Origin of the sequence: Paraflavisolibacter caeni, from assembly GCF_025628885.1 — a bacterium.
Lineage (GTDB): Bacteria > Bacteroidota > Bacteroidia > Chitinophagales > Chitinophagaceae > Flavisolibacter > Flavisolibacter caeni.
On the sequence record NZ_JAOTIF010000002.1, the window covers coordinates 346,028 to 576,713 of the forward strand.

A 230,686-nucleotide genomic window follows, 5' to 3' on the forward strand; every position below is an offset into this window, starting at 1 on the left:
CAAAACAGATAAAGATGAAGCTTTTATCATCAATGAAACAGCTGTTAAAGAGCTAGGTTTTGGTACTCCTGGTAGAGCACTGGGACAAACATTATTATGGCCTACATGGAATGATCAGCGTCCTGACTCTCTAAAAAAGGGGATGATCATTGGTGTTGTGAAGGACTTCCATTATAAAAGTTTATACGATAAACTCGAAACCGCTGTGCTGCATATATATCCGGATGCTTATTGGAAAGTAGCCGTAAAGATGAAAGCTGCGGCCATTGATCAGAGCATTCAGCATGTAAAGCAGGTATGGAATCGCTATACACCTGATTATCCTATAGAATACAACTTTTTGGATGAAAGCTTTGGCAAGATGTACAAAGCAGAAGATAAACTCAAGGCCTTAGTGTGGGTATTTACTGCTATAGCCATAAGTGTAGGATGCCTGGGATTGTTTGGATTGGCAGCTTTTGCTGCAGAGCGCAGGAAAAAAGAAGTTGGCATTCGCAAGGTCTTAGGTGCGTCAGTAAGAGGTGTTGTCCTGCTACTGTCGAAAGACTTTGTCAAGCTAGTGCTCATTTCATTATTGATTGCTTCACCGGTAGCCTGGTATTTCATGAACCAATGGCTGCAGGATTTTGCTTACCGGATTGACCTAGGATTGTGGGTGTTTGTCGTTGCAGGTGTTTCTGCCCTTATGATTGCATTGATAACGGTAAGTTTTCAGGCAATCAAGGCTGCTATTGCCAATCCGGTGAAGAGCTTGAGGACAGAATGAGGGGAATGACGAATAGATGATAGATGAATTTATAAACTCATAAAGATTTAAAGATGTTCCGTAGTTATTTTATCATTGCCTGGAGGAACCTTATAAAAAGTAAAGGTTATTCCCTCATTAACATTGGCGGGCTCGCGATTGGTATGGCTGTGGCCATCTTAATTGGCTTGTGGATCTATGATGAATTGTCCTATAATAAATACCACAAGAATTACGACTCCATTGCGCAGGTAATGCAAAAGCAAAGTTTTAATGGTGAGCAATCTACTCAGATTTCTCTGCCACGTCCATTAGAATTTGAGCTGCGCAACAAATATGGAAACAACTTCAAACACATTGTGATGTCCTTTTGGGAGGGGGATCATATCTTATCTGTAGGTGATATAAAAATTTCCAGTACAGGAAGATTTATGCAGGCTGGTGCTCCTGAAATGTTATCATTGAAAATGATAAAAGGTACGTGGGCAGGCTTGAAAGATCCTTCTTCCATCATGTTATCAGCCTCCGTAGCCAAAGCGTTATTCGGCGATAAAGATCCTATGGATAAAATGATGCGAATCAATAACCGCATGGATGTAAAGGTTACAGGTGTGTACGAGGATCTGCCCTATAATACAGAATTTAAAAACGTAAAGTTTCTTTCATCATGGGATTTGTGGATGGCTAATAACGACTGGATGAAAAATGCCAGGGATAAATGGGGTAATAATTCTTTTCTCATTTACGTGCAAATACAGCCCAACACGACATTTGAAAGTGTTTCTGAAAAAATCAAAATGTCAAAACAGCAAAATGTGGATGCAGAAGATAAGAAGTTTAATTATGAGATATTCCTGAATCCCATGAGCCGCTGGCACTTGTACTCTGAATGGAAGAATGGTGTCAATGTGGGCGGACGCATTCAATTTGTCTGGATGTTTGGTTTGATTGGCCTTTTTGTGTTATTGCTGGCCTGTATCAACTTCATGAATCTGAGCACAGCCCGTAGTGAGAAGAGGGCAAGAGAAGTTGGTGTTCGTAAAGCAATAGGTTCCATGCGGTACCAGTTGATCAGTCAGTTTCTAAGTGAATCATTTTTGGTGGTTGTCCTTGCTTTTGTACTGGCAGTGATCATTGTCGCAACCTCTTTATCATGGTTCAATGAACTTTCTGATAAAAGAATAACCATGCCTTTGGCAAATCCATATTTCTGGCTCATAAGTCTTGTTTTTATCATCATAACGAGTCTGCTGTCTGGAAGTTACCCGGCGCTATACCTGTCTTCTTTCAATCCGGTCAAAGTTCTAAAAGGCACCTTCCGGGTAGGACGGTTTGCATCGCTTCCCCGTCAGATTTTAGTGGTATTACAGTTTACTGTTTCAATTGCCTTGATCTGTGGGACTATTATCGTTTACCGGCAGATACAACACGCAAAAAACCGGCCGGTGGGATATGACAGAAATAGTCTGCTAATGATACAAATAAAGTCACCTGATTTGGCAGTCAAGTCTACTATTATAAACAGCGAACTGAAAAATTCTGGTGTTGCTGTTGAAGTAGCTAAATCTGGCAGTCCTTTAACAGGCGTTTGGTCAAATAATGGTGGTTTTGACTGGCCGGATAAAGACCCCAATAAAGTTGGTGAATTTGCCACAATATGGATTACACATGATTATGGCAAAACTGTTGGCTGGCAAATCAAAGAAGGCAGAGATTTTTCGAAAGAATTCGCAACAGATTCAATAGGTCCTGAGCCCGACTCTACAATAGCCTACAGCATTATTCTCAATGAAACAGCCATTAAGTACATGGGTTTAAAAAATCCTGTCAATACAATTATAGATTGGGACGGTTACCCTCTAAAAATAGTTGGAGTTGTCAAAGATATTGTGATGGAGTCGCCATTCCAACCTGTCAGGCAGACCATTTATCTGGTGAATTATAGCGCAGCAGATAGCTGGATCAATATCAAGATCAATCCAAACTTAAGCGCCGGCCAGGCCCTGGCAAAAATTGATGCCATTTTTAAAAAGCTGGTGCCTGCAGTTCCTTTTGATTACAAATTTGCGGATACGGAATATGGGCTAAAGTTCGCAGCTGAGGAACGCATTGGCAAACTGGCTTCAGTTTTTGCTGTCCTCGCCATATTTATTTCCTGCCTGGGATTGTTTGGGCTTGCCTCATTTATAGCAGAAAAGCGCACAAAGGAAATTGGAATTCGCAAAGTGTTAGGAGCAACCGTTTATAACCTATGGAAAATGCTGTCTGTCGATTTTGTTGTGCTGGTCATTATTTCCTGTTGTATCGCAGTTCCGGTTGCCTATTATTTTTTGCATGGATGGTTGCAGAAGTATGAATACCGTATAGAGATCAGTTGGTGGATATTCGTTCTTGCCATACTGAGTGCACTATTGATTACTTTATTGACCGTAAGTTACCAGGCTATCAAGGCTGCCCTTGCAAACCCTGTGCAAAGTTTGAGAACAGAATGATGCGAATGACGAATGAATCGAATGACGAATGTGATGATGGATGATGGATGATGGATGATGGATGATGGATGATGGATGATGGATGATGGATGATAGATGATAGATGATAGATGATAGATGATAGATGAATCTGTAAACTTATAAAGTTATAAAGATGTTCCGCAATTATTTGAAAACCGCGTGGCGTTATTTGCTGAAAAGTAAATTACATTCAATCCTCAACATTGCAGGACTTGCAACAGGCATGGCCGTTGCTTTACTGGCCGGATTATGGGTTTGGGACGAACTTTCGTACAATTCCAATTTCAAGCATCAATCGCACCTGGCTCAGGTGATGCTGAACCAAACATATAAAGGGGAAACTTATACTGGGGAAACGATTGCCATGCCTTTGGGTGATGCACTTCGAACCCAATATTCTGGTGATTTTAAACATGTTTCCCTGGGTTCATGGAATAATGAACTTATAGTGGCTGCAGGAGATGTAAAGTTACCTAGCAGAGGTATGTGGGTACAGCATGAATTTCCTGAAATGTTCACGCTTAACATGGTAAAAGGCCGGCGAGATGTTTTGAAGGATCCTTCATTCATTCTGCTGTCACAATCACTTGCCAAAGCTCTATTTGGCAAAGCTGACCCAATCAATAAAGTAGTAAGGATCGATAACAGGCTCAATCTGAGCGTTGGAGGCATTTATGAAGATTTGCCCCATAATTCAAGCTTTTACGATGTGAAATTGCTATTGCCCTGGGGTAACAATGAAAACTGGCTGGGCAAACAGACAGCGTGGAGTAATCACTGTGGCGTGTTATTCGTGCAATTAAATGAGGGGGCTGACATTGATAAAACTACTGCAAAAATTAAGAACGTTCCTACTCCTCATATAAAGGATTTTAAAGAGGAGATCATGCTGCATCCCTTCAGCAAGTTGCATTTATATACTGAATTCAAAAACGGTAAAGCTGTTGGCGGCCGTATACAACTTGTACATATGGTTGGTGTCATAGGCTTTTTTGTGTTGTTTCTGGCATGCATCAATTTTATGAATCTTTCAACAGCGAAAAGTGGTAAACGTGCAAAGGAAGTAGGTGTTCGCAAGACAGTGGGATCGTTAAGAAGGCAACTGATCGGGCAATTTCTTGGGGAATCTATATTCATGGCAACACTTGCATTTTTACTATCTATCATACTGGTTCAATTATCCCTTCCATTTTTCAATGATTTATCGGATAAGCAAATGGCCATTCCCTGGAGCTGGCCTCTATTCTGGTTACTGGCAGCAGGCCTTACTTTGATCACAGGAATTGTTTCAGGAAGCTATCCAGCATTTTATTTATCAGCATTCGACCCCATAAAAGTGCTCAAAGGAGTTTTCAAGGCTGGACCTATGGCATCGTTGCCCCGCAAAGTGCTGGTGGTATTACAATTTACAGTTTCCATATCATTGATCATTGGTACCATTATCGTTTTCAGGCAGATCCAGTACGCTAAAAGCAGGCCTGCAGGTTTTGCACGGAATGGATTGATTACTGTCCCACTTACTGATGATTTGAAAAAGCATTTTGATGCCATACGAAATGATTTGCTGCAGACAGGAGCAGTAGAAAATATGGCTGGATCGTCACAGCCAGCATCACACTTTAGCAATAACAACAGCATTGACTGGAAGGGTAAAGACCCTGGTTTGGTGGTTTATTACAGGAATGTAAACGTAACGCATGACTTTGGCAAAACCATTGGCTGGCAAATAAAAGAGGGACGTGATTTCTCTAAAAGTTTTCCGTCAGATTCCGGATCTGTTATACTGAATGAAACCGGGGCAAAGATGACCGGCCTTAAAAACCCTGTTGGTGAATTGATCAAGTTTGAAGGGAAGACGTATCAAATAATCGGTATTGTTAAGGATATGCTGACGCAATCGCCTTACGAACCTATGGAGCCGTCTATTTTCATTTGTGGAGGATGGATGGGTATTATTACAATGCGAATAAAGCCAACCATTCCTGTAAGTGATGCATTGAACAGAATAGAATCTGTATTCAAAAAGTATAATCAAGGCGATCCATTAGAATTCAAATTTGTTGATGATGAATATGCTAAAAAATATTCCAATGAAGTAAGGATCGGTAACCTTGCCGCTTTCTTCGCCATTCTTGCGATTTTCATTTCCTGTCTTGGCTTGTTTGGTTTGGCGTCTTTTATTGCTGAACAACGCACCAAAGAAATTGGTATCCGCAAAGTACTGGGGGCAAGCGTATTTAATCTTTGGAAAATGCAATCGAAAGAATTTGTAGGGCTAGTGATGACTGCTTGCCTGGTTGCTGTTCCACTAGCATGGTATTTTTTAAATGATTGGCTTCAAAACTATCAGTATCGTACTTCAATATCGTGGTGGATCTTTGCCGTTACAGTTTCCGGAGTATTGGGCATTACTTTATTGACTGTGAGCTTCCAGGCCATCAAAGCGTCTATAGCAAACCCTGTGAATAGTTTGAAAACAGAGTAAACTAAAAACTGAACTTATGTTTCGCAACTATTTTATAACTGCCTGGCGCAATCTAAGAAAGAACAAGACTTTTTCTATCCTGAATATTTTGGGTCTGGCTATTGGCCTGTCTTGTTTTTTGTTGATTGTGCTGTACGTGGTGGATGAACTTAGTTTTGACCGCTTTCACGAAAAGGCCGACCGCATTTACCGTGTTCATACAGATGTCAGGTTTGGTGGGAGTGATTTGCGTCTTACGGTTGCTTCTGATCCCATGGGGGCAACGTTAAAAAATGACTACCCTCAGGTGGAAGCATATACCCGCATTTATAACAGCAATGGTCCAAAGCTGATCAAGAAGGGAGACCAATATATCACAGAGGAAGATGTGACCCATGCAGATTCTACCTTTTTCGACGTGTTTACTTTTCCTGCAATTGCAGGCAATACTAAAACGGCTCTGAACGAACCGAATACGGTAGTGATCACAGAATCTGCTGCTCAAAAATATTTCGGTACAACCAATGCATTAGGGAAGGTGATAGAAGCAGAGCATGTACCTTATAAAGTGACAGCCGTCATCAAGGATATGCCACACAATTCACATTTCCGTTTTGATTTTCTTTTTTCAATGGATAATGTGGAGTATCAATGGGGTAATTTCTTAAGCAACAATTTTCAAACCTATATTGTTCTGAAAAAGGGCACAGACTATAAGGCATTTGAAAAGAACTTTAAGCAAGTCATTCAAAAGTACCTTATACCGCAGGCGAAACAATTCATGGAAATCAACAGCATGGAGGAATTTGAGAAAGCAGGCAATAAGCTCCATTATTCCCTGATGCCTTTAACTCGTATTCACCTGTATTCAGACCGGTTCCCTGAATTCAGACCCAATGGCAACATCCAATATGTTTACATATTCAGTGCTGTTGCTCTTTTCGTATTGATGGTGGCTTGCATCAACTTCATGAATTTGTCTACAGCCCGCTCAGCCAACCGTGCAAAAGAAGTAGGCATCCGTAAGGTATTGGGTACGGAAAGAAAGGCACTCATTACCCAGTTTTTAGTTGAATCCACTGTCATGGTGCTCATCGCCATGTTGATTGCCCTGGTGATTGCAGTTTTGGTTTTACCCTTTTTCAATGATGTTGCTGCAAAAGATCTTTCTATACGAGATCTCTTGAATGCTCCCGCGCTCAGCATGTTGATCCCATTGCCTTTTGTAGTTGGTATTCTTGCCGGTATGTACCCGGCTTTATTCCTTTCGAGGTTTAAACCTATTGTGGTGTTGAAAGGGAATAGCAATAGCCATTTTAAGAAGAGCAGTTTGCGGAGTGCATTGGTGGTATTTCAATTCGTTACATCTATTGTGTTGGTCATCGGTACAATCGTCGTTTACAGTCAGTTGCATTACATACAAACAAAGAACTTAGGCTTCGATAAAGACCAGGTACTGATTATAGATGGTGCTAATGCGTTGCAGCAGAATGTACAGGCCTTTAAAAATGAAGTTCTGAACCTGAAAGGTGTCAGCAGCGGTACCTATAGTGCCTTCCTTCCTGTTTCATCAGCCCGCAATGATGTATCAATTTTTAAGACGCCGGTTATTGATGTGAAAAGCGGTTTGGATATGCAGCGATGGACTGTGGACTATGATTATATCAAAACGCTAGGTATGCAAATAGTAAGGGGGCGGAACTTCTCCAGGGAGTTTGGTAGCGATTCGTTGTCGACGATCATCAATGAGACAACGGCTCAACTATTCGGATATGATGACCCTATTGGAAAGAAATTATATGGATTTGATGATTTGAACAAACCTGTAGCTTATGAGATCATTGGCGTTGTTAAAAACTTTCATTTTGAATCATTGCGTCAAAACATTGGCCCTATGTGTATGATGCTGGGTAACAGCGACTATACTGCTTCTTTTAAAGTGCATTCAGGTGATATCCAAAAGCTGGTCGGCAGTGTTGAGCAAATATGGAGAAAGATGGCCCCCGGCATGCCCTTTAACTATCGTTTTATGGATGATGCTTTTGACGAATTATACCGTAGTGAGCAACGGGTGGGTAAGGTTGCCATATCTTTTGCCATCCTGACGATTGTGATCGCATGCCTGGGTTTGTTTGGACTGGTTACCTATGCAGCAGAGCAACGTGTGAAAGAAATAGGTATCCGCAAGGTATTAGGTGCTACTATTGCCAACATCGTGAATTTACTTTCCAGGGATTTGCTGAAACTCGTGTTGATTGCCCTGGTTATTGCTTCTCCGGTTGCCTGGTGGGCCATGCACAAATGGCTGGAAGATTTTGCTTACAGAATTGATATTAACTGGTGGGTATTTATTGCAGCGGGTGGTACTGCCATCCTGATTGCATTGGCAACAGTAAGTGTGCAGGCCATTAAAGCTGCGCGTACCAATCCTGTGCAGAATTTACGATCTGAGTAAAGCCTTATAATAAGTAATTATGATCAGGAATTATTTTAAAGTAGCTTTTAGAAATTTGTTGAAGTACAAGCTGTTTTCTTTCATCAATATTTTCGGGTTAGCACTCAGCATGTCTATATGCATGCTGGTTTTGTTGCGCATCAAAGACCAGTTGGCATATGATCAATTTCATCCGAATACTGGTAGAATATATCGTTTGATTACCGATCTGCGTAATAGGGACGGTGCTCAATACCGCCTGGCCAGTTCTCCACTTCCTTTGGTTGATGTATTGGAAAAAGATTTTTCAGTATTAGAAAATTGGGTTCGATTATACCCGGTTGGAGTAGAAAGGACAGTGACTGCCAGCAAAGAGCTATCCATTCGTGCAGCCTTTACTGACCAATCCTTTTTTGAAGTGTTTGGTTTTACTCTATCGCGTGGAAGTGCAACTACTGTTTTGAGTGCTCCGAATAGTATTGTTTTAACTAAGGCGACAGCAGAAAGGTTTTTCGGGAGTAAGGATCCGGTTGGTCAAGTGCTTCATATGGAAACCCTTGGTGATTTTCAAGTCGCAGGTGTCATCGGTCCAGTTAAAGGAAAGTCACACATAGATTTCGACGCCTATCTCTCCATGTCTTCAGTACCGCTGCTTGAAAAAGCAGGGAAACGTAGCCCTGCTCTTGATCAATGGAACAATGTTACTGCAGGATACACTTACGTAGTATTAAAACAAAGTGCCACTGAGAAACAACTGAAGCAGGCTGTTCAACAAATTGCTTCCAGGCTTCAGTCTGATCATAACAGCAAAGAAAGAATAGCTTTTGATGTGCAGCCTTTTTCAAAGATCATTTTGGGTGAAGAGTTGTTCTATTCCCTGGGTAGAACGGGCTCGCGGGGAAAAGTTCTGGCAGAGATAGGCATATCATTCATTATTTTATTATCAGCCTGCTTTAATTATACCAACCTGTCTATTGCCCGTTCATTAAGTAGAGGAAAAGAAGTAGGCATCCGTAAGGTTTCTGGCGCACAGCGATTCCAGATTTTTAGTCAGTTCGTGGTAGAGTCTCTTTTCATGTCCCTTTTGGCTTTGGGACTAGCCTATGTGTTTCTAAAGATGATCATTGACTTTGCGCCTTTTAGCGATGAGATGATACCCGCCGGCTTTCAAATAGATATAGAACTGCTGGGATGGTTCTTGTTATTTAGTTTGTTTACAGGTTTACTGGCAGGCGTTCTGCCAGCCTGGGCATTGTCATCTTTCAACCCGGTGCAGGTCCTGAAAAATCTATCTACTGTCCGATTATTTGGAGGCAACCGATTTCGAAAAGGCTTGATCATTGCCCAATTTACCTTATGCCTGGTGATTACCATTTTTACAACGGTTTTCTCTCGCCAATTCAATTACATGGCAAATGCAGATCCGGGTTTCAACCGGGAACATGTATTGAGTTTGCCACTGAATAGCTCTAAATACCAGATCCTATCTGAAGAGATCAGTCGAGTTAGCGGTGTGCAAATGGCAGGAGCCACCTCTGAACACCTGGGTATCAATGCATCGGGGCATGCACCCATCAAACTGCAGCCGGAGGCTGAACCTATCTATATAGATTATTTTGATGTGGATGCCAACTTCATACAAGTAATGGAGTTAAAGTTACTGGCAGGCAATACATTCCCTTCAGTAGCTGATACCGGACGTGAGCAATTCGTTATAATCAATGAAGCGGCCCTGAAGCCGCTTCATATAGCAAATCCAACAGATGCCATTGGCAAAATGGCATGGCTGGATGATTCCTCTGTTGTGCACATTGCAGGAGTAGTGAAAAACTTTTATTACGAGGGATTGGAAAGACCGGTGACTCCATTGCTTTTGCGTAACCGCATGAACAAATTCAACTTTCTTGCTGTAAAAACTGCAGGAGACAGTAAAACAATCCTGCAGGCCATCAAAGCGGTCTGGCTGCAGCACAATGCTGGTCAGCCGTTTGAAATTCGTTGGTTGGCTGACGTATTGTATGAAAAACGGTCTGCATGGACTACCGTCTCCATGTTGGGTTTTCTCTCTTTCATTGCTGTTACGATTGCCTGCCTGGGATTGCTGGGAATGGTGATGTATACAACAGAAACGCGCCGTAAAGAAATTGGCATCCGCAAAGTGATGGGTGCTTCTGTTGCTGCTATTATCAGTTTGCTTTCCAGGGGCTTTATCAAATTGATCATTATTGCGGGACTGATTGCACTTCCGGTAAGTTATATCCTGGGTTATTTGTTTTTAAACATGTTTGCCAACCGCATCAGCCTGGGGCTGGGTAGTTTGATTATTTGCTTCTTTGGCTTGCTTCTTTTGGTGCTGGTTACGATTGGTTCGCAGATTTATATGGCAGCAATTGCTAATCCTGCCAAGAACTTACGTACAGAATAATGTACCGGAAAAGAACACCAGGTGTATCAAAATAGTACACCTTATAGTAAAGGATATTTATAACCTGTTCGCTTTCAATACTTACTGAATTGGTATGGTTTGCGAATCAATACTTTAAAATCTACAACCGAACACTTTTATGATAGAACTGCAACATATTTTCAAATGGTATCCTGCAGGTGGAAGCAGGGTTTATGTTTTACAGGATATCAACCTCAATATTGAAGCAGGGGCTTTTGTCTCTATCATGGGTCCGTCAGGCTCCGGAAAGTCTACACTGCTCAATATTATTGGTATGTTGGACCTGCCTTCGGAAGGAAGCTACCGGTTTTTAGAGCAGTCGGTTTATGACATGAAAGAAAAGCACAGGGTTGAATTGTATAAAAAGCATATAGGCTTTGTGTTTCAGTCGTATCACCTGATCGACGAATTGACCGTGTATGAGAACATCGAGACGCCGCTGCTTTACCAGAATGTAAAATCCGCTGAGCGTAAAGCAATGGTCAGCGATATGCTGGACAGGTTCAATATAGTAGGCAAAAAGGATTTGTTTCCTGCACAACTCTCCGGCGGGCAACAGCAGTTGGTAGGTATTATCCGGGCACTGATTGCAAGACCCAAGCTGATCCTGGCCGATGAACCAACCGGCAACCTGAATTCTGCACAGGGAGAGGAGATTATGAACCTGTTTCAAAAGCTGAACGAGGAAGACAAGGTGACCATTGTCCAGGTAACACATTCTGAGAAAAATGCAGCATACGGCAGCCGCATTGTAAACCTGCTGGATGGTCGTATTCAGCATATTCCACAAACTGTACATTCGTGATGAAGATCGTATTGACCATAACTACTTTTTTCCTGCTCTTTTCGATGGCCTCCCGGGCACAGTCAAGCAGCTATACATTGGAGCAGTGTATCGAAACTGCCATCAGGAACAACATAGAAGTAAAGCAACGTGAACTGCAAACCCAATCAGCTGAAATAGATTACAAGCAATCAAAAACCAATCTCTTCCCTACATTGAATGGCGTTATCAATCATGGCATCAACCAGGGGAGAAGCATTGACCCATTTACTAACAGCTATGTCAATCAGAAGGTGAATTATGCCAGTTATGGTTTAGGGAGCAGTGTTGTTCTGTTCAATGGCTTGAGTCAGCAGAAAAGCATCAGGCAATATCAATATGCATCTGATGCCTCAAAGATGGAACTGCAACAGGTAAAGGATAACTTGTCGCTCGATGTCATCCTTGCCTATTTACTGGTGTTGAGCAATGAAGATCTTGTTGAACTTTCCAAAAAACAAGTAGAAGTATCCAATAAACAGGTAGAGCGACTGGAAATATTACATAAGGAAGGCGCTATCAATCCTTCCCAGTTATACGACTTAAAGGCACAGTTGAAGGATGATGAACTAACGGCGGTCAATAACCAGAATGCATTGGCTATTGCAAAACTGAACTTAGCGCAATTGATGCAGCTTCCATTTGATTCTGCGATGAAGGTTGAGCGCATTGGTATGGAAGAACTGGTGCAAAAGTATGGGCCTTCTTTAGCTGATGTGTATAACAATGCCGTCAATGAGCTGGCTCTTGTGAAAGCCGCCAGATTGCGTACAGAAAGTTCAGCAGCTGCTGTCAGGGCCATTAAGGGAACTTTTTATCCTACCCTATTACTGAATGGTAATTTGAATACAAACTATTCAAGTGCAGCTTCAAGAGATGTACTGCTCAATTCAACAGAAGTATCCAGTTCCAATTATGTTATTGTCAATGGAGACAAAGTGCCGGTCGTGACCAAAGTAAACAATTACTCTTCGGAGCGGATCGATTACAACAGTCAATTAAGGAATAATGTTTTTTCCAATATAGAATTAAGTCTGCGTGTACCTCTCTTTAATTCCTTTCAAACCAGGAACAGGGTGAAGCTGGCCAACCTTGAACTTAAATATGTAACGCTCACTGAAGAAAATACAAAGATCCAGCTGCGGCAAGAGGTGGAACGGTCTTACCTGAACATGAATAATGCATGGGAACGTTATAAAATATCGCAGGAGCAGGTAGCTGCTTATACTGAATCGTTCCGTGCAGCCGATGTTCGCTTCAATGCGGGGGTAGGCACATCCGTTGATTACCTTGTGGCCAAGAATAACCTGGACCGCGCTAATATGAACCTGGTGATGGCAAAGTATGGTTACCTATTGCGGAAGCGGATACTGGATTTTTATTATGGAAGTGGGTATAGGGTAAAATAAAGGACTGGTTGATACACCTGATGCAGCGTTTATTCATCTTTGTAACTCATTACAATTGATAATGCCAGTTATCTATGATCAAGCAATTGATTCTTTTAACGCTGTTCATTTTTGTATATGCGTGCCTGAATGCTCAAAAAGGAAATAACGGACTGAGCATCAATGGTGAGGTTACTGTCCCTTTTTATCAGAATGACCAGGGCTTTGGTTTTTTCATGAAAGGCTTATATGGTATTGGCAAATCGGCCCAGCTTACAGCTTCTATTGGTGTTTCAAAATTTAAGAACAGGAATTCTATAGAGAGCAAGGAGGTGAAGACACGCCTGATCCCTTTCCTAGTAGGGTATCAACAAAACATCCGCAAATTCTATATTGAACCTAAGATAGGCATTGGCGAAATGGGAGGCAGGATACTTTCTGATGGAGACTATGCGAGGCCTTCGGTTGTAGCTGTATTTGGTGGATTAGGAGCTGGATATAGGATCAAACGTTTCAATGCCGGTATTAGTTTTCTAACTGCACATGGAATAGATAAGCCCTCTGCCGGTCTTTGGTACAATGAGAACTTCCATTATACAAGTTTATACATTGGGTATGATTTGTTTTCGAAATGAATAATATACTACAGGAGTATCCAGTTTTACAGATTACTTTATTGAGAGCGGGAGCATAAGGGGAATGACGAATAAAGGGATAGAAGGGGCGGGGTTTATAAGGGCGGAGGTAAGGGAAGATGCTTTTTAGAGGTTTAGGAACGAAGGTGGCATACCCTTGCCCTACTGTAGGTATACTGTTGGTCTGCTTCAGGTATACTTGAGGTACGAAGGATCCCTACTTGAAAGCTGGAGGTGGAGGCGGACAAAAGCGGCCATTTCCTGCCATTTTATGCCAAAGCGGCCAGAGGGGTTGGAGGGGTGGGTGGGCAGCCCTAGCTTTAGGGGGTAAATGAATCAAAAGATGAAACAGCTTTACATTGACAACAGGACCAGGTTGGTGGTAGTGGAGGGCAAAGTGATGTCCCGGCTGCTGCTGGGCATCCTCCGGGGCTCGATTGGGAAGTGCTTTGTGGTGAAGCACTATAGGGCCAACAAGAAAAAGAAGTGGAAGAAAAGGACCATCGTGACCCGCTACCCGGATATGAGTGGAGTGGTAGCTTCTGAACAGCAAAGGGAATGCAGGAATCTGTTCAAAGAGGCGGTGGTGTATGCCCAGTGGATCCTCTCGGATGCGGAAAGGAAGGAGGCATTTCGAAAGACACTGCCCAGGAAGAAGCGGAAGCATGTGTACCAGGCTGCTATCCGGTTGTATATGAACATGCAGGGGGATCCGCAGTGGCTGAGAAAACAGCTGGCAGTCAGAGGGATGATGAGCACAGGCAAAAGGGAAATAGCTGATGTGAAGGTGGTGAAGGGGGAATGGTTCATGGGGATTGCTGGTGGGGTAGAGGGTGGGGAGCAGAGGGAAGCCTGGAAGGTATGGTGGAAAAAGGAGGAAGTCGGACTGAAGGTGGATGCACATGGGCAAGAGAATGGCTGTTTGGGCGTATTGCGGATTTAGGGAGGAGGGTAAAGGGAGTAGTTCGTTTTTGTTGTTTTCAGTTGTGCACTACAGATGAGCTCATGCAGAATGGGCAATAAAGAAACTGAACTAAAAAGTTTATGAAAGACTATGCAAATCAGCTCGTTATAGAGCTAGGAAAAATACACTTGCCTAGATGAGGTTGGTTCGTAAATTTATCTACTGTTGGCAGTAACCTTATATGAAGCTCAAACTAACACCATTCTTTATAGCATCCCTAGGACTGTTCCTGTATGGGTTGTACTGGTGGTTTATCGCAGACTCTGGCGAAGAAGGTTGGGGACTGCTTTTCGGAATGGTCATTACCGTCTTTTCAGTCGGACTTTTTGTAGTCTATATCATTTTTCGAGCAATCTTTAAAACCAGAGTTTGGACACAAACTAGTATTGAGACCCTTCTTCTTTGTGTAGGATTGTTTTATTACTACAAGACTGAAGGGGCATTTGTCTTTACATTACCCAGGAACTACAAAGGACATGTTCTTGTTGTTTACAATGTAGAAGGACAACCTACTCTCCCGACTAATTTTCTTTCTAATAAGGTTAAGGTGACCGTTCCCACTTCGGGAATTGTATTGACATCATCTTCCCCACTAAATGTACAATACTATAACGGCGGGATATTCACTGAAGATGGTAAAAATATAAACGATTTACAAGGTGCAGACCGGCGATACGACATACCAGTGCTAAATGACACTATTATTTGCAATGGTAGAACGTACCGCATTGATAAGTGGATGATCAAAGACCAGCCGAATTGGGAATTAAAGGACGACACATTGTATAAACTAAATGAAAAACTAGAATTGGCATGTGACCTGATAAACAGAAAAGCTACTGCCAACAACAGTTTTGCAAAAGTTGGGCTTAAGTAATAAATTTAAACATTCAATCACTAATCAGCTTTTGTGTATAGGCTAAGCTGACCAACAATAAATGCCCAACCTTCGCAAAGCCTTTTCCGTTAGGCATAATTGTATGAACAGACTTTTCCTATATTTCATTGCAATAATTATAGTGTCCTGCAGCGAGACGCAGTCACAAGGTTCCACAGTAGACACTAATGAGAATCATAAAGATATTTTACCTATTTCTAAAATAGACACTGCAAAAGCTACAGTGGAGCTGATTAAAGATTCTATCGCTGGTGAGGAAGGTGAAACTGAGACCTGCTATGTAGTCATTGCTGACACAGGAACACATTATTATTCGCTCAGGGACAAAATGCTTGCCCTGCATGATACTTTAAGGCAAGCCATTGATACAATGCATCGCACCTATAACGTGACAAAAGATTTGATTGCTTTACCCGAGGACGATGAAGATGACCTGTACGCAGGTGACTATTATCCCCGCAGATTCCCATCGCAAGAGTTGAGTCTGGAATACTTAAATTTCTATCTAGAGCAAGCCAGAGAAAAAAGTATAGCACTGGTAACAGGCATTTACGAGACAAAGAACAGTGCAGACAGTGCATTGGACATCTTGAGAAAAGTAAGTCCAAAAGCATTTGTAGTCAAATCGGACATTTATATGGGCTGCATTCACTAAGGCGATACCAAATACGCCTAATATGGAGTTTAACAAAAGCTGGGAAGAATGACTATCTTTCAGCTATAAACCAATAACAACAAAAGAAAGTCAGTGAAGCTGTGGTAACCCAGACTACCCAGCCTTTGCCAATCTCCTGAAACCGTTGTAGGCAATATTGATTCGACCTTGGATTATAAAAGAAATATACATAAGAGACTTTTATTTAACCGCTTAACTTTTGCCATACTACTGGCAGGAATTATTCTTATTATCATCTTCAAAAGCTATACATATCTTGCACTTTTCGCTATTGCATATTTCATTTTAGATTTTATTTTCCCTTTGTATCAAGTTTCGATCACGGACACTACTTTGACAATCAGGAGGTTTTTTGCGGGTGGGCTCTTGCAAAAAGGGACTAAGATTGAAAAGAGTAAAATAAATGAGATTAGAAATATTGATACAAGCATAACAACAAATTCTCAAATCGACTTCGAATATGGTGTGTTTGCTCCTGGTGACGTAGACAACCAAACAAAGAAATATGAGATTTTCAAAATAAAATATGCTTTCGGTGAGAATAACAAATCTATAAAAGTTCCGCTCTTACAACTTGAGGCCGACATTTTGAACCGGGTTATACTACCTACAACTTGATGTTCATGTAATGGTGGCCGAAGTTAATATTACAAGCATTTGCTTCTCTATAGAACTACATAACTTTACATATAGTGGTGTAACTCAGACTGCCTCCACTCACATGAACATCTTAAATCGTTAGTCAGAATTGCAAAACGACACCCCCGCTGGCAAAGGACGGACAATTAAAAAGACTAAATATGAGAAAAATAATTGCAGGAATAAATATGACACTTGACGGGTTTTGCGACCACACGGCAATAATTCCAGATGAAGAATTACATCAACATTATGCCGACCTGTTAAGTAACGCAGACACCGTTCTATATGGAAGGATAACTTACCAACTTATGGAATATTGGAAAACGGTAGTGGAAAACCCTACCGGTAACAAAGCAATGGACGACTTTGCTGTGATAATGGATAAAATCCCCAAAATAGTTTTTTCCCACACGCTAAAAAATGTAGAATGGGAAAGTGCAAAGTTGGCAAATCGAGACATTGAAGAAGAAGTTTTAGAACTAAAACAACAATCGGGCAAAGACATTTTAGTTGGCAGTCGGAGTTTAATTATACAGCTAATGGAACTTAATTTGATTGATGAATACCAACTTTGTGTTCACCCTGTCGTTGCAGGAAGCGGTTTGCCATTATTTGAAAATATGAAAGACAGGACTATTTTTAAACTCATAAAGACTAAAACCTTTAGTAGTGGTGCAGTAACGCTTTACTATGAACCGACAAACAAAAAAACAACGAACCGATAACAAAAATTTTGCTGCAAGTGGGGCTGGACGTTGAAACATCAGCATTTGTTCCAGGCTGGACATTATAAAATATCCAACCTGCAGCAATACTGGTTCGTTGGCCGCTACTGGATACAACCGATTTTGGACTTTAATACTTCTTAATGACAGTGGATAAAGAGAAAAGGAGACCAGTTAATTTCCCGCCTTATAAATTTGATGAGGAAGACAGACTAATTGCCTCACAAATTAATGGCCTCAAGCTCTCCCGGATTGTTAATCCGAAACCATTTGGGCCTATTTTTCATTTTGAAATAAATGAGCAGTCTACATTTCAAGATGTTTTTGAATTTTTAAACTCTGTACCAGAGGAATTTGAAATTCAATATTTCCGTCCTTTTAGCCCAGAAGAAAGTGTAGCGGGAACGATAGTCATAGTCCAGAAAGTAGGCAGCAATTATTGTTTTTATAATGGAAGCCACGGCCAGGATAAAATCTGGAAAACAATCACCAAAGACGAACTTTTACAAGAATTGTTTACATACCGACAACATCAAAGTTTTGGAACAATCGAAGTTTCCAGAGCAAATAAACAACCGATGATTGGACAGAAAGCGAACTAAACCCTAAGCGGCTAACATAAAATGTTTTAGCAATGATGGCTTAATGACTACAATCAGCTTCTAAATCATTACTAAACAGTATATCTTTATCCAAGCAGGTGTAACTCTGACTTCCATCATTGACAGAAACACCTAAGACCGTTAACCGAAACTAAACTTGCATGAGACTTTTATTTGTTTTTTTATTATTCTGCGTTATTACAGATACCACTGCACAAACAAAAGCCAAGCTGAAAGGTGGCGAATTTGTACTTTCTGGTAAACTCATTGGCAGGGACAGTGGAGCCTTGATTTTATGGTATCCTGATACGGCTGGCAATTTCAGCAATTACATTTATGATACGGCTTACCTGAAGCAGGGAAAATTTGTTTTCAAAGGCCGCATTTCAGAACCTTCTTTTTGCCACCTCTTGGGTTAGGAGGGATGGATGATTCATCATTTGGAATCACAGGGGATGTACACCACCTTCTTCCTGGAAGAGGGAAAACAAAGCATTGTCCTGGAAGATTTCAAGTTCCCCTATATGGAAATGCAGGGCTCCCGAACGCAGGAGGAATACAAGCCTTTAACTAAAAAGATGAATGAACTTAACCAAAAGATCGATAGTGTCAATAGTATTTATCTAATGGCTATCAAATCAAGAATAAATAGTAGTGATAGTACAGAGCGGATGACATGGAATAACAAAGAGCAACAGTTAGAGCAGCAGATGGACAGCATCAGAGAAGAGAAGTTCAAAGAAAGAGTGGCTTTTATTCCACGCCATCCTTCTTCCTATGCCAGTGCAATACAACTGGCCATTTGTCTACAAACAATTCCCCTGGATTCTTCCATGAAGCTCTATAACCAATTGACGGCTGAGATCAGGAATAGCAGGGTTGGAAAGTATTGTGCAAAGGAGATGGAAAAGATCAAACAACTCACGAAAGGAGCCATTTTTCCTAACTTTCATGCGGTTGATATTAATGGACAAAACCTTTCCTTCGAGCAGTTCAGAGGCAAGCATGTGCTGTTGTTTTTTTGGCTCAGCTGGTCTAATGCTTCCGTAAAAGCCCTTCGTCAGATCAAACCACTTTATGACAACTATCATGCAAAAGGATTTGAAGTGATCGCTATTTCAAGGGAGGGATCCGTAGAGAGTTTGAAGCGAAACATCCGCAGGGAAGGCATAACGCAGTGGAGTCATTTCATTCCCAGCGGGGAAACGGCTACGCTGTTTTCACCTATATTTTATGTGCCAAAATATATACTGGTTGATCCTTCAGGAAAAATCATCTGGAGTTCCATCGATGGCAATAGTGTGGACTGGCAAGAAACTTTACAAAGAAAAATAGAAGACAAATAAATGTTCTTCGGCTGACAGGCTGTTTTATGAAATGGCAGCTATGTGCTACATTTAAACTGTAAAATATCAATCAACGACAGAATAGAGGCCTGGCGGAAGAAACACGGACTGCTGTTATTTCAAAAAGCCTCATCTCCGTTGTGTGCAGTTTTAGATAGACCTCACGACTATGAAATTATTTACGTTTACTCTTGCTTTTTTGGCCACAATTACTTCCTTTGGGCAGGCAGGGAAATTTGATCTTGTCATAAAGAACGCAAAAGTGTTTGACAGCAGAACAGGGGCGCTTTCTTTAAACCAAACGATTCTGATCAAAGGTGGCATCATTACTAAAGTAACAAGCAATCAAAAGAACTATTCTGCTACGAAAACTATTGACGCCAGAGGAAAACTAGTAACCCCGGGATTTATCGATACTCATATTCATCCAACTGATGTTTATCGTGCCTATGGTGCGTTGCCTGAGTATTTTCAAAAAGACTCTTTGGAATTTTACAGAAAACGACTTTCTGACACTTATTTGCCTTATGGTGTGACAACCGCAATGATTATGGGACAGTCTGAAAAATGGTTGCCGCCGATACTTAGTTGGCACGCTGATCCTCAGCCAGGTTATTTAGACATCTACACAGTAGGCGGAGCCTTAATTTCAAACGAAGGCCGTAAACCTTAAATTAACCACATTATTGTGGATTCTCCTTCGGCTGCAAAACAAAAAGTAATAGAATATTACAAGTTAGGTCTAAGGCATATCAAGCTGTATTGGAAGCTGCGAAGACCAGAATTTGAAGCGGCTTTTGAAACTGCTGATAGCTTGGGAATGAAAGTCTATGGGCATGTTGACCAGAACATCATGTTTATAGATTCAACGTTAGATATTGGTTTGCGCAACTATGAACATATTTTAACCTTAGTTAATAGCGTTCTGGATGTTCAAAATGATGGCAAAGATTTTAGTTTGGAAATGCAAAAATATTATGCTCCAGGTACTCATTTCTGAGCAACTACTTTTATCAGAATATGGATTTACCATCCCTGCAATTCTACAGATTTCAACAATAAACGGGGCAACGGCTTTGGGCTTAGACAATAAATATGGTTCAATTGAAAAAGGAAAGAAAGCAGACTTACTTATTTGGGACAAAAGCCCATTTGACAATTATAAAAACTTTCTTGCCAGCAAGACAATTATTAAAGATGGAATTGTTTTCAAAAAAGGTAGCATCCACTAATAAAAACTGCGTTGGCTTGTTAAAAAAACCAACGCAGTTTGCTTATAATACCGGAATTAAGCCAGGTTTGGATTGCGGCCAATGGTGCCTGCCAGTACATCTTTATTTTTCAGTTGCTCCAGTTGCAGTTGCAATTCCTGCAGTTTAGTTGCTTTTTCTTTTTCATCGATCAACTGCGAAGCTGCTATTTGCTGTTGTTGCATTTCCAGTACGGTAACGGCAAACTCTTTCGATGCCTGCAGCCTTTCTTTATACCAGTCTGAATTCAACACATATTCCGGTGTAAACATGTTACGGATATCTGCATCAGCCAGTGTTTTGCCGTTGTAATGCCCATACACCATAATATGGATCAGCGCTTTCAGCGGCGGGCAGGCTTCATCTATGCTACCATCGGCAAACCATGATTTCGCCACCTCGGCCTGCGATTCTGCAATGTATTGTACTCCTTCGGCATAGTTTTTTGCGTTTTGCAGTTCGGGGCGCAGCATATCCAGCGGAAACACGCCATCGGGACTAGTAAACACACGACCTCCAAAGCGTTGCATGAAAGCCCGACTGATACGATACCCTAACCTTGATGCGGGTATACGACGGCCGCCATAATCAACATCTGGCACTTTTTCGAGATAGCCCCTGTCGATGAGGTATTTGGGATCTCTTTCGCGGGCACTCATGCGAGACCATAATTCGGGTACCCAATAACTGATATCATGATCTACCTGGTATTTATGTCCAATATAACCACAGGCAGTAGAATAGCCGGGTAACCCGGTCAATACGGCGCTAACCAGCGCAGCGTTAATATCGGCCACTGGGCGCAGCATATTGAATGGCCCTTTGGTAAGGGCTCCTTCAGAACCAAAGCCGGTAGTAGAAGGCGATTTACCCGATAAGGTAGCAATGCAATCCATCATCAGCTCCGGAATTTCCTGATAATGGATGGGACCATATACCGCCAGCATTTTAATGCCTTGCGATGGCGGGTTGTTTCTGCGACCGATCAGCAGGCTATCCACCGGATGAATCAGCGGCTGCGCCGCCAGCATTTTACGGAACATACGCGTACCCAGTTCGCTGATAAAGCGAGGTCGGGGATCGGCAAGATCCGGGCGATCCTGCAGGTAACGCACATTCTTGGTAATACTTTTTCCTACAACACGAGGGTGAGAAGTAGATACGAAATATTGATCATCTTCCAGCCCGGCTGCACGCTCAATGGTTTCGGCCATAACGGGCGTAAACTTTTCGAACTCGATAATATTTGCCATTAGTTGGCGCGCATCGGGCGCCTGCAATGGTTCATAGTTGGAGAAGAATACACCGGTTTTGCTAAAGTCAGATTCCGCCTGGCGGTCCAAGCCTTTATGGATGGCTTCATCAGGACGTTGAAACAATTTATTCTCGCAGTTCTCTACAATTTTCACCGAACCCTTTTGTTGTTCAGGCAATAAAGAAGGAATGGCTTCGCCGGGATATACAGACGATACGGAGATATCGTCCTCCGTTTGAATTTTGGTGGCAGGCATAAAATCCTGGCGCAGGCGGAAAGTTCTCCAACTACCATCATTATTCAGTCCTATTCTTAAATAACGGGTGGTTACTTTCAGCCCTTTGTATTTCAATTGGTGGCCAGGTTCGTTATCCAGTATATCTACACTGAAATAAGAACGCCAGTCATCGCCCCAGCTCGACTGGTGCAGGCGTTTAATGCAAAGTACCAGGCTCTTGATCTCCGAAGGAATTTCGCTTACCCATTTGTTATACTCTGGAGTATAGGTAGGGTGCGGGTTCAGCATGCGGATCACAGAACCCATGCTTCTTTGCTTGCTCATCATGGGGCGGCTCGCTTTTTCGGTATGATTGAGGGCTGCATCAAGATAGCGATCGCCATAATATTTATGGATAATGACTTCTGCGGCATCCAGCTCGGCTTCCAGGTTATTGACGTAGAAGTTCTCACTGAGAATCAGATCCTGGATGGATTTTGAAATTTCGGATTTACCACCACCAGAAACCGTTGAGGGCTTATGCAAAAAAACACCTTCGGCCACGGTGCCTCTCAGGTACCATGATTTGGTGATACGGTGCTTATGTAATTCAATTTTATAGCCGGATGGATGCAGATAGGTGACATTTTTTTGCAACGCTATGCTTTGCTTTTCTCCATTCAATGTCCAGGACACGGAAAGCGCCAACACATCTATGCAAGTGTCTTCCCGAATCAGTAATACATCTTTGTATTTTTTGTGAACCGCATAGCCTTTCGGTTGCGCTTCAAACTGGTTGGCATAGTTTTCCAATACCCATTCGTAGGAATAACTATTGTTTTTATTAATACGACTGTCTTCGGTAAAGTATTCTCCTAAATTATAGGAGGGATATACCATGGCGCCGCCGGCATGCTCTTCTTCGGCATTACCCAGCAAGTTAGTTGCAAAACTGATCTGTGTTTTTACTTCTTTTTTGCAATAGCCATAATAGTTATCTGCAATCAGGGTAATCACCCATCCTTCTTTGGTACGATGAGTACATTTGAACGCTTCTCCGTCGTTATAAAGATCGGCCTCGTTGCTCCAGCACATGCCCTGCTCCTTTTGCTGATCAGTAGCTTCGGAAATATGTGGCAGTCCCAGTTCTTTTTTGGTTTTATCCATTAGTTGTGGAGCCAATACTACCATGCCGGTTACACCGGTGAAGGAGCCTACTTTATACAAAATATCATTCCCGGGCAGGCGGGTATCGCCGGGGTTGCCAAAAATATTCTCTACGAAATCCAGGTTCGACACCAAGCCTCCGGGTACTACAAAGCGTACTTCGGAGCGCATTTCTTTCTGCAAACCGGGAATTTCGGGTTTCACCAGGGGGTGCAGTACAAGTCCTACAAACGATGCCACTCCATTATAAGGCAGTTCGCCTGATGCCATATCCAGTTCAAATGCTGCCGCCAGCATTTTTCCGAAGGTGTTTTTCGGCACTTTCAACTTATCATCGGCAATTGCCATCCCTTCTTCGCATACATGGAAGCTACCCTTGGTGGTGCGACGGTCCGACCGGGGGTTGTGCAGTACGCCCTGCATTACGCGGTAAGAACTGACATATTTGCCAATGTACTCGTTTTTATCCATGGGTAACGATAGTAGCCTGGCCTGTCCGGGCTTCACCAAATCAATAAGCGATGGCATGGCAATGCTTTCGCCAAATTCGCTTTGCAAAAAATCATTTAACCGTAAATCAATCGGGGCTGGTTGTTGCGTTTCACTAAGCAGTGAAGCCACATTGGATTCCTTGAGAATTGTAGTCATTTATTTCCTCAAATTAACAGCCTGTTGTCAACAAATGAATAGCAAAGACAAACAATACAGTCATGTTATTCAATTTATCGCATACCAGGCCTATGTAAAAGAAAGAGGGTCATTAAACACTCATTCTTCTTTTTCAAAGGCAGAAAGCCTGTTTAATAATTACCCCAAAATAGAGATAAAACCCATTTTGCTTTTTTTAATGTAAAACTTTTGCAATAAAAAGCAAGCTGGGGCAGCTAATTTAAGCACAAAACTGCAATTCTGGCTGCATTTATCGTTGAGAATACTTCATTTTTAGAAATCGGGAGTTTTGTTTTTCCAAATATGAATTACAATGAAATAAACAGCCATTAAGGTAGCTTTTATAAAGAGTTTGTCTGGGAAGTGGATTTGTGGTTCAACAAAGCCTAAAACTTTCTGGACAGCGATAGTCCATAACGGGCGCACAGCAAAAGTTCCGGGTTGGACGTAGTTTCATCCGGGCTTGACTTGCTTAGCTGCGTCAATTGGAGTATATTCAGCTTCAGTTATTCTATTTATCTTCGGTTCCAGGCTGGATATTATAAAATGTCCTGCCTTCGGCAATACCTGAACGTATGCCATTTGCCAAGACGCTTTAAATGAAAAAACTTTCTATTTTCTGCTGTTGCCTTCTTCTTTTCTTTAGCACTAATGCACAATCAGATAGCGTCTATCAAACTTTAATTGGAAAAGCAAGTTTATTTCACTTGCAGGAAAATTATAAAAGCGCAATTGAGTGTTATGAACAAGCTTTTAAACTGCAAAACCCCGATGCTTTGACCGCTTATAAAGCAGCAGGTATGTATTCATTGGACAGTAATGCAGACAGGGCATTAATTTACCTGCAAATAGCTTTAAAATCCGGCTGGACAGAAGCTGATCGGCTTGCGTTTGACCCCTATTTTGATTACCTGCGAAAAACAGAACAGGATAAATGGAAAGCAATAGAACAGGAAGCGCTTACCAAAGAACAGCAATATGGGAAAACTTTACAATTGCCTTCGTTGAGAAAAGAAATCAATTTAATGGCACTTAAAGACCAGCAATTAAGATACAAGCGGGTGCAAACCAATAATGATAATCTATTAGCAATTATAAATGGTCAGATCAACCAATCAGATCTCAATAACCTGGAACGTGCGAAACAGATTATCTCACAATATGGTTGGCTCAAAATATCACAGATTGGAAAAGACGGTCAGAATAATCTATGGCTTATTGTTCAACATGCAGACCAGGATGTGATGTTTCAACAAACAGCGCTGACTGCTATGGAAAAGCTAAAAGGAACAAAGGAACTTAATATGGAAAATTATGCTTTTCTATATGACAGGGTTCAATGTAATCTTAATTACAAACAAGTATACGGAACACAGGTAGTATGGACAAACAATGGTGAAGCCTCCGGCGTCAGACCTGTTAAAGAAGAAGATAAGGTGGATGAGCGAAGAAAAGAAATAGGATTACAACCATTGCAGATATATGCACTTACTTACGGATTTAATTATAAAGTACCAACAACTGCACAAGCAAGACAAAATGATTCAGCGGAGAGTATAAATGTTCACTTGCTTATGGACAGTGCAAAATATTTTTATTCAAAAAGGGAATTTCAAAAAACTTATGACTACTATAATACAGCCTCTACTTTTTTAAGTGGAATGAGCAGTGCAGATAATTTTGATGCAGCTATTGTTTTTTCAAAGATTGGTGCAGTGGATAAAGATGAAAAATATAAAAGTATTGCATTGGATTTTTTGAACCTGTTATACGTCAGACAAAATTTAACCAAAACGCAATTGCTTTCACAACCTGCTTTTAAAGTATTGTATAAAGAGCCACGTTGGAAGGATATGATTAAACAATTGAACTAATATCACGCTCTCAGCTATGCTGAACCGTTATAAGCAACCCTGTTGAAACACTCCTTAATATTCACAGATATTTAGCATTGACTGTTTTCTATTTACAATTGTTGCGTTTTACTTTAGTTACCCAATCACCAAAACTGTTCATTATGAGAAAACTTCTATTATTAGCCTTTGCTACCACTTTATTCAAATTTTCATCTGCGCAAATCACCAAAGGTAATTGGCTAGTGGGCGGCAACATTGCTTTTACCCACTCTAGACCAAAGATAACCGGATTCGATGGGGAAAGTGAACTTGATGCTGCTGTGAATACAGGTTATTTCTTTATAAATAAATTAGCCGCAGGTGTTCGTCTGCATACACAAATTGCAAAAGAGAAGATCACTCATCCAGATGGGTCTAAACAGAAAATTGTTCAACGAAACGTTGGTTTTGGTCCATTCCTTCGCTATTACGTCCTGGCTCCAGATAAGCATGTTAACCTATTTGGTGATGCAGGTCTTTTGTACAACATCAATTCAAATAATACCAATAGTGTTCACAGCAAGTCATTAACCTCGTCTTTGGGTGCTGGTGCTGTGGTTTTTCTTAACCAGATCGTTGGCCTGGAAGGATTGCTTTCATACAGTCATTATGCATTAGTGGACACTGATTCTGATTACAGTAGCAATGACTTTCAGTTCAAAGTAGGGCTGCAAGTTCATTTGCGAAAAGCGAAATAAAAACAAGGGATGCTTACAACAATGGATTTATTAACGGTATTTGATTACTAAGCTTTTGTAACCAAGATGTCAGCCCTTTTACAAATACCTTGAATCGTCGTTGGCTGAAATGCCTTGAGAACCCTCTTTTGAAAAATGGATTCCCAAAACGGGAACTTTCTCTACCTTTGTTACAAAAGACAGCTTGAGAGTTATAGCTAAGAAGACACTACGGGACTTCTGGGTCAAACACCCGGACAGTGAACAGCAACTGAAAGCATGGTACCAGGAAGCTGAAGACGCAAAGTGGAAAGGACCTAATGAAATCAAAAGAGATTATCCGAGTGCTTCTTTTCTGGTGGACAACAGGGTGGTGTTTAACATCAAAGGCAATCATTTCCAACTGATCGTGAAGATCAACTATGCATACGGAATGGTGTGGATCAGATTTGTGGGCACGCATGCGCAGTATGACAAAATTGACGCAACAACAATCTAAACAGGGAACAGCAATGACCATTAAACCGATAAAAACAAAGAAAGACTATCAGGCAGCCATGGAAAGATTAGAGATGATCTTCGATGCAAAGCCGGGAACTCCTGAAGGTGACGAGCTGGAGGTGTTGGGCATTCTTATCGACAAATACGAGCAGGAGCGCTATCCCATTGGCTTTCCGGACCCAATTGAAGCCATAAAGTTCCGTATGGAGCAGTTGGGCTATAGCCAAGGTGACTTGGCCAAGATAGTTGGGCTCAAAAGCCGTGCAAGTGAGATCCTAAACAAGAAACGTAAGCTGACACTGGAAATGATCCGCCAGTTGCACCAGGTATTGGGCATTCCTACTGATGTATTGATTCAGAGCTACTAACTGGAAAGCACTTCACCCAACGTTGCATTGAAACTATAGAGGGGTGACGATTATAAATGATCTTACTATTAGTCATCCCTCATGATTAAAAAGGGCTGATCGTTAGAGCGCTTACCTTTGCCGCCAAAAAGGGATATGAGCGAAAAGGTGACTTTGGGTAAACGGGTGTTGCAAATGCTCGCTCGCTTTGGCTTGGATCCGTTTGTTCTGCTACTGGTTGGCATGATCGTGCTGGCATACCTGTTTCCACAGGGTGGTACAGGTGAGGGGCCCTGGTCGCTCTCTTCTCTATCAGGATATGGCGTATCGTTGATCTTCTTTTTCTACGGGTTAAAATTAAATTTTGCTGAACTGAAAGCTGGCTTGCGCAACTGGAAGCTGCATGCGGTGGTTCAAATCAGCACATTCATTTTATTCCCGCTACTTGTTCTGAGCTGTAAAGGATTGTTTCATACTGATGCCTACCCATTGTGGCTGGGCGCTTTCTTCCTGGCAAGCCTGCCATCCACTGTATCTTCATCTGTAGTGATGGTGTCTATAGCAGAAGGCAACATACCGGCAGCTATATTTAACGCCAGTATTTCAAGCATCATTGGTGTATTCATTACGCCTGTCTGGATGAGTCTGGTAATTATGGGAGGAGCAGGAAGCACAGATATGTCAGATGTTATTTTAAAGCTCACCTTACAAGTGCTGGTGCCGGTGATACTTGGACTTCTGTTGAACAATAAATGGGGGCATTGGGCAAAACGGTATAAAAAGCAACTGAAATATTTCGACCAAACCATTATCCTGTCTATTGTTTACACTTCCTTTTGTGAGTCGTTTGCTCAGCACATGTTCAGCAATATCGGGGTTGTAGAATTGATTGTATTGGGCGTATGTATGCTCGGTCTTTTCTTCCTGGCCTACTTTATAATTACCCTTGTTTGTAAAGCCTTTTCTTTTAACCGGGAGGATACTATTACAACATCTTTTTGCGGATCAAAGAAATCGTTGGTACATGGTACAGTAATGTCAAAAGTATTATTCCCCAACAGTACAATAACCGGTATTTTATTGTTGCCATTGATGCTGTATCATGCACTGCAACTTATTGTAGTGAGCATGATAGCGCAAAGGTTAGCGAAAGAGCGTTCAAGACCACCTAGAATAACTGTACAGGGTTGATTTGCAGAAATTCTTGCCAGGGTAGTCCGGAGCCCCCTACCAGCAAAATCTTTCCCGGATGGAATTGCTTCTGAAATGTATTCATACCGGAAGTTGGTTTTGCTGCGCTGCTCTTTACTTCGAGTGCAATTATTTTACCCTTGCGTTCCAAAACAAAATCTACTTCGTCTGCTCTGTCGCGCCAATAATAAACTGTAAAGCCTTCTGTTAATGAGTGATTTATCAAATGGGCACCAATAGCAGATTCGACCATTCTTCCCCATTTCTCTGGATTGGTTTTAATATCACTAAAATCTTCAGTCCTTTGTGCACTAATGAGAGCTGTATTATGTACCTGGAATTTGGGACTTGATGATCGTTTGCGGATAATATCGGCTGCATATTTTTCAATGCCTCCAAGCAAACCTGCAGTATCAAGTAATTGAAGGTAGTGTGAAAGGGTAGTAGTATTGCCTGCATCCTGTAATTGTCCCAGCATTTTAGTATAGGAAAGGATTTGTCCTGAGTACAGGCAGCCTAACTCAAATAGACGTTTCATTAAGGCTGGTTTATCCACGCGGGTAAGCATGAGAATATCTTTCGAAATACTGGTTTCAATCAGTGCCTGTTGCACGTATGCTTTCCAGCGATCTTCTGTTCGGATCAGAGTTCCCGATCCCGGATAACCGCCAAACCATACATACTGATCTGCATCCCAACCAAAAGCTGCCTGCATTTCCCTATAAGACCAATGCCCCATATAAGTAGTTTCGAAACGGCCGGCTAACGATTCTGTCAATCCTTGTTGCAGTAATAGCCTTGAAGAACCCAATAGGATCACTTTCAAGTTTCTTTTAGTACGGCTATCGGTGTCCCATAATAGTTTAACCGTTTCGCTCCAGTTGTTGATCTTCTGTATTTCATCAACTACCAATAAAGATTCTGTAGCTTGCTGTGTATCCATTTTGACCCGTGCTGTTTCCCATTGCTGTTCCAGCCAAGCGGTATTAGAAACAGCTACGGCATCGGCAGAAGCAAAGTGAACGGGAATAGTCAGACGCTCCATCAGTTGAGTCACCAAGGTGGTTTTTCCGACCTGCCGCGGGCCCATAAGTACCTGGATGAATCTTCTAGTTTCTTTAATTCTATTTATAAGGGGCTGTAAATGAGGTCGTTCGTACATGGTTTACAAATTACTCAATATAGTGAGTAAAATTACTCAGAATATTGAGTAATTTGTTGATGTTTTCATAATCTTTTTTACCAGATAAAAGTGAAAATCCTGTCTCGTTGTCCTAAAAAACTTTACACTTGGTATCATCCAGGTTTTATAATGACAGACACAAGAAAATATCATCTTCTAAATTGCTTCATTGCAGCTGTTTGGCTCATCAACGGACTTTTTTGTAAAGTGTTGAACCTAGTCCCAAGACACCAGGATATCGTTGCAAGAATTTTAGGTGACGGCCATGCACGACTGCTCACTCTTTTAATTGGGTATTCAGAGATTGCAATGGCAGTTTGGATATTAAGCGGTATTTGGAAACGAGTCAACGTAATAACTCAAATACTTGTTATTTTGACTATGAACATATTTGAGTTCATTCTTGTACCTGACCTGTTGCTTTGGGGTAAGGGCAATGCTGTTTTTGCCTTACTTTTTATACTTTTAATCTACTACAACGAGTATCATCTCAATAAGAAAATTGCTTTACAGACGTAATATGTTTTTAAATCTGAAAAACCATCCTTTTGCTGTTGAGGCTTTTTTTGAAAGTTCTATAGTTTTGACATTTGCAATTCCCAAATGCCAGTTTCAAGATATTATTCCTCCTTGCCTGGAATTAGATACTTTCAAAGATCAATGGGCTTTCATTGCTGTAGCGATGGTTCAGACAAAAAACTTAAGACCCAAAGGCTTTCCTAAGATTTTGGGTAACGATTTTTTTCTTATCGGCTATCGTGTGTTTGTAAAGTATGTGAACAATGCAGGCAAGCGGTTAAGAGGACTCTATATTCTTAAATCCGAGACGGACAAAAAGAAAATGGAATTCTTTGGAAATATTTTCACGCATTATAAGTATACAACCACCGATATTCATCAAACAAAGCATTCTGGTACTTTACAAATCCATTCCAATAATTCAGATTTTAAAATTCTAATTGACACCACCCAAAACGAAGATATTTCCCTCCCCGACGGCTCACCTTTCTCTGACTGGAAAGAAGCAAGAAGGTTTGCAGGGCCATTGCCTTTTACTTTTACCTTTAACCCTGATACTAAGAAAGTTTTAATAATTGAAGGTGTAAGAGAAAATTGGGTACCTAGCCCGGTTAGAGTTATTGATTACCGTTTTTCTTTTTTAGATAATTTAAATATGCATGATATCAAATTGGCGAATGCTTTCATTATAAAAGATATACCCTACTACTGGAAAAAAGGAAAACTTGAACAATGGATAGCGTAAGAAAACCATTCCAAGGAGTATGGAATATCATCCGCTTCAATTGGCACTATTATATATTGTCAATTTTCTTAGTTTTATTTATTCTTTTACTGCAAAAAAGCTTCAACCAGTCCTTTAAGGTTGCAGCAAATATTCTGGCGCTCCTTATCATTAGTTCAACATTGATTACATTAATTGTTTCCTTGTATATCTACGATTTCTCCAAATTATATACACTTACATGGTTAAGCAATCTAAAACAAGGTGGCAAGGAAACAATTATCAACATCAATGCTGGTTTTGATGAGACAAGTAGCTTGCTTAAGCGAAAGTTTGAAAATTCCGAATTACTGGTGGCTGACTTTTATGACCCGGAAAAGCATACCGAGCTTTCAATCAAACGAGCAAGAAAAGCTTATCCGCCATTTCCGAATACATTTCGAATAAGTACGAAACATTTACCAATAGAAGACAGTTCTGCAGATAAGATTTTTGCAATTCTATCTGCACATGAAATCCGGAATGAAAAAGAAAGAATAGCTTTCTTTAATGAGCTACAAAGGGTCTTAAAGGCATCCGGACAAATTATTGTAACAGAGCATTTAAGGGACACCGCTAACTTTCTTGCTTACAACATTGGCTTTTTTCATTTCCACTCTAAAGCAACCTGGCATAAAACCTTTCATTCATCAAGGCTTCAAGTTGCAAAAGAGATTAAAATTACTCCATTCATATCAACCTTTATTCTTGAAAAAAATGGTTCTGCATCTTAAAATAACCGGTGTGCTTCTCATTCTTTTGGCACTACTTCATGTGATTTTTCCAAGATACTTTAAATGGAAGGTTGAATTAAATTTGGTGAGCCACATCAACAGGCAGATGATGTATGTGCATACTTTCTTTATCGCTCTTATTGTTTTCCTTATGGGACTACTTTGCCTGACTTCATCAACGGAACTGTCAACAACGGATTTTGGCAAAAGAATTTCATTGGGGCTTGGCATTTTTTGGACGACCAGGCTGTTTATTCAATTCTTCGGGTACTCATCATTACTGTGGAAAGGAAAGACATTTGAGACAAGAGTTCACGTTCTATTGTCAATTCTATGGACATATCTTAGTAGCGTATTCATTTTAATATATTTAGTATGAGCAGTTAGGCGTGAAGAACAGACGATAATATTACTGGACGAATAAAACAAGACTGTTTACAATTCATTCTCCCTAAACCTCTTCCCGATAACATCTAAGGCATTTGCGTCCAGCTTTGAGGTCTTTTGCAGCACCTTGATAAAATAATCCACTTCTTCCTTTTTTGCCGGGCATCCTGAATTCTTACCTGGCTGGCTATCTATACGAGAGTCGGCGAGAAGATTTCCTTTGGCATCTAGTACGGCCCAATAGGGAATACCTTCTGTTGACGTGCCACCAAACTGCTCCATCATTTCCTGCGCCCCGGGATTTTCCAGCTTTTTCTTGTCTTTAAATTCATTGACGACCAGGTGTCTGAAGACATAATTATCCTGGAAATACTTTTTCACTTTGGGATCATTTAGCGAGGAATCCATTTTATGACACCAGCCACACCAGGAGGCATGGAATATCAGGATAATGTTTTTCTTTTCTCTGCCTGCCTGCTCTTTGGCTGACGCTAATACTATAGAGGCTGGTTCAGGTGTTGTTTGTGCAAAGCCAGAAGCAAAAACCAGGAAAGCCAGGGTAGTTAGAAATAATTGTTTCATGTAGTAGCATTATAAGATGAATGTAAACAAAAAGAGATGCCCTTAAGCATCTCTTTCTATATACTGGGTTAGTAGGTCTTTAACTGATCCGTCATTTCTAAAAGTCTAATCCCATTGCAAAATACCATTGAGGCTTTCCTTTGAAGACACCATCCATTTGCCATGCACAGTCAAGGCGTAAGAAATAGCCAAGAAGAGTGCTGCGGGCTCCAAAGCCATAACCGCCGGCTAAAGGCCCAACACCTCCGGACTTCAGGCGCACAATAACCGGACCATCGCCATAAGGTACTGATGGACGCTCAATCTTATCGTAGTTTCCGTTCCAGGCAGTCCCCAAGTCTACAAATTGCACCAGCTGCAAATTGCGCAGGAAAGCATTGTTCAATGGCTTGTTCAGCAAGGTGCTGAATACCGGCATTCTTACTTCGCTGTTGATCACAACATTGTTATTACCATTGGCAACATTCTGCTTGTAGCCTCTCAGATTTATGGCAAGTGCCTGGTATGCGTAATTGTTATCAGGATCAGGACGGTTGGTAGGGTCAAAGTAGCGGAAGCCAGTTATGTTGCGGTTACCATCCTCTTTTGCATTATTACCAAACTTCAGCCAGCCATCAACACCACCAAGGTAGTAGATCACTTTCTGGTTGCCCCACGAAAAATCTGCTGAACCACGAACCGCCCAGATGATGTTGCGATAAATTGGCAGATAATGGCGGGCGTCAAAACCGGCATTGAACATGAAGCGTCCCTCTGTATTCTGTACATGGCTCATTTGCGTGAACCAGTCAACATAAGCTTTCCATCGCAAGCCATGCCAGATGTTTAAAGCCGGATTGGTGGTATTGTCATGTACATACTCTAATGAAAACTGTGCAAAGGTGTTGGTCGAGTCCTTGACGCTCAAAGATTCCCTGTCTACACCGCTAATGACAAAGCGGTCGAACCGGGGACCAACAGTGGCCCGAAAACTACGGACCTTGTCGATTGCGTACCGCATACGGCCAAGGTAATAATTGGAATACTGCTTGCCGGGATAGATAATGTTGGTAGTGTTGTCAGGGAACGTGATGTATTTATTATTCTTGATGCCTAAAGCAACTTCTACATTACTACGGTAAAAGGTGAAGCCCCAATCGAGCCTTTTGCGCAGGTTGGTAAATTCAAACAGGATGTCATTGTCCTTCAGGTTGGTTGCCAGCCTGAAGCCACCGGAAATTTTGATGTCTTCAAAAAGATCAACTGTTCCCATGCGGATCAAACCACTCAGGTCGTCGCCATTCGATGGATCGATTGGACCCTGGCCTCCCTGGTAAGGCTGGTATTTATTGAATACAAAAACCGTATTGTTCAATCCGGCTACCACATAATCGTTGAAGAATTTAGGCGGGCGGTATTCAAAAAGCTTTGCTTTTTTCAATACGCCTGCCTCTCCCGGCAATTCTGTTGTTTCAAAAACTTTTCCAACGTTAATGTTGGTGTCTTTCGTTTCATTGCCAAACTCTGTTTGGAAAATATCCTGGGCCCTTGATGTATCACCTGGCTGGGGGGCCGGTATTTCGGCAGCTTGGGTTGTCGTCAGTCGTTCATGTTCCCTAAGCTTTTTCATGAATTCTGTTGGCTTAGCCGTTACATTGCGACGACGTAAAGTGCTTTCGTCTACACGCAGGCGATACAGGAACTTATAATTACCTTGCTGCGTTACCTCACTGACCTGGGAGTTGTCACCGGCAGTGCGTGTTTCCCGAAGCCCACTTTGGTAGTTTGTAAGCGGAAATACATAAGCTGAATCCGTAGTCACCGATACCATACCAACAGAGTCAATATCCGTTTTATTCCATTCTTTCAGGAGGCTGTCCACTTCCGGCTCTGTAGGATTTCTTAATATTTCATCGCCAATGTATACCAATGTATCCAGGCCAGCTCTTGCCGTGCTGAAGAAGCCTGCATAACGGTTGTTGATACCGTTCTCATCATTGACAAATGTAAAATGGTACGTATTGTATTGCGATGGATAACGGGCATTGCCAAATCTCAGGTTGGTGAGTTGGGATACCTGTTTATAATCAGATTTGTTCCAGTTATCAATCAGGAAGATATTGAATCGTTTCGCAGGCATTGCCGTATCGTTATCAACAGCCTTAGGTGATGGACGATTAGAAGAGAACAGAATACCTGTCTTGTTAGGGAAGGAAACAAAGGATGGATCCAGGTCATCGTACACATCATTGGTGATCTGTTCGACCGTTTGTTTCTCGATGTTGTAAACGAATATGTCTGTCTGACCGCTTTTTACGGCACTGATCAGCAACGTATTCGAGTTCAGCATATACTTTACATCCTGAATCTGGTCAAACTGGTGCAACTCCTGCTTGTTAAACTTGACACGGGCTACCGCATCATAAACAAACATTTTAATCTTGCCTTGTTCAGTGTAAACTACTGTCAGGCGGGTACCCTTGGGATCCCAAGCCAGGATCGGATAGTTAGGATTCACTTCATCCTCGCGGCTGCGGGCACCAGTCTTCAGGATCACTTTACGGTTAACAAAGTTTTCGTTGATCACCACCTGGTATTTACCCTCTTTGAATTCTACCACGGCATAAGTAAAGCTACGGGGCTGGGGATTGGCATTGAAGCGGATAAAATCTTTCTTACGGATCTCTTCTGTCACAGACAATTGTCCTTTAGGAACCAGCCTGCGGCCGCGGACATCTTTGTAGTACATTTCCGGCATCTCCGTCATAAATTCCTGCAGTATATCCTTGAACTTCTTTTTGGCGATTCTTTCTGAAGCACTATTCAGATTGCGGTAAATGCGGGCGAGGTACAACAGGTAGGTTGTTTTGCTTTTACCATATTTGTTTCCGAAATAATACCAGAAAGCATGGCCTGCCAAAAGAGGTTTTTTAAATGCGAACTGGTAGAATGTTTTATACTCGGCGCTCAGCATGGCGTTCTTCAACTGGTCGTCCAAATCGGTATTCCATGGTTCGGCAACATAATCTATATAACCATCTGTCAGCCATGCAGGCAGGTCCAGCAAAGTTTGATTGGCAGCCATTTCACCCAGGTCGTCACCAAACAAAATGTTTTGTACTAAGACCTGTGCAATGCCCTGGCGCACCTGGCGGCGCAGGTTGTTGTGGTTGGCATCAAAATAGACCAACATCTTGTTGTTCACCAGTTTGGTAACACCACCGGTATTTTGCCAGTCAATACCAAGGCCGATATTTGATTGCTGTAATTCGTCAAAATTGTTGTACACCACTACGTTTGCACGGCGTTGCATACCATATTCAACAAATTCTTCTATGCTGGGCAGTTCCCTTTCGGCAATTTGCGCCACGTATTTCCCGATTTCAAGACCATCCTGGCTGAAATAAGTGTTGAAGTTGTCTGTCTGATAATATTTCCATGAGAATTTTTGATATTGCACCCTGTTTTTCCCATATTCCACAGTGCTTACTTGTGCACTTGCAATAAGGGTAAATGAAAGCAAGGTAATGCCACTTAAAACTAATCTTTCGAAGAATCTGTTCATAGAAGTGTAATCAAGTTTCAAAGTATGATAAGCTGGACTGTAAATTGCACCCTGAGTTTAAACAATACAAATAAAACCACAATCTAAATCTAAAATACGAAAAAGCCAGTATGTTGTATATTCAGTCATTTACGTTTAGCCCGGTGCAGGAAAATACCTACATCCTGTATAACGATGAAAAACAATGTTGTATTATAGACCCCGGCTGTTATTTTGCCTCCGAGGAGGAAGAATTGAAGAGTTTTATTAAAGATCATGGGCTGACTCCTGTTTTGCTCCTGAATACTCATTGCCACCTGGACCATATTTTCGGTAATCGTTTTGTGCAAAAGACGTTTGGTCTGAAGCTGCACTTACATAAATTGGAAAAGCAGGTTTTGGATTATGGGCCTGTATCCGGCCAAATGTGGCAGTTGCCATTTGATAATTATGATGGGGAACTGGTTTATATAGATGAAAACGATGTCATCAGATTGGGTTCCGAAGAGTTGCAAGTATTATTCACTCCGGGGCATTCTCCTGGTCATATCTGCTTTTACAGTAAGCCTCACAAGTTCCTGATCGGGGGAGATGTGTTGTTCAATGGAAGCGTTGGCAGAACCGACTTGCCGGGAGGCGATTTTGCTACACTGGAACAAAGCATCAAAACAAAATTATATACGCTTCCTGAAGACGTGATCGTGTATCCCGGTCATGGAGATTCCACCACTATTGGCGAAGAAATGAAAACCAATCCCTTTGTAAGTATGATATAACAGGTTTACATGTAAACCTGTTATCTTACCCCCAGGCTTGTATTCCCTTTCTTTAAAAACCTTCCTACTACCGGCAATCGCTCAAACTCTTTCCGTTCCACGTTCAATACCAGTATGGCAAATAGTGAAAGCAGTATCAGGGCTAAGCCCCTGTCGGCCCAGGCTCCAAGATTCAATTGTTGGAATAAGACATACCCTCCGTACAACCCAACAACAATCAGAATAAAAGCAACCAGTTTCTTTGTCGCATAAGGAACCGGATATATTTTCTGTCCCCATACATATGAGACCACCATCATGCTGCCATAGCAAAGGAATGTAGCCCAGGCGCAGGCCATATAACCATAGCGGGGAATGAACAGGTAGTTGACCAGGATTGTGGTTGCGGCTCCAATGATCGTGATCCAGGCTCCTGCCATAGTATTTTTGGATAATTTATACCAGATAGAGAGATTGTAGTATATGCCCAGGAACATATTGGCGAGCAATAAGATAGGCACCACTTTCAGACCTTCCCAATAATTTGGATTTTGAATAAAATGTTTCCAGACATCCAGGAATAGTGCCACAACCAGGAACATAAAGCAAATGGTGATCACGAAAAACTTCATGACCCTGGCATATACCTTTTGTGGCTGCTGACCTTGTGCCTGTTTGAAAAAGAATGGTTCTGCGCCCATCCTGAAAGCCTGTACAAATAAAGTGATCAGGATCGATAGCTTATAGCATGCACTATAGGCGCCCACTTCAAACTTGGCAGCAGCTTCGGTAGGAGCGGAGGTCCACCAGCGCAGCATCACCCGGTCAAAGGTTTCATTGATCATACCTGCAAAACCAGCAAGGATCAGGGGGGATGAATAAATCATGATCTCCTTCCACAGCCTGGAATTGAATCGCCACCGGAAGGCAAAAAACTCTTTCGACAGCATCAGGAATGTAGCAATGGCTTGTACCAGGTTGGCAATGATCACATAGCCCACCCGGTTCTCAGCGTTATAGAAAATCCCGATAAAGCTATCAGGGTCTTCTTTCTGAATTTGTGGGCATACCGACAGGAAGAAGAAGGTCAATGCAATATTGATGATGATACCTGCAATGCGTACTGTTGCAAATTTGACCGGCCGGCCTTCAAAGCGGAGCCGCGCAAAGGCCAGCGTGGAGAGCGCATCGAAGGCAATAATAAAAGCGCTCCAGGTAAAATACTCGGGATGCTCTTCCAGCCCGATGATGCTGGCAAACACATTATTGAAAAGGACCATGAGGGTGGTCAGCAGGCATGTAGAAAGAATAAGCGATACGCTGGCCGTGTTATACACATCCAACTGCTGTTCCTTATTAGCTGAAAAACGGAAATAGGCCGTTTCCAGTCCGTAAGTGAATATGATATTCAGAAATGGAATAAGGGCGTATACCAAACTCATCTCACCATAGGCCACACCGGAAAGGGTGGCGGTAAGGTAAGGCGTAAGTAAATAACTTAAAAAACGTGCTGCAATGGAGCTGGCTCCATACCACAACGTTTGACCCGCTAACTTTTTAATGCCACTCAAAGAATGTAATTTTTGGAGGGCAAATGTAATTCAAGAGTTCGCAAGTTAAAACCTAAACTTCTTCCTGCTTTCTTTCTTTTCCGAGAAGCGCTTTTTGCTGTCAAGGCGTCGCTCTTTTGATTGTTTGGTTGGCTTGGTGGCAATGCGCAACTTCTTTTTCCGGAGCGCCTCGCCAATCAATTCATTGATTTTGTTGACAGCTTCTTCCTTATTGGACAGCTGTGTACGGTGCATTTGCGCCTTCACCACCAACTGCCCTTCCGAATTGATGCGGTTGACAAGCTTGTGTTGCACCTTTTCTTTTTGTTCGTTTGAGAGCAATTGAGAACTCCCTACATCAAAAAAAGCTATCACTGCGGTCTCTACTTTATTTACATTCTGTCCGCCCTTACCACCGCTCCTGGTGGTTTGAAGCTTAATCTCGGATGAAAAATCGATCATAGTTACGAAGTTAGAGATCCGGGTAGTTTGTTCTGTGCATTTCTGACGTTGTATTTGTGTGGTACTTCTATCTTCGTGCCTCGGAATTTTAATTATGCGTGTTGTTATTCAGAGAGTTTCCAGGGCCAGCGTTACTGTGGATGGTGCAGTAACCGGAAAAATCGGAGCAGGATTATTGGTGCTGCTGGGAGTGGAAGATGCCGATAGCGAGGAGGATATTCAATGGCTCAGTAGTAAAATTATCAATTTAAGAATTTTTAATGATGAAGCGGGCGTGATGAACCGTTCTGTTATAGATGTGGGCGGTGATATCTTATTGGTAAGCCAGTTTACACTTCATGCCAGTACAAAAAAGGGAAACCGGCCCAGTTACATCCGTGCCAGCAAGCCACCCTTCGCCATACCAATGTATGAAAAGCTGATGGGCCAGCTGCAAAAAGACCTGGGGAAAAACATTGCAGCCGGCATATTCGGTGCCGATATGAAAGTTGAACTGCTGAACGACGGACCTGTAACCATTATAATTGATAGTAAAAACAAGGAATGAAGGGAATGACGAATGACGAATAAGAGTGATTCGAGTCGTTCACAATAACATTGAACAGTTAAATGAGTAATAAAAGAGATATACAAACCAGGGAAGACCTTTTATTTATGCTGGCGGCTTTTTATGAAAAGGCGTTCCAAGATGAATTGATAGGCCGCTTTTTTACGGAGGTAGTTCCTTTGGACCTGGAGGAGCACCTGCCAGTAATTACAGATTTCTGGGAGGCTATCGTTTTCGGGCAACATACCTATCGTAAAAACGTAATGGCCGTACACCAGCATATTCACCAGTTGTCGCCCATTTACAAGGAACACCTCGATCGCTGGGTAGAGATATTTATTAGTAACGTGGATGAATTTTTTGCCGGTGAAAAGGCTGACCTGGTAAAACACAGAGCTGCATCAATTGCTACACTCATGAATATGAAACTCAATAATCCAATAGGTAAATTATGACTATCAAAGATGCCCAAGTGCAAATAGACCAATGGATCAAAACAGTCGGTGTCCGATACTTCAACGAATTGACCAACCTTGGTATACTCATGGAAGAAGTAGGGGAGCTGAGCCGGATCATGGTGAGGACTTACGGCGAGCAATCATTCAAAGAAAGCGATAAAAATAAAAACCTTTCTGATGAACTGGCCGACGTACTTTGGGTGCTGATGTGCATTGCCAATCAAACCGGCGTTGACCTTACCGAGGCTCTGCAAAAAAACTTTGAAAAGAAAAACATCCGCGATGCCAACAGGCACCAGCAAAACGAAAAATTAACCTGAGAACAGTAGAAGTGAAATTTAAAATGTTGAACTATTCTAATCACCTGATTAATCCACGGTTATGAATGACGAACACTACATGAGGCAGGCGCTGGCGCAGGCCCAGAACGCCTTTGATGAAGATGAAGTACCTGTGGGCGCCATTATCGTACTCAACGATAAGATCATTGCCCGTGGTTATAACCAGGTAGAGAAATTGAATGACCCGACTGCACATGCGGAGATTATTGCATTAACATCGGCCTTTAACTTTCTCGGCAGTAAGTATCTACCAGAAGCTACTATATACGTTACCGTTGAACCCTGCGTTATGTGTGCAGGCGCCCTGTACTGGAGTAAAATAGGCCGCATCGTATATGGTGCCGCTGATGAAAAGAATGGATATAAAAGAGTGGCTGGCGAAGTTTCTCCATTTCATCCTAAAACCCTGCTGAAAACAGGTGTGCTGAAAAACGAATGTGCTGAACTGATGAAAGAATTCTTCCGCCAGCGCAGAAAGTGATTTGAATGATGAATGATTCGAATCATTCGTCATTTCCTTTGTTTGTTTACATTTGTGCCTCCGAAGGAAACGATAGATAAATATTAAATTGTAAATCTTAAAACGAAAATCATTATGGCATTCACCTTACCACAGTTGCCTTATGCACACGAAGCTTTAGAACCGCATATTGATACCCAAACAATGCAGATCCACCACGGCAAACACCACCAGGCTTATGTGGACAATCTGAATAAAGCTATTGCCGGTACAGAACACGAAAATAAAAGTCTCGAAGCACTGATCGCTATTGCTGGCTCCATTTCTCCTGCTGTACGTAACAATGGCGGTGGCCACTGGAACCACACTTTCTTCTGGGAGATTTTGGCCCCTAACGCTGGCGGACAACCGACTGGCAGACTGGCTGAAGCCATCAACCAGACTTTTGGTTCATTCGACGCTTTCAAGGAAAAATTAAACACAGCTGGTGCAACCCGCTTTGGTAGCGGTTGGGCATGGCTGATCGTTAGAGATGGCAGATTGGAAGTAACTTCTACTCCTAACCAGGACAACCCGTTGATGGATGTTGCCGAGGTTAAAGGTACTCCGATCTTAGGTGTGGATGTTTGGGAGCATGCTTATTACCTGAAATATCAAAACCGCCGTCCGGAATACCTGAACGCATTCTGGAACGTGATCAACTGGAGTAAAGTGAGCGAGCGTTTTGAAAATGCAAGCAAGTAAGAGCGATCAACACTTTAATAAAAAAGCTGGCCCCTGAGTCAGCTTTTTTATTAAGGCACCGGGTCATACCCGCTCCCGCCCCATGGGTGACATCGGCTGACGCGTTTCAGCGTCAGCCAAAAGCCTTTGAATACACCATATTTCTTAAATGCTTCCAGACCATATTGCGAGCAGGTTGGCGTATAGCGGCAGGAGGGACCCAGCCATGGTGAAATGGCCAGTTGGTAAAACCGGATAAGTCCGATAAATGGCAGGGCCAATATTTTAACTAGTTTTTTCATTGCTTTTTTCTGCTTTCTTCTGTAATAGTTTCAAGCATTTGGTCATGGCCTCAAAAACAGTTGAATAAGTAGGCAGTGATTTATCGATGTATATAAAAAAGACGTGCCCTTTTAATTGATTGGTTTGCAGGAAGGTAGCGATTTCTTTTTTTTGCAGCCGGTAGGCTTCCCGCATTAGTCGTTTGATCCTGTTTCGATCTACAGCCCGTTTAAAATAACGTTTGCTGGCTGACACACCGATTTGCATACCGCTCTTTTCGCCTTCAGCCGGGGGGGAAAGAGCGTAAGATATCCGCAGGGGAAAGCACATGAATGTTTTACCGTTCGCAAAAAGCGATTCTATTTGTTTGCGGCTTTTCAGCTTTTCCTCTTTCCCTAATGCAAATTTTTTGGCCATTTTCGTATAAAGCAAAATAGCCCCGTTACCGGAGCTATTCAATGTAAAAAGTTAAGACCCCGCAGGCCTTCAAGCGTTCTATTTTAATTTTCTTTCGTCGCTTACAGTCAGTTTCTTACGGCCTTTCGCACGACGGCTTGCCAACACTTTTCTGCCATTAGCTGTTTGCATACGCTTACGGAATCCATGAACAGTTTTACGACGTCTGCGATGCGGTTGAAATGTACGTTTCATTTAAAATAAGTTTTTTCACGTTCTAAAATCACCTGTGGAGAACCAGGTTTGTTTTCAGTTTCTACAGGTCACCACACCCATAGTTTGTGAAAGGACCGCAAAGGTAAGGGTAAAAGAGGTTAGTAATGCATGCTATACTGTATGAAATAAGGAAAATTTTAAGATAATTTATATTATGAATACCTTTTTCCAAGGAAGAACCGGAAGCCAATGTTAATAGAAGTGTAGGTACTCAAACTGGAAGAAAATTCAAAATTGTGTCCTTTTGAACTGGAAGTTTCGCCGCCAGGCTTTGATTTATTTTCATTCTTACTTTGACCATAAGAGAGGTCTGCCATATTTCCCAAGCCTGCCTCCAGATGAAATCTTTTATTCAAAGCATATGAAATACCAGGATATAAGTCGATTCCTACGCTCCATTCCTTGATTGTTCGTTTCGAGTTTGAAGACTCCATTTCATAGGTGTAACCGTTATAATAAACACCCGGCTGTGCAAATAAATAGAATCCTTTACCTAATGTCAGGTATTTTCTTAAAAAGGCTTCTGTCCTGTAGCTTTCATGCTTATCACTTCCTGAATTTTCTATTGAACTTTTCCCATGAGCATACCCTAACTGAATGCCTACAATGGTGTTTGGCTTTATAGCAACACCTACTGATGGAGTAATGCCAAAATTCGTTGTTTCGTTTTTGTAGTTATCAGAGGGGGGATCCGTGCTTTCTGATTTGTTCTTACTTAAATAAAGATTGCCCCCCAATAAAACAGTCCCTTTATCAATTTGTGCATGTACAATAGAAGAAATAATAACTGACGAAATAAGAGAGAGTAGAATTTTTTTCATAAACAAAGAATTTGCTTATGAAAGTGGGAAGAATTATTTCAAATTGAAACAGCCTGAAAATGGATTAACACAATATTAAATTTATACTTGCTTATCTATTAATTGGGAAGGTAGCATTACTCCGCCGTCTTCAACTTTAAAAACAACGTTTTCAGTTGCATGTTTTGAACCGGGGATGATTGTTTACACAAAGATTGCTTCCTTATGTTCCTGATACGGTTATCCAGTTCTGGGTGGCTGCTCAACCACTCGGAAGGCTCCGGGCCCTTACTTTCTTTTTTCAAATACTGGAACAGGCGCACAAACCCATTACAGTCTATGTTGCGTTGTGCCAGGAGTTGGGCGCCTCCTTCATCGGCTTCTTTTTCAAGACTGCGGCTGTAAGAAAGACTCTTTAAGAGTTCGGCATTTCCTACAAGTATGGCACTGACTGCGCTTGCATCACCCAATAATAAACCAATAAATACACGGCCGCTCAATTGCCGGAACATGGCGCGAAGGGAATGGCGGTTCTCAACATGGGTGAACTCATGCGTCAACAGGGCCGCTAACTCTTCATATGAACCAATACCTGCAATGATTTGATCATGTACCACTATGTTGCCCCCGGGCAGGGCAAAGGCATTGGCCACCTCGCTTTTGACCACTGTAATACGCACATCATATTTGGACGGAAAATGAAGTTCTTTGAAAAACTCATTGATGTAAGCCGTCTTTTGCGCATCTACCTCGTAATCATTTTTGATGGAAGCATAAATACCATCTCCCATTTGTTCCTCGTAACGCAGAGGGAAACTGCTGGCCATGGCCGATGCCAGCCAGGGCAGCAGGAAGAAATAGGCTAACAGCACAAAAGCAATTACTGCCAGAAAGAGCTTTACCACAAGACCTGTTTTTCTGCCGGATAGCTTTTTTTTGTGCTGTTCTATGCGGCTGGACAGTTCATCAGATAGCTCTTTGGAGAGTACTACAAGCGACTGTAAAGGATAACCGGGATAATAGAAGGCTTGGGGTGTTTGATCAGTCCGCACCTGGTCATAAAACCAGAACACTGCATTTTGAGCCACATCAAATTGAATAACCAGCTTGTCATTCTCAAACGAAATCTTAGCTGGATATTCAATTGTGTTATAATAATATGTGGCGTTGTAGTGACTCATTAAATCATTTCCCCACCAAAATAAGGCTGCAGGGATGGTGGTAGCAAAATACCATTTTCTGTCTGGTTATTTTCAAGCAGGCAAGCCAAAATTCTCGGCAAAGCCAGGGAGCTACCATTCAGGGAGTGCACCAGTTGCGGCTTGCCTTTTTCATCTTTGAAGCGGATCTTCATGCGGTTGGCCTGGAAGGCTTCAAAGTTGGAAACAGAGCTGACTTCCAACCATTTATCCTGGGCTGCACTGTACACTTCGAAGTCGTAAGTAAGTGCAGAAGTAAAACTCATATCTCCACCACAAAGACGCAATATCCGGTATGGCAAACCTAATGACTGTATCAGCTTTTCTACATGTTCTACCATTTCCTCCAGTGCTTCATAACTTTTGGATGGATGAGCCAACTGCACAATTTCCACTTTATCAAACTGGTGGAGGCGATTCAGACCGCGTACATCTTTACCATAACTGCCAGCCTCCCTGCGGAAACAAGGTGTATAGGCTGTCATTTTGATAGGAAGATCTGCTTCTTTCAGTATCTCATCGCGGTAAATATTGGTAACTGGTACTTCCGCTGTGGGAATCAGGTAAAAGTCATCCTCGGTTGCATGGTACATCTGGCCTTCCTTATCAGGCAACTGGCCGGTACCATAAGCCGAAGCTGCATTTACCATATGAGGAGGCATATATTCCATGTAACCTGCAGCCGTATTATAATCCAGGAAGTACTGGATCAGGGCTCTTTGCAGTTTGGCGCCCTTGTTTTTATAAACAGGAAAACCACTACCGGTAATTTTATTCCCCAATTCAAAGTCGATCAGGTCCAGCTTTTTGGCCAGGTCCCAGTGGGGTACAGCCTGAGGGGGCAATTCCGGTTTACTGCCACCGGTTCTTACCATTTCATTATCTGCAGGAGTCTTTCCCAAGGGTACTTTTTCTGACGGCAGGTTTGGCAGGCGCACCAACAGGTCGTTCAACTGTTTTTCAACACTGTCCAATTGTTGCTGAATCGGGCTAAGGTTGTTTTTCAGATTTTCAACATCTTTCTTTTTAGTCTCAGCCTCTTCTTTCTGTCCTTTACCCATCAGCATGCCGATTTCTTTGGAAGTGGCATTGATTTTTGCCTTTGTTTCGTCAAACTGGAAGGTCAGTTTTTTTCTTTCGTCATCCAATGATATAATGTCATCTACCAGCGAAATCTCTGCAAAATTCTTAACGGCTAATCGTTCTCTAACCAATTCTGTATTATTCCGTAAAACAGCTAACTGCAACATATGGTGTGTTTTGAAGTGCGGCAAAGATAAACCGTGGATTTGCTGAATGAAATAAAATCCTATGAATCCTTTCCTGATCATGCTAATCCATGATTTATCTTTGAACGATGTTAGCAAATGACGATTTACAGCAACGCTGGTGGAAGTTGGAGGAAAAACTCATGCAGCGTTTTGAGAAAAAGCCGGATGTGGAAAGTATTTTATTTCTCATTGGTATTCAGGAACTTGGCGATATCCGGAAGAAATTTACCAAGGAACAAAAGCAGGACCTGATGCACATTGCTATTTGTACCGTGCTTTCTTCGAGTGGGTATTATGAGCTATCCCATGTAGATGAAGATGGCTGGCCGCACTTTAAACAGCTTAAGCCGATGCCTGCGATGAACCCGTTTGAGCAGGAAATATTTTTGAAAGACCATATCCTTCTATATTTTCAGAATAATGACTTTTTATAGCAAATCTTATGATCTCTCGTTAATATTGCAGCTTTAAAAGATCGGTTATGAATTTTCCTCAAAATCTGCGTTATACAAAAGACCATGAATGGTTACAAATTGATGGCGATGTGGCTACAGTAGGTATTACAGATTTCGCACAACAAGAACTGGGCGATATCGTTTATGTGGAGATTGAAACAGTAGGGCAGGACCTCGAAAGCGGTAGCGTTTTTGGCACCGTTGAAGCCGTAAAAACTGTCAGTGACCTGTTTCTGCCTGTGAGCGGAACCGTGCTAGAAGTAAATCCTGAGCTGAATAACAGCCCGGAGCAAGTCAATTCAGACCCTTATGGACAGGGCTGGATGATCAAAATGAAGATTAAAGATCTGGCTGAGGTAGAGGCCCTGCTTACTGCAGAATCTTACCAGGAGTTGGTTGCTTAATTTTTATTTTCTATATCTTAAAAGGGCCGTAAAGGCCCTTTCTTGCTTATACTCATTACAAAGGGCACTTTTGTAAATCAGGAATGTACAACTATTGCCCAGCTTGCTGATTTCTGCGCCATCATCTATTATCTTCCATCTATTATTTACTATGACCCTGTCTTCCAATTACGCCAAATTTTTTGCAGCTATTCTATGGCTGATTTTTGTCAGTTATCTCTTCTGTCTTCCTGGCGCTGCCCTGCCTAAAGCTGACTGGATGTCACGTATATGGTTTGATAAATGGGTCCATATAGGCATTTTTATAGGCCTGATATATCTATGGAGCAGAGCACTGGGGTTGGTAAGCCGCAAAAACTTGTTAATGCTGACCTTGATTGCGATAACATATGGATTTTTAGTCGAAGTGATTCAGGAAAGGTTTGTCGCGAACCGCTCTTTTGATTGGAATGATCTGTTGGCTGATTTTGCAGGAAGTATGATTGGTTTGTGGATTTGGTTGAGGTCTATAAAAAAATAGACCCCTGTAGAAACAGGGGTCGCAACCAAAACTAACTGCTTATGAGAAAATTGACTGCTTTTATTTTAATGAACTAAGTTCTTTTTTACTCAGAAGTTTGAAAATAAACCCCTGTAGAAACAGGGGTCGCAACCAAAACTAACTGCTTATGAGAAAATTGACTGCTTTTATGAGAAAAACTTAATTATTTATTTCAGTACAAATTTGTTGCCAATATTTCAATAATCTTGTTAACGCTTTCTCAATAACCCCAAGTTGATGTTAAAACAACAAAGCTATATAAATCAAGGCAATAAAGCAACCTGAGCTTATATTTATTGCTGACTTAACGTGTTATCAAACAAATATTTGCAACTACAATATATTTCTAAGAACTTCTGTACTGCTTATAATTAAGTATAAAAAAGAATGCCAGAGATTTAAGCAATTTTCTTAAATTAATGGCAAATCATTGTGTAGAAGCTTCCACACTTTAAAGATACAAGCGTGGACTTAAATTGCACACTAGTATCCTTTTTATTTTAAGAACTTTTTAATTCTGTTTTGTCATCTTTTCTGCATTCTCGGCAAATTGCAGCGCCTCTATCAATTCCTGAACATTTCCGTTCAACACATCCTGAAGATTATACAAGGTTAAGCCAATGCGATGATCGGTTACACGTCCTTGTGGAAAATTGTAAGTCCGGATCTTGGCACTCCTGTCACCCGTGCTGACAAGACTTTTCCGGTGTCTCGAAATTTCTTCTTCCTGTTTGCGCACCTGCTCTTCATACAATCTGGTACGCATCATTTGCATCGCCTTTTCCCTGTTGCCTAATTGGGTCCGTTCTGTCTGGCAAATAACCACAGTTCCTGTAGGAATGTGTGTTAACAAAACTTTGGTTTCCACCTTGTTTACATTCTGACCGCCGGCACCGCCGCTTCGGGCTGTTTCCATTTTTACATCACTTTCTTTCAACTCAAAGTCCACTTCCTCTGCTTCTGGCATCACAGCTACAGTAGCAGCACTGGTATGTACTCTTCCGCTGGCTTCCGTATCTGGTACCCTTTGTACACGGTGAACACCACTTTCAAATTTCAATGTTCCATATACATCATCGCCAATTACTTCAATCTGTACTTCCTTGTAACCGCCTACAGCACCTTCATTCTCACTCAGCAGGCTGGTTTTCCAGCCCTTTTGCTCGCAATAGCGCAGGTACATCCGCATCAGGTCTCCGGCAAACAGGCTGGCTTCATCACCACCTGTTCCGGCCCGGATTTCCAGGATGGCGTTCTTTTCATCTTGTGGGTCTTTAGGAATCAGCATCTGGCGGATGTTGCTCTCCAACTTTTCTTTCTGCTCTTCAATTTCAGGCAGCTCCATTTTGGCAAGTTCCCGGAGTTCCTCATCGTTTCCATTCAAAGCTTCCTTGTAAAAGTCTACATCCTCCAGTACCTTTTTGTAATTGTTATAGACGTTTACTATTTTTTCAAGGCTGCGGTATTCTTTACTGAATTGGCCAAACTTTTTATTGTCGGCAATAATTTCCGGGTTGGTGAGTGCAACACCAATCTCGTCAAAACGGGCTTTTATGGCTTCTAGCTTATCGAGCATGATTAAAATTGGGTTGCAAAATTACGGCTCTAACATCAATTAGAACGTTAATTAAGTGTATTTTGGTCCTTTGCTATTGATAATTAATCTTAATTGCAAGAGTAATTTCAAGCTCTTCTCAATAATAAATAATTTATAATAGATGTCCTTTCAGAAGTTCACTGCTGATTACATTTTTGATGGAGTTCAATTTCTGCAACCAGGTAAGATACTCGTATTTGATAAAAATGGCCGTGTGGAAACTGTCCTGGATAAAGCAGAGGCTGGGGATAATATTCAACACTTCCATGGAATACTGGTTCCCGGTTTAGTGAACTGCCATTGTCATCTTGAACTGAGTCACATGAAAGACATTGTTCCTCCGCATACCGGGCTTGTTGACTTTTTATTGTCCGTCATGAAAAACAGGGCAGCGGCAGAAGAGGAGATCTTGCAAAACATTACTGCTGCTGAAAAAGAAATGTGCGAGAATGGAACCGTTCTCGTAGCCGATATCTGCAATACGCCACATACCATTGCAACAAAAGCAGCCAGTCAAATAGCTTGGCATAATTTAATCGAGGTGATCAATCTCAATGATAGCAATCTCGAAACACAATTGCTGTATTTTACCAATATCCTGCAACAGTTTAATTCTCTTGACCAGGCAAGAACCTGTAGTGTTTTAACGCCGCATGCCCCTTACTCTGTAAGCCGCGCTACCCACCAGGCCTTGAATACAGCCTCTGCAAGGGAGGTTATTTCCATTCATAACCAGGAAACGAAAGCTGAAAACGAATTGTTTCAAATGGGTAAAGGCGACTTTTTAAATTTATATAAAGGACTCGGCAGAGAGCAATCGCCCTTTCCGGCAAGTGGAAAGACTAGTCTACAAACCTATCTGCCTGCCTACAGCCAAAGCCGGGCTATTCTTTTGGTACACAATACATTTATTACAGAAGAGGATGTTTTATTTGCCAAAGCCCATGCTGAAATTTATAATTTGGAGGTTGTTTATTGTTTATGCCCCAATGCTAACCTGTATATAGAAAATACGCTGCCTCCTGTTGAACTACTGCTGCAACATGGCTGTAAAATAGTGCTGGGGACCGATAGCTACAGCAGCAACTGGCAATTGAGTATAGCTTCCGAAGTGAAAACTTTGTCAGATCATTTCCCTCAAATACCCCTGGAAGTCATTTTACAATGGGCTACCAGTAATGGAGCCGCAGTGTTGAATAGGGCTGGTTCCTTTGGACGTTTCGAAAAAGGAATGACTCCAGGCCTTGTACTCCTGGAAATGGTAAATGGAAAACCTCTTACCATATCTGGGAGATCGAAAAAAATTCTTTCTCCCTCTTAATCACAGAACTCCTCCAAATCCAGTTATATACTTATTATTCATTTCTTTCATTTAAATAATTTTTGATAGTAGCTCATCAATAATCCCTATTTTTAATTGTAACCTCCGCGAAATACCGGATACCAAACTCTTAATTCCTTAATTTTGCGCAACTTTTATTATTTATGAGTATTCTTGTTAATAAAGCCTCTAAAGTTTTAGTACAAGGCTTCACCGGGACCGAAGGAACCTTTCATGCCTCGCAAATGATTGAATACGGCACTCAGGTAGTGGGTGGTGTTACGCCCGGAAAGGGCGGATCTAACCATTTGGATCGCCGTGTATTTAACACTGTTTCTGAATGCGTTAAGGAAACTGGTGCTAATGTTTCTATCATTTTTGTACCGCCTGCTTTTGCAGCCGATGCGATCATGGAAGCTGCAGACGCTGGTGTTGAACTGGTGGTTTGTATCACAGAAGGTATTCCTGTTCAGGATATGGTAACAGTGAAAAACTTCCTGCAGGGAAAACAAACCAGGTTGATCGGGCCTAACTGTCCTGGTGTGATCACTGCCGGTGAATGCAAAGTGGGTATCATGCCCGGTTTTGTATTCAAAAAAGGTCGTATTGGTATTGTTTCTAAATCAGGTACCCTTACTTATGAGGCTGCTGACCAGGTAGCTAAAGCTGGTTTGGGAATTACTACAGCAGTAGGTATTGGTGGCGATCCAATCATCGGTACACCTACTAAAGAAGCTGTTGAATTGCTGATGAACGATCCCGAAACCGATGCTATCGTAATGATTGGTGAAATCGGTGGTGGCATGGAAGCTGAGGCTGCCCGCTGGATAAAAGCAAACGGTAACCAAAAACCTGTAGTCGGCTTTATAGCAGGACAAACTGCTCCTCCCGGCCGTCGTATGGGCCATGCCGGTGCTATAATTGGTGGCGCAGAAGATACTGCTGCTGCTAAAATGAAGATCATGGAAGAATGTGGTATTCATGTAGTACAAAGCCCTGCAGATATTGGTAAAACAATGGCACAGGTGCTGAGGCAGGTTTACGCTTAATCAACATAATAAACTATAAACACAATAAAGCCCTTCAATTGAAGGGCTTTATTGTGTTTAATGTGGTGATGGGTGGTAAAACATGCATGCTATAATAGGCCTGGAAAGTGAAAAACCCCTAAAATAATCAAACAGCGAAAAAGCTTTCCAGGCCCCCGTTAAATGAAACAAAACATCATCCTATTATTAAGAACTAAAAACTCACCACTCAATAAAAGGTAACGGATTTACGCTTCCTCTAAAATCAAACAATACAGTTCCAAAACTCAAGGGTACGGGCTTGTAAAAGGGCCCGGTGACATTTCATAGAGTTTCGATGTATTTCATAGAGCTCAATTTTATTTCGTTGGCTTGTACTTTTTAGAATGGTTATTAACCCAAAAGTTTAATTGCAAAAAATAAAATTTAAATACGGGGAATTAGTTTGAAAATTAATACCTGCCTCTAACATACCTGTCTAGCTCATCCTTTCCTTGTGAAGAGAACAGGTCATACAGTTGGCTGAAATTTCTTTGATCTACTGTTCTGCTATAGGCAAGTTTTGCCAATTCCAGTTTGTCGTTTTCAGATGAGAAAATTTGCAGCACTTCCCTTACCTGGTAAGTAGTGAAATAATTGCTGTTTAAACCTTCCTTTGCTATATTCTTTTTGCTGAGCCATTGATTGCGGATCTTCTGAGTAAATTGGTTAAAATCAGCATCGCTCATTGCCCTGTTGTTGTCATTCCAGTTCCTGTTCCTGTCATAATTTTCATCCCTGTCGTATTTCCTGTCCCTGTCATAATCCCGGTTCCTGTCATAAGTGCGCTCATGATCATTGTCCCAGTCGCGACCTTCGCTTCTGTTCCTGTTGTATTCATCATCACGGTTCCTGTTATTCTGGTTTCTGTCATTCCAGTCTCCATTTTTTCTTCTGTTATCATAATTCCTGTCTTCATCAAATTTTACGTATCCATCCCTGTTAACAATGATGTTCAGATCATACTGGGGCTTAACCATGAAGTTGCTGGTGTAAACTGGCTTTTTGTTGATTTTGTTATTCTTCTTTAACTCATAAACATCAATGGTATGTCGCCCGGGCCGCAGATCGTTCAGATAAACGCGGTTGTTGTTGGATGCAATACTTCGTCCATCAATATATACACGGTAATCATTATTGCCATAGAAAGAGACTGTAACTCTTCCTGTATTGCCGGATGCAAATACTGATAAACCAATCAGTGTACTGAATAAAAGTGTAAAAATGTTTTTCATATTAATGATCTCCTTTGTTATATCAGAATAGAATAACTCTGCAATGTTTATTTGGTTTTCGATAAACAAAAGTTAAAGGCTGCGCCTGAAAAGCTTATGTATTTTCTCACCTTTGTGCATCTTCATAGTATCATTAATAGGTAATTATTACTTCATGAGAACTGTACTCTTGGTCGCCCTAAATCTCGCCTGCTTTTTTATGGCAGTAAAATCGTATGCACAAAAGACAAAGAATTATGAATCAGAATGGAAAAAAATAGATGAACTCATTCAAAAGAATAATCTTCCTCAATCTGCACTGGCAGAGGTGAAAAAAGTATATGCCCTGGCAAAAAGAGAGCGGCAGGACGCCCAGGTAGTGAAGTCCCTGGTATATATGGTAGGACTGCAACAACAGAACAGGGAGGATAATACAATCAATTCAATAAAGGAATTTGAAAAAGAAATTGCTGTCAGTAAACAGCCTGTGGCATCTATATTAAATAGCCTGTTGGCTGGGTTGTTCTGGCAATACTTTCAGAATAATCGTTGGCAATTGTACGATCGAACCAACACGGTTCACTTTAATAAAGATGACATTGCTACCTGGACAGCAGAAGACCTTCATAAAAAGATCAGTGCGCTCTATTTACAATCTATTCGTAATGATTCACTCCTGAAACAAACTGGCCTGGAATCATACAATGCAATTATCATCAAAGGCAATGTCCGTCTATTGCGGCCAGCTCTTTACGACTTGCTGGTGCATGAGGCGCTTGACTATTTCAAAAATGACGAACGTGACATCAAAAGACCTGCTTATGCATTTGAGATTGACCAGCCAAAAGCTTTTGCTCCGGCAAATGAATTTGTCAAAGAAAAGTTTATTACGAATGATTCTTTATCACTTCATCACAAAGCCTTGTTGATTTACCAGGAACTTCTTGCTTTTCACCTTAAGGATGCTAAACCTGACGCACTGATAGATGCAGATATTCAGCGTATTGAATTTGTGTATCAAAACTCTGTTTCAACTGATAAAGACTCCTTGTATGAACAGGGGCTACGGGTTCTGACTTCAAAATATGGCAATCATCCCGTTGCTGCTCAAGCCTGGTATTTATTGGCTGCGTATCATGAAAAGCTGGCAGCATTATATGAACCTTTAAAAGACACAGCCTATCGCTTTGAGCGACTGAAGGCAAAAGAGATTCTTGAGAAAGTTGTAAATGACAGTACTACAAAAAGTGAAGGCTGGGTCAATAGTTATAACCTGCTTTCAGAGATTACAAAACCGTTATTTTCATTTGAAGTTGAAAAAGTAAATGTGCCGGCAAAGCCTTTCCTGGCATTGGTAAAGTATAGGAATGTCAATGCTGTAAACTTTCGATTGATCAAAGCAGATGAAGCTGCGAAGAAGTTATTGGACAACCGTTACTATGATAAGTTTTGGAATGCCTTATCGAATATAAAACCCATCAAAGAATGGCAACAATCGCTTCCTGCAACCAATGATTTACAAGAACATGCCGTCGAGATCAAAGTGGATGCATTGCCCGTTGGGGAGTACATGTTATTGGCGACAAATAAAAATGATGCTGCTGTTCAACTGTTGCAAGTCTCCAACATTAGTTATGTACAACACGCCAATCAATATTTTGTATTAAATAGAGAGAATGGCCAACCGCTGCCTCATGCAACAGTGCAGGTGTTTTCCCGCCAATATGATTACCGGCAATCAAAATATGTAAAAGCCAGATATGCATCTTACCAGGCAGATAGAAATGGGTTTTTTCAGATCGAAAGAAAAAAAAGTGAAAGAGGTGTAGACAATGCTTTTGCTCTGGAAATCACTTATGATAATGATCACTTATTCCTGGATGAATACAATTACACCTATTACTCCTATAGCGAAAGAAAGGAGCAAGGGCAATCTGAGAAAATTTTCTTCTTTACAGATCGCTCTATTTACCGTCCTGGCCAAACAGTTTTCTTTAAAGGCATTGTGGTAGATCAGAGAGAGATTGTTCCTGCTTATAACACTACCATCTTTCTACTGGATGCCAACAGCCAGAAAGTCGATTCGCTGAATGTGGTAACCAATGAATTTGGATCTTTTTCCGGCAAGTTTACCCTGCCTCAAAATCTGTTGAATGGTGAATTTGTTATAGTAGATAAAAAAGAAAGAGATAGAGGGTACTTTTCTGTCGAAGAATACAAACGTCCTAAATTCTATGTGGAGTTTGATCAAATAAAGCAAAGCTACAAGGTTGGAGACAGCATTGCCATTAAAGGCAATGCAAAAGCATACGCAGGCAACAATGTGAGTGGTGCCAAAGTGGTCTACCGTGTAGTCCGTCAGCCGCGCTTTTTATATCCCTGGCTCTTGAAAGGATGGTGGCCCCGCATAGAACCGATGGAAATAGCACATGGTGAAATAGCGACTGGCGAGAATGGTCAGTTTACTTTTACCTTCAAAGCTATACCTGATCTAAAGTTGAATAAAAATTTAGATCCTGTATTTGATTATGAGATATCTGCTGACATTACCGATATAAATGGTGAAACGAGGAGCGGTGAAATGGAAGTTACTGCTGGCTATAAACCACTATTGCTGAAAGTGAAAATGGATGAACGAATTGCGGTTGATTCACTCAAAAATATCTTCATCCGTACAGAGAATATGGTTGGTGAATACCAGCCTTCTATTGTGAAGGTTTCTCTGATTCAACTAATACCTGAAAATCGTTTGATCCGTAACCGCTATTGGCAGCAGCCCGATCAGTTTGTAATGAGCAAAGAAGTGTTCATTCAGTACTTTCCTAATGATGAATACAATGATGAAAGCAACTATCGCAACTGGACGGAAGGAAAGCAGGTGTTTGAAAAAACTGATTCGTCAAAAATAAATGGTCAATGGACAATAGGTAATCAACAATTAAGTGCAGGATTTTATAAGGTTGAAATCAGTACAAAAGATAAAGAAGGAACTGAAGTTAAAGACATTCGTTTTATTGAATTATTCGATCCTAAAAGCAACAGGCTAAGCAAGCCGGATTACCTCTGGACAAAAGGAAGTGGTGGTTCAATTGAGCCGGGAGAGAAAACTGTTGTGCAGATCGGTACTACTGTACAAAACGTTTTTTTAATTGGGCAAATTGATAAGAACACAAATGAAGAAACTGGAAATGTGCAACCGGCCGCAGGTAACTTCTCATTTTATTCATTGAATAATGAAAAGAAATCATTTGAATTTGCCGCAAAAGAAGAAGACCGTGGTGGCTATGGTGTTACTTTTTTCTTTGTCCGTGACAATAGGCTTTACCAATTCAATGATGTAATCAACGTTCCTTGGAGCAATAAAGAATTAAAAATTGAATATGCAACCTATCGGGATAAAACTTTACCCGGAAGTGAAGAAAAATGGAAAGTAAAAATAACTGGTTCTAAAGGCGATAAAGCGGCAGCTGAAATGCTGGCAAGTATGTACGATGCCTCCCTGGATCAGTTCAATCCTCACAATTGGCAGAAGCCTGTTATCTGGCCGGTTTATGCAGGTACATATGGATGGAACGGTAGTGCGAATTTTAGCTTTGAAGAATCATTTGAAAAGCCAATTAAAGAATTGGAAGCCAGATCAATTGACAAATCCTACGATCAGTTAATGAATTACAGGGTAATGGATAAAATTTATGAAGACAGAAAAAGGAAAGTGCTTTATAAATTACGTTTAGAGAATCAGGCTGCAGAAAAAGAAGTTGATATTGCCAGGGTCCCATTGCCAACGCCAAATAAAGTTGGTGTTTCAAACGCAGATTCCGTTGCCGTTCCTGAAATTGAAGAATTGAAAGACACAAAAATAGATTTTGATTCTTCTTCTGAAAGTCAGCAGGAAATAAGAGAAGCAAACTTTCAAATCCGCAAAAACTTCAACGAAACAGCCTTCTTCTTCCCCGATCTTCGAACCGACAAAGACGGCAATATAGAATTCTCCTTCACTATGCCCGAAGCCTTAACACGTTGGAAACTGCAAACTTTTGCCCACAGAAAAGATCTGGCTATGGGCTTGGCTCAAACAAATGTTATTACCCAAAAAGAATTGATGGTCCAGCCCAATGCACCCCGCTTTCTCCGCCAGGGCGATGCTTTAGAGTTCAGTGCCAAGATCGTGAACCTTTCAGACAAAGAACTCACTGGCCAGGCTGAATTGCAATTGCTGGATGCCACCACCAATCAACCTGTCGATGGTTGGTTCCAAAATATCTTTCCCAACCAGTATTTTACGGTATCCGCTGGTGGCAGTGAAGTGGTAAAGTTCCCAATAGAAGTACCATACCAATTCAATAATGCATTGGTATGGCGGGTAGTGGCAAAAGCCGGCAATTATTCCGATGGTGAAGAAATGACTTTGCCAGTACTTACTAATAAAACTTTGGTCACCGAAACATTGCCTTTGATGATGAAAGGTTCCGGTTCAAAGAACTTTACGTTCGATAAACTGTTGCAAGCTGGCAACAGTGAGTCACTCCAGCACCAGTCTTTGACAGTAGAATTCACTTCCAATCCTGCCTGGTATGCCGTGCAGGCGTTGCCTTACCTTATGGAGTATCCCTATGAATGTGCCGAGCAGATTTTCAACCGCTATTATGCCAATGCACTGGCGGCTAAAATAGCTTCTGCTTCCCCACGCATCAAACAAATATTTGAACGATGGAAAACTGCGGATAGTTCCGCATTACAATCCAACCTCCAAAAGAACCAGGAGCTAAAATCAGTCCTGCTGGAAGAAACGCCCTGGGTGCTGCAGGCCAAAAGCGAAGAACAGCAAAAGAAAAACCTCGCCCTGCTCTTTGATCTTGTTCGAATGAGCAATGAACTCAAAAGCAATATCCAAAAGCTCAAAGAAATGCAAAGTGAAAATGGAGGCTTTGTGTGGTTCAAAGGCGGGCCAGATGATCAATACATAACTCAGTACATCCTTACTGGCATCGGTCATTTGAAAAAGTTGAATGCACTGACCAAAGAGCAGTTGGCTGATTGGGATAATGTAATATCCCAGGCCCTTCTATACTTAGATAGAAAGTCCAGGGAAGATTGCGATTACCTGGTAAAACGCAAGCTTAATCTGAGTACGCAGCACATTGGTTATTTGCAAGCACAATACCTCTATATGCGTAGCTTCTTCCCGGAACATAAGCTTCCCCAATCTTCACAAGCCGCTTACAATTATTACCAGGGGCAAGCAAAACAGTTCTGGATGAATGGGAATAAATATATGCAAGGAATGATCGCACTGGCCTTAAATAGGAGAGGAGACCAGCAAACCCCTAAAGCCATCCTGAAATCATTAAAAGAAACAGCCATTTTTTCTGATGAACTAGGTATGTATTGGAAAGGATCAGCCTTTCGTATAGGATGGTTCTGGTGGCAGTCGCCCATTGAAACACAGTCTTTGCTGATCGAAGCTTTCGCCGAGATCAGCAACGACACAAAGACCATAAATGATTTAAAAACCTGGTTGCTCAGGAACAAGCAGACTACCAACTGGCGCACAACCAAAGCCACAGCCGACGCCTGCTATGCCCTGTTGTTGCAAGGCTCCGATTGGCTCAACAATGAATCCCAGGTTGCCATCCAACTAGGCAACACGACAGTGGCTCCGGGGAGCAAAGATTCCGAGGCCGGCTCTGGTTACTTCAAAAAAGTGTTCAACACCCAGATAATCAATCCCCAAATGGGCAATATAACCGTCTCCATCAAAAAAACAGTAAATGCACAAAACCCAGAGATCCAGAACCCATCATATGGCTCCATTTACTGGCAATACTTCGAAGACCTTGATAAAATAACACCTGCTTCCACACCACTTCAATTGAACAAAAAACTGTTTGTTGAAAAGAATTCGGACAACGGCCCTGTTCTTACTCCTATCGGGGAAGGTTCAATTGTAAAGGTGGGTGATAAAATAAAGGTGCGCATTGAGTTGCGGGTGGATAGGGATATGGAATACGTTCACATGAAAGATATGAGAGCTTCCGCCCTGGAGCCAGTTCACGTACTCAGTGGCTACAAATGGCAGGGTGGCCTGGGTTATTACGAATCCACGAAAGATGCCAGCACGAATTTCTTTTTCAATTATCTCCGAAAAGGAACTTATGTTTTTGAGTATCCCTTGTTCGTGACCCATGCTGGCAATTTTAGTAATGGTGTCACTACCATCCAGTGCATGTACGCACCGGAGTTCTCAGCACATAGCGAGGGTGTTAAATTAAGATCTGAATAATTCCTATTCTGGCATAGTATTCCCGGCAATTCATATGAACAAAAATTAATGCTATGGACGAAAATCAAAAACGGCAAAACATGGATGCACCATCGGAGTCCCAAACGAATAGAACCAATAATTTACGCGACGCTGAAGAAGATAGCATCAGGGAAAGGCATAATCAGTCTGAACAGGACATTCAAAGTGACGCCTCAGGAAAAGCTTTCTACCAGGCTCCTGAAGAGTTTGAACGGGACAAAAACCGGAATCCACAACAAGGCGACAGGGTCAGCGCTTCGAAAATGGCTGACCGCGATACCAAAACAGACGAGTACAGGAACAGCAAACTATCTGATACAGAAATCGGCGGAGAATAAGGATATTATGAACCGTCAATGGTGAAATGTCAATAAGTAATCCCTTTGATATTGACAATTCGCCATTGATCATTCACCATTCACCTGGCAATAATTTCGCTAGAATCCATCCCTTAACTGTAAATCTTTTCCTAATCTCCACATATTCCTGAATAATCCTGCTAAATCCCCGTTTCGATATATAGGGGCTTCCCTATTTTTGCCTGTCTTAATAAATATTATAATCCCGGCAAAAGGATCATAAACCCAAATTGAATGGAAAAATTAGCTCATGAAGATCGCATCCGCACAGGCGTGGATGTTTATTCCGATCTTGAAACATCAAACGGAATCAATTTCAGAAAAGTAAACAACATTACCGGCTGGGTAGTGTTTGCTATTGCTTCATTAACGTACATTTTAACTGCCGAGGCTGGCGGAAGTTTTTGGGATTGCGGTGAGTTTGTCGCCAGCGCCTATAAAGTGCAATTGCCCCACCCTCCAGGCGCCCCGCTTTTCGTATTAATTGGTCGCTTGTTCATTATCCTATTTGGCGATAATCCTGCCTCTGCAGCAAAAGCCGTGAACATTATGAGCGCTTTTGCAAGCTCTTTTACAATCTTGTTCCTTTTCTGGACCATTACCCACTTTGCCCGCAAACTGATGGTGGGCACTTTAGCCGATCCTAACCGCCCTCAAACCTGGACCATCATGGCTGCTGGTGTTGTTGGCGCATTGGCTTATACTTTTTCCGACTCTTTCTGGTTCAGTGCCGTTGAGGGTGAAGTTTACGCTCTTTCTTCTTTCTTCACTGCCTTGGTTTTCTGGGCTATGTTGAAATGGGAGCGTGCTGATGACTGGGCTGGGGATAATAAAGTTTTGAAGAACAGGGCAGACCGCTGGATTGTGTTCATCTTCTTTATGATGGGATTATCCATTGGCGTGCACTTGTTGAACCTGTTGACCATTCCTGCCATCGTGATGATCTATTATTACAAACGCTATAAATACTCGCAAAAAGGCGCCATTGCGGCCTTTATTATTGCTTGTATCATCACTGGCGTTGTACAGGTTGCTGCTATCCAGTACTCTATTAAGATTGCTGGTAAATTCGATATCTGGTTTGTAAATGGCTTTGGGCTTCCCTTCTTCTCCGGTTTTATTTTCTTCTTCATCTTGTTGGGTGTATTGATTTGGGCCGGATTGCGTTGGGCTAACAAGAACCACTGGTCATTTTTACGCCTTGGCTTATGGTGCTTTACTTTCCTGATGTTGGGCTATTCTACATATATCACAACGATGGAGCGCTCTGCCGCCAATCCATCTATTGATATGAATAATGTGGACAACCCAATGAGCCTGGTATATTACCTGGGTCGTGAGCAGTATGGTTCCCAACCGCTTTTTTATGGTCCGCATTTCCAGGCCGATTATGTAGATGAGAATGGCGATGGCTATATCGACTTCAAGGAAGGCGAAATGAAATATACCAAAGGAAAGGATAAATACGTAGAAATAGGTCGTGAACAAGAACCTGTATTTGACAGCAAGGATAAGCAGTTGTTTGTTCGCATATGGGATAAAAGCAATGATCAGTACCATGCTGATTTTTATGCAGATTGGCTGGGACTTGGACGCGTTCAGGATCCCAATACAGGCCAGCCCCGGTACGCAGACCCAACTTATGCAGATAATATTAATTGGTTTGCTACCTACCAGATGGGCTTTATGTACTGGCGCTACTTCATGTGGAACTTTGCAGGTAAGCAGAATGATGTGCAGGGCTTTGGAAATAAACGCGATGGAAACTGGATTACCGGCTTCTCTTTTATTGACAATCCTCGCCTGGGCGATCAGTCAAAAATGCCTGATTCCCTGAAGCACAATAAGGCTCATAATGTATTATTTCTGTTACCTTTTATCTTAGGGATCCTGGGGTGTGTGTATCACTTCCTCAGCGATCGTAAAGATTGGATCGTTACATTCCTCCTGTTTTTCTTTACAGGGCTGGCGGTTGTACTTTACCTGAATCAGCCGGGGAATCAACCCCGCGAACGTGACTATGCTTTTGTAGGCTCCTTCTATGCCTTTGCTGTTTGGATTGGTTTGGCTGTAGTAGCTATCGTGCGACTGGCCCGGCAAACGATCAAAGACAATATTTTCAAAACTACCCTTTGGGGGGGAGCATTCGCTGCTTTTGTAGTTACTTTCCTGAGTGGCATTTATGGTAGCGGCATCTTCCTGCCTTCAGTGCTGTCAGGAATTCTCTATGCATTATTTACAGTAGGTGCTATATACCTGGTAAAAGCCGTAGCTAATAAAGGCGAGAACTTTAGAATGGCCACGATTACAGCTTTTGCTGTTTGTATGCTGGCACCGGTACTGATGGCCCAGCAGGAGTGGAATGACCACGACCGCAGTCATAAAACTTTAGCTCCTTCAATGGCGCGCAACTACCTGGAAAGCTGTGCTCCTAATGCCATCCTGTTTACTTTCGGCGATAACGATACCTATCCTTTGTGGTTTGCACAGGAAGTGGAAGGCGTTCGTCCAGATATCCGTATTATTAATACAAGCCTGTTGGGTATCGACTGGTACATTAACCAATTGCGCTATAAGGTGAATGAAAGTGCTCCTATAGATGTTATCTGGACACCAGAACAAATAGAAGGACATAAACGCGAGTACGTACGTTACCAGGCTGCTGGTCAGGCTGACAAATTTTATGACCTTTACGACGTGATGAAAAATGTATTGGGACAGGGCGATAACATCAGTTCATTCCCTGTGAAGAAGTTTACGGTGCCTGTTGATACTGCTTACCTTCGTAAAACAGGAGCTGTGAGCCCAACGGATACATTATATCCTCAATTGGAATTTGAGATTCCTGAAAATCGTAACGATCTTACCCGTAGTGATTTGATCATCTATAATGTCATTGCCGCAAGCCAATGGAAGCGCCCGATTTATTTTACTTCTCCAATCGGCGAATTGGGCTTTGGTCAATACCTGCGCAAAGAAGGTTTATCCTACCGTTTGTTGCCTGTAAAGAACAACTTCCCGCAGCAACATTGGGTGGTTGATCAGACTTTACGCCAACAGGGATTAGGTGGTACATCTATTCGCGACAACAGTACAGATGTATTGTATAAGGCATTGATGGGAACCTTCCGTACAGGCGGAGCCGATAAGAAAGGCGTTTACTTCGATGAAGAGAACCGCAGGCACCTGCTTTCTGTTCGTGCTACTTATGCCGAAGCTGCTGGTAATATGGCAGACGAGAACCGTAAAGATGAGGCATTGAAGCTGTTGGAAAAATCAGAGCAAATGATTGATACCGCCAACCTGCCTTATGCTATGGTTGGACGCTATAATTCGCATAATCAAACTGCTATGGTTTACCTGGAAGCTGCCTATAAAGCAGGTAATAAAGCCCTGGCTGAAAAACTGAAAGCAGCGATCAGCAAAGACCTGCAGGACCAAAAGAGGTATTATGATTACCTGCGCAGCGAAAGAGAGGAATTATTCAATTCTATGCAGCAGGAAGCTTTGATCAACGATAGGATGATTGGTGTGTTTGAAACTCTGGTTAAAAGCTATGAACAAAAAACTCCGGTAATCGAATTGCCTAAAGGTGGAATGCCAAATGCTGCCGCTGCCGACTCGGCGCAAAAACCCTAATTATAGATTATTTATTTCCAATACATAGGCCTCGGGAATGTTTAATTCCCGAGGCCTATTTCTTTTTTAAGGTGTAATAAAGTGAGCCCTTGTTGCACTGATGCCCTCCGCCTCTGACGGACTGGGGTATAAAAAAAGCCAGCTGAAAAGCTGGCCTTTTTTTATGACAGGCAATCGTTATAAGTAGAATGTGGCTTGTTTTGAAATTCGTTTTGATAAATGGTTGTTTTGCTCTTTTGTGTTGACGACTATGAAAAGAGTTTACAATCCTTTATAACCTGAAACATAACTTCTCTGGGAAAGCTTTTGCTCAATCCAGTTCATCCGCTCTCTTTCCGAGATCTTCTGGTAGTTCATTTCTACGTTCTGTACAATCTTTGGCGCTTCTGTTGTTTTTGTTGTCCTTGTTGTGTTGATAACGATGCCTTTTGGTGCACTTGGAAAGTGCTCTCTAACTTGGTTGTTTGCAATGGTACTGTTTGTCATATTAAGGGTTTTATAATCCATAGAAATGTGAACACTTTTATTCAAAGCATGTTATACCAATGCTGATAAAGAATACTACTTTATCTCATGAATAATTAATCAAGAAGAAGTCTAAATACCCCCTCACGAATCTTTCCACATAAAGAAAAAGTAATCAGTATCTGGCAAGGCAACCGCAAAACAAGAATGCCACCTAATACACAATTGGTTGTCGTTTCAATTAGCCTTAGTAAGAAAGGTCTTAATGGATTTTTGATAGGGTAAAGGATAGAATGCAATCATCGAAAGTAATTCTTAAAGGGCTGGAGATTCTTAGTTTCATCAATGGCTTAAATCCATTGCAAAAGTAAGAAACCCATTGCAAATTTCGAAATAAAATTAATATTAATCTTAAAAAAAAATCAAAATATATCGATGTAATTAATTAGAGTGCAAAACATTACAATATATAGTTCGTTTTAATGTGTTATTCTGACACATTATTGCAGTGTTTGTAAATAATATTTTATTTAATGTGTTTTGTGTACATTTATTACAATTGATCGTAATAATTTGCGTCATTTCTACTGTTAATAATTGGTGCTACTAAAGGCCTGATTTAGAGCAAATAACAATAAATAAATTCGCTGGAATTTGTCCATAACTGTTAAGGGAACATTTGAAAAATGCCTTGATATTCTGCCCTGCCAGGTGCTACCTGTTTCAGGAAAAGCACATATTTCCTTGCCTTTTCCTGTTGTCCGGTCTTTATATACAGGAAGGAAATTGCATAATTCAGGTCTGCATCCCTGGGACTTAAGGCCAATCCTTTAAGCAGCACATTTTCTGCTTCTTTTACTTCTCCTGATTGAAATAAGAGCAAACCGTAATTATAATATAATCTTGGGTTGTTACTTTTCAATTGAACAGCCTTTCCAAAGCTTTTCTTAGCCTCTTCGGGTTGCTGTAGCTCATTATACAACAATCCCAGGTTATAAAATACCCTCTCGTTTGAAGGATCGGTAGCGGCAGCTGCTTTGAGTACTTGCAAAGCCTGGTCATTTTTGCCCTGGGCGCTGTATGCAGAGGATAAATTCAACCGTGCATAATTCATGAGGCTGTCCATCTTTAGCCCACGCAGGTAAAACCTGGTGGCATTTTCATAATCATTCAGGCGCAGGTAATGATCCGCTATCATGATATTACCCACAGAAAAATCTGCTTGATAACGTAAGTATTGCTCCAGCTCCGTCTTGGCCTTGGAAAGTGCTGCCTGGTACTCCTCAGGGATTTCATTGGGAGGAATCGTAAGGTAAAGATCTGCAGCCGCAATACGTACTGCCCTTACTTTATCAGTCAATAGGGGCATGGCTGTACTTTGCCATTGGTCAGGTGGGAAGTTGGCAAGACTTCTTAAAGCCTGGTACCGGATCAGGGCGTTATCCTGGAGCAAACACCTTTTAAGTGCGTTGGCGCTGCCCGCAGTGAGGATTCCCCCGAGATGCGTTGCCGCTGCAGCTTGAATAATAGGAGGTACTGCTGTATCATTCAGCAGTTTAGTAAGGTGTGCTTCTGATTGGTCGTTAAGTTTACTTCCGGGCAGAAGATCATCGGCAAAGTGATATTTCCTTTGAGGGCCATACCATTTTACAATGGCTTCAGCAGACCATTGTGCAGTTTTGTTGCTATGGCACTTGTTACATGCATTGGGTGTACCGTATTGTACACTTAAATCTGGTCTCGGCACCCGGAAACTATGATCATGACGTTCATCATTGCCCATAAATGTTTCTGCCGGCATATGGCAGCTTTTGCACTCAGCACCTTTTGTGTTGGTTTCATGAAAATGATGTGAAGGGGCATCGTAACTTTTGCTGTGACATTGCAAACACAGTTGGTTGGAAGCAAACAGGGTTTTTCCGGAATGCGGATTGTGACAATTGCTGCAGGTAACACCTCGATGGAACATTTTGCTTTGTAAGAAGGAAGTATAGATATATACTTCGCCTTTTACCTGGCCGTCTGCATGAAACTGTTCGCTGGAAGGCACCTGTGGAATATAATTGTCCATTAATTCTTCTGAGGCAATGAGTTGGTCGCTAATATCTGCTTTCAATGCATGGCAGGGCGCGCAGGTATTGACTTGTTGATTTTGCGAGGCTGACTTTGCCAGTTGAAGGAACGATCCACGCACCTTTTCTCCTTCTTTATAATCGTCCGAATTGATATAGTCTATGTGTTTCTTCCCCTGGCCATGACAACTTTCGCAGCTTACATTTATAATAGAATATGTTGTGTGAAAACTATCCGCCTCCAGGTTAAAATTTTTCCTGAGGTTAGTAGAGTGACAAGTGGCGCACATGGTGTTCCAATTTTGAGCGCCTCCAGTCCAATGCAGCCAGTCTCCGGAATGAATCGTTTGTCCTGCATACTGGTGAAACCACTTTTTATTTTTACTATCCCAACAGGCTCGGGGTACTTGCATCCTGCCACCGGGAAAAGAGATCAGGTATTGTTGCAAAGGATAGTATCCAAAGGTGTACAACACTTCAAAATCGTGAGGCTTACCATCAGCTCCTTCTGTATTGATGAAGAACTTACCATCTTTTTTGAAAAACCGGCTGGTAACGCCATCAGCCGTAAAAGTTTTATCATTGAAGTCGCCAAGCACTGTCGAATCATTGGCCGGCAACATGGCCTTAAAGTGATCCGATGTCTTCCAGTCATTAAATTCTTTTGCGTGGCAACTCTGGCATTTCTGATCTCCTACATACTCGTTTGCAGCACTCAAAATTGCTTCCTCTGAAGACTTAGGGCGACAATATTCAATTAGTAAGAATGAAAAGATAGAAAGAATAATAAGGCATGTGAGCACGGTAATTTTCCCGAAACGCATTGGATCTCTTTTGGTTGAATAACACGCTAAACCCGGTAAAATTAAGATAATTAACAACCTGAGCCCCGCATCGCTTCATTCTTCAAATTACTGTCACCAGGATATTATTTCTTATTGAAGAAGGTATAGAATAAACTGATCTGGATCACACCTTGTTTGAAGTCGGGATCAATGTCTCCGCTGTCGAAATCACCTACCTTACTTACCCCGACGTTATAGCGTCCGCCAATGCCCAGTCCCATTTTACTATGGTAACCCAACCCCATTGCTATGGATAGATCAGTGCTTTTTGCAAAATCTTCAATGGTTTCATCTGGAATATCCTCACTTAGTTTGAAACCAAACTGTGGCCCAGCTTCCAAATAGAAGCCTCCCTTGGTCTCGTACTGAATCAATACAGGAATATTGATATAACTGATCTTATAATTTGATTCTGAGCCTGCGTTTTCCAACTTGGCCCCTTGTGAAGAGAATACAACCTCGGGCTGCAGTGCAAGCTTATTGAATACGATACGCGCCAAGCCACCAGCATGAAAGCCTACCAAAGCCTTGTTCTCAATTTCATTAAAATCACCTCCTGTAAAATTGCTAATATTGACTCCCGCCTTCAAACCTAGCTGAATCTGAGCATGGAGAGTTGTAGCCATGATCATTAGTGGAATAATAACCAGCCTTTTCATATAAGAGTATTTGTATATAAAATTAAGATTTTAAAAAGGCTTATAGAACCTTTTCATCAACCTCATCTCTCTATCAACTCCAGGTTCTTCATAAGCATTGTCTTCAGGTTCACTTTAAGAAGATCCCCCATCGATTCGCATTTGTTGAACGCGTCTGTATTATGAGTCGAATTTAATTGCTCTTTCAACTGGTTTATTTTTTCCGGAGTAGATATATCGTCCTTAACCATGATATCCATCAGTTCCATCATCCTGTAGCGGGAAGAGAACAGGCGGAATGCCATCAGTGTACGTTCTTCCATCTGGTATTGTTCTATCGATTCTTTGTCCAGTAGTTTAAGTACCAGTTCAACGAATGGATAATTCTCTTTAAAAAACTGTGGACGGTACAGGTTAGCCCTGCCCTCATAACACTGCTGGTCAAAGTCTATTGGTCTTAAGCGGTATTGAAAATCTTCAATATCAGGAGTAATGTCCACCACAAAATTATAGCTGCGCATATCGCCTAACAGCCTTGCAAAGCATCGTTCGTTAAACTTTACGATCTCTTTAGCCAATCTTATCTTATTGGTGTTGGACATCTTCAGGTACTGATCCACAAACAGGTCGCCGGGTATGCCTGGGATATGCTCTTCCACAAGGGTTCCCGGGGCTGTCAGGTACTTCATCCGGTTAGGAGAGAGGATATGTTCTAGTTCAAGGCCGTAAATACGTGAAGCATCTTCCCTCTTAATATAATAATGGTCGCAGTTATCATTATAGCGGTTAACGATGCGGATCCGGAAAGGATTGGAGTTCCCAAATGTACAGTAGTCAATACGTGCTACTGCCAGGTGTTTGGTAAAGGTATAGTCACCCTCCATTTTCAACTTGGCGTACAGGTTGATCAAAGCCTCCTGGAGGTAATCCCATTCTTTAAGATCATAATGTGCCTTTTCCCACAAAGTATCCCTGCCTTTCTTGTCCTTCAGTGGCGTAGAATAAGCAATCCGTTCCAGGTCGTTATAACAAATAGGTAACGAGGTTTCCCGCCCCCACTTCTTCAAATAAGTACGCAGTTTCTTACATACAGGAAAAAACGGCTTTTTACGTGATGGTTTGGCGAAGTTTTGCATATGCGGCAAATTACCCCAAAATTACCCCCCAATCCCTTGACCCTGATCATCAATTACCAGGATGTTGCTTAGAGAAACAAAAAGCCCGCTTTGATAAGCGGGCTTTAACATATTAAATATGCTCTGCTTAGCGCAAGAACAACAATTCACGGTATTTTGGCAAGTACCATTCTTTGTCGTCAACCAGCAGTTCAAGCTTGTCAGCATGTCTGCGGATCTTATCATAGAAGGTATCTTTTACCTGCTCACAGTATGCAATTGCTTTTTCACGAGTGTTTTCAATTGCATTAGCTTTTTTGCGGGCTTCAATCATTGCCAATACATTAGAACTCAGTTCATTAATGTGCTTGGAAATGTTTTCCAGCAATTGCTTTTGGCTAGCGTAGCTTGCCTCTGACAACCCTGCTTCTTTCAACCCTTTGATATTGTTTACCAGCAGGTTCTGGTAGCGGATAGCACAAGGTAAAATGTGGCTGGTAGCCAGTTCTGCCATTATCCTTCCTTCGATCTGTACCTTCTTGATGTATTTTTCCAGTTCGATCTCGTGGCGAGCTTCCAGTTCAGGATGCGTGTAGATGTTGTTATCAGCAAACAACTTCTTAGCCTTATCTGTTACCATTGCATCCAATGCATATGGAGTAGTCTTCACATTTGGCAAACCACGGCGTTCAGCCTCTTTCGCCCATTCTTCGCTGTAGTTATTACCTTCAAACAACACTTTCTCGCTCGCTACAATGTACTCGCGGATAACGTGCATGATGGCGATTTCTTTCTTTTCACCTTTTTCAATCAAGGCATCAACATCTTTCTTGAATTGTCTTAAGGTAGCGGCCATGATTGTATTCAACACAGTCATTGGGCTGGCACAGTTGGCAGAAGAACCTACAGCGCGGAACTCGAATTTATTACCAGTAAAGGCAAAAGGAGAAGTACGGTTGCGGTCTGTGTTGTCCATCAATAACTCAGGAATGCTCCTGTGAATGTCGATCTTCAGCATGCTTTCGTCTTGCTCGTCAAATTTGTCGCTAACCCTTTGCTTCACATCCTGTAAGATCTTATTCAGATACTGTCCAATAAATACAGAGATGATAGCTGGAGGAGCTTCATTGGCACCCAGGCGGTGATCGTTCGGGGCAGAAGCAATAGACGCTCTTAACACATCAGCATAGTCATGAACGGCTTTAATCGTGTTCACAAAGAACGCCAGGAACATTAAGTTGGTCTTTGGAGTTTTACCAGGAGACAACAGGTTTACGCCTGTGTTGGTAGCCATACTCCAGTTGTTATGCTTACCGCTACCGTTAATGCCGGCAAATGGTTTTTCGTGCAACAACACTCTTAATTTATGACGGGCAGCAACGCGGGTCATGATGTCCATCAACAGGGAGTTGTGGTCAACAGCCAGGTTCAGTTCTTCAAAAATAGGTGCACACTCAAACTGGGCAGGAGCTACCTCGTTGTGACGGGTACGCAGAGGAATACCTAGTTTGTAGCACTCTAATTCGAAATCGCGCATGAAAGCGTATACTCTTTCTGGAATAGAACCAAAGTAATGGTCTTCCAACTGCTGGTTTTTAGCAGAGTTGTGACCAAAAACAGTTCTGCCGCACATTACCAGGTCAGGACGTGAGTTGAATAAACCTTCATCAACTACAAAATATTCCTGTTCCCAGCCTAATGTAGCAGTAACATGAGTTACGTTCCTGTCGAAATAGTTACAAACGTCAACAGCTGCATTGTTCAAAGCTTCAATAGCCTTCAGCAATGGCGCTTTATAGTCAAGAGATTCACCAGTATAAGAAACAAAGATGGTAGGAATACACAAAGTCTTTCCATAACCGATATCGATGATAAAGGCAGGGGAAGATGGATCCCATGCAGTATAACCACGGGCTTCAAAAGTTGCTCTCAAACCACCGCTTGGGAAAGAAGATGCATCAGGCTCTTGTTGAATCAATGCGTCACCGTCAAACGTCTCTATAGCTGTACCATCGCTTTTCAGGGTGAAGAAAGAGTCATGCTTTTCTGCTGTAGTACCGGTTAAAGGCTGGAACCAGTGTGTATAGTGGGTCACACCTTTGCTTTCAGCCCAGGCGCGAATACCATTGGCAATCTGGTTGGCCATAGAGCGGTCAATTTTCTGACCAGCTTTAATTGACGCCATCAGGCTTTTATATGCTTCATCGCTCAGGAATTGTCTGGCAACCTGGTGGGTGAATACATTTTCTGCAAACAAAGCGGTAATCTTTGCTTTGGTTGTACCATTGGATGGCTCTAAAAGAGATTCCAAGGTTTGCTCAGAAAGATTGTTTAGGGCTTGAAATCGCAACGACATAATTGAGAATTTTGGGCAAAGAAAAAGATTGCTGCTGAAATACAGAAAATTTTTTTGAAATCTGTAAAAAAACAGCTGATTCTTAACAAATTTAGACTATTGTTGTAGCAAGGTGAGCAATAAAACGCTATTTAACTAGGAAAACCTAAACATTGTTTTCGTTTGTAATATTATTAGGCAGCAGCTGCTGAATTCTCTTCCAGTTGATGGATGCCATCATGGGTACAACCAGGAAAGGAAGTACAAGACTCCTGTACCGGACAATCGCCCCGATAAAGTGAACGGTATAGCCAATACTCATTAAAACAGAAAATGAAAAAAACAGGCAAACCAGCAGGGTAGGCGACAGGCGGACTCTGGGTTCCCTGATGAATAAGAAAACAAAAAATAAAAGAATAAGCAGGTCGATCTCTAAGGCTGCGCCTAAGGAGAAAATGTCCTTGACATCAGATGGATAGGGCCTAATCGTGGAAAGCAAATATGCCTGTGGCGCATTTTTGAAAAAACTTCCTGCACTTGCCTGTAAATGGCTGACTTCTACGGCTGAATTTCCTTTTAAGGATAGGAAAGCCTGCTGTCGGTCGACTAATGATTGTGGAAAGTCAAGACTTGGATAAATATATTTTGCTGAAAAGAATAAGAGCATACACACAAAGTAAACGGCTCCAAAGGTTAAAACGGATCGCTGCTCTTGTTTCCAGGCTAGTATCCATGCTATAATAGCCGGGATAAGGATGGGGACCAGGAAGTTGCGCAACAACAACACAAGCAGTAAGCTTACTCCTATACTGATTAATTTCTTGAAAGAAAAACTGTTTTGTTGGATTCCAAAATGGAAGCAGTATATAATAACCGCAATACCAGCGAAAATGAGCCCGTCTTTGTGTATGCCGCTGGTCCAATACATAAAAGAAGGTAAAAGGAAGGTAGATAATAATATGGTAAGCTTCTTAGTCGGAAATAGATCTGTCATAACCCTGTAAAGGGCTATGGGACCTGCCAACGTTAAAAAGGAGTAAAAGACGACATTAATATAATAGTTGCTGGAGCTGAACACATTGAAGACAGCAAGCATTTTAATAAAAAAGTTGCCATCCAGGTCGTTCCACCACGAATTCTCAACTGATAAGAACTTGCCATACTGGCTTTCCGTATAACCGCTGCGAAAAAGTGAAGCTACGAAGTCAACAGGGTCCGATAACAAAAGTCCCTTTTCCTTCAGGCTTTCAAAATGAAATGCCCAGGTGTCTAGCTGGTTATAATAAATACCAATCCAACCGTAAGAGATGCCCACAATTACCTTGAGCAGGAATACTGTTATCAAAAGGGCAGGAGTTAAGCCGGATTGAGTAAAAAACTTGATCCGTGTAACCAGCCAGGCAAATAAAAACAGGTATGCAGCAAAAAGCAGGATTTCCAAACAGTTGAGTTTAGTTCATACAAATCTAACACTTCAATTTACCACCACCTGTACATACAATAAAAATCTTTCACCTAAATGACGAGTTCCTCCGTTTTGTATAGTAAATTTACTTTGCCTTACCCCTTTGTTTACCCTCTTTACCCTTGCTTACTCCTTTCGTCCCTTATTTTTCAATTATAAATCTTCAATTATGAAGCCCTTAACCCTTCTTACTATGCCTTTGCTGGCGGTAGTTATTTTTTGTGTTATCTCCTGCGGTGGACAAGGTGGCAATAAAAACGAAACCACGACCACCGAAGATACTACTACTACTACTACCACTACTACAGAAGCCACAACACCCGCCTCAACTATTACAACCATGCCTCAGGATATGGTAGTGGCAACGCACAAGGTGGCAGATTTCAACAAATGGGAAGCCTCCTACGATGCACACGATTCTATGCGGTTGGCCAATGGCGTGCATAGTTATGTGATTGGCCGTAATATAAAGGATACCAATATGGTGATGGTTGCAACAAAAGTAGACGATATGAAAAAGGCAAAAGCATTTGCTAAAGATCCCGCTTTAAAGCAAGCCATGCAGAAAGGTGGGGTTATGGGAACTCCCCATTTTAATTTTATCACCATGGTCTACCAGGATACATCAAAAATTGAGTCTGACCTGCGTTCAAGAACGACATTCATGGTGAAAGATTGGGACAGGTGGCAAAAAAAATTTGACAGCGGACGGCAAATGAGAAAAGACAATGGCATCGTGGATCGGGCTTACGGTCACGATGTTGATGATAACCATAAAGTAGTGGTAGTAGTGGCATTGACAGATACGGCCAAAGCCTTTGCTCATTGGAAATCAGACGATATAAAAAAAGGGATGGAGGCAGCAGGTGTAATTGGCCAGCCTGAACGCTTCCTCTTCCGCATCGTAAAACGCTACTAACCCATTTTGATGTGCGGTGATTATAGAAGCCGCCTCAAGTAGGAGGCGGCTTCTATTTACGTTTTCAACCCACCACCCAAACTGCTTCACAATTCACCTTTCCTCATTCCCTCTGTTCCCCTTTTTCCATTAGCTTTGCGCCTTTCAAAGCAAAATCATGGAAGTAACCGTTAAAACAGCCGAGCAGCTTCGCATTACCGCCGAAGAATTTGAAATGATCAAGCAGAAATTAGGAAGAACCCCCAATTTCAATGAGTTATGTGCCTTTTCCGGAATGTGGAGTGAGCACTGTAGCTACAAAAATTCGATCAAATGGCTCAAAACCCTTCCCCGTGAAGGCGGCAGAATGCTGGTAAAAGCTGGTGAAGAAAATGCCGGACTGATGGATATCGGCGACAACTATGGTGTTGTATTTAAAATTGAATCCCACAACCACCCCTCAGCCATCGAGCCCTTCCAGGGTGCAGCCACCGGCGTAGGTGGTATCCACCGCGATATCTTTACCATGGGCGCGCGTCCGATTGCAGCCCTGAACTCCCTGCGCTTCGGAAACCTGGCCGAGGAAAAAACTCAGCATTTGCTGGCCGGCATTGTACATGGTATCGGCCATTATGGCAACTGCTTTGGCGTTCCTACTGTAGGTGGTGAAATCTATTTCGAACAATGCTATCATACCAACCCGCTGGTAAATGCCATGAGTGTGGGTATTGTAAAGGCAGGCAAAACTGTTTCTGCTACCGCCGAAGGAATTGGTAACCCCGTAATATATGTGGGTAGTGCCACCGGTAAAGACGGTATTGGCGGTGCTTCTTTTGCTTCTGCAGATATTACTTCTGAAAGCGTTGAAGAATTACCTGCCGTTCAGGTGGGCGACCCCTTCCAGGAAAAGAAACTTCTGGAGGCTTGCCTGGAAGTGATTGAAACCGGTGCTGTCGTGGGCATGCAGGATATGGGTGCCGCTGGTATCATCTGCTCTACTGCCGAAATGAGTGCCAAAGGAAACGTGGGTATGCGCATCGACCTGGATAAAGTGCCAATGCGCCAGCAAAACATGAAGGCTTGGGAATTATTATTGAGTGAAAGCCAGGAGCGTATGTTGCTCGTTGCCGAAAAAGGCCGCGAAGATGAAGTAAAGAAGGTTTTCGATAAATGGGATCTCCCTAGTGCTGTTGTTGGTGAAGTAACCGAAGATGGCCTTTTGAGTTTTTATATGTATGGAGAACTGGAAGCCCAGATTCCTGCCCAGGAACTGGTGCTGGGTGGCGGTGCTCCGCAGTACGAAAGAAAGTACGAGCGTCCTGCTTACTTTGATGCTATCGAAAAGTTCAATCCCGAAAGCATTGCTGTACCTGAAGACCTGAAATCGGTTGCTGACCAATTGGTTCAACTGCCTTCTATTGCTAATAAACGCTGGGTATATAACCAGTACGATAGCATGGTGGGTACTGTAAATGCTTCAACGAACGAACCAACCGATGCTGCCGTGGTATTGGTAAAGGAAACCGGTAAAGGTCTGGCTGTAACGGTAGACTGCAACAGCCGTTATGTATTCGCTGATCCTTATAAGGGTGCAATGATCGCTGTTTCAGAAGCTGCCCGTAACATTGTTTGTACCGGCGGCCAGCCGTTGGGTGTTACCAACTGTCTCAACTTTGGTAATCCTTACGATCCACAGGTTTATTACCAGTTTGTGAATGCAATTAAAGGTATGGGCGAAGCCTGCCGTAAATTCGATACACCTGTTACCGGTGGTAACGTGAGCTTCTACAACCAAAACCCCGAAGGTCCTGTTTATCCAACTCCGACAATCGGTATGGTTGGTTTGATCGATGACCTGAAGAAAACTATGAGCCTTGGTTTCAAAAACGAGGATGATATCATCTTTGTTGTGGGTAACCTGAATAACGATATCAACAGCTCCGAATACCTGCAAAAGGTTTGTGGTGTTGAGTTTTCACCTGCGCCTTATTTTGACCTGGAAGAAGAATTCCAGTTACAGCAGAAAGTGAAGGAATTGATCGATGCGGGCGCTGTTGCTTCCGCCCACGACATCAGCGAAGGTGGCTTGTTCATCAACCTGTTGGAATCTGGCTTTGTAAACGAATTGGGTTTTGCAATTAACTTCCCTAAGAACCTGCGCAAAGACGCCTTCCTCTTTGGTGAGGCCCAGAGTAGGGTCGTGGTATCAGTAAAAGCAAATCAGGTAGATGCTTTCAAAAACGTCCTTGGCAGCTTCCCTGCTACTGAAGTAGGTGTGGTAACTGGCAAATATGTGCGCATCAATGGTGAAGACTGGGGCCACATCAACGACTGGAAAGAAAAGTATGACAACGCTATTAGCAACATGTTGTCGAAAGAAGAGTCAATGGATGCCCTGGCAATGATCTAAATATCTTAGCAAAGCCTCCCATTAGAGAGGCTTTGTTATTTTTAATATATTAATATCCCATTAATCACATGTCCAAAAAAATTGCCGTTATCGGTGGTGGTAACCTTGGTACTGCCATCGTAGAAGGAATATTGCAAAGTGGCTTTTCAAAAGCTGAAGACATCACCGTTACAAAAAGGAACATTGCTACATTGACCTCTTTAAAGGAAAAAGGTGTAACAGTGATTACCGATAATAATAAGGCCGTTAAGGATGCAGAGATTGTGATACTGGCCATCAAACCTTTTCAGATTAAAGATGTTCTGGCAGGTATAGTCAAAGACCTTTCTCCAGATCAGATCCTGATTTCTGTGGTTACAGGTATCTTCATTAAGGATATGCAGGAAGTGATCAAAAAGAAAATGCCCATCTTCCGTGCAATGCCCAATACCGCTATCGCGATCAGGGAAAGCATGACCTGTTTAAGCAGTGCTCACGCTTCCGAAGAACAAGTCACCTTAGTAAAGGATCTTTTCTGTACTGTAGGAAAAGTGACTGTTATTGAAGAAAAGTTGATGGATGCCGCTACCGTATTGGGTGCCTGTGGAACGGCTTACGCCATGCGCTATGTCCGGGCAAACATCCAGGGTGGTATAGAAATAGGCTTTGATGCAGCTACTGCCAGCCTTATTGCAGCACAAACTGTAAAAGGTGCCGCTGAACTGCTGTTGCAGAAAGGTACCCACCCCGAACAAGAAATCGATAAAGTAACAACCCCCAAAGGATGCACCATTGCCGGTTTGAACGAAATGGAGCACCAGGGCTTTAGCTCCTCGCTTATCAAGGGCATCTCTACCAGCTACGAAAAAATCTTAAAAGGATAATATCAAGAATTATATAGGCGTATTTATCATATATAGCTCAGTAAAGTCCTCTTAAATTAATTATGTCACAAAGGCTAACTATAATCAGTTAGCCTTTGCTGTTTTATGGGTAAAAAAATGTTGGTAGCTGATCAATATCTTTTGTGTATTCAAAACATTTCCCTATCTTGACGGCGCAGGAAAAGAATAGCTCTATACTTTAAGAATTAAGAAATATTCTATTTAATTATTTTTGATCAAGTTATGTCTATTTCGTAATAGGTAGGGTTGAAAATCATATTTTTTTTCATTGTTTGCCATCATTAATGCTAAATTCTATGTTTGCCATCAAGAATTATTTTTTTTTATTTAACAATCTTCTGTTATTTTCGTCCCCATTGAGGAAATTGATGAGCTTCGAATGGACTTTTATTTAAGTTGGTACTGATCCTTCGTTAAAAGATAAAAACACATTATAAAGATTATATCTTAATATATGTCGCATCCTTTTTAATGCGGTAATATATTCCACCCTTTATTACGTTTCCAACCGACGTTCCTTTTTTAAACCAAGGATACATTTAAAATTAGAGTTCACATGAGAAAAATTGCACCACTGTTTACAGTGCTGATGCTGCTATGCGCATTGGCATTCGGCCAAGCCCGTACAGTTACGGGAACGGTCAGGGATGAAAATGGTAATCCCATTCCTTACGCTTCAGTTACCATAACCGGAACTCAAACCGGGACAACTGCAGATGCAAATGGTAACTATTCAATTGAAATTAAGCAAAATGGCAGATTGACCTTCACTGCCACAGGTTTTCAGACACACAGCATTGCCCCCAATGGTAACATCTTTAATCTTACATTAAAAAGAGGGGAAGGTAATTTGCAAGAAGTTGTTGTTACTACAGCTTTGGGGCTTAGAAGAAACAAAAACACATTGCCTTATGCTGCACAAACCATTAAGGGTGATGATGTTAGTCAGACCAGAAGCGGCAACTTTGTAAGTGGATTATCTGGTAAGGTTTCCGGCGTTGAGATTCGCCAGGGTAATGCCATGGGAGCTTCAACCAACGTGGTGATCCGTGGTACTAAGTCGCTGCTGAATAGCAACCAGGCTATGTTTGTTGTGGATGGTGTGCCCATCGACAACTCCAATAACAGCACTGATAATACAAAAACCGGTCGCGGTGGTTTCGACTATGGTAATGCTGCTGCCGATATCAACCCTGATGACATTGAATCATTGACTGTTTTAAAGGGCGCTGCCGCTACTGCATTATATGGCTCGCGCGCTGCAAACGGGGTTGTAATGGTGACAACCAAAAAGGGTAGAAAAGGCTTGGGTATAACTGTAAATTCTGGTGTAACCGTTGGCGCTATTGATAAAAGTACCTATGCAAAATACCAGAAAGAGTATGGCGCAGACTATACGCCATCAGCAAAGGGTTATGGTTCGCCTGATAAATATTTCTTGTATTTCGATGTAAATGGTGATGGCGTAAAAGATGAAGTGGTGCCTACTACAGAAGATGCCTCCTATGGAGCTAAATTCGATCCTAATCGTTTGGTGTACCATTGGGATGCTTTTGATGCTGCATCTCCATATTATAAAAAAGCAAGACCTTGGGTTGGTGCCGAAAACGATCCGGTAAGCTTTTTTGAAAGGGCTGTTTCTACAAATAATAGTGTTTCTATTGACGGAGGTAATGATAAAGGTTCTTTCAAATTGGGGTATACTAGAAACGAGGAAAAAGGTGTCCTTCCCAATAGTAAGCTATTGAAGAACCTGGTGAACTTTGGATCTACTTATAGACTGACTGAACAATTAACTGCAGCAGGATCTCTCAACTTTTCAAATATCCAGGGTACAGGAAGATACGGTACTGGTTATGATGATTGGAACGTAAACCAGCAGTTCCGCCAATGGTGGCAAACCAACGTAGATATCAAAGAGTTAAAGGAAGCTTACTTCAGAAACAGGCAAAATATTACATGGAACTGGGCTGATCCCTCCAAAGCTTCTGGTTTATACCCTATTTATAGTGACAATCCTTATTTTGCTCGTTATGAGAATTATGAACAAGATGAACGTTATCGGTATTTTGGTAATGCTTCACTAAACTATACGCCTACAAACTGGCTGAACATACTGGGGCGTGTATCTTTAGATTCGTATAATGAACTGCAGGAAGAGCGATTTGCAGTCGGCAGCAATGCTCCATCGGCATATAAGCGCTTTAATAGAACCTTCAGTGAGTATAACTACGACTTGATGGCTAACTTCAATAAAGACATCAATGAGGATTTTAACCTGAAAGCTGTTTTGGGTACTAATATCAGAAGAACAAACATTAATTCTATTAGAGCAGAAACAAATGGTGGTTTGGTTGTTCCGGGATTATACTCCTTGGCAATGTCCAAAAACCCAATCAATGCCCCGGTAGAGATAGCTGAAGCGGTTGCTACTGATGGCTATTTTGGTAGCATAACCTTAGGTTATAAAAATTACCTCACGCTGGATGCTACAGCCCGCCAGGATCGCTCGTCTACACTGCCTAAGGGTAATAATTCATATTTCTACCCTTCAATATCTGGTAGTTTCTTGTTCTCCAAATTCTTGTCACGCTATACTTGGTTGTCGTCTGGTAAGTTAAGAGCTAACTATGCACAAGTGGGTAACAGTGCGCCTTGGGGCAGTCTGCAGGATATATATGACAAACCAAACCCATTTGGTACAGCCACTTTGTTCTCATTGCCAAACACTAAGAATAATGCAGAACTGAAACCAGAGAAAACAAATAGCTATGAAATTGGTCTGGAGGCAGCTTTCCTGCGCAGCCGCTTGGGATTTGATGTTACTTATTATAATACAAAAAGTATCGACCAGATCATCCCTGTTGCCGTTTCATATGCTACCGGTTACAGCAGTAAATACGTAAACGCTGGCACTGTTGTGAACAAAGGTGTTGAATTATCAATTTATGCAACCGTGGTGCAGACTCCTAATTTCTCCTGGACCACAAACATCAACTGGACAAGCAATCGGAACAAAGTAGTGGCCTTATACGACAGCAGCAAAAATTTACAGGTCGCTTCCTTCCAGGGAGGTGTTTCCATCAATGCTAAATTGGGTGAGCCTTATGGTTCCATTCAGGGTAAAACATGGCAAACACTAAATGGTGAAAAATTGGTGGGTAGCAATGGGCGCTATGCACAGACTTCCACTACCGATAATGTGATTGGTAATATCAATCCCGATTGGACAGGTGGTATCTACAATACATTCAAGTATAAAAACGTTTCACTAGGATTTTTGGTGGATGTTCGTCAAGGTGGTGATGTGTTCTCGCTGGATATGTATTATGGACTGGCTACCGGTTTGTATCCTGAAACTGCTGGCCTGAATGATTTAGGTAAGCCTTCAAGGAACACTGTTGCTGATGGTGGTGGTGTAATTATGCAGGGGGTAACCGCAGATGGAAAGCCTAATACAAAAAGGGTGGAGAATATCTATGGTACCTACGGTTATTCATACAATCCTGCAGCCAACTTTGTTTATGACGCCAGCTATGTAAAACTGAGAGAGGCAAATATTACCTATTCCTTCCCGTCAAGTATGGTGTCAAAACTGAAAGTGTTTAAAGGCATCGATTTGTCAATCATTGGTAGAAACCTTTGGATCATCCATAAAAATCTTCCATATGCAGACCCCGAGGAAAATCTGACTTCTGGTAATGCACAGGGCTATCAAAGTGGTGCTTATCCTACAACCAGAACTATCGGCGCAAACCTGAAATTGAAATTCTAAAAAGGAGGACAAACAATGAAAAAGCTTTTAATTATATCTATATCCTTATTCACTTTGGCGGCATGTACCAAGGATATTGAACAGTTCAATGAACAAACAAAGAATGCTGCACAAGCTCCGGCTGGTACTCTGTTTTCAAATGCTGTTAGGAATTTTGCAGATGGCTTGACAAGTGCTAGTGTTAACTTGAATGTATTTCGCCAGACAGTTCAACACTGGGCTGCTACTACCTATCAGGATGAACCAAACTATGATTTCACGACTCGTAATATCCCCCAAGCCTGGTGGTTACGGATGTATCGTGACGTGTTGGTTGATTTGAAAGAGGCTAAACGCCTTGCTCCATTGGACATCACTATTTCTGAGGCTACTAAGAAAAACAGGGTGGCCATAGCTGATATCATGCAGGTGTATACTTACTCAGTTTTGGTGAACACATTTGGGAACGTTCCCTATTTAGAGTCATTGGATTATGATAACCTGTTTCCGAAATATGACGATGCAAAAACCATTTATGATGACTTGTTAAAGAGGATCAACGATGACTTGGCTGCTTTGAATGAGTCAGGTAGTGGTTTTGAATCAACTTCTGATTTTGTTTATGGTGGCGATATCCCGAAATGGAAAAAATTTGCCAACTCATTGAAGATCAAGTTGGCAATGACCATTGCTGATGCCGATGCGGCTAAAGCAAAGTTGGCTGTAGAAGAAGCTGTTGCTGCAGGAGTCATCACTTCGGCTGACGATAATGCAATTGTTAAATATTCAGCAACCACTCCAAATACCAACCCTATTTGGGTAGATCTGGTACAAAGCAATCGTCAGGACTGGGTGGCTGCAAATACTTTTGTGGATAAATTAAAGGAACTCAGTGATCCTCGTTTATCACTTTACCTAAAACCCAACGACGCAGGTGTGTATGTTGGCGGAGTATCAGGTTCAAATAATACATATGCTAACTGTGCTAAAGTGAGTAATAAGATAATTGATCCTGCCTTGCCTGGCTTGTTGTTGGATTATGTGGAGGTGGAATTCTATAAGGCAGAAGCTAAAGAGCGCGGATTTAATGTAGCAGGTACTGCTGAAGAGCATTATAATAATGCAATAAAAGCTTCAATCCTTTACTGGGGCGGTACTGTCGCCCAGGCTGATACTTATCTACAAAGTGCCGGCGTTGCTTATACAACTGCTGCAGGTAGTTATAAACAAAAAATAGGTTCTCAGAAATGGATCGCTTTATTTAACCGCGGATTCGAAGCATGGACAGAATACAGAAGATTGGATTATCCTGTATTAACGCCTCCTGCTACTGCAAAGTCTGGTTATCCAAACAGATTTACCTATCCTACTAACGAGCAGACAGTAAATAAAACAAACTACAAAGACGCTTCTGCCAAAATCGGCGGCGATAAAGTAGAAACAAAGCTATTCTGGGATAAGTATTAATGCTTACTTTCTCATGGTAGATGGCTGTTAATTAATACCGGGGCCGCCCATTTGGGCGGCCCCGGTATTTGTGCACATTAAGGGGTGTGGTTTAACGCTTCCTTGTGAACAAATTGTTTTTTCCTTCGCAATACATCTTCGTAGCTTTGCATGACCTCCCGGATTTTTTTCCAAAACACATTTCCGTTGGTCATAATATATAACAAATCCTCTTTTGAGGATGGGTTCTTTATGTTAGCTCGCCATCGACAAAAAACAAAAGAAGAAAAACTTTAAACTTTAAACCATAAATAATGGCTAAGTACATTTTTGTTACGGGAGGTGTTACCTCTTCGTTGGGAAAGGGAATTATTGCGGCTTCGTTAGCCAAACTCTTGCAGGCCAGGGGCCTGCGCGTTACCATCCAAAAGTTCGACCCATATATTAATGTCGACCCCGGAACCCTCAACCCATATGAACATGGCGAATGCTATGTTACTGAGGACGGCGCTGAAACTGACCTGGATTTGGGACACTATGAGCGCTTCCTGAATATTCACACCTCTCAAGCCAACAACGTTACCACTGGCCGTATTTATCAATATGTGATCAACAAGGAAAGAGAAGGTGCTTTCCTGGGAAAAACAGTACAGGTGATCCCCCATATTACCGACGAAATCAAACGTCGCATGCTGTTGCTGGGGCAGAGTAACGAATTTGATATCGTGATCACGGAGTTAGGCGGGACAGTAGGGGATATCGAATCCCTTCCATATATAGAGGCTGTGCGCCAGCTGCAATGGGAACTGCCCGAGGAAGACTTGCTGGTTGTGCACCTGACGCTTGTACCTTACTTAAAGGCGGCAAAGGAACTGAAAACCAAGCCTACACAGCACTCTGTAAAAATGTTGAGCGAAAGCGGCGTTTTCCCGGATGTGATCGTATGCCGTACAGAAGAGCCTATTACTGCTGACATCAAAAGGAAGATCGCCCAGTTTTGTAATGTGAAGCCCGAAGCTGTTATTGAGGCCCCGGATGCCAGCACCATTTACGAAGTGCCCCTGCTCATGATGAACGAGCGTCTGGATCTTATTGTACTGAAAAAATTAAACATGAGCGGGTTTAAAGAACCCGACCTGACCCGTTGGAAAGGGGTCCTGGATAAATTAAAATACCCCAAAGCCAAAATTACAATTGGACTGATTGGTAAATACGTGGAACTCCAGGATGCCTACAAGTCAATTTTAGAGGCTTTTGTGCATGCCGGCGCCATCAACGAGTGCAAAGTGCAAGTAATACCTATCCATTCCGAATTTATTACTGAGGAAAATGTAAAAGAAAAGCTCCAGAACCTGGATGGTTTACTCGTTGCACCAGGCTTTGGCCTCAGGGGTATAGAAGGAAAGATCACCGCTGTAAAGCATGCACGCGAAAGTGGCCTGCCCTTCTTCGGCATTTGCCTGGGTATGCAAATGTCTGTTATTGAATATGGAAGGAATGTATTAGGCATTAAAGATGCCCATTCCACAGAAATGGAACCTGAAACCCAGGGTGCTGTGATTGATATGATGGAGGAGCAGAAAAAAGTTACCAAAATGGGTGGAACCATGCGTCTGGGGGCTTATCCATGCGAAATCGCACCTGGTACCTTAGCGCATAAAATCTATGGCACTACCCAAATCTCTGAGCGTCACCGCCATCGTTATGAGTTCAATAACGACTATTTAGAACAGTACGAGCAAAGTGGTATGATCGCCAGTGGTCGCAACCCGGAAACCGGGCTGGTGGAAATTGTGGAATTACCAGACCATCCGTTCTTTATCGGTTGCCAGTACCACCCCGAACTGAAGAGTACGGTGGAAGCCCCTCATCCTTTATTCGTTCATTTTGTAGCTGCTGCCCGCCATTTCAATGAACATCGGATGGGTATAAAAAACACAGTTACTCATAAAGAAGCTGTTTAGAAAAGCTTAACGCTTTATAGTGAATTATAGCAAAGCCAGCCGTGAAGGCTGGCTTTAAACTTCCTATCTTTGCCGCCTTCTGATTGAACCGTCAAATGAAACAGGCCTTCCGGCTGGTTGTATTTGACCAATTACAATTAATTACACACAAATGAATTTCGACCGCAATACGATTATCGGTTTTGTTGTGCTAGGCCTCCTCTTTATAGGCTATTTTTATTATAACAACCAGCAGCATGAGGCTTTATTGAGAGAAAAAGCCCGCCAGGATTCTATAGCCCAGGCCCATATGCCTAAGGTGGATTCCGCTGCATTCAGACGTGATTCCTTTAAAATTGATTCTCAAAACCGTGCTATTTCAGCTGGTAGTTTCCTGGCTGCCGCTAACGGGACAGAACAGGTTACCCAAATTAATAACGAACTCATTACTGTTGCTTTCACAAACAAAGGTGGCCAGGTAAAATGGGTGGAGTTGAAAAACTTCAAGGATCCCTCCGGCAATAATCTGCGTCTGGCTGGTAGCAACTTTGATAAATTCAGTTATGTGATCAAAACAGCTCCTAACCAATCAGCTGATATCTCTAACTTCTATTTTACTCCGGGACCTAAAAAGGTAAATGCCGATGGTTCTCAGACCATTTCTTTCCAATTGCAGGGAAATGGTGCCTCTATCGCCCACGAGTTTGTGGTACGCCGCGATAATTACATGATTGATTTCAACCTGTTGTTAAACGGTATCCCGCAGCTTACTTCCAATAATTCATTAAATGTTCTTTGGCAAAACAGGGCAGTGCAGTTGCAAAAAGACCTGAATTACGAAAAGCAGCAATCCCAGATCAGCTACCGCGTCAATGGCGATTATGACCACAGCAGTGCTGTGAATAGCGGCGATGAAAAATTCGAAAAACCTGTAAACTGGGTAGCTGTAAAACAGCAATTCTTTAATTCAACGCTGATCAATAAAGATAACTTTTCATCGGGTAGTATCAATTGGACGATCCCTGCCAAAGGAAATACAACTTCTTCAGGGAATAATACAATTGTCGATGCTACTGCCAATCTGAACATCCAGCTGCCGGCCGCCACAAGCGGTATTGTTCATCTGGCCATGTATTATGGACCTACTGACTATAAATTATTAAAGCAGTATGGCAATGATATGGAAGACATGGTGAACCTGGGCAGCGGTATGTTTGCTTTTGTAAAATATATCAACCGTTGGATCGTAATTCCGGTGTTTGATCTGTTCCGTAAGTTTACTTCCAATTTTGGTATCGTAATCCTTTTACTGACCCTGTTTATCCGCTTACTCATTTCTCCTCTAACATACAGCAGCTATTTGAGTGGTGCTAAAATGAAAGTATTGCGTCCGGAGATTGACGTGTTAAGGGCTAAATATGGCAACGACCAACAACAAATAAGCATGGAACAAATGAAATTGTTCCGCGAGGCTGGCGTAAACCCAATGGGTGGTTGTATTCCAGGCTTGTTTCAGATTCCCATCTTCTTTGCTTTATATAGCTTTTTTAATTCAAATGTGGCCTTGAGAGGGGAAAGCTTCTTGTGGGCAAAAGATTTGTCACAATATGATTCTATTCTGAATCTGCCTTTCACCATACCTTTTTATGGCGACCATGTAAGCTTGTTTACAATAACAGCAACGCTTACAAGCTTCCTGATTTCACTCTATAGCATGAGCATGACACCGGACCAAAGCAATCCTGTTTTAAAATGGATGCCTTATTTCTTCCCCATTATGCTCTTGTTCATCTTTAACAAGCTGCCTTCTGGTTTGACCTGGTATTACACTGTATCCAACCTGATTACCCTTGCATTGCAGTTTGTGATCCAGAATTATATCATCAATCATGATAAGATCCTGGCTAAGATTGAAGAGAATCGCAGGAAGCCAAAAACAAAATCCAAATGGCAGGAGCGTATAGAGGCCATGCAGGATCAACAAAAGAAAGTACAGGAAATGCAGCAGAAAACACGTAAATAACTGCTTGCTTCGATAAGTTAGTTCACGGGTTCACTTGTTATGAAAGACCTTAACTTCATAACTTGTGAACCCGTAAACATTTTCTAAGCAACTATTCATGATATTTGGTGCGTCTTTATGTTTTAAAAGATTTTATGCAATTGAAATATTTCTTTTTTCTGGCTTTGATTCTGACTGGGCTTATGTCTTTCGCGCAAAAGAAGTTCTCAGAGGGTACAATATATTATGATATCGTTATTAACACTGGAACTGAAAAGCCTCAGGCCGCCGACTTTTTCGATGGGGCAACCAGCACCGTCTATCTCAAAGGACTACGGAGTCGCACCGAGATGGTAAGTTCATTAGGCACCCAGGCCACAATTATTGACGGTCTGAAAAATAATATTGTGATTTTGAAAGAGTATGGCGATCAGAAATACATGATTCAATTGACACCCGAGAACTGGAAAGAAATTAATAAAAAGTATGAGGGTGTAACCTTCTCATACCTTCCGGATACAAAAACTATAATCGGTTATGCTTGTAAAAAAGCCATTGGAAAGCTCTCGGATGGCACTTCTTTTACGGTTTGGTATACCGCCGACCTGGCTACGGAAAGCAAGAACTTTCAAACAATGAATACCTCTTTACCCGGCCTTGCCATGGAATATGAAACTTCCTTTGGAAAGATCAATGTAACCTATACAGTTTCCAAAATCTCCTTTAGCCCAGTTCCCGCGGCCAAGTTTGATCTTCCCAAATCTGGCTTCCGCGTCATGACTTACGAGGAAAGTAAAGGCCATTAAATAATAAATGAGGCCGAAGCCTCACTTTGTTTATTTCAAATCTTATTATTAATACTGTACAGGTGTAGAATTGATGGTTACTTTATCCAGAAGCACCTTTCTTTTCAATGGAAGAATGTATGTATTATTGCCTCTTTGGTAAGTAATGTTGGTATTCAGTACTATGTACCTGTTGGTTGAGTTGGTGAGTACTTGGTTGCCGCGATAGTTATAGTGCGACTTCAACGAAAACGTTTTGGCACAGAGATAACGGGATTTGTTCAGTAAGAGGAGCCCTTGCTCACGATCTTTCCTGCCGCCTTCTCCGAAAGTAGCAAAAGCAGCTAAAGATGCCGTTAAAAGCACAGCAGTAACTACTTTCTTTTTGAACAAACAGGGTATTTTAGCAGGAGATTTCATTTATAATTGCAAAATTACTATAAAAAATTAACATTTTATCAACTGTTTAACTAATTATTTACTTTTGAACAACCTGTGCAAAATATGTGCTGTAAAAAATTGGCGTTCTTTTAGCTTAATTGTAAATTGTTGCAGGAGGACATGAAGATGATTACCGATCCCTATTTTGATAAAGAAAGTATTAATGAGTTATTGAAGAGCTATGAAAACCTCCGTACAGGAAAAACCAGTATTTTCCTTGATGAAGAGGACTTTGAACGTATCATCGAATATTATGATGATCAGGAAGACCTGGCAAAAGCAATGGAAGCTGCCAACATCGCAATCGGGTATTACCCCTTTTCCGCAACCATTCTCTTTCGAAAAGCCGACTTGTTAATTGCCTCACGCATGTATTACGAGGCGCTTGATGCCCTTAAAAGGGCCGAACTTTTGGATGCCGCAGATATTAATTTATATATTTTGAAAACAGACGCCTATTTGGCCCTGGACATGCAGGAAAAAGCCGTCGCTGTTTTAGAAGAGGCTATTGCTCATTTCGAAGGGGAAGATAAGGTTGAGCTTTTATTCGAATTGGCTGACGTATATGATGATTATGAGGAATTTGACAAGGTTTATGATTGCCTCTCGATGATTTTGCAGGATGAGCCTTCCAATGAGGAAGCCCTCTATAAAATATGTTTCTGGACCGACTTTACCGGTCGCAATGAAGAAAGCATCAGGCTTTACATGAAGATCATTGACCATCAACCCTACAACGAACTGGCATGGTTTAATCTGGGAGCTGCCTATCAGGGACTGAAGCTGTATGAAAAGGCAATCGACGCCTATGAATATGCTCTGGTAATTGATGAAAAATTCGATTATGCATACCGCAATATCGGGGATGCATATATACGCCTCCGGAAATATAAAGAGGCAATAGAAGCTTTAGAAAAAGTGCTGGAACTTTCAAAACCCGAAGAGGTAATATATGAAGCCATAGGGCACTGCTACGACCGCATGCATAATTATGCCCAGGCAAGATTCCATTACCGAAAGGCCTCTCATCTGAATCCGGAGGACAGTAAGCTTTTTTATAAAGTGGCGCATACTTACTTTAATGAAGGCCAATGGAACAGCGCAGCAAAGCAGTTGGAAAGCGCTTTGAAAATTCACCGCACTCAGCAAGAGTACAATTTGTTGATGGGTGAATGTAAGCTGCAAATGGGGCAAATCAAAGAGGCAGTACAATATTTCAGTCAGGCTGTAAAACTTCGTCCTAAAAAAATATCTGGTTGGGAAGCGCTGATCCGTTGTTTGTACACAGCAGAATATTATGGCGAAGCAAAGCAACAAGCTTTAACAGCCCTAGAACTGACAAATGCAAAGCCTGTCTTTCTTTTTTATCTCAGTGCCATCTTATTTGCTATGGGACAGCCCAAAGAAGGCTTGTTATTACTGGAAAGGGGAATGGAGAAAGCACCAAGATTGGTAAAAAAATTCATTGCATTGAATCCTTCTGTTTTAGAGAATCATAATGTCGTTGCCATCATTGCTCGCTACAAACGCAAACGCACCAAATAGTTAAAATTCAGTTTGAAATTTAAGATTCAGAATGACATTGTCACTTCAGACTTCCTGTTATTTATGAATTTGTAATTTCTTAATAAGGAAATTCTTTAAACAACGAATCTTAAATTTCATCTCGATATCTATTAGAATGATTTTTTTAAATTCTTAAATCACCTTTTCCCTTAAGCCAATTCCCTATTTTTGCCCGCAATTATTTGTGTGTAACATACATTTTATGATGAATTTTAACCTGTCTCAAATTCCTGACCGCCACCTTAAACCCCGTACATCAGGAATTACAATGGTTATGGATAAGGGGCTTAGTGTTCAGGAAGCAAAGAATTTTTTAAGTGTAGCCCATCCACATGTTGATATTGTGAAACTCGGTTTTGGAACTTCGTTTGTTACCCCCAACCTTGAAGAAAAGCTGGAAGTATACCGCTCATTCGACATCCCCGTATATTTTGGCGGAACTTTATTTGAAGCTTTTTTAATAAGAAATCAATTCGAAGATTATATAGCTGTATGCAAAAACTTTGGCATTGAGTACATGGAAGTAAGCGACGGCTCTATTACGATCCCGCACACAGAAAAATGCGGCTATATAGAAAAATTGACGAAACATGGTATTGTGCTAAGCGAAGTAGGTAGCAAGGATGCTGCTCATATTATTCCTCCATACAAATGGATCGAATTGATGAGAGCCGAATTAGACGCTGGTTCTTCTTATGTTATTGCAGAAGCCAGGGAAGCTGGAAACGTTGGCATCTATCGTGGATCCGGTGAAGTGAGAGAAGGGCTGGTACAGGAAATCCTGACTCAGATCCCAGGCGAAAGAATACTTTGGGAAGCTCCTCAGAAAGCACAGCAACTCTATTTCATTGAACTATTAGGTTCAAATGTAAACCTTGGCAACATCGCCCCAATGGAAGTATTGCCTTTAGAAACTATGCGTTTAGGCCTTCGCGGCGACACCTTCCATTTATTCTTAGATAAAGAAGCCGTTCAATGAAACTATTCGGTTTGCTAGGAAAGACCTTGAAACATTCTTTTTCCAAAAGCTATTTCTCGAAAAAATTCGCAGAGGAAAACAGAGCTGATTTTAAGTACGAAAACTTTGAGCTGGAATCAATAAATCAGCTTCCTGCTTTGCTGGATCTACATCCAGACCTTTGTGGATTGAACGTGACAATACCTTACAAGGAAGAAGTGATCCCTTTTCTGCATGTGCAAAACGATGTAGTTCAAAAAATAAAAGCTTGTAATTGTATTAAAATCAGGGAAGGAAAACTATTTGGTTTTAATACGGATGTAATAGGCTTTAAGCAATCGCTCGAGAAAGGCTTAAAGCCTCACCATCAAAAGGCATTGATATTAGGTACAGGTGGTGCCGCTAAAGCTGTACAATATGCTTTAGAGTTGCTGGACATTGATTTTACTATAGTTTCCCGCACAAAAAAAGAAGGAATTCTTTCATACAAAGAATTGAACGAGGAAATCATGCAGGAGCACTTATTGATCATTAATACTTCCCCTGTCGGTATGTTCCCAAATGTGAATGAAGCACCTCAGATTCCATATGAGTTCATTACACCCAACCATTATCTTTTCGACCTGATTTACAATCCGGAAAAAACGCTCTTCCTTCAAAAAGGAGAGGAGCGTGGTGCCTTCATTGCCAATGGCCATGAAATGCTGGTATTGCAGGCAGAAGAAAGCTGGCGTATCTGGAATACTGAATCATTGTAATTGCTTCAGTGCCAGCTCCGGTACTTTAGCTACTTTTTTCTTTTCATAATCAAAACAAACCATGCCTGTTTTAGCTGTTGCTACCAAAGTCTCTTCTTCGTTTTTTACTAATTTATAGACCAGGTCAAATCCAACCGCACTAAAATCATTGGCAGCTACATAAACTTTTAATACATCTCCATAAAATAATTCTGCTTTGAATTCAATGGCTACATCAGCCATGATCAATCCTACACCTCCAAAATTTAGCTCAGTAAGTTGATGATGCTTTAAAAATTGTACCCTGGCTTCATGAATCAGAGAGAGAACGGAATCATTGCCTACATGATTACCATAATTTAAATCAGTAATACGAACGGGAATAATTGAAGAAAATGTAAATGAATCGGGAACAGTAACCTTAACTCTTGCCATTGATCATATTTGAAAACGGGCAAATTAACAAATTACCAATTCATATCACCAACATCCATTTTCAAAATATTAAATGATCTATCCCCATTCGTCATTCCCGCTCATCTTTCATCTTCCTGCATCCCCTTCAAAATCTCAAGCACACCGTTAAAATCAGCAGATGCATATATCGCAGAAGTGGCAGCCTTTTGTTGCCATAACTTGATTTGTTGCGCACATTCGGTTTCAGACCATTCATCAGAACATTCAAAAAGGTCATAAAGTTTGCTGGAATATCTTATAGGTTCCCCTTTGTTATTGGTATGCACAAAATAACGGTCAACCAGTGAATCCTTTGCTTTTTGCCATTCCGCGATTATTGCATGATAACCGCTACCCCTACCTGATGGATGCAAAGCTTTGGAAGAATGTTTTTCCGGAAAAATGGTTGTTGTTCCGGTATTAACTTCTGTGGAATTTTGATCAGAATATGTTTGGCTATCTGAATATCCGTTCCAAGGTGTACGTTTATTTTCTTGACCCTCGGATGATTGAACTTGTCGAAGTTGAGGAATGGTTTGCACGCTGGATCGTTGTGTTAATTCATTGGACTCAGATGGTTTTGCAATAAATAAGTTAATGAGCACGGCAGCGAAAATTAATGCTGCAGCGACGCCGCTGTAACGGAAAGCCAGTTTATGTTTTTGATAAAACGAAACCACATTGCCAGGTTGACGCGCCTCTAACCCTTCCTCAATATTTTCCCATACTTGCTGGGGAGGCCTACTTTCAAAGGAAGAAAGTTTGTGTGCAAGAACGTATTCCTCATCAGCATCTAGTGAAGCAGCTATCCTGTTCCATGTATCTGCCGGCGGCTTAGCTTCCCATTGATGCATCTTATCTTTTAATTCGCTGCTCATAATTTAGCGTGGCTGCTTTCTTTTTTCAATGTGTTTTTGTACCAGATCCTGTAATATCTGCTTGGCTCTTGATAATTGCGATTTGCTGGTGCCTTCACTAATGCCCAATTCCTCTGCAATCTGCTTATGAGAATAACCTTCAATTACATACATGTTAAATACCGTACGGTACCCTGGTGATAATTGTTGTACCAATTGAACGATATCTTTTTCTGCAAGCGTATCCAGAATAGATAAATATTTCCCTTCAACAGTACTCTCTTCCTTTTCCGTTATTGGCTGCAGATGAACCTTCCTCCGGAAATGTTCTATAGCCGTATTTACAAAGATCCTTCTGATCCACCCTTCAAATGACCCTTCACTGCGGTAACTGCCAATTTTTTTGAACACCTTGATAAATCCTTCCTGCAAAATATCTTCCGCCTCTTCATTGTTAGAGGCATAACGCAGGCACACACCAAACATTTTTGGTGCAAACCGTTCATACAATTCATATTGCATTTTCCTGTCCCCGCGAATACATCCCTCAATTAAGTCGGCTTCATTACGCATTTGGTTGCTTGCTCCCTTTAAGATTTATTGTTGTAAGCTCATTTGATTCAAAAATTCTACCAGCTTGGCCACAGCTTTCTTCCTGTGGCTGAACTTGTTTTTTTCTTTCATCCCCATCTCTGCAAATGTCTTTTCTGCTCCATTAGGAATGAAAACGGGATCATACCCAAAACCTTGATCACCTCTGGGTTCGTATGTGATAACGCCCTCGCAAATACCTTCAAAATGATATTCCAGGTCTGCCAGGATTAGACAAATCACCGTTCTGAACCTTGCTCGCCGGTCTTCTTGCTGTCCTAGCCTGGCTAGCAGCTTTTCCATGTTTTGCTGCGAAGTCTTTTCTTCACCGGCATAACGTGCACTTTTTACTCCAGGTTCGCCATTGAGTGCCTGAACCTCCAACCCGGTATCTTCGCTAAAACAATTCTCTCCGGTCATTGTTCGTATTGTTCTGGCCTTCTCTGCTGCATTTTCTTGCAGCGTATCATGAGGTTCTGGTATTTCAGCATCTATCCCCGCTTCTCGTAGGCTGATAATGGAAATATTAGATGGCAAAAGAGTTTTTACTTCTTCTACCTTGTGTTGATTATTGGTTGCAAAAATGATTTTCATACTTGATTGTTAACCTCCCGGGCTTAAGACTTTCATCTTATAGCGAAAATAAGTTTTTCAAACTCCCCCAAAGCTTCATTTTTAATGCCTTGTCTTTTTCAATTTCATGAAGCGCAGGAGCATGCAGGTAAGTGCATTTACTAAAATTTTGAAGTTGAAACTGCGGAAAGTTCATTGGTAAGCCAATACTATCTGGCTCCAGACCAAATAGCAAAGCTGTCTGATTTTGAAAAAAGGATTGAAGTCCTTTAAAATCTGCATTTTGATTTTTTAAATTCAAAATAGCGACATCCTCAGTTGTAAGCCCACATGCCTTTAGCACAGAAATTAAGAATTTCAATTCATGTTCTGCCAGATATTGAGCTTTATCGCTGGTTGTAAGAATCAAAATATGCTTTCTGTTCTTGCCTTGGAAGTCGAAAGTTTGCTGTTCTATCTTAATTCGTTGCTCTGTCTCTTGATGAACAATGTTTGGCTGCTCGTTTAATGAAGGGGTGTTCATTGGTTCTTCCACCAAAGACTGTTCTGGCATAGCCTGCACTATTTCTGGTTGATCCATCTCAGGGTGTTCAACCATAGGATGCTCCGCTCTGGGCTGAACCTCAATCCATGTTATTTCAGTTTCCACCAGAGTGTCTGGATAGAGACCCACAATCAGTTGCGGGGGCATTTTTATGTCGTTTAAGCTCATTTAATGTAGATGATTTCCAGTAAAGTCTTAGCTTTTTTGTTTCTTTGCTTTGCTAAATTAGTTATTATGATTGCAAGTATTGGTTTTCCTGTTATAAAGGCTGAGCGTAGCAAACTCCAGGACATGAATCTGGAGAATTTACCCTTCGGAAGAATCTTTACCGACTACATGCTGGAAGCTGATTACGATAAAGGTGAATGGAAAAATGTAGAAATAAAACCTTATCAGCCACTAGTGATGGACCCATCGGCCGCTGTGCTACATTATGGCCAGGCTATCTTTGAAGGAATTAAAGCTTATAAAGACGATCAGGATAATGCTTATGTCTTTAGGCTTTATGATAATTTCAAGCGTTTTAACGTTTCAGCTGCACGTATGGAAATGCCCCAGGTGCCGGAAGAAATCTTTGTGGAAGGCATAAAGCAACTGATTGCCCTGGAAAAAGCTTGGATCCCTTCAATGGAAGACCATTCTTTGTACATCAGGCCGTTTATGTTTGCAACAGATGAAATGATTGGTGTGAAACCTTCTGATAAATATAAATTCCTGGTGATCCTGAGTCCTACAGGTCCTTATTATGCCAGGCCAATGCGCATTTATGTGGAAGAATTTTATGTGCGAGCTGTAAAGGGCGGAATCGGCTTTGCAAAAGCTGCTGGTAACTATGCCGCTTGTTTGCATCCGACTGAAGAAGCTAAAAAGAAAGGTTATGACCAGATCTTATGGACTGACCCGGTTGAGCACAAGTATGTTCAGGAAATTGGTACCATGAATGTGATGTTTATCATCGGTAATTCAGTTGTAACGCCAGATTTGGAAGCAGGCACCATTCTGAATGGTGTAACCCGTCAGACTGTTTTAACCCTCCTGAAGGAAAGGGGACTTACTGTTGAGGAAAGACCAGTAAATATAGAAGAACTGATCGAGGCTTATAATGCAGGTACACTGAAGGAAGTATTCGGTACCGGTACAGCAGCAACTGTATCTCCAATAAAAGAACTTCGTTACAAAGACTTTGTAATGACATTTGATATTGATCAGTGGGAAGTAATGCCCGGAGTAAAAAAGACCCTGGACGACATCCGCTCCAGCAAGACTGAAGACAAGTACGGCTGGATGGTGAAAGTGTAATGAGAGCTATGATTAATTTCTATAAACTAAAAACCCGCTCTTAAAGCGGGTTTTTAGTTTATGCCTTAAAATCTCCCAAATTCAGGCTCAGAGACTTTTAAACGACGGACAGATCGTCTCCCTTCTGTTGCCTCTGTATTGGTTCAAAACACCCTGTTTAACCAGGGAAAATTCGAAAGCTCCACGGGTGTTATTATAGTTCTTTAATGTTGAAATCGTGGCATCATAGCAAAAGGTGAAAATATAATCTTTATAACCCAATCCAACCATAGGGATCACCGCCTCTTTATGCCGGTAATATAAACCTCCGATTAAAAGGTATTCGCCATCACCTGAAAGATTATAGTGGGCATTGGCGCCTGCTACCAATTGGGAAACCTTGGCTTGTGTTGTGTAATAAGCATTCGGATTGATGATCCATTGTTCATTTACTAAAAAACTACCGTTTAAAAAGGCAATGTAACGGCGGGGCACCCGGTTGTCAACAGTACCATCAGCGCTGGCATCAAAGAATGATTCCCTGGGTTTATTGATGTGATGAACAGAAAAACCGCTGTTCAGGTATATCTTGTCAGTCGGAAAATAAGCATAGTTCATACCAGCCTGAAGGTCTAGATAGCCGGTTTGAGTCCTGTCAAGGCTTGCGGTGGTTGGCATCTTATTATCAAAAAACTTTCCGTCAAACTGGTCTGGGAACTTTAAATTGGACACATTGATGTGTTTATTGGCATAGCCCACATTGAACCCAAGGCTTAATAAACTTGCATAGCCTAGCAACTGGTGGTATGCAATTGAACCATACAGCTTTGTAGAGGTGAGATTGCCACTGCCTGCAACATCTCGCAGTAGCACAGCACCTGCGCCTACCCAACCGTTTTCCATCCGGTCCTTTAGTAACTGTACATCGCCATAAATACTGGTGGTTTTAAAAGGAAGTGTCATGATCGACGACCACTGGTTTCGGAAATTGGCGCCAAGCCGGTAGTCCCCATCTGGAATAAAACCTGTGTTAGCAGGATTTGTAGTAAGTGGAGAATTGAAAAATTGTGAATAATGCAGGTCTTGTGCATAGGTTAGGCTGACAACCAACAGGCCGCAGCAGGCAAACAAAGTTTTTAAAATTGATTTCATACTCTAGCCCCCTCTATCTAATTAAAGTGATATCACCTTTTTTACTCGTTTTCTTGCCGTCAAAAAATTCTACTTCGAGTGTATAAGCATAAACATCCATAGGCAGTAGTGCTCCCTTATAACGGCCATCCCAGCCTATACTTTTACTTTGTGTTTCAAACACCTTTTCTCCCCAGCGCGCCCAGATCGAAAACTTCATTTTAGTAATTCCATAGCCACGTACAAACACCTTATTGTTTGCATCGCTGCTCAACGGTGTAAACGCTGTTGGAACGTCTACTGCCGCATCTACCAGCGCCTGTACAGGTTGGCAAATAGTATCAGTACAATTGGCAATGTTAAATGCGATCAGGCAGGCATTGAATGTTCCTGTCGAATTATATTCATGCTGCACAGGTTGCGCTGAATTCACTACCAAACTGTCTCCATCGCCAAACAACCACTTAAATCTTACCGCATCCGGAGATGATAAATTGGTGAAGGTAACTGGTGTATTTACCAAAGGAGGCTGTGGCGCAGCACTGAAATTAGCCGTTGGTATGCCCGCTACGGTGATGGTCTTGGCTATTGAATCAATAAAATTACAAGTGGCAGAATCTCTCGCTATTAGCTTAATCGTATATGTGCCGGGCGTAGTGTAAATATGTAAAGGTTCATGGTCTGTTGATGTGGCTCCATCGCCAAAATTCCATGTGAAATTCTGGCCCGCCATAGAGGTATTGGTGAATTGCGCAGGATACGGCGCACAACCTGTTGGAAGCGTCTCAAACTGGGCTTTCACAAGAGCCGCTACACGCAAAGTCTTTACAACAGAATCCGGGTAGTTACAAAATGCACTATCCAATAATAATAGTCTTACATTATAAGTACCTGGATTGGCATAAGTATGGAAAACACTGTTTAGACCGCTCCTGAGTCTTGGGGTGCCATCACCAAAGTCCCACTCAAATGATTGTCCATTGAATGGCTGTGTACCCGGAGCTCTGGAAAGATTATCAAAACGGTAGCGGAATGAATCACAAGGATTCAACTTTACTGGGTTAAAGTCCAAATCAGCTTTTATATCGCCTACACGTATACGTAGGTATGATGTATCCCGGATATTACAGGTAGAAGAGTCTATTGCAACCAGCATAACACGGTATGTCCCAACCACATTATACGTGTGTGAAGCAGACGGAGTAGCAGTGGTTATCTGTGGACTGCCATCTCCAAATTGCCATTCATAACTAACGGCATTACGTACTGTATCAGTAAAATCAACAGTCAGTGGTACGCAGCCTGCAGTATCGCGCAGAATTCCCCTAATTGAAGACCGTACTCCAGAATGTACTCCGGCAAAGTTCATTTCAATCTTCACCATAGCTAAATTACAACCCGGTGAAGGATTTGTTTCCTGCCATGCTCCAGGTGTAGTAGGAAAAGGTGTTGGACCAAATTGCTTGCAGTTGGCGCAAATGGCCTGGTAAATTACTCCGTTACGGTCAAAGCGGCTTGTTCCTCCATCCACATGGTCTGTAGCATAACCGTCCTGTCCAAAGAAACTTCCAAACAATTGAGCCGTTGCATTTTTCTTTAAAACAAAGAAATAAAAATCTTTACCGTCAGTGGTAGCCTTAATGGCATCTGGCGTTACAGGAAGCCCGTTGGTTCCGGAGCTTTGATAATTTGTGCCCGAAGAAATTGAACCGCCCCATCCAGATACATAAACATTTTCACACCTGTCCACCAGGAAGGCTGTTATAGAAATACTCGGATTATTGGCCGATTTACCGAATGCCGTAGAATAAACATACCTGGAAAGGTCTGGTTCCAACTTGGCAATGAACTGTTTGGCCCCGGCATCATAATAGGCGGCATTGATATGTGGCCAGTCGCCTGTAGTTTGTCCGGTTACATAGGGATAGCCAAATTTGTCAAACTGTATTCCGTACACCTGGTCAATGCCACTAGTGCCTATAAAGGTCGTTTTTTGTATGCCCCCTGAATTACCAATAATTGAAACAAAACCATCAATATTGCCCTGATTACTTACACCGATAGTACCACTGGTATTTCCTGGCATACTTCCACCTGAAGATTCTGTACCTCCGGCTATATAGATCTGACCTGTAAAAGGGTTAAGAGATAATACATAAGCGGCATCATTTCCATCGCCTCCCAAATAACTGCTGAAAATGACATTGGAGGCATCTGGTGTCAGCTTAATAATAACGCCATCTTGCTTTCCTGCATTATTGTTTTGGAAAGCATTTTGTACATAAAAGTTGGTCGATTGCGTACAGGAAGCAACATATATATTATTTCCTCCATCCAGAATGACTTCACTTCTGCCATCATCACCATAGTTGCGTTGTAATGAATTAGCTCCGCTCCGGGAAGCGTTGATGTTGGCTCCGTCATCAGCAGATCCGCCAATCCGTGCGGAGCCTATCAGGGCTGTACCTGTTGCGTTTAATTTAGTAACAATGATATCATAATTGCCCAGGTTACTGGAGGTGAAGCCTTTTGTTGGGTAAGAGCCTGCTCCCGAAATAGGAGAGTTGGTCCTGCCCGCAATAACAAGGTTGCCTTGTTGGTCCACTACCAGGCTGTGTGGTTGTTCATTGCCTGAACCGCCAATATAGGTAGCGTATACCCGGTTTCTGCCATCTGGAGTGAGTTTAATAATAACAATATCTTCCGGTACGGGGTTGGACGAACCTCCGCCAAAAGTAGTTTGAAAGGCTCCGGGAGAAACAGGGAATCCTCCTTCCAGCGATATCCCTCCACCATACATGCTGCCATCTGGTCCATAAGTCGCAGTGAAGCCCCAATTGTCTTTCATGCTTCCACTGAACGAACAAAAAATAAGTGTGGGGTCGAGGATCAGAGGAAGATTCTTGTCATAATTTCTGACATCAAATCGCATAACATTTCCGTTCACCACATATTTACTGACGATCTCTTTGCGGCCACTTTCATTTGGTTGATAAGAGTAGGGGGCTAATTCTTTTAATATACCTACCGAAGTAGGGATGAATAACTCCTTATTTTTTACTTCAAGTTTATCTATCCCATTATACTTTAGGGCAACCTTACTCACATCAGCGCCGGGATTTACAATAAGATCATATTTTACGCGTCCGTTTTGAGAATAATAACGAATATCTATACCAGGGTACAAATTCTTTACTGTAATACCTAGATAAATTTTGCAGTCGGTTGCCCATTTGGATGGATCATCCCCCTTAAAGTAATTATTGTAATTATTAAGGGGTTTGTCGGCAATGATTTGCGGGTGGGCTGCTGCATTTAAAAAATCAACACGGTAAGCATGGGATTTGATCGTTGTTCCTGTATTTCTCTCATCCCTTGGTTCATCTTTCAGATGTCCAAGTACTCGATCAATCGCACTTTCCCACGACTGTGGTTCATGCTGCAGTATCGTAAAACCGTTGTCATGTATATAAATTGCGCCGGCAGGCACTTCGGCCATGAACTTTACTTGACTGTTCCACTGGCCTTTATTTTCAACGAATTGAACCGACTCATTAGATTGGCCGAAAGTAAAGCAGGAAAACAGTAAGAAAGACAGGAAAAGTATATAGTTTTTGATAGTCAAAGTGTTTTATAATATTAACTGAATATTCCGAAAATTGTTGCGTAAACAATTGTTAAGAAAGCAAACAATTCACGATATCTTGCTCCACACTGTCTTTCCCTGTAGGCTTCCCAGGTAATGTTTAAGGCGTAAATTCTCTGCCGCATCTAGTTCTGGGTCTTCTTCAGCAATTTGTTCTGCCCATTTTTTAGCGGCATCCAGAATAAGTTTGTCTTTGACGAGATCTGCAAGTCTAAGGTTTAATGTACCGCTTTGGCGTGTACCTTCTATATCCCCGGGGCCGCGCAGTTCTAAATCTTTCTCAGCAATTTCGAAACCATTGTTCGTAGAAACCATCGTTTTGATACGCTCCCTGGCTTCGTTACTTAGTTTTGAGGAGGTTAATAATATACAATAACTTTTTTCAGCGCCCCTTCCAACTCGACCACGCAATTGATGCAACTGCGATAGTCCAAATTTTTCCGCATTTTCAATAAGCATCACGCTGGCATTGGGTACATTTACACCTACTTCAATCACCGTCGTCGAAACCATAATTTGAGTATCTCCTTTTACAAAACGTTGCATGTTGGTTTCTTTTACTTCAGGGTTCTGACGGCCGTGTACCATACTGATCCAATACCGGGGTTCAGGAAAAAAAGCTTTTACATGCTCATAACCTTGCATCAGGCTTTCATAATCTAATTTAACACTTTCTTCGATTAAAGGAAAAATTATATATGCTTGTCTTCCTTTTTCTATTTCATCTTTAATAAATTCCAGTACAGACACCCTGTATGTATCATAACGGTGAACGGTAGTGATAGGTTGCCTGCCTGGTGGCAATTCATCCATGATACTGTAATCAAGGTCTCCATATGCGGTCATAGCCAATGTTCTGGGAATCGGTGTTGCGGTCATAACCAGAACATGAGGAGGTACGGCGGCCTTTTTCCATAAACTCGCACGCTGCGCTACTCCAAAACGGTGTTGTTCGTCGATAACAGCCAATCCTAAGTTTTTGAACTGCACCACTTCTTCAATAAGTGCATGGGTGCCTATGATCAGGCTGAGACTACCTTCTGCCAGGCATTGCAGGATATATTTACGCTCACCGTTTTTGGTAGAACCGGTAAGCAGGTGTACGCCAATGGGCATGTCTTTCAGCAGGCTGCTGATAGAATTGAAATGTTGCTGCGCCAGGATTTCGGTCGGCGCCATCATACAGGCTTGGAAACCATTGTCTATCGCCAACAGCATTGAAAGAAGGGCTACAATAGTTTTACCGCTGCCCACATCTCCTTGCAACAACCGGTTCATCTGGTGACCATTCAAAGTGTCGGATCTTATTTCTTTCAACACCCGTTTTTGAGCGCCAGTCAACTGGAAAGGAAGGTGCTTGTGATAAAATGTATTGAACAAGTCTCCAACCTTGTCGAACACCACACCTTTGGAATAGCGGTGACGCTTGGCCCTGACAATGGCCAGGCGAATTTGTGCTATAAAAAACTCTTCAAATTTTAGCCGGCGCACTGCTTTTTCATATGCTTCTGTCGAAGACGGAAAGTGCGCCTGCTGATATGCGGCATAACGCGAAACAAACTGCCCTCTATGAAGAATACTATCGGGAAGGTTTTCCGGAATGTCTTTTTCCGAAAGCAAGGGTAGTAACGCTTGTACCAGTTTTGCCATAGGGCGCCCACCCAATCCCCTGGCCTTCAGTTTTTCAGTGGTCGGGTATACAGGCTCCAGGTAATTCTTAGTCTGTGCAGTCCCGGCTTGAACTACTTCCAACTCCGGATGAACCATTTGGGGCTTGCCCATAAAAAAGCCCATCCGCCCAAACACCAGGTACTGCTGCCCTTGCCGAAGCATTTTTTGAACCCAGCTGATACCTTGGAACCAGGTAAGTTCCATTGTGCCGGAATCATCTTTTAAATTAGCTATTAAGCGTCTTGCACTTTTCTCTCCAATCACCTCAAAATTGACCAATACTCCCTGTACTTGTGCAAATTCAATTGACGGGTTCAGGTCTACGATCCTGAATATCTTGGTGCGGTCTATGTGCCTGTACGGAAAATGATGCAATAGGTCACTGAAAGTAAAGATATTCAGCTCCTTCTTCAACAGGTCTGCACGCTGCGGCCCCACACCCTTTAAATATTCAATAGGATACGATAATATGTTTTGATTACTCCCAGTCATTCGTCAGTCGAATCATTCGTAATTCAATTGCCTTTTATACAGCTGGATCACATTTTCAAATCCAAGATAAATGGCATCGCAAATAAGTGCATGACCTATGCTCACTTCGTCCAGCCAGGGAATATTTTGCTTCAGGAATTTCAGGTTATTCAGGTCAAGATCATGACCGGCATTCAAACCTAATCCCAATTCCTTCGCTCTTCTGGCTGCAGCCAAATAGGGTTCAATGGCTGATTGCTTATCACCCTTTGCATATTCGACAGCATATCCCTCTGTATAAAGCTCAATTCTGTCCGTGCCCGTTTCTGCAGCACCTTCTATCATTTCAAGCACTGGGTCTACAAATATGGAAACGCGGATACCGGCATTTTTGAAAATGCCAATGATCTCTTTAAGGTAATCCTTATAGGCAATGGTATCCCAACCATGATTGGAAGTGATTTGATTGAGCGCATCAGGAACAAGTGTTACTTGGTCCGGTTGGGTTTCCAGTACCAGGTCTACAAACTTCTGTTCCTGGCAATTCCCTTCAATATTAAATTCTGTAGTAATAATTTTCTTTATATCACGAACATCTTGATATCTTATGTGTCGTTCGTCTGGTCGGGGGTGAACTGTAACGCCATCTGCTCCAAAGCGCTGAGCATCAATAGCAGCCTTCACTACATCTGGATTATTGCCTCCCCGGCTGTTACGCAGGGTGGCAAACTTGTTGATGTTTACTGATAACTTGGTCATACTGCAAAATTACAGTCGGAAGAGTGAGTTTGGTGGTTGAACTTTTTTCTAACCTTTTTTTATAAAATCGATATATCCTCCACATCTTTAAATCCAGGTTCGCCAATTGCTCATTTACTTCCGTGGCCAATGATTGATTTCTAAAACACAAAAGACCATTAAGGATTTCAAAACTTAATAGTCTCCGTTATTAAAAGCGGTAAATTTGAAGGGAGCAACACCGTTCGCAATGAATACTGCCAATTATGTTTTCTGGTTTTTTGTGATCACGCTCCTCATTTGGTTGGTTGTTTTGGTATGGGCGTTGATCAATCTGTTTAAAAGAGAAGACCTGTCTCTGGTCGCTAAGGCCTTCTGGACATTAATAATTATTTCTTTTCCCATTCTTGGCCTGATCGTATATGTCATCATAAGAAAAAGGCTTTAATAGGTACCCAACTTTAATCTTCTTTACTGGAAATACTTTTTCAATTCTTTATCCTCACCTTTCCACTGTGCAATCTTTGCCAATGCATTTACCAAGGGCTCCTGAATAAATCCAGGGATACCTGGGAGATAGGTGCCGCTGTATCCTTCATTTATTGTATATTCCTTGCCATTCTTGCCAACCAGGGCTTTGCCCTTTAAAACGGTGAAATACTCATTAAATTTTTTATGATAGTGCCAGTCATTTCCACCATGTGGTTCCAATTCCACTTGGATCAATTCATAAGCGCCACCGGTTTCTTTGCCGGTCTTCAAAAAAGTGGACCTGTAATTACCATCGCTGTTAAAGACGGTTCGGTCTGTACGATTTCCAACATTGGTGTCAAGGGCAGGTAAACTTTCACACCGGCTACAACAACATCAGCAGCTTTTCTGCAGCTTACAAAAAATTCTTTGGCTATCTACCCGGAAAAATCAGTGTACGTTGTTAATAGGAAACCCCCTCTTTTGCATCAGTCCATCGATCTTCGCATCACGTCCTCTGAACAAGCGATAACTCTCCGTTGGATCAATTGTATTACCAACAGAAAAAACATACTCATACAAACGTCTGGCAACTACTTTGTCATAAGGGCCGCCAGCTTCAGTGAATGCACCGTAAGCGTCGGCAGTGATGACATCCGACCATAAGTAACTGTAATAACCTGCAGAATAGGAGTCACTCGAAAATATATGCAAGAAGTGGGGGAGACGGTGCCGCATCACCAACTCACTCGGCATGCCCAACTGGGCAAGAGTTTCCCGCTCAAATGCATCCGGATCAATTTTCTGTGTACCCGCCAAATGGATCTTCATATCAATTAGTCCGCTCGCTAAATATTCTGTAGTAGCAAATCCTTGTTGAAATGTTGATGCTTTTTCAATCTTTTCTACAAGATCCTTTGGGATCGGCTTGCCGGTTTTATAATGAAGGGCAAAGCGCTGAAGTACTTCGGGTGTAGATAACCAGTGTTCAAGAAGTTGAGAAGGGAACTCTACATAATCACGGAAAACAGCTGTCCCGGCAAGCGATCCATAAGTGACATTGGAAGAAAGTCCATGCAGGGCATGACCGAATTCATGAAACAAAGTACTGGCATCATCCCAGGAGATGAGCACGGGTTCTCCTGGTTTCCCTTTCACAAAATTGGAGTTGTTCGAAACAATGGTAGTTATTGGTTCATCCATTTGTTCCTGGCGGCGGTAAGCATTCATCCAGGCACCGGATTTCTTGCCAGTTCGTGTGTAAGGATCGAAGTACCACAGGCCTACGTGTCTACCTGTTGTTTTGTCTTTTACATCCCATACACGAACATCAGGATGATAAACTGGAATGTTTGATACTAACGTGAAACTAAAGCCGAAGAGTTCTCCTGCAACCCAAAACATGCCCTCACGTAATTGCTCCAGCTGTAAGTATTGTTTTACCTCATCTTGATCCAGGTCATACTTCGCTTTTCTTACCTTCTCTCCGTAGTAACTGTAATCCCAAGGCTCAATCTTGTTGACACCATCTTTACTGGCAATTTGTTGCATATCGGCAACTTCTTCCTGCACGCGCGCTACTGCAGGCTTCCATACAGCTTCCATCAATTCCATAGCCTTCTCTGGAGTCTTCGCCATGGTGTTCTCCAGGCGCCAGTGTGCATGTGTGGGGTAACCCAGTAACTGGGCACGCTGTGCACGGAGTTGCAGGATCTCCGTACTAATTGCATTATTGTCATGTTCGCCTCCATTATCACCGCGACTGATAAACATCCGCCATACCTTTTCACGTAGATCGCGTCGGCTGGAGTAAGTAAGAAAAGGGGCAACAGATGAACGGGTGTTTGTAATGATGCCCACCCCAGTAATTTTCTTCGCAGCTACTGCGGCAGTGACTACATCACGCGCTGATTGAGGAAGTCCTTCAAGATCAGCCTCATTTTGCAGTACAACATATTGCTCGCTCTCATCAGCAAGCACGTTCTGGCTGAACCGTGTAAATTGTCTGGCCAGTTGTTGATTGATCTGGGACAATCGTGCCTTATCGGCTGCATTAAGTTTCGCTCCGGCACGGACGAAGTTGTTGTAATAGTGCCAGGTAAGTCGTTGCTGCTCTGGAGTCAGTTTTGCTTTCTCAGGTGATTGATATACAGCTTCAATACGCTGAAACAATTGCTCGTTCTGAATAATTTGATCTGAGAAGGCTGCGATCTTTGGCCCCATTTCACGTTCTACCAACTGGAACTCTGGACTATTCATGTTCGCGCTCCAGATATTATAAACAATATGAACGTTACGGAATGTTCGGTCCGCACGTTCCATAGCCGCAATGGTATTGTCAAATGTCGGAGCTTCAGCATTAGAGGCAATTTGTTTCACCTTGTCCAGATTGTCTGCCATGGCTGCTTCAAGTGCAGGCTTGAATTGTGGCACCTCAACACTGTCAAATGGCGGTACTCCTCCATATGGACCTTCCCATCGCTTTAGAAGAGGATTGTCGTGAGCGTCAGTCATAGTATCTACAGTTCTGGATTGCGTTATATGTTCTTTACCTTGATTAGTATGCTTGTTGTGAATTAACTTCTTCTTCATTACTACAAATTCCAGTGGCTGTTTCGGAATGCCAAATCTCGGGTCGTTTGGAAAAGGCTGCTTTTCTCCTGTAAGATGAAACCCCCTTCTTTCATACCAGGCGATCAATTCATTGCGTATCGAGATGACCGTCATTGTAATCGCCTTGCAATCTTCTTGTCTTGCGTATTCTTCTGAAGCTTCTAGGAGCTGCTTCCCAATTCCTGAGGCCTGGCTTTCAGGTGATACGGTAAGCATGCCTAAATACATTTCATCTTGATAATGATGCAGGTACACGCAACCTAAAAACTCACCTCTATTATTCGTGCATTTTAATAAACACGCACCTGGTCTTTTGATCAGATCTGTTAACGATGTTTCATCTATGCGGATGCCACCTAGTAAGTCCGCTTCCGTCGTCCAGCCTTTCTTTGAAGATTCACCACGGTAAGCACTATTCACTAATTGAACCAGTTGCGGAACATCACTGATCGTAGCTGCAGAAATAGTCAAGTCATCAAACATGAAGCAAAAGTAGTGAGGTTAACTTTGCTTACCAGTACTCTTGCATCTCATGCATTAGAAAAGGGGCAGCAGCCCCTTAATAAATCGTGGTTTCGTTTTATGGCAACGCCCCAGTTGTGTAAATATCATTTACACCATATGAATTTAATTAATTTCCATATAACTGGAAATTAAAACATAAAAGCTTGCCGCAATAAACATTAATAAGATGAGCATGACCGTGATGGCTGCTCCCAGGTTGAAATCGTCGCGAACTTCTGTCTCTGCTCTGCTTATATTCTTTCTCACTGTCTCCATGATATTTGGTTTTTGAACTTATAGAATAAAGCTAAAAAGCATGCCATTGTAATATTAACTTGAACTTGGGTCAAATCAAAGCCCATCTGTTTAAAAGTTGTTGAAAGGGCACTACGTTATGAAAAATAGTGGGGTTAATGGATGAAGTATGCCCCTATTAAACAGTCAAGAATTTGGATTTGATCGTCACTTTGTTGAAAATTAGAATTTTGGACTAATGTTTTATGATATTTCTGCTTTTCTGGTAGTTATAGTTTATACTAAGTTTTCACTTTAGGCGTTTCTCGTTTGTTCGCTTCGGGCGGATGCCCAAATGCGAATTCCGTACTACTCAACGGATAGTGGATAAATCCAAAAAACAAATAATAAAATATGAAAAACGGCTTAAGAAATCTGCTTACATTACTAATTTTTGTTAGTCTTTCTCAATTGCTGAAGGCTCAGGATGCAGGGGGAAATGCACCCGCTAATCCTTGGTTCTATGGGGGCAACTTCGGTTTGAGTTTTGGAGATTATACGCTTATCAATGTATCACCCTTGGTTGGTTACCGTTTTTCAGAAATGCTGGCAGCAGGTGGCGGTGTCAATTTTCAATACTCAAGCATCAAAAATCACTACGATAATGGTGCTGATTACAGTAAAGTTTCGCAAGGAGTAGTTGGCTTAAATATTTTTGGCCGGTTTTATCCAATCCGTAACTTGATGCTTCAGATTCAACCCGAAGCAAATTATGTATTCGGTAATGAAAAATTTTATACGACTCCACCTTATGAAAACAAATTCAATAAAATCGTTCCAAGCCTCTTGGGAGGAGCAGGTCTGGTGTTCCCTGCCGGCCGTGGTGCAACCATAATATCTGTTTTTTATGATTTGCTACAGGATTCAAGCTCTCCATACGGCAACCAGCCCATTATAAACTTTGGATACAACATCGGCTTCTAACAATATCCAAAAGAAGAAAAAGCCGATTTACGAAGCTTGGATGCAAGACCAATTAAACAATGAAAGCCTGCAGGAAGGTTACTCTCCCCGCGAAACCGGCATATTGGTATTCGCCGAATCCCTCGAAAAAGCTATGTATTTCAAAGATGTCTGCGAAAAGTTGGCCTCTAAAGAATAGCGCATCCAGCGTCGATTCTCTATTTCCTATTGTCAAATGCTTCTTGTCTGTTCGCAATTCCTAGATACTGAACCAACTCCCCGGGCTCCTTCAACACGGTGATCTGCTCATCAAGTTCCCCGTATAAAAATCCTTCCCGTGTCAGCAACTGTAAATGGTCCAGTAAATTATCATAAAAGCCCGCCGCATTTAGAATGAATACCTTTTTATCATGTAAGGAAAGCTGATTCCACGTCAATAGTTCAAAAAGCTCATCCAGGGTTCCGAACCCGCCCGGTAAAATCAGTGCGGCATCGCACCATTCATACATAGTCCGTTTGCGCTGGTGCATATCCTCCACCACCAGCAGTTCGCTGATTTCATTGTGCTGGCTTTCCCATTCAATCAGTAATTGCGGGATCACACCGCGTACCGTTCCTCCTCTTTCCATTATAGCGTCGGCAACGCTGCCCATCAAACCGTTCTTGCCACCACCATATATCATAGTAATATGATGTGCTGCCATCAAAATACCAAGCTCCTTGGCCTGCTGAATGTACAAGGGATTATTACCCGCCTTCGACCCACAGAAAATCGCAAGAGATCCTATCATAATTCAGAATTGCTGGTTAATAGATCAAAGTTTATGGTTTTTCTTTAACAATTTGTCACACCCCTAAATATCACAAAATCTTAATGTAAAAATCTCCTGCCCCCTGACCGCAAATGGCAGCAAATGACCGCTTTTGTCCACTTCAACAGAATCCATCCTTCGTACCTTAAGTAGACCTGAAGCATACCATAAGTATACCTAAAGTAGGGCTAGCGTATTCCAACAGCAACCCTCCATGCCCTCTACTTACCCCATACATACTCCATGCAGACTGGATGCCTACTCCGTATCTAAGCCGTACCATAGGCGTACTTTAGGTATACATCAGCCGTACTTAAGCCGAGGCTACTTCGACCATCCTTCGACCATCCTTCGACTATGGTTCGACTATGCTTCGATCTGAATGGAGCAAATGCTCATAAATAAGGGGAAAACAACCTATAGGCAGAACGCCCTGAACGGAGGCAATGGAGCTGCGCCTAAAGATACAAAACCAACCCCCACCTTCCAAGTTTTGCCCCCCAACTTCAAACTTCAAACTCCAAACACCAAATCTCTAAATTCCGAAATCCGAAATCCCCAGCCCCGGTTCAGATCTGAATACTCCCCTCTAAGCTTGATGCAAACTTGGAATGCAAGCAATGTGTAAAAGTTTGATAATTACTATGGCGGGATTAACCAGGCAAAACAAATTTTTTTATCTTCAAAAATTCTGCTTCTTTGCGGACCCTGCCAGGTCTTAAAGACAGGGTAGGGGTATAAATCGGTACCGTACTTATATTGATAAATAACAATTTATGTCATCTGCGCTTTTGCTTTCATTTGTGTTAGGGTATTTTGTGCTGCTGCTGGTGGTAGCTTATTTCACGTCTCGCAATTCCAACAATGATTCTTTCTTTATAGGAAATAAAAAGTCCAACTGGATGTTGGTGGCATTCGGTATGATCGGCACCTCCCTGAGCGGCGTTACATTTGTATCTGTACCCGGAACAGTTGGGACGGCAGCGTTCTCTTATTTCCAGGTTGTGATCGGTTACCTGTTAGGATATTTCGTGGTGGCATTCGTGTTACTTCCACTTTATTACCGGCTTAACCTGACTTCCATATATAATTACTTGCAACACCGGTTTGGTATGGTGTCTTATAAAACCGGCGCTCTGTTTTTTATTATCTCAAGAACACTAGGAGCAACCGCAAGACTGTACCTGGTAATCAATGTATTGCAGATTTTCATTTTAAGAGACCTGCACATTAGCTTTGGATTAGCAACTTTTATTATCCTCCTGCTCATCTTGCTTTATACATTCGAAGGCGGCGTAAAAACGATCGTGTATACAGATACCCTTCAAACTACATTCATGCTGCTAGGGCTTGTGGTTTGCATTGCCTATATCATGTCCAACATGGGGCATTCTGTCAACTCCACCTTGCATGAGTTGAGCCAGAACAACCTGACCAGGATCTTTAATACAGATGTTCATTCTGCGGGCTTTTATCTAAAGAATATCCTGGGTGGTATGTTCATCACCATTGGCATGACCGGCCTCGACCAGGAGATGATGCAAAAGAACATTAGTGTGAAAACATTAAAGGATTCACAAAAGAACATGATGACTTTCAGCATTATCATGGTGATGGTGAACTTCCTGTTTCTCCTCCTGGGTGGCATCCTTTACCTGTATGCTAAAACAAATAACATAACAGTGCCTGGCGATGACCTGTTCCCAACCATTGCATTACAATACATGCCGACTGCTATTTCCATCATTTTTATCATCGGTCTGATATCAGCCTTGTTCCCTAGTGCCGATGGCGCTTTAACAGCACTAACATCTTCTTTCTGCATCGATATTCTAGGAATAAAGAGAAGAGAAGATCTATCCGAAAAGGAAAGAAAGAAAATCCGCCTTACTGTCCATTTTACTTTTGCCTTTATCTTTTTCCTGCTGGTGATTGGCTTTAAGTTAATGGATAACAAATCTATTATTGATATTATCTTAAAAGTAGCCGGCTTTACTTACGGACCTCTTTTGGGTTTATTTGCATTCGGTATTCTTACCCGCAGGGTCGTGAACGATAGGTTGGCGTTGTACGTTTGCCTGTTAGCTCCTCTGCTGATTTTAGGAATCGATTTTGTGAACAATATTGGATGGTGGCAGAAACAGCTAAAATTAGATGGAGCCTGGGTGGATCAAATGAACGCGTTTTCAACTTCAGTGTTTGGTACTTTTAAAATAGGGTACGAGCTGCTCATCTATAATGGCTTGCTTACCTTTTTAGGTCTCTGGATGATCTCCGGAAAAGAGGAAAGTATAAAATTGAAAGAACAAGGCAAATTGGAGGAAGTAAAATACTAGGATAGAACCCTAATCCGTAGCCTTTATCTTGTAACCCAATATTGTAACTAGATGGACATCACCTCCCCCAAAGCTGAAGCCTATATCGGAAAGTATACTTCTGAGGAAGATTCATTATTAAAAGAGATTGCTGAGTACACGGAAGCCAATCATCCGAAGGCTCATATGCTCAGTGGCCGGTTGCAGGGTAAATTCCTGGAAATGGTAAGCTTTATGATACGCCCAGAGCGCATACTTGAGATAGGAACCTTTACCGGTTATAGTGCTCTTTGCCTGGCTAAAGGCTTGCAACCTAACGGCGTTTTACACACGATAGAACTAAGGGAAAGCGATGCTGCGACTGCAAAGGGATTTTTTCAGCGGTCTTTTTTCAAAGACAATATAATTTTGCATATCGGTGATGCGTTAAAAGTAATCGGTGAGTTGGATGAAATGTTCGATTTGGTTTTCATTGACGCAGACAAGACAAATTACATGAATTATTTTAACCTTGTTTTGCCAAAAGTGCGTCAAAACGGATTTATTTTCGCAGACAACGTGCTCTTTCACGGTCAGGTGTTAACGGAGGAAATAAAGGGTAAAAACGCCAAAGCTATCCAGGCTTTTAACGATTTTGTCCTCTCCTGCAACGATGTGGAAAAGGTAATGCTGCCTTTACGCGACGGCCTGTTGCTGATGAGAAAGTTATGAGGCGTTTAGTGGCTTATGAATTACATCCTGGTAGCCAGTAAACCGGAAAACAAAATAAACAAAGACTGATTGAAAACACATCCCATGCAGAAACTCAAAATCTATTTCGTACTAGTGATTGCTCTGGCTGGCAAGTTATGTATTGCCCAGCCTGCCGACATTATCAAAGAGTACATTGTTAAATACAAGGAACTGGCTATCGAGGAGATGAAGCGTACCGGGGTACCGGCTTCCATCACACTCGCCCAGGGTGTTCATGAAACTTTTGCAGGTCAAAGTGCTTTGGTATTAAAATCAAACAACCATTTTGGTATTAAGTGTAAGAGCACCTGGACTGGTGAGTCTGTATCCCATGATGATGACGCACCTGGTGAATGCTTCCGCAAATATGCAGACCCTGCTGACTCCTATAGAGATCATTCCGACTTCCTGAAAAGCGGTGCCCGTTATGCCTCCCTGTTCCGTCTGGATCCTACAGATTTTGAAGGATGGGCATGGGGACTGAAAAGGGCTGGCTATGCTACAAATCCTAAGTATCCACAAATCCTGATCAAACTCATTCGCGATTTCCAGTTACAGGATTATACGCTCATTGCCATGGGGCAAAAAACGGAGGGACCTGATGTATTCTGGGTTAAATCTGAAACCCCTTCTTCTGTAGAGCAGCCGCAAATCGTAAATGCAGTAGTAAAAACAGAGGTGAAGCCAGAGATCACAAAGGCTGTTTATCCTTCAGGACTATTTAAGATCAATGAGACTAGAGTGGTGTATGTTCCCAGGGGTACTTCTTATTTAAGTATTGCTAATGAGCATCATGTTCCTTTACACCGTTTATTTGATTTCAACGACCTGAAACCCCAGGAAACAGCTGACCGCGACCAATTGGTTTATGTTCAGCGCAAGCGTAAATCAGGTTCATCAGATTATCATACAGTATCTGCAAATGAAACCCTGTTGGATATTGCCCAGGCAGAGGGCATTCGCCTGGAAAGTCTGTTGGCTTACAACTTCTTAAAAGAAAACATGCAACCCGAAGCCGGCCAGGCATTATATCTCCGCCATAAGGCTCCGGCTATGCCCAAACTGGCTACTGCTATAGCTAGTGTAAGCGTGATCAATACAATGTCAAATAATATGGTGGCTGCTTCTGCAGAAACCAATAATGCCTTCCTGGTTCATGTTGTTCAACCAAAGGAAACTGTGTATTCTATATCTAAAAAGTACGCGGTAAGCATGGACGATGTTCTTAAATGGAACGAATTGTCTTCTGTTGACTTGAAAACCGGCCAACAATTACGAATTAAAAAAATGTAATGTCATTAGTCACTGTTCACGACAAAACTTTCTGCACTTATCTTACGGAAAAGGATATCCAGGCAAGAATTGTGCAAATGGCGGAGGCCATCAATAAGGATTATCAAGGCAAGAAACCCTTGTTTATTGGAATTTTAAATGGGGCGTTTATGTTTGCTTCCGACTTATTCAAGCATCTTACTATTGAAGCAGAAATTACTTTTATTAAGCTCGCTTCATATAAAGGAATGAAATCTACCGGTAATGTGGTAACATCTATTGGTTTGGATCATGACCTGTATGGCAGAGATGTAGTAATCATAGAAGATATCATTGATACTGGTAAAACCCTCCACAAGTTTTTACCACAGCTGGACCACCAACAGCCAGCGTCTCTTAAAATAGCTGTCCTGTTGCATAAACCAGAAGCACTACAGCATCCTTTGAATATAGATTATGTAGGTTTTTCCATTCCCAACAAGTTTGTTGTTGGATTCGGCTTAGATTACAACGGCTTAGGCAGGAACTTAAAGGAAATTTACCAGCTGGACGGGAATAATGAGTGAATAGGAAAATGAACTAAGGTGGACTGATAAGGTCCGCAATGTGCACAAATCCTTACTTAAATTGCTGAGTTAAGGATTTGTGCATTTTTTTATAGTTATACCATCATAAGTTTGGTAGTATAGATCTAAGCCATTCACGTTTAATGGCTGATGAAGAAACTGTTTATTTTACACTGGGATTAGCGTATTGAGTTGAATAGAAATTGTTCTGCTTATCTTTAAAGCAGCATTCTTTCGCTAAAACCTGTCCCTAATTAGTGTTTTGTACTCAGCAAATATCTGTCCGCCATATTATGCAAAGACTGCTTTCTGTAATACTTCTTTTGACTTTTCATTCAGTAATGGCTCAACATTACATCAGGGGAGAAGTTAAAGATGAAGAAGGTAATATTTTGCCTAATGCTGCTATCCTTCAACAGAGTACGGGTTATGTTTTTTCCTCTGGTTCATCTGGTGCTTTTGGCCTTCCTGCCTCCAAAGCTTGCGACACATTAACCTTTTCACTCTCTGGTTATCAAAAATTGAAGCTAGCAGTCAATACCTCTGATTTTATCACGGTAGTTTTAAAGAAAGCAGAAACGGGAAAGATTTCTCCTTATAAGCTCTTATCGCTAACACAAAACCTGAAAAGAGATGTGCAGCAGCAGTGGTTTACTGGTGATGAAACTTATGCCAGCCTGGTTGAAAACCACTTTATCAATACTTCTGCGTATCCGTCAACCGGGGTTAGCCTGAACATGGATAAAGCATCTTACAGTAATATCAGGCGGTTTTTAAAGAACAATGCATTTGTGCCTTCCGATGCTGTTCGCATAGAAGAGATGCTGAATTACTTCAACTTTAATTACGAAGAACCTGCTCAAGGGAAAATGTTCCGCGTAAAACCTCTGCTTACAAAATGCCCCTGGAATGATGAGAACCAGTTACTCTTCATCAACATCTCATCTAAAAAGATTAAGTTGGATAGCCTGCCACCCACTAACCTTGTCTTTTTGATAGACGTGTCAGGCTCTATGGATTTACCTAACCGGCTGCCTCTATTGAAGTCCGGCTTTAAATGCTTGGTCAATAACCTTCGGCCAATAGACTCAGTTTCAATTGTGGTGTATGGAGGGTTTACCGGTGTTATGTTACCTCCCACCGGCGGGGCTGAAAAAGAAAAGATCCTAAACATTATTGATAGCCTTACACCCGGAGGTTCTACTCCTGGCGAAGCCGGAGTTAAATTGGCTTACCGGCTGGCTAAAAGCCATTATATAAGAAAGGGAAACAATAGGGTTGTTTTAGCAACAGATGGAGATTTCAACGTAGGTCTACAGTCGGAAGAAGACCTGGAGAAAATGATCACTGAACAGCGAAATGCCGGCATTTACTTAACCTGCCTGGGGGTAGGAATGGGTAATTATAAAGATTCAAAGATTCAGATTCTCGCGCAGAAGGGTAATGGCAATTTTGCTTATATCGATACGTACGCAGAAGCAGAAAAAGTCTTACTAAAAGAATTCCTGCAAACCATCTATACAGTGGCTGATGAAACTTATTTCAAAGTGCAATTCAATCCTTCGGTGGTTAAGGAATACCGTTTGATTGGCTTTGACAACAAGGCTGGTGCAATAAAGGATACATTAGCTACTATTGAGGGTGGAGAAATAGGTTCTGGGTATTCAGCTTTAGTGGTCTTTGAGATCATGCCTGTACAGAAAACGATAATGGATCATTTGCGACCAGTACGTTTTACCCTTCAGTATCAATTGCCGAGTAACCACCGGGAATTTGAGCAAACCGAGGAACCAGAGGTCTCGTTCACATCATGGAACAATGTGGATAATAGCTATCAGTTCGCTTCATCCGTTGCCCTGTTCGGTATGCTTTTGCAGAATTCCCGCCATGCTAAAAATGCCTCATGGAATGATGTCCTGGACATTGCTACCCAATCAGCAAACGCAACCAGCGTATCCGAACAAGAATTTCTGACCCTGGTACAAATTGCCAAAAGCATTTACGGTAAAAAGAGGAGAAAGAATTACTGGTAGTTGTTCCTGTTAGTAGTTAAATGGGAAGGGCACAAAAGTAAAAGGCTGTCTCTGGTATTTGAGACAGCCTTTTGTATATTAAGATGGTTGCTTATAAAAGAAGTATTGAATCAATTAATTGAACATTTCTCTCATCTTATCGAAAAAGTTCTTTTGATTCTTGTCAGGATTCGGTTTAAAGTTAGTGGAGTGGCTCAGCTTTTCAAGCATTGCACGTTCCTCGCTGGTAAGGTTCTGTGGTGTCCATATATTAATATGTACCAACTGGTCGCCCTTTTCATAACTGTTTACAGCCGGGAAGCCTTTGCCTTTCAGCCTGAATATTTTGCCACTTTGTGTACCTGCAGGAATCTTAATTTTAGCCCTGCCATCGATGGTTGGTACTTCGGCCTGTATACCAAATACTGCATCAGTAAACGAAATGTGCAAGTCATAAACGACATTCAGACCTTCGCGTTGCAGTTCTTTATGTTGTTCTTCTTCGATCAGGATGATCAGGTCGCCGGGCATACCACCGCGCTCACCCGCATTACCTCTACCACTTACATTCAGTTGCATACCTTCCTGAACGCCTGCTGGAATATCTATCGTTACAGTTTCTTCACCGTAAACCCTTCCTTCGCCATGACAACTGTTACATTTAGCTGTAATCGTAGAGCCTTCGCCATTACAAGTAGGGCAGGTTGTTACGGTTTGCATTTGTCCAAGGAATGTGCTGGTTACTTTGCGAACCTGGCCACTGCCACCGCAGGTAGAACAGGTTTGCACACTGCCTTTGTCCTTGGCGCCACTGCCACCGCAGGTATTACAATGAACATACTTTTTAACTTTGATGTTCTTGGTTACGCCTTTGGCAATCTCTTCATAATTCAGCTTAAGCTTAATGCGCAGGTTGCTGCCTCTAGTGCCTCTTGTACGCTGGCCGCCACGGCTTCTGCCTCCGCCACCACCAAAGAAACTTCCAAAAACATCTTCGCCAAAGATGTCGCCGAATTGGCTGAAGATGTCATCCATGTTCATACCACCCGGATGTGGCCCACGACCATTGCCACTGACACCGGCATGTCCAAAGCGGTCATATTGCGCTCTTTTGTCAGTATCGCTTAAAATTTCATAAGCCTCAGCAGCCTCTTTGAACTTTTCTTCAGCAGCTTTGTCTCCCGGGTTACGGTCGGGGTGGAATTGCATAGCCACTTTACGGTAAGATTTCTTAATCTCATCCGCAGAAGCGCCTTTGGACACCCCTAATATTTCATAGTAATCTCTTTTAGCCATATAGCTTTGTTCACTTCTGTACCCCGGTAAGCTAATGAGCCCGACCTGTTAAGGCTGGAAGTTATTTATCTTTTAAAGAATCTTTTAACTATATTATTGAGACCCCTTTTCTGTCTCCCTTTCAAGGAGGCAAGGGCATCTACTTTCCCACCACAACCTTAGCAAAACGAATGATCTTGTCATTCAGGTAATATCCTTTGATCACTTCATCAACCACTTTTCCTTTCATTTCTTCGCCTACCTCAATTTCTGTAATTGCCTCATGCAGATCCGGATTAAACTCTTTGCCCTTGGCGTCCATTGGTTTTAACCCCTTAGCTGTCAAGGTGTTACGGAGTTTGTTGAATACCAGTAAGACACCTTCTTTGATCTGGTTGATATCTTGAGCTTCTTCTAATTGTTTTTGTGCTCTTTCTGAATCATCCAATACTTCCAGCAGGCTTTCAATTACATCACGGCCAGCGGTCTGTATTAGTTCGATCCGTTCTTTGGCAGTGCGGCGTCTGAAGTTGTCAAACTCTGCTGCCTGGCGTAGGTATTTATCTTTCAATTCGTCAACCTGTGCTTTCAATTGTGCTACTTCTGCTACTTCAGGACCTTCAGAAACAGTTTCTGTTTGGGTCTGATTTGTATTTTCCATGTTCACTTCCTGGGTGCTGGTTTGTTCTGGTGTTGCTGATTCTTTTTCCTTAAAATCCTTGTGCTTCATATCAAAACAAAAATTGTTTGCAAAGGTAGCTGACAAATCCATTGCCAATAAGCCAGATAGAGACAAATTGTCTTAAAGTTTACTTAGTTTTTAAATGAGGAGGGGCGAGCAGGCACGTAATCTAAGGGAGATGGGGGAGTGTTTGAACCTGGATTAGGTAGGGGAGTGATGGGATCAGGAGAGGTCAAAAACTGTTTCGTGCTTCAGGTATGCTGTAAGTGTGCTTCAGGTATGCTTGAACTATACTGAAGGTATGGGTGGATAGATAAGGGGGAAAGTAGGGCATAGGTATATGGTAGATACGGGGTTGATACGGATTAGTATAGGAGTGGTCGAGGAGGATATAGTTAGGATGTACGGCTAATGTTTACTATAACTCTACTATATGTTTACTATAACTTTACTGTAAGTTTTCTATAAGATTACTATAAGGCACAATTGGTATGACGGATGGGGGAGGAGAAGATGATAGATGATAGAGGGGATTTGGGGATGTTGAGATTTGGGGGTTGGAATTTGAAATTTGAGGTTGGGTGGTGGGTGTAGTGGGTAGCGAGGAGAGGGGAGGAGGGTGTGTGATGTAAACATGTAAACTTGTGACTTGGTGGATTACATTTGCAAAATGTCGAAAGTAGTTTTAAAGAGAAAGATAGCGCCCAGGATCGCAGGTGGGCATCCATGGATCTTTGCCAATGAAGTGGAAAAGGTTGAAGGGAATCCTGAAGAGGGAAGTATTGTTGATGTTTTTTACCATGACGGTAAGTTCACAGGTAAAGGGTACATCAACCAGCAGTCGCAGATCATGGTGCGTCTATTGAGCCGGAAGAAGAGTGATGTGATTGACGATGAGTTTTTTCTTAATAAGATCAGGGAATGCTGGAAATACAGGCAGCACATAGGCTATACGGAAAACTGCCGTCTTGTGTTTGGTGAAGCCGATGGGCTGCCACAGATGATCATTGATAAGTTCAACGATTATTTCGTGCTGCAAACATTGGCGCTTGGTATCGATAAATGGAAGCCTGCCATTGTAAAGGCGCTGAATACGGTGTTTTCTCCCAAGGGTGTATACGAAAGGAATGATGTGCCTGTAAGGGAGTTGGAAGGGTTGCCACAACATAAAGGCTTTTTATCTGCGCCTTTTGACACCAAGATCATTATCAATGAGAATGGTTTGAAGTTTCATGTTGATATTGAGAATGGTCAAAAGACCGGGTATTTCCTGGATCAGCAAGATAACCGCAAGGCCATCCAAAATATCGTAAAAGGAGCAGATGTACTTGGTGCTTTTACGTATACTGGTACTTTTGAAATACATGCTGCGTATTATGGGGCTAAAAGTGTGTTGGGTCTTGATATTTCTGAAAATGCGGTTGCCCAGGCCAACAAGAATGCGGCCCTGAATGGTTTGGAAAAGACCTGCCGTTTTGAGACTGCGAACGCCTTTGATGTATTGAAGCAATGGGGCAAAGATGGCCGCCAATATGACGTAGTAATGCTTGATCCGCCAGCTTTTACCAAGAGCAGGGCGAATATCCAGAAAGCGATTACGGGTTATAAGGAGATCAATTTGCGGGGGATGAAACTGGTGAAGCCAGGTGGTTTCCTTGTGACTTCATCTTGTACCAATCTTGTGAACCCGGAACTTTTCCTACAAATCATAGAGATGGCGGCCAAGGATGTCAGAAGAAATATCCGTCAGGTTACGTTTCAAACACAATCGTCTGACCACCCTATCATCTGGGGCATGGAAAATACTCAGTACCTGAAGTTTTTGATTGTGGAAGTGGATTAAGCGTAGGATTGGTATCTCTAAACCATCGTTATTTTGACACCTGAAACTTACCAGATTCGATCATTTTTCCGTTTCTATCGAAAAGCTGATAGATGTAAACGCCACGGTTAAAGTCTGAAAGATTAATTGAAGTACGCAGACCTAAGTTGTTGGCTTCGAACATCTTCTTACCCAAGAAGCTGAAAATTTGTATTGAATATCCCTTTTCGTAATTCTTTTGAAAGTCGAAAGTAACAGTTGTAATAGCAGGGTTAGGATAAAAACGTACATAGGGCCCACCTGGATTTGCTTTCAGGCCCTGAGCCGGTAGTTGCGTGATTGTTAAGAGGATTATAAATGATATAAGTAAAAGTTGCTTCAACGAAACAAATTTAAATTTATTATTACCAATATAGAAGTTTTTTTTAGTAAGTGCAAAGTTTTTGCCGGAATTACAGAATTATTAGTCAAAGTGCTGATTAGGGGCTAAGGGCATTTCTGTATACTTGGAATTGCCTTTCATTGAGCATCAATTGTGTATAAAAGTGGCTTCTTTACATTACCTGTTGAAGGGCTTAAGGATTAAGAAGCAGTTAAAATTTAGGGCATAGCATAGAATTGATCGTTCCTTTTGGTAAAAAGCCTATGTAGGTAACGCCTGCTTCGAAGCCACCCCTGCCGCGGGTTGATGCTTTCAATTTTGATACGTTAACATCATAGCTAAAAGACATAGAGAACGGCTTGTAATCAATTTTAATCGTGGGTATTAAGGCGTCGTTCCAGCGAAGGAAGGCTCCACCATGGATTGTGTACAATGGATTTTCATAATCATCCCCCAGCTTAATACCATAAAGAGCCCCGGCCACTGTTTCTGTAAATTCACCTTGCTTTGAAAAATCTCCCTGCAGTGTGAGGTAAGAAACTGGTGTAACTTCAAATCGAACACCGGCTGAAGCGACCCATTTGGGTAGAATTTCTACATTTTGAGTTCGGTAAAATGAATTTTGGGGTTTGTTGAAATGATGATATGCCAAGCCAGCAAACATGTTGTTGCTGGGGTTTTCATTTAACTGGGTATTGAAACTCATGCCTACACTGGCATCCATATGAGTATATTGGCTACCAATAAAGTTTTCACCTTGTCCAGCGCCATCATACTGAGAATTTGTCGTCATTTTGCTTCTGTCGAAACGCCTGCTTACGATGCCTGCCATAAATCCCAGAGAAAGATACCGGTTCACTTCGGAGCTCAATGACTTATGGTAGTTCACGGCTGGTAAAAAATGAGAAGAGATCCAGGAGACTGTGCCCGCCCGGTCATATAGTGTTTGAAGGCCGACGGTTAGGAAGTCGTTGCTTTTACCTATCGGCATTTTATATTCTGCATTCACCGAGGCTGTTTTGTAAGCATCCGTTATAGAGTTCCACTGGTCGCGGTAAACGGCCTGTACGCGGATATCTCCTGTGAATATTCCAGCAAGCGAAGGGTTTCTTAACAGCGGGGTTTCATAAAACTGAGAAAAATGTATATCCTGCGCCGATGCAGAAACGCTCAGAGCCAGTAGAATCACAATAAGTTTACAATATCGGTACATGTTGGTTTCTATTTATAATTTCAAGGACCGTATTTAATGGTTAGGGTTTATTGAATCAATGCTACGTTACCTTCAAACCGGAGGATGTCGCCATTTGCGCAATAAACCTCCGCCTGATATATATATACATCAGGATGGGGAGGGGCTCCTTTATTTTTGCCGTCCCATCCGTACTGTACACTTTCAATATTTGCAGGTATTTCTCTCTTTTCAAAAACTATTTCCCCCCAGCGGTTAAATACCCTAAGAGATTTTACTCTTTCAATTCCCTTGCCGCGTACATATAATATATCATTCTTTCCATCTCCATTTGGCGAAAACGTATTGGGAACGAAAACGTTAACAGTAGGACAAATAACAGATACATGAACGTTGCCTGTATTATGACATCCTTTTTCATCGGTAGCGGTAACCGTGTATTTGGTACTGAATTTTGGAGCCGCTACAGGTTGTGGACAATCAGAACAACTTAAGCCCTGGGCGGGAGTCCAATTATAATTGGTAATGCCTTGCGAGTACGATGCCGGGATGGTTATACTGCCCCCTGAAAAAGTGGTTAAAGCAGCCGGCACGATTACATCAGGTAAAGGGTATACATGCAATGGTAAAAAGGCTGAATCTGAACACCCACTGCTGTTTACCACTAAGGTTTTTATTTTATAGTCGCCGGCTGTTGGATATAGTTGCAATTCAGGATTCTGGAGTGAGGAGCTTTTCCCGTTGGGGAATTGCCACAACCACCTGATCACAGAAGTGTCCCGAATAGTAAAGGTTCCAGTATAACCTACGCGATCATTCAGACAGATCGCAGTATCACCTGCAGTTGTTATCCGAGGGGTTTGTACCACTTTCAATGGAGAGAAGAAAGCCGAGTCCGGGCACCCAGCCTCGGTCATCACATCCAACCTTACATTATAACTTCCCGTTTGTCTATAGAAATGAACAGGATTTTGCTGGCTGGAGATTGATCCATCACCAAAGTTCCATTTATATGATGTGATTCTGGTGTTGAACACCGATGAATCTGTAAAAGCAACTGTGCCGGTATCGCAGAATAGTTTCTTATTCATTACGAATTTGGCATCTACTCCATAAATCCTGATCGTATCCAAACCAGTGAGGGGGATGATGCATTGTTCTTCCAGGATCACCTTGGGAAGGAACTTTCCGAAATCAGTATAAGTATGCACCAGTTTATTGGCAGATGTATCAATAATGTTACCATCTCCAAAGTCCCATGTGAACTTAGCATTTATGGGTTCGAAGGCTTCAAAGTTTATATTTGCCGGCGTACAAGCCACCAGTGGATTGTATGTAACCTTGCCATCTGAGGCATTTTTAACCTGCAGGACTTTTGACACAGAATCCTTGCATCCTCCGGGACTGGTAATCAACAGTTTGACTGTATCCTTAACGGTTTGTGTGTAATAAGTGGTTGGATTATTTAATAGTGAAGTAGCTTTTTGGAAGGTCCAGATGAACGAATTATAGAATTTAGATGTATTTGTGAATTTAGCCTCAAAAGGTACGCAGAATGAAGTGAGGTTGTTTGCTGTAAAGTCGGCAACCGGTTTGCCTATACGCAAATAGTTTGGCCTAACTAAAGAATCTTCACAGCCGATATTGTCACGAACTTTAAGTTTTATTGTATAAGAGCCAGTGTCTTTGTATGCATAAGTTGGAGAAGTAGTTGTGGAGGTAGAACCATCTCCAAAACTCCAACTGCTTGTAAATGAACCTGCAGTAGTATTGTTGAACGTAATGTTGGCTTTAGGGCAGGACTCATTTACTGCATTCCATGCGGCTTTGAGGGTGGAAACCTGTACGAAATTGTTTCTTGTAATGCTATCTATGCAGCCTCCAGCATCTTCAACGATCAATTTCACATTAAAAGCGCCTATCGTATCATACTTATATGATGGATTTTGGACTGTGGACTTACCAATGCCATCACCAAAACTCCACTGCCATTTCACTATTGCATTGGTGTTATCCGCTTTTGAGCTGTCGAGGAAGGAGGTTGTAAGGCCTTTACAACCACGATTGGTTAGACTTCCAAAGGAAGCTGTGGGACCGTTTACTTTGATAAAGTTGGTTCTGGAAGTAGAATCAATACAACCGTAAGTATCTGTTGTGTATAATTTTACGGTATAAGTACCGGCTGTAGTGTAAGAGTGGGTGGGCTGGAAGGAAGTGACTGATTGTCCATCACCAAAATTCCAGGTGAAAGATCTGATCTGCACTGGGGTTGAAGGGAAAAATTGAGGCTTGAACGTTTTGCATCCTTCCTGGGCAGAGGCCGTAAAGCTTGGTGTCTGGTCTACAATTCTTACAGTTGTTGTATATGTATAAGAACAAGCTCCATTTCCTGTTGTGAGGGATACATTGTAATTGCCCCTGGTCGGGAAAGTATGCGGGGCAGGCGTTTGCCCGCTTACTGCGGGACTACCATCTCCATAGTTCCATGTCCAGGATTGTGCGCCAATAGATACATCCGTAAAGGTGAATTCCAGTCTTTGAGCGCAATTAGGACGGTAGTTGAACTTAGAGATTGGAGGCTTAACGTATATAGGTGCAGGAGCAATTGCTGTATCTCCGCAACCACTGTTGTAAACAACCAGTGAAACAATCATGTTACCCGTATCGACGTAATTGTATGTTGGGTTTTTGTTCCTGGAGGAACCTCCATCGCCAAAATACCAGATGTATTCGTCAGTTGGGGGCGGGGAAGTAACGGTGAATTGTACAGGCGCACTGGCGCAAGTGTTTGCTGTGCTGGCTGTAAATTGAGCATCTGGCTTGGTTCCGACTCTAACCGCGCCAGGTAATGTAATCGTTTCCCTACAGCCTGTGCTGGTAGTGATCGTAAGTGTTACCGAGTAGGTACCTTGTTTGGTATATATGTAAGTAGGAAACTGCTGAGAGGAGGTTCCTCCGTCACCAAAATCCCACTCGTATGTGAGAACATTATCAACGCTTTTTATATCGGCAACTGGTTTTAATGTATATGGAAGACAGCCTCTTACGGGTAAGTTTTTGAATGAGATTACCGGTTTTTTGATTTTTATAAATGATGCTTTTGATAAAGAATCCACACAACCGGCTGCGTTGGTCGCAATCAATTTAACGCTATATGTTCCAGAGTCCACATAGGTATAAGATGGATTCGCAACCCTGGAAGAATCACCGTTGCCAAATCTCCATATGTAAGAAATCCCATCATTGGTTTTGTTCTGGAAGTTGACTGTAGAAGGTGGGCTACACCTTACGGTATCTGCCGATGTAAAGTCAACAACCGGCTTAGCGGAAACATTGATGGTTTTAGTAACCGAGTCCTTACAACTGCCAAATTGGTTGATCAGTTTGACGTCGTAGGGACCTGCAACAGGGAATGTTTTAGCTGCATTTGTTGCAGTGGATGCGGTTCCATCAGGAAACACCCATCTTGAACTGTTGGGAGTTGGAGAAGAAGTGTTTTTAAAACTAACGCTGTTGCCACCACAGAGTGTGTCTGATACTGTAAAATCGCTTTTCATTCCTCCGATTATTACTGCATTTGTCTTGGTAAGGGTGTCAATACAACCTAAACTGCTGCTGACAATCAATGAAACAGAGTAGGTGCTGTCCTTGATGTACGCGTGCGAAGTATGTTGGGTTTGAGCAGAGTCGCCATCGCCGAAAAGCCAGTTATAAGAAAGCGTGCCCGGGCCTTTTGAACTGTTGGTGAATTTAATTGTATCAGGTGCATGGCAAAACGCCGGTAAGGTATTGGTAAAAGCCAGAGAAAGTCCGGAAGTAATTGTGACAAAGTTTGGTTTTGACAACATCTTAAAGCAACCCTTGTCGTTGGTGATCTTCAGAAAGACGGTAAACTGACCTGGCGATCTGTAAACGTGCTGAGGGTTTTGCGCCGTTGAACTGGTCCCGTCGCCAAAATCCCAGAACCATGTGTTATTTGTTGTTCCCGGCGAAGGCGTGGCCTTGTCTGTATATTGGATTCTTCCCGGGGCGCAACTGGTTGTTTTGTCTGCAATAAAATCTACCGTTGGTCCATCATAAACTGTGATCAGGCTGGTTTTGGTTACTGTATTACTACCAGATGCATTTGAAACTGTCAATGTTACCGTATAAGTTCCTGCAGTGAAATAAGATGTCGAAGGATTTTGCTTGGTAGACGTGGAACCATTGCCAAAGTCCCATTTCCAGGAAGTAGGGTTTCCGGATGATCTATCCTGGAAGTTCACAATAATAGGGGCACACCCATTGGTTGCGTTGGATGTAAAATTCGCAACGGGGCGCTGTGCCCATAATAATGTGGACACAGACAGGAATAATAGGGTCAGAAATAAGGTTTTGGTTTTCAACTTCGGATGTTTTTAAATAGTAGGCCGCATTTCACCAGGTTAGGGGTCGGGTTATAAGTTTTGAGTTACAGGTAAGTTTACCTGTTGCTCAAAGGATTTAGTTTAACTTTTAGATATTGTAAATGTTGATTATTAAATGAAATAAGAAGGCAAAGTTTACTTTTTTAGCAATCTTAAATTTCTTATTTCGTCATTTACGGTTGCTGTAGCGGTAACAGTGGTTTCACTGCCGTTGGTTACAGTCCATGTAGCATTTAACAGGATCAATGGATATGAAGCAGAAGTAAAATTAGAATAAATTGTTCTATTTGCCTGATCATCTTGCCAAGTGCCACTCATTTCCAGGATTCCATTCTTCAGTGCGTCCACCGTTCTATTGCTTTTGAACTGGAATGAGTAAGCTGCTAAGTCAGCGGTTTTATCCCCATTGGGAGTAAGATAGCTTGAGACTATCCACTGTCCATTAGTGATAAACTCCATGGCTCGCTTTTCCTGAATGTTCTCTTTTATTTTCTTACAACAAACAAGTGAAAGCGATAACATGATCAATAACAAACCCTTCATCCATCACAAAGTTTTCTACAAGTTATAAATAGAACTGTATTTGTGCAATAGATAATCCATAAAATATTGCACATTAAGGGTATTCCCAGTAACTTTCTTGCATAGTTCTTCACTAGTATATTGTCTGCCTTTGGAATGGATTTCACTTCTCAGCCAAGTCAAAAGCGGGGCAGAATTCCCTGAAACCAGGTTGGCTTCCAGATTTTCCAACGATTGCCCGGCTGCTGCAAAGAATTGTGCTGCATAGAAGCTGCCGAGACTATAAGTGGGAAAATATCCAAAGCTTCCATGGCTCCAGTGCACGTCCTGCAAACAGCCTTTTTTATCATTCGTTACTATAACGCCCATTTGCTTTTCATATTGTTCATTCCAGAATGCCGGGATGTCGCGGGTTGATAAACTGCCTTCGATCAGTTTTTTTTCCAATTCGTAACGTACAAATACGTGGAAGTGGTACGTAATCTCGTCGGCTTCCGTACGGATAAGAGATGGCTGTACTTTGTTGATGCCTTTATAGAAAGTGTCAAGGCTGATGTGGTGGAACTGTTCGGGAAAATATTGTTTTAGTTTGGGATAGTAGTGCTGCCAGAAGCTTTTGCTGCGGCCTACATTGTTTTCCCAGAGCCTTGACTGCGATTCGTGCATACTGAAGGAGCAAGCTTCGCCCAGGGGGAGCCCATATTGTGCTGCATGGAGGCCCTGTTCGTACAAGGCATGGCCGGTTTCATGGATGCAACTCCAGGTCATGTTTCCGAAGTCGGATTCATCTATACGGGTGGTAATGCGCACATCCTGGTTGCAGAAAGAAACACTGAAGGGGTGTTCACTAATGTCTTGCCGGCCTGCTTCGAAGTCGAAGTTCAGTTCGCGGACAAGATACATGCCCCAGTCCCACTGCTGCTGGTGAGGGAAGTGCTGGAAAAGGAAAGCATCATCGACTTGGGGTTTTGCTTTTATTTTATCGAGTAATTCTTTGAGTGATGGCAGCAGGCCACTGAACGTGCGGTCGAGCAGTGTAACGGTGGCGCCTTTTTCATATTCGTTCAACAGGGCGTTATAAGGGTGTCCTTCGTAGCCGAGGATGCCTGCTTCTTCTTTTTTAAGTTGCACCAAGGCATCCAGGTCTTGTTCGAAAACAGAAAAGTTGTTTTGTTTTCTTGATTCAATCCAGGAATGAAAGGCTTTATTGGATTGTTCGGATAACCTGCGTACAAAGGAGGATGTATATTTTTTGTTTTTCGTATAGTCTTCCCAGGTAAGTTCTACGTTGCGGCGCTCTTCAGCGGTGAGGTCCTGGTAAGCGAGGAGTTCCTGCAGTGTACTTCCGAGGCTTTCCTCGCTGAACAAGTGGTGCGCCAGTTCGGAGAGGGTGCTGATCTGGCGACCGCGGAAGGCAGCGCCTTTAGGTGGAAGGTAAGTTTCCTGGTCCCATTGTAAAAGGGCATTAGCAAAGCGCACATCGGCAATGCGCTGCATCTTGGTTCGGTAGTCGTTATAGAGTTCTGCTTTTGATACCATGCGCCAAAGATAAGATGACTGTTGTTAGAAGAAATAGAGGTAATGCCGGGGCCTCGTCGATAAATTGAGGTGGTTGGTAGATAAAGAGTCTGGAACCTGAAGGTGGTTGTAAACTTTTTCATTTAAGGGAGGTCTGATTATCCTGTCTGGGATATGGAACTGGTTCGCCGGAAAAATAATTGGCTTTGTGTAGTTAGGTTTCATTATAGAACCCCTCTTGTTTACATTTTAATTGTATTTTGATGATACTTCAATTCTGTGGTCTGTCCGGAGCAGGGAAGTCGACATTGGCCAAGCTCGTCCGGGAAAAACTAAGTCGAAAAGGATATATTGTAGAAATACTGGATGGAGACGAGTACAGGCAAACGTTGTGTTGTGACCTGGGATTTTCGAAAGAAGACCGTAAAGAGAATTTGAGGCGGATGGCTTTTGTCGCAGCCCAATTGTCAAAGCATGGTATTATTACGATCATTTGTGCTATCAATCCTTATGAAGCAACAAGGGAGGAAATCAGAAATGCCTATTCCAATGTAAAAACTATTCATATAGACTGTTCTCTTGCAACACTCATCAACCGTGATACCAAGGGCTTATATCGAAAGGCTTTACTGCCAGACGCTCATCCGGAAAAGATCAGTAACCTGACCGGCGTAAATGATCCTTTTGAGGTGCCGAAGGATGCTGATCTTTATGTTAATACTGACCATTATAACATTGGTGAATGTGCACATCAAATTGCCAGTTTTACTGAAAAGCATTTTGTGCTTTGTACAGAAATGGAAAGTAAAGTTGTAACAAATGTCATTCCTTTAACTTCTTACCAGAGCAGTGTGATATGAATTCAAACATTTTAATGATCATTGGCATGCATCGCTCAGGTACTTCTTTAATTACACAATGGGTTCATCGTTGTGGCCTTCATGTCGGCGACAGGCTATTGATTGAAAACGTTGGCAATGAAGACGGTCATTTTGAGGATGAAGATTTCCTGGAATTACATACTAAGTTTTTATTGAAGAGGAAAGTATGCAGTGATGGATTTATTGATACTTCACCTAGTCAACTTACCAAAGTTGAGCTTCAGAGAATGAAGGCTTTAGTTTATGCTAAAAGTAAGGGCAATCTACAATGGGGGTGGAAGGAGCCCAGAACATGTTTATTTCTTTCTGAATACAGGGCTTTGATCCCTGATGCATTTTGCCTTATTGTAACAAGAGGGTATAACGACACGGTTAATTCATTGGTTGTTAGAGAACACCGTTCTCATGAAGAGAGGTTCCAAACTAAAAGAGGGCTGTCGAGGCTGAAGTGGAAGCTTTATAAAAGGAAAAGTCTTGAATATTTTTTTGAAACACGGGCAGAATTGTATTTAAAAACATGGATTCATTACAACGAACAAATCCTGAATCATGTAAGTACTTTACCTGCAGGCAGATACCTGTTTGTGCAATATGAGGATCTTTTCCAAAATGATGAGGCTTATTTTGACCATTTAATTAAAGAATGGAATTTCTCATTGAAATACATTCCCTTCCGAAGTGTTTTTAAAAGAAGCTTGTTGAGTGATACAAGGAATATTGAGGGATATATTAGAGATCAACAACTGCTAGACAAGGCAAAGCAGGTAGAATATCTTTGCAGATCTTTCTGTGATTTTTTTCAAGTAAGGATACCTGAGATAAAAGTGCTACAGAAGTAATGCTACATTGCCTTCGAAACGGAGAATTTCACCATTTTCACAGTAGATTTCAAGCTGGTATATGTACACGTCCGGATTGGGTTTAGCTCCGTTGAATTTGCCGTCCCAGCCGTTCTGTGTATTTTCAATATTTGGTTGTATGTCTCTTTTTTCAAAAACTACCTGACCCCAGCGGTTGAATATCCTCAAAGTTTTAACCCGGTCGATCCCTTTTCCGCGTACATAAAAGATGTCATTGCTGCCATCTCCATTGGGTGAGAAAGAATTAGGCACAAATACTTCAGCATTTTTGCAAGGCACAATGATCTGAACGAAGTCTGTATTACTGCAGCCGTTTCCATCTGTTACAGTGACTGTGTATTTTGTATTGAATTTAGTAGTGACTTCAGGCTGGGGACAGTTGGTGCAACTCAATCCCTCTGAAGGTGTCCAGGTATAGCTGGTAACGCCTGCTGAATAAGTAGCGGGTATGGTTAATGAAGGTCCATTATTGAAGGTCAATGATGGCGGCATGTTGATAGTAGGTTTGGATTTTACATGCAGTGGTAAAAAGGCTGAATCCATGCAGCCACTGCTATTGGTTACCAGGGTTCTTACCCGGTAATCGCCTGGAACAGGGAACCATTGTACCTCCGGATTCTGTACAGCAGATCTTTTGCCATTTGGAAATTGCCAAAGCCACCTTGTTACTGCTGTATCTGAACGCGTGAAGTTTCCTTGATATTGTATATAATCTCCCATGCAAATAGCTGTGTCACCCCTAATTGCAATCTTTGGGCTTTGGGCCACCTTGACAACAGAGAAGAAAGCTGAGTCTGTACATCCTTGCTGCGTCTGTACATCCAGTCTAATTGTATATGCTCCCAGTTTATTATAAAAGTGAACAGGGCTTTGCTGGTTTGAGAACCCTCCATCGCCAAAATCCCATTTATATGATTGGGCACGATCATTCATAACTGTGGAGTCGGTAAAAGCAACAATGCCCGTATCACAAACCAGGTTTTTATTTACTACAAACCTGGCATCGACGCCATATACATAAATCGTATCTATTCCACCTAATCCAGCAATGCATTGCTCTTCGATAATCACTTTAGGAATGAACTTTCCAAAGTCAGTGTAAGTGTGCGAAATCTTATTCACGTTGGTATCGACGGTATTACCGTCGCCAAAGTCCCATGTGAATTTGGCATTCAAAGAGTCGGAAGTTTGCATGTTTACAGTAATGGGCGTGCAACCTTCCAAGGGCGTGTACGTTATCTTGCTGTCTGTAACGTTCTTGACTTGAAGTGTCTGAGAAACGGAATCCTTGCATCCCCCAGGACTGGTAACTGTGAGGTTGATTTTGTAGGAGCCTGTTTTTGTAAAAAAAGTTATGGGATCTTTTGTTTTTGATGTTCCAGATAGGAAACTCCACACAAATGAATTGTAATACTGCGATGTATTGGTGAACCTGGCTTCAAAAGGTGAGCAATAAGTGATCAGATTATTGGCTGTAAAAGATGCAACAGGTTTGCCTATGTACAAATAGTTTTCCCTAGTCAATGTATCTCTGCAACCAATTGAATCAAACACAACCAGGCTTATTGTGTATTTGCCTGTATCTGCATATGCGTGTGAAGGTGATTTCCTGGTAGAAAACGTGCTATCACCAAAGCTCCATCTACTTGCGAAAGTACCCATTGTGGTGTTTCTGAAAGTAACCGGAGCTTTCGGACAGGATTGTTCAACAGCCTCCCAAGCTGCTTTCAAAGATGAGATCTGGACATAATCATTTTTAGTTAAACTGTCTTTACACCCTGTTGCATCCTCTACAATTAATTTAACATCGAATGCGCCGGCTGTATCATAGGTGTAGGATGGTAATTGATCAGACGACTGGCCAGTGCCATCGCCAAAATCCCACTGCCATTTCACAATAGGATTCGTGCCATCAGTCTTTGAGCTGTCGGCAAAAGTTGTTTGCTGTCCAATACAATGGCGGTTTGCAAGACTGGTGAAGGCTGCGGTAGGACCGTTCACACGAATAAAGTTTTCTTTGGTCCTTGTATCCTTGCAGCCATAAATGTCTGTAGTTGTCAGCGTGACAGTGTATGATCCAGGAGTTGAATAAATTGTAGTAGGCCGCAGTATATTGCTCTTTTTCCCATTTCCAAAGTCCCATTGAAATGCTGTAATCCGTACAGGCGAGTAGGGATTAAATGTTGGCTGGTAGGTTTTGCAGCCGACTTGGGAAGCTGTGGTAAAATCAGGCGTTTGGTCTACAATTCTGAGTACTGTTGTTTGCGTAAAGGAGCATTCGGCATTTGTAGTGGTCAAAGAAATGATAAAGGCGCCTCTTCTTGGGAAATTGTGTGGTGCAGGGTTTTTCCCGTTTACTGACGGACTGCCATCTCCAAAGTTCCAGGTCCAGGAAGTAGCCCCAATTGACGAGTCAGTAAAAGTATAATTCAACCTGTTGTTGCAATCAGGACGGTATGAAAACCTTGAAATCGGAGGTTTGATCCTTACGAAATTATTTTTGGTCAAGGTATCGCCGCAACCATTATTATAAGAGATAAGGGTTACGCTTATTTTACCTGTGTCCTTAAATTGATAGGCTGGCTCTTTTAGAGTTGAACTTCCTCCATCGCCGAACTTCCACAAGTATTCGTCTGTAGGATCGGGTGACAGGTTTGTAAACTTAACAGGCTGGCTGGCACAGACATCTGTATTATCGGCGGTAAAATCAGCTTTGGGTTTTGTGCCTACTTTGACTGCTGCATTTAATGTGAATGTTTCGGTGCAACCCTTGGTGGTGGTTATGGTAACTGTTACATCATATGTTCCCTGTTGGGTATAGGTATAGCTTGGAAGCTGGCCTGTTGCTGTTCCGCCATCTCCAAAGTTCCATTGATAGTTTACAACAGAATCTAAAGATGTAACAACTGCTTTTGGATTTATCGTGTAGGGGACACAGCCCTTTACGGGAAGGTTTTCAATAGAGATTACCGGCTTTTGGATCTTTATGTATGAAACTTTCGTTAAGGAATCAAAACAACCTGCAGCATTGGTGGCTTTGAGCGATACTGAATAATCGCCAAAGGTTGAGTATGTATTTGATGGATTAGGCGAAGTTGAAGAGTTGCCATCTCCGAACAGCCATTCGTAGGAAACTGCTCCATTTGAACTGTTTTGAAAGATTACAGTAGTTGGTACCTGGCAATTGAGCGTATCAGGAGATGTAAATCCAACTGTGGGCTTCCCTGAGATGGTAATTGTTTTAGCAACGGTATCCCTACAATTTTCGTAATCGTTGACTAGCTTGACCGTGTAGGATCCTGGGGCACCAAACTTTTTGACTGGATAGACCTCATTGGAAGTCGTACCATCAGGAAAAATCCACTGATAATTTACCGGGGCTGGCATACTCGTGTTGCTAAATCTTATGTTGCTTGTTGCGCAAAGCGAATCGATGTTTGTGAAGTTGCTGTTTGTGCCGCCGATTTTAACCGCGGAATCTTTAGTGAGGGTGTCGGAGCATCCCAGGCTGCTACTGACAATTAATGAAACAGAGTAAGAGCCTTCCCGTGAATAAGTGTGCGAAGGATTCTGACTCCGTGATGTGCTTCCATCACCAAAAATCCAGGTAGAGGTTAATGTGCCTTGTCCGGCTGATTCGTTGGTGAAACTCACAGAAGCCGGCGCTCGGCAAAGGTCGGGGGATGTATTGCTGAAGGCTGCTGCAACCCCCTCATAAATGGTAATTGAATTGGACTTGGGAAAAGCCTTAACGCATCCTTTGTCGTTGGTGACCTTTAATAGCACGCTATATACTCCGGGGTTTGTATAAGTATGCACAGTATTTTGCCCGGTTGCTGTAGCGCCATCACCAAATTCCCACTGCCATGAGGTATTAGTAGTGCCTGGCGCCGCTGCAGAATTATCCTTAAACTGAATGGAGCCTGGTGCGCAACTAGTAGTTTTGTCGGTACTGAAATTAACATTGGGAACATCATAAGCCGTGATATAAGCTGTTTTAGTAATGCTATCGCTTCCGTTTGCATTGGAGACTACCAATTTTACCGTATAAGTGCCGGCAGTAATAAAGGTAGTAGATGGGGTCTGCCTGGTAGAAGTGGATCCATTCCCAAAGTCCCATTTCCAGGAAGTGATGTTGCCAGATGACTTGTCCTGGAAATTTACAATAATAGGAGAACATCCACTTGTAATATCGGATGAAAAATCTGCACGCGGACTTTGCGCCCATAAACATAGGGACGTAAAAATGGCTATCAGGGTTAGGAAAAAGGCTTTGGTGTGCCGCATGATAATCGTTATAAATTCGGGGGTTTTTCGGTAGGGGGATTAGATTGAATAAGAATGACGAGTAGCAGGTGTACTAACTCAAAGTCCATACTCTGCAATTATCGTTCCTTAAAGCAAATCAGCGTTAAAAAACTTAACAGGTGGTTACTTTCAATAAGATAATGCCAAGCGAAACTGGTTTAAACAAAAACGGGAATTCCCCTAATTAAATTTTCTACAGGTTTAAATTTTTTAATTTGGATATTCAGGATTGGGGTGGATGTTGCAGAAAATTCACAATTAGTAAAGTATTTGTTCTTGTGGTTTGAATTGTGTCATGGTGAATATATTTAATGTTTATGATTTTAATTTGCTGTTATTTATGCAATGTGTCGTTGTGAAATTGGAGAAAATGCTATCAAGGCTTATATTCAATATTGTATTTAATAATCTGAACCTATAAAAACTGAACTGCATTATGAGTATGACTGTCGTAATGAGTACGACCGACATGGTCTTCAAAGTTAATGGTAAGAATGTTGAAAGTCTTGTGTTCACTGAAAAGGCTCTTCTATTATCCAGCCAATCCTTTGCAACCGTTGATGACTTCAAGCAGGCCTGGGCTAAAACCCTGACGTTGGCCACCAGGACTGAGATCAAATTCGATGCTATTAAATCTGTTACTAAGGAAGATTCGGAAGAAACCATTGTGATCAAATACAAAGGGAAACTTGGAATGCCCAGCGAATGTTCGTTTTCCTTCTCCAACAAGGGAGACCTGGATTTATTCTATGATTTCCTGGAGCATGAACAATATTTCAAGAGGATCGATGAACGTCTTTCTCCATTATTAGCGGCTAAGCCGTATATTGTTGGGCTCATCATTACTATTGGTATTACGTTCCTGGCACATTTCCAGGCGATCAGGATTGCTAGTGGGGTGGCTAAAGAATCCGGTTACAGAAAAGCGCGCCTGTTTCATCATATTATAGAATTGATAGGTGATAACGGAGTATGGACCATAGGGGGCCTGGTCACATGTTATATTGTTTACAAGATCTGGAGCCGGTTTACGAATCCGCCCGGGCAGACAAGGTTTTTGCCGTTTTAGTGGGTGGGCTATTGTTATCAATCATATTTATTTAATAATGCAACTATAAGGAAAGCCTGGTACAGGGAATTGTACTAGGCTTTTGTTTTTCTTTAAGTGTGTTTTTTACATTTATTTGCATAGGTTTGAAGGAAGAATTGTTCAGCAATGGTTGTTTTGTACATGTTGATGAATACAACCGGAGCGGCCATTTGAAAAATATTAAAAGGGAGAAAACTCATGAATCTTCTTCAAGAAAGCTTTGCCAGGAGCAAGTCCATAAAGGGCGATTGCCGTTTTATACAATTGTTGTGTATTGCTCTTTTTCTTTGTGTTGCTACACTATCTTCTGCACAAAAATCTTCCGTTTCAAAAATCAAGGTGAAAGACAATAGCGTTCCTAATGAGCTTGTCAAAAACATGACCTGGACTTCTGACAATGGTAATGGCACTTTTACCAATCCTCTGTTTTATGATGAGTTTTCAGACCCCGACCTGATCAGGGTAGGCGATGATTATTACCTCACAGGCACTACAATGCATACGATGCCGGGTCTGCCGGTGCTGCACTCAAAGGACCTGGTAAACTGGGAGTTTTTGACCTATGCTGCGGACAAGCTTGACTTTGGCCCCGAATTCAGGCTGGAGAATGGACGTGATATTTACGGCCAGGGTATCTGGGCGCCTTCCTTCCGGTATCATAAAGGTAAATTCTACATCTTCAGCAATGTTAACAGGTATAATACCCATTTATATACAGCAACAGATCCAAAAGGACCATGGACGCATACCAAGATGAATAAGTCATTCCATGACTTGTCTGTACTTTTTGATGATGATGGAAAAGTATATGTGGTCTGGGGATATGATGAGGTGAGAATTGCTGAATTGAACGATGAGCTGACAGATACCAAACCAGGAACGGAGCAGGTAATTGTGCCTAGAGAAAGCGGTGCCGGTGAGGGTTGTCATTTTTATAAGATCAATGGGAAGTATTATATCACCAATACTAACTATGACCCGCTTTGTTACCAGGTGTGCCTGCGCGCCGATCAGCCAACAGGTCCTTATGAGATCAATGTGATGAGTGCCGAGGAAAGCCTTGGAATTGGCACTGGTTACCAGTTAAGAGATACCAGGAATGGTCCTCCTTTCAATATCACTAAGCCTACAGAAAATTTCGTGGGTTGTATTCCCATGCACCAGGGTGGTATCGTACAGACACAATCCGGCGAATGGTGGGGGTGGTCGATGATGGACCATAATTCTATCGGTCGTTTGGTATGCCTGTCGCCAGTGACCTGGCAAAACGGGTGGCCTTATTTTGGTTTGCCTGGTAACCTGACCCGTTCGCCCCGTACGTGGGTAAAGCCAAATACAGGATTTAGCGCACAACCCAAGGCACCATATGAAAGGAGTGATGATTTTTCCGGTTCATCCTTTAAGCCTATTTGGCAATGGAATCATGTGCCGGTGGATGGGAAGTGGTCGCTTACAGCCCGCAAGGGATATTTGCGCCTGCAATCGTTGCCTGCCAAGGATTTCTGGAGTGCCCGTAATTCGTTAACACAAAGAGCTGTGGGACCAGAGTCTATAGTTACAACAGAAGTGGATGTGAAAGGTTTGAAGGCAGGAGATGTGGCTGGATTTGCTTTGTTAAATCTTCCTTATGCCTGGATCGGGTTGAGTAAGAATGGGAACAATATTGAAGTGCAGCAGTTCAACCAGCAAACCGGTCAAACAGATAAAGCCCAGCTGAATAGCTCACGTGTATGGTTAAGGGCAGATTGCAATTTTGATACTGAAAAGGCAAGGTTTAGTTACAGTACTGATGGTACAAGCTTTCAGCCGTTGGGTGAAGAATTTATCATGGTGTTCCAGTTAAGAACATTCCAGGGTGTGCGTTTTGCCTTGTTCAATTACAATACGGCAGGTGTTGAAGGAGGTTATGCAGATTTTAATGATTTTATAGTGACAGAGCCACGCTCAAAAGGGCTTACCAGGCCTATTCCTTACGGAAAGTCAATAACGCTTACCAGTCTGGCAGATAGTACTGTATTGGTGAATTGGAAAGGTTTTGTGCGCCCTGTACCCAGTTCAGATCCGCTGGCGAAAGGTGCGGCTGCCCGTTTCCGTGTGGTAGATCGTGGTAATGGACGGATAGCATTGCAATCGGAAGTTGGTGATGGTTTTGTAACGGTGAAAGGAATGGGGAGCATGGCAGAAGTGAGGATTGAAAAGGAGGCGAAAGGTGATGCTTCTGTATTTCAGTGGCAGGATATGTTGAGGGGTGATCTGATGCTGATGTCGATGGCAACACACCGCTATTTGTTTGCAGATCCGGGTGCGAAGAGTTTGACATCCGCGGACGCACCAGGGACGAGGCCGGATCGGAAGGATGGGGCGTGTTTTGGGTGGACAATACACACCCCCTAGTCCGCCATGGGCGGAGAGCGTCAGCGCTGCAAAGCCTGAAATTGTTTATAATCTTTTATGGATAGATAATCTTTATAAAGCAGGTTGAGGTTAGTGTTCTCAACCTGCTTTTTTATTAAGTAGTTTGATCGCAATCTTTTTTGAATGTCCGTTTTCCGAGAAAAAGTTTGTATTTTCTCGGTCCATAACCCCTCATACGAATTATGCAAAGAACGAAAGTTGCCATTCTAGGGGCCGGCTTTGTTTCGGACATCCACATGGAAAGTTACCACCGTTTTGTACCGGAAGCAGAAGTGGTAGCCGTTTATACCCGCAATGAGAAAAAAGCAAAGGCATTCGCTGAAAAACACAATATTCCGCAGTGCTACGATCAACTGGACCAAATCATTGATGAATCAGGCTGTGAAGTCGTGGATATCTGTTTGCCCAATTATCTTCATGCTTCTACTGTGCTTAGGGCCGCAGCAGCCGGTAAACATATTATTATTGAGAAGCCTTTGGCTGTTACATTAGAAGAAGCTGATGCTATGATAGAGGCTTGTAAAGCGGCTGGAGTCAAACTAATGTATGCTGAAGAATTATGCTTCGCTCCTAAATATGAAAGGGTGCGGCAATTGGTGAAAGAGGGAGCTGTCGGAGAAATTTATATGTTGAAACAATCCGAGAAACATTCAGGTCCACATTCAGATTGGTTTTATGATGTAAATCTTGCAGGGGGTGGTGTTTTGATGGATATGGGGTGTCATGGAATTGCCTGGTTCCGTTGGATGCTTAATAATGCCAAAGCTGTAAGTGTGTATGCTACTATGTCGACAGTGTTGCATAAAGAGAGAACGAAGGGGGAAGACTTTTCTGTGGTTATTATTGAATTCAATGATGGGGTTACTGCAGTTGTGGAAAATAGTTGGGCCAAACATGGAGGAATGGATGACCGTAGTGAAGTATATGGAACCGGAGGGGTTATTTATGCAGATTTGTTTATGGGTAATGCAGCGATTTCCTACAGTAAACATGGCTATGGTTATGCCATGGAAAAGGCTGATACCACAATGGGATGGAGCTTTACTGTGTTTGAAGAAGTCTTTAACCAGGGATATCCGCATGAACTAAAACACTTTATTGAATGCGTACAGCAGAACAAGGAGCCTTTGGTTACAGGTGAGGATGGCAGGGCAGTTCTTGAAATCATCTATGCAGCCTATGCTTCCGCTGCACAAGGGAAAAAGATCATGCTTCCTTTTACGCCTGAGTCTAAAAGTTTGAAACCTATTGAGCTTTGGTTGGGAAAGTTTCCTGAAACAGTGGGCTGATGGGATTGAAGATTATTAATGATTACGATTATTTTTCCATGGAGATATTTATTGCTGATACTTATCAAGAAATGTCTAGTTTGGCGGCTCAGGATCTTTTGAGTCTGATGCAAGAGCGTGAGCGACCTGTTCTGAGTCCAGCTTCAGGTGATAGTCCAACTGGTTTGTACAGGGAAATTGTAAGGCGCTTTCAAGCGAGAGAGGTGGATGTTTCAAAATGGAAGTTCGTAAGCCTGGATGAATGGGCAGGTATGAATGGGAGTGATGAGGGAAGTTGCCGTTATTACTTAAACCAACAATTGTTTTATCCCTTACAGCTTTCACAAGATCAAATCTTTTTCTTTGATGGTAAGGCTTACAATTTAGAAGCAGAGTGTGAGCGGATTGAACGATTTATCAAAGAGCAAGACGGCATTGATGTAGCTGTTGTTGGAGTAGGGATGAATGGCCATGTGGGTCTAAATGAGCCGGGCGTTAATCCTTCGCTACGTTCACATATCATGAACCTGGATGCAGTAACAAAACAGGTGGGGCAGAAGTATTTTAAAGAACAGAAACAACTTACAAAGGGTATTACACTAGGACTTGGTAACCTTATGGAAGCCCGCTACATATTTCTGTTAATCAGCGGGGCTCATAAGGCTGATATTGCGCAGAAGGTATTGCAAGGTCCCATTTCAGAACAGTTACCTGCCAGTTTATTAAGACATCATCCCGGTTTACGGGTATACATGGATAGGGAAGCTGCTACAGGATTAGAAGAACGTTAGCTATGAACAAAAACAGCAATATCGGAATAGACCTTGGTGGGACTAATGTCCGCGGTGGCTTGGTGACGGAAAGAGGTTTGTCCCATATCTTAAATCAGCGTATTCACGGAAGTGGTTCGGTTGAGGAAGTATTGCAGGGGCTGTTCGGATTTACTGATCAGTTGATCAGCAACTCTGTGGCTTCTATTGGTATTGGCGTGCCGGGACTTGTGGATGCGGAAACAGGGCTTGTTTTTGATGTGGTGAATATTCCTTCCTGGAAGGAGGTGCCTTTGCAAAGGCTTATGGAAGATCGTTATGGAATACCGGTAGCGATCAATAACGATGCTAATTGCTTTGCACTTGGCGAGTTTTATTTTGGAAAAGGGAAAGGCTGCAATTCCATGTTGGGATTGACCATTGGCACGGGCCTGGGATCGGGTATTATCATCAATCAAAAATTATATGCTGGTCGACATTGTGGTGCCGGAGAGTTTGGAATGATCGAATACCTGGACAAGTATTATGAATACTATGCCAGCGGACAATTTTTCCAGAATGTGCATGGTGTTGATGGAGAAACTGTATTTCAACAGGCAGAGGCGGGTGATGCAAATGCTATCAGGATGTATGAGGAATTGGGTGCTCACCTGGGTAATGCCATCAAGACGATCCTGTATGCCTTGGATGTTGATTTGATTGTTCTCGGAGGATCTGTACGGTATGCATGGCGGCATTTTCATAAAACCATGTGGGAGCGGATTGAGACGTTTGCATATCAAAGGGCATTGAGGGATCTGAGGATTGAAGTGTCTGAGCTTGGAAATAGCGGGATATTGGGGGCGGCAGCCTTGTATCATGATTTACACTAAAGATTGCTACATATGAAGAAGTTTATTGTTTTTTATGCGTTTGCATTATTGTTATTGGGTGGATGTTCGAGTAATAAAGGAAAGTCATCGAATGTGAAAGCAGAAACCAACGAACAATCGGATGGATGGATCTCTTTGTTTGATGGAAAGACTATCAAAGGGTGGCATACATATGGTAAAACAGAGGCAGGCACAGCATGGAAAGTAGAGGATGGCGCATTGCACCTAGATGCTTCTCAGAAGGATGAGTGGCAAACAAAAGGAGGCGGTGATCTTGTGTCTGATGAGGAATTCGAAGACTTCCATTTGCAATTGGAGTGGAAGATATCAAGGGCCGGAAATAGTGGAATCATATTTTATGTGCATGAAGAACCATCAAAGTATGAACAAACCTGGAATACAGGAATGGAAATGCAGGTCGCAGATAACGATGAGAATGAAGATGGTAAAATCAATAAACACAGGGCCGGTGAATTGTATGATCTTATACCTGCTTCAAAAGACGTCATCAAGAAGGCTGGAGAATGGAATGCAGTAGAGATTATTTCCAATAATGGAAAGTTGGATTTTTATGTAAATGGGACGCACACTTTATCTACATCACTTTGGGATGATAACTGGAAGAATTTGATCGCACAAAGCAAGTTTAATACTATGCCTGATTTTGGTACATTTAGAAAAGGACGGATTGCATTACAGGATCATGGGGCTGATGTTTGGTTCAGGCATATCAGGATAAAAAAACTTTAAGTTACTTCTTACGCAGAAGTAAAGGATTATGAGATCTTCATTACTACTTCTCCTTAAAAGCCTTTGGAGTTACACCAAACTTTGACTTGAATACAGTGGAGAAATAGGCTGGAGAGGAGAAGCCTACTTTGTAAGCAATTTCACTGACCGTTGCTTCTTCATGTTGCAAGAGGTATTTTGCTTTTTGCAGCCTTGTATTCAGGATGTAATCATTGACGTTAATGTTTAGCAATGCTTTTACTTTTCTATATAGTTGAACCCTTGAAATCGCCATTGCTTTGCATACGTCATCCACACTGAAGTCTTCGTTCGCAATATTGCTTTCCACCAGGGTTGTAAATTCATTGATGAATTTCCGGTCCAGTTTTCCAACGGTTTGCGTCTTCAGGTTGGAAGACAAATCTCCGGTAAAATGTTCTTTCAACCGGGCCCGGTTGGCCATCAGGCTTTTGATCGTTTGTTCTAAAAAATGCACATTGAAAGGCTTTGTAATGTAGGCATCAGCCCTGTTCTTCATGCCTTCAATTTGCTGTTCTACACTTGATTTGGCAGTTAACAGGATAATGGGTATGTGTGAAGTGCGGATGTCGTTTTTGAAGATATTGGTCAAGGCCATACCATCCTTTCCTGGGATTACCACATCGCAGATGATCAGATCGGGTATGTTGTCGAATGCCTGCTGGAGCGCTGTTTGGCCATTATCTGCCTCCAGTATCTCATATTCTGTATTGAATTTGCGAGCGAGAAATGCGCTTAGGTCAGCATTGTCTTCAATTATTAAAATTGATTGCTCTTTCGCGTTTTTCACGTCTACTGTTTCCTGTTTTGCGACCGGGATGGATTGAAGGTCGGAAGTATAGATCTTTTCCTGTTCATATAATGCGGCCTGGTTGTATTCGCCTTCGATCATTTCTTCTTCGCACAGGTGTTCTTTGCCTAATGGCAGGCGGAACTCAAAGGTGGTGCCTTTCCATTTCTCACTGTTTACTGAAATGGAGCCTTTGTGCAGTTGGATAAGTTCTTTAGACAGTGCCAGCCCTAGACCAGAACCCTTGTAATTTTCATAGTCGCCCTGGTAAAATATTTCAAAGGCATGTTGCAGTGCATTTTGGGAAATACCGACTCCATTATCTTCTACCTTGACTACCGCTTCGTTATCTTCTTTAGTCACATACACATGTATAAAGCCATTGTCATTGGTGAACTTAAAAGCATTTGACAACAGGTTGAAGATCACTTTGTCGATCATTGTGGCATCCATCCAGATGTTTAGTTGTCGTTCATTGGTGATAAGGCGAAGGTCGATACCTCTTTTTTGAGCGATGCTCTTGTAAGATTGCACGATTTCAGAAATAAAGGTGATCAGGTCATTTTCCGAGGCCTTCAATTTCATTTTATCTGCTTCGATCTTACGGAAGTCCATGAGTTGATTAACTAGTCTTAAGAGGCGCATTACGTTTTTCTGGACAAGGGACAAGCTTTGGTTGGTGGTATAAGAGTTTTTGGTGTTCGTCAATAATTCCTCCAGAGGTCCCAGGATGAGTGTCAAAGGCGTGCGGAATTCGTGGGAAATATTGGTAAAGAAGTTGACTTTTGCTTCATTGGCGGCTTGTGCTTTGGCCGACATGATTTCCAGTTGTGCTTTCTGGTCTGAGATCTCCAGGTTTTGAAACAGGAGTTGTTTATTGATCTTCCTGTTTTCTCTAAGGGAATAGAACGCCAGTCCTCCCAGTATGATGGCAAGAGCCAGGGATAACACCATAATGTATAGGAGGGTGCGTTGATTGTTATAGATCCTTACCTGCTCTGTGATCAGGGTTTGCTGCCGTTCAATTTGCTGCTGCTGGCTGGCCACCTTGGCAGCTTGTAACTGCATGATGCGTACGTTGGTAAAGTCAATAACGGTGGTTTGCAGCAGGTTTTGCTTTTCAAATTTTTCTTTGTTCAGGATTTTCAAGGCTGTTCTAATGGCCTCTTCTCCGCCGGTTGGGTACAACATGGTGGCTGTAATGACTTTGCCTGATACTAAGTCTAAACCAGCGCCTTTACCTGGCAGACCATCTACTCCAATAATTTTGGGTTTGGTTGCCATTCCTTTTGCTTTGAACACCTCATATGTACCCAGCGCCATTCTGTCGTTTTGGGCAAAAAACAGATTGACACCAGGATATTGCCCTGGGATAGCTGCCAGTTTGCTTTGGGCTTTTTCTTTCAGCCACTCGCCGTTTACCTGTTTCACGATCTTTACAGATGGATAGTTTTTCAAAGCATCCACAAATCCATTATGTCTTTCAATGGCTGGAGATGATTTTGGCAGACCTGTCACTTCGATGATATTCCCTTGACCGTTCAGTAACTGTGCTGCATACTGGCCCGCCATTTTTCCCACTTCATAATTATCGCCACCAACATAAGCTGAGTAGAGTGGTGTTGAAATTTTGCGATCCACAACAATTACTGGGATGTTTTGTTTATAGGTTTCCTCAACAATTGGAGTAAGTGGATCTGCTTCATTAGGAGAGATAATGAGCAGATCAATGTTTTTGCTCAATAATTCTTTTACCTGTGTGATTTGTTTTTGGCTGTTGCCATCTGCCTGTTTATAAAGAAATGTAACGTTGGGATGGAAGCTCAGTTCCCGTTTCATTTCCTCCAGCATCGTTTTTCTCCAGAGGTCAGATTCCACGCATTGAGAGAATGCGATCGTGAACTGTTCCTGCTTCTTTTTGGTTGTACAAGCTGTAAAGAAAAGGATCAAAATGATTCCCAGAAAGGAAAGATAATGTTGGTAACGTTTAATAGGCATATCGCAATCGATTCGTAATCAAAAAAGTCGCGGTAGTTAGGTTTAGAAGCTGTTGGTAGTGAAGTTAACTATAATGGCTGTAAATATATAATTGTCTGGCAGTCTGCTGGTTTTTTGTCTTTTGAAGGCAGCGTTTTTATGGTACAATTTCAAAATAAATGAATACAATTTCTAAAACTAATTATAAAGGTATTCAATTTTGGCAAGCAATAGTTGTTGATTATCAGTTGTTTATATTCGGTGGTCATTTTATTCTAAAACAAAAGAAATTGAAACAGGAATAAATTGCTATTCTTCATTTTGCTTATATCATCAATTTTTAAAAATAAAATACCAACTTTGTGTCTTAGATACACATTTTTAATTTTTCTGCCTTTACTTTGCCAAGTAATGATCAGATAATTGGAACCAAATCATTAAAACGATGAGCCATGTGAAATTCAAGTATAGATCCTTGTTTCTCCGCACTTTTTTATTTCCAGAAAAATTCCATAAAAAATTTTAAACACCGGGTAAAAATGAAAAAATTTCTATTGTTGACTTTCCTTTCCTGGATCTTATTAGGCATTGCCACTGCGCAAGAATTAAAATCCCCAGGTGGTAAGTTTACTATGAACTTCGCTCTGCAAAGTGATGGATCGCCTATATATACACTTACCTATAAAGGAAAAGTGGTCATTAAGCCCAGTAAATTGGGGTTGGAGTTAAAGTACGAAGAGCCTAAGATGAAAGAAGGGGCGGAGGCGGACATGAAACAAAAAATTGCTAATCCTAAAGCTTCACTATTTGACAATTTTTCAGTAGTGGATACAAAGACTTCCTCTTTCGATGAAAGTTGGTCACCTGTTTGGGGAGAATTGAAGACCATTCGCAATCACTACAACGAAATGGCAGTTACGTTGCAACAAAAAGACACCGAAAGACGGATGATCATCCGGTTCCGCCTTTTTGATGACGGGCTTGGGTTCCGATATGAGTTTCCTTCCCAGAAAAACTTAATCTACTTTGTTATTAAGGAAGAAAGGACTCAGTTTGCGATGACAGGTGATCATACCGCCATTTGGCTGCCAGGGGATTACGACACCCAGGAATATGATTATACGACATCAAAGCTGTCGGAAATCAGGGGTTTGATGGATAAAGCAATCACTCCTAATGCATCCCAAACACCTTTTTCTCCTACGGGTGTTCAAACCTCATTGATGCTGAAGAGTACTGATGGCCTGTACATTAATATACATGAAGCGGCTTTGATTAATTATGGTTGTATGCATTTAAACCTGGATGATCAAAATATGGTCTTTCAGGCTTGGTTAACGCCAGATGCAAACGGAGATAAAGGGTATATGCAGGCTCCATGCACTAGTCCCTGGCGTACTGTGATGGCAAGTGACGATGCCCGCGATATCGTGGCGTCCAAGATGATCTATAATTTAAATGAACCTAATAAAATCAAAGAAACCTCATGGATCAAACCAGTGAAATATGTAGGAGTCTGGTGGGAAATGATCACAGGTAAATCTACATGGTCTTACACAGACGAATATCCTTCTGTTCAACTTGGGGTTACAGATTATTCTAAAGCAAAACCAAATGGAAAACACGGTGCCACTACGGCTAATGTAAAGAAGTATATTGATTTTGCTGCTCAAAATGGCTTTGGTGGCGTATTGGTAGAAGGATGGAATGTTGGTTGGGAAGACTGGTTTGGCAATTCAAAAGATTATGTTTTTGATTTTGTTACGCCTTATCCTGATTTCAACATTCAGGAGTTAAGCGATTACGCCAAATCAAAAGGCGTTAAGCTGATCATGCACCATGAATCTTCCAGTTCTGTTCGCAACTATGAGCGTCATATAGATACGGCTTATAAGTTTATGAAGAAATACGGTTATGATGCTGTGAAAAGCGGATATGTGGGGAATATTGTTCCACGAGGTGAATATCATTACAGCCAGTGGATCAACAATCACTACTTGTATGCTATTCAAAAAGCGGCTGAATATCAAATCATGGTCAATGCCCATGAGGCCGTGCGTCCAACTGGTATAGCCCGTACTTACCCGAATTTGATTGGTAATGAATCAGCCAGGGGAACAGAATACCAGGCATTTGGCGGTACCAAAGCCAATCACGTCACCATACTTCCATTTACACGTTTACTGGGAGGTCCTATGGATTATACACCAGGCATATTTGAAATGGATCTCAGTAAGGTCAATCCATCCAACCATTCGCATGTGAACAGTACCCTTGCCAATCAACTGGCGTTATATGTAACTATGTACAGTCCACTGCAAATGGCTGCTGATCTTCCTGAGAATTATAACAGGTTCCCGGATGCTTTTCAATTTATTAAGGATGTAGCAGTAGATTGGCAAGACAGTAAATACCTGGAGGCAGAACCAGGGGAGTATATTACAGTGGCCCGTAAGGCAAAAGATACAGGTAAATGGTTTTTGGGTAGTGTAAATGGCTATAATGCCCGCACTGCAACCATAACATTAGACTTTTTGGATGCAGGTAAAAAATATGTAGCAACTATTTATGCTGATGCAAAGGATGCGGATTATAAGACCAAACCACAAGCCTACTCCATCCGTAAATTGGTTGTCAATAACAAATCAAAACTATCGCAGTTTGCTGCACCAGGCGGAGGGTTTGCAGTCAGTTTTGAAGAGGGAGATAAGATTAAAAAGTAAGCATTCAATAAATGAGTTGCCGGAGTTATTTCCGGCAATTTTTTTATGTGAAGAAAAGTAAAGCATGTCGTATTTTTAATAACATCATTGACTGAAAAAGGTAAATGTAATAACCCTTTTGTCGCTCAAAATAATGCCTAATGAGAAGAATATTATTCACATTTCCAAGCCTTCTTCTATTTGCCGCCTTACATGCCCAGCAACAACCAACCCGTTTGATCATTCGGGGAGATGATATGGGCTACACACATTCTGGTAACGAAGCCCTGATCAAATGTTATAAAGAAGGAATTGAAACCTCCATTGAAGTCATCGTGCCTTCACCTTGGTTCCCTGAAGCGGTGAAATTTCTAAGGCAAAATCCAGGCGTGGATGTAGGTGTTCATTTAGCATTGACCAGTGAATGGGAGAATATTAAGTGGAGGCCTTTAACCAATTGCCCCAGCCTTACAGTCAGTAACGGATATCACAAGTAAATAAGGAATATATTGCAGACGCTTATATGTCATTTCGTATGAACAAACGATTGCTTATCTTTTTACTTCCCTTTGCAATAACTGCTTGTAAAACTTTGAAAAATACAATGGAGCACAACAATCAAACACAAGTGAAAGGTAAAATCGTTATATACCAGGTGTTTACCCGACTTTTTGGTAATACAAAGACAACCAACAAGCCATGGGGTACGATCGAGGAAAATGGTGTTGGCAAATTCTCTGACTTTACTGATAAAGCACTTGAGGAAATCAAAGGTTTGGGCGCCACGCATATATGGTATACTGGTGTGCCGCACCATGCCGTTATTCGAGATTATACATCTATAGGTGTTAGTAATGATGATCCGGATGTGGTGAAAGGGCGTGCAGGTTCACCATACGCTGTTAAGGATTATTACAATGTGAACCCTGACTTAGCAACTGATCCTGCCAAACGTTTGGATGAGTTCAAGACATTAGTTGATAGAACACATAAACATGGTTTGAAGGTAATTATTGATATCGTACCGAACCATGTTGCGCGCCAATATGTTTCTGTTCACAAGCCAGGTGGAGTTCAGGATTTTGGAGCTACTGATGATACCAGTGTTGAATACAAGCGTGACAACAACTTTTACTATATTCCCGGGCAAAGTTTCCAGGTGCCTTATGCGCCCAATGGCTATAAGCCTTTAGGCGGAGAACCGCATCCTCTTAGTGATGGTAAATTTGATGAAAGCCCGGCAAAATGGACAGGGAATGGCAGTCGCCGTGCACTGCCAAATATCGATGACTGGTATGAGACTGTAAAGATCAACTATGGTGTGCGTCCTGAAGGAACCAAAGATTTTGACACCCTGCCTGCAGAATATGCTACCAAGCAGATAGCTGATCACTATGCCTTTTGGAAGGAGAAAGTTGTGCCCTCCTCTTGGAAGAAGTTCCGGGACATTGCCTTGTTCTGGTTAAAATTGGGTGTTGATGGATTTCGCTTCGATATGGCTGAAATGGTTCCTGTAGAATTTTGGAGTTATATGAATTCAGCCATCAAAACAGCTAAACCTTCTGCTGTATTGATTGCTGAAATTTATAACCCTGCAGAATACCGTAATTATATCCATATTGGAAAAATGGATTACCTCTATGATAAGGTTGATTTCTACGACAGGACAAGGGATGTTATTCAGGGCCGTGGTGGAACTGATATTTTAGCATCCATTCAGCAGCGGTATGCAGATATAGAGCATCATTTACTTCATTTTTTAGAGAATCATGATGAGCAGCGCATTGCAAGTCCTGAGTTTGCTGGTAACCCTGAAAAGGCAAAACCTGGTATGGTAGTGTCAGCAACCATCAGTACATCGCCAACAATGATCTATTTTGGACAAGAGTTAGGAGAGCCCGGTGCGGAGCATGCAGGTTTTGGAAGTCCATCACGTACTTCTATTTTTGATTATGTTGGTGTGCCCCATCATCAGCGGTGGATGAACGGGGGTAAGTTTGATGGGGCGCAATTGTCGGCGTCTGAACTGGAGCTTCGTGACTTTTACAAAAGGCTGCTCAATTTAACCAGGAGCAGTTCTGCCTTTACTGGCAAATATGCAGATCTTCATCACTGGAACCGACTGAGATCGGAGGGATACCATAACCGGCTGTTTTCGTTTGCCAGGTGGAGTAATGATCAAAAACTTATCGTATTCTCTAATTTCAGTGATCAAGCAGGTTTCACAGGTAGTTTACATGTGACTGCTCCTGTTATTAAAGATTGGGGCTTGAAAGATGGCAGTTACCGGTTAAAGGATGAACTTTATGGAAAATTAATTGTTACCATGCAGGTGGTGAATGGAGAGGGACAGATGGAACTTTCTGTTCAGCCATTAGAATCATTGGTGCTTTCGCTTGAATAAGTTGGCTGTGTGGCTATTGTGAGCGTTTGAAAAGCTTTGGTTAATCTGTGCCCGGTATGCTTTAATATTTAAATTCCTGGGCCATGAAACTATATAAGTATTTCACCGCTTTGTGTTTAAGCACAATTATGGTTGTTCCTTTCTGTATGGCTCAAACAAAAACGACATCTAACGATTTTTCAACTAGTTTTTCCGGGCGCAAATGGTGGAAAGAAGCCGTTATATACCAGATTTACCCGCGTAGCTTTAAAGATAGCGATGGAGATGGAGTCGGTGACTTGAAAGGTATCATTTCCAAACTTGATTACATCAAAAGTTTGGGTGTAGATGCAGTATGGCTGAATCCTATCTATTCTTCTCCGAATGATGATAATGGTTATGACATTAGCGATTACCGCAACATCATGAAGGAGTTTGGAACGATGGAAGATTTCGATGCAATGTTGAAGGGCATGCACGACCGTAATATTAAGCTGATCATGGATTTGGTTGTCAACCACAGCAGCGATGAACATGAATGGTTCAAGCAATCCAGAAGTTCCCGTTCCAGCCCATACCGGAATTACTATCATTGGTGGGATGCAGAAAGAGGTAAGCCGCCCTATCGTTATAGCTTGTTTGATGTCAACCATGATGCATGGATGTACGACTCGTTGACCAATGCTTATTATCTGCACTATTTTTCTCGAAAGCAACCTGATCTGAATTGGGAAAATCCCAAGGTGCGCCAGGAGGTTTTTGATATTATGAGATTTTGGGCAGATAAGGGCATTGATGGTTTCAGGCTCGATGCTTTTCAATTTGTAGCTAAAGACACTACTTTTCCTTATTTCCCCAAAGGCTTTGAAAAGAATTTTATTCAATATTATGCCATGCAGGGGAATTTGCATGGATACCTGCAGGAGATGAATAAGGAGGTGTTGAGTAAGTATGATGTTATGAGTGTGGCGGAGGGCGCAGGAAACACTTTTGAAGACGCACACAATTTAGTGGATGAAGATCGCCATGAACTGAACATGGCTTATGCTTTTGAGGGTGTAGACATTGCTAAGATGGAAGGATATAGCCTCCTACATTTTAAAAATGTGTTCAGTAAATGGGATAGTGCTTTTGCAGAAAAGGGGTGGTTAGCTATATTCCTTGCTAATCATGACCAGGCAAGACTGGTCAGCAGATTTGGAAACGATAGCCCTGCATTCAGAGAGGTGTCTTCCAAGATGCTGACTACATTTATTTTGACCATGAGAGGCACTTCTTTTTATTATAATGGCGATGAGTTGGGGATGGCCAATGCCGGATTTGAAAAAATAGAAGATTTCAGGGATGTACAAACTCTGAACGAATACCAGTATCAAAAGAATACCGGGGGAGATTTGAATAAAGTTATGGCTCGTATCAAATTTGGAAGCAGGGATAATAGCCGGACTCCATTTCAGTGGGACAATTCAGCCAATGCGGGTTTTACAACGAGTAATCCATGGATAAAAGTAGCTTCCAATTATAAAACAATCAATGCTGCTGCTCAGGAAAAGGATACTAATAGCTGTCTGAATTACTTCAGGAATTTAGTGAAGTTGCGAAAGGAACAACTGGCTCTGGTGTACGGCAAGTATACATTACTGGATAAAGGCAATCCCGCTGTTTATGCTTACACCAGGGAGTGGGAAGGAATGAAGTTGCTGGTATTGCTTAATTTTACCAATAAAACTGCCAGAACCAAAACTGGTCTCAACCTTGCCTCATCAACTGTATTATTGGATAATTATAGTAATCCTTCCAAAAACGGAGTTTTAAAGCCTTTTGAAGCTATTATTTACGAGGTGCATTAAGTATGTGTTCAATAGCATGTCATAAATAAAACTATTTGGGTACAGAGTTTGAGCCAGAAATAAATTAGTTGTGTTATTGAAACCAGGAAATGTAAGTTCAGCAATTCCAATCTATTCTATGCAATTGTCTTCAACTTAACCACTAATTCATTAAATCCCTTGCTTTATGAGTGATTGCGCTCTACACCGTCTTGCTGTTCTCCCTGTATTTTTGCTCCTTATAACTCAAATTACCTTAGCACAAACAAAAACAGTGAGTGGTCTGGTCACTGATACTTCGGGAGCAGGTTTACCAGGTGTAACCATTACTGCAAGAGGGGTTAATGGAGGTACAATTACAAATACCACAGGAAATTTTATTTTAACCATACCAACCAATGTAGTCACACTGGTCTTTACTTCAATAGGTTTTCAGCGGCAAGAAGTAAGCATTACTGATCAGTTAAACATAACCGTGACTATGCAGACAAGTGCTATTACAAGCCTTAATGAAGTTGTGGTCATTGGTTATGGTACGCAACGAAGGCGAGAGCTTACAGGTTCTGTGGCTACGGTGGGTGCAAGAGATTTTCAGCAAGGTGCAATTACTACTCCGGAACAATTGATTGCGGGAAAAGTAGCGGGTGTTTCTATTATTTCAAATAATGGTGCTCCGGGGGCTGGAAGTACGATTCGTATTCGGGGCCTGGCTTCTTTAAATGCCAGTAACGATCCCCTGATTATTGTCGATGATTTACCATTGGCCCCTGCCAGATCTACCAGCGGTACATCGGCTATAGCAGGTTCTCCTGATCCGTTGAGCTTAATTAACCCCAATGATATTGAGTCTTTCACCATTTTAAAAGATCCATCATCTACTGCTATTTATGGTTCACGTGCTTCCAATGGAGTTGTTATCATTACGACTAAAAAAGGAAAAGTTGTTAAACCTGTTATTAATTTTAATACAAAGTTTTCTGTTTCAGAGGTATACAGAACTGTTGATGTTTTTTCTGTCGAGCAGTTCCGTAATTATGTTGATACAACTGGTACCACTGCTCAAAAGGCTTTAATGGGAAGTGCTGCAACAAATTGGCAGGATGAAATTTATCAAACTGCACTTACTACCGATAATAATGTAAGCATTACAGGTTCCCTGAATCAATTGAATAAAATGCCTTATAGAGTTTCAGCAGGCTATTTATTCCAGGAAGGTATTCTTACTACTGATGAGTTAAAACGTACTTCTGGTGGTATTAGTTTAAGCCCCAGGTTATTTGCCAATCATCTTATCATCGACTTTAATTTAAAGGGTGCGATCAGTAAATGTCGTTTTGCTAACAGGAGTGCCATTGGCGCTGCTGTAAACTTTGATCCAACACAGCCTGTAAATGTTACAAGTCCGTTTGGTAATTATTTTGAATGGGCAACCATAGGTTCGAACGGAGTGGTTACCCTCAATCCTAATGCACCTCGCAATCCTGTTGGGCTACTCCGTCTGAAATGGGACAAGAGCACTGTTGAGAGAAGTTTTGGGAATGTACTGTTTGATTACAGTTTTCATTTTTTACCAGACCTTCATGCTCATTTAAATTTAGGATATGATATTGCGAAAGGTGAAGGTACTATATATGTACCTGCTGAAGCAGCACAGAGTTGGGCTACCCAGGGCATGAATAACGAGTATTCGCAACGTACCAATAATAAAGTAGTAGAGTTTTATTTTAACTATAATAAGACAGTCGACGCCATTCGAAGCAATATCAATGCAACAGCTGGCTATGGATACTATGACAACAAGACAAAAAATTATAATTTTCCAAGCTTTAGTGCAAATGGTGATACGATAGCAGGATCTGTACCGATTTTCCCCTTTGATATTCCAAGGAATACGTTGATCTCTTACTACGGCCGTTTGATCTATACGTATAATACCAAGTATATAGTGGCCGCCTCTATCCGTACAGACGGTTCTTCCCGTTTTGCTCCGGACGTGCGTTGGGGTGTTTTCCCTTCTGTAGCTTTTACATGGAGAGTAAAGGATGAAGCAATCCTGAAAAATTCAAAAGCACTTTCTGATTTGAAACTTCGGTTGAGTTATGGCGTTACGGGTAACCAGGAAAATATTTCCAACTATTCTTATTTGTCAACTTATTCATTGAGTCAAAATGCTTCCCAATACCAGTTCGGTAATACTTTTTACAGTATGTTCACGCCCGCAGCTTATGTTTCTGACATTCAGTGGGAAGAAACTGATGCTTATAATGTAGGGCTGGATTATGGCTTTATCAATAATCGCATTGTTGGAAGTGTCGAGTATTATAATAAGAAGACCAAGAATCTTTTAGGGCCTGTTAATATTCCGGTAGGCTCGAATTTTACGAATCTTGTTACAACTAATGTAGGCAACCTCACCAATAGGGGATTTGAATTTAGTATTAGTGCTACACCTATAAGGAAAGAGGATTTTACCTGGGATGTAAGTGTTAACTACGCAAATAATAAAACCGAAATTACCAACCTTTCCCTTACTGCTTCAAAAGACACCACTTTCCTTGGCTTTCCTGTTGGTGGTATTACAGGTGCTACAGGACAGAACATCCAGATTCATACGGTTGGTTATAGTCCTTTTGCATTCTTTGTGTTCAAGCAATTGTATCATGTAAATGGAAAACCTATCGAGGGCGCGTATGAAGATTTGAATCGTGATGGAATTATCAATCAAAAAGATCAGTACCGTTTCCGGTCTCCATTTCCCAACCATATTTTAGGTTTCAATACACAGGTTACTTATCGAAAATGGAGTCTGAATACAGTATTGCGTGCCAACTTCGGGAATTATGTGTATAATAATGTAGCGTCAAACCTCGGTGTTCAAAGAAATCTCCTGAATCCAAGTGGTGTGCTTGGTAATGCGCATACAGACATATTGAAAACGGGCTTTATCAATAATCAGTTTCAATCAGATTACTATATACAGAATGCTGAATTTGTTCGGATGGATAATCTGGGTATTAACTATAATGCCGGTCATGTATTCCATAATGAGATCAATCTGCTTTTACAACTGAATTGTCAGAATGTGTTTGTGATTACACCTTATGAGGGAACAGATCCTGAGATTTATGGTGGCATCGATAATAACTTTTATCCCAGGCCAAGGATATTTACTTTGGGTGTGAATCTTGATTTTTAATGTCTCGTTTTATAAAGTAAATGCATGCCGTATGAAAAACAATTTATTAAGAATATTTGTTTTTGTTGTAGTTCTAACAGGCATTTTTACTTCCTGTAATAAAGATTTGGATCGTACACCAACGAATGAAACAACTGCCGATGCTGCTTACAGCTCCGCAGAAGGTTATAAGCAGGCATTGGCAAAAGTGTATGGCAGTTATGCATTAACCGGCAGTTCCGGACCAAACAGTACCGATTTAGGTGGTATAGATCCGGGCACCTCAGACTTTTTACGTTTATACTGGGTTGCGCAGGAAATAACCACAGATGAAGCTATGATCATTTGGAGTGATCCGGGCTTGCCTGAATTTCATAACCTGAACTGGAGTTCCAGTAATGTTATGCTAACAGGTTTGTATAACAGGTGTCTTTATCAAATTACCGTATGCAATGAGTTTATAAGAGAAGCTTCTGATGGCAAATTAAGTAGCCGGGGCATAACAGGTACAGCTGCGGATTCTGTTCGTTTCTACAGGGCTGAAGCTCGTTTTTTAAGAGCGTTTCAGTATTGGGTAGTTATGGACTTATTTGCCAATCCGCCATTTGTAACAGAGACTGACCCTATTGGATCTTATTTGCCAAAACAAATCAGCAGGGCCAATTTATTTAACTATATAGAATCTGAGTTGAAGGCGATTGAAGGAGGGATGATTGCGCCAAGGCAAAATGAATATGGCAGGGTTGACCAGGCCGCAGTATGGGCGTTGTTGGCCCGGTTATACCTGAATGCAGAAGTTTATCTGGGCCAGGGCAATGGCAGGTTTACTGATGCAATTACATATGCCAGCAAAGTCATTAATTCCGGCTATACGTTATCTCCCAACTATAGATATCTATTTTTAGCGGACAATAACACTAATAATAATGAGATTTTATTGCCCATTAATTATGATGGCGTGTTTACACAAAATTGGGGTGGTACAACATTCATCATTAATGCTGCCATCAATAATGAGTTAAACCCGCCTGCTTTTGGGGTGCCTACTGGAGGGTGGGGTGGTATGCGTAGTACTAAAAATCTGCCATTATTGTTTGGTGATTATAGTGGCAATACAGACAAACGAGCCATGTTTGTCGGTTCTACCTTGGAAATCACAGATCCTTCGGTCTATAAGCAAGGTTTGGCTGTTGTGAAGTTTAAAAATATCACTTCTACTGGTGCTACACCATCATCAGCTAATGGAACCTTTGCCTCTACAGATTTTCCCCTTTTCCGTTTAAGTGAAATGTATCTGGTTTATGCAGAGGCTGTATTGAGAGGAGGTGCCGGAGGCAGCATGACGACTGCTTTGCAATATATCAACTCGCTTCGCACCCGCGCTTTTGGCAACACAGGAGGCAATCTAAATACATTGACCCTGAATGACATCCTTGATGAAAGAGGCCGTGAATTATATTGGGAAGCATACCGCCGCACCGATCTGATACGTTTCGGCATATTTACCAGTGCGTCTTATTTATGGCCCTGGAAAGGTGGAGTGCAGGGCGGAAGAGGTGTTGATCCTAAATATAATATTTTCCCAATACCGGCTACGGATATTATTGCTAATCCCAACCTGGCACAAAATACCGGGTATTGACCCTAATTTATGCCTTTAATGTCCTTTTATATTTTAAAAAATTCTTTTATCAAAGTTTGTTTAATCGATTAAACAAACCACTATATTTGTTCTGAAATCAAGATTGAGAGATTATTAATAGTTAATCACAGTAAGCTCAATTACTATTCTGTTGATCATTAAATCAGCAGTTAGCCATTCGGAAACCAAAATGCTTATTGATTATGTAGCGTATGACTGTTTGTTCATGAGCCTGGCTTGGACCTATATCTGGTAGTATCGCTTTGAGCTGCATACAAACTTCTAGCGTTTTTGTGATTATTGATACCAGTAAGCCTCCCTTATGTTTTTGGATTTAAAACTATTCCCTTTCCTACGGGTACCATCTGTTGATATTTAATCATATGTAATTCTCTGTGAACTATATTCTATGGAAAAGAAGATAAAGCGCATAGCAGTTCTGACTTCTGGAGGGGATTCCCCGGGCATGAATGCCGCCATTCGGGCGGTGGTACGCACCGGCATCTACTACGGACTGGAGGTCTATGGCATCATGCGCGGCTACCAGGGGCTGTTGGAAGAAGACCTCTTCAAAATGGAGTCCCGCTCGGTGGCCAACATCATCCAAAGGGGGGGCACCATTCTGAAAAGTGCCCGCTGCAAGGAATTCTACACCCCCGAAGGCCGGAAAAAGGGCTATGAGGTCCTCAAGAAAAATGAAATCGACGGCCTGGTGGTCATCGGGGGGGACGGCTCCTTCAAGGGGGCCTTGAACCTGAGTAAAGAATACGACATCCCCTGCATTGGTCTGGCAGGCACCATCGACAAAGACATCGCCGGCACCGACTTCACCATTGGCTTTGACACAGCGGTCAACACCGCCATTGAAGCCATTGACAAGATTCGGGATACCGCCGATGCCCATGACCGCCTGTTCATTATTGAAGTAATGGGTAGGGATGCGGGCTACATTGCCCTGCATTCGGGCATAGCCACGGGGGCGGAGAACATTTTGATCCCCGAGCGGAAGACCGATGCGGAGGCCATCATCACCTCGCTGCAGGAGAAGGAAAGAAGAAAGAAGCTGGTCAACATCATTGTGGTGGCCGAGGGGGATGAGTATGGGGGCATTGAGCTGTACCGCCTGATCAAGGAACGGCTGCCCAACCTGGACACAAGGTTGTGTACTTTGGGGCACATCCAGCGGGGGGGCTCCCCTACGGGACTGGACCGGCTGATTGCCTCTCGGATGGGTTATCATGCGGTGGAGTGTTTGTTGGAGGGCCGCTACAATGTGTTTGTGGGCATCCTGAACAACCGGATGAACTATGTGCCCCTGGAGCAGGTGGCCAAAAGGAAAGGTCGCATAGCCGAAGAGTGGATGAAGGTGGTGGAAACCCTGTCCACATAATCTGAACCTGGATTAAATAAACCAATACAATCAATCAAATAAATCAATCAACAAACTTTAAAATCAATTAAAAGACAATGAAAAAATACCAAGCTGGTGTTTTATATGGCAAAGAGCTGGAAGCACTCTATAAGGATGCCAAAGAGAATGGGTTTGCTTTGCCTGCAGTAAATACCATCGGCACCAATACAATCAATGCTACCCTGGAAACAGCTGCCAAAGTAAATTCTCCTGTTATTATCCAATTCTCCAACGGCGGAGCGCAATTTATTGCAGGTAAGGGTATGCCTAATGACAATCTGCAGGCCAATATAGCAGGTGGCATTTCTGGTGCCCTGCACGTACATAATGTTGCTAAATATTATGGCGTTCCCGTGGTGTTGCACACTGACCATGCCGCCAAAAAGTGGCTGCCTTGGGTGAGTGGACTGATTGACGCGGGTGCCCAATTCTTTAAAGAAAAAGGACAGCCTTTATTCTCTTCCCACATGTTGGACCTTTCTGAAGAACCTATTGAAGAAAACATTGAAACCTCAGTGAACTTCTATAAGCGCATGGCGCCCTTAGGTATGGGCATTGAAATCGAACTGGGTGTAACCGGTGGTGAAGAAGATGGTGTGGATAACAGTGGAGTAGAAAACGACAAATTATATACCCAGCCCCAGGAAGTGGCCTATGCCTATGAACACCTGAAACAGGTAGGTAATCTATTTACCATTGCTGCTGCTTTTGGTAATGTACATGGTGTGTACAGCCCTGGTAATGTGGAGCTGAGGCCCATCATCCTGAAGAACAGCCAGGAATACATCCGTCAAAACTATGGTACCGGTGAAAAGCCTGTATATTTTGTGTTCCACGGCGGCAGCGGCTCTCCTCAGCGTCAGATCAGGGAAGCGATTGAATATGGTGCTATCAAAATGAACCTGGATACGGATCTGCAGTGGGCATTCTGGGAAGGCATTTTGAACAACTATAAAAAGTATGAAGACTTCCTGCAAGGACAATTAGGTAATCCTGAAGGTGCTGACAAGCCCAACAAAAAGCACTACGATCCCCGCGTATGGCTGCGCAAAGGAGAGGAAAACTTCGTAAAAAGATTGACACAGTCTTTTGAAGACCTCAACTGCATCAACAGAAACGCATAAATAAAATAAAGTTTGTTTCACCTGCGATTGTGCAGGTGAAACAAAATACCTGGTAACAGCATCACCGCCTCTTCGAGGCATCATTATAAAACGAAATCCGATGATATTTTTCTTAAAAAAACATTTAGTAAAAAGTTATGTCAACCAAAAAGAGGAAGGGCAAAGCGGTACAGCAAGAAAAAGAAGTACAGCAGGAGGCTGCCCCGCAGGGACCTACTTCCTCCCTACAAAACACAAACAGTATGAGAGTTACAAATCTTCAGGAGCTTTCGCAACGCATTGACCAGATTCGTGCAGCGCAGAAAAAGTATTCCACCTATAGTCAAGAGCAGGTGGATGAGATCTTCCGTCAGGCCGCCATCGCTGCCAACAACGCCCGCATCCAGTTGGCTAAAATGGCCGTAGCCGAGACCGGGATGGGATTGGTCGAAGACAAGGTGATCAAAAACCACTTCGCATCCGAATACATCTACAACCAGTATAAAAACGAAAAAACCTGTGGCGTCATTGAAACCGATGAAGCCTTCGGCATCACCAAAATAGCAGAACCTATTGGCGTGATCGCTGCCGTGGTGCCCACCACCAACCCCACCTCCACAGCTATCTTCAAGGCCCTCATCAGCCTCAAAACCCGCAACGGCATTATCTTCTCTCCCCATCCAAGGGCAAAGAAAAGCACCATTGCCGCCGCTCAGCTTGTCCTCGATGCTGCCGTGAAAGCAGGCGCCCCCGAAGGCATTATCGGCTGGATCGATGAACCTTCCGTAGAACTCTCCCAACTGGTGATGAGCAAAGCTGACCTCATTTTAGCCACCGGCGGTCCAGGTATGGTGAAATCCGCTTACTCCTCCGGTAAGCCTGCCATTGGAGTAGGCGCCGGTAACACCCCTGCCATCATTGATGAAACTGCCCACCTCAAAATGGCCGTCAACTCAGTCCTTCTGTCCAAAACCTTTGACAATGGTATGATCTGCGCCTCCGAACAATCCGTCATTGTAGTAGAGGAAGTGTATGAAGAAGTTAAAAAAGAATTTGATGAAAGAGGGGCTTACCTGCTCAAAGGTGATGAACTGGATAAAGTAAGACAAATCATTTTGGTCAACGGTGTGCTAAACGCTAACATCGTGGGTCAGAGTGCCTATAAAATTGCCAAACTCGCAGGCTTTGAAGTGCCCGAAGCGACCAAGGTGCTCATTGGTGAGGTAGATTCTGTAGAGCATGAAGAGCCCTTCTCCCATGAAAAGCTCTCCACAATACTGGCCATGTACAAGGCTAAAAACTTTGATGAGGCACTCAGAAAAGCCGTGCGCCTCGTAGAGCTGGGTGGCTTTGGACACACATCTGTGCTCTATACAGATCCTGTAAAATCTATTGATCGCGTGGAACGCTTTGGCGCTGCCATGAAGACCGGTAGAACCATCATCAACATGCCTTCATCTCAAGGGGCTATTGGTGATATCTTCAACTTTAAATTATCTCCTTCCCTTACTTTGGGCTGTGGAAGCTGGGGTGGTAACTCCGTTTCAGAGAACGTAGGAGTAAAGCATTTATTAAATATTAAGAGTGTGGCCAACAGAAGAGAAAACATGCTATGGTTCCGCGTACCCGAGAAGATCTACTTTAAATATGGCTGTATGCCGGTAGCCCTCAGGGAGCTGAGAGATCTGGGCAAAAAGAAAGCATTCATTGTGACCGATAAGGTGCTTTATGAGCTGGGCTTCATTGAACCAGTGGTTAAAGTACTGGAAGAGCTCGCAATCGACTACAAAATTTTCTTTGATGTGGCTCCGGATCCTACCCTGGCTACTGCCCGCAAAGGAGCAGAGGAAATGATCTCCTTCCAGCCTGATACCGTGATTGCGCTTGGTGGTGGCTCACCTATGGATGCAGCCAAGATCATGTGGGTGTTGTATGAACATCCGGAGGTGCGCTTTGAAGACTTGGCCATGCGCTTTATGGACATCAGGAAAAGAGTGTATCCCTTCCCGCCATTGGGTGAAAAGGCAATGTTTGTGGCCATCCCAACATCAGCAGGTACCGGTTCTGAGGTAACACCTTTCGCGGTGATCACCGACGAAAAGACTTCTATTAAGTATCCTTTGGCTGACTACGAATTAACGCCCGACATCGCCATTGTGGATGCAGAGCTAATGATGAAAATGCCTAAGGGCTTGACATCCGCTTCCGGTATTGATGCCCTCACACACGCACTCGAGGCTTATGTGTCAGTACTGGCCTCTGAGTATACCAATGGACTGGCCCTGGAAGCCATCCGGCTGATCTTCAAGTACCTGCCTGCAGCCTATAGCGAAGGCACTACCAATATAAAGGCAAGAGAAAAGATGGCCCATGCGGCCACCATTGCCGGGATGGCGTTTGCTAATGCATTTTTAGGTATTTGTCACTCTTTGGCCCACAAGCTGGGGGCTACCCACCATGTGCCACATGGAGTAGCGAATGGCATGTTGATCACCGAAGTGGTGCGCTTCAATGCGGTGGACAACCCAAGAAAGCAGGCTGCTTTCCCGCAGTACAAGTATCCCAATGCAAAATGGAGATACGCCCGTATCGCAGATTATTTGCAGTTGGGTGGAACTACCGATGCTGAAAAAATTGAATTGCTCATTGCGGCTATTGAGGATCTGAAGGTGAAGGTTGGTATTCCGGCTTCTATCAAGGAGTATGGCATTGCCAAAGAAAAGTTCATTGCCACTTTGGATGATATGAGTGAACAAGCCTTTGATGATCAGTGTACAGGAGCTAATCCAAGGTATCCCTTGATTTCTGAGCTTAAACAGCTTTACATCAATGCTTATGAAGGTAGGGCTCCTAAAACAGAAGCCGTATTGGAAGTAGCAGAAGAAGCCGTGGATGCTTAATTATAAGACAGAAGCATAGCATAGTGCAACAAGAGGGCGGCAGCCCAAAGTGCTGCTGACCCTCTATTTAAAAAGAGTTCACTCTTCATTTTCATAGAAAAACAGCACGCCTTTCCGTCTCTACGGAAGGGCTTTTTTATTAACTATCAGCAACTTTTAGCAATTATCTTAACAATTGATTAGTTTAATCGTTTAAGCTATACCGTATCTTTGTATTGAAAATTAGAATAGAACAACTACTAACAGAGGTCAGAAAGCCAATCGTTAGTTTAATATATTGTAAGAATTTTCATATGGCAAGCAATCGTTAGACGCCTCTTGTTTCTACAAGGGGCTTTTTCTTTTAGTATATGATCTGAAGTCAGTTTGCTTGTTACTAAAACTGAAACAATATTGGAATAATTGGATACAAAAATGAAACCCAGATAAGTTATTAATATAAGCATGTTATTTAGGGGTTTGAAAATCAATGTTTTGTATTTTTCTTAACGATTTCTTCTCCATACAAGGTTTTGATACAAAATTGCTAGGGTTCCGCAGGTCTGGAGGTGTAAGATTGCTGGAAATTTTGCTTGTCGTATGAACAAAAGAAAAGTTTTCCTGTGGAGCCTGATTGTTGCTTTAGGCGGCTTTTTGTTCGGATTTGACACTGCGGTCATATCTGGTGCGGAACAATCTATCCAGAAATACTGGAATCTTTCGCCTGTCGAACATGGTTTAACTGTTTCCATAGCTTTAATAGGTACTGTTCTTGGTTCCCTTTTAGGAAGTATTCCTTCTGATGTATTGGGCAGAAGGTCTACCCTCATGATCATTGCTGCCCTTTATCTTCTTTCTTCTCTAGGTACTGCCTTAGCCACTAACTGGTATTTATTTCTACTATTCCGTTTTGCAGGAGGATTAGGCGTAGGTGCCTCTTCTGTAACTGCTCCCGTATATATATCTGAAATTGCTCCAGCGCAAAAACGTGGTAGACTGGTGGCCTTATTCCAATTTAATATTGTATTAGGCATTGTGTTTTCCTATTTATCCAACTACTTGATTGGGCAGGAAGGTGCGACTGCCTGGAGGTGGATGTTAGGTGTACAAGCTTTCCCTTCTTTATTATTCCTGGTATTGCTTCAACTTGTGCCTGAGAGTCCTCGTTGGCTGATTTCCTATAAAGGCAAAATCGAAGAAGCCAGGGCTATTTTACAAGTAGTAAGCCCTGATAGTTATAATGCAGAGGTCGAAAGTATTAAAAATACAAATCTGGCAGGGGAAGCTCAGGGTTATAGTAGCAATTTACTTTCGCGCAAATACAAATTCCCCATCTTTTTGGCAGTAACCTTTGCGGTATTTAACCAGTTATCTGGTATTAATGCGATTATTTATTATGCACCTCGCATTTTTGAAATGACCGGGTTGGGCAGAAGTTATTCTCTTTTGTCTACCTTAGGTATCGGTGCAGTGAACTTTCTGTTTACACTTCTTGCTATCAACTTCATCGATAAAATCGGGCGCAGGAAACTCATGTTCATTGGTTCTTTAGGACTTATCGCCACTTTGGGACTAGTAGCACAAGCCTTTTACGCTAAAAACTTTAATGGCTGGGGTGTGACGGTCTTCCTGTTGGTTTACATTGCTTTTTTTGCTTTCAGTCAGGGCGCGGTAATATGGGTGTTCATCTCTGAGATCTTTCCTAACCATGTGAGAGCCAAGGGCCAAACATTAGGCGGTACCACACACTGGGTGATGGCAGCCCTGGTTGCCTTTTCTTTTCCAATGCTGGCAGAAAAACTGGGCGGCGGCCATACATTTTTATTCTTCTGTGTGATGATGGTCCTGCAACTGCTTTTTGTCTGGAAGGTGATGCCAGAGACAAAGGGAAAATCGCTGGAGCAAATTGAACAGACACTGGTTCTGCATTAATGGTTAACGAGTAATGAATCATCACTGATTACTCATGAACTCCGTACAGATTTTTAAATGCTCTAAAACTCTAAATCATGAAACCTTCTTTATTACAACGTGATGTGGTGTGTTTTGGTGAAGTGCTCTGGGACATTTTACCGGATAAGGCACTTCCGGGTGGTGCGCCCATGAACGTTGCTTATCATTTGAAAAAGCTGGGGACAAACCCGGCAATGATTACCAGGATTGGTAAAGATGAATATGGCGAAAAGCTGGTGGAACTGCTTTCTCAAAACAATATCTCTACAGATTATATCCAGGTAGATGACAACCATTCCACAGGGCTGGTGTACGCTAAGTTGAAAGCTCAGAATGAAATGATATATGACATCGTACAACCGGCTGCCTGGGATTTTATTCAGTGGGATGACCAGTTAAACGAATCCGTAAAACAGTCAAAATTTTTTGTTTATGGTTCACTTACCTCTCGTGATCAGGTATCCAGAGATACGCTTTACAAATTGCTCGATATCGCAAATGCCAAAGTTCTGGACATCAACCTTCGGCCACCGCACTTCAACCGTTCGCTGGTTGAGTACTTATTGGGTAAGGCTGATATTTTGAAGCTGAACAATGCTGAACTGGAATTGATTACCAGTTGGTACAGCAAATTTCTGCACGCAGAAGACAGAATGAAGCTGTTGCAGGACCGCTTTCATATTGAAACAGTGGTTGTGACCTTGGGTGATGAAGGGGCAATGCTGCTGGAAAACGATTCAGTGAGCCGTCATCCGGGTTATCATGTACAGGTTGCTGATACCATCGGCAGCGGTGATGCCTTTCTTGCTGGTTTTATCCATCAAATCATCAAAGGAGCAGCCAGTCAGCAAGCTTTGTCCTTTGCCTGCGGTGCCGGAGCCCTTATAGCCTCCAAGTCGGGCGGATGTCCTCAATATGAAACTTCTGAGATCCACGCCATGATGCATACTTATTCAAAACAGCAATCCATTTCATCAATTTAAAAACTTCAATTATGCGAAAGCTTGTCTATTTACTGACTGTTCTTTTGTTATCGCTTTGCGCGATTGCACAACAAAGAACAGTTTCAGGAAAAATCACAAACACTACAGGTGAGCCACTTGCAGGTGCCAGTGTTGCAGAAAAGGGAACTTCCAATGCCGCCTTAACAAAGGCAGACGGTAGTTTCGCTATGATTCTTACTACTGCAGATCCTGTACTGGTTGTTTCATTTATTGGGTATGAAAAGGAGGAGACGGTTGTAGGAAATTCGGCCGAACTAAATATTCAACTGACACAACAACCCAAAGCCTTAAACACGGTAGTAGTTACCGGTTATTCTTCACAACGGAAAGCAGATCTAACCGGGGCGGTTTCCGTAGTTAGTCTCTCTGAAGTAAAGGACATCCCTACCGGGAACCCTATGCGGGCCTTACAGGGCAGAGTTCCCGGCCTTTATGTTGAGGCAACAGGGCAACCTAATGGCAGTAACAGTAAAGTGTTGATCAGGGGGCTGAATACGCTGGGTGATCCCAATCCGCTTTATATCATTGATGGGATACCAACAAAGGATCCGATGGTGTTTGGCAGTATCAATCCAAGCGCCATTGCATCTGTACAAGTGTTAAAAGATGCCTCTGCCGCATCTATATATGGTGCCAGGGCTTCGAATGGAGTGATCATTGTTACAACAAAGGATGGAAGAGGACGGGCTGGTCAGGAGCGGGTAAGTGTTCAATTCAACGCTAGCGTTTCAACACAAACTGAGAAACCCTGGCGGGAAGACGCACTATCTTCCGAAGGAAGGGGACGAGCGCTCTGGCAAGCGGCTGTAAATGACAAAACCAATCCCAATAACGCCATCTATACATACGACTGGAACGGCGATTACAACAATCCTGTTCTGAATAAAGTAAATATTGCTCCATATGTAGGCGGAGATACGCTCCAGCCTGCAGGTAATACCAATTGGCAGGATGCCAGCTATGAAAGAGCCATTATTGAACAGTACGACCTTTCTCTAACAGCCGGAACGAACAAAAGCAGTTTACTCGTAAACCTTGGGTACTATAAAAACACAGGTATGCTGGTATATACACATTACCATCGCTATACTACCCGTGTTAATGCTTATACAACTTTTTTAGACGGCAAAGTAAAGGTTGGGGAGAATATACAATTGGCAAGATCATCAGAGACCCTTGCCTCTAATGACTTGGGAGGCGTGGCTACACCTGAACTGGCCGTAACATTAGCTCCAACTATCCCTGTATTCAGAACAGATGGAACTTATGCTGGTCCTATAGGAGCCGGTTATTCAGACAGGAATAATCCTGTTCATATGCAGTATATCAACAGGTGGGATAAAAACAACAGGTTGAATATATTGGGTAATGTGTATGCTGAAATCACACCTGTTAAAGGTTTAGTTCTAAGAACGAGTCTTGGTGCCGACTATACCAATTCGTTATTTAAAAACATAGAGCCTGCTTTCGTGGAAGGTTTTTTAAGTAGGTCGGTAAATAGCTTGTCAGAGCAACAGGGTAATGACATTACATTAACATGGACCAATACGGCCAATTACCAGTTTACATTACAGAACAAGCATAAACTCAATGCTTTGTTAGGGACAGAATCTATCCGCGAAGATTTCCAGGGCTTTGGCGCATTTAGGGAAGGATTTGCTGTAGAAGATGAAGATTATTATGTTCTGGATGCTGGTACAGGGCGAAGCACCAATAATGGATCGGCTACTGGTTATCGCTTGTTCTCTTTGTTTGGTAAAGTCAATTACGCTTTTGGAGACAAATATTTGGCATCAGCCACTTTAAGACGTGATGGATCTTCCCGCTTTGGTACCGAAAACCAATATGGCTTTTTCCCGGCTTTTACCCTTGGCTGGAGAATTAATAATGAAGAATTCTTTAAGAATATCGATTACGTTTCCAACCTTAAACTGAGAGCAGGTATTGGCCGTGTAGGCAACCAGGAGATCGGTAACACTGCCCGCTTTGGCTTGTATCAAACGAACTATGGAACCTTGTATAATAATGGCGTTGGTTTCCCGGGGCAATGGTTGAATGTAGGTTCTGCCTATGATCTTAACGGGCTCAACCAGGGTACCCTGCCTTCTGGCTATGTACAAGTACAGGGCGAAAATCAAAACCTGAAGTGGGAGTCAACAGACGAATTGAATGTGGGCGTGGATTTCGGTTTATTCAATGAAAAAATAACCGGTTCGTTTGATTATTTCACCAGGAAAACTAAAGATATATTAATCCAGCCACCTATTGCAGGTGCTGTTGGTGAAGGCCGCGTTAAGTGGCTGAACGGTGCTTCGAAGAACAATAAAGGTTGGGAACTTCTGTTAGGATACAATAATAAAATTGGTGAATTAAACTATAGCATCAGTGGTAATGCCGCCCATTTTAAAGATAGAATAACCGAGTTGCCGGAAGAAGTGCGTACTGCCTACCCTGGCAATGTGGAGAAAACCATTGTTGGCCACTCACAGCTTTCTGTTTTCGGTTATAAAACAGACGGTATTTTCAAAAGCCAGGAAGAAGTGGATAAGCACGCAGCCCAAACAGGTAAAGGTATTGGCAGGATAAAATATGTAGACCTTAATGGTGATAATAAAATAGATGCCCTCGATCAAGACTGGTTAGGCACATTGTTACCAAGCCTTGAATATGGTTTCAGGATAGACCTTGACTATAGAAACTTTGATCTGTCCATTTTCGGATCTGGTGTAGCAGGTAAGACCGGCTTTGATCCGGCCAGGCAGTTTAATTCTTTCGCCGCAGTGAATCAAAACAATGGTCCTGGTGTTCTGGATGCCTGGACGCCGAAAAATCCAGATTCGAACACCCCGATGTTATCGCTTGTGAATAGTAATGATGAATTCAGGACTTCTGATTTCTTTATGGTCAATGGTTCGTATTTCAAATTAAGGAATGTTCAATTAGGATATACCATGCCAAAATCAGTTACTTCCAAGGTAAAAATGGAAACATTGCGTTTCTACTTTATTGGTCAAAACCTTTTTGCAATCAAAAGCAATGAATATTTGAGTAAAGATCCAGAAAGGATTGGCGGATTCGCAAACTGGCCTCAACCTACTACGTACACTCTTGGCGCTAACCTGACTTTTTAACATTTAAACAGCTATTAATCATGAAACATAATTTCATTAAGATATTATTGGTATCAGCAGTTGTATCGTTTGCCGGCTGCAAGAAATATCTTGATTTTGAACCGAAAGGTACACTAACAATAGACCAGCTTCAGACTCCTGATAAAGTGGATGCATTGGTAACTGCTGCCTATGCTGCTATTGGAAATGATTTTTGGGATGGCTCAATCACTAGCATGTGGGCTTATGGAAGCGTTCGTTCAGATGATGCGTATAAAGGCGGTGGCAGTGTTGGCGATGTTGGCGAATACAATACTTATGAGCAATATAACCTGGTTACCCCCACCACAATTGGTAATGCAAACAACACATGGACAAGGGCTTATGGCGCTATTTCCAGGGCAAATTTTGCGTTGCAGCAATTGGAGAAATTAACGACAGCTGAGATGTCCAATAAAGCAGTACGCCAGGCTGAAGCGCGCTTCCTGCGAGGCCATATGCATTTTTTCCTGAAGCTGCTCTTTAAGCACATTCCTTATATTGATGAAAAGCTTTCAGAAGCTGAAATACTAGCTACATCTAACCGCAAGTATTCCAATGATCAATTGTGGGATAAGATTGCTGAAGACTTTCAATTTGCAATTGATAACTTACCGGAAACGCAGTCTCAGGTGGGCAGGGCTAATAAATGGGCCGCTAAGGCTTATTTAGCCAAGGTGCGCTTGTACCAGGCATATGAACAGGATGAGAACAATAATGTAACAAATATTAACAAGAACAGGCTTAACGAAGTGGTTAATTTGACCACAGAAATTATCAATTCTGGTAAATACAGTTTGCAGCCTGATTTCGCGGAGAACTTCCTGTTTGGGTTTGACAATGGGCCTGAATCCATCTTTGCTGTCCAATTCTCTATTAACGATGGAACAAGTATTGGTCGTTTAAGTATGGCTACCAGTCTCAATTATAGCCTGGCGCCCCAGTATGGTTGCTGCTGGTTCCACATTCCATCCCAAAACATGGTGAATGCATTTAAAACAGGTTCTAATGGTCTGCCTCAGTTTGATTCCTTCAATGATGTTGCGTTGACAGATGCTGATCTTACTACGAATGGAGCTCCAGTTGATCCTCGTATTGATCATACAGTAGGTATACAGGGACATCCTTTTAAATACAATCCAAATATTCGTTACGATCACAGTTGGGAACGGATTGCAGCCTTATATGGTAGTTTTGGAAACATGAAAGAGCAACAGGAAGCTACCAGTCCAAGTTTTAAAAAAGTAGGACCTTTCTATGGAAGCGCAAAAAACATCGACATTATCCGGTATGCTGATGTGCTTCTTTGGAAAGCTGAAGCTTTGATTGAGTTAGGCAGGCAGAGTGAAGCCTTACCGCTGATTAACCAAATAAGAGCAAGAGCTAAAAGCAGCACGCAAAGAACACGATTGGCAAATGGTACAGCTCCTTCCAATTATCGGATTGAGGATTATAAGGATGGTGTCAATATTAATTGGACACAGGCCAATGCCCGTAAAGCTTTACAGTGGGAAAGGAGACTGGAATTCGCGATGGAAAGCCCGCGGTTTTTCGATCTGGTGCGTTGGGGTATTGCAGCTGAAACATTGAACGCATACCTTGCTGTTGAAAAAACAAGGAGAACGTATCTTTCTGCTGCCAAGTTTACCAAGGGCAGGGACGAATATTTTCCTATTCCGCAAAAGGAAATTGATTTTACCAAAGGTGTATATACACAGAACCCGGGTTATTAATAGTAAATTGCTGATCTCAATTCAGGCATTCTTAAATTGCCGGAGTTGAGATCAGTAAAATTTTCTTTTATCATAACGATATGCAACCATTATGAAGAAAGAATTTTCAGTGATAAAATTCATCCTTGCATTGTTCGCAGCAGTATTATTGTTTTCTGCAATAGCAAGTGCTCAGACTTCTGTTAAATCCAGAAAGCTTCCGCCATTTAGGATCATGCAAGCAAATGGGAAATTGTATAAAGCAGAAAACTTGCCTGTAGGGAAACCTATTTTACTAGTTTATTTTTCCCCGGATTGTGATCACTGTCAAAAGTTAATGAATGAATTCTTTAAAAGTGCTGAAGATTTTAAGAAGGCATCAATTGTTATGATCACCTATCTACCTGTGGATCGGGTTGCTCAATTTAACAAGGAATATGAGGTTCAAAGATTTTCCAACCTGGTAGTTGGAACTGAAGGGATGACCTTTCTTGTGCGTAACTATTACAATTTAATGGAAATGCCATTTGCTGCTTTGCACGATAAAGATGGAAACCTGGTAAAATCTTATACCAGGAATGTTCCCTTAAAGGAGTTGTCAAATAGTCTTTATCAGCTGAAATAGAAAGCCTTACACCTTATTCCTTTCAAAAGATATTTACCTTATAAACCTAAACATTATGTATGTAGAAACAAATAAAACTGGTGGAACAGCTTTAGAGACAAGTGAAACTCCAAAAGCAACAGGTTATGCTGTCCGGGCTTCTCTGATTGCAGCCTTAGGTGGCTTTCTTTTTGGCTTTGAAACTGCCGTGATTTCGGGAGCAGAGAAAACCATTCAGGAACTGTGGCATCTGAGCTCCGGCTGGTTGGGGTTCACAGTTGCGTCTTCTCTAATTGGAACAGTGATCGGGTCTATTATTGCAGGAATTCCTGCACAGCGTTATGGAAGAAAGAAAGTATTGACAGTGATTGCGTTCATGTACCTGCTATCAGCTATGGGGTGCGCCTTTACTCCGGTCTGGAGCCTGTTCATCATGTTTCGTTTTATTGGAGGTGTAGCAGTGGGAGCCTCTTCTGTTGTAGGGCCGATGTATATATCTGAAATTGCTCCGGCAAAGATCCGGGGCAGACTTGCCGGTTCCTTCCAGGTCAATATAGTAACCGGTATTTTAATTGCTTACCTGGTGAATGTATTATTGAGAGGAGTTGGTGACGATGCCTGGCGATGGATGTTAGGAGTGATGGCTGTACCTGCATTATTATTTGCCATTTTGTTGCGCACCATTCCTGAAAGTCCGAGATGGCTGGTTTTGAACAACCGGGATGAGGAAGCCCGTGCCATCTTCGCCAAAACAGGTGAACATAATGCTTTAGCGCTTATCAAAGAAGAACATGAACTCAGTAGGCATGGCACGAAAGAAAGTCTGTTTAATGGTAAGTACAATAAGCCAATATTATATGCTGTATTGTTGGCCATGTTCAACCAATTGAGTGGGATCAATGCGCTGATTTATTATGCACCCCGCATTTTTGAAATGGCCGGTTTTGATAAGGCCAATGCTTTTCAACAATCTGTATATATTGGCGCTGCAAACTTGTTGTTTACATTGATTGCCATGAGTGTGATCGATAAGTTTGGCCGTAAGAAACTATTGTTGATCGGCGCTGCCGGTATGATTGTTTTCCTGGCACTAACGGCCTTTGCATTTAACAGTCCTGGTGGCGGTGGTGCTGCGGTGATTGCATACCTCATTGGATTTATTGCCTTCTTTGCTTTTTCACAAGGTGCTGTGATCTGGGTTTTCATTTCCGAAATATTTCCCAACTCGGTCCGTTCACAAGGTGGTTCACTTGGCAGTTTTACACATTGGATTATGGCGGCTTTGGTTTCATGGACGTTTCCTGTCATCGTGGAAGGTAGTCCAAAAGGAGGCTTTTATTCCTTTATATTTTACAGTGTAATGATGCTGCTCTCCTTCATTTTTATCTGGAGGGTAATGCCGGAAACCAAAGGCAAATCACTGGAACAAATACAGAAGGAACTGGGCATTCAATAAAGATTAAATACACCCTTAGAATAATAATCTTATATGAAAAGAAGTAAATTATTTATACTAACAATACTGATACAATTTGTTTTTTCTGGTGCTGACGCACAAACATCTTATGCGGAGCCGTACCGGCCTCAAATTCATTTTACGCCAAAAGAAAAGTGGATGAATGATCCCAATGGTATGGTATATCATAATGGTACTTACCACTTGTTTTATCAATACTATCCGGGAGCTACTGTATGGGGGCCCATGCATTGGGGACATGCTACCAGTACTGATCTCATGCACTGGCAACACCAACCCATTGCCCTGTATCCTGATACTTTGGGATATATATTTTCCGGTAGTGCTGTTGTGGATAAAAACAATACCTCTGGCTTTGGCAAAAATGGACAGATACCTTTGGTAGCTATCTTCACACACCATGACACTACAGGAGAAAAGAAAGGAAGAAATGATTATCAGAATCAAAGTATTGCTTACAGCCTCGATAATGGAAAAACATGGACAAAATATGCGGGTAATCCGGTCCTGAAAAATCCTGGTATTGTTGATTTCCGTGATCCTAAAGTGATGTGGTATGAGCCACAGAAAAAATGGGTGATGACATTAGCCACAAAAGACCGCATCACCTTTTATTCTGCTCCTGATTTAAAAAACTGGAAGAAAGAAAGTGAGTTCGGCGATAAGCTTGGAGCACATGGTGGTGTGTGGGAGTGCCCCGATTTATTTCCACTGGATCATAATGGGAAAAAGACCTGGGTGCTGATTGTAAATCTAAACCCTGGTGGCCCTAATGGCGGCTCTGCAACACAGTATTTCCTGGGCGATTTTGATGGTACAACCTTTACCCCTTCAGATACCGCTACCCGTTGGCTGGATTATGGTCCGGATGAATATGCCGGTATCACCTATTCTAATACAGGAGGTCGAAAAATATTCCTTGGGTGGATGAGTAACTGGTTGTATGCAGATAAAGTGCCCACAGAAAAATGGAGAAGTGCCATGACTATACCTCGGGATCTGGGGTTGAAACAAATAGACAATAATTTACTGGTTGTATCAAGCCCCTCAAAAGAGTTGACCAAAATACAATCCAAATCTGTTGCGCTTCAAAATCTAAATGTTACAAAACCATTTGACCTCTCGACAAAAGTTGGACAAGTATCTATTCCTTGCCGCATTGATCTGAACATGGATAAAGCTGCAGACTTTTCAATAGTGCTTTCCAATGATAAGGGTGAAGAAGTGTTGATTGGATATGATCATAACAACAGTCAGTATTTTATTGATCGCACTAAATCAGGTAAGGTTGATTTTCATAAGGAATTTGCAGCCAGGCATGTTGCACCGCGCTTTTTAAAGAACAGCAAAATGGATATGACGCTAGTGGTTGACGTAAGCTCAGTTGAAATGTTTGCCGATGATGGCTTGAGCGTGATGACAGAAATATTCTTTCCAACAAAGCCTTTCAATAAAATAAGCATTCAATCTGCAGATGGTGTTTTGATCAGAAAACTCAATTATGCACAGCTGAATAGTACAATGAAGTAAAGGAATGGGAGATATAGCACATTAGACATGAAAAAGAGCGTTATGATTATCTAACGCTCTTTTTCATGTCTAGCTTATGTTATAAAAGTTTCAAAACTTCATTTCCAGATCCTTTCTATCCCCGAGTAATTGAGTTCTTTAATATTGAGCCCATTTGCAGATTTGATAGAAATCTTACTCAAGGTTTTATTTACGAAAAAGATATCCGTCATAATAGTCAATCCGTTATCAGCAAATAACTCTACGGAAGCAGCATCAAAAAGTAAAGTTACATCTGTATGATTGTCTTTAGTTAAACGAGGTGCAATGTGTCTTTTGCCAAAACCTTTTTCAAAGTCAGTTTTACCGGCCTTTGTCCTATCGATGTAATACTGGTTGGCTTGTTTATCAAAACCTACAACCACTTCTTCACCCCGGTCATTTGATAAAACAATAGAATATTCCTCTATTTGTTCGCTTGCTAATTGGAATAGAAGTTTACCCTTAAAACTTTTTATATCTGCTGGTAAGTCATAACTTCCTTTTACATCAACATTCTGCATTGATCGAGTATTAGTAACTATTTTATCCAATTCTTTTACTGGTGCAGATGTTAGGAAAATAATGTTGTCTACAGTTTTTAAACTTAATTTCCTCGGAAAAGTGTAGGCTCCCCGCCAAGGTTGTGTTGGAACCTTTCCTGCATATTGCCAATTACTCATCCATCCAATAGCAATGGCTCTGTTCTCCATATTGGAATAGGTCACTCCCGCATAATTATCAGTTCCGTAATCCACCCAACGGATACCTGTTTGAAGTATTGTAAAATATTTGCCATCAAAGTTACCTATGAAATACTGGGTTGCAGAGCCGCCATTGGGGCCTCCTGGGTTCATACTTACTAATAATATCCACCTTTTATTGTTTGTATTACCATCTACAGGCAATTCGAAAAGATCTGGACATTCCCATACGCCGTCATGAGATCCTATGGCTTGTCCAAATTCACTCTCTTTTGTCCATTCTTTTAAGTTCTTTGATGACCAGAATTCTACATGATCTTTAACTGCTAATGACATGATCCACTTTTGACTTTCCTTGTGCCACATCACTTTAGGATCCCTAAAGTCATCAGGAATTTGATCTCCTACTTCATTTTTAATAACAGGGTTTTCTTTATATTTTGTCCATGTCCTCCCTTTATCAGTACTATATGCCATGCTCTGTTGCTGCTTGGGACTAGTACTGGTATAAAATGCTACCAATGAATTGGCTCCAAATCCGGCAGAGTTGTTTTTGTCTACAACTGCACTTCCTGAAAATATCATCCCTAAACTATCACTGTCAGGTACAATTGCTTTCGGCTGTTCTTGCCAATGAATCAGGTCCCTGGAAATTGCATGTCCCCATGACATATTGCCGAAAACATTTTCATAGTTATCGTGCTGGTAAAACAAGTGATATTCCCCATCAAAATATACCATACCATTAGGATCATTCATCCAATTTTTTTGAGGGGAATAGTGAAATTGAGGTCTATGCTCTTCCTGGTAAATGTTGCTTTGCACTGACTGTTTATTCACCTTGCAAGCACCTATAACTAAAGCAAGGCCTAAGGGTAGTAGTAAACTGCTCTTTTTCATTATAACAAGAATTGTTTTAGGCAAAATAAATTCCTGCATTATTCTCCTTTTTCAATCCTGTTTCATTCTGTTTTAAAATTATTGCAGCTTGCAGGAAGACTAGCTTTTATCTTAAGAGTGTATATTATTTTCTGCTCGTTTTTGACTTTGAATTTCACATCAACAATAAAGTATGTGAATAAATTAAAAAGAGTGGGTACTCTTCATTGTTGGATGATACAATTTTAAAACATTGAGTTACAGAATCGAAAGACTGTTTAATTATAGTATTTATTTTATTTTCATTTGTTGTTGTTAATCAATAGTGTATAGGTTTTAACGTGTCGTTATGATAAAAGAATTTTTTGAAACAATAATGGTTAGTCAAGTGTCAATGGCTGGAGTAAAATTGCTTCATGTTTCCCTGCTATATGAAAAAAACAACTACTTGCCTTAGTATCAGTTTATTCTTAGAAAAGTTCAGTGTCTTAATTTTTGTTTTTGCCATTTTTGTTTTGATCGCTGCTGCAAGTTGTAAAAAGACTGTAATTGAAAAAGTTTATGAATCTAAGGACAGCAGCAATATCAATTCTCCTGAGTTCATAATCACAAATTTCGGTGCAAAGGGCGATGGCAAAACAGATTGCTCGAGCATCATCAATGATTTGATTCTGAAAATGCCGGCAGCCGGAGGTACTATTGTAATACCTGAGGGTGATTTCTTACTCAATAATCCGATAGTTGTCAGCAGGAATTTTATCACGATCCAGGGCCTGAATCCAGGTTTGCGTAGTAATGTAGACATTGGGAGTTCTGGCGTGCAGCAGCCTGGAGGAGGGAGTAAGTTGCTACTAGGAAATACTGCAATAGGCATTCATGTGCCTTCACAACCTGATGTCAATGGCCGGAAAAACAGAATATCAGGTCTGGTAATTAAAAACCTGCTGATTTCTGGTGGTCAGGGTACAAAAGGTACGGGAATTAGTATTGTGCAGGATAATGATGGCGTTCGTATCGAAAATGTTATTGGCATTAATTTAAACATAGGAATTTATGCTGAAGCTGCAGATGCTATGATCATTAGTACATGCTGGATCTCTGAATGCAGAAACAGCATTGAAATGAAGAATGGGATTCAGAATATGATCACAAATTGTCAGCTTGGTGCCCAGCCCAGTGGCATTACTGTGAATTTAACGAATCAGGAAAATTTCAATTTTACATCTAATCACGTGTACCCGGATGGTGATGTGAACCTTCAATTGAACAATACCCGTTACGCAAATATTTCCTCCAATAATTTTCAGAGCTATTATGTGGGCATGATTGAAGTGAATGGCGGCCATTCAAACCTGGTGAGCAGTAATGTTTGCTGGTTAAGAGTTCCTGGAGATACTGCCAGGCAATTAAGAGGAAAACTGAATGATTATGGAGTGATCAGGGTATCAGGTGACAATCATCTCATTAGCAGTAATTCAATTGCCTGCAATTGGGCGAATCCATCCAGCAACCCGGTTACCATTCGATCCGAAAGTGGATCTGGTAACCGCTATCAAAATCTAAAGATCAATGATGTCTCAAGTTCAAGAGTTTTTTATGTAAATGAAACCTCTGAGATTTTTAATTGTGTTCCCTACTCTAAGGTATATGTGGATGGTGATGTCTCAAAGGTGTATGTCAAATACTGAATGTATCATCCGTAATATTTTTTATCAATCAAAAATCAACTATTATGCGAAAGCTTGTCACCTCTCTTTTAGCGATTCTGCTTGCCTTTAATACATGGGCACAGGAAAAAAAGATCACCGGAAAAATAACAGATGGTGAAACAAAACTGCCTGTTGCGGGTGCAACAGTAACTGTAAAAGGTACTCAAATAGCTACACAGACAGGTCCTGATGGAAGTTATTCACTTTCCATCCCCAATCAAAATGCAATATTGAATATTACTTATGTTGGAATGGAAACACAGGAAGTTCAGGTTGGAAATAGATCCAATTTATCTGTAGCACTTCTTCACTCCACTACTAACCTTAATGAAGTGGTGATAACCGGTTACTCCGCTGAAAAGAAGAAAGATATTACAGGTGCAGTCTCTGTAGTTAAGATGAAAGACGTGGCATCTATTCCTACTGGTAATGTGATGTCAACATTACAAGGCAGGGTTCCCGGTGTTAATATCATTTCTGATGGAACCCCAGGTGGTGTGGGCACAAGTGTTGCTATAAGAGGTATCACTACCATCAACAACAATACCCCATTGTATGTAGTTGACGGCGTGCAAACCCGTGCCAATATCGCCACTTTGTTAAACGCGAATGACGTAGAGTCTATTCAAATATTGAAAGATGCTGCTTCTGCTTCAATATATGGTACGCAGGCTGCCAATGGCGTGATCATTATTACCACCAAGAAAGCCTCCAGGCACCAAACAAAAGTTGACTTCGATGCTCAGTTCACTGCTCAAACTTTTCATACAGGTATTGCTATGCTGAACGCCCAGCAATGGGGAGATGTTTACTGGAAAGCCTATCAGAATGATGGTGTGCAACCCAGGCACGACCTTTATGGTAGTGGCCTAACACCTGTGATTCCGGAATATATTGATTTGAAGAAAACTATCCGCTCCGGCAATACCAACTGGGCAGATGAAGTATACCAGACTTCATTACAGCAAAACTATAATGTTGGTGTTTCTCGGGGAGGTGAAAATGGATCTTCAACCTTTTCCCTTAACTATTTTGATCAGAATGGATTGATTAAAAATACCAATTTCACTCGTATCAACGTTCGCTTCAATTCTGATTACAGTTTTCTGAAGAACCACTTAAGAATTGGCGAAAACATAAACATTAGTAAATGGAAAGAGAAATTAAAACCGGCTGGTATAGAGGAACTGACCATTGCCCAACATCCCCTGATCCCGGTTTATGATATCAATGGAGGATATGCCGGACCAACCCAAGGCTTAGGCGATAAGCCCAACCCAATTCGTCTATTGAATGAAGCAAAAGACAACAGGAATGACCAATGGCGCATTTTCGGTAACATGTACTTCGAGGCAGAACCCCTAAAAAATCTGGTATTCCGTTCCAACTTCGGTTTGAATTACAGGACCGGATTTTATTCCACCTTTAGTCCCAAATGGCAGGAAGGTGATCGTACAGTTGATAAAAACAGTTTGACCACCAGGAATGACAATGACAGGGAGTGGATCTGGTCCAATACGCTGGCATACAATGTAAACCTGAACAAACATTCTATCAACGCACTTGCTGGTACAGAGGCAAAGGAAACAACTAGTGAGTGGTTAGAAGCCAATCGTGAAGATTATTTGATCCAGGCTCTTGATTACAGGTATTTAAGTGCAGGTGGTGGTAAGCAAACAAACGGAGGACTTGCTTCACGCACAGCCGTTACTTCTTATTTCGGAAAAGTGAACTATGCTTTTAACAACCGTTACCTGCTTTCTGGTACAGTAAGACGGGATGCTTCTTCAAGATTTGGTAAGAACAACAATGCAGGGGTATTCCCAGCAGTCTCTGCAGGTTGGCAGGTTAGTGAAGAAAACTTCTTAAAGAATGTAGATTTTATTTCTTCACTGAAATTAAGAGCCAGCTGGGGGCAAAATGGTAATGATCTGCTGGATAATGAAGCTACCTATACCAAATATGTGACCAGCCTGGTGTTAGCAGGATATGATTTGAGTGGTATCAACCAAGGTGTTATTCCGAGTGGTATCATCAAGGACCGCACAGGCAGCCCAAATGTGAAATGGGAAGTGACAACGCAAACCAACTTTGGTATGGACTTATCCATATTGAACAATCGTCTTGCACTCACACTGGATTACTATTTGAAAGATACCAAAGACATGCTGATTGACAGACCTTACATCGCGATTATGGGTGAGGGTGGTTATATGGCATACAATGGTGCTTCTATGAAAAATAACGGTATCGAAGGTGTCATAACCTGGCGTGACCGCATCAATAGTAAATTGAGTTATGATGTAAGTTTTACAGCTACGGCCTATAAAAACAAGATCACTTCTTTACCCGAAGACATCTACTATACCTGGGGTGGAGGTAATGGAAGGGATCAAACAATTGTAGGACAACCTTTCGGTTCCTGGATGGGATACAAAACAAATGGCCTGTACCGCACACAGGATGAATTGGGTGACGGCATCAATCAGCCAGGAAAGGGATTGGGAAGAATCCGTTATGTGGATGTAAACGGCGATAAGATCATCAATGATAATGACCGTGTATGGTTAGGTTCTGACCAGCCTAAATTCATCGGCGGCTTGAATGTTGGGCTTACATACAAGTCTTTTGATTTTGCCTTCTTCCTGAATGGAATGGTAAGGGATGCATGGAATAATTCCAAATACTATACTGATTTCTTCCAGCTTTGGACAGGGAACCATGGTACAGCCCTTTTAAATGCATGGGATCCTACTACTAATTTCAATTCAAGCATACCTGCATTGACCGCAGTCAACAGAAATGATGAAGGAAGGGGCTCTGATTACTTTATCGAAAGTGGCTCTTACGTTAAATTGAAGAACATTCAACTGGGATATACGTTACCCAGGAACTTATCTGATAAACTGAAGATGAGAAACATGCGGGTTTATTTGCAAGGACAGGACCTGTTTACCATTACCAAATATTCCGGTGCTGATCCCGAAGCTCTTGGCTATCTCTATCCTATACCCCGCACCTTCACATTTGGATTCAACTTCGGATTTTAATTGTTAACCCACCAACAAACAAAAGAACTATGAAATATAGCTATATACTACTTGCAGTAATGTTGTTATTTACTGCCTGTAAAAAAGATTTTTTGGATAGCAAACCACAAGGTAAACTGAGTGATGAATTATTAAACACACCTGATGGTATTGAAGCCCTTTGTGTATCAGCCTATGCCGCACTGGCAGGCCCTGAAGGTGATAATTTGGTTTTCCTTTCACCTACCACCAATTGGATCTATGGCGATGTAAGAGCAGAAACTGCTTACAAAGGAGGAGGCGGTATTGGTGATATCTGGGAATATCATGCCTTTGAAACTTTTACAGGTGTTTTTGCTACCAATGGCTTGTTAGACCGTAAATGGTTCCATTTATATCGTAGTGTAGAACGCGCCAATAATGCCATTCGCAGATTAAATGCAGTAAGTGAAGCAGAAGTCCCTTTAAAGAACTCTCGTTTGGGAGAAATGAAGTTTTTGCGTGCACACTACTTTTTTGAATTAAACCGTTTGTTCAATAAGATCCCTTACTTCGATGAGAATGTGGCTCCCGAAGATTATGTAAAGATCTCTAATGATGAATTTACACGTGACCAGATTCTGGAGAAAATTGCCAAAGAACTGAGCGATGCAGCTGATTTACTTCCTGTAACCCAACCACAGGCAGGACGTGTCACTAAGTATGCAGCCAAAGCTTACCAGGCAAAAGTAACTTTATACAGAGCTTATCAACAAAACGTGCAGAACCAAAAAACAAGTGTCGATGCCAATTTGATGAACCAGGTGATAGCGGTATGCGATGAGGTAATAGCCAATGGGGGCTATGGCTTACTAGATGATTTTCAAAAACTATCAATGGCAGAATATGACAACGGCAAGGAGTCTGTATTTGCTGTTCAATATTCAAAAGGTGACGGAACACCTAATGGCCGCATCAACTGGAGCAATTTGCTCAATGCCCCAAAGGGGCCTGCTTATAGCGGCGACGGCTTCTTCCAGCCAAGTCAAAACCTGGTAAACTCCTATAAAACAGATGCCAATGGCCTTCCCCAATTTGATACTTACAACAAAAGCAATTTGATGACCGTTCAGGATGGTTTTACAAATAGTGTTGATCCTCGTTTAGACTTTACAGTTGGTCGTATCGGCATCCGCTGGAAGAATTTCACGGTTTCGCCATATGCTGAAGACTGGGCTCGAGAGCCTGCTACTTATGGTTATTATGCAACTAAAAAATTTCTGGTATCTCCTGAATCACCTTACATGGTGAAAGGTTGGCCTTGGGGTGGCTCAGCCCTCAACTTTACTATCATCCGTTATGCTGATGTATTGTTATGGAAGGCAGAAGCATTGATTGAATTAGGGCGTCAGGACGAAGCCGTAAACTTGATCAATGAAGTACGAACACGGGCAAAAAGTAGTAAATACGTTCTGGCCTGGAATAATACGAGTGCTACTGATTACGCTGCTAATTACAGGATTGATAAATATCAGCCAGGTGTGAATTGCGTATGGACTCAGGATTACGCCAGGAAGGCTTTACGTTTTGAGCGCAAGCTGGAATTGGCTATGGAAGGAGAACGCTTCTTTGACCTGGTACGTTGGGGCATTGCCGACCAGGTATTGAATCAGGAATATTTTGCCAAAGAAAAACAATTAAGAACATACCTGAAGGATGCCCAGTTTGTTAAAGGACGCGATGAATACTTCCCGATACCTCAGGCACAGATCAATTTTTCTGGTGGTCTGTACAAGCAAAATCCAGGATATAATTGATAACAGGAAAAAGAGTGTCATGAATCTGAATAACCGTTTATTACGAAACATCTTCATTATTGTTGCTTCCGCAATCAGCTTTTGTTTCAATGCAGAAGCACAATATACCTGGAGTTTTGATGGAAGTGATCCTTTGTCGTCACAAGACGGGAAGTTTTCTTTCAAATTAAACAGTGTAAGAAGCTGTCCTGAATTGACCGAAGGAATCAAAGGTAAAGGTTTGCGAACTGATGGTTATACAACCTGGTTGAGTGGCAAATTGAAAGAGGTTAATAGCATTTCTGGTTGGTTTGCTTTGGAGTCTTACCCAACTGACACTGCCGCATTCTTGGGGGTAAAGGACCTTGCCACCAATACTTCAATTGCTATAACTGTAGACAGGTTTGGTGCACTGCTCGTTGGAACCGGTAAGAAGAATGCTTATTCATATATATCCACCCAACTTCGGGTAGAAAAATTTAAATGGATGCATCTGGCCATTTCAGAAAGTAATGGTGAGGTGTGGCTTTATGTCAATGGCATAATAATGCCTATAAAACTTTCGCTGCCACAATCATTTAATGGCAGTGAACTGATGGTAGGTAAGGATTTCAGGGATAAAAAACTGAGAATCTATGGCCTCACTGTAATAAATGGGATCGTTGATGAATTGAAGGTCTCTGATAAAGCTATTGATCAGCGTACATTACAACAGGAGGTTGTTGCTTATTCGGGAAAGGTTCCTGTTCTGGCGATACCGGAATGCAGGTTTAAAGATGATTTCAACAGGCCCAAATACCATCTGTTGCCAGCCGCTAACTGGACAAACGAAACTCATGGTCTGTTTTATTACAAAGGCTTGTACCATATTTTCAATCAGAAAAATGCATCCAATTTATTTCTTGGCCAAATCAACTGGGGACATTTCAGCAGTCCGGACCTGGTGAACTGGACAGAACATAAACCTGCATTAACTCCAGAGCAGGGATATGATGAAAACGGCATATGGTCTGGCCATGTTGTTGTAGATGATCATGGGATGCCTACCATCATTTATACGGCAGGAGGTAAGCGGTCAACGGCTATAGGCCTTGCATTTCCTAAAGACTCTGACCTGATTGATTGGATAAAATATAACAGGAACCCTGTTTTGCCGGCACAACCCGCAGGTTATTCAAGAACGGATATGAGGGATCCCTACGTTTTCAAAGAAGGCAATTACTGGTATATGATTGTTGGCTACGGCCTGGTAGAAAATGAAGTGGAAAAAGGGACTGTATTATTGTACAAATCAGATGACCTGAAAAGTTGGAACTTCCTTCATCCTCTATTTGTTGGTGATCCGGCCCATGACAGTTCTGGGATCTTTTGGGAAATGCCGGTATTTAGGAAATTGAACGACAAATACATCTTGCTGATCAATAGAGTTCCGCATAAAGGCATTCCAGCGGATGCTTTGTACTGGGTAGGAGATTTCGTAAATGAAATGTTTTTACCTGATCAAAAAATACCTAAGCATCTTGAGATCATCAACCAAATGCTGTCACCTTCAGTTACCTATGATTCAGAAGGAAGAACAACAGCCATTGCCATTATCCCGGACCTGATCACTTCAGAAGCCGCTTATGAAAATGGCTGGACGCATTTGTACAGTATGCCACGGACATGGACTTTGAAGAATGGAAAGATTTGCCAGCAACCACATCCTGTTTTGCGATCATTGAGAGCAGAGGAAAAACCATTTTCTTCAACAAATATTCCATCAAATCAGCCTTTATTATTGAGTAGTGGAAAACATCAGGAGGAAATTGATATAACTATTGATCCTAAGCATTGCAAGAGCTTTGGATTCTATATTGGTAAGCACCCTGAACAAAAAGAGTTTACTAAAGTTTATTATGATTTTGAAAAGCAGCAATTTGTAGTTGATAAGAATCATTCTTCATTAAGAAAAACAATTCCTGCTAATAATAATTCTGGAACTTATTCCTTGAAAAAGGATGAGAAAGTAAACATCCATTTGTTCATTGATGGTTCTGTAGTGGAGGTATTTATCAATCATGAAGATGCATTCACTACACGGATATTTCCATTGTATAAAGAAAGTAATAATATAGAACTATTTTCTGAAGGAGGTGATATTCAACTGGTAGAGGGAAGAGCTTGGACATTGAAAAAAAGTCAGAATAGAAGTGACTTCTAATTCTAGTCTAGCTTTAAAACTTTAGGTATTAGTTAGAAAATCGTTCATATGGCAATCGATAATAGGCCTGTTGTTTCTACAACAGGCATTTTAAATGCCCAGGAAGGATTTGTAATCCATATCTGGTTATCTTCATTAAGGTATTTAGCGTCAAACAAAAAATTAAGGAACACATTTTCTCAAGCTTATGATACAAAAAATATTACTGGCCGCCTCGGTAATCCTATTCACACATTTGCATGCGCAGAAAAAGATGATCATACCAATTGAAACCCAAAATAATGCATTGGTATTGCAAGTGGATACAGGCAATCGTGCTGGCATCATTTACTTTGGTAAAAAGCTGGCCAATGCATCTGAATACGCATTGGTTCCGGGTATGTACAAAAGGGGAGATGATTATTCCGGTATTCTGAATGCAGCTTATACACCCAGTGGATCCCGGAATCTTGTAGAGCCTGCCATTGAAGTAACCCATGCCAACGGAAACACCTCTCTTGATCTGCAGTATGTAAGCAATAACAAGCAAAAGGTTGATGATAATGTATCAATTACAACTGTGTTGTTGAAAGACCCACAGTATGCTTTAGAGGTGACTCTTTTTTATAAAACATATTTTAAGGAAGACGTAGTAGAGCAATGGTCTGTAATAAAGAATAAAGAGAAAGGAGCTGTTACCCTGCAAAAGTTTGCGTCTGCTAACCTGTATATTTCTGCTAATAACTATTGGTTAAAAAGCTATCATGGTGATTGGGCTAAGGAGGTTAAACCGGAAGAAGTTCAGTTGACTCATGGGATAAAGGTGCTGGATACAAAGTTGGGTACTCGTGCTAACCTCTACCAACCCCCGAATTTTATCGTATCGCTGAATGGGCCAGCCAAAGAAGATGAAGGTGATGTTTTACTTGGTTCAGTTGAATGGACAGGTAACTTTCGTGTCGACCTTGAAGTAGACCCATTAAATAATCTTAGGTTGATCGCAGGTATTAATCCATTTGCTTCCGAATACAGTTTGCAATCCTCTCAGGAGTTTGTTACACCTGCTTTTTTATATACATTTTCCAATAAAGGAACAGGCGATGCCAGCCGGAAGTTGCAGCGTTGGGCCAGGTCCTACAAAGTACTACAAGGTAATGGCTCCCGAATGACCCTGCTGAACAACTGGGAGGCCACTTTCTTTGATTTCAATGAAGATAAACTGTCTAGGCTGATCAAGGATACAAAAAAGTTAGGTGTAGATCTTTTCTTATTAGATGATGGCTGGTTTGGCAATAAATACCCGCGTAATAGCGATAATGCTGGTCTTGGCGACTGGCAGGAAAACGTGCAAAAGTTGCCGCATGGTATCGGATTTCTGGTAAAAGAAGCGCAAAACACCGGCGTAAAATTTGGTATTTGGGTAGAACCCGAAATGGTGAATCCAAAAAGTGTTTTGTATGAACAGCACCCTGACTGGGTTATTAAGCAACCCGGCAGGCCTGAGTATCTATACAGGAATCAACTGGTGTTGGACTTGAGCAATCCAAAAGTGCAGGACTTTGTATTTGGTATATTGGATAATTTATTTACCAGGAACCCTGACATTGCTTTTATTAAGTGGGACTGCAATGCCGTCATCTATAATGCTTATTCATCTGCTTTTCAAAAGCAGTCACACCTGTATGTGGATTATGTACGCGGATTGTACAAGGTCTTAGACAGGGTGCGTGCAAAATATCCAAATGTACACATGATGTTATGCTCCGGAGGCGGCGGCAGGGTTGACTACGGAGCTTTAAAGTATTTCACAGAATTCTGGCCCAGCGATAATACCGATCCGCTGGAGCGTATTTTTATTCAGTGGGAATACTCTTATTTCTTCCCCTCTATTACTTCCTGTAATCATGTTACTGATTGGGGCAAACAACCAATTAAGTACCGTACTGATATAGCCATGATGGGAAAACTTGGCTTTGATATCGTCGTCAGTCACCTGCCGGAAAAGGACCTGCAATACTGCCAGCAAGCGGTAGAAACCTATAAGTCCTTTAGTGAAGTAGTATGGCATGGCGACCAATACCGGTTGGTGAGTCCCTGGGATCATGATTTTGCATCGCTGATGTATGTAAATGATCAAAAAGATAGGGCCATTGTGTTTAATTACCAGGTGAATAACAGGTACGCTACAGGGAGTTTGTCGCCGGTTCCGTTGAAAGGCCTGGATCCGGAAAAGAAGTATTCTGTAAAAGAGATCAATTTGTATCCGGGTACAAAATCTACTTTGCCTGCAAACGCAGTGTACTCCGGAAATTATTTAATGGCAGTTGGCTTCAATCCTGACGTGAACATCCAGCGTTCAAGTGTTATTGTAGAAGTAACTGAAGTGAAATGAGTGCCCCTTAAACTTTTGCGCTCCACTCCCTGGGGAACATGCCCCGCCAATGAAGGGCATGTTCCGTTTTAGGAGGAAAGGAGTGAGGATGAGGTCTACCCCTTCGGAAAGTTTTTACTTTTCTTTAATTCTTCAATTTGCTGTATATGCTTTTGTGTATTTGCAGCGATCATTAAAATCAGTTGGTATGCATCCGATGCTCCTTCAGGTGTTATGCTAACATGGTCGCGCAGGTCGTCTGTTGTTGACCGTGAAAATTTGATAAGATGGTTGCGTGCGTGTTTAAATTCACTCAGGGCTTCATTGGTAGTTTTCCCGGATGATGCAGCAGGTAACATTGTTTCAAATGTCTGGAACTTTTGATTTCTATTTGAGAAGTTCTTCAGTACTTCCTCGTCGGACGTTTTGATTTCACTTCTTTTTCCTTCATTCGTAGGCTGCTTGATCACCGCCTCTGTCATTTTCCAGATTTCATTTTCAGAAATGGCCAGGTGTTGCAGGCATTCATTTATGGACCATTGATCCGGAAATGGTTTGTAGTTTAACTGTTCTTCAGAAAGGCCTTTTACACTCTTGATTAGATTGGCTTTTGACTCGCGCAGTTGATGTGTTAGAAATCGCCTCTCTGCACCTGAAATGGTTTCAAATGAAGGTCTGCCGGCCAGCCCGGTTATAACCAGTAAAGCCAGCAAAAGACTTGTTTTAGGCTTAAATACAGATATCATTGTGAACCTTATTTGTCAATCGTTAGTTATAAAAATTTGCAATGATGATAAACTCCTGATTTATTTCTTGGTTCATTTTTCTTTCAATGGTATTTTCTTAACCATTCCGCCGCGGGTGTCTTTGATGCTTTGCATAACAATAAACGCATTCGGATCAATCCGCTCAACTTCTGTGGTTAGCCTGTTGACTTCAAGTCGGGTAATTACTGTAAAAATAATATTTATATTCTCATCGCTTTCACCTCTTTTTCCAAAACCTTTTCTACCAGAATAAATAGTTAGCCCTCTTCCTAATTGATTTTGTATCATATTGGTGATTTGCTTGCTGTGAGTAGAAACAATAGTAACTCCGGTAAACTCTTCTATGCCTTCCAGGATGAAATCTACTGTTCTGGACGCCGCAAGATAGGTGAGGATAGAATAGAGGGCAACTTCAATGGAAAGTAAATAAGCTGCAACTGAGAAAATGATGATATTGAATGTAAGAATAAAATCACCTACCGTTAAGCTGTTATTGCGGCTTAAATAAATGGCAAGCACCTCAGTGCCATCGATAACGCAGCCTCCCCTGATCGCCAGGCCAATTCCAGTACCCAAAAAGAAGCCACCAAATATTGATACCAGTAATTTGTCTTCGGTGATTACGGGATAGGGTATAGCGGCAACTGCAATAGCAAGGGCTGTGATGGCTATGATGCTTTTCAGGCTGAAAAGCCGGCTGATCTGCCTGTATCCTAAGATTAGAAAAGGAATATTGAACAGGATAATGAGTACAGAAAGGGAAACACCTGTTTCTGCATTGGTTAAAAGGGATATACCCATAACTCCGCCATCAATAAATCCATTGGGCATTAAGAATCCTTTGAGCCCAAAACCTGCAGAAAGTACACCTAATAGCATCAATGTGTAATCACGTATCCAATTTTTTAGTCTCTGGCGGGCTCGCTTTGCCGCTTGTAGTTTCTGAATATTTTCAATATTTCTCCTTTGCTTTATGCCAGGCATTTCCTTTTCTAATATGTTGCTAAACAGGTTCATCAATGCAATTAAATTGAAAAAAGATATTCACTTAACTTACAGCCATGAATATCGGCGAAGTTATATCTATAATAGAAAGTTTTGCAGCCCCGGAATTACAGGAAGATTATGATAATGCCGGGTTGATTACTGGTAATCCGCAGTGGACTTGTTCCGGTGTACTATGCAGCCTGGATGCTACTTTAGAAATTGTACTGGAGGCTAAGCAAAAAGGTTGCAACCTGGTCGTAGCCCACCATCCTATTGTATTCAGGGGGATGAAAAGGCTGAATGGGCGTAGTTATGTAGAGCAAACCATCATAGAAGCAATTAAATCAGATATCGCCATTTATGCAGCCCATACAAACCTGGATAATGTGATCAAGGGTGTCAATGGAAAAATTGCAGCAAAACTGAAATTAAAAAATTGTAAGATCCTCCAACCTAAAAACAGAATGCTCCGTCGTCTGATCACCTTTGCCCCGGTAGATAAGGCCGGCCAGATACAGCAAGCACTTTTTGATGCAGGAGCCGGTCATATTGGAAATTATTCCGAATGTAGTTTTAACAGCGAAGGGCAGGGCACTTTTAAAGCAGAACAAGGTGCTGACCCTTATGTAGGTGAAATAGGAGAGCGCCATTATGAAAAGGAGACCAAGATCGAGGTCGTATTTCCTTTTTACTTGCAACGCCAGGTCCTGAAGTCTTTATTAGATCATCATCCATACGAAGAAGTCGCTTATGATATTTTTACAATGGAAAATAGCCATGACCAGATTGGGTCAGGTATGATTGGTGAACTGGAAGAGGCAATTCCCGAAGCTGATTTCTTAAAAATTGTTAAAGATGCATTTGGAGTTGAAGTGATCAGGCATACTGCTTTGCGGGGACAGCCTGTAAAGAGGGTCGCCGTTTGTGGGGGGGCGGGTAGCTTTCTGATCAGGAGGGCGCTGCAACAAAAGGCTGACTTTTATATTACAGCAGATGTTAAATACCACGAATTTTTCGATGCTGAGGGGCAAATGGTACTGGCTGATATTGGCCATTATGAAAGTGAACAGTATACCGTGGAACTGCTTTATGACCTTTTGGTGGAAAAAATCCCTAACTTTGCCGTCCTTAAAACCGGTCTGAATACCAATCCGGTAAGGTATTATATATAGTTAATGAGTTGGAAATTAAACACTTCCGGTTCAAAAATACTACAAAACACAAACTTCAAACTACAAACTCTATATGGCTAACGTAAAAGAATTTTCAGTAGAAGAAAAGCTGGTTTCACTGGTAACGCTTCAGAAAGTGGAATCAAAGCTGGATGAAATCCGTGTGCTGAAAGGGGAGCTTCCAATGGAAGTTGCTGACCTGGAGGATGAAATCCAGGGTTTGCATTCCCGTCAATTGCGCATTGAAGAAGAGATCAATGGCATTGCCGAATTCATTCAGCAAAAGAAAGAAGCGATCAAAGAGGCTGAAGCACTCATCAAAAAATATGAGAAGCAAAGCGAGAATGTAAAGAATAACCGCGAGTTTGAAGCTATCAATAAAGAGATCGAAATGCAACAGCTTGAAGTAAAGCTGTGCGAAAAGCATATAAAAGACGCTAACGAAGAAATTTCCGAAAAGGCAGTGACTTTGGAAAAGGCTAAAAAAGCAATTGCTGCTAAAGAAGGCGTTTTGAATGCTAAAAAAGGTGAACTGGAGAAAATCATTGCTGCTACAGAGAAAGAAGAAACAGAGTTTACTCAAAAAGCCCAGGGTGCCCGTGAAAATGTAGAGCCTCGCCTGCTGGCCAGCTATGAAAAGATTCGCAATAACTTCCGTAATGGCCTGGCTGTAGTACCGGTTGAAAGAGATGCCTGCGGTGGTTGCTTTTACTCAATTCCTCCTCAAAAGCAAAGCGAGATTAAACAGCGTAAGAAAATCATGGTTTGCGAAAACTGCGGCCGTATCCTGGTAGATTCAGATCTGGTTGACTCGATTGAGGTGAAATAATGATAAACTAAAAACTTTGGAAACCTCTGCTTTTGCAGGGGTTTTTTTATTTAGAACAACAGGAATTGCCTTATTTTGGTGGCCAATTATGCTGAGCAAATTATCTATTCAGAATTATGCTATCATCCATGAGCTGGAAATTGATTTTTCGGCTCAGTTAAACATATTGACTGGTGAAACAGGTGCCGGTAAGTCCATTATTATTGGTGCCCTGGGTTTGATCCTTGGCCAAAGGGCGGAAAGTAGTGTGCTGCTGAACAAAGAAAAAAAGTGTGTGATTGAAGGCATTTTCAGAAATGAACAGGTACATGCCCAGGTGATTGAATTTTTAAAATCCAACGAACTGGATATTAATGATGAAGTAGTGGTGCGTCGCGAAATTGCCCCAAGTGGCAAATCGCGTGCGTTTATCAATGATACGCCTGTCAACCTTGGTCAATTGAACCAGTTGAGCAACCTCCTCGTTGATTTGCACCAGCAATTTGATACACTTGAAATTGGTGAGAGTGATTTCCAAAGGGAAGTATTGGATGCGCTTGCCGGCAATGCCTCCCTTCTGAAGCAGTACCGGCAGATATTCAATCAATTGCAGTCCTCTAAAACTAACCTCGAAACGCTCAAGCACCAAAAGGAACAGTTTGATAAGGAGTTTGATTATAACCAGTTCCAGTTTAATGAATTGGACGAAGCTGGATTGCAAGAAAATGAACTGGAGGAAACTGAGACTGAGTTAAAATTGCTCTCCAATGCGGAAGGTATTAAAAAGGCATTGGCAAAAACATATTATGAACTGGAAGAAAGTGAGCAGCCCGTCACCAGGCAATTAAAAAGCCTGTGTAGCCAGTTGCAAGCCTTTGCATCCTTGCATCCTCATCTGCCGGAACTGGTAAAGCGCATAGAATCGGCTTATATTGAGCTTCAGGATATTGCTGAAGAAACGGACCGTCTTCATAACGATATTAACTATGATGCGCAGACGATCGATAAGATGAACGAGCGTTTGTCACTTGGTTACAAACTATTGAAAAAACATGGTGTGAAGACCACCAACGAACTTTTGGTCATCAGGGATGAACTGCAGCAAAAGTTGCAAGCCGTTTTGAATATTGACGAAGAAATAAAACAGGCAGAAATTAAATATGTCCAATTGTTGCAGGAAGCTGAATCCATTGCCGCAAAGATTTCTGAAGCTCGTAAAGGCCAGGTGAAACCACTGGAACAAAAAGTGGATGCAATGCTGCGCCAGGTAGGTATGCCTAATGCCCGGCTGAAAGTTGAAGTGGGAAAAGGTACTTTAAATGCAACAGGCTTTGACAATGTAGAGTTCCTCTTTGATGCAAACCGTAGCAACCAGTTTCAACCGTTGCGAAAGGTGGCTTCCGGTGGTGAATTGAGCCGGTTGATGTTGTGTATCAAATCGTTGGTTGCGCAGTCAATTGATCTGCCTACGCTGATCTTTGATGAAATTGATACCGGTATTTCAGGTGAAGCTGCCAAACAGGTGGGGATTATCATGAAGCAATTGGCCACTGCACGCCAGGTGATCTGCATTACGCACCAACCCCAGATAGCAGGCAAGGCTGATGCCCACTTCTTTGTATTTAAAAATGTAAGGAACAATGCGATTACCACAGGTGTTCGCAGGCTGAACACAGATGAGCGCATCAATGCCATTGCTCAGATGTTGAGTGGCGAAAAGCCAACAGCCGCGGCCCTGGAGAATGCTAAAGAGATGGTGTTACAATAACTAATTTTCACGGTTAAAAATAAATGTCCATTACATTTGCGGTGTTTCAAACAAAAATTGAAGCCGTAAAAAGTAAATCAGAACTTGTAAATCTATATTATGTCCAACAACCTACTGAAAGGTAAAAAGGGAATTATATTCGGCGCGCTGGATGATAAATCAATAGCGTGGAAGACTGCCTTAAAGTGCCATGAACAAGGTGCTCAAATAGTGCTTTCTAACGCGCCTGTGGCGATTCGTATGGGAGAGATCTCTAAGCTGGCCGATGCTGTTGAAGCACCTGTAATTGGTGCCGATGTAACAAACATGGACGACTTGAAAACCCTTTTTGAAGAAAGTCAAAAGCATTTCAATGGAGGTATCGACTTTATTTTGCATTCTATAGGCATGGGTATGAATGTGCGCAAAGGCAAGCATTATACAGAAATTAATTACGAATGGAATCAGAAGACACTGGACATTTCTGCTATGAGCCTGCACCGGGTTCTGCACACAGCCTGGGAATTGGATGCGCTGAACGAATGGGGAAGTGTGGTTGGTTTAAGCTATATCGCTGCACAAAGGGTTTTCCCAGATTATAATGAAATGGCTGATGCCAAAGCATTGTTGGAAAGCGTTGCCCGCAGTTTTGGTTATCATTATGGCGTTCGTAAAAAAGTAAGAGTGAATACCATATCGCAATCGCCAACAAGAACAACTGCAGGAAGCGGTGTAAAAGGCTTTGACGCATTTATAGATTATGCTGAAAAAATGAGCCCGTTAGGAAATGCTTCTTCTGATGATTGCGCAAACTATTGCGTGACCCTTTTCAGCGACTTGACTCGTTTTGTAACGATGCAGAACCTGTTTCATGATGGTGGCTTCTCCTTTACTGGCGTAAGCGAAGCGCTTGTGTATCAAATGCAAGCGGCCCACCCGCAGGAATGATTCTAATGAATAATGAGTAATCATCGATGAGTGAAAAATCTTATTTCTGTTCACTCATTATTCATCACTGATTACTCATTATGCAAATAATAAAGCCTCCAAAATTTTTGGAGGCTTCAATTTTTTTATTTCCCTGTAGGAACAGAGGTGGTTTAATACTCATCTTCATTAAACAGAAAATCTTCCTGAGACGGATAGTCAGGCCAGATATCTTCAATGCTTTCATACACTTCACCTTCATCTTCCAATTCCTGTAAATTTTCCACTACTTCAATGGGAGCACCCGAGCGGATGGAATAATCTATCAACTCATCCTTAGTCGCAGGCCATGGAGCATCTTCAAGGTAGGAGGCTAATTCTAATGTCCAGAACATTTTATGTCAGTTTAATTGAGTAATTATTATTTTTTTATTGGATTGAAGCATAATTTTTATGCCAGAATTTGCTGGAAAAATGCTTCAATTTTTTCGCAAAAGTATCATTATTCGCCAATTTTCCAAATGTGCACCGATAAAGACATGGCATGTCATTGCAAAACGGCTTTGTTTACTGATATTTGAAGGCGAAGAATAAACGATGGCTATACTTTCCGCAAATAACATACATAAAAAATATGGAACCGTTGAAGTACTGAAAGGTGTTGATCTGGAAGTCCAGAAAGGTGAAATTGTTAGTATAGTAGGCTCCTCAGGAGCTGGCAAGAGTACTTTGCTGCATATTGTAGGTACTCTTGACAAGGCAGATGCCGGACAGGTTCTATGGAATAATGAAAATATTACTTTTCTCCAGGGAAGAAGGCTGGCCAATTTCCGCAACCAGCATATAGGATTTGTTTTTCAATTCCACCATCTTTTGCCTGAATTTACAGCATTGGAAAATGTTTGTATACCTGGCTGGTTGAGCGGGCAAAATAAGACAAGAGTAAAGGAAAGGGCCGAGGAGCTGCTGTCTCTGCTTGGTTTGTCACACAGGCTGCATAATAAACCCAATGCAATGTCAGGCGGAGAACAACAACGTGTAGCCGTAGCAAGGGCATTGATCAATAATCCTGACATCGTGTTTGCAGATGAACCAACAGGTAATCTGGACTCGGCTAATGCAAAAGAGTTGCATCAACTTTTTTTTGATCTAAGGAAACAATTCAATCAGACTTTCCTAATTGTTACCCACAACGAAGAACTGGCACACCTTAGCGACAGGATGCTGGTGATGAAAGACGGAAAGATGTTGCCTCCGGACAAATCTCTTTAAATGTTGGCGGGCCCTGTTCTCGGCTTCCAGGGAACTTCTTCGGCACCTAATTTTTGTGCAGTATAACGTGCCAGCACAAATAAATAATCACTGAGCCGGTTTAGATATTGTATCACCAGTTTTTCAATAAACAAGTCATGCTGTTGCATGGAAACGGCAAGGCGTTCTGCTCTGCGGCATACACAGCGGCATATATGTATCGATGAAACGGTTACATGGCCACCCGGCAGAATAAAAGATTTCATGGGGGGGAGTTGAGCTGTCATTTCATCAATCTTAACTTCCAGTAGTTGAATATCTGAGAGAAATAGATCTGGCAAAATCATCTTTGGTTCTTTATCCGCATCACAGGCAAGTGCAGAACCAATGGTGAACAACCTGTCCTGGATATCTTTCAATTCATTCCTGAATTCCTCACTGTTCAATTGGTCATTGATCAACCCGATCCACGAGTTAAGTTCGTCTACAGTGCCATATGTTTCAATTCGCAGGTCATTCTTGGGAACTTTTGTTCCACCTATTAAAGACGTATTCCCCTGATCTCCCGTTTTCGTATAGATTTTCTGTGCCATACCCATCAAAATTAGATGATACAAAGGTGTAAGTTTCTAATGAAAGGTGACATCAATATTGTGTAGCACTGTGCGCTGATGTTCTTCGCCTTAGACGGACTGGGAATGCGCTGGGGCATTCATGCTGGCTTGTTTGATGGTATCTGTTTCAATCAAACCATCTCTCAGCCTGATAATGCGGTGTGCATGATGGGCAATATCTTCTTCGTGTGTAACCAGTACTACTGTATTGCCAGCAGCGTGAATATGACCAAATATATCCATGATTTCGTGGGATGTCTTCGTGTCCAGGTTACCTGTTGGTTCATCAGCCAAAATAATAGAAGGGTCATTCACCAAAGCCCTGGCAATAGCTACCCGTTGGTTTTGACCACCACTCATTTCATTGGGCTTGTGATGACTTCTATCAGCCAGGTTTACTTTTTCCAGGACATGCATTGCCTTTTCCTGCCTCTGTCTTTTAGGCATACCTGCATATACCAGCGGTAAGGCTACATTTTCCAATGCCGTGAGCCTGGGCAATAAGTTGAACTGCTGAAATACAAAGCCGATCTCCTTATTGCGCACGTCAGCCAGCTCGTTGTCTGTCATTCTGCTGACATCCTGTTCATTTAATATGTAAGTACCAGAAGTAGGAGTGTCCAGGCATCCAATAATGTTCATTAATGTGCTTTTGCCCGAACCTGATGGCCCCATCAGGGCAACGTATTCATTCTTGAAAATATCTAATGAAATTCCTTTCAAAACTTCAATTACCTGCTTGCCGAGGTAATAATTTTTAAAGATATTGTCAAGATGAATGATCCCTTTCATGTGTAAAAGTTATTTCTTGATCACCTTAGGCACTTTAAAATACTGGCCGTCGTGATGTGGTGCGTTTTTTAATGCTTCTTCCCTGGTGAGCATGTTGCCGGGTATATCATCACGTAAAACGTTTACTTCTTCGCTCATGTGCAGCAAGGGTTCAATGCCTGTAGTATCAAGCTCCTGCAATTTGTCTACAAAGCCAATCATTTTCTGGAGATCACTTTTGATTTCTTCCTTTTCTGCTTCATTAAACTGAAGCAACGACAGCTTGGATAATTTTTCAATAAGTGCGTCATCTACCTGCATAGAACAAATATACCCCTGTCACATGAAACGGGAGTTTTCCACCGTAATTTATTTAGCTTTTTAACCTTTTTTAGACAGAAAAAATCCCCTCAATACATTGAGGGGACAATTCCTTTGGCGTATAGCGATTAATTACAAATCACTTTGTACTAGGGACGGACGCCTTTAGGACTTTCTTAGGATTGGATAGGTTTTTCAGGAACGGACTGGATTAATTTGGTTGATCGGATTTGGATTTCCGGCTTTTCAGGACCCTTTATAGGGGGAATTGGATTTTGATTTGTTTTCCAGGATATTGATAGATCAAAAGTAGAGGGCTTGAAAAACCCAAACAAAAAAAGACTGGACTGATTTTAAAGAATACTGAATGAATTTAAGCGGGTCTAAATAAATACCCTTATTTGTTTGAGTATTAAGAGCTTGTCTGCCGTTTTCGTATTTACTTGATTTCAAATCCGAAGTCAGTTTTCTGTTTCCACGCCAGGACTAAACTTCTAACTTCAAACACCAAACTTTAAACTCCTAATAATTATCTTCGCCTTTCTTATGAAAGAAATTGTTGTCAGCGGAATCAGGCCCACAGGATTCTTACATCTGGGCAATTATTTTGGCGCTATGCGCAACTATGTACGCATGCAGGAAGAGTACGACTGCTACTTTTTTGTTGCTGACTGGCACTCGCTTACCACGCATCCCGATACCAAAGAACTAAATGGGAGTGTGCAGCGGGTAATAGCTGAAAATATTGCAGCAGGGCTGGTCCCGGAAAAGGTATGCCTTTATGTGCAAAGCACTGTGCCTGAAATTGCCGAACTGTACATGTTGCTCAATATGTTGGCTTACAAAGGCGAACTGGAAAAAACGACTACGTTTAAAGATAAAGTGCGTTTGCAACCCCAGAATGTAAACGCCGGCTTATTGACCTATCCTGTATTGATGGCTGCAGACATCCTGATTCACCGTGCAAAATATGTTCCTGTAGGTAAAGATCAGGAGCAGCATCTTGAAATGGCGCGCAACTTTGCGCAACGTTTCAATCATCGTTATGGTGACCTGTTCCCTGAACCTGCTGCCTTTAATTTTGGAGCGCAATTATTAAAAGTTCCCAGTCTTGATGGTACCGGTAAAATGAGTAAAAGCGAAAACCAATACGCAACACTTTACCTGGCCGATGATAATGACCTGATCCGCAAAAAAGTAATGAAGGCAAAAACCGACAGTGGACCCACTGAACCCAATTCGGAAATGCCCGATTACATACAGAACATGTTTCAGTTAATGAGTTTGGTAAGTGAAGAAAGTGTAGTGGAAAAATTCAGGGATGACTTCAACAAAGCATCTATCCGCTATGGCGATATGAAGAAACAACTGGCAGATGATATGGTGCAGTTTATCACACCTATCCGCGAAAAGGCCGAAGCCATTTATGCAGATAAAACTTACATCAGGAACATCATTGCTTCCGGCGCAGAAAAAGCTCGTGTCAGCGCTCAAAAAACTATTGAAGCAGCAAGAGAAATGATGGGACTGGTGTATTAACGTAGATAGTTAATTCCTGTTTCTGAAAATGGTATATTGGTGAATATTGGTCGTACTCATAATTTCATATTATCTACTGAATAATGCCAAAATCTAAAAAGCCTAAACATATAGCTGTTGCTGGTAACATTGGTGCTGGTAAAACAACGCTTACCATGTTGTTAAGCAAACACTACAAGTGGATACCTCATTTTGAAGACGTGGATCACAATCCTTATCTGAACGATTTTTACGAGGATATGCCCCGCTGGAGCTTTCAATTGCAGATCTATTTCCTGAACAGCCGTTTAAAACAGCTGCTCGAGATCCATCAGGGCACTGAGACCGTGATCCAGGACCGTACCATTTACGAGGACGCTCACATTTTTGCACCCAACCTGCACGAAATGGGCCTGATGAGTACACGTGATTTTGAAAATTATTTCTCTTTTTTTGAAAACCTGAAGAGCCTTGTGCAACCGCCCGACCTGTTGATCTATTTGCAGGCCTCAGTGCCTACTCTGGTAGGGCAAATTCAAAAGCGTGGCAGGGAATACGAAGAGAATATACGTCTCGATTATCTGAAACGCTTGAACGAATACTATAATAAATGGATTGATAATTACAAGGAAGGGCCGCTACTCATTATCAATGTGGACGACAACCGCTTTCCTGAAAACGACGAAGACCTTGGTAAGATTATTCAAAGCGTCGAAGCCCAGCTTCACGGCCTGTTTTAAATAATAAACCCTCTCTGCCGAAGCCAGAGAGGGTTTATTATTATGTATCATTCATTATGGATAATTCGCGTACGCATCCGTTTCTTCCAACAACTGCTCGATCTTTTCCAGCCATTCATGTTGCCTGCCCTTTTTCCGGCTATGATTGGTCTCTTCATCATATTGTTCCTGGAAAGCCTTTTCTTCCTTGATTATTTTATCATAAATAGCACTCACATCTTTTTTAAGTGTAGATGCTTTAGGATGATAATTTTTCATTTCCTGGTACAGCTTGCGGGCGAATATTTCAGAAATATCAAAATGAGCCTGCTCGTGCGCCAGGATATATGGTGTTTTCATCAGGCCCCAGGACTTCTTCTTAGCAAAGTTGCAGCTAATGTTGTATGAAAAGCGTCCTCCATTGTACTTGAATGATACACCTAAAGAAGTACTCGTAAGTGCTACGGCATCAGTGTTTCTAACAGGGTCGCATAAGAAATCTTTCCACGTCAGCATCCTGTCGTAGGACCAGGGAATGTATTCCGCAGTTTCTTCTTCCGCAGTTGCAAGGTCGTTGTTTAGCCCAGAAGTGCTGGCTTTCCCAGGTGCGATCGAAAAATAGGAAAATAGAACAATTCCGGTGATGATGTTAAATAGGGTCATAGGTCGCAGTGGTTACATGTGCTGCAAACGAAATTAAAAATTTGATCAATTTAAGTTTGTGAAGTGAATTATAAAATTGCTGATTTAACATTAGAAAAGGCCTAACCAGGTAGCCCCCTGGTTAGGCCTTTTCTTTGTAAACCAAATACCTATGATGTGTAATCGTTTATAATGTTTCTAAAATCTGCTATACTACTTTTGGACCGGCCTTCAGTGTCTCTTCACTCACTCCCGATTCGTATTTTTCAAAATTCTTGATAAACAAATCCGCAAGAAAGTTTGCTTTTTCATCATAAGCTTCCTTGTCTGCCCAGGTATTTCGTGGGTTAAGTATCTCAGAAGGTACACCTGGGCATTGGGTAGGAATGTCTAGCCCGAAAACTTGGTCCGTTTCTGTGGCTATTCCATTAATTGCGCCATCCAGCGCCGCAGTGATCATCGCCCGTGTATAGGTTAACTTTATTCTTTGGCCTACACCATAGGGCCCTCCGGTCCACCCTGTATTCACCAGCCACACGTTGGCATTGTGGTTTTTGATCTTCTGGCCAAGCATTTCAGCATATTTCCCCGGGTGTAAGGGTAGGAAAGGAGCCCCAAAACAGGCACTGAAAGTTGGTTTGGGTTCTGTAACCCCTGTTTCTGTTCCTGCTACTTTAGCAGTATACCCCGAAATAAACTGGTACATAGCCTGCTCGGGCGTCAATTTGGAAATTGGAGGCAACACGCCATATGCGTCACAGGTTAAAAAGAAAATATTACCAGGAATATTTCCTATAGAGGGTTCAACGGCATTGGAAATATGGTAAAGGGGGTAAGAAACCCTTGTGTTCTCCGTAATGCCTGCATCATGGTAATTCAATTTGTTGGTACCAGGAAAAAAAATTGCGTTTTCCACCAGGGCCCCTAGGCGTATTGCATTAAAGATTTCCGGTTCATGCTCCTCGGAAAGGTTGATGGTTTTGGCATAGCATCCCCCTTCAAAATTGAAGATGTTATCTTCAGTCCAGCCATGTTCATCATCACCAATCAGGAGCCGGTCAGGATCAGCGCTTAATGTCGTTTTACCCGTTCCGCTCAGGCCAAAAAATATCGCCGAATTACCATCGTGATCCATATTGGCGCTGCAGTGCATACTCAATACATTCTTTTCCTGGGGAAGAAGGTAGTTCAGAATAGTAAAAATGCCTTTTTTGATCTCTCCCGTATAGCCGGTACCTGCAATCAAAATAGTCTTGTGCTTAAATGAGATGACCGCTGCGTTATGCTGGCGGATTCCGCATTCCCTGGGCTCCAGGTGAAGATCTGGTACTGAGATGACATGCCAGTCCGGTTCAAAATTTTCCAATTCCTCTTCTTTAGGCCTCAGAAACATGTTGTAGGCAAAAAGACTCATCCAGGGCTTCTCGGTAATGACCCTGATGTTGAGGCGGTAGCGACTATCTGCACAGGCATAAGAATCCCGGATCCAAAGGGAGGGGCGTTCATTCAGATATGCCATTACCTTTTTCCAGATAACATCATAATACTTTTCATGAATGGGAATGTTGAAATCATTCCAGTCTACGGTATAACTCGTAAAATCATCATAAACAATGAACTTGTCTTTTGGGGCTCTTCCCGTAAATTCACCAGTCTTAATTACTAAAGCGCCTGTGTCGTTCAACTTTCCTTCCCCCAGTCGTAGAGAATCATGCACCAATTCTTCCGGTGCTGTCTGGTAATGGATGCCTTCTGTAAATTTAAGGCCAAGGCTGTGCAACTTCCCCGTTGGGAATGTGATAATAGGTACTGACATATATTAGCAATCGTTTAGAATTTAAAGTTAGGGATTTAAATATCTTTTATCAACCGTAAACAAAATGATTGCATTCCCCCCAAAAGCCGCGTCATCCTGATGTTAGTACGACAACTGTATGGGCCATTACCTTGTATTTTTTTGCGGTAACAATAGGTGCTATATGCCAGTCCATAATATCATCGGGCGCTTCCTGCGCTGTATCGATCCAAAGTTTCCAGGATTTATTGTCTTCCTCTTCAGGTATTTCAAATTCAAGTGGCTGATGATAGGCATTCAACATATAATGAGTGATGACAACCCCGCTTAATGATCTGACCGTGAATGCAATACTGTGCGATTGGTGTGACCAATCCGGCTGATTAAGTTTTACTCCGTGCCATGTAAATTGCGCCGTGTTCAAAAGCTGGTTGAGGCTCATTCTATATTCTTCCTTTGCAGGGTCTCTTCGCTGCCGTTCAAAAATGAGCTGCTGGACAAAGCGGATAAGATCCGTATGCTTTTGCGGTAAGCTCCAGTCAAACCAACTGATCTCATTGTTCTGGCAATAGGCATTGTTATTGCCCTGTTGCGTTCTGCGCACCTCGTCTCCCATAAGGATCATGGGCGTGCCAATCGAAAGCAAGGTGGCCGCTAAGAAATTTTTGATCTGCCTTTTTCGAAGTGCTTCAATTTCTGGTTTGTCAGTAGAGCCTTCTTCACCGCAATTCCAACTGAGGTTATCATTATTACCGTCCCTGTTGTCTTCACCATTAGCTTCATTGTGTTTTTGATTATAGGAAACCAGGTCGTTCAAGGTGAATCCATCGTGACAAGTTGTAAAATTGATGCTTTGTTCTGGCCCCCGGTTAAGATAGCTATACATATCAGGACTGCCGACAAGCCTTGTTACATAATCAGAAATACTTCCCTCATCACCGCGGAAAAATCTACGCACATCATCTCTGAACTTTCCATTCCATTCTTTCCAGCTATCACCTACAAAACCGCCAACCTGGTAAAGGCCGGCTGCATCCCAGGCTTCTGCAATTAATTTAACACCGGCCAGCACAGGGTCAGATTCAATGTCCCATAATACAGGAGGATTCTCTATGGGATGCCCCTTCTCATCTCTTGATAAAATGGACGCAAGGTCAAATCGGAATCCATCTACATGCATTTGTGTAACCCAGAAATGTAGACTGTCGATGATCATGCGACGTACAATGGGCTGATTGGCGTTCAATGTATTCCCCGTACCTGAATAATCTGCATACGCTCCTTTAGGAGCAAGTATATAATAAATACTGTTGTCAATACCTTTGAAACAATAACTGGGCCCTTCCTCTCCATTTTCCGCAGAATGGTTGAAAACTACATCTAAAATCACTTCAATGGAGGCTCTATGAAAGGCTTTCACCATATCGCGAAATTCGTCTAAAACAGCCAGGGGATCTTTCGAGCAAGAATAACCCTGGTGAGGCGCAAAGAACGATACGGGGCTGTAGCCCCAATAGTTGATCAATCCTGGAGGGCAATCCTGTTCATCAAACTGGAAAACGGGCATTAGTTCCACTGCCGTAATACCCAGGCTGACCAGGTATGGTATCATTTCTATAAGACCGGTATAAGTTCCTTTTTTTGCAGGCTCCACCGGGGAATTGGGGTGACGGGTAAATCCCCCTACATGCAGTTCATAAATTATCGTTGTGGCAAATGGATGTCTTAAATGCGTATCCTCTTCCCAATGATACAAAGAAAGATCTGCTACTACGCTTTTCATAGGTGGCGTTTTCTTTCCTGTTATAGGATCAACTGAATAACGATGATAATGATCCGGAACAGCTATAGCATGTGCATAGGGATCTAGTAAAATATTTTCCTCGTTATACCTGTGCCCGTTTTCAGGATCATATGGCCCATCAATCTGGTAGGCATACAATTGACCTTTGCTGAGACCGTGCACAAAAGTATGCCAGTAATGGTAGGTACGGTTACGCGCTGCATTGAGTCTGATGATTTTAGCTGGTTCAATGTCATTGATATCATCAAACAACAATAGTTCTACAATTGTTCCATTTTTACAAAACAATGAAAAATTGACACCTTGAGGATAAAGGGTTGCACCAAGTGGATAACATTCGCCATTTTCAGTAGGCTGTTGAATAAAGGCGGTAATATTTTCCATTAGTTAATTACATTAACGTTTGGGTGATACACCCCATATTTTTGTGCAATATTCACTGATAGACCTGTCGGAAGAAAAATTACCCATCCTGGCAACATTCAGGATCGACATTTTCTGCCAGTGATTTTGATCTTTATAAGCTTCAGAAACCTTTTTCTGGCAATCAATATATGCCTGGTAGTCCTGCATAACCATGTAGGTATCATAATGTAGCAATGCATCCATGATTGGTTTGAATAGGTTGCGGTCGCCATTCGAGAAAATACCAGACCCGATCATGTCAATCACTTCTTTTAAATCTGGATTACTGGTATAAATATCATAAGGTTTATACCCCTGTTGCTTTATTGAAAACACCTCTTCCGCTATTAATCCGAACAGGAAAAAATTTTCTTTTCCAACAGCTTCAAGTATTTCAACATTAGCGCCATCTAATGTACCAATGGTAAGAGCTCCATTCAATGAAAATTTCATATTACCAGTTCCGGAAGCTTCCATTCCCGCAGTGGATATTTGTTCCGAAATATCCGCAGCCCTGTATATATATTCGCTGTTCTTTACATTAAAATCAGGAAAGAAGACTACCCTGATTTGATCGCCAACATCCGGGTCGTAATTAATCTTGTCAGCAACAGCGTTAATCAGCTTGATAATGAGTTTTGCCATAAAGTAACCCGGTGCAGCTTTCCCGCCGAAGATGAAAGTGCGGCTGGTAATTTTTTCTGCGGGGTTTTTCTTCAGCCTGTTATACAGGTGTATAATATGCAACAGGTTCAGGAGTTGCCGCTTATATTCATGGATACGTTTTACCTGGATATCGAATACTGATCCGGCTTTGACTTCAACACCTGTCCGGTATCCTATCAAACGGGCAAGGTCTTTTTTGTTTTGAAGTTTGATTCGTCGCCATTTTTGCTGAAAATCCTTATCATCAGCAAATTTTTCCAATTGGATCAATTCAGTTTCAAGATGTGATATCCAACGGTCACCAATATGTTTGGTGATTAGATTTGAAAGTTCGGGGTTGTATAATTTGAGCCATCTGCGTGGCGTAACCCCATTGGTGATATTATAAAATTTTTCAGGCTCCAGTATATAAAAATCACGAAGCACACTTTGTTTCAACAAACTGGTATGTAAAATGGAAACACCATTGATTGCATGGCTGCCGATACAAGCCAGGTGCGCCATGCGTATGTATCGTTCGCCGGTTTCATCAATGATAGACAAGTTGCTGATTCTTTGATCATTTCCGGGAAACTTGTTTCTAACGTCTGCCAGGAAACGGCCGTTGATCTCGTAAATGATCTCAAGATGCCTTGGCAACAGTGAACTTAATAACTGAAGCGACCATTTTTCCAGGGCTTCAGGTAACAACGTATGGTTAGTGTAGCTGAATGTTTTTTTGGTAATCTCCCAGGCTTCATCCCAGTCCAGCGAATGTTCATCTACCAGTAACCTCATGAGTTCCGCAACAGCAATAGCTGGATGCGTGTCGTTGAGTTGCATGTTGAAAGATTCATGAAACTTATTGATGCTAAAACCACGCAATCTGCACAGCCGCAATGCATCCTGAAGGGAACAGGAAACGAAAAAATACTGTTGGGACAGCCTTAGCCTTTTTCCTCCTGCTGGTTCATCGTTTGGGTAAAGAATTTTTGATATGTTTTCTGAAACTACCTTTTCACTCACTGCATTGTAGTAATCACCTTTGTTGAATGCGTTGAAGTCAAAAGATTCTACAGCTTCAGACTTCCATAGCCGTAAAATATTAATTGTTGTGTTTTTGTACCCTGGAATTGGTGTATCATATGCCACTCCCTTTACTTCATATTCTGCCGTCCACTCTACTCTGTACATGTCTTCTTTATCCTTATAACAATTGGTGTGGCCGCCGAATTTCACATGATACGAAATCTCCGGATGTACGATTTCCCATGGATTGCCCGACTTCAGCCACTTATCTGTTTCCTCAACTTGCCAGCCATCTTTGATCCTCTGGTCAAAAATGCCAAACTCATACCGGACACCATAACCAATGGCTGGGACATGCAAAGTACTGAGCGAATCTATAAAGCAGGCGGCCAGCCTTCCTAACCCTCCATTGCCTAACCCGGGTTCTTCTTCCTGCTCCATCAATTGATTTAGGTCCTGGCCCAATTGTGCGGTGGCTGCCTTTACCTCATTCTGGATATTAAGGTTGATCATGGCATTGCCAAGATGCGGTCCAACTAAAAATTCTGCGGACAGGTAGCCAATGATCTTTATTTTTTTATCGTATAATTTATCTAATGAGCGGACCCATTTTTCCATCATTTTGTCACGAACGGTATAGGCAACAGCTAAATACCAATCATGAAGAGTCGCTATTTTTTCTGTCCTTCCAAGTGTAAAAAAAATATGATCAAGAATATCCTGGCGAAGCTCTTCTACTGTATTTCCTAACCTTATATTCAATTTAACCTTAGACATATGATATTGTTATTAGGATAAAAAATATAGGGGCCGAAGACCAATGATAATGCTTAGGTCACTATTCCCGGCAGACAGTAGAGAATCACTATTTCATTTATAGTGTTCCATTTAAGCAAATTTTCATTGGGGTGGTTGATTGGGCAAATAAACCTGGCAGTTTCTAGTGCAAACTCCTTAAAAAACTTTCTGTAATGCAATTTACATCTACTTGAATTACTATATATAATTTTTCTGTAGTAAAGACCAGCCTGTAACTATGAATCAGTTTGTTGAGTTGGGACTTTAGGAAGTGGGGGTCTTTTCGCTCCCTTTTTGTTTTTCGTATCTGTATGTTAGTTAAAAGCATAATGATATGGCTGCAATTCGCTCTGAGCTTCATACCGGAAAAACAGGCAACGCAGTTTTTCCAGATTAATCAGTAGGCATAAGAATTACCTCATCAATACGACGCCCAATAATAAAAAGCCATTCAACTGGTTTATTGCATTTCTGGCTTCTATTTTTCATTAGGCATATTGACAAGCCCTGTTTCAGAGGGAATGGCATAACTATTTTGTACCTTAGTCGTATGACATTCAATGTGAAAGTCAGTCTATTTGTTATACTGGGAATCATGCAGGATCAATCCTATAAATTATGACTTTCGATATTTCTGGCATATATCAGAATAATCAAATTGCCTACTCAGTAAGTAGTAACGACTTTGAAACCTTTGATTTAACCCTTCGGGATGCAGGAGGAATTAAGGAACTGCTGCCGGAAAAATTAACACTTGTAAAGGGACAGCAATATTTCAGCATCTTAGATAAGTTTCTGATGGAACTAATTGAGGATTGGAGGAATGATGGGTAATCTAAAAGAAAATGCAACTACCTGTACTACAAGTAATTGCATTTTTGAGTGGCGGTGAGAGAGGGATTCGAACCCTCGATACGGTTGCCCGTATACATGCTTTCCAGGCATGCCAGTTCAACCACTCCTGCATCTCACCGGAAAGGCTGCAAAGGTAAGTGAACTCACAATAGGTTGAACAGCTTTTCTGCATTTTCCGTTGTTATTTTCTGAACTTCTTCCAGATCCCTGCCCGTAATCATGGCTAATTTTTCTGCTACGAGCGCAGTGTAGGCCGGTTCATTGCGCTTTCCTCTGAATGGAACAGGTGCCAGGTAAGGGGCATCTGTTTCTAGGATCACATTTTGGAGGCCTGTCTTTTCAATTACTTTATCCAACCCTGCATTTTTAAACGTCAGTACTCCTCCAATGCCCAGCATAAACCCTGTGCCAATGATGGCTTCTGCCTGCTCCAGGTTACCGGAAAAACAGTGGAAAACTCCTCTAAGCCCGGGATATTGTTTCACAACGTCTATACTTTCATCAATGGCATTCCGGGAATGTATGACAATGGGAAGTCCGTAGGACAGCGCTATCTGGATCTGTTGATGAAATGCTTCATATTGCTCCTGCACAAAGGTCTTATCCCAGTAGAAGTCAAGACCTATTTCACCTATGGCTATAAACTTTCTTTGGGAAAGATACCTTTTAAGAATATCGATCTCTTCCCCGAATTTATTATTTACTGAACAGGGATGCAGCCCTATCATGGCCAGGCAACCTTCAAATTCTTGCTCCATTTGCAGCATTTGTGGGTGTGTACTTGAATCTATTGCAGGTAACAGTATCTGTTTGATACCTGCATTTTTTGCCCTTTCCATCATGGTTGCTCTGTCAGCATCAAACTCAGGTAAATAAATATGTGCGTGTGTGTCGATGAGATACATAGTCAATTATTATATAAGTCCAGACATACTGCAAAACTGGTTAAAAACTTTATGTAGTTGTGTATATATTTATTATAATGTGTTGCTGGTGGTTATATCACACCCAATCTTTTTTTATTGATCATATATAGTATTGTTTATGAACTTATTGACAGGGCATCTGGGTCCGAAAGGTAATAAAGGCTACAGCCTGGATAATTGTGAAGACCTTTGCAAGCAAGGCCAGCGGCCTGTTTAAGAAAAATTTAGTAACATGCAGAACGCGTTGGTAAACAGTAGTATAATCCAGTTTTCTACATATAAAAACATAGAATTATTAAAATAAAATCAACAAAATTTTGCATGGAAGAAAAAAGTATATATCTTTAAAACAGTTTTCATAGGGTACGGATTAAAAACGGGCCAGGGTTTCTACCCCGGCCCAAATTTTTTTAGACTATGCCTGATTTATACGCTCCATCCGGTATCCATTCAAGCTTAGTTTTTCCAGTGTTTTGGGCAATGCATACTTAAGATTTCGAAATGCTTTTGCACTATCGTGAAACACAATAATGGAACCACTGGAGATATTCTTTACCACGTTTTTGAGGCACCTTTCTGGTGTGATTCTTTTATCAAAATCTGCACTCAGCACATCCCACATAATGATCTTAGTGCCAGGGTACTTTTGCAAAATACTTGTAGCCTGGTCTTTCTTGATCCGGCCGTAAGGAGGCCTGAACAGGCGGGAGTCGATATGTTTAAACCCTTCTGAAACATTATTCAGGTAAATATCTGAAGCAACCTTCCAGCCATTGACATGATTTTGGGTATGGTTTCCCACCGCATGTCCTTCTGCGATGATCCGTTGATAGGTTTCAGGATACTTCACTACATTGCTCCCAACGCAGAAAAAAGTAGCATTTGCATCAAACTTTTTCAGTTCATCCAGTACAAATGGGGTAATGTCAGGGTGGGGGCCGTCATCAAAGGTGAGAAAAACAACCTTTTCCTTCGTTGGAATAAACCACACATATGATGAAAAGTATCGCTGAACCAGCCAGGGAGTCTTGATAAAAAACCGGTGCATAAAATGAATTCCTGGTACGAAGTTAGAGTGCCTATACAGAACATTGAGAAGATTCTTGCTTCTCTTGAGCAGCTTCACGCATCTTATACTTCATGATCTTGCCAGCAGCGTTCATCGGAAATGAGGTGACAAAATCAACATACCTTGGCACCTTATGCCTGGCCATATGCAATCTTACATACTCCTTGATCTCCTCCTCACTGGCGGTAACACCTTCCTTTAAAATAATGCAAGCCATGATCTCTTCGCCATATTGTTTATCCGGTACTCCAATAACCTGGACATCAGACACTTTCTCATGCGTGTAAATAAAATCTTCTATTTCTTTTGGATAAATATTTTCACCGCCACGGATGATCATGTCTTTAATACGTCCCGTGATCTTAAAATTACCATCCGGCAATCGCCGGGCCAGATCTCCTGTATGAAGCCATCCTTCACAATCTATTGCGGCAGCTGTTGCTTCCGGCATTTTGTAATAGCCCTTCATGATGTTATACCCTTTTGCTACCAGTTCACCGTCCGTATTGTCTGCTAAATCCTGGTTGGTCTCCGGGTCAACTACCTTACAATCAACACCGAAGATCTTGCTGCCTACTGTATTCACCCGAACCTCAATCGAATCAGTTATTTTGCTCATAGTAATAGCAGGCGATGATTCGGTCTGTCCATAAGTAATGCAGATCTGCTCCATGTTCATTTTGTCCAAAACATCCTGCATCACCTTAACCGGGCAAGGACTGCCAGCCATAATGCCAGTGCGCATGTAGGAAAAGTCTGTTCTTGCAAAATCAGGATGCTCCAAAAGCGTGATAAACATGGTAGGCACTCCATGCAATGCCGTTATTTTCTCTTTGTTGATGCAGGCAAGCGACTTTGTAGGCGAAAATGAAGTAATAGGCGACATGGTAGTTCCATGGGTCATGGAGGCCATCATAGCCAGCACCATTCCAAAGCAATGAAACATAGGTACTTGTATCAGCAGGCGGTCAGCAGTTGACAAATCCATGCAGTCGCCAATGGCTTTACCATTGTTGACAACATTGTAATGAGTTAGCATAACACCTTTAGGAAAGCCTGTGGTACCAGATGTGTACTGCATATTGGCAACATCGTGTTTGTCAATCGTGCGGCGGCGTGCTTCAACCTCCGACAATTGAACTTTGTATCCAAATGAAACTACTTCATCCCAGGTAAAGCAGCCCGGTTGTTTGCTATCAACTGTAATGATATTTTTCAATCGGGGCAATCTTTTTGCATTCAATTCCCCAGGATGGCTTGTTTGAAGTTCAGGACAGATTTCATTAATTATTTTGACATAATCTGAGTCCTTGAACCCGTCAATCATAACCAGTGTGTGCGTATCAGATTGGCGAAGCAGGTATTCCGCTTCATGAATTTTATAAGCGGTATTCATTGTCACAAGTACTGCACCAATTTTTGTTGTCGCCCAGAAAGTAATAAACCAGGCTGGAACATTGGTTGCCCAAATGGCTACATGATCACCTTTATTTACGCCTATTGCAATAAGTCCTCGGGCAAACCGGTCAACATCTTTTCTAAACTCGGTATAGGTGCGGGTATAATCCAGGTCTGTATAGCGGAATGCATATTGGTCCGGGAATTCCTTGCATACCCTGTCTAGAACATCAGCAAAGGTGTCATCGATCAGGGTTTCTTTTGGCCACATATAATGGCCTTCACTATTTAAACTTGTTTGTAAGACGCTTTTGCGCTCGGTAAGATATTGTTCCATTATCCTTACTCCCCCTCCGCCAACATCCTATTAATCCCCTCCGCACTCCTCCTTCCTTCACCCATCGCCAATATCACTGTCGCCGCGCCCAACACAATATCACCACCTGCAAAAATCTTATCCACCGAAGTCTTTTGCGTTTCATCAACAAGGATATTGCCTCTTTTATTCACAGCCAACTGTGGTGTAGTCTGGCTGATCAACGGGTTACTCCCATTCCCCACAGCAACAATCACCGTATCCACTTCCATTACAAATTCACTATTAGGAATCAACACAGGCGCTCTTCTTCCAGAAGCATCAGGCTCTCCCAATTCATAGCGCACACACTCAACGCCAATCACACGTCCCTGCGAGTCGCCGACTACTCTTCTGGCATTTTGCAAAAACAGGAACTCAACACCTTCTTCCTTTGCATGCAGTACCTCCTCCTTACGGGCAGGCATTTCATTTTCTGTCCTGCGATATACTACATACACCGTTCCTGCTCCCAGCCGCTTCGCCATCCGCGAAGCATCCATAGCCACATTCCCTCCTCCCAATACCATCACCTTCCTGGAAGGGTAGATAGGGGTATCCGCCCTCTTCTCAAAAGCCTTCATCAGGTTGGCTCTGGTAAGGTATTCATTGGCAGAAAATACGCCCACCAGGTTTTCACCCTCAATACCCATAAATATTGGCAGACCAGCGCCGGTTCCTACAAACACAGCATCATAACCATCTTTCTCGATCAGGTCTATCAGTTTACGCGTACGGCCTACAACAAAGTTGGTCTTGATCTCCACACCCATTGCCTTAAGTGTCTCGATCTCATTATCAATAATATCATTAGGCAAGCGGAATTCAGGAATGCCATAACGCAATACCCCACCCAATTTGTGGAATGCCTCAAAGATGGTCACATGGTGCCCTTCTCTGCGGCAGTCTGCAGCAACTACCAGTCCCGCAGGACCACTACCTACAACCGCCACCTTTTTTCCTGTGGCTGGCTTCACAGCGGGTATCACAGTTTTACCATTGATCCTTTCCCAATCAGCAACAAAGCGTTCAAGCCTGCCTATGGCAACAGATTTGTCAACATCTTTTAATGCCTTTCCAAGAGTGCAATGTAATTGGCATTGTTTCTCCTGAGGACATACACGTCCACAAACCGCCGGTAGGAGTGTGGTCTCTTTCAATACAGCAATGGCTTGCTCCATTTCTCCCTGGGCTATATGATGTATAAAACGGGGGATATCAATTTTAACCGGACAACCTTCTATACAGTTTTGCTTGGGGCATTGAAGGCAGCGGATAGCTTCCAGCTGCGCCTGTTCAAAACTGTAGCCTAAGGCTACTTCTTCCATGTTCGCCGACCGTACTATAGGATCCTGTGTAGGCATTTCCTGTGCAGGTATCTTCTGCCTCTCCTTCACTTTCAGGGAGGAAACTTTCGGAAGGTATTCATCCAGTAAACTCCTTGCCTGTTCTGCTAATTGTTCGGGTTGTATGTAGCTCATGCCTCTACCTCCTGTTCTTTAAATGCATTTTCAACAAAACATTTGTAGTGATGTCTTTCAATGTCTTTATAGGAATTCAAACGGTTGATCATGTTGTCAAAGTCTACAAGATGCCCGTCAAACTCTGGTCCGTCCACACATACAAACTTCACTTCTTTGCCTACATTCACCCGGCATCCACCACACATGCCTGTTCCATCTACCATAATGGTGTTCAAGGATACTTGTGTGAAAACCTGGTAAGGCCGCGTAGTCTCCGAACAAAACTTCATCATCACTGGAGGGCCAATTGAAATCACCATATCCGGCTTTGGTGTCTGTTCGCACAATTCTTTCAATGGTGCTGTCACCAACGCTTTCCGGCCATATGATCCATCGTCCGTACAAACAATAAATTCATCAGCAATGGCCTTCATTTCATTTTCCAGGATGAGCAGGTCTTTTGTCCTGGCACCAGTAATAATGGTCACATGATTGCCGGCTTTCTTCAAAGCTTGAGCAATTGGATGCAGGGGCGCTACGCCAATACCGCCTCCCACACATACTACTCTGCCAAAGTTTTCAATGTGTGTAGGCGTTCCTAAAGGACCAACCAGTGCTGGCAGTTCATCATCTACAGAAAAGGTAGAAAGCTGCTTGGTTGTTTTACCAACCACTTGAAATATAATAGTGATGGAACCTTCTTTTGTATCGGCATCTGCTATGGTGAGGGGTATACGCTCACCAAAATCATCATCAGTCTGTAAAATGATAAATTGTCCGGCTTGCCGTTCTTCGGCGATCAGTGGGGCATGCAGTCGCATCAGGAAGACGTCCTCTGTAAACTGTTGCTTAAACAGGATCCTGCTCATTTCGAGTTTGAGTTTAATGGCAATAATACCAATAGGAGGGGAGAGGAAACATGACGAATGTTTTGCAACTAATAGACCATAATCAGTCTGCCATCCTTTTGCGTCCTTCTTTCAATCATTGGCAATCCTCCTAATGTTGGATAAATTCCTCTATTTCCCTCTTGTATAGCCGGTTATCTTTTTGAAAGTTCCAAATGTCCTTTCCATAAGCAGAGCGGATATTCAACAGTATTTTATGATCCAGGCAAATGACTGTCATTTCCATCAGCCTGCTGGTAAATCCCAGGGAAATCATATGTGCCATCAGTATAGAATCATCAGCAGGCGAATAAATGACTTCTAAACCTTTCCGTCTTAAATAAGATATAATTCTGTCTTTATTTGCTTCAAAAGGAAGTCGCGTATGTATGACTTGGAAAGAAAAAGTATTGATATACTTAAACGGTATAAATAATGTGCTAAATAAAAGTATCGCCTCAATAATAAAGAGGGTCGAAAATGATACATGTCCTTGCTGATATACCTTATAGAACCCTATTCCCGCAACAATAAATCCAAATAATAGAAACAACAGGAAAAGAATATCCATTATATCCAGTTGAAAGCGTCCATTTGCTTTAATAAAGCTAATTTGCTTTTGTACTTTATTAGGGTGTTTCCCCATAATATCTATTTGGTTCAACAATGTTATGAATCTAAAAATGAAACTGTTATCGCTTATTGAATCAGAAACTTAATCTTATTGCATTGAACAATCATGATCATTGAAATCAGCAATGAAAGGGAACACCTCTGAAGAAGGAAAAATGGCTGCGGCCAAATAAAGAAAGGACTTTGTTTTCTTAGTATTCATAGTTTCGGTTGTGAGTATTCAGTGGCGCTAATATCGCACAATTTCTCAAAAAAAGTCATGACATATATAATATTTCTAACAGACACGCATATCCCATTTGCGAAGTGATCTTTATTTCTTTTGTTATTCAAGAACTTTTCCAATATGAAACATCCTAAAATTGACACGTTGTTATTCAGCTTTAGGACCCGATAGGTGATGAAATCTTCACCTTTAAGGTTCTTATAGTTTAAATCAGGTTACTTGTAGCATAGTAAAAAAATCAAGAAGTAAAACTAACTTTGAAAGATCTCTTTAATGGTTGCTCCAAACAAATAAATTGCCATGAACTATCTAACCACGCTTGACTGGATAATCATTCTACTTTATTTCGGAGTTATCGCAGGCATTTCCTGGTGGGCTGTAAAAAAGAAAAAGAAAGATTCTGCAGAAGATTATTTTTTGGCAGGCCGGCATCTCGGATGGTTTATTATTGGAGCGTCCATTTTTGCTTCTAATATAGGCTCTGAACATTTAGTGGGTCTTGCTGGCTCAGGAGCAACGGATGGGGTGGCTCTTGCACATTATGAATTGCATGCATGGTGTTTATTGGTGTTGGGTTGGATGATGGCGCCATTCTATATGCGTTCAAAAGTGTTCACCATGCCTGAGTTCCTCGAAAGAAGATTCTCTCCCCATGCGCGGACAGTGCTCTCCGTTATCTCCCTCATTGCTTATATATTGACGAAAATTGCGGTAGGTATTTACGCGGGCGGTATTGTATTCAGAGCCTTGTTGCCGGAAGTACATATTTTAGGGATGGATACTTTCTGGATAGGCTCAATCTTATTAATAGTTTTGACAGGTATCTATACAATTGTTGGTGGATTAAGAGCCGTGGCCTATACAGAGACACTTCAAACTTTTGTAAAGATCATCGGGGCTCTACTCGTCACTTATTTTGGATTGAAAGCGCTAGGCGGTTGGGATCAATTGCGTGAGATCTGCGGTAGCGAAATGTTCAATTTATGGAAACCTGTTGTCCCGGAAGGTATCGAAAGTACATGGGCTCCGGTAAAAGAAGCCGGAAGGGCAGCCTGGTATTTCAATGATAAATACCCCTGGCCGGGTATGTTGCTTTGTGCACCCATCATCGGCCTTTGGTATTGGTGTACCGACCAGTATATTGTACAGCGTGTGTTGGGTGCGCCCGATACAAAGGAGGCAAGGCGTGGTTCTATCTTTGCCGGATTTTTAAAACTCACACCGGTATTCTTATTCATTATTCCCGGTATGATTTGTTTTGCTTTGGCAAAAAGTGGGCTGAATCCTTCCATGCACCAGGAATTATTTGATGCACAGGGAAACCTGATCAGGGACAGGGCACAGGCTGCATTCCCATTGCTCGTAATGCATGTGCTTCCTGTTGGTGTGAGAGGAATAGTGGTAGCAGGATTACTCGCAGCATTAATGAGTGCATTGGCAGGTGTATTCAATGCTTCATCTTCTCTCTTCACAATGGACTTTTATTCTCGTTTCAAACCAGGTGCCTCCCAAGCTCAATTGGTATGGGTGGGACGAGTTGCTACTGTGGTTATGGTAATTATTGGTCTTTTGTGGATACCCGTGATACAGGGAGGACGAGGTCTCTATGATTATCTCCAGGGAATACAAGCTTACCTGGCGCCACCTATATTCGTCGTTTTCTTCTTTGGCATTTTTATGAAACGGCTAAATGGCCCTGGATGCCTTGCTACATTAATCACCGGTTTTGCGATAGGCCTTTTCCGTCTCGCTGTAGATACGCCTGTCAAACTAATGGGAACAAGCTATACAGAAGGCTCTTTCTTATGGATTGTAAATAATATTTTCTTTCAGTACTATAGCCTCCTGATCACCCTGGTTTGTATGCTTGTATTTATTATTGTCAGCTATGCAACAAGACCACCTGATTACGCAAAGATCAGCGGTCTTACATTCTCAACCCTTACATCGGAAGACAAAATGGAAACCAGGGCAAGCTGGGATGTAAGAGATGTTGTGTTGTCGGTATTGATGGTTGCAATGATCATTGCCATCTATGTGTATTTTACTGGGTAAGTATACCTTCGTACTTTTGTCCCGTTATGGAAAAGAAAGTTAGAGTTCGTTTTGCACCAAGCCCTACAGGTGGTTTGCATATAGGCGGTGTACGCACCGTGCTGTACAATTATTTATTTGCCAAACATCATGGCGGCGACTTCATTCTGCGCATTGAAGACACTGACCAAACCCGTTATGTTCCCGGAGCCGAAGAATATATATACCAAACCCTCGAGTGGTGTGGTCTTCACCCGGATGAAAGCCCGAAGCACGGAGGCAACTTTGCTCCTTACCGCCAAAGCGAAAGGAAAGAAATGTATAGGAAATATGCAGAAGAGCTGGTGCAGAAAGGCTATGCTTACTACGCATTCGATACCGCAGAAGAGCTGGACGCTATGCGGGCACGCTTACGTACAAACGAAAATCCTAGTCCTCAGTACGATCGCACAGTACGCATGCAAATGCGCAATTCATTGGTGTTATCAGAGCAGGAAACCGCTGATCTCCTGGCTGCCGGTACACGCCATGTCATTCGTATCAAAATGCCCGAGAATGAAACCCTTTCTTTCACCGACCTCATCCGGGGCGAAGTGACATTCGATACTTCTGTGGTGGATGATAAAGTATTGCTGAAAGCGGATGGTATGCCTACCTATCACCTGGCAGTGGTTGTGGATGATTACTTGATGCAGATATCCCATGCCTTCCGTGGCGAGGAATGGCTGCCCAGTGCTCCCGTTCATGTGTTGTTGTGGCGCTACCTCTTTGGCGAGGATGCCATGCCGCAATGGGCACACCTGCCGCTGATCCTCGGACCTAATGGTAAGCTGAGCAAACGCGATGGTGCCAAATATGGCTTCCCTGTCTTTGCGGCCAACTGGACCGATGCCAAAACCGGCGAACTCACTGAGGGCTTCCGCGAAAGAGGATTCCTACCCGAAGCTTTTATCAACATGCTGGCGATGCTGGGCTGGAATGATGGTACCGACCAGGAAGTGTTTTCTTTAGAAGAACTGGTGCAAAAATTCGCTATCGAGAAAGTACACAAAGGCGGCGCTAAGTTCGATTACGAGAAAGCCAAATGGTTCAACCACGAATGGATCAAAAAGCTGGATGTAAAACATTATGAAGGTGAGGTCAAAAAGATCTTTGTTGAAAAAGGCTGGCACCCTGGCGTTGAAAGCTATTTGGAAAAAGTGCTCAACCTGGTGAAAGACAGGTGCACCTTGCTTTCAGATTTCTGGGAACACAGCTACTTCTTTTTCAAAGCGCCTGCTGAACTGGATACGACGCCTATCAAATCCAAATGGAATGATACCAAGGAAGGATTCTTTTTCTCCTTTGCTAAAGCCTTGTCTAGCCTGAGTGATTGGAGTGCTGCTTCAATTGAGGCGTTGTTCAAGCAATTGGCAGAACAGGCTTCTATTAAACCCGGCGAACTACAGCTACCTTTACGCATCATGTTAGTGGGTGGCAAATTTGGTCCTCCCGTCTTCGACATCGTACAGGTGTTGGGCAAAGAAGAGGCCATTGGCCGTATTCACTCCGGCCTCAATATGATTAGGGAGGCTGTGTAATACGTCTTTGAGCAATCTATTTTGTTCATTGTCTGTAGCTCAGTTATTGATGATCTGGCCTTGAAGGGAGCTTTCATTTCCTTTTTGAACCAACGATGAATAATCAGTAATCAATAATCCTCATTACAAGTTCACTATGAATAAAAAGGACTGGTTAATAATCGCATCCTTGGCAGCACTGAAACTGGTGCTGCCTTTTTTATTGCAACATCCCGTATACGAACTCCACAGGGATGAATACCTGTATTTTGAACAAGGCCGCCACCTCGACTTTGGCTTCCTGGAAAATCCGCCCCTTATTGGCTTTATGGCTTCAATTTCATCGCTCTTGGGAGGTTCCTTCTTCTGGATCAAGTTCTGGCCTGTACTGATAGGCGCAATGACCATCATCGTCACGGCCGGCGTTGCAAGGGAGTTGGGTGGCAAGTTGTTTGCTTGCATCATAGCTGCCCTGGGTATTATGTTTACTGCCTACATGCGTATCCATTTCCTCTTTCAACCTAATGCTTTAGAGATCTTTTCCTGGACACTGGCTGGTTATTTCCTGCTCCGCTATATCAATACCCATCAAAATAAATATATTTACCTGCTCAGCATGGCGCTGGTCCTAGGCTGGTGGAGTAAATACTCAGTCTTGTTTTTCATCATTGCCATTCTGATTTCTCTACTCCTTTCTCCATACAATAAGTTATTCCTCAAAAAGCATTTCTGGCTGGCTTCGTTGCTTGGCATTGTTTTGATCCTTCCTAATGTTATCTGGCAATACATGCATAACTGGCCTCTGCTGCACCATATGGAAGAACTGAGAGCGACACAATTGCAATACATCAATAAATCAGATTTTATCAAAGACCAGTTCTTGCTATTGTTTCCCGTAGTATTCGTCTGGCTGGGTGGGTTGGTATGGCTGCTGTTCCAACATAAATACAGGATCATAGCTATCATCTACCTGTTCACAGTTCTGCTGATCATGCTGGGCAGCGGTAAAGCATATTACACCTTGGGTGCTTATCCAATGCTGCTGGCGGCAGGAGGGGTGTGGCTACAAAGAATCAGCATGGAAAGAATCTGGTTGCGTTGGTTCGCTGTAGCCTTGATCTTATTTTTATCTATTCCGTTCATCCCGGTATTGCTGCCCATGCAGCCACCACAAAAAATGGCGGTCTCTAACAAGAAGTTCAAACTGGATCAGTTGGGGCTTTTGAAGTGGGAAGACCTGCAAAATCATCCTTTACAACAGGACTTTGCCGATATGATCGGCTGGAGAGAATTGGCCGGTAAAGCTGAGACCTTTTTTCATTCATTGCCCGACACAGCCAGGAGAAATACCATTGTGTATTGCCGCAACTATGGTCAGGCTGGCGCTTTAAAGTATTATGCCTCCGATCCTGATTTTAAACGCAAAGTCATCTGCGACAATGGAACCTTTCTGTTGTGGATTCCCGATCACCTTCAATTCAAACACCTGCTCTTCATTGGTCATAACATGCCAGGTAATAAAGATGCCGTATTTCAGCATTTCCAAAGAGTAACCATCATCGACTCTGTCAGCAATCACTTGTCTCGCCAATACGGCGATAAGGTTATCTTTTTCCAAAACGCATCTGATAGTGCAAGGCAGCTGGCTAATACGGGGATAAAAGAAGTGAAAGCCGAATTTGGCCAATGAGTTATCTTTAAGCAAGCGGTAATCAAAATCATCTTTTTTTACCTGACTTGGTATTCATCTTTGCGCCGTTTTCAAAAGGTTATGAATTCCGCTGAATTAAAATAACAGTAAACAAACAAAAATGAATTATTCAACACTCCTTACTTCTTTAGAAAATCATATTCTTACCATTACCATCAACCGGCCAGATAAACTGAATGCTTTGAATAAGACAGTGATGTCTGAGCTGGAATCGGCCATAACAGAATTCGAAAGCAACCCCGAAGCAAAAGCTGCTATCATTACCGGTGCCGGTCCTAAAAGTTTTGTCGCTGGAGCAGACATTAGCGAATTCGTGGGCTTAAGCAGTGCTGAAGGGATGGAGCTGGCCCGTACTGGTCAGAATATCTTCTTCCGTATAGAAAACTGTAGCAAGCCCATTATGGCTGCAGTGAACGGCTTTGCTTTGGGCGGTGGCTGCGAACTGGCCATGGCCTGCCACTTCCGCATTGCCAGTGACGCAGCTAAGTTTGGCCAGCCAGAAATTAACCTGGGTATTATGCCCGGTTATGGTGGTACACAGCGTTTAGTACAATTGATAGGCAAAGGAAGAGCCTTTGAAATGCTCATGACCGGCAATATGATCGGTGCCACTACCGCCTTGCAGTATGGTCTTGTGAATCATGTATTTAATAGCGAAGAACTGCTCGATAAAGCGAAAAGCATATTGAGTTTAATTACTACCAAAGCGCCGCTAGCCCTGAGCCGTATCATTACTGCAGCCAATGCCGTTTTCGACCAAAGCCGCAATGGTTACAACGTAGAAGTTGAAGCCTTTGGCGAATGTTTCAATACCGAAGATATGAAAGAGGGTACCTCCGCATTCCTGGAGAAAAGGAAACCTGTCTTTAAAGGAAAATAATTTCCTCTAATCTAGGATATCCTTTGTCTCCTGCTGTTCCAGGCGGTGCGGCTCTTTAGTAAATATGGAAAGAATACAATACAGTATAAAGATCACAGGTACTGCCAGCCACTTTAAAAATAGTGCACAAATTATGGCCGCTACCACAAGGATGTATTTGGTAAGGTTATTCTGAACAGAGTAATCCTTGAACTTAAGTGCCATAAACGAACGGTCACACACCATCAGATACGAAAGCACAATGATAATCCCATACAACACCCATTCATTGATAAATAATGTATGCAAACCAAAGTATTCATGCAGAATGATCAGTGGAAAAGATGCTACTACCAAACCGGCTGCTGGCGAAGGGACACCCCTGAAGTTATAAGTTTGATTGGTTGCAATATTAAACTTAGCCAGTCTCCAGGCCACAGCACCGGAAAATATAAATGCCGGTACCAATGCCATAAAAGAAACATCCAGGCCGTATTCCTGTTGTGCATAGCTGATGCGCAGCAACTGGTACAGGATCATGCCGGGAGCTACGCCAAAGCTCACAACATCACTAAGTGAGTCAAGCTGCTTGCCCATTTCGGAAGTAGCTTTCATAGCCCTTGCCAGGAAACCATCCAGGAAGTCAATGATAGCCGCACCAAAAATGAACAGCGAGCCCCACCAGATACGCTCAGGCAGAAACACCTGTGTGGCGCCAAGGTTATCCATCACTACAATGGTTTCTCCCGTTTGTAAAATGAAAACAATTGCAATGCAGCCAAAGATCAGGTTAAGTACCGTAAATAGGTTGGGGATATTACCGATCAAGCCTATGCTTCCAAAAGAAGAAGGCCCTTGCATATAGCTATTAGGATTGTTCTTAGTCATTTATGATTCAATTGTTCTAACGTTGAAAGTTTTCATATAGCTGGCTTGGCAGCGCTGATGCTCTCCGCCTTAGGCGGACTGGGGTGTTGTAGATGGTACAGCCTGGCTTTCCATCGCCGCTTCAATTTCTTCCACGGTAATCGGAATCCCCCTGAATAGATCAATATTCCCATCTTCAGTGATCCATACATTATTTTCGATACGGATGCCCATGCCTTCTTCTTCAATATAAATTCCGGGTTCTATCGTAAACAACATTCCGGGTTTAATAGATTCTGTGCGGGTTCCTAAATCGTGCACGTCTAGGCCCAGGTGATGTGAAATCCCGTGATACAGGTATTTACGATAGGCCCTGTTAATAGGATCTTCATTCAGTACTTCTTCTTCTTTCAGCAAGCCAAGCTTTAAAAACTGCTGGGTAGCTTCTTCACCTACCTTTTCTGTATAATCCAAGATCGAAATCCCTGGCTTCAATATACTTTTGGCAAAGTTGTGCAGGTGCAGGCAGGCATTGTACACTTCCTTCTGGCGTTCAGTGAACTTCCCGTTTACAGGAATAGTTCGTGTTAAATCTGCCGCATAACCACCATAGTTAGCGCCAAAGTCCATCAAAATAAGTTCACCATCCTTGCACTCTTGGTTATTCGAAACATAGTGCAGTGTCCTGGCCCTGTCTCCGCTCGCAACAATACTGCCATACGCTTGCCCTTCTGCCCGCTGGCTTAAGAAAGAATGGATGATCTCTGCTTCGATCTCGTATTCCATTACCCCTGGCTTTACAAACTTCATTACACGCTCAAAAGCTTTCCCCGTGATTTCAATGGCTTTTTTGACAACTTCAATTTCATAGGCCGTTTTAACACCACGCAATTCCTTCATCAGTTTAGCCGCCCTTTCATATTGGTGCAAAGGGAAGCGGGCCTTCATTTCATCTACAAATCGGTAGTCTCTGGTGCGCAGTAAGCTTCCTTTTCGGTCGTTCTCATTGGTGTCCAGGTAAATAGAATCGGCTAAGTGTATCCATTGCTGCAATAAAGGATCAAGGCTGTCAAGCCATACGATTTGCTCCATGCCATTGATGGCAGTAGCTTCTTCTTTGCGCAATCTCTTGCCATCCCATTTTTCCTTCATTTCGTTGGGACGTACCAGCACCAGCACTTCCCGGTATTTAGGGTCTGGGTTATCTGGGAAAAGGACCACCATCGTATCTTCCTGAACAATACCGCTCAACCAGTACAGGTCGCTGTTTTGTTGAAAGGGATAAAGAGCATCTCCGTTAGAGGGTACTTCATCGTTGCTTACAAAAATGGCAATTGAGTTGGGCTTCATTCTTTCTACAAAGCGTTGCCTGTTCGTGATGAATATTTGTGGGTTTAAAGGAAGATTTTTCATGTCTGATGAATTGGTTATTTCCGAATGAGAGCAAAATAACCGATTTCTGGTTGCTTAGCCACAAAAAAAAACACCAGTGGAAACTGGCGTTGTGTTAATATAAAAAACTTGCAACTAGGAATTAAAATAACAAACTAAATTTTACCTATACATTACCAGCAGATGAATAAATTGTAAACACTTTCCCGCTCTCCAACCCCACCCCCCAAACTTCAAACTTCAAACTCTCCAACCTTCAATATCCCCTTCTACCATCTATCATCACTCATCCGCTCTCCTGTCTCCCCTCAAATACCTCCCCATTATCCTGTGATAAGCGTCTGAAGTCAGCCGCCCTGCTTTGCCATCTGTACGTAAGTGAATCCCGGCAATGTTCAGTAACTGCTGTAATTCTTTGGCCAAAGGATCATAAACTACAGGATCAAAAACAACTTGTTCTCCTGTCTGTCGAATGCGGGTAATCGTATCAACTTCTCCCGCAACTGCAATCTGTTGCTCACTCATTCTGCGCAAAAGCACTGCGGCCCCGATTTGCCTTGAAACAGCATTCGGATCAAAGAACCCATCCGACGTAAACTTGCCCTTTTTATAGTGGGAAGAAAAGCTCCACAAATAAGGTGATTTGATGTTTTTAGAGCGGTATCCAAAGCCATTATAGCGTTCAAACTGGAAAAGAATGCCTGGTACAGACCAGTCAGTCCATTGATCAAGTGATTTCATTTTCAAGGCATCAATGGCACTGTCTTCCCATGTAAAAGGAGGGTTGCCATTAGCTGGACAATTCTTGGGCACATGCACCGTACGGGCAGTCAGGGGATCGCCATTGTGCAGGTGACAGGTAAAATCACCGCTGCATTCCATCATATGTATAATGCCAATAAAATACCATGGGATGCCTGTTTGCGTGGAAACAGCTTCATAACGGGGTTTGGAAGCTACGATCTTTCTTACACAATTGTCTACAACACTATATTTTTCATCAGGAATATCGCAATGGTCAAAAAGATGCTGGTATTCTCTTTTTAAGTCCAAAGTGAATGCGAGTGGCATAAGTTAGGGTTTTGGTTCAGCCTGCTGGGCATGGAATTGTAATTTACAAAGATTAATTTATTATGCCCCCACCGAACTCACCACTCATCACTGATAAAACTGCCCCGCCGGCATCTTAAACACCCTGCCCTTTTGAAAGGTTGAAAAGCTCGTATATTCTTCGTTATGTGTTTTTGTCCAGTTTTCGTAAGCAGGCAGGTTTTCTACCGTGCCAAACAGCCATTGGTTGTAGGCATCAAACATGCCCTCACGAATCAACTGCTGCTGGTAATCGAATAGCTTAAAAGGAAATTTGCTGGCATAGTTAGCAAACCAGTCAAGGATAAACCGTGTGCGGATCATTGTGAGCACCTCTGTATTGAGTCCTTTATTGGTTAATGATGCCTGTTTGCTCATTGCTTGCAGGAAGGCCTTGGTGAAATTGTTTTTGCTGTCCTGGTCCTTCATCATGTCCACATCAGCAAACAACTTTTCCTTATAGCTGTCCAGTAATAATTTTTTCATGGCAGATCCTCTCTCAGTAAGGCTTTCCATATTTACGAAGATCTCGCCATAAACAATTGCCCAAACTTTATCTTTTGTATGGTAATAATAAAGGGCTGCATTGTAGTAGTTACCGGCATAGGAAGGGTCCGTCTCAATACCTTTTTTCCATTGGTCAATAGCAGAAAATTCCTTCTGGGCCCAGAGCAACTCTCCGTATTCACTATAGAGAGCACCGCTTTTAGGGTACTTCTTTAATGCCTTCTTATACATTTTTTCTGCTTCTTTCGCTTCTTCCAAAGCTTTGTATACGTTACCTGCTAATTGGTATGATACTACATCAGCGTTCTCGTTTGCAAGCAAAGCTTCCACACCAGCCTTGGCTCTTACATAATCTCTTTTATAATAATAGGCTAATACCAGGTCTTTTTGCAGGTCCAGGTTTTTGGTATCTGCTTGCAATGCCCGGTTTAAAACCAGGATTGCATTGTCAAAATCTCCTGAACGCATAAAACTGCGGGCGGTTTCTTGTAGGTTTTGCTCTTGTTGCTGGCCTTGAGCAAATATTTGAGAATAAAAAATAACCAGGGCTACGGTGAGCGAAACAATTCTTTTCATCTGTAATATGGTTTGAGTAATTCGTTTTTCTCTCGCGGCAAAGTAAAAGCAAAAGAGACGCCATTTAACGTCTCTTTGGGAAAATAACATATTGTTTAGCCACTTACCTTGGTAAATCTTTTTAGTGAATAAGGGTGAAATACAATAGGGTGTCAGGAAATAATGGATACTGCAAAGCTTATTTAAAGTTTTGCAGTAAGAATAAAAACTTTTTGAAATAATTTAGAAAAGTTTTAACTTTTCATTCTCGATTGCTGGTATTAGGAGGTAATATGCCTGATAAAACCCTGCTATATAAAAAGAAGATTATTAAACACCTCTACTTTAATTCTGTTCTTTCCTGCACAGAATTGAGTGGGAGAATAAAGAAAAGTCTTCCGGTCACTACCAAAATACTCAATGACCTCATAGAAGAAGGGCAGGTTATAGAAAAAGGACATGCTCCTTCAACAGGTGGGCGCCGGCCTGCAACGTATTCACTAAACCCTGGTCTCCTGTATATTGTTGCTGTAGCAATGGACCAATTTGTTACACGGATTGCCATTCTTAATACACTTAATAATGAGGTTGAAAGGGAAAAAAGATTTGAACTTCCCCTTCCTGGAAATAAAGATGCCCTTTCTGATTTAACGGTGATGATTGCTCAGGTAATTGACCAATCAGGAATTCCAAAAGATAAAATAGCAGGTATTGGTATTGGAATGCCCGGTTTTGTTGATGTGCGTAAGGGTGTCAATTATTCTTTTCTGCAAGCACCAGGCTCCAGCATTACTAGCTATATATCAAATGCAGTGAACCTGCCGGTTTTTATCGACAATGATTCGAGTCTGATTGCCCTGGCTGAGCTGCGCTTTGGTGCGGCCAGGGAACGAAGTAATGCTATGGTTATCAACTTAGGCTGGGGTATTGGTTTGGGTATGGTGCTCAATGGCGAGTTATTCAGAGGTCATAATGGATTTGCAGGAGAGTTCAGCCATATTCCCATCTTTTCGAATGGAAAATTGTGCAGTTGTGGAAAAAGGGGATGTTTGGAAACAGAAGCCTCCATGCTAGTGGTTATCCAAAAGGCGATAGAAGGCCTAAAACAAGGGCGTTTGTCCAGGCTAAAACCCTCACTCCTGGAACACTTCGAGCAAGCAAGTGAATCCATCATTGCCGCCGCCCGCGAGGGCGATCAGTATGCTATTGAATTATTTTCCGAGGCTGGCTATAACATTGGCCGGGGTGTAGCTATATTGATACACCTTATGAATCCTGAAGTTGTTGTATTGAGTGGAAGAGGCGCTGGCGCCGGCAAAATATGGTTAGCTCCAATACAACAGGCGCTTAACGAGCATTGTATCCCCAGGCTCGCTGACAATACAAGCATTGAGTTCTCTACACTTGGCTATCGGGCAGAGCTGATAGGAGCCGCTTCTTTGGTAATGGATTATTTTGAAAAAGAACCATTTGAGCAAAAACGTTTAATGGAGCAGCAATCCATTTAAATAGCTGTCTAATTAAGTATTAGTTGTCTTCGTCCTCCCTGATGAAATGCTGATCAGTTTCATTCTTCACTTAAAATTATTCAAGATGAAAAAGTATCGACTACTCACTTTCATTTTACTCCACACCGTCTTCTTTGCTTTTGCGCAAAACCGACAGGTCAGCGGTGTCATTACCGACGTCCAATCCAACCAGCCTTTAGTGGGCGTAACTATTCAGGTGGCCAATCAAAAAACAACTGCGGTTACCGGGCCAGATGGAAAGTTCACGATCAATGTTCCAAATGGAAAATCTATTTTAAACGTCTCATATGTTGGGTATCAAACGAAGTCCATTGAAGTAGCCCCCGATCAAAATAGCATCAGCTTGGGCATGGAAATAATGGCAGGTCAGATGAACGAAGTTGTAGTAACAGCCTTAGGCATCAAGAAAGAACAACGCAAGCTGGGGTATGCTACGTCCACTGTCTCAGGACAGGATATTGTAAAAACAGTACCTACCAACTTCGCCTCTGGCTTATATGGTAAAGCGCCTGGCGTGCAAATCAATACAATGCCTGGTGGTGCTACCAGCGCTGTTAGTATACAGATCAGGGGAATAAGCTCTTTATCTTTCCAAAGAGAGCCCTTATTAGTGGTTGATGGAGTCATTGTTCGTAATGGTGGAGCCAACAATGAGGGATATTGGGGCGGTAACCAGAAGTTGAATGGAAATGGTTTATTAGATATTAATCCGGAAAATATAGAAAGTGTCAACATTTTAAAGGGAGCAGCAGCTTCTGCGCTCTATGGCTCAGATGCCAATTTTGGTGTTATTGTGATTACCACCAAAAGTGGTAAAGGATATAAGAAAGGAATTGGCGTTGATGCAAGCTTTTCTGCAAATGTGGAAAATGTAGCCAATAATCCGGACTATCAGAATACATATGGGCCAGGGTATGACCGTGCTACCAACCTTTCACAAGGATATGATGAGGACGGGTGGTTTCATACGAATGTGAACGGTCAGGATGTTGTTTATCCTTACGCCAGGGCATATGGTCAGTTTGGGCCAAAAATGGATGGACGCCAGGTGTATTGGTGGGATGGGGTAATGCGGCCATATGACCCGCAGCCCGATAACTGGAAAGAATTTTATAGAACAGGGCATAGTTACGTGGCAAATGTGGCAATAAACAACGCTACAGATAAATTGAACTACCGTTTTTCTTATACGCGCAACGATTACAAAGGAATACAAATAGGCGGCGATCAGAATAAGAATACATTCAACTTCAACACATCTTATAAAATAACTCCTAAGCTTACTTTTGATTTGGTAGCCGGCTATATTAATGAAAAAGTGCACAACCGGCCTAGGCAGATCTATTACCTGACCAATAATTTCGGTGGTTTCTATAGCCGTGCTGATAAAATGGACGTGTATTTTAATAAATACCAGACATCCAAAGGGTATAAGTGGGTAGACTTTAATTCCAACCTTGACCAGGATGAACGGCTAAAATATAATATACGGGCAAAAGACTTCCTGGACTTCCTTTGGTTTCAACAGGCAAACAGTTATGATGAGATCACCAATCGCCTGGTAGGTTCCGCTACGCTGAACTATAACATTATCAAAGGTCTGAATTTACGTGGCCGTTATGGTACAGACTATACCGGTTACTCGCTGGAAAGCAAGGAAAGATCCACGCAACAAATATCAGCAGGCGCAAGTGGTGCATACAGTACCCAAAACAACAAGTATAATTTTACATATGGTGACTTGTTATTATCCTACGATCACAAATTAATGGAGAATTTAGGTTTGACTGCTTCCATTGGATATCAGGCCCGCAAGGAAGATTACAAGTATAATTCCGCTAGCACCCGCGATGGGTTGACCACAGAAAACTGGTTCAGTATGAGTGCATCCAAAACCCAAAATAGTGATGGTACCGTACCTGGAAGTAGCTCTCGCTCCACCCTGGTTAAGGATGGCTTGTTTGGCATTCTGAGTTTTGATTACCACAATTATCTATTTGTAGAAGGAACGATACGCAGGGAACGTTCTTCAACTTTAAATCCGGACAATAATACTTTTTATTACCCCGGTGTTAGTGCTGCATTTGAGTTAAGCAATGCCTTCAGCCTCCCTGAGGTGATTACATATAGTAAACTAAGAGCCGCCTGGGGTATTGTGGGTAATCCTCCGCCTCCATATTATTCTAATGTTGTTTATACTGCAGGGAACATTCAGGGTGTGCCTTCTTTAACACCACCTACTTCAGGTTATGGAAATCCTAATTTAAAGAATGAGTCGAAACATGAATTAGAATTTGGATGGGAAAACAGGTTATTCAGCAATCGTTTAGGCTTCGATATTACTTATTACAATGATAAGATCAAAGATCAGATTCTGACACTTACCACTCCATCCACTACCGGTTCTTCAAGTGTAGTGGTAAATGTGGGCGACATGCGCAACTATGGCCTGGAACTTTCTTTGTATGGTACTCCGCTCCAAATGAGAGATTTTACATGGGATAGCCGCTTAAACCTGTCATTCAACCGCAATAAGGTAGAGACATTAATGGAAGGTCTGGAATTCCTTGATCATGCCAACATTGACAATGGGTCTTTGCTGGTACGGTCTAAAGCTGGTGAAATAGCCGGAAATATATATGTCTACAAAAGGCAAGTAGATAAAAACGGCAATTATATTGTTAATGACGCTGGATTCTATTTGGTAAACTATGACCAACAGCAAAAAATAGGTAACATTCAACCAAAAATGACAGGAGGGCTCATTAATACACTTAATTATAAAAATTTCAGTTTTAACTTCCTGATCGACTTCCGTTATGGCGGACAGGTGGTATCTCCGAGTATGTTGTATACCACGGCTGCTGGAATGTATTCCAGTACAATGTTTGGTAGAGATGCCGAACACGGTGGTATACCTTATTATATAGACGCAGCCGGCAAATTTGTTCGTGTAGCAGATGGTGCAACTACTGGTCCAAATGGACAAAAAGTTTATCATAATGGAATGATACTTAAAGGGGCAACTAAAGATGGCAAAGAAAATACGACTATTATAGATGCTCCGAGATATTATTTGAACACTTTTGATTGGGGGTCTTGGCCTGGTTATCAGACAAACAGCTTGTACGAAGCCGCTGTATTTGACAACGATTTTGTCAAATTGAGAGAAGCATCGCTTTCTTACGAATTTCCTACTAGTATTACCAATAAAATAAAAATGCAACACCTCACCCTCACTTTCTTTGGAAGAAACCTTTTCTATTTCTATAAGTCACTTCCAAATTTGGATCCCGAAGAAGGTGTCGGTACAGACTGGGTAAGCAGGGCTACTTCGGTTGGTAGCGGTAATGCGGCAACTCGTTCTTATGGTGCAAGCATTCGATTCAACTTTTAATATATCTGTTGAACGTTTAAATCAACTATTATGAAAAATATGAAAAAGCTGATCATTTATATATCTTTTTCCTTGATGGCTGTGGTGCTGTTTTCCGGTTGTAAAAAAAGTGACTTTTCTGAAAATTATTACAACCCGGAAAAGGCTGTTACTGCAGATGTGCCAAGCTTGTATGCAGGCCTATTCAAAAATGAAACAATATTACCGCGTTACTGGAACCTATATACATTCCAGGTTCCTGTGCTGGGCACCTATACCCAGATAGCTGGGTATACAAATGGTAGTGGTGTTTATGAACAGCCAAATAATTATACGGGTGATCGTTGGAACGATTTCTACAAGAATGTTATGGCGCGTTACAGGGAAATTGAAAAACATTACAATGCCTTAACTTCTGCAGACGATAAGGAAGGTTATAAGTTGTTTTTAGAAACAGCGCAGGTATTTGTATACGATCAGGCAACGCAAATAGTAGATATGTGGGGCGATATACCATTTTCAACTGCAGGCGGGCTGAACGCTGAAGGAAAAATTATACTGCCTGGCTACGACAATGGTGAAAGCCTCTATAATACAGCGCTCACCGAACTCAAGCGTATATCTGATTATTTGGCAACAGTTACTCCTAATAATTTTTATCTTTCACAATTGAAGTCAACTGATTATGTGAATAGCGGGGACTTACTAAAATGGAGGAAATATACTAATTCGGTATTGCTACGGCTGGCAATGCGGATATCGTATAAAGATGAAGCCAAAGCAAAGTCAATCGTGCAGGGTCTTTTAGCCAATCCTACGCAATACCCGTTGGCAGAAGATGTTCTGGATAAGATTACGATTCAACCCAATAGCCCAACAAGTAGCCTTGCTCCGGCTGATCAAAAAGAAATTTGGAATGGTTTTGACGTAATTCCATATCCGGGAGCAAAGATGGTCAATGAAATTATGGTGCCTACTAACGACCCAAGACTACCGGTTTACTTTACAACAAACAAAAATGGAGTGTACAATGGGGTTGCCAATACATTAACCGAGGCCCAGGTAGCAGAAGGTGCTACTAATTTTATATTTTCACGCTGGGACTCCACAACGTTTACATATAACCACCTGCTGCCGGGGATTTTGGTAACGCCAGCTGAAGTGAATCTGCTGAAAGCGGAAGCTTTTGAAAGATGGGGAGGAGGAAGTGCAAAAGATGCCTATGAAAAAGGCATACGGCTATCCATTGCTTTTTGGTATGGTATCAACAACATCAGCGACCGTGTTGAAGACAAAGTTGAGCCACCTACAGAAGCTGCAATAATGGCTTACTTAGCAAAACCTTTAGTGGCTTATGGAACAGATAACCTGAATAAAATTGCCACACAGAAATGGATCAACTTTACAATAATGCAGGCACAAATAGCTTGGTCAGAAATAAGGAGAACAAAATTGCCGGTACTTTCTTTCCCCAATGATCCGACTTCTGTTGCTGCACCCAATCCCCCTACAAGATTGTTGTATCCTTCTGCTGAACGGACTTTAAATACAGCTAATTATAATGCAGTGAAAGATAAAGACAACACGACAACTAAACTCTTCTGGGATGTAAGATGAATGATGTAAAACAAAAGAGGCGCCATTCGGCGCCTCTTTTGTTTTATTAAATCACATGCGTCAACAATCCATCCCTCAACTTAGGTTCAAACCAGGTGCTCTTGGGTGGCATTACATTACCTGTATCCGCAATGTCAAACAACTGCTGAATCGTAACAGGATGCATACTGAAAGCAGCTTTCATTTCTCCACTATTCACTCTTTTCTCCAGTTCGCCCAGTCCACGGATACCACCTACGAAGTCGAGGCGCTTATCAGTACGGGGATCATGAATATTCAGGATCTTACTCATCACATTCTCCTGCAGAATAGTCACATCCAGCACGCCAATCGGATCATCCTTGTAGGTGCCAGGCTTTGCAGTGAGCATGTACCATTGACCGCCTAAGTACAAACCAAACTGGTTGAGTGCTGCTGGTTGTACTGGTTGATCACTTTTTGTAATTGTAAATTCTTCTTCAAGCTTCTTCAGGAATTCTTCATCACTCAGGCCATTCAGGTCTTTCACAACACGGTTGTAATCCAGGATCGCCAATTGATTGGCAGGGAAAATGGTGGTCAGGAAGTACTGTGCATCTTCGCTGTCAGGCAATTCCTTGCTCACCTTGGCTGCTGAGGCAGCACGGTGGTGACCATCAGCAATGTAAGTAACTGGTATCTTTTCTTTGAACAGGTTAGTGATGGCATCAATGGTTGCTGTCGCATCCACTACCCAGATCGCATGTACAATACCGTCATTGGCAGTAAAATAGTATTCAGCATTGTGATGATGCTTCCAGTGGGCAAAAATGTCGTTCAGTTCTTTTAGGTCTTTGCAAGCCAGGAACACATTTCCTGTTTGGGCACGGATAGTGCGCATGTGACTAATGCGGTCCAGTTCTTTTTCTGGTCTTGTGAATTCGTGTTTCTTAATAACATCATCAGAATAATCCTGGACAGAAGACACGCATACAAGCCCTGTTTGCGAACGGCCTTTCCATTGTAGTTCGTATATATAGTAGCAAGGCTTGTCTTCCTGGAAAAGAACTTTCTTGTCGATCAGCTCCTGCAAATTGCTTTTAGCTTTTTGATATACTTCGTCTGTATGAATATCGATACCTGCAGGCAGGTCTATTTCAGACTTGGTCACATGTAAAAAAGAAATTGCATTGCCTGCGGCCTCTTTCTTAGCTTCTTCTGAATTTAAAACATCATAAGGTCTGGAGGCTACCTGATCTGCATATTCATTGTGCGGACGGAGCGCCCTGAAGGGTTTAATGTGCGCCATTGTTTTATATTATTGCTTCTGTTTAGTTCAAAAAGTTATTGATGATAGAATTATCCCTTGCTGATCGCAAAATTTCTCATGACATCAGTTAATGCCACAACACTTTCATAAGGCAAAGCATTGTACATGCTGACACGGAAACCGCCAACACTACGGTGGCCTTTAACACCCACCATGCCTTCCTGCTCACAGATAGCTGCAAATTCTTTTTCCAATGCAGGATCTTCCATTACAAAGCAGGCGTTCATCTTGCTGCGGTCTTCTTTAGCTGTAGTTCCTTTGAAAATGGGGAAACTATCCAGCGTATCATAGAACAATTGAGCCTTACGGTCATTTTCTTTTTCTATAGCAGCAACACCGCCTTTGCTTTTTAACCAGCGAAGGGTAAGCATACAAACATAAACTGCAAAAACAGGAGGGGTATTGAGCATGGAACCATTTTCGATATGGTTGCGGTAATCCACCATAGTAGGCAGTTTACGGCTTACTTTGCCAAGGATATTCTTGTTCACAACCACCATCGTTACACCTGCAGCACCAATATTCTTTTGTGCGCCGGCATAGATCAGGTCAAACTTGTTGAAATCCATCTGGCGGCTCAAAATGTCACTGCTCATATCAGCAACCAGCGGCAGGTTCTTTTCATAAAAAGGTGTAAAGTCTTGCCACTGGGTTCCAAAAATAGTATTGTTACTGGTCAGGTGTAGGTATACAGATGCAGGATTTACATCGAACTTTTTAGGTATATATGTGTAATTGCTTTCTTTAGAACTGCATACGACTTCTACGCCTCCGAAAAGCTTGGCTTCTTTGATGGCTTTGGTTGCCCAAACGCCTGTGTCGGTGAAAGATGCGACTGCCTTTTCATCAAGTAAGTTCATTGGCACCTGGTAGAACTGCGTGGAAGCACCGCCTTGCAAAAACAGCACTTCATGGTCCGCATCCAGGTTCATTAGTTCTTTGGCTAAAGCTACAGCTTCGTCCATCACCGGCTGGAACAGCTTGGTACGGTGACCAATTTCCAGTATGGAAAGTCCGGAGTTGTTGAAGTTCAGTACAGCCTGGCTGGCTTCTTCAAAAACCTCTTTGGGCAGGATGCCTGGACCTGCGCCAAAATTGTGCTTGGTAGCTTTTTGTACCTGTTCAGCGGTGTTCATACTAGTAAAATTTGCCGCAAAAGTAATACATCCCGCTCACTCATGCTCCCTGCCTTTGCCATTCCCCGCTTTCCAGGCATTATTGAGCAATTCAAATTCCTGCTGTTCTTCCTGTGTAATTGGGGGCTGATCCAAACGGGTAAGATCAGGCTGCCCTGCATTCACCCAGGCTGTATACCAGAAAGATGCTATGGCAAATATGGACTGGCGCATACGCCTTTCGATCATTCCCTTCAATAATGCATCATAAGCCTTTGAAAAAGAAGTGGAATATTGTCGGGTGATGACGCCGTTACGCTCTTCGAAGGCAAACTTTCGATCGGTAGAAAAACTGTTGGTGAGTGCTTTCTCACTGCGCAAAACAGTATCGGCGGCAACAGCGCTTTCTAGGACGCGTTTCCAGATAAAGTCCGTAGGATTGCTGATATAGGAAGCTTTGCCGAGGAAGAAATCCCAGCTTTGCTCAGCCAGCAGTTCTGGCACCCGGCTTTCCCAAAAAGCATGAATGCCCTTCTGTCCTGTGAATTGTCCATTGTAGTTACTGTTCGTATGCAGGGGCACATGGGCGTCAGCAACATAATGGCTAATGTCTGCAGACAGTTTTAAAATTTGAGCTGCATTTTTTTCTTTGAAGGCATTGGTAAGCCGGCGCAGCATAATTTGTGTCCACCAGGGTACGATGCCATGTTGCTGCAGGCTGTCTTCCGAAAATTTGCCAATAGCGTCTTCCCATTTTCGGGGCAGCGTTTCAAAAGGGTAGGACCCATAGCGGTCCATATCAATAAAATGGCGTTGTGCTTCCCCTTCCATCATATAACGCCTTTTATCAGGATCAACAGCATGTTCACTAATAAAATGGATATGCGGTTTATAAAATGCCAGCATCTGTGGAGGTAATAGAAATACAGCATAATAACTCATCCTCCGATGTGCATAAAAGCCCCACGAAAAGGAATACAGGCTTAAGGAAAGAAACGCAACAAGCAAAAGAACCTTTTTCATAAAGCAGAAAGTTATGGTTAGCTCTAATATACACAACTCTCCACGAAAAACAGAGTGATACAGGGATTTTCAAAAATCATTTGTATGGATCAGCTTGGTTGGGTAATTTACGTGGTGGTGGCAATTTATAAAAGCGTCCTTCAGCAATATAACCTTTATCCACTCTAGAGACCTTTTGCGTTCTAATTCTGAAGAAATGCTTAATGGAATAGCTGCAAAGAAGATAGTTTATCGAAATAAAAGATTTATGAAAAATAATCCGACATGTTATTAGAAGGATACATTGAGTTTGAAAATGAAATTCCAGTGGCTTTAGAATGTTTAGGAAAAGAATTTCCTATAGTAATTGCAGGAATTGCAGGATTGTTAGCAATGCCATTGATGTTTCAGGGCTTTAATGATGAAAGAAAGCTGGGGCCGTTACAGTCGCCTGAACAAGGCAATGTTAAATATAAAGATCACTTTCATTGGGGTTCGGTGCATTCCTGGCCAAGCGGAGATTCTGCTATCAGGGCTTGTAAAATTTTATTCAATGATATTGATGAACAATCCTTTGAAAAAACGGGAAACAGAATTGCACAGGAATTACAAAAGTGGCGTAGTCTTTTAATAGATAATATTAGTTTAATGTTAGAGAAAGATTATCGAGGGACAAGAAGATCATTAGAGTCTAATAATTTCGGTTTTGGAGAATTCGGTTTATTCAGAAAAAAAGAGGGGTCAGATAAAGAGTTCATTCCTGAAGAGCTCAAGTGTCAGGTTATTGAAGTGATAATTGAAAATACTTTAGACTTCAATGTTGAAGGAATACAACAAGTATTAGA

Annotated in this window: 173 protein-coding genes, 1 tRNA gene and 1 pseudogene (2 of these 175 cut by a window edge); 107 read left to right on the plus strand and 68 right to left on the minus strand. The window is 42.0% G+C overall.

The window, feature by feature from the left end:
- The 19 genes from OCK74_RS05565 to OCK74_RS05655 form a co-directional block, all read left to right on the plus strand.
- On the plus strand, nt 1-766 hold the end of the coding sequence (locus OCK74_RS05565) for an ABC transporter permease (protein ID WP_279296020.1). The gene continues 1,661 nt to the left of window position 1, outside the view; 766 of the gene's 2,427 nt are visible here — the last part of the coding sequence; its start codon lies beyond the left edge, outside the window; the stop codon is at nt 764-766.
- A 53-nt stretch (nt 767-819) separates the two neighbouring features.
- Nucleotides 820-3,237 (plus strand): ABC transporter permease, encoded by a 2,418-nt coding sequence (locus tag OCK74_RS05570; protein WP_279296021.1) that lies wholly within the window; start codon nt 820-822, stop codon nt 3,235-3,237.
- A 154-nt stretch (nt 3,238-3,391) separates the two neighbouring features.
- Complete coding sequence (locus OCK74_RS05575; RefSeq protein ID WP_279296022.1) at nt 3,392-5,743, plus strand: ABC transporter permease; 2,352 nt, start codon at nt 3,392-3,394, stop codon at nt 5,741-5,743.
- Between the two features lie 16 nt (nt 5,744-5,759).
- The gene (locus OCK74_RS05580) at nt 5,760-8,177 is read left to right on the plus strand and encodes an ABC transporter permease (protein WP_279296023.1); all 2,418 of its coding nucleotides are present in this window, start codon (nt 5,760-5,762) and stop codon (nt 8,175-8,177) included.
- Nucleotides 8,178-8,196: 19 nt separating this feature from the next.
- Nucleotides 8,197-10,581: an ABC transporter permease gene (locus OCK74_RS05585; RefSeq protein ID WP_279296024.1), complete on the plus strand. Its 2,385-nt coding sequence runs from the start codon at nt 8,197-8,199 to the stop codon at nt 10,579-10,581.
- A 139-nt stretch (nt 10,582-10,720) separates the two neighbouring features.
- Nucleotides 10,721-11,407 (plus strand): ABC transporter ATP-binding protein, encoded by a 687-nt coding sequence (locus OCK74_RS05590; protein WP_279296025.1) that lies wholly within the window; start codon nt 10,721-10,723, stop codon nt 11,405-11,407.
- Nucleotides 11,407-12,834: a TolC family protein gene (locus OCK74_RS05595; protein WP_279296223.1), complete on the plus strand. Its 1,428-nt coding sequence runs from the start codon at nt 11,407-11,409 to the stop codon at nt 12,832-12,834. The genes OCK74_RS05590 and OCK74_RS05595 overlap by 1 nt, the downstream gene beginning before the upstream one ends.
- A 74-nt stretch (nt 12,835-12,908) precedes the next feature.
- Nucleotides 12,909-13,448, plus strand: coding sequence for a hypothetical protein (locus OCK74_RS05600; protein ID WP_279296026.1), 540 nt, complete (start codon nt 12,909-12,911; stop codon nt 13,446-13,448).
- 343 nt (nt 13,449-13,791) lie between these two features.
- Nucleotides 13,792-14,391, plus strand: coding sequence for a hypothetical protein (locus tag OCK74_RS05605; RefSeq protein ID WP_279296027.1), 600 nt, complete (start codon nt 13,792-13,794; stop codon nt 14,389-14,391).
- Nucleotides 14,392-14,593: 202 nt separating this feature from the next.
- Nucleotides 14,594-15,289: a hypothetical protein gene (locus tag OCK74_RS05610; protein ID WP_279296028.1), complete on the plus strand. Its 696-nt coding sequence runs from the start codon at nt 14,594-14,596 to the stop codon at nt 15,287-15,289.
- A 103-nt stretch (nt 15,290-15,392) separates the two neighbouring features.
- The gene (locus OCK74_RS05615) at nt 15,393-15,965 is read left to right on the plus strand and encodes a hypothetical protein (protein WP_279296029.1); all 573 of its coding nucleotides are present in this window, start codon (nt 15,393-15,395) and stop codon (nt 15,963-15,965) included.
- Nucleotides 15,966-16,133: 168 nt separating this feature from the next.
- Complete coding sequence (locus tag OCK74_RS05620; protein WP_279296030.1) at nt 16,134-16,604, plus strand: hypothetical protein; 471 nt, start codon at nt 16,134-16,136, stop codon at nt 16,602-16,604.
- A gap of 182 nt (nt 16,605-16,786) precedes the next feature.
- On the plus strand, nt 16,787-17,353 hold the full coding sequence (locus OCK74_RS05625) for a dihydrofolate reductase family protein (RefSeq protein WP_279296031.1): 567 nt from the start codon (nt 16,787-16,789) through the stop codon (nt 17,351-17,353).
- A 143-nt stretch (nt 17,354-17,496) separates the two neighbouring features.
- Nucleotides 17,497-17,955 (plus strand): hypothetical protein, encoded by a 459-nt coding sequence (locus OCK74_RS05630; RefSeq protein WP_279296032.1) that lies wholly within the window; start codon nt 17,497-17,499, stop codon nt 17,953-17,955.
- Between the two features lie 161 nt (nt 17,956-18,116).
- Nucleotides 18,117-18,374: a DUF4369 domain-containing protein gene (locus OCK74_RS05635; RefSeq protein ID WP_279296033.1), complete on the plus strand. Its 258-nt coding sequence runs from the start codon at nt 18,117-18,119 to the stop codon at nt 18,372-18,374.
- A gap of 9 nt (nt 18,375-18,383) precedes the next feature.
- On the plus strand, nt 18,384-19,301 hold the full coding sequence (locus OCK74_RS05640; RefSeq protein WP_279296034.1) for a peroxiredoxin family protein: 918 nt from the start codon (nt 18,384-18,386) through the stop codon (nt 19,299-19,301).
- Between the two features lie 169 nt (nt 19,302-19,470).
- The gene (locus OCK74_RS05645; RefSeq protein ID WP_279296035.1) at nt 19,471-19,974 is read left to right on the plus strand and encodes an amidohydrolase family protein; all 504 of its coding nucleotides are present in this window, start codon (nt 19,471-19,473) and stop codon (nt 19,972-19,974) included.
- 15 nt (nt 19,975-19,989) lie between these two features.
- Nucleotides 19,990-20,301 carry a hypothetical protein gene (locus OCK74_RS05650; protein ID WP_279296036.1) on the plus strand — a complete coding sequence of 104 codons (312 nt, stop codon included), beginning with the start codon at nt 19,990-19,992 and terminating at the stop codon, nt 20,299-20,301.
- Complete coding sequence (locus OCK74_RS05655) at nt 20,279-20,533, plus strand: amidohydrolase family protein (protein ID WP_279296037.1); 255 nt, start codon at nt 20,279-20,281, stop codon at nt 20,531-20,533. Before OCK74_RS05650 ends, OCK74_RS05655 begins: the two co-directional genes overlap by 23 nt.
- 56 nt (nt 20,534-20,589) lie before the next feature.
- Here the strand turns inward: OCK74_RS05655 and OCK74_RS05660 are convergent, their stop codons facing one another.
- The gene (locus OCK74_RS05660) at nt 20,590-23,838 is read right to left on the minus strand and encodes a PPi-type phosphoenolpyruvate carboxykinase family protein (protein WP_279296038.1); all 3,249 of its coding nucleotides are present in this window, start codon (nt 23,836-23,838) and stop codon (nt 20,590-20,592) included.
- A 620-nt stretch (nt 23,839-24,458) separates the two neighbouring features.
- On the opposite strand from OCK74_RS05660, the gene OCK74_RS05665 reads away from it, so the two are divergent.
- The 5 genes from OCK74_RS05665 (at nt 24,459) to OCK74_RS05685 (ending at nt 28,470) form a co-directional block, all read left to right on the plus strand.
- Nucleotides 24,459-25,733 carry a DUF6624 domain-containing protein gene (locus tag OCK74_RS05665; protein ID WP_279296039.1) on the plus strand — a complete coding sequence of 425 codons (1,275 nt, stop codon included), beginning with the start codon at nt 24,459-24,461 and terminating at the stop codon, nt 25,731-25,733.
- Between the two features lie 143 nt (nt 25,734-25,876).
- Nucleotides 25,877-26,452 (plus strand): outer membrane beta-barrel protein, encoded by a 576-nt coding sequence (locus OCK74_RS05670; protein ID WP_279296040.1) that lies wholly within the window; start codon nt 25,877-25,879, stop codon nt 26,450-26,452.
- Nucleotides 26,453-26,636: 184 nt separating this feature from the next.
- On the plus strand, nt 26,637-26,930 hold the full coding sequence (locus OCK74_RS05675; RefSeq protein WP_279296041.1) for a type II toxin-antitoxin system HigB family toxin: 294 nt from the start codon (nt 26,637-26,639) through the stop codon (nt 26,928-26,930).
- A 13-nt stretch (nt 26,931-26,943) separates the two neighbouring features.
- Nucleotides 26,944-27,300, plus strand: a complete 357-nt coding sequence (locus OCK74_RS05680; protein WP_279296042.1) for a helix-turn-helix domain-containing protein — start codon at nt 26,944-26,946, stop codon at nt 27,298-27,300.
- Between the two features lie 135 nt (nt 27,301-27,435).
- Nucleotides 27,436-28,470 (plus strand): bile acid:sodium symporter family protein, encoded by a 1,035-nt coding sequence (locus OCK74_RS05685; protein ID WP_279296043.1) that lies wholly within the window; start codon nt 27,436-27,438, stop codon nt 28,468-28,470.
- Here OCK74_RS05685 and OCK74_RS05690 read toward each other — a convergent pair.
- On the minus strand, nt 28,448-29,632 hold the full coding sequence (locus OCK74_RS05690) for an ATP-binding protein (RefSeq protein WP_341483176.1): 1,185 nt from the start codon (nt 29,630-29,632) through the stop codon (nt 28,448-28,450). The genes OCK74_RS05685 and OCK74_RS05690 overlap by 23 nt on opposite strands.
- Nucleotides 29,633-29,722: 90 nt before the next feature.
- On the opposite strand from OCK74_RS05690, the gene OCK74_RS05695 reads away from it, so the two are divergent.
- From OCK74_RS05695 to OCK74_RS05705, 3 genes are read left to right on the plus strand one after another with little or no spacing between them, the layout of a single operon-like run.
- Nucleotides 29,723-30,172: a DoxX-like family protein gene (locus OCK74_RS05695; protein WP_279296045.1), complete on the plus strand. Its 450-nt coding sequence runs from the start codon at nt 29,723-29,725 to the stop codon at nt 30,170-30,172.
- Between the two features lies 1 nt (nt 30,173).
- On the plus strand, nt 30,174-30,917 hold the full coding sequence (locus tag OCK74_RS05700) for a DUF2071 domain-containing protein (protein ID WP_279296046.1): 744 nt from the start codon (nt 30,174-30,176) through the stop codon (nt 30,915-30,917).
- Entirely contained in the window at nt 30,905-31,669 is a 765-nt protein-coding gene (locus tag OCK74_RS05705; RefSeq protein WP_279296047.1) for a methyltransferase domain-containing protein, read from the plus strand. Before OCK74_RS05700 ends, OCK74_RS05705 begins: the two co-directional genes overlap by 13 nt.
- Nucleotides 31,670-32,104: 435 nt before the next feature.
- Here the strand turns inward: OCK74_RS05705 and OCK74_RS05710 are convergent, their stop codons facing one another.
- Both OCK74_RS05710 and OCK74_RS05715 read right to left on the minus strand, forming a co-directional pair.
- A complete protein-coding gene (locus OCK74_RS05710) occupies nt 32,105-32,638 on the minus strand; it encodes a thioredoxin family protein (RefSeq protein ID WP_279296048.1) in 534 nt (177 codons plus the stop codon).
- Nucleotides 32,639-32,735: 97 nt separating this feature from the next.
- The gene (locus tag OCK74_RS05715) at nt 32,736-36,182 is read right to left on the minus strand and encodes a hypothetical protein (protein WP_279296049.1); all 3,447 of its coding nucleotides are present in this window, start codon (nt 36,180-36,182) and stop codon (nt 32,736-32,738) included.
- Between the two features lie 110 nt (nt 36,183-36,292).
- Here OCK74_RS05715 and OCK74_RS05720 point away from each other — a divergent pair, with 110 nt between their 5' ends.
- Nucleotides 36,293-36,937, plus strand: a complete 645-nt coding sequence (locus tag OCK74_RS05720) for an MBL fold metallo-hydrolase (RefSeq protein ID WP_279296050.1) — start codon at nt 36,293-36,295, stop codon at nt 36,935-36,937.
- Between the two features lie 20 nt (nt 36,938-36,957).
- Here OCK74_RS05720 and OCK74_RS05725 read toward each other — a convergent pair whose 3' ends face one another.
- Both OCK74_RS05725 and arfB read right to left on the minus strand, forming a co-directional pair.
- Nucleotides 36,958-38,487: an oligosaccharide flippase family protein gene (locus tag OCK74_RS05725; RefSeq protein WP_279296051.1), complete on the minus strand. Its 1,530-nt coding sequence runs from the start codon at nt 38,485-38,487 to the stop codon at nt 36,958-36,960.
- Nucleotides 38,488-38,532: 45 nt separating this feature from the next.
- Nucleotides 38,533-38,910 (minus strand): annotated as a pseudogene (gene arfB / locus OCK74_RS05730) (alternative ribosome rescue aminoacyl-tRNA hydrolase ArfB); the annotation flags it as partial.
- Nucleotides 38,911-39,022: 112 nt separating this feature from the next.
- On the opposite strand from arfB, the gene dtd reads away from it, so the two are divergent.
- From dtd to OCK74_RS05755, 5 genes are all read left to right on the plus strand, one after another.
- Nucleotides 39,023-39,475, plus strand: coding sequence for a D-aminoacyl-tRNA deacylase (gene dtd / locus OCK74_RS05735; protein WP_279296053.1), 453 nt, complete (start codon nt 39,023-39,025; stop codon nt 39,473-39,475).
- A gap of 62 nt (nt 39,476-39,537) precedes the next feature.
- A complete protein-coding gene (locus tag OCK74_RS05740) occupies nt 39,538-39,930 on the plus strand; it encodes a group III truncated hemoglobin (protein WP_279296054.1) in 393 nt (130 codons plus the stop codon).
- The gene (locus OCK74_RS05745; protein WP_279296055.1) at nt 39,927-40,253 is read left to right on the plus strand and encodes a nucleotide pyrophosphohydrolase; all 327 of its coding nucleotides are present in this window, start codon (nt 39,927-39,929) and stop codon (nt 40,251-40,253) included. The genes OCK74_RS05740 and OCK74_RS05745 overlap by 4 nt, the downstream gene beginning before the upstream one ends.
- A 61-nt stretch (nt 40,254-40,314) precedes the next feature.
- A complete protein-coding gene (gene tadA / locus OCK74_RS05750) occupies nt 40,315-40,755 on the plus strand; it encodes a tRNA adenosine(34) deaminase TadA (RefSeq protein WP_279296056.1) in 441 nt (146 codons plus the stop codon).
- Between the two features lie 114 nt (nt 40,756-40,869).
- On the plus strand, nt 40,870-41,478 hold the full coding sequence (locus tag OCK74_RS05755; RefSeq protein WP_279296057.1) for a superoxide dismutase: 609 nt from the start codon (nt 40,870-40,872) through the stop codon (nt 41,476-41,478).
- Nucleotides 41,479-41,528: 50 nt separating this feature from the next.
- Here OCK74_RS05755 and yidD read toward each other — a convergent pair whose 3' ends face one another.
- From yidD to serS, 6 genes are all read right to left on the minus strand, one after another.
- Nucleotides 41,529-41,759, minus strand: coding sequence for a membrane protein insertion efficiency factor YidD (gene yidD, locus OCK74_RS05760; RefSeq protein WP_279296058.1), 231 nt, complete (start codon nt 41,757-41,759; stop codon nt 41,529-41,531).
- A complete protein-coding gene (rnpA, locus tag OCK74_RS05765; RefSeq protein ID WP_279296059.1) occupies nt 41,743-42,198 on the minus strand; it encodes a ribonuclease P protein component in 456 nt (151 codons plus the stop codon). Before rnpA ends, yidD begins: the two co-directional genes overlap by 17 nt.
- Before the next feature lie 36 nt (nt 42,199-42,234).
- The gene (gene rpmH / locus OCK74_RS05770) at nt 42,235-42,390 is read right to left on the minus strand and encodes a 50S ribosomal protein L34 (RefSeq protein WP_026309617.1); all 156 of its coding nucleotides are present in this window, start codon (nt 42,388-42,390) and stop codon (nt 42,235-42,237) included.
- Between the two features lie 173 nt (nt 42,391-42,563).
- A complete protein-coding gene (locus tag OCK74_RS05775) occupies nt 42,564-43,232 on the minus strand; it encodes a hypothetical protein (RefSeq protein WP_279296060.1) in 669 nt (222 codons plus the stop codon).
- Nucleotides 43,233-43,348: 116 nt separating this feature from the next.
- A complete protein-coding gene (locus OCK74_RS05780; RefSeq protein WP_279296061.1) occupies nt 43,349-44,392 on the minus strand; it encodes a M48 family metallopeptidase in 1,044 nt (347 codons plus the stop codon).
- Entirely contained in the window at nt 44,392-45,660 is a 1,269-nt protein-coding gene (serS, locus tag OCK74_RS05785; protein ID WP_279296062.1) for a serine--tRNA ligase, read from the minus strand. The genes OCK74_RS05780 and serS overlap by 1 nt, the downstream gene beginning before the upstream one ends.
- Nucleotides 45,661-45,767: 107 nt before the next feature.
- Between serS and OCK74_RS05790 the strand changes: the two genes are divergently transcribed.
- From OCK74_RS05790 to OCK74_RS05800, 3 genes are all read left to right on the plus strand, one after another.
- Nucleotides 45,768-46,115: a hypothetical protein gene (locus OCK74_RS05790; RefSeq protein ID WP_279296063.1), complete on the plus strand. Its 348-nt coding sequence runs from the start codon at nt 45,768-45,770 to the stop codon at nt 46,113-46,115.
- 47 nt (nt 46,116-46,162) lie between these two features.
- On the plus strand, nt 46,163-46,540 hold the full coding sequence (gene gcvH, locus OCK74_RS05795; protein ID WP_279296064.1) for a glycine cleavage system protein GcvH: 378 nt from the start codon (nt 46,163-46,165) through the stop codon (nt 46,538-46,540).
- A gap of 151 nt (nt 46,541-46,691) precedes the next feature.
- Nucleotides 46,692-47,060 (plus strand): VanZ family protein, encoded by a 369-nt coding sequence (locus OCK74_RS05800; RefSeq protein WP_279296065.1) that lies wholly within the window; start codon nt 46,692-46,694, stop codon nt 47,058-47,060.
- A gap of 532 nt (nt 47,061-47,592) precedes the next feature.
- On the opposite strand, the gene prfA is transcribed toward OCK74_RS05800, so the two are convergent.
- Nucleotides 47,593-48,657: a peptide chain release factor 1 gene (prfA, locus tag OCK74_RS05805; RefSeq protein ID WP_279296066.1), complete on the minus strand. Its 1,065-nt coding sequence runs from the start codon at nt 48,655-48,657 to the stop codon at nt 47,593-47,595.
- Between the two features lie 142 nt (nt 48,658-48,799).
- Here prfA and OCK74_RS05810 point away from each other — a divergent pair, with 142 nt between their 5' ends.
- Nucleotides 48,800-49,999 carry an amidohydrolase family protein gene (locus tag OCK74_RS05810; protein WP_279296067.1) on the plus strand — a complete coding sequence of 400 codons (1,200 nt, stop codon included), beginning with the start codon at nt 48,800-48,802 and terminating at the stop codon, nt 49,997-49,999.
- Between the two features lie 164 nt (nt 50,000-50,163).
- Complete coding sequence (sucD, locus tag OCK74_RS05815; protein WP_279296068.1) at nt 50,164-51,048, plus strand: succinate--CoA ligase subunit alpha; 885 nt, start codon at nt 50,164-50,166, stop codon at nt 51,046-51,048.
- 431 nt (nt 51,049-51,479) lie between these two features.
- Here the strand turns inward: sucD and OCK74_RS05820 are convergent, their stop codons facing one another.
- Nucleotides 51,480-52,301 (minus strand): proline and serine-rich protein 1 family protein, encoded by an 822-nt coding sequence (locus OCK74_RS05820; RefSeq protein WP_279296069.1) that lies wholly within the window; start codon nt 52,299-52,301, stop codon nt 51,480-51,482.
- Between the two features lie 199 nt (nt 52,302-52,500).
- Between OCK74_RS05820 and OCK74_RS05825 the strand changes: the two genes are divergently transcribed.
- From OCK74_RS05825 to OCK74_RS05835, 3 genes are all read left to right on the plus strand, one after another.
- On the plus strand, nt 52,501-58,563 hold the full coding sequence (locus tag OCK74_RS05825; protein ID WP_279296070.1) for an alpha-2-macroglobulin family protein: 6,063 nt from the start codon (nt 52,501-52,503) through the stop codon (nt 58,561-58,563).
- 53 nt (nt 58,564-58,616) lie between these two features.
- On the plus strand, nt 58,617-58,922 hold the full coding sequence (locus OCK74_RS05830) for a hypothetical protein (RefSeq protein WP_279296071.1): 306 nt from the start codon (nt 58,617-58,619) through the stop codon (nt 58,920-58,922).
- A gap of 255 nt (nt 58,923-59,177) precedes the next feature.
- Nucleotides 59,178-62,582: a glycosyltransferase family 117 protein gene (locus OCK74_RS05835; RefSeq protein WP_279296072.1), complete on the plus strand. Its 3,405-nt coding sequence runs from the start codon at nt 59,178-59,180 to the stop codon at nt 62,580-62,582.
- A 261-nt stretch (nt 62,583-62,843) separates the two neighbouring features.
- Here the strand turns inward: OCK74_RS05835 and OCK74_RS05840 are convergent, their stop codons facing one another.
- The 6 genes from OCK74_RS05840 to OCK74_RS05865 form a co-directional block, all read right to left on the minus strand.
- Nucleotides 62,844-63,068 carry a hypothetical protein gene (locus OCK74_RS05840; protein ID WP_279296073.1) on the minus strand — a complete coding sequence of 75 codons (225 nt, stop codon included), beginning with the start codon at nt 63,066-63,068 and terminating at the stop codon, nt 62,844-62,846.
- 646 nt (nt 63,069-63,714) lie between these two features.
- On the minus strand, nt 63,715-65,943 hold the full coding sequence (locus tag OCK74_RS05845) for a tetratricopeptide repeat protein (RefSeq protein WP_279296074.1): 2,229 nt from the start codon (nt 65,941-65,943) through the stop codon (nt 63,715-63,717).
- Nucleotides 65,944-66,047: 104 nt separating this feature from the next.
- A complete protein-coding gene (locus OCK74_RS05850) occupies nt 66,048-66,623 on the minus strand; it encodes a porin family protein (RefSeq protein WP_279296075.1) in 576 nt (191 codons plus the stop codon).
- Between the two features lie 62 nt (nt 66,624-66,685).
- The gene (locus OCK74_RS05855; protein WP_279296076.1) at nt 66,686-67,738 is read right to left on the minus strand and encodes a hypothetical protein; all 1,053 of its coding nucleotides are present in this window, start codon (nt 67,736-67,738) and stop codon (nt 66,686-66,688) included.
- A 127-nt stretch (nt 67,739-67,865) separates the two neighbouring features.
- A complete protein-coding gene (locus tag OCK74_RS05860) occupies nt 67,866-70,073 on the minus strand; it encodes a glutamine synthetase III family protein (protein ID WP_279296077.1) in 2,208 nt (735 codons plus the stop codon).
- Nucleotides 70,074-70,218: 145 nt separating this feature from the next.
- A complete protein-coding gene (locus tag OCK74_RS05865; RefSeq protein WP_279296078.1) occupies nt 70,219-71,493 on the minus strand; it encodes a hypothetical protein in 1,275 nt (424 codons plus the stop codon).
- 193 nt (nt 71,494-71,686) lie between these two features.
- Here OCK74_RS05865 and OCK74_RS05870 point away from each other — a divergent pair, with 193 nt between their 5' ends.
- The 8 genes from OCK74_RS05870 (at nt 71,687) to OCK74_RS05905 (ending at nt 85,660) form a co-directional block, all read left to right on the plus strand.
- Complete coding sequence (locus tag OCK74_RS05870) at nt 71,687-72,436, plus strand: hypothetical protein (RefSeq protein WP_279296079.1); 750 nt, start codon at nt 71,687-71,689, stop codon at nt 72,434-72,436.
- Between the two features lie 157 nt (nt 72,437-72,593).
- The gene (purL, locus tag OCK74_RS05875) at nt 72,594-74,825 is read left to right on the plus strand and encodes a phosphoribosylformylglycinamidine synthase subunit PurL (RefSeq protein ID WP_279296080.1); all 2,232 of its coding nucleotides are present in this window, start codon (nt 72,594-72,596) and stop codon (nt 74,823-74,825) included.
- A gap of 68 nt (nt 74,826-74,893) precedes the next feature.
- A complete protein-coding gene (proC, locus tag OCK74_RS05880; RefSeq protein ID WP_279296081.1) occupies nt 74,894-75,688 on the plus strand; it encodes a pyrroline-5-carboxylate reductase in 795 nt (264 codons plus the stop codon).
- A 577-nt stretch (nt 75,689-76,265) separates the two neighbouring features.
- A complete protein-coding gene (locus tag OCK74_RS05885; RefSeq protein WP_279296082.1) occupies nt 76,266-79,484 on the plus strand; it encodes a SusC/RagA family TonB-linked outer membrane protein in 3,219 nt (1,072 codons plus the stop codon).
- Nucleotides 79,485-79,499: 15 nt separating this feature from the next.
- Entirely contained in the window at nt 79,500-80,930 is a 1,431-nt protein-coding gene (locus OCK74_RS05890) for a SusD/RagB family nutrient-binding outer membrane lipoprotein (protein WP_279296083.1), read from the plus strand.
- Between the two features lie 293 nt (nt 80,931-81,223).
- Entirely contained in the window at nt 81,224-82,873 is a 1,650-nt protein-coding gene (locus tag OCK74_RS05895) for a CTP synthase (protein WP_279296084.1), read from the plus strand.
- 151 nt (nt 82,874-83,024) lie between these two features.
- On the plus strand, nt 83,025-84,875 hold the full coding sequence (gene yidC, locus OCK74_RS05900) for a membrane protein insertase YidC (RefSeq protein WP_279296085.1): 1,851 nt from the start codon (nt 83,025-83,027) through the stop codon (nt 84,873-84,875).
- A gap of 182 nt (nt 84,876-85,057) precedes the next feature.
- Entirely contained in the window at nt 85,058-85,660 is a 603-nt protein-coding gene (locus OCK74_RS05905) for a DUF4412 domain-containing protein (protein WP_279296086.1), read from the plus strand.
- A gap of 48 nt (nt 85,661-85,708) precedes the next feature.
- On the opposite strand, the gene OCK74_RS05910 is transcribed toward OCK74_RS05905, so the two are convergent.
- On the minus strand, nt 85,709-86,032 hold the full coding sequence (locus tag OCK74_RS05910) for a hypothetical protein (protein ID WP_279296087.1): 324 nt from the start codon (nt 86,030-86,032) through the stop codon (nt 85,709-85,711).
- A 168-nt stretch (nt 86,033-86,200) separates the two neighbouring features.
- Between OCK74_RS05910 and OCK74_RS05915 the strand changes: the two genes are divergently transcribed.
- The 3 genes from OCK74_RS05915 (at nt 86,201) to OCK74_RS05925 (ending at nt 89,362) form a co-directional block, all read left to right on the plus strand.
- On the plus strand, nt 86,201-87,625 hold the full coding sequence (locus OCK74_RS05915) for a tetratricopeptide repeat protein (protein WP_279296088.1): 1,425 nt from the start codon (nt 86,201-86,203) through the stop codon (nt 87,623-87,625).
- A 226-nt stretch (nt 87,626-87,851) separates the two neighbouring features.
- The gene (locus tag OCK74_RS05920; RefSeq protein WP_279296224.1) at nt 87,852-88,625 is read left to right on the plus strand and encodes a phosphosulfolactate synthase; all 774 of its coding nucleotides are present in this window, start codon (nt 87,852-87,854) and stop codon (nt 88,623-88,625) included.
- Nucleotides 88,622-89,362, plus strand: coding sequence for a shikimate dehydrogenase family protein (locus OCK74_RS05925; protein WP_279296089.1), 741 nt, complete (start codon nt 88,622-88,624; stop codon nt 89,360-89,362). The genes OCK74_RS05920 and OCK74_RS05925 overlap by 4 nt, the downstream gene beginning before the upstream one ends.
- Here OCK74_RS05925 and OCK74_RS05930 read toward each other — a convergent pair.
- From OCK74_RS05930 to OCK74_RS05950, 5 genes are all read right to left on the minus strand, one after another.
- Complete coding sequence (locus tag OCK74_RS05930) at nt 89,354-89,776, minus strand: acyl-CoA thioesterase (RefSeq protein ID WP_279296090.1); 423 nt, start codon at nt 89,774-89,776, stop codon at nt 89,354-89,356. The two genes, OCK74_RS05925 and OCK74_RS05930, sit on opposite strands and share 9 nt — an antisense overlap.
- A gap of 101 nt (nt 89,777-89,877) precedes the next feature.
- On the minus strand, nt 89,878-90,675 hold the full coding sequence (locus OCK74_RS05935; protein ID WP_279296091.1) for a hypothetical protein: 798 nt from the start codon (nt 90,673-90,675) through the stop codon (nt 89,878-89,880).
- A gap of 3 nt (nt 90,676-90,678) precedes the next feature.
- Nucleotides 90,679-91,227, minus strand: coding sequence for an RNA polymerase sigma factor (locus OCK74_RS05940; RefSeq protein ID WP_279296092.1), 549 nt, complete (start codon nt 91,225-91,227; stop codon nt 90,679-90,681).
- A gap of 24 nt (nt 91,228-91,251) precedes the next feature.
- Complete coding sequence (gene rdgB, locus OCK74_RS05945; protein ID WP_279296093.1) at nt 91,252-91,839, minus strand: RdgB/HAM1 family non-canonical purine NTP pyrophosphatase; 588 nt, start codon at nt 91,837-91,839, stop codon at nt 91,252-91,254.
- A gap of 37 nt (nt 91,840-91,876) precedes the next feature.
- Entirely contained in the window at nt 91,877-92,509 is a 633-nt protein-coding gene (locus OCK74_RS05950; protein ID WP_279296094.1) for a hypothetical protein, read from the minus strand.
- A gap of 87 nt (nt 92,510-92,596) precedes the next feature.
- Here OCK74_RS05950 and OCK74_RS05955 point away from each other — a divergent pair, with 87 nt between their 5' ends.
- Complete coding sequence (locus OCK74_RS05955) at nt 92,597-93,661, plus strand: branched-chain amino acid aminotransferase (RefSeq protein WP_279296095.1); 1,065 nt, start codon at nt 92,597-92,599, stop codon at nt 93,659-93,661.
- Between the two features lie 87 nt (nt 93,662-93,748).
- On the opposite strand, the gene OCK74_RS05960 is transcribed toward OCK74_RS05955, so the two are convergent.
- The 4 genes from OCK74_RS05960 to OCK74_RS05975 form a co-directional block, all read right to left on the minus strand.
- The gene (locus tag OCK74_RS05960) at nt 93,749-94,792 is read right to left on the minus strand and encodes a PorP/SprF family type IX secretion system membrane protein (protein ID WP_279296096.1); all 1,044 of its coding nucleotides are present in this window, start codon (nt 94,790-94,792) and stop codon (nt 93,749-93,751) included.
- A 13-nt stretch (nt 94,793-94,805) separates the two neighbouring features.
- Entirely contained in the window at nt 94,806-98,396 is a 3,591-nt protein-coding gene (locus OCK74_RS05965; RefSeq protein WP_279296097.1) for a DUF7948 domain-containing protein, read from the minus strand.
- A 69-nt stretch (nt 98,397-98,465) separates the two neighbouring features.
- Complete coding sequence (recG, locus tag OCK74_RS05970; protein ID WP_279296098.1) at nt 98,466-100,580, minus strand: ATP-dependent DNA helicase RecG; 2,115 nt, start codon at nt 100,578-100,580, stop codon at nt 98,466-98,468.
- A gap of 12 nt (nt 100,581-100,592) precedes the next feature.
- Nucleotides 100,593-101,318, minus strand: a complete 726-nt coding sequence (locus OCK74_RS05975) for a pyridoxine 5'-phosphate synthase (RefSeq protein ID WP_279296099.1) — start codon at nt 101,316-101,318, stop codon at nt 100,593-100,595.
- 229 nt (nt 101,319-101,547) lie between these two features.
- Here OCK74_RS05975 and OCK74_RS05980 point away from each other — a divergent pair, with 229 nt between their 5' ends.
- The gene (locus OCK74_RS05980; protein WP_279296100.1) at nt 101,548-101,745 is read left to right on the plus strand and encodes a PLDc N-terminal domain-containing protein; all 198 of its coding nucleotides are present in this window, start codon (nt 101,548-101,550) and stop codon (nt 101,743-101,745) included.
- 23 nt (nt 101,746-101,768) lie between these two features.
- On the opposite strand, the gene OCK74_RS05985 is transcribed toward OCK74_RS05980, so the two are convergent.
- From OCK74_RS05985 to OCK74_RS05995, 3 genes are all read right to left on the minus strand, one after another.
- On the minus strand, nt 101,769-102,059 hold the full coding sequence (locus OCK74_RS05985) for a cupin domain-containing protein (protein WP_279296101.1): 291 nt from the start codon (nt 102,057-102,059) through the stop codon (nt 101,769-101,771).
- Between the two features lie 159 nt (nt 102,060-102,218).
- Complete coding sequence (locus OCK74_RS05990; RefSeq protein WP_279296102.1) at nt 102,219-104,864, minus strand: GNAT family N-acetyltransferase; 2,646 nt, start codon at nt 104,862-104,864, stop codon at nt 102,219-102,221.
- Between the two features lie 144 nt (nt 104,865-105,008).
- The gene (locus tag OCK74_RS05995) at nt 105,009-105,161 is read right to left on the minus strand and encodes a hypothetical protein (RefSeq protein ID WP_279296103.1); all 153 of its coding nucleotides are present in this window, start codon (nt 105,159-105,161) and stop codon (nt 105,009-105,011) included.
- A gap of 372 nt (nt 105,162-105,533) precedes the next feature.
- Here OCK74_RS05995 and OCK74_RS06000 point away from each other — a divergent pair, with 372 nt between their 5' ends.
- Both OCK74_RS06000 and OCK74_RS06005 read left to right on the plus strand, forming a co-directional pair.
- Nucleotides 105,534-106,103 carry a hypothetical protein gene (locus OCK74_RS06000; RefSeq protein WP_279296104.1) on the plus strand — a complete coding sequence of 190 codons (570 nt, stop codon included), beginning with the start codon at nt 105,534-105,536 and terminating at the stop codon, nt 106,101-106,103.
- Nucleotides 106,081-106,281, plus strand: a complete 201-nt coding sequence (locus OCK74_RS06005; RefSeq protein ID WP_279296105.1) for a hypothetical protein — start codon at nt 106,081-106,083, stop codon at nt 106,279-106,281. Before OCK74_RS06000 ends, OCK74_RS06005 begins: the two co-directional genes overlap by 23 nt.
- Nucleotides 106,282-106,300: 19 nt before the next feature.
- Here the strand turns inward: OCK74_RS06005 and OCK74_RS06010 are convergent, their stop codons facing one another.
- Nucleotides 106,301-106,873, minus strand: a complete 573-nt coding sequence (locus OCK74_RS06010) for an LOG family protein (protein ID WP_279296106.1) — start codon at nt 106,871-106,873, stop codon at nt 106,301-106,303.
- Between the two features lie 797 nt (nt 106,874-107,670).
- Between OCK74_RS06010 and OCK74_RS06015 the strand changes: the two genes are divergently transcribed.
- From OCK74_RS06015 to OCK74_RS06035, 5 genes are all read left to right on the plus strand, one after another.
- On the plus strand, nt 107,671-109,230 hold the full coding sequence (locus OCK74_RS06015) for a sodium:solute symporter (RefSeq protein ID WP_279296107.1): 1,560 nt from the start codon (nt 107,671-107,673) through the stop codon (nt 109,228-109,230).
- A 51-nt stretch (nt 109,231-109,281) separates the two neighbouring features.
- The gene (locus OCK74_RS06020) at nt 109,282-109,920 is read left to right on the plus strand and encodes an O-methyltransferase (RefSeq protein ID WP_279296108.1); all 639 of its coding nucleotides are present in this window, start codon (nt 109,282-109,284) and stop codon (nt 109,918-109,920) included.
- An 84-nt stretch (nt 109,921-110,004) separates the two neighbouring features.
- On the plus strand, nt 110,005-111,234 hold the full coding sequence (locus OCK74_RS06025; RefSeq protein WP_279296109.1) for a glucosaminidase domain-containing protein: 1,230 nt from the start codon (nt 110,005-110,007) through the stop codon (nt 111,232-111,234).
- Nucleotides 111,234-111,779 carry a hypoxanthine phosphoribosyltransferase gene (gene hpt / locus OCK74_RS06030; protein ID WP_279296110.1) on the plus strand — a complete coding sequence of 182 codons (546 nt, stop codon included), beginning with the start codon at nt 111,234-111,236 and terminating at the stop codon, nt 111,777-111,779. Before OCK74_RS06025 ends, hpt begins: the two co-directional genes overlap by 1 nt.
- A gap of 293 nt (nt 111,780-112,072) precedes the next feature.
- Nucleotides 112,073-113,812, plus strand: a complete 1,740-nt coding sequence (locus tag OCK74_RS06035) for a YfbK domain-containing protein (protein ID WP_279296111.1) — start codon at nt 112,073-112,075, stop codon at nt 113,810-113,812.
- Nucleotides 113,813-113,926: 114 nt separating this feature from the next.
- On the opposite strand, the gene dnaJ is transcribed toward OCK74_RS06035, so the two are convergent.
- Both dnaJ and OCK74_RS06045 read right to left on the minus strand, forming a co-directional pair.
- A complete protein-coding gene (dnaJ, locus tag OCK74_RS06040) occupies nt 113,927-115,087 on the minus strand; it encodes a molecular chaperone DnaJ (protein ID WP_279296112.1) in 1,161 nt (386 codons plus the stop codon).
- A 139-nt stretch (nt 115,088-115,226) separates the two neighbouring features.
- Nucleotides 115,227-115,796, minus strand: coding sequence for a nucleotide exchange factor GrpE (locus tag OCK74_RS06045; RefSeq protein ID WP_279296113.1), 570 nt, complete (start codon nt 115,794-115,796; stop codon nt 115,227-115,229).
- Between the two features lie 622 nt (nt 115,797-116,418).
- On the opposite strand from OCK74_RS06045, the gene OCK74_RS06050 reads away from it, so the two are divergent.
- On the plus strand, nt 116,419-117,591 hold the full coding sequence (locus OCK74_RS06050) for a class I SAM-dependent rRNA methyltransferase (protein ID WP_279296114.1): 1,173 nt from the start codon (nt 116,419-116,421) through the stop codon (nt 117,589-117,591).
- Between the two features lie 28 nt (nt 117,592-117,619).
- Here OCK74_RS06050 and OCK74_RS06055 read toward each other — a convergent pair whose 3' ends face one another.
- The 5 genes from OCK74_RS06055 to OCK74_RS06075 all read right to left on the minus strand — a co-directional run bounded on the left by OCK74_RS06055 (nt 117,620) and on the right by OCK74_RS06075 (nt 125,611).
- Nucleotides 117,620-117,952 (minus strand): T9SS type A sorting domain-containing protein, encoded by a 333-nt coding sequence (locus OCK74_RS06055; protein ID WP_279296115.1) that lies wholly within the window; start codon nt 117,950-117,952, stop codon nt 117,620-117,622.
- Nucleotides 117,953-118,163: 211 nt separating this feature from the next.
- Nucleotides 118,164-119,165 carry a PorP/SprF family type IX secretion system membrane protein gene (locus tag OCK74_RS06060; protein ID WP_279296116.1) on the minus strand — a complete coding sequence of 334 codons (1,002 nt, stop codon included), beginning with the start codon at nt 119,163-119,165 and terminating at the stop codon, nt 118,164-118,166.
- Between the two features lie 47 nt (nt 119,166-119,212).
- Nucleotides 119,213-123,529, minus strand: coding sequence for a PKD domain-containing protein (locus OCK74_RS06065; RefSeq protein WP_279296117.1), 4,317 nt, complete (start codon nt 123,527-123,529; stop codon nt 119,213-119,215).
- A gap of 156 nt (nt 123,530-123,685) precedes the next feature.
- Complete coding sequence (locus OCK74_RS06070; protein ID WP_279296118.1) at nt 123,686-124,093, minus strand: hypothetical protein; 408 nt, start codon at nt 124,091-124,093, stop codon at nt 123,686-123,688.
- 15 nt (nt 124,094-124,108) lie between these two features.
- Nucleotides 124,109-125,611, minus strand: coding sequence for a carboxypeptidase M32 (locus OCK74_RS06075; RefSeq protein ID WP_279296119.1), 1,503 nt, complete (start codon nt 125,609-125,611; stop codon nt 124,109-124,111).
- 242 nt (nt 125,612-125,853) lie between these two features.
- On the opposite strand from OCK74_RS06075, the gene cysC reads away from it, so the two are divergent.
- Both cysC and OCK74_RS06085 read left to right on the plus strand, forming a co-directional pair.
- A complete protein-coding gene (cysC, locus tag OCK74_RS06080; RefSeq protein WP_279296120.1) occupies nt 125,854-126,450 on the plus strand; it encodes an adenylyl-sulfate kinase in 597 nt (198 codons plus the stop codon).
- On the plus strand, nt 126,447-127,310 hold the full coding sequence (locus tag OCK74_RS06085; RefSeq protein ID WP_279296121.1) for a sulfotransferase: 864 nt from the start codon (nt 126,447-126,449) through the stop codon (nt 127,308-127,310). The genes cysC and OCK74_RS06085 overlap by 4 nt, the downstream gene beginning before the upstream one ends.
- Here OCK74_RS06085 and OCK74_RS06090 read toward each other — a convergent pair.
- A complete protein-coding gene (locus tag OCK74_RS06090) occupies nt 127,299-131,618 on the minus strand; it encodes a PKD domain-containing protein (RefSeq protein ID WP_279296122.1) in 4,320 nt (1,439 codons plus the stop codon). The two genes, OCK74_RS06085 and OCK74_RS06090, sit on opposite strands and share 12 nt — an antisense overlap.
- Before the next feature lie 457 nt (nt 131,619-132,075).
- On the opposite strand from OCK74_RS06090, the gene OCK74_RS06095 reads away from it, so the two are divergent.
- The 6 genes from OCK74_RS06095 to OCK74_RS06120 all read left to right on the plus strand — a co-directional run bounded on the left by OCK74_RS06095 (nt 132,076) and on the right by OCK74_RS06120 (nt 138,804).
- Nucleotides 132,076-132,708 (plus strand): hypothetical protein, encoded by a 633-nt coding sequence (locus OCK74_RS06095; RefSeq protein WP_279296123.1) that lies wholly within the window; start codon nt 132,076-132,078, stop codon nt 132,706-132,708.
- 219 nt (nt 132,709-132,927) lie between these two features.
- A complete protein-coding gene (locus OCK74_RS06100) occupies nt 132,928-135,123 on the plus strand; it encodes a family 43 glycosylhydrolase (RefSeq protein WP_279296124.1) in 2,196 nt (731 codons plus the stop codon).
- A 203-nt stretch (nt 135,124-135,326) separates the two neighbouring features.
- Nucleotides 135,327-136,433 (plus strand): Gfo/Idh/MocA family protein, encoded by a 1,107-nt coding sequence (locus tag OCK74_RS06105; RefSeq protein WP_279296125.1) that lies wholly within the window; start codon nt 135,327-135,329, stop codon nt 136,431-136,433.
- Complete coding sequence (locus OCK74_RS06110; RefSeq protein ID WP_279296126.1) at nt 136,433-137,203, plus strand: glucosamine-6-phosphate deaminase; 771 nt, start codon at nt 136,433-136,435, stop codon at nt 137,201-137,203. The genes OCK74_RS06105 and OCK74_RS06110 overlap by 1 nt, the downstream gene beginning before the upstream one ends.
- A 2-nt stretch (nt 137,204-137,205) precedes the next feature.
- Nucleotides 137,206-138,054, plus strand: coding sequence for an ROK family protein (locus tag OCK74_RS06115; RefSeq protein ID WP_279296127.1), 849 nt, complete (start codon nt 137,206-137,208; stop codon nt 138,052-138,054).
- A gap of 12 nt (nt 138,055-138,066) precedes the next feature.
- Nucleotides 138,067-138,804, plus strand: coding sequence for a 3-keto-disaccharide hydrolase (locus OCK74_RS06120; RefSeq protein WP_279296128.1), 738 nt, complete (start codon nt 138,067-138,069; stop codon nt 138,802-138,804).
- A 43-nt stretch (nt 138,805-138,847) separates the two neighbouring features.
- On the opposite strand, the gene OCK74_RS06125 is transcribed toward OCK74_RS06120, so the two are convergent.
- Complete coding sequence (locus OCK74_RS06125; protein WP_279296129.1) at nt 138,848-141,610, minus strand: hybrid sensor histidine kinase/response regulator transcription factor; 2,763 nt, start codon at nt 141,608-141,610, stop codon at nt 138,848-138,850.
- A gap of 518 nt (nt 141,611-142,128) precedes the next feature.
- Here OCK74_RS06125 and OCK74_RS06130 point away from each other — a divergent pair.
- The 16 genes from OCK74_RS06130 to OCK74_RS06205 all read left to right on the plus strand — a co-directional run bounded on the left by OCK74_RS06130 (nt 142,129) and on the right by OCK74_RS06205 (nt 170,142).
- The gene (locus OCK74_RS06130) at nt 142,129-144,312 is read left to right on the plus strand and encodes a glycoside hydrolase family 97 protein (RefSeq protein WP_279296130.1); all 2,184 of its coding nucleotides are present in this window, start codon (nt 142,129-142,131) and stop codon (nt 144,310-144,312) included.
- Between the two features lie 140 nt (nt 144,313-144,452).
- The gene (locus OCK74_RS06135) at nt 144,453-144,788 is read left to right on the plus strand and encodes a ChbG/HpnK family deacetylase (protein ID WP_279296131.1); all 336 of its coding nucleotides are present in this window, start codon (nt 144,453-144,455) and stop codon (nt 144,786-144,788) included.
- Between the two features lie 107 nt (nt 144,789-144,895).
- Complete coding sequence (locus OCK74_RS06140; RefSeq protein ID WP_279296132.1) at nt 144,896-146,695, plus strand: alpha-amylase family glycosyl hydrolase; 1,800 nt, start codon at nt 144,896-144,898, stop codon at nt 146,693-146,695.
- Nucleotides 146,696-146,778: 83 nt separating this feature from the next.
- Nucleotides 146,779-148,524 carry a glycoside hydrolase family 13 protein gene (locus tag OCK74_RS06145; RefSeq protein WP_279296133.1) on the plus strand — a complete coding sequence of 582 codons (1,746 nt, stop codon included), beginning with the start codon at nt 146,779-146,781 and terminating at the stop codon, nt 148,522-148,524.
- A gap of 166 nt (nt 148,525-148,690) precedes the next feature.
- On the plus strand, nt 148,691-151,699 hold the full coding sequence (locus OCK74_RS06150) for a SusC/RagA family TonB-linked outer membrane protein (RefSeq protein WP_279296134.1): 3,009 nt from the start codon (nt 148,691-148,693) through the stop codon (nt 151,697-151,699).
- A gap of 31 nt (nt 151,700-151,730) precedes the next feature.
- The gene (locus OCK74_RS06155; protein ID WP_279296135.1) at nt 151,731-153,320 is read left to right on the plus strand and encodes a RagB/SusD family nutrient uptake outer membrane protein; all 1,590 of its coding nucleotides are present in this window, start codon (nt 151,731-151,733) and stop codon (nt 153,318-153,320) included.
- Between the two features lie 409 nt (nt 153,321-153,729).
- The gene (gene pfkA / locus OCK74_RS06160) at nt 153,730-154,710 is read left to right on the plus strand and encodes a 6-phosphofructokinase (protein WP_279296136.1); all 981 of its coding nucleotides are present in this window, start codon (nt 153,730-153,732) and stop codon (nt 154,708-154,710) included.
- Between the two features lie 77 nt (nt 154,711-154,787).
- Nucleotides 154,788-155,855, plus strand: coding sequence for a class II fructose-bisphosphate aldolase (gene fbaA, locus OCK74_RS06165; protein ID WP_279296137.1), 1,068 nt, complete (start codon nt 154,788-154,790; stop codon nt 155,853-155,855).
- A gap of 137 nt (nt 155,856-155,992) precedes the next feature.
- Nucleotides 155,993-158,734: a bifunctional acetaldehyde-CoA/alcohol dehydrogenase gene (adhE, locus tag OCK74_RS06170; RefSeq protein ID WP_279296138.1), complete on the plus strand. Its 2,742-nt coding sequence runs from the start codon at nt 155,993-155,995 to the stop codon at nt 158,732-158,734.
- A 579-nt stretch (nt 158,735-159,313) separates the two neighbouring features.
- Nucleotides 159,314-160,645 (plus strand): sugar porter family MFS transporter, encoded by a 1,332-nt coding sequence (locus tag OCK74_RS06175; RefSeq protein WP_279296139.1) that lies wholly within the window; start codon nt 159,314-159,316, stop codon nt 160,643-160,645.
- A gap of 77 nt (nt 160,646-160,722) precedes the next feature.
- Entirely contained in the window at nt 160,723-161,649 is a 927-nt protein-coding gene (locus OCK74_RS06180) for a carbohydrate kinase family protein (RefSeq protein ID WP_279296140.1), read from the plus strand.
- Nucleotides 161,650-161,660: 11 nt separating this feature from the next.
- Nucleotides 161,661-164,801, plus strand: a complete 3,141-nt coding sequence (locus OCK74_RS06185; protein WP_279296141.1) for a SusC/RagA family TonB-linked outer membrane protein — start codon at nt 161,661-161,663, stop codon at nt 164,799-164,801.
- Nucleotides 164,802-164,821: 20 nt separating this feature from the next.
- Entirely contained in the window at nt 164,822-166,552 is a 1,731-nt protein-coding gene (locus OCK74_RS06190; protein ID WP_279296142.1) for a RagB/SusD family nutrient uptake outer membrane protein, read from the plus strand.
- A 91-nt stretch (nt 166,553-166,643) separates the two neighbouring features.
- On the plus strand, nt 166,644-167,156 hold the full coding sequence (locus tag OCK74_RS06195; protein ID WP_279296143.1) for a peroxiredoxin family protein: 513 nt from the start codon (nt 166,644-166,646) through the stop codon (nt 167,154-167,156).
- Nucleotides 167,157-167,211: 55 nt separating this feature from the next.
- Nucleotides 167,212-168,591: a sugar porter family MFS transporter gene (locus OCK74_RS06200; protein WP_279296144.1), complete on the plus strand. Its 1,380-nt coding sequence runs from the start codon at nt 167,212-167,214 to the stop codon at nt 168,589-168,591.
- A gap of 33 nt (nt 168,592-168,624) precedes the next feature.
- Nucleotides 168,625-170,142: a glycoside hydrolase family 32 protein gene (locus tag OCK74_RS06205; RefSeq protein ID WP_279296145.1), complete on the plus strand. Its 1,518-nt coding sequence runs from the start codon at nt 168,625-168,627 to the stop codon at nt 170,140-170,142.
- Between the two features lie 98 nt (nt 170,143-170,240).
- Here OCK74_RS06205 and OCK74_RS06210 read toward each other — a convergent pair whose 3' ends face one another.
- On the minus strand, nt 170,241-171,764 hold the full coding sequence (locus OCK74_RS06210) for a glycoside hydrolase family 32 protein (protein WP_279296146.1): 1,524 nt from the start codon (nt 171,762-171,764) through the stop codon (nt 170,241-170,243).
- A gap of 410 nt (nt 171,765-172,174) precedes the next feature.
- Here OCK74_RS06210 and OCK74_RS06215 point away from each other — a divergent pair, with 410 nt between their 5' ends.
- The 5 genes from OCK74_RS06215 to OCK74_RS06235 all read left to right on the plus strand — a co-directional run bounded on the left by OCK74_RS06215 (nt 172,175) and on the right by OCK74_RS06235 (nt 182,830).
- A complete protein-coding gene (locus tag OCK74_RS06215) occupies nt 172,175-173,431 on the plus strand; it encodes a glycosyl hydrolase family 28-related protein (RefSeq protein WP_279296147.1) in 1,257 nt (418 codons plus the stop codon).
- Between the two features lie 44 nt (nt 173,432-173,475).
- Entirely contained in the window at nt 173,476-176,502 is a 3,027-nt protein-coding gene (locus OCK74_RS06220; RefSeq protein WP_279296148.1) for a SusC/RagA family TonB-linked outer membrane protein, read from the plus strand.
- 29 nt (nt 176,503-176,531) lie between these two features.
- A complete protein-coding gene (locus tag OCK74_RS06225) occupies nt 176,532-178,277 on the plus strand; it encodes a RagB/SusD family nutrient uptake outer membrane protein (protein ID WP_279296149.1) in 1,746 nt (581 codons plus the stop codon).
- A 19-nt stretch (nt 178,278-178,296) separates the two neighbouring features.
- Entirely contained in the window at nt 178,297-180,459 is a 2,163-nt protein-coding gene (locus OCK74_RS06230; RefSeq protein WP_279296150.1) for a glycoside hydrolase family 32 protein, read from the plus strand.
- A 187-nt stretch (nt 180,460-180,646) separates the two neighbouring features.
- Nucleotides 180,647-182,830, plus strand: a complete 2,184-nt coding sequence (locus tag OCK74_RS06235) for an alpha-galactosidase (protein ID WP_279296151.1) — start codon at nt 180,647-180,649, stop codon at nt 182,828-182,830.
- Nucleotides 182,831-182,925: 95 nt separating this feature from the next.
- On the opposite strand, the gene OCK74_RS06240 is transcribed toward OCK74_RS06235, so the two are convergent.
- A complete protein-coding gene (locus tag OCK74_RS06240) occupies nt 182,926-183,555 on the minus strand; it encodes a DinB family protein (protein ID WP_279296152.1) in 630 nt (209 codons plus the stop codon).
- A 72-nt stretch (nt 183,556-183,627) separates the two neighbouring features.
- On the minus strand, nt 183,628-184,593 hold the full coding sequence (locus OCK74_RS06245) for a YitT family protein (protein ID WP_279296153.1): 966 nt from the start codon (nt 184,591-184,593) through the stop codon (nt 183,628-183,630).
- Between the two features lie 44 nt (nt 184,594-184,637).
- On the opposite strand from OCK74_RS06245, the gene OCK74_RS06250 reads away from it, so the two are divergent.
- The 4 genes from OCK74_RS06250 (at nt 184,638) to OCK74_RS06265 (ending at nt 189,238) form a co-directional block, all read left to right on the plus strand.
- Nucleotides 184,638-185,735: a Nif3-like dinuclear metal center hexameric protein gene (locus OCK74_RS06250; protein ID WP_279296154.1), complete on the plus strand. Its 1,098-nt coding sequence runs from the start codon at nt 184,638-184,640 to the stop codon at nt 185,733-185,735.
- A gap of 73 nt (nt 185,736-185,808) precedes the next feature.
- Nucleotides 185,809-186,564 carry a zinc ribbon domain-containing protein gene (locus OCK74_RS06255; RefSeq protein ID WP_279296155.1) on the plus strand — a complete coding sequence of 252 codons (756 nt, stop codon included), beginning with the start codon at nt 185,809-185,811 and terminating at the stop codon, nt 186,562-186,564.
- Nucleotides 186,565-186,580: 16 nt separating this feature from the next.
- Nucleotides 186,581-188,311 carry a DNA repair protein RecN gene (gene recN / locus OCK74_RS06260; protein ID WP_279296156.1) on the plus strand — a complete coding sequence of 577 codons (1,731 nt, stop codon included), beginning with the start codon at nt 186,581-186,583 and terminating at the stop codon, nt 188,309-188,311.
- A 99-nt stretch (nt 188,312-188,410) separates the two neighbouring features.
- Nucleotides 188,411-189,238 carry an enoyl-ACP reductase FabI gene (locus OCK74_RS06265; RefSeq protein ID WP_279296157.1) on the plus strand — a complete coding sequence of 276 codons (828 nt, stop codon included), beginning with the start codon at nt 188,411-188,413 and terminating at the stop codon, nt 189,236-189,238.
- A gap of 152 nt (nt 189,239-189,390) precedes the next feature.
- On the opposite strand, the gene OCK74_RS06270 is transcribed toward OCK74_RS06265, so the two are convergent.
- Complete coding sequence (locus OCK74_RS06270; RefSeq protein WP_073045655.1) at nt 189,391-189,612, minus strand: DUF2795 domain-containing protein; 222 nt, start codon at nt 189,610-189,612, stop codon at nt 189,391-189,393.
- A 202-nt stretch (nt 189,613-189,814) separates the two neighbouring features.
- Here OCK74_RS06270 and OCK74_RS06275 point away from each other — a divergent pair, with 202 nt between their 5' ends.
- A complete protein-coding gene (locus tag OCK74_RS06275; protein WP_279296158.1) occupies nt 189,815-190,489 on the plus strand; it encodes an ABC transporter ATP-binding protein in 675 nt (224 codons plus the stop codon).
- Here OCK74_RS06275 and OCK74_RS06280 read toward each other — a convergent pair.
- The 3 genes from OCK74_RS06280 to gatC all read right to left on the minus strand — a co-directional run bounded on the left by OCK74_RS06280 (nt 190,486) and on the right by gatC (nt 192,174).
- Nucleotides 190,486-191,061: a cob(I)yrinic acid a,c-diamide adenosyltransferase gene (locus OCK74_RS06280; RefSeq protein WP_279296159.1), complete on the minus strand. Its 576-nt coding sequence runs from the start codon at nt 191,059-191,061 to the stop codon at nt 190,486-190,488. The two genes, OCK74_RS06275 and OCK74_RS06280, sit on opposite strands and share 4 nt — an antisense overlap.
- A gap of 90 nt (nt 191,062-191,151) precedes the next feature.
- A complete protein-coding gene (locus OCK74_RS06285; protein ID WP_279296160.1) occupies nt 191,152-191,874 on the minus strand; it encodes an ABC transporter ATP-binding protein in 723 nt (240 codons plus the stop codon).
- Between the two features lie 9 nt (nt 191,875-191,883).
- Nucleotides 191,884-192,174, minus strand: coding sequence for an Asp-tRNA(Asn)/Glu-tRNA(Gln) amidotransferase subunit GatC (gene gatC / locus OCK74_RS06290; protein ID WP_279296161.1), 291 nt, complete (start codon nt 192,172-192,174; stop codon nt 191,884-191,886).
- A 546-nt stretch (nt 192,175-192,720) separates the two neighbouring features.
- On the opposite strand from gatC, the gene trpS reads away from it, so the two are divergent.
- Together trpS and OCK74_RS06300 are read left to right on the plus strand one after the other, a co-directional pair.
- Complete coding sequence (trpS, locus tag OCK74_RS06295; RefSeq protein WP_279296162.1) at nt 192,721-193,713, plus strand: tryptophan--tRNA ligase; 993 nt, start codon at nt 192,721-192,723, stop codon at nt 193,711-193,713.
- A gap of 83 nt (nt 193,714-193,796) precedes the next feature.
- Nucleotides 193,797-194,432, plus strand: a complete 636-nt coding sequence (locus OCK74_RS06300; protein WP_279296163.1) for a deoxynucleoside kinase — start codon at nt 193,797-193,799, stop codon at nt 194,430-194,432.
- 54 nt (nt 194,433-194,486) lie between these two features.
- On the opposite strand, the gene OCK74_RS06305 is transcribed toward OCK74_RS06300, so the two are convergent.
- The 4 genes from OCK74_RS06305 to OCK74_RS06320 form a co-directional block, all read right to left on the minus strand.
- Entirely contained in the window at nt 194,487-195,074 is a 588-nt protein-coding gene (locus OCK74_RS06305) for a DUF922 domain-containing protein (protein WP_279296164.1), read from the minus strand.
- A 187-nt stretch (nt 195,075-195,261) separates the two neighbouring features.
- Nucleotides 195,262-196,869: a phosphoenolpyruvate carboxykinase (ATP) gene (gene pckA / locus OCK74_RS06310; RefSeq protein WP_279296165.1), complete on the minus strand. Its 1,608-nt coding sequence runs from the start codon at nt 196,867-196,869 to the stop codon at nt 195,262-195,264.
- A 91-nt stretch (nt 196,870-196,960) separates the two neighbouring features.
- On the minus strand, nt 196,961-199,036 hold the full coding sequence (gene glgX / locus OCK74_RS06315; protein WP_279296166.1) for a glycogen debranching protein GlgX: 2,076 nt from the start codon (nt 199,034-199,036) through the stop codon (nt 196,961-196,963).
- Nucleotides 199,037-199,048: 12 nt separating this feature from the next.
- Nucleotides 199,049-201,508, minus strand: a complete 2,460-nt coding sequence (locus tag OCK74_RS06320; protein ID WP_279296167.1) for a glycogen/starch/alpha-glucan phosphorylase — start codon at nt 201,506-201,508, stop codon at nt 199,049-199,051.
- 639 nt (nt 201,509-202,147) lie between these two features.
- Between OCK74_RS06320 and OCK74_RS06325 the strand changes: the two genes are divergently transcribed.
- Complete coding sequence (locus tag OCK74_RS06325; RefSeq protein WP_279296168.1) at nt 202,148-202,363, plus strand: hypothetical protein; 216 nt, start codon at nt 202,148-202,150, stop codon at nt 202,361-202,363.
- Nucleotides 202,364-202,412: 49 nt separating this feature from the next.
- On the opposite strand, the gene OCK74_RS06330 is transcribed toward OCK74_RS06325, so the two are convergent.
- From OCK74_RS06330 to OCK74_RS06360, 7 genes are all read right to left on the minus strand, one after another.
- Nucleotides 202,413-202,502: transfer RNA gene (locus OCK74_RS06330), tRNA-Ser, on the minus strand.
- A 25-nt stretch (nt 202,503-202,527) separates the two neighbouring features.
- On the minus strand, nt 202,528-203,289 hold the full coding sequence (locus OCK74_RS06335) for a TatD family hydrolase (RefSeq protein WP_279296169.1): 762 nt from the start codon (nt 203,287-203,289) through the stop codon (nt 202,528-202,530).
- Between the two features lie 436 nt (nt 203,290-203,725).
- The gene (locus OCK74_RS06340; RefSeq protein WP_279296170.1) at nt 203,726-204,358 is read right to left on the minus strand and encodes a polysaccharide deacetylase family protein; all 633 of its coding nucleotides are present in this window, start codon (nt 204,356-204,358) and stop codon (nt 203,726-203,728) included.
- 31 nt (nt 204,359-204,389) lie between these two features.
- Nucleotides 204,390-206,048: an AMP-binding protein gene (locus OCK74_RS06345; RefSeq protein WP_279296171.1), complete on the minus strand. Its 1,659-nt coding sequence runs from the start codon at nt 206,046-206,048 to the stop codon at nt 204,390-204,392.
- 71 nt (nt 206,049-206,119) lie between these two features.
- A complete protein-coding gene (gltA, locus tag OCK74_RS06350; protein ID WP_279296172.1) occupies nt 206,120-207,613 on the minus strand; it encodes an NADPH-dependent glutamate synthase in 1,494 nt (497 codons plus the stop codon).
- Nucleotides 207,610-208,464 carry a sulfide/dihydroorotate dehydrogenase-like FAD/NAD-binding protein gene (locus OCK74_RS06355; protein WP_279296173.1) on the minus strand — a complete coding sequence of 285 codons (855 nt, stop codon included), beginning with the start codon at nt 208,462-208,464 and terminating at the stop codon, nt 207,610-207,612. The genes gltA and OCK74_RS06355 overlap by 4 nt, the downstream gene beginning before the upstream one ends.
- A gap of 130 nt (nt 208,465-208,594) precedes the next feature.
- A complete protein-coding gene (locus tag OCK74_RS06360) occupies nt 208,595-209,128 on the minus strand; it encodes a hypothetical protein (RefSeq protein WP_279296174.1) in 534 nt (177 codons plus the stop codon).
- A 513-nt stretch (nt 209,129-209,641) separates the two neighbouring features.
- On the opposite strand from OCK74_RS06360, the gene OCK74_RS06365 reads away from it, so the two are divergent.
- The 4 genes from OCK74_RS06365 to OCK74_RS06380 all read left to right on the plus strand — a co-directional run bounded on the left by OCK74_RS06365 (nt 209,642) and on the right by OCK74_RS06380 (nt 215,525).
- The gene (locus OCK74_RS06365) at nt 209,642-211,396 is read left to right on the plus strand and encodes a sodium:solute symporter (protein WP_279296175.1); all 1,755 of its coding nucleotides are present in this window, start codon (nt 209,642-209,644) and stop codon (nt 211,394-211,396) included.
- A gap of 26 nt (nt 211,397-211,422) precedes the next feature.
- Nucleotides 211,423-212,955: a glutamate--tRNA ligase gene (gene gltX / locus OCK74_RS06370; RefSeq protein ID WP_279296176.1), complete on the plus strand. Its 1,533-nt coding sequence runs from the start codon at nt 211,423-211,425 to the stop codon at nt 212,953-212,955.
- A 136-nt stretch (nt 212,956-213,091) separates the two neighbouring features.
- Nucleotides 213,092-214,624 carry an ArnT family glycosyltransferase gene (locus OCK74_RS06375; protein WP_279296177.1) on the plus strand — a complete coding sequence of 511 codons (1,533 nt, stop codon included), beginning with the start codon at nt 213,092-213,094 and terminating at the stop codon, nt 214,622-214,624.
- Between the two features lie 121 nt (nt 214,625-214,745).
- On the plus strand, nt 214,746-215,525 hold the full coding sequence (locus tag OCK74_RS06380; protein WP_279296178.1) for an enoyl-CoA hydratase/isomerase family protein: 780 nt from the start codon (nt 214,746-214,748) through the stop codon (nt 215,523-215,525).
- Nucleotides 215,526-215,531: 6 nt separating this feature from the next.
- Here OCK74_RS06380 and OCK74_RS06385 read toward each other — a convergent pair whose 3' ends face one another.
- From OCK74_RS06385 to OCK74_RS06400, 4 genes are all read right to left on the minus strand, one after another.
- Nucleotides 215,532-216,392: a CDP-alcohol phosphatidyltransferase family protein gene (locus OCK74_RS06385; protein ID WP_279296179.1), complete on the minus strand. Its 861-nt coding sequence runs from the start codon at nt 216,390-216,392 to the stop codon at nt 215,532-215,534.
- 69 nt (nt 216,393-216,461) lie between these two features.
- Nucleotides 216,462-217,784: an aminopeptidase P family protein gene (locus tag OCK74_RS06390; RefSeq protein WP_279296180.1), complete on the minus strand. Its 1,323-nt coding sequence runs from the start codon at nt 217,782-217,784 to the stop codon at nt 216,462-216,464.
- 261 nt (nt 217,785-218,045) lie between these two features.
- Nucleotides 218,046-218,834 carry a hypothetical protein gene (locus OCK74_RS06395; protein WP_279296181.1) on the minus strand — a complete coding sequence of 263 codons (789 nt, stop codon included), beginning with the start codon at nt 218,832-218,834 and terminating at the stop codon, nt 218,046-218,048.
- Nucleotides 218,835-218,921: 87 nt separating this feature from the next.
- Complete coding sequence (locus OCK74_RS06400; RefSeq protein WP_279296182.1) at nt 218,922-219,935, minus strand: tetratricopeptide repeat protein; 1,014 nt, start codon at nt 219,933-219,935, stop codon at nt 218,922-218,924.
- A 272-nt stretch (nt 219,936-220,207) separates the two neighbouring features.
- Between OCK74_RS06400 and OCK74_RS06405 the strand changes: the two genes are divergently transcribed.
- From OCK74_RS06405 to OCK74_RS06415, 3 genes are all read left to right on the plus strand, one after another.
- A complete protein-coding gene (locus OCK74_RS06405; protein WP_279296183.1) occupies nt 220,208-221,422 on the plus strand; it encodes an ROK family protein in 1,215 nt (404 codons plus the stop codon).
- A gap of 85 nt (nt 221,423-221,507) precedes the next feature.
- Nucleotides 221,508-224,840: a SusC/RagA family TonB-linked outer membrane protein gene (locus tag OCK74_RS06410; protein ID WP_279296184.1), complete on the plus strand. Its 3,333-nt coding sequence runs from the start codon at nt 221,508-221,510 to the stop codon at nt 224,838-224,840.
- A 30-nt stretch (nt 224,841-224,870) separates the two neighbouring features.
- On the plus strand, nt 224,871-226,436 hold the full coding sequence (locus OCK74_RS06415) for a SusD/RagB family nutrient-binding outer membrane lipoprotein (protein ID WP_279296185.1): 1,566 nt from the start codon (nt 224,871-224,873) through the stop codon (nt 226,434-226,436).
- Between the two features lie 46 nt (nt 226,437-226,482).
- On the opposite strand, the gene OCK74_RS06420 is transcribed toward OCK74_RS06415, so the two are convergent.
- From OCK74_RS06420 to OCK74_RS06430, 3 genes are read right to left on the minus strand one after another with little or no spacing between them, the layout of a single operon-like run.
- Complete coding sequence (locus tag OCK74_RS06420; protein ID WP_279296186.1) at nt 226,483-227,703, minus strand: DUF1015 domain-containing protein; 1,221 nt, start codon at nt 227,701-227,703, stop codon at nt 226,483-226,485.
- Between the two features lie 50 nt (nt 227,704-227,753).
- Nucleotides 227,754-228,860: a 3-phosphoserine/phosphohydroxythreonine transaminase gene (serC, locus tag OCK74_RS06425; RefSeq protein WP_279296187.1), complete on the minus strand. Its 1,107-nt coding sequence runs from the start codon at nt 228,858-228,860 to the stop codon at nt 227,754-227,756.
- A 36-nt stretch (nt 228,861-228,896) separates the two neighbouring features.
- On the minus strand, nt 228,897-229,862 hold the full coding sequence (locus tag OCK74_RS06430; RefSeq protein ID WP_279296188.1) for a zinc dependent phospholipase C family protein: 966 nt from the start codon (nt 229,860-229,862) through the stop codon (nt 228,897-228,899).
- 264 nt (nt 229,863-230,126) lie between these two features.
- Between OCK74_RS06430 and OCK74_RS06435 the strand changes: the two genes are divergently transcribed.
- A protein-coding gene (locus tag OCK74_RS06435) for a hypothetical protein (RefSeq protein WP_279296189.1) crosses the window boundary here: on the plus strand, nt 230,127-230,686 show its 5' portion. Its footprint extends 400 nt past the window's final position; 560 of the gene's 960 nt are visible here — the first part of the coding sequence; the start codon lies at nt 230,127-230,129; the stop codon falls past the right edge of the window.

Bases quoted from the DNA above. Each gene is read 5' to 3' on its own strand.
- OCK74_RS06240 (WP_279296152.1), bottom strand. From the start codon at position 183,555: ATGATATCTGTATTTAAGCCTAAAACAAGTCTTTTGCTGGCTTTACTG.
- OCK74_RS05960 (WP_279296096.1), bottom strand. From the start codon at position 94,792: ATGAAATCAATTTTAAAAACTTTGTTTGCCTGCTGCGGCCTGTTGGTT.
- OCK74_RS05610 (WP_279296028.1), top strand. From the start codon at position 14,594: ATGAAGCTCAAACTAACACCATTCTTTATAGCATCCCTAGGACTGTTC.
- OCK74_RS06105 (WP_279296125.1), top strand. From the start codon at position 135,327: ATGCAAAGAACGAAAGTTGCCATTCTAGGGGCCGGCTTTGTTTCGGAC.
- OCK74_RS06075 (WP_279296119.1), bottom strand. From the start codon at position 125,611: ATGGTATCAAAAGCAGAACTCTATAACGACTACCGAACCAAGATGCAG.
- OCK74_RS06120 (WP_279296128.1), top strand. From the start codon at position 138,067: ATGAAGAAGTTTATTGTTTTTTATGCGTTTGCATTATTGTTATTGGGT.
- OCK74_RS05595 (WP_279296223.1), top strand. From the start codon at position 11,407: ATGAAGATCGTATTGACCATAACTACTTTTTTCCTGCTCTTTTCGATG.
- dnaJ (WP_279296112.1), bottom strand. From the start codon at position 115,087: ATGGCTAAAAGAGATTACTATGAAATATTAGGGGTGTCCAAAGGCGCT.
- OCK74_RS06110 (WP_279296126.1), top strand. From the start codon at position 136,433: ATGGGATTGAAGATTATTAATGATTACGATTATTTTTCCATGGAGATA.
- OCK74_RS06230 (WP_279296150.1), top strand. From the start codon at position 178,297: ATGAATCTGAATAACCGTTTATTACGAAACATCTTCATTATTGTTGCT.
- OCK74_RS06025 (WP_279296109.1), top strand. From the start codon at position 110,005: ATGCAGAAACTCAAAATCTATTTCGTACTAGTGATTGCTCTGGCTGGC.
- OCK74_RS06000 (WP_279296104.1), top strand. From the start codon at position 105,534: ATGAAAAACGGCTTAAGAAATCTGCTTACATTACTAATTTTTGTTAGT.
- OCK74_RS06265 (WP_279296157.1), top strand. From the start codon at position 188,411: ATGTCCAACAACCTACTGAAAGGTAAAAAGGGAATTATATTCGGCGCG.
- OCK74_RS05685 (WP_279296043.1), top strand. From the start codon at position 27,436: ATGAGCGAAAAGGTGACTTTGGGTAAACGGGTGTTGCAAATGCTCGCT.
- OCK74_RS06195 (WP_279296143.1), top strand. From the start codon at position 166,644: ATGAAGAAAGAATTTTCAGTGATAAAATTCATCCTTGCATTGTTCGCA.
- OCK74_RS05780 (WP_279296061.1), bottom strand. From the start codon at position 44,392: ATGAGTCACTACAACGCCACATATTATTATAACACAATTGAATATCCA.
- OCK74_RS06060 (WP_279296116.1), bottom strand. From the start codon at position 119,165: ATGTACCGATATTGTAAACTTATTGTGATTCTACTGGCTCTGAGCGTT.
- OCK74_RS06115 (WP_279296127.1), top strand. From the start codon at position 137,206: ATGAACAAAAACAGCAATATCGGAATAGACCTTGGTGGGACTAATGTC.
- OCK74_RS05625 (WP_279296031.1), top strand. From the start codon at position 16,787: ATGAGAAAAATAATTGCAGGAATAAATATGACACTTGACGGGTTTTGC.
- OCK74_RS05630 (WP_279296032.1), top strand. From the start codon at position 17,497: ATGACAGTGGATAAAGAGAAAAGGAGACCAGTTAATTTCCCGCCTTAT.
- yidC (WP_279296085.1), top strand. From the start codon at position 83,025: ATGAATTTCGACCGCAATACGATTATCGGTTTTGTTGTGCTAGGCCTC.
- tadA (WP_279296056.1), top strand. From the start codon at position 40,315: ATGAATGACGAACACTACATGAGGCAGGCGCTGGCGCAGGCCCAGAAC.
- OCK74_RS05925 (WP_279296089.1), top strand. From the start codon at position 88,622: ATGAAACTATTCGGTTTGCTAGGAAAGACCTTGAAACATTCTTTTTCC.
- OCK74_RS05840 (WP_279296073.1), bottom strand. From the start codon at position 63,068: ATGACAAACAGTACCATTGCAAACAACCAAGTTAGAGAGCACTTTCCA.
- OCK74_RS06095 (WP_279296123.1), top strand. From the start codon at position 132,076: ATGAGTATGACTGTCGTAATGAGTACGACCGACATGGTCTTCAAAGTT.
- OCK74_RS05915 (WP_279296088.1), top strand. From the start codon at position 86,201: ATGAAGATGATTACCGATCCCTATTTTGATAAAGAAAGTATTAATGAG.
- pckA (WP_279296165.1), bottom strand. From the start codon at position 196,869: ATGTCAGTACCTATTATCACATTCCCAACGGGGAAGTTGCACAGCCTT.
- OCK74_RS05800 (WP_279296065.1), top strand. From the start codon at position 46,692: ATGACCCTGTCTTCCAATTACGCCAAATTTTTTGCAGCTATTCTATGG.
- OCK74_RS05930 (WP_279296090.1), bottom strand. From the start codon at position 89,776: ATGGCAAGAGTTAAGGTTACTGTTCCCGATTCATTTACATTTTCTTCA.
- OCK74_RS05740 (WP_279296054.1), top strand. From the start codon at position 39,538: ATGAGTAATAAAAGAGATATACAAACCAGGGAAGACCTTTTATTTATG.
- OCK74_RS06130 (WP_279296130.1), top strand. From the start codon at position 142,129: ATGAAAAAATTTCTATTGTTGACTTTCCTTTCCTGGATCTTATTAGGC.
- OCK74_RS06285 (WP_279296160.1), bottom strand. From the start codon at position 191,874: ATGAAAGGGATCATTCATCTTGACAATATCTTTAAAAATTATTACCTC.
- OCK74_RS06210 (WP_279296146.1), bottom strand. From the start codon at position 171,764: ATGAAAAAGAGCAGTTTACTACTACCCTTAGGCCTTGCTTTAGTTATA.
- OCK74_RS06270 (WP_073045655.1), bottom strand. From the start codon at position 189,612: ATGTTCTGGACATTAGAATTAGCCTCCTACCTTGAAGATGCTCCATGG.
- serS (WP_279296062.1), bottom strand. From the start codon at position 45,660: ATGTTGCAGTTAGCTGTTTTACGGAATAATACAGAATTGGTTAGAGAA.
- OCK74_RS05700 (WP_279296046.1), top strand. From the start codon at position 30,174: ATGTTTTTAAATCTGAAAAACCATCCTTTTGCTGTTGAGGCTTTTTTT.
- OCK74_RS06235 (WP_279296151.1), top strand. From the start codon at position 180,647: ATGATACAAAAAATATTACTGGCCGCCTCGGTAATCCTATTCACACAT.
- OCK74_RS06280 (WP_279296159.1), bottom strand. From the start codon at position 191,061: ATGGCACAGAAAATCTATACGAAAACGGGAGATCAGGGGAATACGTCT.
- OCK74_RS05860 (WP_279296077.1), bottom strand. From the start codon at position 70,073: ATGTCGTTGCGATTTCAAGCCCTAAACAATCTTTCTGAGCAAACCTTG.
- dtd (WP_279296053.1), top strand. From the start codon at position 39,023: ATGCGTGTTGTTATTCAGAGAGTTTCCAGGGCCAGCGTTACTGTGGAT.
- OCK74_RS05615 (WP_279296029.1), top strand. From the start codon at position 15,393: ATGAACAGACTTTTCCTATATTTCATTGCAATAATTATAGTGTCCTGC.
- OCK74_RS05690 (WP_341483176.1), bottom strand. From the start codon at position 29,632: ATGTACGAACGACCTCATTTACAGCCCCTTATAAATAGAATTAAAGAA.
- OCK74_RS06255 (WP_279296155.1), top strand. From the start codon at position 185,809: ATGGCTAACGTAAAAGAATTTTCAGTAGAAGAAAAGCTGGTTTCACTG.
- OCK74_RS05855 (WP_279296076.1), bottom strand. From the start codon at position 67,738: ATGCAAAACTTCGCCAAACCATCACGTAAAAAGCCGTTTTTTCCTGTA.
- OCK74_RS05600 (WP_279296026.1), top strand. From the start codon at position 12,909: ATGATCAAGCAATTGATTCTTTTAACGCTGTTCATTTTTGTATATGCG.
- OCK74_RS05920 (WP_279296224.1), top strand. From the start codon at position 87,852: ATGAATTTTAACCTGTCTCAAATTCCTGACCGCCACCTTAAACCCCGT.
- yidD (WP_279296058.1), bottom strand. From the start codon at position 41,759: ATGAAAAAACTAGTTAAAATATTGGCCCTGCCATTTATCGGACTTATC.
- fbaA (WP_279296137.1), top strand. From the start codon at position 154,788: ATGAAAAAATACCAAGCTGGTGTTTTATATGGCAAAGAGCTGGAAGCA.
- pfkA (WP_279296136.1), top strand. From the start codon at position 153,730: ATGGAAAAGAAGATAAAGCGCATAGCAGTTCTGACTTCTGGAGGGGAT.
- OCK74_RS06100 (WP_279296124.1), top strand. From the start codon at position 132,928: ATGAATCTTCTTCAAGAAAGCTTTGCCAGGAGCAAGTCCATAAAGGGC.
- OCK74_RS06340 (WP_279296170.1), bottom strand. From the start codon at position 204,358: ATGCACCGGTTTTTTATCAAGACTCCCTGGCTGGTTCAGCGATACTTT.
- OCK74_RS05775 (WP_279296060.1), bottom strand. From the start codon at position 43,232: ATGAAAAAAATTCTACTCTCTCTTATTTCGTCAGTTATTATTTCTTCT.
- OCK74_RS06300 (WP_279296163.1), top strand. From the start codon at position 193,797: ATGCCAAAATCTAAAAAGCCTAAACATATAGCTGTTGCTGGTAACATT.
- OCK74_RS05950 (WP_279296094.1), bottom strand. From the start codon at position 92,509: ATGCCCCCGCAACTGATTGTGGGTCTCTATCCAGACACTCTGGTGGAA.
- OCK74_RS05580 (WP_279296023.1), top strand. From the start codon at position 5,760: ATGTTTCGCAACTATTTTATAACTGCCTGGCGCAATCTAAGAAAGAAC.
- OCK74_RS05640 (WP_279296034.1), top strand. From the start codon at position 18,384: ATGATTCATCATTTGGAATCACAGGGGATGTACACCACCTTCTTCCTG.
- serC (WP_279296187.1), bottom strand. From the start codon at position 228,860: ATGAACACCGCTGAACAGGTACAAAAAGCTACCAAGCACAATTTTGGC.
- OCK74_RS05895 (WP_279296084.1), top strand. From the start codon at position 81,224: ATGGCTAAGTACATTTTTGTTACGGGAGGTGTTACCTCTTCGTTGGGA.
- OCK74_RS06360 (WP_279296174.1), bottom strand. From the start codon at position 209,128: ATGGGGAAACACCCTAATAAAGTACAAAAGCAAATTAGCTTTATTAAA.
- OCK74_RS06035 (WP_279296111.1), top strand. From the start codon at position 112,073: ATGCAAAGACTGCTTTCTGTAATACTTCTTTTGACTTTTCATTCAGTA.
- OCK74_RS05720 (WP_279296050.1), top strand. From the start codon at position 36,293: ATGTTGTATATTCAGTCATTTACGTTTAGCCCGGTGCAGGAAAATACC.
- OCK74_RS06365 (WP_279296175.1), top strand. From the start codon at position 209,642: ATGAACTATCTAACCACGCTTGACTGGATAATCATTCTACTTTATTTC.
- OCK74_RS05705 (WP_279296047.1), top strand. From the start codon at position 30,905: ATGGATAGCGTAAGAAAACCATTCCAAGGAGTATGGAATATCATCCGC.
- OCK74_RS05710 (WP_279296048.1), bottom strand. From the start codon at position 32,638: ATGAAACAATTATTTCTAACTACCCTGGCTTTCCTGGTTTTTGCTTCT.
- OCK74_RS06305 (WP_279296164.1), bottom strand. From the start codon at position 195,074: ATGACCCTATTTAACATCATCACCGGAATTGTTCTATTTTCCTATTTT.
- OCK74_RS06175 (WP_279296139.1), top strand. From the start codon at position 159,314: ATGAACAAAAGAAAAGTTTTCCTGTGGAGCCTGATTGTTGCTTTAGGC.
- OCK74_RS05835 (WP_279296072.1), top strand. From the start codon at position 59,178: ATGGAAAAATTAGCTCATGAAGATCGCATCCGCACAGGCGTGGATGTT.
- OCK74_RS05845 (WP_279296074.1), bottom strand. From the start codon at position 65,943: ATGCGTTTCGGGAAAATTACCGTGCTCACATGCCTTATTATTCTTTCT.
- OCK74_RS05850 (WP_279296075.1), bottom strand. From the start codon at position 66,623: ATGAAAAGGCTGGTTATTATTCCACTAATGATCATGGCTACAACTCTC.
- rpmH (WP_026309617.1), bottom strand. From the start codon at position 42,390: ATGAAACGTACATTTCAACCGCATCGCAGACGTCGTAAAACTGTTCAT.
- hpt (WP_279296110.1), top strand. From the start codon at position 111,234: ATGTCATTAGTCACTGTTCACGACAAAACTTTCTGCACTTATCTTACG.
- cysC (WP_279296120.1), top strand. From the start codon at position 125,854: ATGATACTTCAATTCTGTGGTCTGTCCGGAGCAGGGAAGTCGACATTG.
- OCK74_RS05990 (WP_279296102.1), bottom strand. From the start codon at position 104,864: ATGTTTGATGACTTGACTATTTCTGCAGCTACGATCAGTGATGTTCCG.
- adhE (WP_279296138.1), top strand. From the start codon at position 155,993: ATGTCAACCAAAAAGAGGAAGGGCAAAGCGGTACAGCAAGAAAAAGAA.
- OCK74_RS05935 (WP_279296091.1), bottom strand. From the start codon at position 90,675: ATGAGCAGCGAATTAAAAGATAAGATGCATCAATGGGAAGCTAAGCCG.
- OCK74_RS06405 (WP_279296183.1), top strand. From the start codon at position 220,208: ATGCCTGATAAAACCCTGCTATATAAAAAGAAGATTATTAAACACCTC.
- OCK74_RS06225 (WP_279296149.1), top strand. From the start codon at position 176,532: ATGAAATATAGCTATATACTACTTGCAGTAATGTTGTTATTTACTGCC.
- trpS (WP_279296162.1), top strand. From the start codon at position 192,721: ATGAAAGAAATTGTTGTCAGCGGAATCAGGCCCACAGGATTCTTACAT.
- OCK74_RS05885 (WP_279296082.1), top strand. From the start codon at position 76,266: ATGAGAAAAATTGCACCACTGTTTACAGTGCTGATGCTGCTATGCGCA.
- gltX (WP_279296176.1), top strand. From the start codon at position 211,423: ATGGAAAAGAAAGTTAGAGTTCGTTTTGCACCAAGCCCTACAGGTGGT.
- OCK74_RS06250 (WP_279296154.1), top strand. From the start codon at position 184,638: ATGAATATCGGCGAAGTTATATCTATAATAGAAAGTTTTGCAGCCCCG.
- OCK74_RS05790 (WP_279296063.1), top strand. From the start codon at position 45,768: ATGTTAGCAAATGACGATTTACAGCAACGCTGGTGGAAGTTGGAGGAA.
- OCK74_RS05660 (WP_279296038.1), bottom strand. From the start codon at position 23,838: ATGACTACAATTCTCAAGGAATCCAATGTGGCTTCACTGCTTAGTGAA.
- OCK74_RS05665 (WP_279296039.1), top strand. From the start codon at position 24,459: ATGAAAAAACTTTCTATTTTCTGCTGTTGCCTTCTTCTTTTCTTTAGC.
- OCK74_RS06070 (WP_279296118.1), bottom strand. From the start codon at position 124,093: ATGAAGGGTTTGTTATTGATCATGTTATCGCTTTCACTTGTTTGTTGT.
- OCK74_RS06385 (WP_279296179.1), bottom strand. From the start codon at position 216,392: ATGACTAAGAACAATCCTAATAGCTATATGCAAGGGCCTTCTTCTTTT.
- OCK74_RS06135 (WP_279296131.1), top strand. From the start codon at position 144,453: ATGAGAAGAATATTATTCACATTTCCAAGCCTTCTTCTATTTGCCGCC.
- OCK74_RS06150 (WP_279296134.1), top strand. From the start codon at position 148,691: ATGAGTGATTGCGCTCTACACCGTCTTGCTGTTCTCCCTGTATTTTTG.
- OCK74_RS06010 (WP_279296106.1), bottom strand. From the start codon at position 106,873: ATGATAGGATCTCTTGCGATTTTCTGTGGGTCGAAGGCGGGTAATAAT.
- purL (WP_279296080.1), top strand. From the start codon at position 72,594: ATGGAAGTAACCGTTAAAACAGCCGAGCAGCTTCGCATTACCGCCGAA.
- OCK74_RS06335 (WP_279296169.1), bottom strand. From the start codon at position 203,289: ATGTATCTCATCGACACACACGCACATATTTATTTACCTGAGTTTGAT.
- OCK74_RS06420 (WP_279296186.1), bottom strand. From the start codon at position 227,703: ATGGCGCACATTAAACCCTTCAGGGCGCTCCGTCCGCACAATGAATAT.
- OCK74_RS06245 (WP_279296153.1), bottom strand. From the start codon at position 184,593: ATGAACCTGTTTAGCAACATATTAGAAAAGGAAATGCCTGGCATAAAG.
- OCK74_RS05830 (WP_279296071.1), top strand. From the start codon at position 58,617: ATGGACGAAAATCAAAAACGGCAAAACATGGATGCACCATCGGAGTCC.
- OCK74_RS05655 (WP_279296037.1), top strand. From the start codon at position 20,279: ATGCTCCAGGTACTCATTTCTGAGCAACTACTTTTATCAGAATATGGA.
- OCK74_RS05890 (WP_279296083.1), top strand. From the start codon at position 79,500: ATGAAAAAGCTTTTAATTATATCTATATCCTTATTCACTTTGGCGGCA.
- OCK74_RS06375 (WP_279296177.1), top strand. From the start codon at position 213,092: ATGAATAAAAAGGACTGGTTAATAATCGCATCCTTGGCAGCACTGAAA.
- OCK74_RS06320 (WP_279296167.1), bottom strand. From the start codon at position 201,508: ATGTCTAAGGTTAAATTGAATATAAGGTTAGGAAATACAGTAGAAGAG.
- OCK74_RS06145 (WP_279296133.1), top strand. From the start codon at position 146,779: ATGAAACTATATAAGTATTTCACCGCTTTGTGTTTAAGCACAATTATG.
- OCK74_RS06430 (WP_279296188.1), bottom strand. From the start codon at position 229,862: ATGAAAAAGGTTCTTTTGCTTGTTGCGTTTCTTTCCTTAAGCCTGTAT.
- OCK74_RS05995 (WP_279296103.1), bottom strand. From the start codon at position 105,161: ATGGAGACAGTGAGAAAGAATATAAGCAGAGCAGAGACAGAAGTTCGC.
- OCK74_RS05955 (WP_279296095.1), top strand. From the start codon at position 92,597: ATGATTGCAAGTATTGGTTTTCCTGTTATAAAGGCTGAGCGTAGCAAA.
- recG (WP_279296098.1), bottom strand. From the start codon at position 100,580: ATGACTGGGAGTAATCAAAACATATTATCGTATCCTATTGAATATTTA.
- OCK74_RS06185 (WP_279296141.1), top strand. From the start codon at position 161,661: ATGCGAAAGCTTGTCTATTTACTGACTGTTCTTTTGTTATCGCTTTGC.
- gatC (WP_279296161.1), bottom strand. From the start codon at position 192,174: ATGCAGGTAGATGACGCACTTATTGAAAAATTATCCAAGCTGTCGTTG.
- OCK74_RS06390 (WP_279296180.1), bottom strand. From the start codon at position 217,784: ATGAAAAATCTTCCTTTAAACCCACAAATATTCATCACGAACAGGCAA.
- OCK74_RS05745 (WP_279296055.1), top strand. From the start codon at position 39,927: ATGACTATCAAAGATGCCCAAGTGCAAATAGACCAATGGATCAAAACA.
- sucD (WP_279296068.1), top strand. From the start codon at position 50,164: ATGAGTATTCTTGTTAATAAAGCCTCTAAAGTTTTAGTACAAGGCTTC.
- OCK74_RS06415 (WP_279296185.1), top strand. From the start codon at position 224,871: ATGAAAAATATGAAAAAGCTGATCATTTATATATCTTTTTCCTTGATG.
- OCK74_RS05635 (WP_279296033.1), top strand. From the start codon at position 18,117: ATGAGACTTTTATTTGTTTTTTTATTATTCTGCGTTATTACAGATACC.
- OCK74_RS05605 (WP_279296027.1), top strand. From the start codon at position 13,792: ATGAAACAGCTTTACATTGACAACAGGACCAGGTTGGTGGTAGTGGAG.
- OCK74_RS06020 (WP_279296108.1), top strand. From the start codon at position 109,282: ATGGACATCACCTCCCCCAAAGCTGAAGCCTATATCGGAAAGTATACT.
- OCK74_RS06220 (WP_279296148.1), top strand. From the start codon at position 173,476: ATGCGAAAGCTTGTCACCTCTCTTTTAGCGATTCTGCTTGCCTTTAAT.
- OCK74_RS06205 (WP_279296145.1), top strand. From the start codon at position 168,625: ATGAAAAGAAGTAAATTATTTATACTAACAATACTGATACAATTTGTT.
- OCK74_RS05975 (WP_279296099.1), bottom strand. From the start codon at position 101,318: ATGACCAAGTTATCAGTAAACATCAACAAGTTTGCCACCCTGCGTAAC.
- OCK74_RS06140 (WP_279296132.1), top strand. From the start codon at position 144,896: ATGGAGCACAACAATCAAACACAAGTGAAAGGTAAAATCGTTATATAC.
- proC (WP_279296081.1), top strand. From the start codon at position 74,894: ATGTCCAAAAAAATTGCCGTTATCGGTGGTGGTAACCTTGGTACTGCC.
- OCK74_RS06380 (WP_279296178.1), top strand. From the start codon at position 214,746: ATGAATTATTCAACACTCCTTACTTCTTTAGAAAATCATATTCTTACC.
- OCK74_RS06400 (WP_279296182.1), bottom strand. From the start codon at position 219,935: ATGAAAAGAATTGTTTCGCTCACCGTAGCCCTGGTTATTTTTTATTCT.
- OCK74_RS05940 (WP_279296092.1), bottom strand. From the start codon at position 91,227: ATGCGTAATGAAGCCGACTTAATTGAGGGATGTATTCGCGGGGACAGG.
- OCK74_RS05715 (WP_279296049.1), bottom strand. From the start codon at position 36,182: ATGAACAGATTCTTCGAAAGATTAGTTTTAAGTGGCATTACCTTGCTT.
- rdgB (WP_279296093.1), bottom strand. From the start codon at position 91,839: ATGAAAATCATTTTTGCAACCAATAATCAACACAAGGTAGAAGAAGTA.
- OCK74_RS06050 (WP_279296114.1), top strand. From the start codon at position 116,419: ATGTCGAAAGTAGTTTTAAAGAGAAAGATAGCGCCCAGGATCGCAGGT.
- OCK74_RS05575 (WP_279296022.1), top strand. From the start codon at position 3,392: ATGTTCCGCAATTATTTGAAAACCGCGTGGCGTTATTTGCTGAAAAGT.
- OCK74_RS05570 (WP_279296021.1), top strand. From the start codon at position 820: ATGTTCCGTAGTTATTTTATCATTGCCTGGAGGAACCTTATAAAAAGT.
- gcvH (WP_279296064.1), top strand. From the start codon at position 46,163: ATGAATTTTCCTCAAAATCTGCGTTATACAAAAGACCATGAATGGTTA.
- OCK74_RS06325 (WP_279296168.1), top strand. From the start codon at position 202,148: ATGACTTTCGATATTTCTGGCATATATCAGAATAATCAAATTGCCTAC.
- OCK74_RS06395 (WP_279296181.1), bottom strand. From the start codon at position 218,834: ATGCCACTCGCATTCACTTTGGACTTAAAAAGAGAATACCAGCATCTT.
- OCK74_RS05870 (WP_279296079.1), top strand. From the start codon at position 71,687: ATGAAGCCCTTAACCCTTCTTACTATGCCTTTGCTGGCGGTAGTTATT.
- OCK74_RS05645 (WP_279296035.1), top strand. From the start codon at position 19,471: ATGAAATTATTTACGTTTACTCTTGCTTTTTTGGCCACAATTACTTCC.
- OCK74_RS06410 (WP_279296184.1), top strand. From the start codon at position 221,508: ATGAAAAAGTATCGACTACTCACTTTCATTTTACTCCACACCGTCTTC.
- OCK74_RS06345 (WP_279296171.1), bottom strand. From the start codon at position 206,048: ATGTGGCCAAAAGAAACCCTGATCGATGACACCTTTGCTGATGTTCTA.
- prfA (WP_279296066.1), bottom strand. From the start codon at position 48,657: ATGCTCGATAAGCTAGAAGCCATAAAAGCCCGTTTTGACGAGATTGGT.
- OCK74_RS06085 (WP_279296121.1), top strand. From the start codon at position 126,447: ATGAATTCAAACATTTTAATGATCATTGGCATGCATCGCTCAGGTACT.
- OCK74_RS06045 (WP_279296113.1), bottom strand. From the start codon at position 115,796: ATGAAGCACAAGGATTTTAAGGAAAAAGAATCAGCAACACCAGAACAA.
- OCK74_RS05825 (WP_279296070.1), top strand. From the start codon at position 52,501: ATGGCAGTAAAATCGTATGCACAAAAGACAAAGAATTATGAATCAGAA.
- OCK74_RS06215 (WP_279296147.1), top strand. From the start codon at position 172,175: ATGAAAAAAACAACTACTTGCCTTAGTATCAGTTTATTCTTAGAAAAG.
- glgX (WP_279296166.1), bottom strand. From the start codon at position 199,036: ATGGAAAATATTACCGCCTTTATTCAACAGCCTACTGAAAATGGCGAA.
- OCK74_RS06015 (WP_279296107.1), top strand. From the start codon at position 107,671: ATGTCATCTGCGCTTTTGCTTTCATTTGTGTTAGGGTATTTTGTGCTG.
- OCK74_RS05905 (WP_279296086.1), top strand. From the start codon at position 85,058: ATGTCTTTCGCGCAAAAGAAGTTCTCAGAGGGTACAATATATTATGAT.
- OCK74_RS06125 (WP_279296129.1), bottom strand. From the start codon at position 141,610: ATGCCTATTAAACGTTACCAACATTATCTTTCCTTTCTGGGAATCATT.
- OCK74_RS06355 (WP_279296173.1), bottom strand. From the start codon at position 208,464: ATGAGCAGGATCCTGTTTAAGCAACAGTTTACAGAGGACGTCTTCCTG.
- OCK74_RS05980 (WP_279296100.1), top strand. From the start codon at position 101,548: ATGAATACTGCCAATTATGTTTTCTGGTTTTTTGTGATCACGCTCCTC.
- OCK74_RS05670 (WP_279296040.1), top strand. From the start codon at position 25,877: ATGAGAAAACTTCTATTATTAGCCTTTGCTACCACTTTATTCAAATTT.
- OCK74_RS06190 (WP_279296142.1), top strand. From the start codon at position 164,822: ATGAAACATAATTTCATTAAGATATTATTGGTATCAGCAGTTGTATCG.
- OCK74_RS06155 (WP_279296135.1), top strand. From the start codon at position 151,731: ATGAAAAACAATTTATTAAGAATATTTGTTTTTGTTGTAGTTCTAACA.
- OCK74_RS05820 (WP_279296069.1), bottom strand. From the start codon at position 52,301: ATGAAAAACATTTTTACACTTTTATTCAGTACACTGATTGGTTTATCA.
- OCK74_RS06200 (WP_279296144.1), top strand. From the start codon at position 167,212: ATGTATGTAGAAACAAATAAAACTGGTGGAACAGCTTTAGAGACAAGT.
- OCK74_RS06180 (WP_279296140.1), top strand. From the start codon at position 160,723: ATGAAACCTTCTTTATTACAACGTGATGTGGTGTGTTTTGGTGAAGTG.
- OCK74_RS06275 (WP_279296158.1), top strand. From the start codon at position 189,815: ATGGCTATACTTTCCGCAAATAACATACATAAAAAATATGGAACCGTT.
- OCK74_RS06090 (WP_279296122.1), bottom strand. From the start codon at position 131,618: ATGCGGCACACCAAAGCCTTTTTCCTAACCCTGATAGCCATTTTTACG.
- OCK74_RS05755 (WP_279296057.1), top strand. From the start codon at position 40,870: ATGGCATTCACCTTACCACAGTTGCCTTATGCACACGAAGCTTTAGAA.
- OCK74_RS05585 (WP_279296024.1), top strand. From the start codon at position 8,197: ATGATCAGGAATTATTTTAAAGTAGCTTTTAGAAATTTGTTGAAGTAC.
- OCK74_RS05590 (WP_279296025.1), top strand. From the start codon at position 10,721: ATGATAGAACTGCAACATATTTTCAAATGGTATCCTGCAGGTGGAAGC.
- OCK74_RS05680 (WP_279296042.1), top strand. From the start codon at position 26,944: ATGACCATTAAACCGATAAAAACAAAGAAAGACTATCAGGCAGCCATG.
- OCK74_RS05810 (WP_279296067.1), top strand. From the start codon at position 48,800: ATGTCCTTTCAGAAGTTCACTGCTGATTACATTTTTGATGGAGTTCAA.
- gltA (WP_279296172.1), bottom strand. From the start codon at position 207,613: ATGAGCTACATACAACCCGAACAATTAGCAGAACAGGCAAGGAGTTTA.